At 73.9% G+C, this 226,840-nt stretch carries 218 protein-coding genes, 1 tRNA gene and 1 other RNA gene (1 of these 220 only partly in view); 122 read left to right on the top strand and 98 right to left on the bottom strand.

Annotation, left to right across the window (positions count from 1 at the left end; genetic code table 11):
• Positions 1–361, top strand: partial view of a hypothetical protein gene (locus O2W14_RS15970; RefSeq protein WP_269177098.1) — the 3' portion only. 260 nt of this gene lie to the left of the window's left edge; only the last 361 of its 621 coding nucleotides appear in the window; the start codon falls outside the window, past its left edge; its stop codon occupies positions 359–361.
• On the opposite strand, the gene O2W14_RS15975 is transcribed toward O2W14_RS15970, so the two are convergent.
• Together O2W14_RS15975 and O2W14_RS15980 are read right to left on the bottom strand one after the other, a co-directional pair.
• Complete coding sequence (locus tag O2W14_RS15975; RefSeq protein ID WP_269177099.1) at positions 358–1,701, bottom strand: reverse transcriptase family protein; 1,344 nt, start codon at positions 1,699–1,701, stop codon at positions 358–360. The genes O2W14_RS15970 and O2W14_RS15975 overlap by 4 nt on opposite strands.
• Before the next feature lie 206 nt (positions 1,702–1,907).
• Positions 1,908–2,306, bottom strand: a complete 399-nt coding sequence (locus O2W14_RS15980) for a hypothetical protein (RefSeq protein WP_269177100.1) — start codon at positions 2,304–2,306, stop codon at positions 1,908–1,910.
• Between the two features lie 197 nt (positions 2,307–2,503).
• Here O2W14_RS15980 and O2W14_RS15985 point away from each other — a divergent pair, with 197 nt between their 5' ends.
• The gene (locus O2W14_RS15985; RefSeq protein ID WP_269177101.1) at positions 2,504–3,493 is read left to right on the top strand and encodes an LLM class flavin-dependent oxidoreductase; all 990 of its coding nucleotides are present in this window, start codon (positions 2,504–2,506) and stop codon (positions 3,491–3,493) included.
• 107 nt (positions 3,494–3,600) lie between these two features.
• Here O2W14_RS15985 and O2W14_RS15990 read toward each other — a convergent pair whose 3' ends face one another.
• A complete protein-coding gene (locus O2W14_RS15990) occupies positions 3,601–4,923 on the bottom strand; it encodes a C40 family peptidase (RefSeq protein WP_269177102.1) in 1,323 nt (440 codons plus the stop codon).
• Positions 4,924–5,112: 189 nt separating this feature from the next.
• Here O2W14_RS15990 and O2W14_RS15995 point away from each other — a divergent pair, with 189 nt between their 5' ends.
• Positions 5,113–5,310, top strand: a complete 198-nt coding sequence (locus tag O2W14_RS15995; protein ID WP_269177103.1) for a hypothetical protein — start codon at positions 5,113–5,115, stop codon at positions 5,308–5,310.
• A 58-nt stretch (positions 5,311–5,368) separates the two neighbouring features.
• Entirely contained in the window at positions 5,369–5,980 is a 612-nt protein-coding gene (locus tag O2W14_RS16000; protein ID WP_269177104.1) for an SGNH/GDSL hydrolase family protein, read from the top strand.
• On the opposite strand, the gene O2W14_RS16005 is transcribed toward O2W14_RS16000, so the two are convergent.
• The gene (locus O2W14_RS16005) at positions 5,977–6,351 is read right to left on the bottom strand and encodes a thiol-disulfide oxidoreductase DCC family protein (RefSeq protein WP_269177105.1); all 375 of its coding nucleotides are present in this window, start codon (positions 6,349–6,351) and stop codon (positions 5,977–5,979) included. The genes O2W14_RS16000 and O2W14_RS16005 overlap by 4 nt on opposite strands.
• 17 nt (positions 6,352–6,368) lie before the next feature.
• Positions 6,369–7,130: an endonuclease/exonuclease/phosphatase family protein gene (locus tag O2W14_RS16010; protein ID WP_269177106.1), complete on the bottom strand. Its 762-nt coding sequence runs from the start codon at positions 7,128–7,130 to the stop codon at positions 6,369–6,371.
• Positions 7,131–7,194: 64 nt separating this feature from the next.
• Between O2W14_RS16010 and O2W14_RS16015 the strand changes: the two genes are divergently transcribed.
• Entirely contained in the window at positions 7,195–7,746 is a 552-nt protein-coding gene (locus tag O2W14_RS16015; RefSeq protein ID WP_269177107.1) for a nucleotidyltransferase family protein, read from the top strand.
• A gap of 63 nt (positions 7,747–7,809) precedes the next feature.
• Here the strand turns inward: O2W14_RS16015 and O2W14_RS16020 are convergent, their stop codons facing one another.
• From O2W14_RS16020 to O2W14_RS16030, 3 genes are read right to left on the bottom strand one after another with little or no spacing between them, the layout of a single operon-like run.
• A complete protein-coding gene (locus O2W14_RS16020) occupies positions 7,810–8,589 on the bottom strand; it encodes a succinate dehydrogenase/fumarate reductase iron-sulfur subunit (protein WP_269177108.1) in 780 nt (259 codons plus the stop codon).
• The gene (locus O2W14_RS16025; RefSeq protein ID WP_269177109.1) at positions 8,586–10,532 is read right to left on the bottom strand and encodes a fumarate reductase/succinate dehydrogenase flavoprotein subunit; all 1,947 of its coding nucleotides are present in this window, start codon (positions 10,530–10,532) and stop codon (positions 8,586–8,588) included. Before O2W14_RS16025 ends, O2W14_RS16020 begins: the two co-directional genes overlap by 4 nt.
• A 16-nt stretch (positions 10,533–10,548) precedes the next feature.
• Positions 10,549–11,259, bottom strand: coding sequence for a succinate dehydrogenase cytochrome b subunit (locus O2W14_RS16030; RefSeq protein ID WP_269177110.1), 711 nt, complete (start codon positions 11,257–11,259; stop codon positions 10,549–10,551).
• A 209-nt stretch (positions 11,260–11,468) separates the two neighbouring features.
• On the opposite strand from O2W14_RS16030, the gene O2W14_RS16035 reads away from it, so the two are divergent.
• From O2W14_RS16035 to O2W14_RS16050, 4 genes are all read left to right on the top strand, one after another.
• Entirely contained in the window at positions 11,469–12,083 is a 615-nt protein-coding gene (locus O2W14_RS16035; protein WP_269177111.1) for a sulfite oxidase-like oxidoreductase, read from the top strand.
• Complete coding sequence (locus O2W14_RS16040) at positions 12,080–12,841, top strand: FAD-binding oxidoreductase (RefSeq protein WP_269177112.1); 762 nt, start codon at positions 12,080–12,082, stop codon at positions 12,839–12,841. The genes O2W14_RS16035 and O2W14_RS16040 overlap by 4 nt, the downstream gene beginning before the upstream one ends.
• 76 nt (positions 12,842–12,917) lie before the next feature.
• A complete protein-coding gene (locus O2W14_RS16045; RefSeq protein WP_269177113.1) occupies positions 12,918–13,928 on the top strand; it encodes an iron-siderophore ABC transporter substrate-binding protein in 1,011 nt (336 codons plus the stop codon).
• Between the two features lie 141 nt (positions 13,929–14,069).
• A complete protein-coding gene (locus tag O2W14_RS16050; RefSeq protein WP_269177114.1) occupies positions 14,070–14,894 on the top strand; it encodes a formate/nitrite transporter family protein in 825 nt (274 codons plus the stop codon).
• On the opposite strand, the gene O2W14_RS16055 is transcribed toward O2W14_RS16050, so the two are convergent.
• Positions 14,891–15,436: a DUF1990 family protein gene (locus O2W14_RS16055; RefSeq protein ID WP_269177115.1), complete on the bottom strand. Its 546-nt coding sequence runs from the start codon at positions 15,434–15,436 to the stop codon at positions 14,891–14,893. The genes O2W14_RS16050 and O2W14_RS16055 overlap by 4 nt on opposite strands.
• A 43-nt stretch (positions 15,437–15,479) precedes the next feature.
• On the opposite strand from O2W14_RS16055, the gene O2W14_RS16060 reads away from it, so the two are divergent.
• The 3 genes from O2W14_RS16060 to O2W14_RS16070 all read left to right on the top strand — a co-directional run bounded on the left by O2W14_RS16060 (position 15,480) and on the right by O2W14_RS16070 (position 19,075).
• Positions 15,480–16,337 (top strand): HipA family kinase, encoded by an 858-nt coding sequence (locus O2W14_RS16060; protein WP_269177116.1) that lies wholly within the window; start codon positions 15,480–15,482, stop codon positions 16,335–16,337.
• On the top strand, positions 16,334–16,723 hold the full coding sequence (locus O2W14_RS16065; protein WP_269177117.1) for a DUF3037 domain-containing protein: 390 nt from the start codon (positions 16,334–16,336) through the stop codon (positions 16,721–16,723). The genes O2W14_RS16060 and O2W14_RS16065 overlap by 4 nt, the downstream gene beginning before the upstream one ends.
• Positions 16,724–16,843: 120 nt before the next feature.
• Positions 16,844–19,075 carry a PhoX family protein gene (locus O2W14_RS16070; RefSeq protein ID WP_269177118.1) on the top strand — a complete coding sequence of 744 codons (2,232 nt, stop codon included), beginning with the start codon at positions 16,844–16,846 and terminating at the stop codon, positions 19,073–19,075.
• A gap of 107 nt (positions 19,076–19,182) precedes the next feature.
• Here the strand turns inward: O2W14_RS16070 and O2W14_RS16075 are convergent, their stop codons facing one another.
• From O2W14_RS16075 to O2W14_RS16100, 6 genes are all read right to left on the bottom strand, one after another.
• Positions 19,183–19,620: a VOC family protein gene (locus tag O2W14_RS16075; RefSeq protein WP_269177119.1), complete on the bottom strand. Its 438-nt coding sequence runs from the start codon at positions 19,618–19,620 to the stop codon at positions 19,183–19,185.
• A gap of 50 nt (positions 19,621–19,670) precedes the next feature.
• Entirely contained in the window at positions 19,671–19,967 is a 297-nt protein-coding gene (locus tag O2W14_RS16080; RefSeq protein ID WP_269177120.1) for a 4a-hydroxytetrahydrobiopterin dehydratase, read from the bottom strand.
• 74 nt (positions 19,968–20,041) lie between these two features.
• Complete coding sequence (locus O2W14_RS16085) at positions 20,042–20,755, bottom strand: phosphoadenylyl-sulfate reductase (RefSeq protein ID WP_269177121.1); 714 nt, start codon at positions 20,753–20,755, stop codon at positions 20,042–20,044.
• Positions 20,752–20,922, bottom strand: coding sequence for a hypothetical protein (locus tag O2W14_RS16090; RefSeq protein WP_269177122.1), 171 nt, complete (start codon positions 20,920–20,922; stop codon positions 20,752–20,754). The genes O2W14_RS16085 and O2W14_RS16090 overlap by 4 nt, the downstream gene beginning before the upstream one ends.
• The gene (locus O2W14_RS16095) at positions 20,919–22,592 is read right to left on the bottom strand and encodes a nitrite/sulfite reductase (protein ID WP_269177123.1); all 1,674 of its coding nucleotides are present in this window, start codon (positions 22,590–22,592) and stop codon (positions 20,919–20,921) included. The genes O2W14_RS16090 and O2W14_RS16095 overlap by 4 nt, the downstream gene beginning before the upstream one ends.
• Positions 22,593–22,806: 214 nt before the next feature.
• Complete coding sequence (locus tag O2W14_RS16100; protein WP_269177124.1) at positions 22,807–23,526, bottom strand: (deoxy)nucleoside triphosphate pyrophosphohydrolase; 720 nt, start codon at positions 23,524–23,526, stop codon at positions 22,807–22,809.
• 36 nt (positions 23,527–23,562) lie between these two features.
• On the opposite strand from O2W14_RS16100, the gene O2W14_RS16105 reads away from it, so the two are divergent.
• A complete protein-coding gene (locus tag O2W14_RS16105) occupies positions 23,563–24,036 on the top strand; it encodes an RrF2 family transcriptional regulator (RefSeq protein ID WP_269177125.1) in 474 nt (157 codons plus the stop codon).
• Between the two features lie 9 nt (positions 24,037–24,045).
• On the opposite strand, the gene O2W14_RS16110 is transcribed toward O2W14_RS16105, so the two are convergent.
• From O2W14_RS16110 to O2W14_RS16120, 3 genes are all read right to left on the bottom strand, one after another.
• Positions 24,046–25,401 carry a metallopeptidase TldD-related protein gene (locus tag O2W14_RS16110; protein ID WP_269177126.1) on the bottom strand — a complete coding sequence of 452 codons (1,356 nt, stop codon included), beginning with the start codon at positions 25,399–25,401 and terminating at the stop codon, positions 24,046–24,048.
• Positions 25,398–26,894 carry a TldD/PmbA family protein gene (locus O2W14_RS16115; RefSeq protein ID WP_269177127.1) on the bottom strand — a complete coding sequence of 499 codons (1,497 nt, stop codon included), beginning with the start codon at positions 26,892–26,894 and terminating at the stop codon, positions 25,398–25,400. Before O2W14_RS16115 ends, O2W14_RS16110 begins: the two co-directional genes overlap by 4 nt.
• A 130-nt stretch (positions 26,895–27,024) precedes the next feature.
• The gene (locus O2W14_RS16120) at positions 27,025–27,195 is read right to left on the bottom strand and encodes a CsbD family protein (protein WP_269177128.1); all 171 of its coding nucleotides are present in this window, start codon (positions 27,193–27,195) and stop codon (positions 27,025–27,027) included.
• 350 nt (positions 27,196–27,545) lie between these two features.
• Between O2W14_RS16120 and O2W14_RS16125 the strand changes: the two genes are divergently transcribed.
• The 7 genes from O2W14_RS16125 to O2W14_RS16155 all read left to right on the top strand — a co-directional run bounded on the left by O2W14_RS16125 (position 27,546) and on the right by O2W14_RS16155 (position 35,600).
• Positions 27,546–29,291: an ABC transporter family substrate-binding protein gene (locus O2W14_RS16125; RefSeq protein WP_269177129.1), complete on the top strand. Its 1,746-nt coding sequence runs from the start codon at positions 27,546–27,548 to the stop codon at positions 29,289–29,291.
• A 309-nt stretch (positions 29,292–29,600) separates the two neighbouring features.
• On the top strand, positions 29,601–30,590 hold the full coding sequence (locus O2W14_RS16130) for an ABC transporter permease (RefSeq protein ID WP_269177130.1): 990 nt from the start codon (positions 29,601–29,603) through the stop codon (positions 30,588–30,590).
• A 44-nt stretch (positions 30,591–30,634) separates the two neighbouring features.
• On the top strand, positions 30,635–31,600 hold the full coding sequence (locus O2W14_RS16135) for an ABC transporter permease (RefSeq protein WP_269177131.1): 966 nt from the start codon (positions 30,635–30,637) through the stop codon (positions 31,598–31,600).
• A gap of 22 nt (positions 31,601–31,622) precedes the next feature.
• Positions 31,623–32,927 carry an ABC transporter ATP-binding protein gene (locus tag O2W14_RS16140; protein ID WP_269177132.1) on the top strand — a complete coding sequence of 435 codons (1,305 nt, stop codon included), beginning with the start codon at positions 31,623–31,625 and terminating at the stop codon, positions 32,925–32,927.
• Entirely contained in the window at positions 32,924–33,988 is a 1,065-nt protein-coding gene (locus tag O2W14_RS16145; protein WP_269177133.1) for an ABC transporter ATP-binding protein, read from the top strand. Before O2W14_RS16140 ends, O2W14_RS16145 begins: the two co-directional genes overlap by 4 nt.
• Positions 33,989–34,266: 278 nt before the next feature.
• Positions 34,267–35,187 (top strand): N-acetyl-1-D-myo-inositol-2-amino-2-deoxy-alpha-D-glucopyranoside deacetylase, encoded by a 921-nt coding sequence (gene mshB, locus O2W14_RS16150; protein ID WP_269177134.1) that lies wholly within the window; start codon positions 34,267–34,269, stop codon positions 35,185–35,187.
• The gene (locus O2W14_RS16155) at positions 35,184–35,600 is read left to right on the top strand and encodes a hypothetical protein (RefSeq protein WP_269177135.1); all 417 of its coding nucleotides are present in this window, start codon (positions 35,184–35,186) and stop codon (positions 35,598–35,600) included. The genes mshB and O2W14_RS16155 overlap by 4 nt, the downstream gene beginning before the upstream one ends.
• On the opposite strand, the gene O2W14_RS16160 is transcribed toward O2W14_RS16155, so the two are convergent.
• Positions 35,557–36,297: a GNAT family N-acetyltransferase gene (locus O2W14_RS16160; RefSeq protein WP_269177136.1), complete on the bottom strand. Its 741-nt coding sequence runs from the start codon at positions 36,295–36,297 to the stop codon at positions 35,557–35,559. The genes O2W14_RS16155 and O2W14_RS16160 overlap by 44 nt on opposite strands.
• Positions 36,298–36,443: 146 nt before the next feature.
• Here O2W14_RS16160 and fdxA point away from each other — a divergent pair, with 146 nt between their 5' ends.
• Complete coding sequence (gene fdxA / locus O2W14_RS16165; RefSeq protein WP_163611556.1) at positions 36,444–36,770, top strand: ferredoxin; 327 nt, start codon at positions 36,444–36,446, stop codon at positions 36,768–36,770.
• A gap of 11 nt (positions 36,771–36,781) precedes the next feature.
• Positions 36,782–37,867, top strand: a complete 1,086-nt coding sequence (dapC, locus tag O2W14_RS16170) for a succinyldiaminopimelate transaminase (RefSeq protein ID WP_269177310.1) — start codon at positions 36,782–36,784, stop codon at positions 37,865–37,867.
• A 30-nt stretch (positions 37,868–37,897) separates the two neighbouring features.
• Here the strand turns inward: dapC and O2W14_RS16175 are convergent, their stop codons facing one another.
• Entirely contained in the window at positions 37,898–38,563 is a 666-nt protein-coding gene (locus O2W14_RS16175) for an SDR family NAD(P)-dependent oxidoreductase (protein ID WP_269177137.1), read from the bottom strand.
• Complete coding sequence (locus O2W14_RS16180; RefSeq protein WP_269177138.1) at positions 38,560–39,537, bottom strand: AraC family transcriptional regulator; 978 nt, start codon at positions 39,535–39,537, stop codon at positions 38,560–38,562. Before O2W14_RS16180 ends, O2W14_RS16175 begins: the two co-directional genes overlap by 4 nt.
• An 81-nt stretch (positions 39,538–39,618) precedes the next feature.
• Between O2W14_RS16180 and O2W14_RS16185 the strand changes: the two genes are divergently transcribed.
• A complete protein-coding gene (locus O2W14_RS16185) occupies positions 39,619–40,452 on the top strand; it encodes an NmrA family NAD(P)-binding protein (RefSeq protein WP_269177139.1) in 834 nt (277 codons plus the stop codon).
• The gene (locus O2W14_RS16190; RefSeq protein ID WP_269177140.1) at positions 40,449–40,904 is read left to right on the top strand and encodes an anthrone oxygenase family protein; all 456 of its coding nucleotides are present in this window, start codon (positions 40,449–40,451) and stop codon (positions 40,902–40,904) included. The genes O2W14_RS16185 and O2W14_RS16190 overlap by 4 nt, the downstream gene beginning before the upstream one ends.
• Positions 40,905–40,935: 31 nt before the next feature.
• Here the strand turns inward: O2W14_RS16190 and O2W14_RS16195 are convergent, their stop codons facing one another.
• The 4 genes from O2W14_RS16195 to O2W14_RS16210 form a co-directional block, all read right to left on the bottom strand.
• Positions 40,936–41,928 (bottom strand): aldo/keto reductase, encoded by a 993-nt coding sequence (locus tag O2W14_RS16195; RefSeq protein ID WP_269177141.1) that lies wholly within the window; start codon positions 41,926–41,928, stop codon positions 40,936–40,938.
• 30 nt (positions 41,929–41,958) lie between these two features.
• Positions 41,959–42,798 carry a hypothetical protein gene (locus O2W14_RS16200; RefSeq protein ID WP_269177142.1) on the bottom strand — a complete coding sequence of 280 codons (840 nt, stop codon included), beginning with the start codon at positions 42,796–42,798 and terminating at the stop codon, positions 41,959–41,961.
• Between the two features lie 73 nt (positions 42,799–42,871).
• Entirely contained in the window at positions 42,872–43,858 is a 987-nt protein-coding gene (dapD, locus tag O2W14_RS16205) for a 2,3,4,5-tetrahydropyridine-2,6-dicarboxylate N-succinyltransferase (RefSeq protein ID WP_269177143.1), read from the bottom strand.
• A gap of 5 nt (positions 43,859–43,863) precedes the next feature.
• Positions 43,864–44,340, bottom strand: a complete 477-nt coding sequence (locus O2W14_RS16210; RefSeq protein WP_269177144.1) for an NUDIX domain-containing protein — start codon at positions 44,338–44,340, stop codon at positions 43,864–43,866.
• A 71-nt stretch (positions 44,341–44,411) separates the two neighbouring features.
• On the opposite strand from O2W14_RS16210, the gene dapE reads away from it, so the two are divergent.
• From dapE to O2W14_RS16230, 4 genes are read left to right on the top strand one after another with little or no spacing between them, the layout of a single operon-like run.
• On the top strand, positions 44,412–45,548 hold the full coding sequence (gene dapE / locus O2W14_RS16215; RefSeq protein WP_269177145.1) for a succinyl-diaminopimelate desuccinylase: 1,137 nt from the start codon (positions 44,412–44,414) through the stop codon (positions 45,546–45,548).
• Entirely contained in the window at positions 45,545–46,372 is an 828-nt protein-coding gene (locus O2W14_RS16220) for a TIGR00730 family Rossman fold protein (RefSeq protein ID WP_269177146.1), read from the top strand. The genes dapE and O2W14_RS16220 overlap by 4 nt, the downstream gene beginning before the upstream one ends.
• A gap of 1 nt (position 46,373) precedes the next feature.
• Positions 46,374–46,718 (top strand): DivIVA domain-containing protein, encoded by a 345-nt coding sequence (locus O2W14_RS16225; RefSeq protein ID WP_269177147.1) that lies wholly within the window; start codon positions 46,374–46,376, stop codon positions 46,716–46,718.
• On the top strand, positions 46,711–47,175 hold the full coding sequence (locus O2W14_RS16230) for an SRPBCC family protein (protein ID WP_269177148.1): 465 nt from the start codon (positions 46,711–46,713) through the stop codon (positions 47,173–47,175). Before O2W14_RS16225 ends, O2W14_RS16230 begins: the two co-directional genes overlap by 8 nt.
• A 4-nt stretch (positions 47,176–47,179) precedes the next feature.
• Here the strand turns inward: O2W14_RS16230 and O2W14_RS16235 are convergent, their stop codons facing one another.
• Both O2W14_RS16235 and O2W14_RS16240 read right to left on the bottom strand, forming a co-directional pair.
• Positions 47,180–47,929, bottom strand: a complete 750-nt coding sequence (locus O2W14_RS16235; RefSeq protein ID WP_269177149.1) for a cytochrome c oxidase assembly protein — start codon at positions 47,927–47,929, stop codon at positions 47,180–47,182.
• A complete protein-coding gene (locus O2W14_RS16240; protein ID WP_269177150.1) occupies positions 47,926–48,384 on the bottom strand; it encodes a DUF2243 domain-containing protein in 459 nt (152 codons plus the stop codon). Before O2W14_RS16240 ends, O2W14_RS16235 begins: the two co-directional genes overlap by 4 nt.
• A 77-nt stretch (positions 48,385–48,461) precedes the next feature.
• Here O2W14_RS16240 and O2W14_RS16245 point away from each other — a divergent pair, with 77 nt between their 5' ends.
• The 8 genes from O2W14_RS16245 to O2W14_RS16280 all read left to right on the top strand — a co-directional run bounded on the left by O2W14_RS16245 (position 48,462) and on the right by O2W14_RS16280 (position 57,380).
• Positions 48,462–49,376 carry a DMT family transporter gene (locus O2W14_RS16245; protein WP_269177151.1) on the top strand — a complete coding sequence of 305 codons (915 nt, stop codon included), beginning with the start codon at positions 48,462–48,464 and terminating at the stop codon, positions 49,374–49,376.
• Positions 49,377–49,586: 210 nt separating this feature from the next.
• Entirely contained in the window at positions 49,587–52,259 is a 2,673-nt protein-coding gene (locus tag O2W14_RS16250; protein ID WP_269177152.1) for a fibronectin type III domain-containing protein, read from the top strand.
• A gap of 23 nt (positions 52,260–52,282) precedes the next feature.
• A complete protein-coding gene (locus O2W14_RS16255) occupies positions 52,283–52,843 on the top strand; it encodes a DNA-3-methyladenine glycosylase I (RefSeq protein WP_269177153.1) in 561 nt (186 codons plus the stop codon).
• 113 nt (positions 52,844–52,956) lie between these two features.
• Positions 52,957–53,124 carry a DUF3117 domain-containing protein gene (locus O2W14_RS16260; protein ID WP_163611568.1) on the top strand — a complete coding sequence of 56 codons (168 nt, stop codon included), beginning with the start codon at positions 52,957–52,959 and terminating at the stop codon, positions 53,122–53,124.
• 107 nt (positions 53,125–53,231) lie between these two features.
• Complete coding sequence (locus O2W14_RS16265; RefSeq protein WP_269177154.1) at positions 53,232–54,728, top strand: leucyl aminopeptidase family protein; 1,497 nt, start codon at positions 53,232–53,234, stop codon at positions 54,726–54,728.
• Positions 54,729–54,781: 53 nt separating this feature from the next.
• Complete coding sequence (locus O2W14_RS16270; protein WP_269177155.1) at positions 54,782–55,483, top strand: hypothetical protein; 702 nt, start codon at positions 54,782–54,784, stop codon at positions 55,481–55,483.
• A 128-nt stretch (positions 55,484–55,611) separates the two neighbouring features.
• Entirely contained in the window at positions 55,612–56,556 is a 945-nt protein-coding gene (locus O2W14_RS16275; RefSeq protein WP_269177156.1) for an ABC transporter ATP-binding protein, read from the top strand.
• Positions 56,553–57,380 carry an ABC transporter permease gene (locus O2W14_RS16280; RefSeq protein ID WP_269177157.1) on the top strand — a complete coding sequence of 276 codons (828 nt, stop codon included), beginning with the start codon at positions 56,553–56,555 and terminating at the stop codon, positions 57,378–57,380. Before O2W14_RS16275 ends, O2W14_RS16280 begins: the two co-directional genes overlap by 4 nt.
• A gap of 60 nt (positions 57,381–57,440) precedes the next feature.
• Here the strand turns inward: O2W14_RS16280 and O2W14_RS16285 are convergent, their stop codons facing one another.
• Positions 57,441–58,373: an SDR family NAD(P)-dependent oxidoreductase gene (locus O2W14_RS16285; RefSeq protein ID WP_269177158.1), complete on the bottom strand. Its 933-nt coding sequence runs from the start codon at positions 58,371–58,373 to the stop codon at positions 57,441–57,443.
• A gap of 15 nt (positions 58,374–58,388) precedes the next feature.
• On the opposite strand from O2W14_RS16285, the gene O2W14_RS16290 reads away from it, so the two are divergent.
• Entirely contained in the window at positions 58,389–59,360 is a 972-nt protein-coding gene (locus tag O2W14_RS16290; protein ID WP_269177159.1) for an AraC family transcriptional regulator, read from the top strand.
• 39 nt (positions 59,361–59,399) lie between these two features.
• Here O2W14_RS16290 and O2W14_RS16295 read toward each other — a convergent pair whose 3' ends face one another.
• The 6 genes from O2W14_RS16295 to O2W14_RS16320 all read right to left on the bottom strand — a co-directional run bounded on the left by O2W14_RS16295 (position 59,400) and on the right by O2W14_RS16320 (position 67,458).
• The gene (locus tag O2W14_RS16295; protein ID WP_269177160.1) at positions 59,400–61,559 is read right to left on the bottom strand and encodes a beta-glucosidase family protein; all 2,160 of its coding nucleotides are present in this window, start codon (positions 61,557–61,559) and stop codon (positions 59,400–59,402) included.
• 79 nt (positions 61,560–61,638) lie between these two features.
• Positions 61,639–63,132: a phytoene desaturase family protein gene (locus O2W14_RS16300; RefSeq protein ID WP_269177161.1), complete on the bottom strand. Its 1,494-nt coding sequence runs from the start codon at positions 63,130–63,132 to the stop codon at positions 61,639–61,641.
• 144 nt (positions 63,133–63,276) lie between these two features.
• A complete protein-coding gene (locus O2W14_RS16305) occupies positions 63,277–64,815 on the bottom strand; it encodes an HNH endonuclease signature motif containing protein (RefSeq protein WP_269177162.1) in 1,539 nt (512 codons plus the stop codon).
• A gap of 221 nt (positions 64,816–65,036) precedes the next feature.
• Positions 65,037–65,525 carry a GNAT family N-acetyltransferase gene (locus O2W14_RS16310; protein WP_269177163.1) on the bottom strand — a complete coding sequence of 163 codons (489 nt, stop codon included), beginning with the start codon at positions 65,523–65,525 and terminating at the stop codon, positions 65,037–65,039.
• Positions 65,522–66,547, bottom strand: coding sequence for an ABC transporter permease subunit (locus O2W14_RS16315; protein ID WP_269177164.1), 1,026 nt, complete (start codon positions 66,545–66,547; stop codon positions 65,522–65,524). Before O2W14_RS16315 ends, O2W14_RS16310 begins: the two co-directional genes overlap by 4 nt.
• A complete protein-coding gene (locus tag O2W14_RS16320) occupies positions 66,544–67,458 on the bottom strand; it encodes an ABC transporter ATP-binding protein (RefSeq protein WP_269177165.1) in 915 nt (304 codons plus the stop codon). The genes O2W14_RS16315 and O2W14_RS16320 overlap by 4 nt, the downstream gene beginning before the upstream one ends.
• A 136-nt stretch (positions 67,459–67,594) precedes the next feature.
• On the opposite strand from O2W14_RS16320, the gene O2W14_RS16325 reads away from it, so the two are divergent.
• Positions 67,595–68,554, top strand: a complete 960-nt coding sequence (locus O2W14_RS16325; RefSeq protein ID WP_269177166.1) for an App1 family protein — start codon at positions 67,595–67,597, stop codon at positions 68,552–68,554.
• A gap of 14 nt (positions 68,555–68,568) precedes the next feature.
• On the opposite strand, the gene O2W14_RS16330 is transcribed toward O2W14_RS16325, so the two are convergent.
• Both O2W14_RS16330 and O2W14_RS16335 read right to left on the bottom strand, forming a co-directional pair.
• Entirely contained in the window at positions 68,569–69,591 is a 1,023-nt protein-coding gene (locus O2W14_RS16330) for an MsnO8 family LLM class oxidoreductase (RefSeq protein WP_269177167.1), read from the bottom strand.
• Positions 69,591–70,703, bottom strand: a complete 1,113-nt coding sequence (locus tag O2W14_RS16335; RefSeq protein ID WP_269177168.1) for a spore photoproduct lyase family protein — start codon at positions 70,701–70,703, stop codon at positions 69,591–69,593. The genes O2W14_RS16330 and O2W14_RS16335 overlap by 1 nt, the downstream gene beginning before the upstream one ends.
• A 101-nt stretch (positions 70,704–70,804) precedes the next feature.
• Here O2W14_RS16335 and O2W14_RS16340 point away from each other — a divergent pair, with 101 nt between their 5' ends.
• Positions 70,805–71,224: a DUF350 domain-containing protein gene (locus tag O2W14_RS16340; protein WP_269177169.1), complete on the top strand. Its 420-nt coding sequence runs from the start codon at positions 70,805–70,807 to the stop codon at positions 71,222–71,224.
• Positions 71,225–71,306: 82 nt separating this feature from the next.
• Positions 71,307–72,494, top strand: coding sequence for a zinc-dependent alcohol dehydrogenase (locus O2W14_RS16345; RefSeq protein ID WP_269177170.1), 1,188 nt, complete (start codon positions 71,307–71,309; stop codon positions 72,492–72,494).
• Positions 72,495–72,533: 39 nt separating this feature from the next.
• Here the strand turns inward: O2W14_RS16345 and glgA are convergent, their stop codons facing one another.
• Both glgA and O2W14_RS16355 read right to left on the bottom strand, forming a co-directional pair.
• Positions 72,534–73,724 carry a glycogen synthase gene (glgA, locus tag O2W14_RS16350; RefSeq protein ID WP_269177171.1) on the bottom strand — a complete coding sequence of 397 codons (1,191 nt, stop codon included), beginning with the start codon at positions 73,722–73,724 and terminating at the stop codon, positions 72,534–72,536.
• A gap of 57 nt (positions 73,725–73,781) precedes the next feature.
• Positions 73,782–75,101, bottom strand: coding sequence for a UDP-glucose dehydrogenase family protein (locus tag O2W14_RS16355; RefSeq protein ID WP_269177172.1), 1,320 nt, complete (start codon positions 75,099–75,101; stop codon positions 73,782–73,784).
• A 595-nt stretch (positions 75,102–75,696) separates the two neighbouring features.
• Here O2W14_RS16355 and O2W14_RS16360 point away from each other — a divergent pair.
• The 3 genes from O2W14_RS16360 to O2W14_RS16370 are packed head-to-tail and all read left to right on the top strand — an operon-like array spanning position 75,697 to position 80,346.
• Positions 75,697–77,724, top strand: a complete 2,028-nt coding sequence (locus O2W14_RS16360; protein WP_269177173.1) for an acyltransferase family protein — start codon at positions 75,697–75,699, stop codon at positions 77,722–77,724.
• A complete protein-coding gene (locus tag O2W14_RS16365) occupies positions 77,724–79,388 on the top strand; it encodes a glycosyltransferase family 2 protein (RefSeq protein ID WP_269177174.1) in 1,665 nt (554 codons plus the stop codon). The genes O2W14_RS16360 and O2W14_RS16365 overlap by 1 nt, the downstream gene beginning before the upstream one ends.
• 10 nt (positions 79,389–79,398) lie before the next feature.
• Positions 79,399–80,346, top strand: a complete 948-nt coding sequence (locus O2W14_RS16370) for a glycoside hydrolase family 6 protein (RefSeq protein ID WP_269177175.1) — start codon at positions 79,399–79,401, stop codon at positions 80,344–80,346.
• A 27-nt stretch (positions 80,347–80,373) separates the two neighbouring features.
• Here O2W14_RS16370 and O2W14_RS16375 read toward each other — a convergent pair whose 3' ends face one another.
• Positions 80,374–80,610 (bottom strand): hypothetical protein, encoded by a 237-nt coding sequence (locus tag O2W14_RS16375; protein ID WP_269177176.1) that lies wholly within the window; start codon positions 80,608–80,610, stop codon positions 80,374–80,376.
• Between the two features lie 274 nt (positions 80,611–80,884).
• Complete coding sequence (locus tag O2W14_RS16380; protein ID WP_269177177.1) at positions 80,885–83,740, bottom strand: glycosyl hydrolase; 2,856 nt, start codon at positions 83,738–83,740, stop codon at positions 80,885–80,887.
• Positions 83,741–84,101: 361 nt separating this feature from the next.
• Here O2W14_RS16380 and glgC point away from each other — a divergent pair, with 361 nt between their 5' ends.
• Entirely contained in the window at positions 84,102–85,292 is a 1,191-nt protein-coding gene (glgC, locus tag O2W14_RS16385; protein ID WP_442928841.1) for a glucose-1-phosphate adenylyltransferase, read from the top strand.
• Positions 85,289–85,810: a 2'-5' RNA ligase family protein gene (locus O2W14_RS16390; RefSeq protein ID WP_269177179.1), complete on the top strand. Its 522-nt coding sequence runs from the start codon at positions 85,289–85,291 to the stop codon at positions 85,808–85,810. Before glgC ends, O2W14_RS16390 begins: the two co-directional genes overlap by 4 nt.
• Positions 85,811–85,819: 9 nt before the next feature.
• Here the strand turns inward: O2W14_RS16390 and O2W14_RS16395 are convergent, their stop codons facing one another.
• Entirely contained in the window at positions 85,820–86,497 is a 678-nt protein-coding gene (locus O2W14_RS16395) for an O-methyltransferase (RefSeq protein ID WP_269177180.1), read from the bottom strand.
• Between the two features lie 243 nt (positions 86,498–86,740).
• On the opposite strand from O2W14_RS16395, the gene sigE reads away from it, so the two are divergent.
• The 6 genes from sigE (at position 86,741) to O2W14_RS16425 (ending at position 91,041) form a co-directional block, all read left to right on the top strand.
• Complete coding sequence (gene sigE, locus O2W14_RS16400) at positions 86,741–87,340, top strand: RNA polymerase sigma factor SigE (protein ID WP_269177181.1); 600 nt, start codon at positions 86,741–86,743, stop codon at positions 87,338–87,340.
• A complete protein-coding gene (locus tag O2W14_RS16405; RefSeq protein WP_269177182.1) occupies positions 87,337–87,981 on the top strand; it encodes an anti-sigma factor family protein in 645 nt (214 codons plus the stop codon). The genes sigE and O2W14_RS16405 overlap by 4 nt, the downstream gene beginning before the upstream one ends.
• 236 nt (positions 87,982–88,217) lie before the next feature.
• Entirely contained in the window at positions 88,218–89,537 is a 1,320-nt protein-coding gene (locus O2W14_RS16410) for a S1C family serine protease (protein WP_269177183.1), read from the top strand.
• A 126-nt stretch (positions 89,538–89,663) separates the two neighbouring features.
• Positions 89,664–90,035, top strand: coding sequence for a twin-arginine translocase TatA/TatE family subunit (locus O2W14_RS16415; protein ID WP_269177184.1), 372 nt, complete (start codon positions 89,664–89,666; stop codon positions 90,033–90,035).
• 137 nt (positions 90,036–90,172) lie between these two features.
• Positions 90,173–90,811, top strand: coding sequence for a DUF2975 domain-containing protein (locus O2W14_RS16420; protein ID WP_269177185.1), 639 nt, complete (start codon positions 90,173–90,175; stop codon positions 90,809–90,811).
• Positions 90,808–91,041, top strand: a complete 234-nt coding sequence (locus O2W14_RS16425) for a helix-turn-helix domain-containing protein (protein WP_331253602.1) — start codon at positions 90,808–90,810, stop codon at positions 91,039–91,041. Before O2W14_RS16420 ends, O2W14_RS16425 begins: the two co-directional genes overlap by 4 nt.
• Positions 91,042–91,094: 53 nt before the next feature.
• Here O2W14_RS16425 and O2W14_RS16430 read toward each other — a convergent pair whose 3' ends face one another.
• A complete protein-coding gene (locus O2W14_RS16430; protein ID WP_269177186.1) occupies positions 91,095–92,255 on the bottom strand; it encodes an Mrp/NBP35 family ATP-binding protein in 1,161 nt (386 codons plus the stop codon).
• A 155-nt stretch (positions 92,256–92,410) separates the two neighbouring features.
• Between O2W14_RS16430 and O2W14_RS16435 the strand changes: the two genes are divergently transcribed.
• Together O2W14_RS16435 and O2W14_RS16440 are read left to right on the top strand one after the other, a co-directional pair.
• Complete coding sequence (locus O2W14_RS16435; protein WP_269177187.1) at positions 92,411–93,100, top strand: AzlC family ABC transporter permease; 690 nt, start codon at positions 92,411–92,413, stop codon at positions 93,098–93,100.
• On the top strand, positions 93,097–93,414 hold the full coding sequence (locus O2W14_RS16440) for an AzlD domain-containing protein (RefSeq protein ID WP_269177188.1): 318 nt from the start codon (positions 93,097–93,099) through the stop codon (positions 93,412–93,414). The genes O2W14_RS16435 and O2W14_RS16440 overlap by 4 nt, the downstream gene beginning before the upstream one ends.
• Positions 93,415–93,418: 4 nt before the next feature.
• On the opposite strand, the gene O2W14_RS16445 is transcribed toward O2W14_RS16440, so the two are convergent.
• From O2W14_RS16445 to O2W14_RS16455, 3 genes are all read right to left on the bottom strand, one after another.
• Positions 93,419–93,823: a hypothetical protein gene (locus O2W14_RS16445; RefSeq protein ID WP_269177189.1), complete on the bottom strand. Its 405-nt coding sequence runs from the start codon at positions 93,821–93,823 to the stop codon at positions 93,419–93,421.
• 61 nt (positions 93,824–93,884) lie between these two features.
• Positions 93,885–95,447, bottom strand: a complete 1,563-nt coding sequence (locus O2W14_RS16450) for an MDR family MFS transporter (RefSeq protein WP_269177190.1) — start codon at positions 95,445–95,447, stop codon at positions 93,885–93,887.
• Positions 95,448–95,475: 28 nt separating this feature from the next.
• The gene (locus O2W14_RS16455) at positions 95,476–96,075 is read right to left on the bottom strand and encodes a TetR/AcrR family transcriptional regulator (protein WP_269177191.1); all 600 of its coding nucleotides are present in this window, start codon (positions 96,073–96,075) and stop codon (positions 95,476–95,478) included.
• Between the two features lie 115 nt (positions 96,076–96,190).
• Here O2W14_RS16455 and O2W14_RS16460 point away from each other — a divergent pair, with 115 nt between their 5' ends.
• Both O2W14_RS16460 and O2W14_RS16465 read left to right on the top strand, forming a co-directional pair.
• Complete coding sequence (locus O2W14_RS16460; RefSeq protein ID WP_269177192.1) at positions 96,191–96,796, top strand: DUF6518 family protein; 606 nt, start codon at positions 96,191–96,193, stop codon at positions 96,794–96,796.
• Positions 96,797–96,801: 5 nt separating this feature from the next.
• Positions 96,802–97,290, top strand: coding sequence for an AAA family ATPase (locus tag O2W14_RS16465; RefSeq protein ID WP_269177193.1), 489 nt, complete (start codon positions 96,802–96,804; stop codon positions 97,288–97,290).
• On the opposite strand, the gene O2W14_RS16470 is transcribed toward O2W14_RS16465, so the two are convergent.
• Both O2W14_RS16470 and O2W14_RS16475 read right to left on the bottom strand, forming a co-directional pair.
• A complete protein-coding gene (locus tag O2W14_RS16470) occupies positions 97,271–97,822 on the bottom strand; it encodes a DUF1003 domain-containing protein (protein ID WP_269177194.1) in 552 nt (183 codons plus the stop codon). The two genes, O2W14_RS16465 and O2W14_RS16470, sit on opposite strands and share 20 nt — an antisense overlap.
• The gene (locus O2W14_RS16475; protein WP_269177195.1) at positions 97,815–99,053 is read right to left on the bottom strand and encodes a magnesium transporter MgtE N-terminal domain-containing protein; all 1,239 of its coding nucleotides are present in this window, start codon (positions 99,051–99,053) and stop codon (positions 97,815–97,817) included. The genes O2W14_RS16470 and O2W14_RS16475 overlap by 8 nt, the downstream gene beginning before the upstream one ends.
• Positions 99,054–99,078: 25 nt before the next feature.
• Here O2W14_RS16475 and O2W14_RS16480 point away from each other — a divergent pair, with 25 nt between their 5' ends.
• Positions 99,079–99,963, top strand: coding sequence for a PhzF family phenazine biosynthesis protein (locus O2W14_RS16480; protein WP_269177196.1), 885 nt, complete (start codon positions 99,079–99,081; stop codon positions 99,961–99,963).
• On the top strand, positions 99,960–100,904 hold the full coding sequence (locus O2W14_RS16485; protein ID WP_269177197.1) for a DMT family transporter: 945 nt from the start codon (positions 99,960–99,962) through the stop codon (positions 100,902–100,904). Before O2W14_RS16480 ends, O2W14_RS16485 begins: the two co-directional genes overlap by 4 nt.
• Positions 100,905–100,911: 7 nt before the next feature.
• Here O2W14_RS16485 and O2W14_RS16490 read toward each other — a convergent pair whose 3' ends face one another.
• From O2W14_RS16490 to O2W14_RS16505, 4 genes are all read right to left on the bottom strand, one after another.
• Entirely contained in the window at positions 100,912–101,253 is a 342-nt protein-coding gene (locus tag O2W14_RS16490; RefSeq protein ID WP_269177198.1) for a DUF4190 domain-containing protein, read from the bottom strand.
• A 43-nt stretch (positions 101,254–101,296) separates the two neighbouring features.
• Entirely contained in the window at positions 101,297–102,019 is a 723-nt protein-coding gene (locus tag O2W14_RS16495; protein ID WP_269177199.1) for a hypothetical protein, read from the bottom strand.
• An 89-nt stretch (positions 102,020–102,108) separates the two neighbouring features.
• Positions 102,109–103,218: a zinc-dependent alcohol dehydrogenase gene (locus O2W14_RS16500; protein WP_269177200.1), complete on the bottom strand. Its 1,110-nt coding sequence runs from the start codon at positions 103,216–103,218 to the stop codon at positions 102,109–102,111.
• Positions 103,215–104,174, bottom strand: coding sequence for a Gfo/Idh/MocA family protein (locus tag O2W14_RS16505; protein ID WP_269177201.1), 960 nt, complete (start codon positions 104,172–104,174; stop codon positions 103,215–103,217). Before O2W14_RS16505 ends, O2W14_RS16500 begins: the two co-directional genes overlap by 4 nt.
• A 248-nt stretch (positions 104,175–104,422) precedes the next feature.
• On the opposite strand from O2W14_RS16505, the gene O2W14_RS16510 reads away from it, so the two are divergent.
• Both O2W14_RS16510 and O2W14_RS16515 read left to right on the top strand, forming a co-directional pair.
• A complete protein-coding gene (locus O2W14_RS16510) occupies positions 104,423–105,673 on the top strand; it encodes a glycosyltransferase (protein ID WP_269177202.1) in 1,251 nt (416 codons plus the stop codon).
• A gap of 60 nt (positions 105,674–105,733) precedes the next feature.
• Positions 105,734–106,672, top strand: a complete 939-nt coding sequence (locus tag O2W14_RS16515) for an NADP-dependent oxidoreductase (protein WP_269177203.1) — start codon at positions 105,734–105,736, stop codon at positions 106,670–106,672.
• A 105-nt stretch (positions 106,673–106,777) separates the two neighbouring features.
• On the opposite strand, the gene O2W14_RS16520 is transcribed toward O2W14_RS16515, so the two are convergent.
• Positions 106,778–107,452: a DNA alkylation repair protein gene (locus O2W14_RS16520; RefSeq protein ID WP_269177204.1), complete on the bottom strand. Its 675-nt coding sequence runs from the start codon at positions 107,450–107,452 to the stop codon at positions 106,778–106,780.
• A 175-nt stretch (positions 107,453–107,627) separates the two neighbouring features.
• Between O2W14_RS16520 and O2W14_RS16525 the strand changes: the two genes are divergently transcribed.
• Positions 107,628–108,017: a hypothetical protein gene (locus O2W14_RS16525; protein WP_269177205.1), complete on the top strand. Its 390-nt coding sequence runs from the start codon at positions 107,628–107,630 to the stop codon at positions 108,015–108,017.
• Between the two features lie 72 nt (positions 108,018–108,089).
• On the opposite strand, the gene O2W14_RS16530 is transcribed toward O2W14_RS16525, so the two are convergent.
• Positions 108,090–110,528 carry a hypothetical protein gene (locus tag O2W14_RS16530; RefSeq protein ID WP_269177206.1) on the bottom strand — a complete coding sequence of 813 codons (2,439 nt, stop codon included), beginning with the start codon at positions 110,526–110,528 and terminating at the stop codon, positions 108,090–108,092.
• A gap of 268 nt (positions 110,529–110,796) precedes the next feature.
• Here O2W14_RS16530 and O2W14_RS16535 point away from each other — a divergent pair, with 268 nt between their 5' ends.
• From O2W14_RS16535 to O2W14_RS16560, 6 genes are read left to right on the top strand one after another with little or no spacing between them, the layout of a single operon-like run.
• Positions 110,797–112,035 (top strand): CpaF family protein, encoded by a 1,239-nt coding sequence (locus tag O2W14_RS16535; protein ID WP_269177207.1) that lies wholly within the window; start codon positions 110,797–110,799, stop codon positions 112,033–112,035.
• Positions 112,032–112,895 carry a type II secretion system F family protein gene (locus tag O2W14_RS16540; RefSeq protein WP_269177208.1) on the top strand — a complete coding sequence of 288 codons (864 nt, stop codon included), beginning with the start codon at positions 112,032–112,034 and terminating at the stop codon, positions 112,893–112,895. The genes O2W14_RS16535 and O2W14_RS16540 overlap by 4 nt, the downstream gene beginning before the upstream one ends.
• The gene (locus O2W14_RS16545; protein WP_269177209.1) at positions 112,892–113,833 is read left to right on the top strand and encodes a type II secretion system F family protein; all 942 of its coding nucleotides are present in this window, start codon (positions 112,892–112,894) and stop codon (positions 113,831–113,833) included. Before O2W14_RS16540 ends, O2W14_RS16545 begins: the two co-directional genes overlap by 4 nt.
• A 28-nt stretch (positions 113,834–113,861) precedes the next feature.
• Positions 113,862–114,068: a hypothetical protein gene (locus O2W14_RS16550; RefSeq protein ID WP_269177210.1), complete on the top strand. Its 207-nt coding sequence runs from the start codon at positions 113,862–113,864 to the stop codon at positions 114,066–114,068.
• Positions 114,058–114,468 (top strand): TadE family protein, encoded by a 411-nt coding sequence (locus tag O2W14_RS16555; RefSeq protein ID WP_269177211.1) that lies wholly within the window; start codon positions 114,058–114,060, stop codon positions 114,466–114,468. The genes O2W14_RS16550 and O2W14_RS16555 overlap by 11 nt, the downstream gene beginning before the upstream one ends.
• On the top strand, positions 114,465–114,929 hold the full coding sequence (locus O2W14_RS16560) for a hypothetical protein (protein ID WP_269177212.1): 465 nt from the start codon (positions 114,465–114,467) through the stop codon (positions 114,927–114,929). Before O2W14_RS16555 ends, O2W14_RS16560 begins: the two co-directional genes overlap by 4 nt.
• Before the next feature lie 48 nt (positions 114,930–114,977).
• Here the strand turns inward: O2W14_RS16560 and O2W14_RS16565 are convergent, their stop codons facing one another.
• Together O2W14_RS16565 and O2W14_RS16570 are read right to left on the bottom strand one after the other, a co-directional pair.
• Complete coding sequence (locus O2W14_RS16565; RefSeq protein ID WP_269177213.1) at positions 114,978–115,916, bottom strand: sugar phosphate isomerase/epimerase family protein; 939 nt, start codon at positions 115,914–115,916, stop codon at positions 114,978–114,980.
• 244 nt (positions 115,917–116,160) lie between these two features.
• Positions 116,161–117,342 carry an MFS transporter gene (locus O2W14_RS16570; protein WP_269177214.1) on the bottom strand — a complete coding sequence of 394 codons (1,182 nt, stop codon included), beginning with the start codon at positions 117,340–117,342 and terminating at the stop codon, positions 116,161–116,163.
• 45 nt (positions 117,343–117,387) lie between these two features.
• On the opposite strand from O2W14_RS16570, the gene O2W14_RS16575 reads away from it, so the two are divergent.
• Positions 117,388–118,512, top strand: a complete 1,125-nt coding sequence (locus tag O2W14_RS16575; RefSeq protein ID WP_269177215.1) for an ROK family protein — start codon at positions 117,388–117,390, stop codon at positions 118,510–118,512.
• A gap of 1 nt (position 118,513) precedes the next feature.
• Here O2W14_RS16575 and O2W14_RS16580 read toward each other — a convergent pair whose 3' ends face one another.
• Positions 118,514–119,743: an ROK family protein gene (locus O2W14_RS16580; RefSeq protein ID WP_269177216.1), complete on the bottom strand. Its 1,230-nt coding sequence runs from the start codon at positions 119,741–119,743 to the stop codon at positions 118,514–118,516.
• Positions 119,744–119,946: 203 nt separating this feature from the next.
• Here O2W14_RS16580 and O2W14_RS16585 point away from each other — a divergent pair, with 203 nt between their 5' ends.
• The 4 genes from O2W14_RS16585 to O2W14_RS16600 are packed head-to-tail and all read left to right on the top strand — an operon-like array spanning position 119,947 to position 124,403.
• The gene (locus O2W14_RS16585; RefSeq protein WP_269177217.1) at positions 119,947–121,245 is read left to right on the top strand and encodes an ABC transporter substrate-binding protein; all 1,299 of its coding nucleotides are present in this window, start codon (positions 119,947–119,949) and stop codon (positions 121,243–121,245) included.
• Positions 121,242–122,222, top strand: coding sequence for a carbohydrate ABC transporter permease (locus O2W14_RS16590; protein WP_269177218.1), 981 nt, complete (start codon positions 121,242–121,244; stop codon positions 122,220–122,222). The genes O2W14_RS16585 and O2W14_RS16590 overlap by 4 nt, the downstream gene beginning before the upstream one ends.
• Complete coding sequence (locus tag O2W14_RS16595) at positions 122,215–123,054, top strand: carbohydrate ABC transporter permease (RefSeq protein ID WP_269177219.1); 840 nt, start codon at positions 122,215–122,217, stop codon at positions 123,052–123,054. Before O2W14_RS16590 ends, O2W14_RS16595 begins: the two co-directional genes overlap by 8 nt.
• A gap of 8 nt (positions 123,055–123,062) precedes the next feature.
• On the top strand, positions 123,063–124,403 hold the full coding sequence (locus tag O2W14_RS16600; RefSeq protein WP_269177220.1) for a GH1 family beta-glucosidase: 1,341 nt from the start codon (positions 123,063–123,065) through the stop codon (positions 124,401–124,403).
• 51 nt (positions 124,404–124,454) lie between these two features.
• Here the strand turns inward: O2W14_RS16600 and O2W14_RS16605 are convergent, their stop codons facing one another.
• Complete coding sequence (locus O2W14_RS16605) at positions 124,455–124,685, bottom strand: hypothetical protein (protein WP_269177221.1); 231 nt, start codon at positions 124,683–124,685, stop codon at positions 124,455–124,457.
• 399 nt (positions 124,686–125,084) lie between these two features.
• Here O2W14_RS16605 and O2W14_RS16610 point away from each other — a divergent pair, with 399 nt between their 5' ends.
• Positions 125,085–126,863 (top strand): putative bifunctional diguanylate cyclase/phosphodiesterase, encoded by a 1,779-nt coding sequence (locus tag O2W14_RS16610; protein WP_269177222.1) that lies wholly within the window; start codon positions 125,085–125,087, stop codon positions 126,861–126,863.
• A 9-nt stretch (positions 126,864–126,872) separates the two neighbouring features.
• Here O2W14_RS16610 and O2W14_RS16615 read toward each other — a convergent pair whose 3' ends face one another.
• Positions 126,873–127,187, bottom strand: a complete 315-nt coding sequence (locus O2W14_RS16615; RefSeq protein WP_269177223.1) for a DUF6343 family protein — start codon at positions 127,185–127,187, stop codon at positions 126,873–126,875.
• Positions 127,188–127,233: 46 nt separating this feature from the next.
• On the opposite strand from O2W14_RS16615, the gene prfB reads away from it, so the two are divergent.
• The 3 genes from prfB to ftsX all read left to right on the top strand — a co-directional run bounded on the left by prfB (position 127,234) and on the right by ftsX (position 130,063).
• Complete coding sequence (gene prfB / locus O2W14_RS16620; protein WP_269177224.1) at positions 127,234–128,358, top strand: peptide chain release factor 2; 1,125 nt, start codon at positions 127,234–127,236, stop codon at positions 128,356–128,358.
• Between the two features lie 94 nt (positions 128,359–128,452).
• Entirely contained in the window at positions 128,453–129,142 is a 690-nt protein-coding gene (gene ftsE, locus O2W14_RS16625) for a cell division ATP-binding protein FtsE (protein WP_269177225.1), read from the top strand.
• Positions 129,143–129,178: 36 nt separating this feature from the next.
• On the top strand, positions 129,179–130,063 hold the full coding sequence (ftsX, locus tag O2W14_RS16630) for a permease-like cell division protein FtsX (protein ID WP_163611023.1): 885 nt from the start codon (positions 129,179–129,181) through the stop codon (positions 130,061–130,063).
• 255 nt (positions 130,064–130,318) lie between these two features.
• Here the strand turns inward: ftsX and O2W14_RS16635 are convergent, their stop codons facing one another.
• On the bottom strand, positions 130,319–131,197 hold the full coding sequence (locus O2W14_RS16635) for a DUF559 domain-containing protein (protein WP_269177226.1): 879 nt from the start codon (positions 131,195–131,197) through the stop codon (positions 130,319–130,321).
• A 175-nt stretch (positions 131,198–131,372) separates the two neighbouring features.
• Here O2W14_RS16635 and smpB point away from each other — a divergent pair, with 175 nt between their 5' ends.
• Together smpB and O2W14_RS16645 are read left to right on the top strand one after the other, a co-directional pair.
• Positions 131,373–131,849 carry an SsrA-binding protein SmpB gene (smpB, locus tag O2W14_RS16640; RefSeq protein WP_163611021.1) on the top strand — a complete coding sequence of 159 codons (477 nt, stop codon included), beginning with the start codon at positions 131,373–131,375 and terminating at the stop codon, positions 131,847–131,849.
• A 4-nt stretch (positions 131,850–131,853) separates the two neighbouring features.
• Complete coding sequence (locus tag O2W14_RS16645) at positions 131,854–132,777, top strand: NADP-dependent oxidoreductase (RefSeq protein ID WP_269177227.1); 924 nt, start codon at positions 131,854–131,856, stop codon at positions 132,775–132,777.
• Here the strand turns inward: O2W14_RS16645 and O2W14_RS16650 are convergent.
• Positions 132,764–133,210, bottom strand: a complete 447-nt coding sequence (locus O2W14_RS16650) for a hypothetical protein (RefSeq protein ID WP_269177228.1) — start codon at positions 133,208–133,210, stop codon at positions 132,764–132,766. The two genes, O2W14_RS16645 and O2W14_RS16650, sit on opposite strands and share 14 nt — an antisense overlap.
• A gap of 93 nt (positions 133,211–133,303) precedes the next feature.
• Here O2W14_RS16650 and O2W14_RS16655 point away from each other — a divergent pair, with 93 nt between their 5' ends.
• Both O2W14_RS16655 and O2W14_RS16660 read left to right on the top strand, forming a co-directional pair.
• A complete protein-coding gene (locus tag O2W14_RS16655; protein ID WP_269177229.1) occupies positions 133,304–133,681 on the top strand; it encodes a VOC family protein in 378 nt (125 codons plus the stop codon).
• 22 nt (positions 133,682–133,703) lie between these two features.
• Complete coding sequence (locus O2W14_RS16660; RefSeq protein WP_269177230.1) at positions 133,704–134,684, top strand: GNAT family N-acetyltransferase; 981 nt, start codon at positions 133,704–133,706, stop codon at positions 134,682–134,684.
• Positions 134,685–134,775: 91 nt separating this feature from the next.
• Here the strand turns inward: O2W14_RS16660 and O2W14_RS16665 are convergent, their stop codons facing one another.
• Together O2W14_RS16665 and O2W14_RS16670 are read right to left on the bottom strand one after the other, a co-directional pair.
• Complete coding sequence (locus O2W14_RS16665; RefSeq protein WP_269177231.1) at positions 134,776–136,287, bottom strand: MFS transporter; 1,512 nt, start codon at positions 136,285–136,287, stop codon at positions 134,776–134,778.
• Positions 136,288–136,399: 112 nt separating this feature from the next.
• A complete protein-coding gene (locus O2W14_RS16670) occupies positions 136,400–137,047 on the bottom strand; it encodes a TetR/AcrR family transcriptional regulator (protein ID WP_269177232.1) in 648 nt (215 codons plus the stop codon).
• 200 nt (positions 137,048–137,247) lie between these two features.
• Here O2W14_RS16670 and O2W14_RS16675 point away from each other — a divergent pair, with 200 nt between their 5' ends.
• The 3 genes from O2W14_RS16675 to ssrA all read left to right on the top strand — a co-directional run bounded on the left by O2W14_RS16675 (position 137,248) and on the right by ssrA (position 140,930).
• Positions 137,248–138,864, top strand: coding sequence for an SLC13 family permease (locus tag O2W14_RS16675; protein WP_269177233.1), 1,617 nt, complete (start codon positions 137,248–137,250; stop codon positions 138,862–138,864).
• A 425-nt stretch (positions 138,865–139,289) separates the two neighbouring features.
• Entirely contained in the window at positions 139,290–140,444 is a 1,155-nt protein-coding gene (locus O2W14_RS16680; RefSeq protein ID WP_269177234.1) for a magnesium and cobalt transport protein CorA, read from the top strand.
• A 110-nt stretch (positions 140,445–140,554) separates the two neighbouring features.
• Positions 140,555–140,930, top strand: a transfer-messenger RNA (tmRNA) gene (ssrA, locus tag O2W14_RS16685).
• Between the two features lie 87 nt (positions 140,931–141,017).
• Here ssrA and O2W14_RS16690 read toward each other — a convergent pair.
• The gene (locus O2W14_RS16690; protein WP_269177235.1) at positions 141,018–141,944 is read right to left on the bottom strand and encodes a DUF808 domain-containing protein; all 927 of its coding nucleotides are present in this window, start codon (positions 141,942–141,944) and stop codon (positions 141,018–141,020) included.
• A 117-nt stretch (positions 141,945–142,061) separates the two neighbouring features.
• Positions 142,062–143,096: a 5-methyltetrahydropteroyltriglutamate--homocysteine methyltransferase gene (locus O2W14_RS16695; protein WP_269177236.1), complete on the bottom strand. Its 1,035-nt coding sequence runs from the start codon at positions 143,094–143,096 to the stop codon at positions 142,062–142,064.
• Between the two features lie 124 nt (positions 143,097–143,220).
• Between O2W14_RS16695 and O2W14_RS16700 the strand changes: the two genes are divergently transcribed.
• On the top strand, positions 143,221–144,474 hold the full coding sequence (locus tag O2W14_RS16700) for a sensor histidine kinase (protein ID WP_269177237.1): 1,254 nt from the start codon (positions 143,221–143,223) through the stop codon (positions 144,472–144,474).
• The gene (locus O2W14_RS16705) at positions 144,462–145,121 is read left to right on the top strand and encodes a response regulator transcription factor (protein ID WP_269177238.1); all 660 of its coding nucleotides are present in this window, start codon (positions 144,462–144,464) and stop codon (positions 145,119–145,121) included. The genes O2W14_RS16700 and O2W14_RS16705 overlap by 13 nt, the downstream gene beginning before the upstream one ends.
• 77 nt (positions 145,122–145,198) lie before the next feature.
• Here the strand turns inward: O2W14_RS16705 and O2W14_RS16710 are convergent, their stop codons facing one another.
• Together O2W14_RS16710 and O2W14_RS16715 are read right to left on the bottom strand one after the other, a co-directional pair.
• The gene (locus O2W14_RS16710; protein WP_269177239.1) at positions 145,199–145,891 is read right to left on the bottom strand and encodes a fasciclin domain-containing protein; all 693 of its coding nucleotides are present in this window, start codon (positions 145,889–145,891) and stop codon (positions 145,199–145,201) included.
• Positions 145,892–146,064: 173 nt separating this feature from the next.
• Entirely contained in the window at positions 146,065–147,753 is a 1,689-nt protein-coding gene (locus tag O2W14_RS16715; protein ID WP_269177240.1) for a molybdopterin-dependent oxidoreductase, read from the bottom strand.
• A 123-nt stretch (positions 147,754–147,876) separates the two neighbouring features.
• Here O2W14_RS16715 and O2W14_RS16720 point away from each other — a divergent pair, with 123 nt between their 5' ends.
• From O2W14_RS16720 to O2W14_RS16730, 3 genes are all read left to right on the top strand, one after another.
• The gene (locus O2W14_RS16720) at positions 147,877–148,881 is read left to right on the top strand and encodes an aldo/keto reductase family protein (RefSeq protein ID WP_269177241.1); all 1,005 of its coding nucleotides are present in this window, start codon (positions 147,877–147,879) and stop codon (positions 148,879–148,881) included.
• 88 nt (positions 148,882–148,969) lie between these two features.
• Complete coding sequence (locus tag O2W14_RS16725; protein ID WP_269177242.1) at positions 148,970–150,436, top strand: type I restriction-modification system subunit M; 1,467 nt, start codon at positions 148,970–148,972, stop codon at positions 150,434–150,436.
• Positions 150,433–151,539, top strand: coding sequence for a restriction endonuclease subunit S (locus O2W14_RS16730; protein ID WP_269177243.1), 1,107 nt, complete (start codon positions 150,433–150,435; stop codon positions 151,537–151,539). The genes O2W14_RS16725 and O2W14_RS16730 overlap by 4 nt, the downstream gene beginning before the upstream one ends.
• Before the next feature lie 7 nt (positions 151,540–151,546).
• On the opposite strand, the gene O2W14_RS16735 is transcribed toward O2W14_RS16730, so the two are convergent.
• Positions 151,547–153,019 carry an HNH endonuclease signature motif containing protein gene (locus tag O2W14_RS16735; RefSeq protein WP_269177244.1) on the bottom strand — a complete coding sequence of 491 codons (1,473 nt, stop codon included), beginning with the start codon at positions 153,017–153,019 and terminating at the stop codon, positions 151,547–151,549.
• A 203-nt stretch (positions 153,020–153,222) separates the two neighbouring features.
• Here O2W14_RS16735 and O2W14_RS16740 point away from each other — a divergent pair, with 203 nt between their 5' ends.
• The gene (locus tag O2W14_RS16740) at positions 153,223–156,639 is read left to right on the top strand and encodes a DEAD/DEAH box helicase family protein (protein WP_269177245.1); all 3,417 of its coding nucleotides are present in this window, start codon (positions 153,223–153,225) and stop codon (positions 156,637–156,639) included.
• A gap of 23 nt (positions 156,640–156,662) precedes the next feature.
• The gene (locus O2W14_RS16745; protein ID WP_269177246.1) at positions 156,663–158,549 is read left to right on the top strand and encodes a DUF262 domain-containing protein; all 1,887 of its coding nucleotides are present in this window, start codon (positions 156,663–156,665) and stop codon (positions 158,547–158,549) included.
• Positions 158,550–158,726: 177 nt separating this feature from the next.
• Here the strand turns inward: O2W14_RS16745 and ggh are convergent, their stop codons facing one another.
• The 3 genes from ggh to O2W14_RS16760 form a co-directional block, all read right to left on the bottom strand.
• A complete protein-coding gene (ggh, locus tag O2W14_RS16750) occupies positions 158,727–160,223 on the bottom strand; it encodes a glucosylglycerate hydrolase (protein ID WP_269177247.1) in 1,497 nt (498 codons plus the stop codon).
• A gap of 122 nt (positions 160,224–160,345) precedes the next feature.
• Entirely contained in the window at positions 160,346–161,707 is a 1,362-nt protein-coding gene (locus O2W14_RS16755; protein WP_269177248.1) for an APC family permease, read from the bottom strand.
• 93 nt (positions 161,708–161,800) lie between these two features.
• Positions 161,801–162,829, bottom strand: coding sequence for a potassium channel family protein (locus O2W14_RS16760; protein WP_269177249.1), 1,029 nt, complete (start codon positions 162,827–162,829; stop codon positions 161,801–161,803).
• Between the two features lie 126 nt (positions 162,830–162,955).
• Here O2W14_RS16760 and O2W14_RS16765 point away from each other — a divergent pair, with 126 nt between their 5' ends.
• Both O2W14_RS16765 and O2W14_RS16770 read left to right on the top strand, forming a co-directional pair.
• Positions 162,956–163,807, top strand: a complete 852-nt coding sequence (locus O2W14_RS16765) for a patatin-like phospholipase family protein (protein WP_269177250.1) — start codon at positions 162,956–162,958, stop codon at positions 163,805–163,807.
• A 137-nt stretch (positions 163,808–163,944) separates the two neighbouring features.
• On the top strand, positions 163,945–165,090 hold the full coding sequence (locus tag O2W14_RS16770) for a glycerophosphodiester phosphodiesterase (RefSeq protein WP_269177251.1): 1,146 nt from the start codon (positions 163,945–163,947) through the stop codon (positions 165,088–165,090).
• A 36-nt stretch (positions 165,091–165,126) separates the two neighbouring features.
• Here the strand turns inward: O2W14_RS16770 and O2W14_RS16775 are convergent, their stop codons facing one another.
• Complete coding sequence (locus O2W14_RS16775; protein WP_269177253.1) at positions 165,127–165,627, bottom strand: MarR family winged helix-turn-helix transcriptional regulator; 501 nt, start codon at positions 165,625–165,627, stop codon at positions 165,127–165,129.
• Between the two features lie 89 nt (positions 165,628–165,716).
• Here O2W14_RS16775 and O2W14_RS16780 point away from each other — a divergent pair, with 89 nt between their 5' ends.
• From O2W14_RS16780 to O2W14_RS16810, 7 genes are all read left to right on the top strand, one after another.
• Entirely contained in the window at positions 165,717–166,274 is a 558-nt protein-coding gene (locus tag O2W14_RS16780) for a YceI family protein (RefSeq protein WP_269177254.1), read from the top strand.
• 183 nt (positions 166,275–166,457) lie between these two features.
• On the top strand, positions 166,458–166,943 hold the full coding sequence (locus tag O2W14_RS16785; RefSeq protein WP_269177255.1) for a MauE/DoxX family redox-associated membrane protein: 486 nt from the start codon (positions 166,458–166,460) through the stop codon (positions 166,941–166,943).
• Complete coding sequence (locus tag O2W14_RS16790) at positions 166,933–167,706, top strand: DsbA family protein (RefSeq protein ID WP_269177256.1); 774 nt, start codon at positions 166,933–166,935, stop codon at positions 167,704–167,706. Before O2W14_RS16785 ends, O2W14_RS16790 begins: the two co-directional genes overlap by 11 nt.
• Before the next feature lie 40 nt (positions 167,707–167,746).
• Complete coding sequence (locus O2W14_RS16795) at positions 167,747–169,072, top strand: DUF4232 domain-containing protein (RefSeq protein ID WP_269177257.1); 1,326 nt, start codon at positions 167,747–167,749, stop codon at positions 169,070–169,072.
• Positions 169,069–169,407: a hypothetical protein gene (locus O2W14_RS16800; protein ID WP_269177258.1), complete on the top strand. Its 339-nt coding sequence runs from the start codon at positions 169,069–169,071 to the stop codon at positions 169,405–169,407. The genes O2W14_RS16795 and O2W14_RS16800 overlap by 4 nt, the downstream gene beginning before the upstream one ends.
• Positions 169,408–169,594: 187 nt before the next feature.
• Positions 169,595–171,484 carry a translational GTPase TypA gene (gene typA / locus O2W14_RS16805; protein ID WP_269177259.1) on the top strand — a complete coding sequence of 630 codons (1,890 nt, stop codon included), beginning with the start codon at positions 169,595–169,597 and terminating at the stop codon, positions 171,482–171,484.
• 352 nt (positions 171,485–171,836) lie between these two features.
• Complete coding sequence (locus O2W14_RS16810) at positions 171,837–172,277, top strand: DUF5994 family protein (RefSeq protein ID WP_269177260.1); 441 nt, start codon at positions 171,837–171,839, stop codon at positions 172,275–172,277.
• A gap of 93 nt (positions 172,278–172,370) precedes the next feature.
• Here the strand turns inward: O2W14_RS16810 and O2W14_RS16815 are convergent, their stop codons facing one another.
• The 4 genes from O2W14_RS16815 to O2W14_RS16830 form a co-directional block, all read right to left on the bottom strand.
• Entirely contained in the window at positions 172,371–173,006 is a 636-nt protein-coding gene (locus O2W14_RS16815) for a class I SAM-dependent methyltransferase (protein ID WP_269177261.1), read from the bottom strand.
• Between the two features lie 10 nt (positions 173,007–173,016).
• Positions 173,017–174,036, bottom strand: a complete 1,020-nt coding sequence (locus O2W14_RS16820) for an NAD(P)/FAD-dependent oxidoreductase (RefSeq protein WP_269177262.1) — start codon at positions 174,034–174,036, stop codon at positions 173,017–173,019.
• A gap of 220 nt (positions 174,037–174,256) precedes the next feature.
• Complete coding sequence (locus O2W14_RS16825) at positions 174,257–175,252, bottom strand: sulfite exporter TauE/SafE family protein (RefSeq protein WP_269177263.1); 996 nt, start codon at positions 175,250–175,252, stop codon at positions 174,257–174,259.
• Positions 175,253–175,556: 304 nt separating this feature from the next.
• Positions 175,557–176,987: an MFS transporter gene (locus O2W14_RS16830; protein WP_269177264.1), complete on the bottom strand. Its 1,431-nt coding sequence runs from the start codon at positions 176,985–176,987 to the stop codon at positions 175,557–175,559.
• A gap of 179 nt (positions 176,988–177,166) precedes the next feature.
• On the opposite strand from O2W14_RS16830, the gene O2W14_RS16835 reads away from it, so the two are divergent.
• From O2W14_RS16835 to O2W14_RS16855, 5 genes are all read left to right on the top strand, one after another.
• Positions 177,167–178,966 (top strand): copper resistance CopC/CopD family protein, encoded by a 1,800-nt coding sequence (locus tag O2W14_RS16835; RefSeq protein ID WP_269177265.1) that lies wholly within the window; start codon positions 177,167–177,169, stop codon positions 178,964–178,966.
• A gap of 23 nt (positions 178,967–178,989) precedes the next feature.
• Positions 178,990–179,715: a YcnI family copper-binding membrane protein gene (locus O2W14_RS16840; protein WP_269177266.1), complete on the top strand. Its 726-nt coding sequence runs from the start codon at positions 178,990–178,992 to the stop codon at positions 179,713–179,715.
• Complete coding sequence (locus tag O2W14_RS16845; protein WP_269177267.1) at positions 179,712–180,380, top strand: SCO family protein; 669 nt, start codon at positions 179,712–179,714, stop codon at positions 180,378–180,380. Before O2W14_RS16840 ends, O2W14_RS16845 begins: the two co-directional genes overlap by 4 nt.
• Positions 180,377–181,453, top strand: coding sequence for a hypothetical protein (locus O2W14_RS16850; protein WP_269177268.1), 1,077 nt, complete (start codon positions 180,377–180,379; stop codon positions 181,451–181,453). The genes O2W14_RS16845 and O2W14_RS16850 overlap by 4 nt, the downstream gene beginning before the upstream one ends.
• A gap of 198 nt (positions 181,454–181,651) precedes the next feature.
• Positions 181,652–182,455 (top strand): M23 family metallopeptidase, encoded by an 804-nt coding sequence (locus O2W14_RS16855; RefSeq protein ID WP_269177269.1) that lies wholly within the window; start codon positions 181,652–181,654, stop codon positions 182,453–182,455.
• 28 nt (positions 182,456–182,483) lie between these two features.
• Here O2W14_RS16855 and O2W14_RS16860 read toward each other — a convergent pair whose 3' ends face one another.
• Genes O2W14_RS16860 through O2W14_RS16875 form a run of 4 tightly spaced genes read right to left on the bottom strand, consistent with a single transcriptional unit; the run spans position 182,484 to position 186,463 of the window.
• The gene (locus O2W14_RS16860) at positions 182,484–182,966 is read right to left on the bottom strand and encodes a hypothetical protein (RefSeq protein ID WP_269177270.1); all 483 of its coding nucleotides are present in this window, start codon (positions 182,964–182,966) and stop codon (positions 182,484–182,486) included.
• Positions 182,966–183,247: a helix-turn-helix transcriptional regulator gene (locus O2W14_RS16865; protein ID WP_269177271.1), complete on the bottom strand. Its 282-nt coding sequence runs from the start codon at positions 183,245–183,247 to the stop codon at positions 182,966–182,968. The genes O2W14_RS16860 and O2W14_RS16865 overlap by 1 nt, the downstream gene beginning before the upstream one ends.
• A gap of 40 nt (positions 183,248–183,287) precedes the next feature.
• Positions 183,288–183,962 (bottom strand): response regulator, encoded by a 675-nt coding sequence (locus O2W14_RS16870; RefSeq protein WP_269177272.1) that lies wholly within the window; start codon positions 183,960–183,962, stop codon positions 183,288–183,290.
• Complete coding sequence (locus O2W14_RS16875; protein WP_269177273.1) at positions 183,959–186,463, bottom strand: sensor histidine kinase; 2,505 nt, start codon at positions 186,461–186,463, stop codon at positions 183,959–183,961. The genes O2W14_RS16870 and O2W14_RS16875 overlap by 4 nt, the downstream gene beginning before the upstream one ends.
• Before the next feature lie 103 nt (positions 186,464–186,566).
• On the opposite strand from O2W14_RS16875, the gene O2W14_RS16880 reads away from it, so the two are divergent.
• Both O2W14_RS16880 and O2W14_RS16885 read left to right on the top strand, forming a co-directional pair.
• Positions 186,567–186,998 (top strand): helix-turn-helix domain-containing protein, encoded by a 432-nt coding sequence (locus tag O2W14_RS16880; protein WP_269177274.1) that lies wholly within the window; start codon positions 186,567–186,569, stop codon positions 186,996–186,998.
• 10 nt (positions 186,999–187,008) lie between these two features.
• Positions 187,009–187,431 carry a VOC family protein gene (locus O2W14_RS16885; protein ID WP_269177275.1) on the top strand — a complete coding sequence of 141 codons (423 nt, stop codon included), beginning with the start codon at positions 187,009–187,011 and terminating at the stop codon, positions 187,429–187,431.
• A gap of 48 nt (positions 187,432–187,479) precedes the next feature.
• Here the strand turns inward: O2W14_RS16885 and O2W14_RS16890 are convergent, their stop codons facing one another.
• Both O2W14_RS16890 and O2W14_RS16895 read right to left on the bottom strand, forming a co-directional pair.
• Positions 187,480–189,426, bottom strand: coding sequence for an amino acid transporter (locus O2W14_RS16890; protein ID WP_269177276.1), 1,947 nt, complete (start codon positions 189,424–189,426; stop codon positions 187,480–187,482).
• A 97-nt stretch (positions 189,427–189,523) separates the two neighbouring features.
• Positions 189,524–190,141 carry a DedA family protein gene (locus O2W14_RS16895; RefSeq protein ID WP_269177277.1) on the bottom strand — a complete coding sequence of 206 codons (618 nt, stop codon included), beginning with the start codon at positions 190,139–190,141 and terminating at the stop codon, positions 189,524–189,526.
• 305 nt (positions 190,142–190,446) lie between these two features.
• Between O2W14_RS16895 and kdpF the strand changes: the two genes are divergently transcribed.
• From kdpF to O2W14_RS16915, 5 genes are all read left to right on the top strand, one after another.
• Entirely contained in the window at positions 190,447–190,527 is an 81-nt protein-coding gene (gene kdpF, locus O2W14_RS20010) for a K(+)-transporting ATPase subunit F (RefSeq protein ID WP_370629363.1), read from the top strand.
• Positions 190,527–192,227: a potassium-transporting ATPase subunit KdpA gene (gene kdpA / locus O2W14_RS16900; protein WP_269177278.1), complete on the top strand. Its 1,701-nt coding sequence runs from the start codon at positions 190,527–190,529 to the stop codon at positions 192,225–192,227. Before kdpF ends, kdpA begins: the two co-directional genes overlap by 1 nt.
• Positions 192,228–192,288: 61 nt before the next feature.
• Positions 192,289–194,328 carry a potassium-transporting ATPase subunit KdpB gene (gene kdpB / locus O2W14_RS16905; protein WP_269177279.1) on the top strand — a complete coding sequence of 680 codons (2,040 nt, stop codon included), beginning with the start codon at positions 192,289–192,291 and terminating at the stop codon, positions 194,326–194,328.
• A complete protein-coding gene (gene kdpC / locus O2W14_RS16910) occupies positions 194,328–194,936 on the top strand; it encodes a potassium-transporting ATPase subunit KdpC (protein ID WP_269177280.1) in 609 nt (202 codons plus the stop codon). The genes kdpB and kdpC overlap by 1 nt, the downstream gene beginning before the upstream one ends.
• Before the next feature lie 96 nt (positions 194,937–195,032).
• Positions 195,033–195,105, top strand: a tRNA-Ala gene (locus tag O2W14_RS16915).
• Between the two features lie 79 nt (positions 195,106–195,184).
• Here the strand turns inward: O2W14_RS16915 and O2W14_RS16920 are convergent.
• The 4 genes from O2W14_RS16920 to O2W14_RS16935 all read right to left on the bottom strand — a co-directional run bounded on the left by O2W14_RS16920 (position 195,185) and on the right by O2W14_RS16935 (position 200,129).
• Positions 195,185–196,096 carry a hypothetical protein gene (locus O2W14_RS16920; protein WP_269177281.1) on the bottom strand — a complete coding sequence of 304 codons (912 nt, stop codon included), beginning with the start codon at positions 196,094–196,096 and terminating at the stop codon, positions 195,185–195,187.
• Between the two features lie 227 nt (positions 196,097–196,323).
• Positions 196,324–198,585 carry a catalase/peroxidase HPI gene (gene katG / locus O2W14_RS16925; RefSeq protein ID WP_269177282.1) on the bottom strand — a complete coding sequence of 754 codons (2,262 nt, stop codon included), beginning with the start codon at positions 198,583–198,585 and terminating at the stop codon, positions 196,324–196,326.
• The gene (locus O2W14_RS16930) at positions 198,582–199,055 is read right to left on the bottom strand and encodes a Fur family transcriptional regulator (protein WP_269177283.1); all 474 of its coding nucleotides are present in this window, start codon (positions 199,053–199,055) and stop codon (positions 198,582–198,584) included. The genes katG and O2W14_RS16930 overlap by 4 nt, the downstream gene beginning before the upstream one ends.
• A 177-nt stretch (positions 199,056–199,232) precedes the next feature.
• The gene (locus O2W14_RS16935; protein ID WP_269177284.1) at positions 199,233–200,129 is read right to left on the bottom strand and encodes a nucleotidyltransferase domain-containing protein; all 897 of its coding nucleotides are present in this window, start codon (positions 200,127–200,129) and stop codon (positions 199,233–199,235) included.
• 52 nt (positions 200,130–200,181) lie between these two features.
• Between O2W14_RS16935 and O2W14_RS16940 the strand changes: the two genes are divergently transcribed.
• Positions 200,182–201,606, top strand: a complete 1,425-nt coding sequence (locus O2W14_RS16940; protein ID WP_269177285.1) for a CCA tRNA nucleotidyltransferase — start codon at positions 200,182–200,184, stop codon at positions 201,604–201,606.
• Positions 201,607–201,656: 50 nt separating this feature from the next.
• Here the strand turns inward: O2W14_RS16940 and O2W14_RS16945 are convergent, their stop codons facing one another.
• Genes O2W14_RS16945 through O2W14_RS16955 form a run of 3 tightly spaced genes read right to left on the bottom strand, consistent with a single transcriptional unit; the run spans position 201,657 to position 205,116 of the window.
• The gene (locus tag O2W14_RS16945; RefSeq protein WP_269177286.1) at positions 201,657–202,175 is read right to left on the bottom strand and encodes an HPP family protein; all 519 of its coding nucleotides are present in this window, start codon (positions 202,173–202,175) and stop codon (positions 201,657–201,659) included.
• On the bottom strand, positions 202,172–202,648 hold the full coding sequence (locus tag O2W14_RS16950) for a hypothetical protein (RefSeq protein ID WP_269177287.1): 477 nt from the start codon (positions 202,646–202,648) through the stop codon (positions 202,172–202,174). The genes O2W14_RS16945 and O2W14_RS16950 overlap by 4 nt, the downstream gene beginning before the upstream one ends.
• Positions 202,649–202,650: 2 nt before the next feature.
• Complete coding sequence (locus O2W14_RS16955; RefSeq protein WP_269177288.1) at positions 202,651–205,116, bottom strand: molybdopterin oxidoreductase family protein; 2,466 nt, start codon at positions 205,114–205,116, stop codon at positions 202,651–202,653.
• A gap of 369 nt (positions 205,117–205,485) precedes the next feature.
• On the opposite strand from O2W14_RS16955, the gene O2W14_RS16960 reads away from it, so the two are divergent.
• Entirely contained in the window at positions 205,486–206,685 is a 1,200-nt protein-coding gene (locus O2W14_RS16960; RefSeq protein ID WP_269177289.1) for an HNH endonuclease signature motif containing protein, read from the top strand.
• A gap of 138 nt (positions 206,686–206,823) precedes the next feature.
• On the opposite strand, the gene O2W14_RS16965 is transcribed toward O2W14_RS16960, so the two are convergent.
• A complete protein-coding gene (locus O2W14_RS16965; RefSeq protein WP_269177290.1) occupies positions 206,824–207,738 on the bottom strand; it encodes a helix-turn-helix domain-containing protein in 915 nt (304 codons plus the stop codon).
• 102 nt (positions 207,739–207,840) lie between these two features.
• Between O2W14_RS16965 and O2W14_RS16970 the strand changes: the two genes are divergently transcribed.
• Positions 207,841–208,668 (top strand): SDR family oxidoreductase, encoded by an 828-nt coding sequence (locus O2W14_RS16970; protein WP_269177291.1) that lies wholly within the window; start codon positions 207,841–207,843, stop codon positions 208,666–208,668.
• Between the two features lie 7 nt (positions 208,669–208,675).
• Here the strand turns inward: O2W14_RS16970 and O2W14_RS16975 are convergent, their stop codons facing one another.
• A complete protein-coding gene (locus O2W14_RS16975) occupies positions 208,676–209,467 on the bottom strand; it encodes a DeoR/GlpR family DNA-binding transcription regulator (protein WP_269177292.1) in 792 nt (263 codons plus the stop codon).
• A gap of 64 nt (positions 209,468–209,531) precedes the next feature.
• Here O2W14_RS16975 and O2W14_RS16980 point away from each other — a divergent pair, with 64 nt between their 5' ends.
• From O2W14_RS16980 to O2W14_RS16990, 3 genes are all read left to right on the top strand, one after another.
• A complete protein-coding gene (locus O2W14_RS16980) occupies positions 209,532–209,768 on the top strand; it encodes a hypothetical protein (RefSeq protein ID WP_269177293.1) in 237 nt (78 codons plus the stop codon).
• Positions 209,765–210,157 (top strand): NUDIX hydrolase, encoded by a 393-nt coding sequence (locus O2W14_RS16985; RefSeq protein ID WP_269177294.1) that lies wholly within the window; start codon positions 209,765–209,767, stop codon positions 210,155–210,157. Before O2W14_RS16980 ends, O2W14_RS16985 begins: the two co-directional genes overlap by 4 nt.
• A 160-nt stretch (positions 210,158–210,317) precedes the next feature.
• On the top strand, positions 210,318–210,551 hold the full coding sequence (locus tag O2W14_RS16990; protein ID WP_269177295.1) for a hypothetical protein: 234 nt from the start codon (positions 210,318–210,320) through the stop codon (positions 210,549–210,551).
• Positions 210,552–210,602: 51 nt separating this feature from the next.
• Here the strand turns inward: O2W14_RS16990 and O2W14_RS16995 are convergent, their stop codons facing one another.
• Entirely contained in the window at positions 210,603–211,298 is a 696-nt protein-coding gene (locus tag O2W14_RS16995) for an SDR family NAD(P)-dependent oxidoreductase (RefSeq protein WP_269177296.1), read from the bottom strand.
• Between the two features lie 101 nt (positions 211,299–211,399).
• On the opposite strand from O2W14_RS16995, the gene O2W14_RS17000 reads away from it, so the two are divergent.
• Positions 211,400–212,227, top strand: a complete 828-nt coding sequence (locus O2W14_RS17000) for a helix-turn-helix transcriptional regulator (protein WP_269177297.1) — start codon at positions 211,400–211,402, stop codon at positions 212,225–212,227.
• 10 nt (positions 212,228–212,237) lie between these two features.
• On the opposite strand, the gene O2W14_RS17005 is transcribed toward O2W14_RS17000, so the two are convergent.
• On the bottom strand, positions 212,238–213,671 hold the full coding sequence (locus tag O2W14_RS17005) for an MDR family MFS transporter (RefSeq protein ID WP_269177298.1): 1,434 nt from the start codon (positions 213,669–213,671) through the stop codon (positions 212,238–212,240).
• 82 nt (positions 213,672–213,753) lie between these two features.
• Here O2W14_RS17005 and O2W14_RS17010 point away from each other — a divergent pair, with 82 nt between their 5' ends.
• Positions 213,754–214,836, top strand: coding sequence for an NAD(P)/FAD-dependent oxidoreductase (locus tag O2W14_RS17010; protein WP_269177299.1), 1,083 nt, complete (start codon positions 213,754–213,756; stop codon positions 214,834–214,836).
• Between the two features lie 101 nt (positions 214,837–214,937).
• Positions 214,938–216,881, top strand: coding sequence for a potassium transporter Kup (locus O2W14_RS17015; RefSeq protein ID WP_269177300.1), 1,944 nt, complete (start codon positions 214,938–214,940; stop codon positions 216,879–216,881).
• Positions 216,882–216,896: 15 nt separating this feature from the next.
• Here the strand turns inward: O2W14_RS17015 and O2W14_RS17020 are convergent, their stop codons facing one another.
• From O2W14_RS17020 to O2W14_RS17035, 4 genes are all read right to left on the bottom strand, one after another.
• Positions 216,897–217,859 carry an intradiol ring-cleavage dioxygenase gene (locus tag O2W14_RS17020; protein ID WP_269177301.1) on the bottom strand — a complete coding sequence of 321 codons (963 nt, stop codon included), beginning with the start codon at positions 217,857–217,859 and terminating at the stop codon, positions 216,897–216,899.
• A 96-nt stretch (positions 217,860–217,955) separates the two neighbouring features.
• Positions 217,956–218,732, bottom strand: coding sequence for an aspartate/glutamate racemase family protein (locus tag O2W14_RS17025; RefSeq protein WP_269177302.1), 777 nt, complete (start codon positions 218,730–218,732; stop codon positions 217,956–217,958).
• 4 nt (positions 218,733–218,736) lie between these two features.
• Complete coding sequence (locus O2W14_RS17030) at positions 218,737–220,263, bottom strand: NCS1 family nucleobase:cation symporter-1 (RefSeq protein WP_269177303.1); 1,527 nt, start codon at positions 220,261–220,263, stop codon at positions 218,737–218,739.
• A gap of 144 nt (positions 220,264–220,407) precedes the next feature.
• Positions 220,408–221,100 carry a GntR family transcriptional regulator gene (locus O2W14_RS17035; protein WP_269177304.1) on the bottom strand — a complete coding sequence of 231 codons (693 nt, stop codon included), beginning with the start codon at positions 221,098–221,100 and terminating at the stop codon, positions 220,408–220,410.
• A 157-nt stretch (positions 221,101–221,257) separates the two neighbouring features.
• On the opposite strand from O2W14_RS17035, the gene O2W14_RS17040 reads away from it, so the two are divergent.
• The gene (locus O2W14_RS17040; protein ID WP_269177305.1) at positions 221,258–222,658 is read left to right on the top strand and encodes a TonB-dependent receptor; all 1,401 of its coding nucleotides are present in this window, start codon (positions 221,258–221,260) and stop codon (positions 222,656–222,658) included.
• A gap of 2 nt (positions 222,659–222,660) precedes the next feature.
• Here O2W14_RS17040 and O2W14_RS17045 read toward each other — a convergent pair whose 3' ends face one another.
• Positions 222,661–223,293, bottom strand: coding sequence for a cytochrome b/b6 domain-containing protein (locus O2W14_RS17045; protein WP_269177306.1), 633 nt, complete (start codon positions 223,291–223,293; stop codon positions 222,661–222,663).
• Positions 223,277–224,005, bottom strand: coding sequence for a molybdopterin-dependent oxidoreductase (locus tag O2W14_RS17050; protein WP_269177307.1), 729 nt, complete (start codon positions 224,003–224,005; stop codon positions 223,277–223,279). Before O2W14_RS17050 ends, O2W14_RS17045 begins: the two co-directional genes overlap by 17 nt.
• Positions 224,006–224,062: 57 nt before the next feature.
• Here O2W14_RS17050 and O2W14_RS17055 point away from each other — a divergent pair, with 57 nt between their 5' ends.
• Entirely contained in the window at positions 224,063–225,274 is a 1,212-nt protein-coding gene (locus O2W14_RS17055; protein WP_269177308.1) for a threonine synthase, read from the top strand.
• Positions 225,275–225,521: 247 nt separating this feature from the next.
• Positions 225,522–226,840: lytic transglycosylase domain-containing protein (locus tag O2W14_RS17060; protein WP_269177309.1), on the top strand; the 1,319-nt coding region annotated here is incomplete at its 3' end.

Raw genomic sequence — 226,840 nt, forward strand, 5'->3', positions numbered from 1 at the left:
CGACGTGTTCGACGAGTACGGCGCCCCGCTGGGCATGTTCAGCAAGGAGTTCGGCGCCAGCCTGCTGCGCTCGACCTGGAAGCTGAGCGCGCCCGGCGTCGAGGCGGTCGGGCAGGAGCGCAAGCTCTCGATCGCCCTGCTGCGCCGGTTCTGGGACCTGATCCCCTACATCGGCGACATCTGGGTGCCCTTCGTCTTCCACTTCGACTTCCTCGACTCCAAGACCGGGGCGCCGGTGCTCACCAGCGAGCGCAAGATGGCCGTCCGCGACCGCTACACCGTCACCGTCCCCGACCCGCGGCTGGACTTCCGCGTCGCCGCCTCCATGGCCGTCGCCCTGGACGCCCTGCAGAGCCGCTAGTCCGCCGCGGCCCAGTCGATCCGCTCGGCGAGGGCGGCGAGCCGGGCGCCGAACACCGGGTCGAGCGACCCGGCCCAGGCGACGCGGCCCAGCACGTGGTCCCGGAAGGTGCCCGGGTCCCGGCCGCGCGTCTGGCCGGCCCACCCGTGGGTCGCGCAGTTGTGCAGCAGCGCCCGCAGCGCGTCGCGCTCCCGACGGGGCAGCGCAGGGTGCACGTTGACCACCGCGCCGAGCACCGACTGCCGGCGACCCGCGCCGACCGCCGACGTCTTGGCCGGGTTGACCCGGAAGCCCTCCTCGGCCACCACCTCGGCGACCAGCCCGGCGAATCGCTCCCCGCCCACCGACCTCCCGCCGCTGAAGGTCAGGTCGTCGACGTAGCGGGTGTAGCGGGCGCCGTGCGACGCGGCCAGGGCGGTCAGCCGCCGGTCCAGCCGGAAGCAGACCAGGTTCGCCAGCGCCGGGGACGTCGGGGCGCCCTGGGGCAGGTGCGCGATCGCGAGGCGGCGGCCCAGCCGGTGGTGCCGGTCCCGCGCGTCGACGTCCGCGGGGACCGGCAGCGCCCGCCACACCTGCGCCGGGACGACGGTGGTCACCAGCCCGGTGACCACGTGTGCGACCGGCTCGGGCAGCCCGGCCGCGCCGAGCAGCAGCCCGTGCACCCGCCCGGCGGGGATGCCGGCGAAGAACGCCTCGAGGTCCATCCGCAGGACGACGGCGGACCCGGCGTGCGGCGCCACCGCGGTGCGCACCGACCGTCCGGGCACGCACCCGTGCGCAGCGTCGTGGACGGGGACTGGCGCCAGCACGTGCCGCAGCAGCCGGCGCTGGGCCTCCTTGAGCCGGGGCTTCGGGGCGGCGAGCAGCCGGACGCCGTGCGGGCGGTCGACGGCGTGCCAGCGGTAGTGCCGCAGCGCCTCGCCCGCCGTGCGCTCCAGCCCCCGGGTGTCGGCGAACCAGGCGAGCTCGCCGGCGTCGACGTCCAGCAGCCGGGCCACCGCGGCCTGGTCGGGCAGGTCGGTGACCGGGTGCCGCTGCCAGGCCAGCGTGGTCGGCACCGGCTGCCGGCGCACGACCCGGGGGAGCGGGGGAGCGGCATGACCGCGGGCGAAGCCCTGCGTGGTCCGGACGAAGCGGGACAGCTCCCGCGGCCGGTCGACCGGCGGGCGCGGGTGGGCGGTCTGCACCTCCCCGACCATCGTGCCGACCCAGGTCTGCGCGCGGGCCATGCCCAGGGAGACCGCGACCCGCCGGACCATCTCCCGGCGGCGCCACGGGCCGGCCAGCAGCGCGTCGGCGATCCCGGAGGCGGTCGCGGCGAGAGCGCGTTCGGTGCTCACCCGGCGGTGCGGGGTGCGCGACGGGGAGACCAGCCAGTCCCTGGGGGACGTGCCACTGGGTGCGCGGAGCGCACTGCATGGCTCATGACGCTGTGCCTGACCTCTTCACGGGTCCCCGGGGTGACCCCGGGGTGACCGGACGCTGCCGGTCGTCCTGGCCCCCCGTCGCGCACCGGCACACCGTAGGGGCTGCGGCACCCCGGCGACTACAGGTACCGGCTCTCCAGTTCGGCGAAGAACGCCTTGGCCAGGGCGGTGAACTCCGCCTCCCGGACGGCGATCTCGTCGCCGACCCGGAGCCGGAGCACCGAGCGGCCGGCGTCGTAGCGGATGTGCCGGTCGGCCAGCAGGGTGCTGCCCTGGGACAGGGACTCGGCGACCAGCCGCACCTCGGCGCAGGCGGCGCCGTCGATGGTCCCCGGCCCGTGGTCGGGGAACCAGCCGTCCAGCACGATGACGAGGTCGTTGAAGAAGACCGGTTCGAACTCGTGGACGGCGCCGGGGTCGTTGCCGGCGGCCAGTCGCCGGAAGGCGGCGACCCGGTCGTCGACGGCGGCGCGGCGCTGGTCGATGCGGTGCAGTGCGCAGGTGCTCTGGGACAACATGGCGACTCCTCGTGAGAGAACGCCCCGTGGCTGCCGAGGGTCGATCCAGGGTGACACCGGTCACGCCGATGCGCACCGGGTCCGTGCGCGGGGTCGCACCGGGGACGGCGAGTCGGACGGGACAGGCCGGGCGGGGGACGGGGAAGCCTCACGCCGTCCGGGGCGTTGCAGCCGTCAACCGACGTGAAAGGCACCTCATGCGCATCCCGCTGTCCGTCCTCGACCTCGCCCCGATCGCCCGCGGGGAGACCGTCGGCAACAGCATCGCCGCCAGCGTCGCCCTCGCCCAGCGCGCGGAGGAGCACGGCTACCGGCGTGTCTGGTACGCCGAGCACCACAACATGCCGACCATCGCCTCCTCGGCGACGAGCGTGCTCATCTCGCACGTCGGCGCGCACACCAGCACCATCCGGCTGGGCTCGGGCGGCGTGATGCTGCCCAACCACTCGCCGCTCACCATCGCCGAGCAGTTCGGCACGCTCGAGGCCATGTACCCCGGGCGCATCGACCTGGGCCTGGGCCGCGCGCCCGGCTCGGACCAGAACACGATGTACGCACTGCGTCGCGACCCGGCCTCGGCGGAGTCCTTCCCGCAGGACGTGCTGGAGCTGCAGGCCTACCTGGCCGGCCAGACCCGGGTGCCGGGCGTGGACGCCGTCCCGGGCAAGGGCTCGCGCGTGCCGCTGTACATCTTGGGCTCCTCGCTGTTCGGCGCCCACCTGGCCGCCGCGCTGGGGCTGCCCTACGCCTTCGCCAGCCACTTCGCCCCGCAGGCGCTGGAGGCCGCGGTGGCCACCTACCGGCGCGAGTTCCAGCCCTCCGCGCAGCTCGAGGAGCCCCACGTGATCGCCGGCGTCAACGTGATCGCCGCCGACACCGAGGCCCGCGCGCAGGAGAACCTCCAGGCGATGCGCCGCACGATGGCCATCGGGCTGTTCGGCCGTGGCCGCAGCTTCACCGACGCCGAGGCCGACCTGCTGCTCGAGCAGGGAGCCGGGCACCACGTCGACTCGATGTTCACCCACGTCGCGCTCGGCACGCCCCCGCAGGTCGCCGACCACCTGGAGCGGTTCGTGAAGACCGCGGACGCCGACGAGCTGATCGTCGCCCACCAGGCCCCGACGACCGAGGACCGGCTGCGCTCGGTCACCCTCACCGCCGAGGCACTGGACTCCGTCCCCGCCTGAACGTGACCCAGCCCCCGCCGCGTGAGCGACGGGGGCTGGGTCATCCGGCCCCGTCGCAGGGCCCCGCCATGAGCTCGCGAGTGGTGGGGGGCGACGGGGTCCTTCTTCTAGGCGGTGGGGCGCGCCCCACCGATGAAGCCGCCCCAGCGCATCGAGGTCTCGCGGATGCGCGAGCCGCTCTGCGGGGCCTCCAGGATCCGGTCGTCGCCCAGGTAGATGGCCACGTGGTGGATGGTCGCGGGGCTGCTGGTGTTGGTGGCCCAGAAGACCAGGTCACCGCGCTGCAGGTCCGAGCGCGACACCTTGGGCAGCGCGGCGTACTGGGCGCGGCTGTTGCGCGGGATGGCGACGCCGGCCTGGGCGTAGGCGTAGCGGGTCAGGCCCGAGCAGTCGAAACCCACGATCCCGGCGTCGATGCCCCAGCCCATGCTGGGCCCGGTCAGCGAGCCGCCGCCCCAGGAGTAGATGACGCCGATGTGCCGGCGGGCCGCGGCGATCGCGGTCTCGACCGCCGAGGAGTCGCCCGCGCCGGCCGCGGGGCCCACGGGGACGCTCCGGACGGGGGCCTGCACCGGCTGCGTGGTGCCGCGCGGCGCGGGGGCGGTGGCACGCGGGGCGGGCGCGGCGGCGGCGCGCTGCGCGGCGGCGGCCCGCTCGGACTCGGCCCGTGCGGCGGCGGCACGGGCGGCCGCGGCCTGCTCGGCGGCGAAGCGCTCGGCCTCGGCGCGGGCGGCCTGCAGGCCCTGCAGGCTCTGTCGGGCCTGGGCCAGCTGCTGCTCGACGGCGTCCTGCTGGACGGCCAGGGCGGCGGCCTGGGCGCGGGCGCTGGCCTCGTACTGCTCGGCGAGGGCCAGCGCGTCGGCGGCCTCCCGCTCCAGGGCCGCGGCCGCGGCCAGCGCGGCCTGCGCCTGGCCCTCGGCGGCCCGGGCCTGCTCCTCGGCGGCGGTCACCCGGACGACGACGTCGCCCTGGTGGGCACCCGCGGCCTCCAGCAGCGCGGCCCGCTCGAGCATCTGCGCCGGGCCGTCGGCGGTGGTGAGCGCCTCGAGGGTGGGGGAGGTGCTGCCCTGCTGGTAGCTCTGCCGGGCGAAGGCCGCGACGTCGGCCCGGGCCACCTCGAGGTCGCGGGCGGCGGCGTCGGCCGCGGCGGTGGCGGCGTCGGCGGCGACCTCGGCGGCCTCGTGCTCGGCCTGCTTGCCCTGGAACTCGTCCAGCGCGATGGCCGACTGCTCACGGGCGGAGTCGACGCTGGCCTGGGCGCCGGCGAGCGCGGCGGTGATCGCCTCGACCTGCTGGGCGGCGGTCTGCGTCTGCTCCTGCGCGGCGTCGATCTGGGCGTCGGAGGGGTTGGTGGGGACGGCCGCGGCGATGCCGGGGGACGCCACCAGGCTGAGCGCCGCCACGACGGCCACTCCCGCCAGACGGCGCACCGGTCGTCCGGTCCGTCGCTGGGTCGATGCCGTGGTGCCCATGTCCCGTTCCCTCCGTCGTGTCCCGTCGCCCGATCGGGCGACCTGGTACAGAGGTCGGCGCACACAGCGGCGTCCTTGAGCAACGACGCAGAGTGACGTGGTCACCGCGCCCGGCAGTCGACATGGCGACCGGTGAGGATGAGGGGCATGAACGTCTTCACCGACTACGCCGAGACGCACTGGGTCCCGATCAACGCCGAGATGGTCACGGTGCAGACCGTCGACGCCGCGGGACGGCGGGAGACCCACGTCCTGTCGGTCCCCGACGCCCTCGCCCAGTTCAAGGTGAAGTACCCCTTCGTCGACGACGCGCAGGCCGCGGCGCTGTTCGCCCAGGGCGGCTGAGCCGGCGACGAGGTCCGGATCACGGCACAGCGGCACCACCCGGGTCGTTGTACGGAGCGTGACGCTCCGCTTCCTCGTCCTCGGTGACTCCCTCGCCTACGGCACCGGTGCCGCGAGCCCGCAGGACACCCTCGGTTCCCGGCTGACCCGCGTCCTCCGCGAGTCCGGACGGGCCACCGAGCTGTCCGTGCTGGCGGTCCCCGGCGCCACCTCCCTCGGCCTGGCCGAGCAGCTGGACCGGGCGGCCTCGGTCGACGCCGACCTCGCCCTGCTCGTCATCGGCGCCAACGACCTGACCCGTCAGGTGCCCGCCGACCGGTCGGCCGCCGCGCTGGGCAGCGCCGTGCGCACGCTGCGGGAGCGGGGCACCGCCGTGCTCGTCGTCCCGACGCCGGACCTCTCCTCGGTGGCCTGGGTGCCACCGGCCTTCCGCGCCGTCGTCGCCGGGATCTGCGACCAGCTGCGCGCCCGCCAGACCCGGGCCGTCGAGGCCGCCGGCGGGGTCGTCGCGCCGGTCGGGCCCGGGCTCGCCGCCCGGTTCAGCGCCGACCCGGCGCTGTTCTCCGCCGACCGCTTCCACCCCTCCTCGGCCGGCTACGCACTGGTCGCCGAGGCGCTCGCCCCGCACCTGCTCCAGCTGGCGGCCAACCGCCGGGACGCCGCCGCCTAGTCCCGGAGCGGCAGGCGGCAGGCCGGCGTACCCCCGGGCAGCCGGTGCCGGTTGGCCGCGATCAGCCGGTAGACCGGCGGCGCCACCCAGCGCAGCGGCGGCAGCGAGATCAGCACGCCGAGCACCGACAGCGGCAGCCCCGCGGCACGCAGCAGCCGGGCGACGGCCGCGGCCCCGCCGGAGACGGTGCCGTCGGCGTCGACCCACAGCACCTCCTGCTGCGCGCGCCCGGCGGTGGTGCCCAGGGCCGCCAGGTCGGCGAACTGCCAGGCCACCACCGTCACGGAGGCGGGCAGGACCCGGCGGGCGACGCCGACGGCGCTGGTGCAGAAGGCGCAGTCGCCGTCGAAGACGAGCGTGGGGGAGGGCACGCCCCCATGGTCCCCGTTCAGCCGATGTCGACGGTGAGCGCCCGGTGGTCCGACAGGGGCAGGGCCGGTGCGGACGTCGCGGTGACCGGGCCGAGTTCCCCGCGCAGCAGCACGTGGTCCAGCTGCCGGTCCGGGTCCTCCACGGGGAAGGTGAGCCCGTCGGCCAGCGACGTCCACCCGGTGACCCGCGCCGGTGTCGGCGGGGTCATGTTCAGGTCGCCCATCAGCACCAGCGGCCCGGGGAACGTCGTCAGGTCCCGCTGCAGTCGGCGCAGCTGCCGCCGGTTCCAGCCCGGCACGAACGACAGGTGGGTGTTCACCACGGTCAGCGGGCCGGTCGGCGTCTCGACCACCGCGACGACGGCGGCCCGCGGCTCCTCGTGCACCACGATCACCTTGCGCGGGCCGGGCAGCCACAGCGGGAAGCGGAACGGGATCGGGGAGAGCCGGACGACCTGCCAGGAGCGCACCGGGTACCGCGACAGCAAGGCGATGCCGTACTCCGCCGTCCCGGGCTGCTCCCGCCCGGTGGCGGCCATCCAGGTCGCACCCGGTGTGCCGGAGATGGCGGCGACGAACCGGTGCGCGACCGCGCCCATCGCCTCGGCGGCGACGGCGGTGAGGTCGGCGTGGTTCGACCGCTCCTGCCCCCGGTCCACCTCCTGCAGCGCGAGGACGTTGGCGTCCAGGTGCCGGACGGCCGCGGCGAAGCGGTCGACGTCGACCCGGTCGTCGGCGGGGGAGCGGCCGTGGAGGATGTTGAAGGTCGCGAGGCGCACGGGTGACCGACTACCCGCCCGGGTAGGCGCACACCCGATCTGCCCACGGAACAGAGGAGACCGCGTGCCTGCCGACCGGGACGCCCTGCGCGGGGCCCTCAAGCGCACCGCCTCCGCCCTCAAGCACGACGGCGTCCCGTTCGCCCTGGCCGGCGGGTACGCGCTGTGGGCCCACGGGGCGCCGGAGTCGGAGAACGACGTCGACTTCGTGGTGGCCGAGGACGACGTCGAGAAGGCGGCCGCCGTGCTGGACGCCGCCGGGTTCGAGGTGGTCCGCCCGCCCGAGGACTGGCTGTTCAAGGCGTGCACCGACGGCGTCGTGGTCGACCTGCTGCACCGGGTCGTCGGGGAGCCGGTGACCGCCGACCTGCTGGGCCGCTCCGAGGAGATGGACCTGCTGGGCGTCCGGCTCCCGGTGCTGCCGACCACCGACCTGCTCAGCAGCAAGCTGCGCGCGATGACCGAGCACTACTGCGACTTCGGCGCCCTGCTGCCGCACGTGCGGGCGGTGCGCGAGCAGGTCGACTGGACGCGGCTGCGCAGCGAGACCGCGGACAACGACTTCGCCGTGTCCTTCCTGTTCCTGGTCGACCGGCTGGGCATCACCCCGGCCTGACGCAGACCGGGCCGGCACCCACGAGGGGTGCCGGCCCGGGCCGGTGGTGCGGGGGTCCTTCTGTCAGCTGGACGGGACCGCGCCGGCGCGGAGGGCGCCGAGCAGGTCGTGGTTCAGCCGCGAGATGGTCTCCATCGAGATGCCCTTCGGGCAGACCGCGGAGCACTCGCCGATGTTGCTGCAGCCACCGAAGTCCTCGGCGTCCTGCTGGGCGACCATCTTCAGCACCCGGCTGTCGCGCTCGGGCTGGCCCTGCGGCATGAGACCGAGGTGGGCGACCTTGGCGGCGGTGAACAGCATCGCCGAGCCGTTCGGGCAGGCGGCGACGCAGGCGCCGCAGCCGATGCAGGTCGCGGCGTCGAACGCGGCGTCGGAGTCGTTCTTGGGCACCGGGGTGGCGTGTGCGTCCGGGGCCGTGCCGGTCGGGGCGCTGATGAACCCGGCGGCGGAGATGATCCGGTCGAAGGCCGACCGGTCGACCGCGAGGTCCTTGACCACCGGGAAGCCGCCGGAGCGCCACGGCTCGATGTCCAGCACGTCACCGTCCTTGAAGGACCGCATGTGCAGCTGGCAGGTGGCGGTCTGCTCGGGGCCGTGCGCGATGCCGTCGATCATGACACCGCACGAGCCGCAGATGCCCTCACGGCAGTCGTGGTCGAAGGCGATCGGGTCGTCGTCCTCGAGGATCAGCTTCTCGTTGAGCACGTCGAGCATCTCGAGGAAGGACATGTCGGGCGAGACGTCGGTGACGTGGTAGGTCACCATCTTGCCCTTCTTGGTGCGGTCCCGCTGCCGCCAGATGTTCAGCGTCAGGCTCATCGTGCGGGTCTCGGTGCTGGTCACTTGTAGCTCCGCTGTGCGAGGTGGACGACTTCGTACTCGAGGGCCTCGCGGTGCAGCACCGGCGGGACGTCCTCAGGGGTGTACTCCCAGGCCGCGACGTAGGCGAAGTTCTCGTCGTCGCGCAGCGCCTCACCCTCAGGCGTCTGGCTCTCGGCCCGGAAGTGGCCACCGCAGCTCTCGTTGCGGTGCAGCGCGTCGACGCACATCAGCTCGGCGAGCTCGATGAAGTCCGCGACGCGGCCGGCGTGCTCGAGGTTCTGGTTGTAGATGCCCTGCTCGCCGGAGACCTTGACGTTGGTCCAGAACTCCCGGCGGATCTCCGGGATGCGGTCCAGGGCCTTGCGCAGACCCTCCTCCGACCGCTCCATGCCGCAGTAGTCCCACATGAGCTTGCCGAGCTCGCGGTGGAAGGAGGCGACGGTGCGGGTGCCGTTGATCGACAGCAGCTTCTCCGTCTGGGCCCGCACCGACTGCTCGGCCTCGACCGCCGCCGGGTGGGTGGCGTCGACCTTCGGGAACGGGCCGTCGGCGAGGTAGTCGTTGATCGTGTTCGGCAGCACGAAGTAGCCGTCGGCCAGGCCCTGCATCAGCGCGCTGGCGCCGAGGCGGTTGGCGCCGTGGTCGGAGAAGTTGGCCTCACCGATCACGAACAGGCCCGGGATGGTCGACTGCAGGTCGTAGTCGACCCACAGCCCGCCCATCGTGTAGTGCACGGCCGGGTAGATCCGCATCCCGGTCTCGTAGGCGTCCTCACCGGTGATCCGGTTGTACATGTCGAAGAGGTTGCCGTACTTGGCCTCGATGGCCTTGCGGCCCAGGCGCTGGATGGCGTCGGTGAAGTCCAGGTAGACGCCCAGTCCGCCCGGGCCCACCCCGCGGCCCTCGTCGGTGACGTTCTTGGCCTGGCGCGAGGCGATGTCGCGGGGCACCAGGTTGCCGAACGCCGGGTAGATGCGCTCGAGGTAGTAGTCGCGCTCGTCCTCGGGGATCTGCCGCGGGTCGCGGGTGTCGCCGCGCTCCTTGGGCACCCAGACGCGGCCGTCGTTGCGCAGCGACTCGCTCATCAAGGTCAGCTTCGACTGGTAGTCGCCGCTCACCGGGATGCAGGTCGGGTGGATCTGGGTGTAGCAGGGGTTGGCGAACAGCGCGCCCCGCTTGTGCGCCCGCCAGGCCGCCGTGACGTTGGAGCCCTTGGCGTTCGTCGACAGGTAGAACACGTTGCTGTAGCCGCCCGAGGCCAGCACCACGGCGTCGGCCATGTGGGTGCTGATCTCACCGGTGATCAGGTGCCGGACGACGATGCCGCGGGCCTTGCCGTCGACGACGACCAGGTCGAGCATCTCGGTGCGCGGGTGCTGCTCGACGTTGCCCAGCCCGATCTGCCGCTCGAGGGCCTGGTAGGCGCCGTAGAGCAGCTGCTGGCCGGTCTGGCCACGGGCGTAGAAGGTGCGGGAGACCTGCGCGCCACCGAAGGAGCGGTTGTCGAGCAGGCCGCCGTACTCGCGGGCGAAGGGCACGCCCTGGGCGACGCACTGGTCGATGATCGCGCCGCTGACCTCGGCCAGGCGGTGCACGTTGTCCTCGCGGGCGCGGAAGTCCCCGCCCTTGACCGTGTCGTAGAACAGCCGGTGGACGCTGTCGCCGTCGTTGCGGTAGTTCTTGGCGGCGTTGATCCCACCCTGGGCGGCGACGCTGTGCGCGCGCCGGGGGCTGTCCTGGAACCAGAAGTTCTTGACCCGGTAGCCGGCCTCGGCCAGCGTCGCGGCGGCGGAGCCGCCGGCCAGGCCGGTGCCCACGATGATGACCGAGAGACGGCGGCGGTTGGCCGGGTTGACCAGCCGGGCCCGGAACTTGCGCTCGTTCCAGCGCTCGTTGATCGGGACGTCGCGGGGTGCCTTGGTGTCGGCGATCGGCTCGCCGACGGTGAACAGCTCGAGTGTCATGGCTGGGGCTCCTGTCTCAGTCGATCAGGCCGAAGGCGATGGACAGCGGCACGAGCAGGAAGCCCGCGGTGAGCAGGGTGGCGACGACGTAGGCGATGGCGTTGACCGCGCGCTCGCGCTTCTTGTTCGTCTGGCCGAGGGTCTGCGTGGCGGCGAAGACGCCGTGCCGGATGTGCCAGCCCAGGATCAGCATCGAGGCCACGTAGAACAGCGTGATCGGGATGTTGGAGAAGCTGGCGATCAGCCGGTCGTAGGGGGTGGTCCCCGTGCCGGCCGGGTTCACGACCCCGAAGGTGAGGTCGAGGATGTGCCAGATGATGAACAGCGCCAGGATGACGCCGCCCCAGCGGACGGTGCGCGAGGCGAAGCTCTGCTGCACCCGCTTCTTGGTCACGTAGGGCACCGGGCGGGCCCGGCGGGCCTGGCGCCAGAGCGAGATGGCCGCCCAGAAGTGCAGCACCACCGAGGCCAGCAGGACGAGCCGGATGATCCACAGCGTCGTCTGCTCCGGCACGGCGGGCTCGCCGATCGTGCGGATCCAGTGCGAGTAGCCGTTGAACTCCTCGGCTCCACCGAAGGCGTGGAGGTTGCCCACCATGTGGGCCAGCAAGTACAGGATCATGATGATCCCGGAGACCGCCATGACGGTCTTCTTCACGACCGAGTTGCTGAACCGCCCGGTCTTCGGGGCCCTGCGCTGGGCCGGTTGCGTCGTCACTGTCGCCACGGAGGCCACGGTAGGCCCACTCCACACGTGACACGCAGGTGAACCCGCCGTGACGGTCGTCATGTAAGGGCGTACTTCCTCCGGCAGCTGGGCAACACCGCGAGCCGACCGGGCTGTTCCCGGCCCTCCGGTGCCGTTGGACGGCCGTGTGCGCGGTGGAGGAAGATCGGCCCGCCCCGACCCGTGCAGTGCCCCGAGAGGACGACGCCGTGCCCGGACCCACCCGCGGTTTCCTCGGCCGCCGACGCAGCGCCGGCGACCCCCGGCTGCCACCCGGCCAGTACGACGCCGGCTCCGACTGGCCGGTGCTGACCGCCGAGCCCACGCCGCGGATCACCCCCGAGACGTGGTCGATCACCGTCGACGGCGCGGTGGAGAACCCGACGACCTGGACCTGGGACGAGGCGCACGCGCTCCCGGGGGCCGAGTACCGCGGTGACATCCACTGCGTGACGACCTGGTCGAAGTTCGACACCCACTTCGGCGGCGTCAGCGTCGACTCGCTGCTGGAGGTCGCCCGGCCGAAGCCCGAGGGCCGGTTCGTCATGGAGACGGCCAAGACCGGCTACACGACCAACCTGCCGATCGAGGACGTCACCGGCGGCAAGGCGTGGCTGGTCTGGGAGTTCGACGGCAAGCCGCTCGCCGTCGAGCACGGTGGTCCGGTGCGGATGCTGGTGCCGCACCTGTACTTCTGGAAGAGCACCAAGTGGATCAGCCGGATCACGGTCATGGAGCGCGACCAGCCCGGCTTCTGGGAGCAGAACGGCTACCACGACCGCGGCGACCCGTGGAAGCAGCAGCGTTACCAGGGCGACGCGTGAGCGACCCGGGCCCGAACTCGGGCGCGACCGGCCTCACCGCCGGAGGCGGCGCACCGGCGGGCGGCTGGACGACCGCGACCGTCTCCGGCGTCCGCCGCCCGATCCCGAGGTCGGTGGAGCTGCGCCTGGACGTGCACGACCGCGTCGACCACCTGCCCGGTCAGCACTACGTAGTCCGGCTGACCGCCGAGGACGGCTACACCGCGCAGCGGTCCTACTCGGTGGCCTCGCCGCCGGGTGACCCGCTGGTCGAGCTGTTCGTCGAGCGGCTGGACGACGGCGAGGTGTCGACCTACCTCGCCGACGTCGTCGAGCCCGGTGACGAGCTGGAGGTGCGCGGACCGATCGGCGGCTGGTTCGTCTGGGACGGCGTCACGCCCGCGCTGCTGGTCGGCGGCGGCAGCGGCGTCGTCCCGCTGGTGGCGATGGTGCGGCACGCCCGCGACATCGGGCGGCTGGACCTGCTGCGGGTCGCGGTCTCCGCCCGCACCCTGGCCGCGCTGCCCTACGCCGACGAGCTGGCCGAGGCCGGTGCGCAGATCGTGCTGACCCGTGAGGCGCGGGGCATCCGGCCGGCGTCCCGGCTGACCGGGATGGACCTCTTCCCGCTGGTCGAGCCGGGGCAGACGGTGTTCGTGTGCGGCTCGACCGGCTTCGCCACCACGGCCACCCAGCTGCTGGTCGAGCTCGGTGTGCCGACGACGGCGATCCGGGTGGAGCAGTTCGGCCCGTCGGCGCTGGAGCTGCCGAAGCGCTGACGGGCACCCCCTGCGGGGTGTGGGTAAGGACAGGCTAACCTCTGCCGGTCAGTCGTTGATCATGAGGAGCCCGCCCGTGTCCCGCCCGTCCCGTCTCGCCGTCCCCCTCGCCGTGCTGGCGCTCACCGCCGGGCTCTCCGCCTGCGGCGGCAGCTCCGACGACGAGGCGGCTGCTCCGTCCGCCGCCGCCCCGTCGTCCTCGACGGCCTTCCCGGTCAGCATCGAGAACAAGTTCGGCACCACCGAGATCCCGGCCGAGCCGCAGCGGGTGGTCACCGTCGGGTTCAACGACGAGGACTTCGTCCTGGCGCTGGGCGTCGTCCCGGTCGGCGTGCGCGACCTGATCGGCGAGTACGACGCCCCGGCGCGGCCGTGGGCGCAGGAACAGCTCGGCGGGGCGGAGATCCCGACCGTCGGCGGCCTGGAGCTCGACCTCGAGGCCATCGCCGCGCTGGACCCCGACCTGATCGTCGGGGTGTACTCCTACATCGACCAGCCGGTGTACGACCAGCTGTCGCAGATCGCCCCCACGCTGGCGCAGACCGACGAGTACGCCGACGGCGCCACCCCGTGGCAGGAGCAGACGCTGCTCACCGGTGAGGCGCTGGGCCGGGAGGACCAGGCCCAGCAGCTCGTCGACGACGTCGAGGCCCGCTTCGACGAGGCCGTCGGCGCCAACCCCGACTTCGCCGGCAAGCAGCTCTCCGTCGACCTCACCGGCGTGGGCTCGGGCCACTACCTGCTCGGCAGCGACGACCTGCGCACCCAGTTCTTCACCGGCCTCGGCTTCACCGTCCCCGAGGCCAGCACCGACGTCAGCCAGGAGCGGATGGACCTGCTCGACACCGACCTCCTCGCGGTGAACGGCTACGACCAGGCCGAGGCCGACGCCGACACGCTGCTGTCCGCGCTCGACGTCGTCACCACCGGCCGCACCGTCCTGCTCGGCGGGTACGAGGGCGACGTCTCCGCCGCGCTCGGCTTCGGCAGCCCGCTGTCGCTGCCCTACCTGATCGAGGAGGTCGTGCCCGCGCTCGCCGCCGCCGCCGACGGCGACCCGGCCACGACGGTCACCCCGCTCAGCTAGTCACCGCCACGGGGTCCCAGCGCTGCACGAACCGAGCGCCGGGACCCCATCAGCGTGTGCGGGACGCCGTCCCGGGGGTAGCTCCGGGACGACGCGCAGTCCGAGCAGCGGACGTCGGCGTGTGCGAGCACGAGGAGCACCGTGGCAGTCCACGACCAGACCGACGCCCGCAGCGAGCTCGGGGACAGCGACGGCCCGCAGGAGGACCAGCTCCAGGAGGCCTTCGACACGATCGTCAGCGAGGGCGCGCAGCGGCTGCACCGCAGCTGGCGCGAGGTGCTGACCACCGGCCTGGCCGGCGGCATCGAGGTGGCCACCGGCGTCCTGGTGCTCTTCGCCGTCTACGCCGAGACCGGCAGCCACCTGCTCGCCGGCCTGGCCTTCTCCGTCGGCTTCATCGCCCTCGCCCTGGCCCGCAGCGAGCTGTTCACCGAGGGCTTCCTGGTGCCGGTGACCGCGGTCGCCGCCGGCCGTGGGAGCACCGCGCAGCTGGGCAAGCTGTGGTCGGGCACCCTCGTGGGCAACCTGGTCGGCGGCTGGCTGTTCATGTGGCTGGTCGTGCAGGCCTTCCCCGACCTGCACGCCACCGCGATCGAGAGTGCGACCCACTTCGTCGACGCCCCGCTGGACCTGCAGTCGGCCTCGCTGGCCTTCCTCGCCGGCATCGCCATCACGCTGATGACCCGCATGCAGCACGGGACCACCTCGGACGTCGCCAAGATCGTCGCCGCGGTCGCCGGCGCCCTGGTCCTGGCCGGGCTGCAGCTGTTCCACTCGATCCTGGACTCGCTGATCGTCTTCGCCGCGCTGCACGCCGGTGCCCCGTTCGGCTACGGCGACTGGGCGGCCTGGTTCTGGTACACCACCCTGCTCAACATGGCCGGTGGCCTGTTCGTGGTCACCCTGCTGCGCCTGGTGCGCAGCAAGGACATGCTCCAGCGCGAGCGCGCAGACGCCGGGGCCTAGCCCGCCGCGGCCCGCCCGATCGCGGCGACGTACCGGTCCAGGGCGAGGGTCTGCACGCGCCGGCTGACCGGGGCGCCCAGCCGCGACAGCGGGGTCGCCAGCCGGGAGAAGGCCCGCAGCTCGTAGACGACCCCGCCGTCGGGACGCAGCCGGACGACGAAGGACTCCTCGCCGCTCTCCGGGTGCCCGGGCAGCGTGCCGTAGGCGAAGCCGCGGCGGTCGGGCTCGTCGACGACCCAGACCACCCGGCACGGGACGTCCAGCCCCAGCCGCGGCAGCCCGGCGGTCATCAGGACGACGGTGCCCACGGTGCTGGCCGGCCCGTCGGCGCGGATCCGCAGCCCGGCGCCGCGCTGGGCGTCCCAGCGGAACACCGCCGCGGCCGCCCGCTCGAAGGCCTCCCGCCCGGCGCCGACCACGTGCTCGCGCTCGACCAGGTGGTAGCCGGCGGGCAGCGCGCCGGAGCGGGTGCCACCCACCTCGGGGTAGGTGAACGGGGCGTCGGCGTACTGCGCGACGGTGGCGCGGCGGAGGAGTCCCACGAGCCCAGTCTGCGCGCGGCCTGCCGGTAGGGTCGGCCGCACTGTGCTCGCCGCCGTCTCCGCCACCCGCTACGTCACCCCGCTGCGCGAGGGTGGCTCCCTGCCCGGTCTCATGGAGGCCGACGACCTGGGCACCTACGTGGTCAAGTGGCGGGCCGCCGGCCAGGGCGTGAAGGTGCTCGCCGCCGAGGTGGTCTGCGGTGAGCTGGCCCGCCGGCTGTCGCTGCCGGTGCCCGCGCTGGTGACCGTCGACGTCGTCCCCGAGCTCGCGGTGGGGGAGCCGGACTATGAGGTGCAGGAGCTGCTGCGCAACTCCGCCGGGGTCAACCTCGGGATGGACTACCTGCCCGGGGCGCTGGACTTCGAGGCCGGGGCCGCGCGGGTCACCCCGGAGCTCGCCGGGCGGGTGCTGTGGTTCGACGCGCTCATCGGCAACGTCGACCGCTCGTGGCGCAACCCGAACATGCTCTTCTGGCACGGTCGGCTGCACCTGATCGACCACGGCGCCGCGCTGACCTTCCACCACCACTGGCCCGGTGCCCCGGCCGCGGTGACCCGCGCCTACGACGCCGCCCAGCACGCGCTGATCGAGTGTGCCCCCGACGTCCCGGCCGCCGACGCCGCGCTCGGCCGGCTGGTCACCCGGCCGCTGCTCACCGACGTCCTCGCCCAGGTGCCCGACGCGTGGCTGGAGGGTCCGAGCCCGGACGACGCCCCCGACGCCGTCCGCGAGCGCTACGTCGACCAGCTGCTGGGCCGGCTGGACGCCCGGGCCGCCTGGCTGCCCGGGGTGGTCGCCGCCGCGGCCGCCGGGGGCGCCGGCCGGGGGAGTGCCCCGCGGGGTGAGAACCGGCCGTCCTGGCTGGGCCCGCCGCCGCCGGAGGGCGTGACGCAGCGGTGAGGGAGACCTTCGAGTACGCGGTGCTGCGGGTGGTGCCGCGGGTGGAGCGCGGGGAGTCGCTGAACGCCGGCGTCCTGGTCTACTGCCGTCAGCGGGACTACCTGGGCTCGCGCGTGCACCTGGACGTCGACCGGCTGCGGGCCCTCGACCCCACCGCCGACCCCGTCGCGATCACCGCCGCGCTGCAGGCCTCGGCCGACGTCTGCGCGGCCGCGGTGGGCGTGGGGGCCGCCGGGCGGGAGGCGCTGGGCTCGCGGTTCCGCTGGCTCACCGCGCCGCGCAGCACCGTCGTCCAGCCCGGCCCGGTGCACACCGGCCTGACCGCCGACCCCGACGCCGAGGTCGACCGCCTGCTCCGGCTGCTCGTCCTGCCCGTCACCGACTGACCCGCGCACCAGGCGTCACAGCCGACCCACAGATCACCCCGGGTTCACCTGCTGTTCGTGGTCGCGGGGGCTGGCCACACCTAGCGTCGAGCGGGAAGTCACGCCGATCAGAGGACCCTCATGACGGACATCGTCCCCGCTCACCGCCGCCTGCTGCTCCCGCTGCTGAACACGGTCCGGCACGGCAGTCGCAGCCACTCGACGTGCTACTACAAGTGCGGCAACGCCTGCGACTCGCAGGTCCCGAACACGACGGACAACCCGGCCATCGGTGACGTCATCGAGGGTGCTTTCAGCCGGCGCACCCTGTTCAAGGCCGCCGGTGCCGGGGCCCTCGTGGTGGCGGCGGGTCCGCTCCGGTCCACGCCGGCGATGGCCACCGAGATGCCGACGGAGAAGTGGCGTCCGCGGCCCGACTCCGCGCTGACCTTCGAGCCGGTCGAGCAGAACCTCCTCGACGAGCTCGTCACCGCCGACGGCTACCAGTACGCCGTCGTGATGCGCTGGGGTGACCGGGTCCTGCCGAACGCGCCGGAGTTCGACGTCGACGCCCAGACGCCGGAGGCCCAGGCGATGCAGTTCGGCTACAACTGCGACTACATCGGGCTGCTGCCCCTCGACAAGAACGGCCGCCGGGCACTCCTCGTGGTCAACCACGAGTACACCAACGAGCAGCTCATGTTCTCCGGGGTGGCCAGCGAGGACGCGCCCACCACTCCCGTGCAGAAGCGCATCGCGATGATGGCGCACGGCATCTCCGTCGTCGAGGTGCGCCGGGACGGGCGGACCGGCAGCTGGCGGCCCGACCCCGCCGGCAAGCGCAACCGGCGCATCACCACCGACACCGCGTTCGAGCTGACCGGTCCGGTCGCCGGCTCCGAGTACGTGCGCACCAGCGCCGACCTTGCGGGGCGCACCGTCCGCGGCACGCTGAACAACTGTGCCGGCGGGATGACCCCCTGGGGCACCACCCTGCACGGGGAGGAGAACTTCAACCAGTACTTCGGGGCGTCGACGGTCGTGGTCGAGAACCCGAAGGAGCCGCGGAACGCCCGGTACGGCATCTCCACGACCAAGCCCCCCGGTCGCCGGTGGGACCAGGTCGACTCCCGGTTCGACATCACCAAGGAGCCCAACGAGCCGAACCGGTTCGGCTACGTCGTGGAGCTCGACCCCTCCGACCCCACGTCCACCCCGAAGAAGCGCACGGCGCTCGGACGGTTCAAGCACGAGGGTGCGAACGTCCAGATCGCCGAGGACGGACGGGTGGTCGCGTACTCCGGTGACGACGAGCGGTTCGACTACATCTACAAGTTCGTGTCCAGGAAGCGTTACCGGCCGGGTCAGGACAAGGCCTCCCGCGCGCACAACCTGACGTTGCTGGAGGAGGGCGACCTCTACGTCGGACGCTTCACCGGCGACTCCCCGGCCGCGCAGATCGACGGCCGGGCGACGCTGCCGGCCGACGGCGAGTTCGACGGCACCGGTCAGTGGATCCCGCTGGTCAAGGACGGGAAGTCGATGGTGCCGGGCAAGTCGGTGGCCTGGGTGCTCACCTTCACCCGACTGGCCGCCGACCGGCTGGGCAAGCAGCTGGACGCCGCCGGCGACTTCCCGGACCCGACGAAGGTCGTCGTCCTCGACCCGGCCAAGCTGCCGACGCGGATGGACCGGCCCGAGGACATCCAGGTCAACCCGGTCAACGGTCGTGTCTATGCAGCGCTGACGAACAACTCGCAGCGCACGGTCGCCGACGAGGCGAACCCGGTGGCCACCTCCTTCGCCTTCGACGCGGCGGACAGGACCTACAAGGAGCGCGTCGGCAACCGCAACGGCCACGTGCTGGAGTGGCTGGAGACCGACGGGATCGCCGGTGACGACTTCTACTGGCGGGTCTTCCTCGTCGCCGGTGACCCGGAGCTCCCGGGGACGTACTTCGCCGGGTACGACAAGACGCAGGTGAGCGCCCTGTCCTGCCCGGACAACCTGGAGTTCGACCCGGCCGGCAACCTGTGGATCTCCACCGACGGCAACGTGCTGTCCACGGTGAACCGGGCGGACGGCACCTTCGCCGGGAGCAACGACGGGCTGTTCGCCGTGCCGACGGCCGGACCCGAGCGCGGGCACCTCAAGGCGTTCCTGACGGTGCCGCTGGGCGCGGAGTGCAGCGGACCCCTGATCACCTCCGACGCCCGGTCGGTCTTCGTCTCGGTGCAGCACCCGGGTGAGACGAGCGGTTCGACGCTGGACAAGCCGTCGAGCACCTGGCCGGACCGCGCGACCCGGCGGCCGTTCCCGCGCCCCAGCGTCGCGGTCGTCTTCCGCACCGACGGCGGCCGGGTCGGCAGCTGACCCGTTGACACCTGGAGCCCCGGCCGCGGTCGGGCCGGGGCTCCAGCGGGTCGCGGCGCTCGACGGGACGGTCCTGCCGACACCGGCAGGTACCGCAGGCACGCCGCTCAGGTGCAGAACTCGTTGCCCTCCGGGTCGGTCAGCACGGCCCACGAGGTGCCCATCCCGGACCGGTCCTCGACGAACGTCGCGCCGAGGGCGGTGAGCCGCTCGACGGCTGCGGCGATCCGCTGCTGCTGCTCGGCCGGCGGCACCGACGGCCCGCCGCCGGCCTGCAGGTCCAGGTGCACCCGGTTCTTGACCGTCTTGGGCTCGGGCACGCGCTGGAAGAACAGCCGGGGCTGGGTCGGGTCGGTGCTCTCCACGGCGGAGGCGTCGTTCCAGTGGTCCTCCGGCACGCCGCGGGCGGCCAGCCAACTGGGCCAGTCGGCCGCACCGTCGGGTGGGCCGGGTACGCGGTAGCCGCGGTCGCTCAGCGCGGCAGCCCAGAAGGTGGCCAGCCGCCCGGGGTCCTGGGCGTCGAAGACGATCTGCACGGGTCGCACTGCTCCAGCGTGCCCGAGGTCGGCGCCCGCGGGAACCACCGAGTGCGCGGTCAGCCCTCGGCGGCCAGGAGCTCGTCGGCGCGGCGGGCGAACTCCACGTCGAGCTCGGTCACCGCGTCGACCGAGTGGGTCAGCAGGTGCACGGTCAGGGTGCCGTAGCCGATCTCGACGTCGGGGTGGTGGTCCAGGGCGTCGGCGACGTCGGCCAGGGCGAGGACGTGCGCCGCGGCGGCACGGAAGTCGATGCCCCGGGTCCGGCGGTGGATGCCGTGCACGTCACCGGCCCAGTCGGGCAGTTCCGCCAGGGCGTCGGCGAGGTCCTCAGGGCTGAGCGGGGTGCGGGCCATGCGCCGATCCTGCCGTCCTCGGCCTCGTCCCAGGGCCCCGCGGCGCGCGTCGTGGGGAGGGACGAGGTCCTCCCTCAGGTGTGCAGCCCGCACTCGACCTTGTTCCTGCCGGCCCAGCGGCCGGCCCGGGGGTCCTCGCCGGGGGCGACGGGGCGGGTGCAGGGCGCGCAGCCGATGGAGGCGTACCCGATCTCGGCCAGCGGGTTCACCGGCACCTGGTGCTCGGCGATGTAGGCGTCCACGTCGTCCTGCGTCCAGGCGGCCAGCGGGTTGACCTTCACCATGCCGCGCTTGGCGTCCCAGTCGACGACCTTCGTGCCGGTGCGGCTCGCCGACTCGTCGCGGCGCACCCCCGAGCCCCAGGCGGTGTAGCCGGCCAGGGCGGCGGCCAGCGGCTGCACCTTGCGCAGCGCGCAGCACAGGTCGGGGTCGCGCTCGTACAGCCGCGGCCCGTGCTCGGCGTCCTGCTCGGCGACGGTGCGCGCCGGCATGATGCTGTGCACCGTGATCGGCATGACGCTGCTGATCCAGTCGCGGGTGCCGATGGTCTCGGCGAAGTGGTAGCCGGTCTCCAGGAACACCACGTTCACCCCGGGGACGGCGCGGCCGGCCAGGTGCGCCAGCAGACCGTCGGCCATCGAGGAGGTGATGGCGAAGGAGTCGCCGAAGGTCTCCCCGGCCCAGGTGAGCACGGCCAGCGCCTGCTCGACCGGGTCGGCGATGCCCTCGAAGCGGGCGTCGGCCTCGGCGGCGAGCTCGGGCGTCGGTGTCGCGATCGCAGTCGTCATGGGCGCTGGACCCCCGTTCCGGTCAGGTGGACGGTGAAGCTCCGCAGGCAGGCGCCGCAGCGCCAGCCGTCCGGGTCCTCGCCGTGCGGGAGGAGGTCCTCCTCACCGCAGTACGGGCAGTGGAACACCGGCAGCTGGCGCTGCCTTCCCGACCCGCTCTCGCTCATCGCAGCCAGTCGTCCTCGGCCCGCGCCACGTAGGCGGCGAACCGCTCGCCCTCGCTGCGCCGCTCCATGAACCCGCGCAGCACCCGCTCGCAGTAGTCCGCGGTCTCGTCCTTGGTGATCTTGTGGGCGCGCAGCTTGCGGCCGAAGGTCGCCTCGATGCCGAGGTGGCCGCCCAGGTGCACCTGGAAGCCCTCGACGCTCTCGCCGGCGGCGTTGGTGACGATCATGCCCTTGAAGCCGATGTCCGCGGTCTGGAACCGGGCGCAGGCGTTGGGGCAGCCGTTGACGTTGATCGCGATCGGCTCGTCGAAGTCCGGCAGCCGGTTCTCCAGCTCGGTGAACAGCTCCTGGGCGTGGGCCTTGGTCTCGACGATCGCCAGCTTGCAGAACTCCAGGCCGGTGCAGGCCATCGTGCCGCGGCGGAAGGCGCTGGGGCGCACCTGCAGGTCCAGGGCGTCCAGCTCGGCGATCAGCGGCTCGACAGCATCGTCGGCGACGTCGAGGATGGCCAGCTTCTGCTGCGCCGTCGTCCGGATGCGGCCCTGCGCGTACCGGTCGGCGAGCTCGGCGACCTGGGCGAGCAGGGTGCCGCTGACCCGGCCGGTGCGCAGCGCGAAGCCGAGGACATTGCGCCCGTCGCGCTGCTTGGAGACGCCGACGTGGTCGCGCTGGTCGTGCGCGGCCGGCGCGGGGGCCGGGCCGTCGGGCAGCGCCTCGTGCAGGTACTCGTCCTGCAGCACCTGGCGGAACTTCTCCGGACCCCAGTCGGCGAGGAGGAACTTCAGCCGCGCCTGGGTCCGCGACCGGCGGTAGCCGTAGTCGCGGAACACCGAGCACACCCCGGCCCAGACGTCGGAGACCTGGTCGGGGCGGACGAAGACGCCCAGCCGCACGGCCAGCTTCGGGTTGGTCGACAGGCCACCGCCGACCCAGACGTCGTAGCCGGCCTCGCCGTCGGCGTCCACGACCCCGACGAAGGAGAGGTCGTTGATCTCGTGGCCGGTGCAGTGGTCGACGCAGCCGGACATCGAGGTCTTGAACTTGCGCGGCAGGTTGGAGAACTCCGGGCTGCCGACGTACTTCTCCACCGTCTCGGCGATGACGCCGGTGGCGTCGATGACCTCGTCGGCCAGGACGCCGGCCAGCGGGCAGTTGAGCATGGTGCGCGGGGTGTCGCCGCACGCCTCCATGGTCGACAGGCCCACGGACTCCAGGCGGTCCCAGATCTCCGGGACGTCCTCGATGCGGATCCAGTGGTACTGGATGTTCTGCCGGTCGGTGACGTCGGCGACGTCCCGGCCGAAGTCGGTGCTGATGCCGGCCAGCACGCGCAGCTGGTCGGAGGAGAGCTGGCCGCCGTCGATGCGGGCGCGCAGCATGAAGTAGCGGTCCTCGAGCTCCTCGGGCTCCAGCACGGCGGTCTTGCCGCCGGGGATGCCCTGGGCGCGCTGGGTGTAGAGCCCGAACCAGCGCATCCGCCCACGCAGGTCGCCGGGGTCGATGGAGTCGAAGCCGGCCTTGGAGTAGATGTCGATGATCCGCTGGCGCACCTCGAGCCCGTCGGAGTCCTTCTTCATCCGCTCGTTCGGGTTCAGCGGCTCGCGGTAGCCCAGCGCCCACTGGCCCTGTCCACGGACGGGCCGGCTGCTGCTGCGGGTGGGGGTGGACACGTCAGGAGATCTCCATCTGCGCTGCGCACGGGACGTGCGCGACGCGGCCGGGGGGAGTGCAGCGGGGAGGGGCTGCCGAACTGGGGCCGGGGGTCAGCGCGCGGCGCGACACGCGGCGCTGCAGACGCGCGCCAGGTCGACGTGCAGGCGCGCCACGAGGGGAACGCCGCAGTCCGTCACGCCCCGATCGTCCCACACGCGGGGGCCGGAGGGGTCACGGCCGGGCGAGCAGGGCCCGGACGGCGGGCAGCAGCGGCCGGTCGGCGGGGATCCAGTCCAGCGCCTCCAGCTCCTCGGCGCCCAGCCAGCGCAGCTCGGAGTGCTCGTGGGCGACCAGCTCGCCGTCCGTCACCCGCCCGGACCAGACCCGCAGCGTCGAGGCGCCCGGCGCGCCGCCGGCCACCACCCCGTCCAGCGGCACCTCCCCGAGGAAGGACCCCGGGGCGATCGCGACACCCAGCTCCTCCCGGCACTCCCGGACCAGCGCCGACAGGTCGGACTCGCCGCGCTCCACCTTGCCGCCGGGGAACTCCCACAGCCCGGCCAGCCCGCCGGTGCCGCGCTGGGCGACCAGCACCCGGCGCCGGTCGTCGACCAGGGCCGCGCCGACCACCTGGGTAACGTCCAGCGCGCGCCGGGCGGCCGCGGCGGCGTAGCCGTCCAGGTGCGCGGCCATGGCCCGGGCGACCCGCCGCCGCCCGCGCGGCAGCCCGTCGACCTGCTCGTGCACGAGCGTGCCCGCGGCGGTGGCCTGGAACGTGCGGGTGTGCACCAGGCGCCCGCCGCCGTGCGAGGCCCGGTACTCGTCGCGCCAGGGTCGCTGCGACACCACCTCGGTCAGCGGGCGGGCCCACGGGCGCCCCAGTGCGCGGGCGACGTCGAAGGCGACGGTGAGCGGGGCGTCCACCAGAGTGGTGAACCGCAGCTGCGACACGGGGGCCAGCTTCCCAGACACGGCAGACTGACCTCCGTGCGCATCTCCGCCCGGGTCGACTACGCGGTGCGGGCAGCCGTCGAGCTGGCCGCCGTCGCCCCCGAGTCCCTCACCTCCGACCGGATCGCGCAGGCGCAGGGCATCCCGGCGCGCTTCCTGCAGGCCATCCTGGGCGACCTGCAGCACGCCCGGCTGGTCACCAGCCAGCGCGGCCGGGAGGGCGGGTACCGGCTGGCCCTGCCGCCGTCGGAGGTCTCCATCGCCCGGGTCATGCGGGTCGAGCAGGGCTTCCTCGCCGAGGTGCACGGCCAGCGGCCGGAGGACGTCGAGTACCCCGGAGCGGCGGCGCCGCTGTCCTCGGTCTGGGTCGCCGCGCGCGAGGCCTACCGCCGGGTGCTGGAGAACGTCACCCTGGCCGACGTCGTCGCCGGCCGGATGCCCCCGGAGGTCGCGGAGATGATCGAGCTGGACAGCGCCTGGCGCTCCTTCGGTCTCCCCGCCCGCGACTGACCCGCTCGCTCAGCCCGCGGCGTTGCCGGTGACGTTCCAGGCGGCCAGCCGCAGCGCGGGCACCGCGACCCGGTTGTAGCCCATCGGCCCCATCAGCCGGGTCGGCTGCCCCTCCACCACCGAGCCCACCGTGACCGCACCCGGGGCGAGGGCCTCCAGGTAGGACTGGGTGAAGCGCAGCGTGCTCACCGGGGCCACGACCTGCCCGTCCTCGACCAGCCAGACGCCGTTGCGGGTCAGCCCGGTCCACACCGACCGCTTCGGGTCGACGGCCCGGGTGTACCAGAGGTCGCTGACCAGCAGGCCGCGGTCCAGCCCGGCCACGAGCTCCTCGACCGTGCCGCCGTCACCGGCCGACAGCGCCGGGTCGCCGGCCACCGGGCCCCAGGTGGAGCCGACGTCCGAGCCGTGCCCGGACGACGTCCGCCCGAGCGCCGCGGCCACCCGCCGGTCGGTGGTCAGGCCGACCGGGACGCCGTCGCGCACCAGTTCGGTGCGCCCGGTCGGCGTCCCCTCGGTGTCGAAGGGCAGCCCGACGCCGCCCTGCGGGTCGTCGACCAGGGTGACCGCGGGGTCGAACTGCTGGTCGCCCAGCCGCAGCCCCGACGTCCCGTCGACGACGGCCTTGCCGTTGAACTGCCCCGACACCAGCCCGGCGACCAGGTCGGTCACCGCGGCCGGCTCCAGCACCACGGCGTACCGGCCCGGGTCGACCGGGACGGCGTCCACGCCGGCGCGGGCCTTGGCCCCGGCCCGTGCACCGAGGGCGGCACAGTCGAGGTCGGCCAGCCGCCCGGTCATCGCGCGGGCCACGCCGTCGGCGCCGGTGAGCCGGGCGATGCCGTCGCCGATCGCCGAGGTGGTCGCGCCACGCAGGTGCCGGCCGGCGGTGTCGGCGAGCACGGTGGTCAGCGACGCGGTCTGCACGAAGCCGGCGGTGCTCAGCCCGCCGGCGCCCTCGACGAAGGCGGCCACGCCGGCCGCGCGCTCGGCGGGGGAGGCCTCGGCGGTCGCGGGGTCGTGGGAGCCGGCCGAGGTCGGTGGCGCGGGCGTCCCGAGCCCGGGCCAGTCCGGGTCGCGGGGGCGCAGCCGCGCCGCGGCCAGGGTGGCGGCGACCAGGTCGGCGAGCGCACCGGGGCGGGCGCGGGTGGTCGCCGCCGTCGCCGTCCGGCCGCCGTCCACGGCCAGCTGCAGGTGCACCGTCACACGCTCGTCGGCGACGTTCTGGTGGATCGCGGAGTCGGCGAACCGGGTGAGCGCCAGCGCTGCCTGCTCGACGCGCACGGTGGCCTGCGCGGCGGGCCCGGCCTGCCGGCGCACCTCGCCGAGGACGGCGGCGGCGAGGGCGTCGAGGTCGGCGGTCACCCGCGCACCCCCACCCGGACGCCGGAGAAGCGGGCCGGCGCGGTGCCGTGCCCGGTGTGGCCGGTCTGCCCGGGCTGGCCCTTGCCGCAGTTGGGCGTGCCCCACGCCTTCCACTCGCCGGGGGCCGCGCCGCCGAGCATGTCCAGCGACTGCCAGAACCGTGGCCCGATGCCGGTGTAGGAGGGGTTCTTCAGCATCCGCCCGCGCTGCCCGTCCTTGACCTCCCAGCCGATCTCGCAGCCGAACTGGAAGTTGAGCCGCCGGTCGTCGATCGACCAGGAGCGGTTGTGCTCCATGTACACGCCGTCGTCGGTGGCGGCGAGCATCTCCTCCAGCGTGTGCGGCCCGGGCTCCAGGCCGACGTTGGTCATCCGCACCATGGGCAGCCGCGCCCAGCCGTCGGCGCGCACGGAGCCGGCGTAGGGGAGACCGGCCACCGCCGCGGAGTCCCGCCCGGCCAGGACGCCGACCCACACGCCCTCGCGCACGGCGTCCCGGGCGGCGGCCGGGGTGCCCTCGTCGTCGAAACCGAAGGAGCCCAGCGCGCCGGGGATGGTCGGGTCGATGGTGACGTTCATCAGCTCCGAGCCGAAGCGCAGCGAACCCAGCTGGGAGAGGTCCAGCCAGGAGGTGCCGGCGAAGGCGGCCTCCCAGCCGAGGATGCGGTCGAGCTCGATCGCGTGCCCGACCGACTCGTGGACCTGCAGCGACATCTGCTCACCACCCAGGACCAGCGTGGTGTCCCCGGAGGGGCACTGCGGGGCGGTGAGCAGCTCCTGGCACTCCGCGGCGATCCGGTCGGCGTGCGCGGGCAGGTCGATCTCGCGCACCAGCTCGAAGCCCCGGGTGCCGTACTGGCCGCGGAAGGCCGGGTAGGAGCGGCGCTGGGTCTCCCCGTCGCCCATGGTCAGGCAGTGCATGCCCGCGCCGGTCTCGACGACGTGCTGGCCGATCCGCGCGCCCTCGCTGGAGACGAACGCGGTCCGGGTGTCCCAGGCCTGGTACAGCGCCTCGGCGACCGCGACACCCGCCGCCTTCATCGTCGCGGTGACCCCGGTGAGGAGCGCGGCCTTCTCCGCCAGCGGGACGGCGAAGGGGTCCTCCAGGCACGTGCTGGACCACCCGCCCTGCACCGGCGGGACGGCGACCAGCTCCATCGGCGGCCCGGGGACGGCGGCCGAGGCCCGCGCGATCGCGGCGGCCCGCGCCCCGGTGCGCCGGGCGTCGGCGTCCCCGGCCGGGTCGCCGAGGGCGGCGAAGCCCCACGAGCTGCCGACCAGGGCCCGGACGCCCAGCCCGACCGACGCCGTCTGGTCCAGCGTGCGGACGTCGCCGTCCCGGGCGGTGATCGACTCGTGCCGCCGGTCGACCACCCGCGCGTCGGCGTAGCGGGCGCCGGCGGCCAGCGCGGCCTGCACGGCGGCGGTGGCCGCGTCGAACGCGGCGGCGTCCACGGCGGCCGGGACGGCCCCGATCTGGTTAGCAGTGCTCATCACCGGCCATCCTGCGCCCCGACCCGGGCGGGCACAACAGCGCGGGCGTGCCCGGCCCGGACGTGCGAGAGCGCCGCCCCCGACGTTCCGGGGACGGCGCTCTCGCAGCGGCCTCAGCGGCCGCGGTGGCTCACTTGAAGACGTCCTTGACCTTCTCGCCGGCCTGCTTGACGTTGCCCGCGGCCTGGTCCTTCTGGCCCTCGGCCTGCAGGTCGGGGTTGTCGGTCGCGTCGCCGACGGCCTCCTTGCCCTTGCCGGACAGTTCCTGGGCCTTGTTGTTGAGCTTGTCCATGGCGCTCATGGGTCCTCCTCGGTTCGGCAGGTGGTCCGCCCACACCTACCCGGGGGCGCCCGGCGCACACGCACTCCCAGCCACCTGACAGGCCCGCCGGACGCCGTCGCGGGAGCCACGTCTCCTGCGTGTTCCGCGCGCGAGACGAGGTCGTGACGTGAGGTAACAAAACGGTGACGGTCGTGGACTCACTCTTTCGGGTCTGCCTAGGGTTCGCCCGTCGCCCCTGCTCGACAGCGTTCCGACAGCTGTTCGACAGGCGGTGTTCATGCGAGTCCGTCCCAGTCCGCCCGGCGATCCCGGGCTGGTCACACCTGAACGTCCCCCCGCGGTCCCGCGGGTCGAGGAGGCAGTCGAACGTGAAGTTGAGCAAGCGGAGTGCAGCGCTCATCGCCACCGGTGTCACCGGTGCGATGGCGCTGACGGCCTGTGGTGGCGGCAGTGACAGCGAGGGCGGCGGCGGCGAGGCCACCGGCGGCTCGGGTCGTGTCGTCTTCGGTGAGTCCACGGACTTCCCGGAGAACCTGTTCCCCCTGATCTCGGCCGGCAACGCCACCTCGGTGGCGAACATCTCGGCGCAGCTGCTGCCGTCCACCTTCGACGTCCAGCCGGACTTCTCGGTGACGTACAACGAGGACCTGCTGGTCTCCGAGCCGACCCTGTCCACCGAGGGCGGCACGCAGGTCAACGTCTACGAGATCAAGCCCGAGGCGGTCTGGAGCGACGGCACCCCGATCACCGCCGAGGACTTCGAGTTCTCCTGGAACATGCAGAAGAACTCCGACCCGGCGACCGGCGGTTGCGCCGACCTGCTGGGCACCACCGGTTACGACCAGGTGGCCTCGGTCGAGGGCAGCGGTGAGGGCAACAAGACCGTCACCGTCACCTACACGACCCCCTACTCCGACTGGCAGAGCATGTGGGCCGGCGCGAGCAACCCGGTCTTCCCCTCGCACCTGATGGCCCACAGCACCCCCGAGGAGCTGTGCCAGACGGTGTCCACCGGCTGGCCGATCGCCGAGGGCCTGCCCAGCGACGTCTCCGGCGGCCCCTGGCAGCTGAAGAAGGAGAACATCAACGTCGGTCAGCAGACCGTCACGCTGACCCCCAACGCGGAGTGGTGGGGCGAGCCGGCCGGCCTGCAGGCGCTGGTGATCCAGAACATCGGCAACGACCCGACGACCGCCGTCCAGGGTCTGTCCAACGGTGAGATCGGGGTCATCTACCCGCAGCCGCAGCTGGACCTGGTCGAGCAGATCGAGGGCCTGGAGCCCAACGTGACCAGCGACGTGACCTTCGGTCTGTCGTTCGAGCACCTGGACTTCAACACCCTCGACCCGCACCTGGCCGACCTCGCGGTGCGCCAGGCGTTCACCCGGGCGCTGGACCGTCAGCAGATCGTCGACCAGACCGTCGGCCAGTTCTCCGACGACGCCGAGGTGCTGGGCAACCGCATCTACTTCAACAACCAGCCGCAGTACCAGGACACGACCCCTGCCGAGTACAAGACGCAGGACACCGCTGGTGCCAAGGAGCTCCTCGAGGGCGCCGGCTACACCCTCGGTGCTGACGGGGTCTACACCCACCCGCAGCGCGGTCGCCTCTCCATCAAGATCGACACCACGGTGAACAACCCGCTGCGCCAGACCACGATCGAGGTCATGATCCCGCAGCTGAAGGCCGCCGGCATCGAGGCGTCCTTCAACGGCAACCCGGACATCTTCAAGGGTCCGGAGACCCCGACCAGCCTGGTCGGCGGTGGCTTCCAGGCCGCCGTCTTCGCCTGGGTCGGCTCGCCGTTCCGTGGCGCCACGCAGTCGATCTACGAGACCCCGGCCGCGCCGGACTCGGTCGGCCAGAACTACTCCCGTCAGGGCACCCCGGAGATCGACGCCCTGTTCGCGCAGTTCCAGACCGAGCCCGACCCGGATGCACAGGCCGAGCTGGGCAACCAGATCGACGCCCTGCTCTGGGGCCAGGTGGCGACCGTGCCGCTGTACCAGAAGCCCACGTTCATCGCCCACCAGAGCAACATCCAGGGCGTCGAGGACAACTCGACGCAGTCCGGCCCGCTCTGGAACTCGAGCACCTGGACGGTCCAGTGACCCGTCCGGCCTCCCGGACGAGCACCTGCACCACCTGAGATCCCGCACCACCTGCACGACCCCGGTCCGGCGCCGTCCCTCGCGGGCGGCGCCGGGTCCGGACACACCACGGCCCCCAGGTCCTCCCTGGGGGCCGTGGCGCGTCCGGGCCGGATGTGTCACGGCCGTGTCGGTCCCGTGACGTCCGGCGACACCGGGCACGAGCTGCTGCGGGGACGCTCGGGCACGGCCCGCGCCGACCCCCGCACGAGCTCCTCGCACCTGGTCGCTCCCGCCGGACGACTTCCGCTGTCGGCGTAAGGTCACCACATGTTCTTCTTCACGATCCGACGGATCCTGGCTTCCGTCTTCGTGTTGTTCGCCAGCTCGTTCCTCGTGTTCGCGCTGTGCGCCGCCAGCTTCAACCCGCTGGCGAGGTTCTACACGCTGCAGCCGCTCCCGCCGCCGTCGTTCTTCGACGCCAAGCGGGCCGAGCTCGGGCTCGACGACAACTTCGTCGTCCGCTACTTCCGGTGGCTGGGCAACGCCGTCACCGGTGACTTCGGCACGACGATCAACGGCACCCCGGTGGCCGATCAGCTCTTCCCCCGGCTCATGGTCACCGGCCGCATGATCGTCGCCGCGGTGCTGATCGCGGTCGTGCTGGCCGTCCTCGTCGGCGTCATCGGCGCCGTGCGGCAGTACCGGGCCTCGGACTACGTCTTCACGTTCATCGCCTACACGCTGATCGCGCTGCCGGTCTTCTGGTTCGCCGCCCTGCTCAAGGAGTTCGTGGCCGGCGGCATCAACGACCTGTTCGGCAGCCAGGTGCTCTACACGATCGGTGAGGAGACCCCGGGGATCGGCGCCTACGGCACGCCCTCGGAGATCTGGGTCGACCGGCTCGGTCACCTGGTGCTGCCCACCGTCAGCCTGGCGCTGCTGACCTTCGCGGCCTGGAGCCGCTTTCAGCGGGCCGCCATGCTCGACGTGCTGGGCTCGGACTACATGCGGCTGGCCCGGGCCAAGGGCCTCACGTACCGGCGCACCGTGCTCAAGCACGGGCTGCGCAACGCGCTGATCCCGCTCACCACGGTCGTGGCACTGGGCATCGGCACCCTGTTCGGCGGTGCCGTCATCACCGAGACGGTCTTCGTCTGGCACGGCATGGGCGAGTACCTGATCAAGAGCGGGATCGGTCAGGACGACATCAACGTCGTCCTCGGCTGGCTGCTGGTCAGCGCCGTCTTCGTCGTGCTGTTCAACCTGATCGCCGACATCCTCTACGCGGTGCTCGACCCGCGGATCCGGCTGGGCTGATCGGCCCTCCCCGCCGTCCAGCGACCAGAGACCAAGGAAACGACATGGCCCTCACCCACGCCACCACCGACACCGCCGGGGCCGTCCCGCCCGGGCAGTCGGGCTCCGCCCAGACCGGCAGTCCCGACCGCGAGTTCGGCGTCAAGGCGCGCAGTCAGCGTCAGCAGATCATCCGGCGGTTCCTGCACGACAAGGTCGGCATGACCGGCCTGGCGATCTTCGTGCTGCTGCTGGTCTTCGGCTTCATCGGCCCCCTGGTGGACGGCAAGGACTACGCCACCCAGGACGCCAACGCCCAGTCGCTGTCCCCGGGCAACGGCGGGTACCTCCTGGGCAGCGACGCGATCGGCCGCGACCTGCTCGCCGGTCTCATGCAGGGCGTGCAGCGCTCGCTGTTCATCGTGCTGCTCTTCGTCGTGATCGCCTTCCCGCTCGGGCTGATGATCGGTGCCCTGGCCGGCTACTTCGGCAAGCTGCTCGACAGCGTGCTCATGCGCGTGGTCGACCTGATCCTCACCGTGCCGCTGCTGGTCGTGCTGATCGTCGTGGCCAGCAACTTCCCCAGCTCCCGCACCCCGCTGGGCGTCGGCATCATCCTGGGCTTCTTCGGCTGGATGGACCTCGCCCGCATCGTGCGCAGCCAGTTCCTGTCGCTGCGGGAGAAGGAGTACGTCGAGGCCGCGCACGCCATGGGCGCCTCGAACGCGCGGATCATCTTCCGCCACCTGATCCCCAACACCCTGGGCTCGCTGATCGTCTGGACGACGCTGGCCGCGGCCAACGCGATCATCCTCGAGGCGTCGCTGACCTACCTGGGCTTCGGCGTGAACGCGGCCAACGAGACGTCCCTGGGCCGCCTGGTCTCCGAGGGCGTCCAGGCCGCGAGCACCCGCCCCTGGCTCTTCTACTTCCCGGGCATCACCCTGCTGGTCATCGTGCTGTCGATCAACCTGATCGGCGACGGGATCCGGGATGCCTTCGACCCGAGCAACCGCCGCGTGCGGGCCTGACAGAACAGTGACGGAGACCCCCATGTCCACCCCCGGGTCCACCGGCGCCACCGCCGTCTCCTCCACGGGGACGCTGGGCCGCGGCCGCACCGAGCAGGGCCGCAACACCAGCCTCGCCGGCTTCGACGCCTCGGCGCCGCTGCTGGAGGTCACCGACCTCAACGTCCGTTTCCCGACCGAGGACGGCCTGGTCCACGCCGTCCGCGGCGTCGACTACACGCTGCGCTCCGGGGAGGTGCTCGGCATCGTCGGCGAGTCCGGCTCGGGCAAGTCGGTCACCTCGCTGGCCGTCATGGGCCTGCTGCCCGGCTCCGCGCGGGTCACCGGCTCGGTCAAGTACCGCGGCCAGGAGCTGCTCGGGCAGAGCGACCGCAGCCTGTCGCGCGTGCGCGGCAAGGGCGTGTCGATGATCTTCCAGGACCCGATGACCTCGCTGGACCCGGTCTACAAGGTCGGTGCGCAGATCACCGAGACGCTGCGCGTCCACGACAAGTCGCTGTCGTCCAAGGCCGCCGAGGCGCGCGCGGTCGACCTGCTGGAGCTCGTCGGCATCCCGAACGCCGCCGAGCGGGTGCACTCCTACCCACACGAGTTCTCCGGCGGCATGCGCCAGCGCGTGGTCATCGCCATCGCCATGGCCAACCAGCCCGAGGTGATCATCGCCGACGAGCCGACCACGGCCCTCGACGTCACCGTGCAGGCCCAGATCCTCGAGGTGCTGCAGACCGCGCTGAGCGAGACCGGTGCCGCGATGGTGATGATCACCCACGACCTGGGGGTCGTCGCCGGCATCGCCGACCGCGTGCTGGTCATGTACGCCGGCCGCCCGGTGGAGATCGGCAGCGTCGAGGACATTTACTACGAGCCCCGGATGCCCTACACCCTCGGGCTGCTGGGCTCCCTGCCCCGCGTGGACTCCACCACCCGCGAGCGGCTCACCCCGATCACCGGGTCCCCGCCCTCGCTGCTGAACATGCCGCCCGGCTGCCCGTTCGCGCCGCGCTGCCCCCTGCACATCGCCGAGTGCGACGAGGCCGAGCCCGAGCGCTTCCAGGTCGGCCCGGGCCACACCGCGGCCTGCATCCGCACCGAGCAGGTCGCCGGCGCCCACGGCCACGCCGCCGAGGTCTTCAGCGAGACCTCCGACGACGCCGTGCTGGCCTCCGACGCCCTGCCCGCCGACCTCGCCACCGCCGAGGGCGGCCGGGACGCCGCCGCGCCGGCCACCCCGCCGGGCGACCAGGTCGAGCCCGGAGCCGGGGTCCCCGGTGGCACCGGCAGCCTGATCAGCTCCCCGACGAGCCCCACGAACGGAGACCGGGCATGAGCACCGCCATCACCGAGCACGCCACAGGCGGCGCGACCGGGCACGGTGAGCCGATCCTGTCCGTCCGCGGGCTGGAGAAGCACTTCCCCATCAAGGGCGGTGGGCTGATCAAGCGCACCGTCGGCGCGGTGCGCGCCGTGGACGGCGTCGACCTGGACCTCTACCCCGGCGAGGTGCTGGGCCTGGTCGGCGAGTCCGGCTGCGGCAAGTCCACCACCGGGCGGGCCATCCTCAACCTGCAGCCGGCCACCGCCGGGTCGGTCGTGTTCCAGGGCCGCGAGCTCGTCGGCCTGGACCGCAAGGCGATGCGCCCGCTGCGCCGGGACATCCAGCTGGTCTTCCAGGACCCCTACGCCTCGCTCAACCCGCGGCTGCCGGTCTTCGACATCGTCGCCGAGCCGCTGGTCATCCACGGGCTCACCAAGGACGACAAGGAGCTGCGCGCGCGGGTGCGCGAGCTCGTCGAGACCGTCGGGCTCAACCCCGAGCACACCAACCGCTACCCGGCGGAGTTCTCCGGCGGGCAGCGGCAGCGCATCGGCATCGCCCGCGCGCTGGCCCTGCAGCCCAAGGTGCTCGTCCTCGACGAGCCGGTGTCGGCCCTCGACGTGTCGATCCAGGCCGGCGTCATCAACCTGCTCGAGGACCTGAAGAACGAGCTGGGCCTCAGCTACCTGTTCATCGCCCACGACCTGTCGGTGGTCCGGCACATCTCCGACCGGGTCGCGGTCATGTACCTCGGCCGGATCATCGAGGTCGCCGACCAGGACGAGCTGTTCAGCCGGCCGGTGCACCCCTACACCCAGGCGCTGCTGTCGGCGATCCCGCTGCCCGACCCCCGCCGCGAGCGGGCCCGCCAGCGGATCATCATCTCCGGCGACGTCCCCAGCCCGGCCAACCCGCCCTCGGGTTGCCGGTTCCGCACCCGCTGCCAGAAGTTCGCCAACGTCCTCACCGACGGGCAGCGGGAGATCTGCATGACCGTCGACCCGAAGCTCGAGGACCGCGGCACCGGCCACCTCAACGCCTGCCACTACGCCGAGGCTGCATCGGTCTTGTGATCCTGGCGGATCACACCGCGGCCAGGTGCCGTCCCGGCTCGCGGTGAGCCGCTTCGTCGGATCCGAGCAGGACCCTCCGGGTCCGTGCTCGGATCCGACAGCTCGCTCTGCTCGCGCACTGCAGCGCCGCCTCTCGGCGGGGCAGCACGGGTGCCGCGCCTTCGTCGGTGTCGGGCAGGACCCTGCGGGTCCGTGCCCGGCACCGACAGCTCGCTGCGCTCGCGTCCGTGGGAGCGGGGCGTGCCGGACGTCCGTGTCGGTCACGGTCTAATGGGCTGGTGACCGCACCTGCTCGCCGCGTGCTCTTCGTGCACGCCCATCCCGACGACGAGACGATCAACAACGGGGCCACGATGGCCCGGTACGTCGCCGAGGGCGCCCAGGTCACGCTGCTCACCTGCACGCTGGGCGAGGAGGGCGAGATCCTGGTGCCCGAGCTGGCGCAGCTGGCCGCCGACGCCGCGGACCAGCTCGGGGGCTACCGGGTCGCCGAGCTCGACGCGGCGATGAGCGCCCTCGGGGTCACCGACCGGCGGTTCCTCGGCGGCGCCGGGCACCACCGCGACTCCGGGATGATCGGGACCCCGGCCAACGACCGGCCCCGCGCCTTCTGGCGGGCCGACCTGGCCGGGGCCGTCGCGCAGGCGGTCGCCGTCCTCCGCGAGGTGCGCCCCCAGGTGCTGGTCACCTACGACGAGGTCGGCGGGTACGGCCACCCCGACCACGTGCAGGCCCACCGGGTCGCGATGAGCGCGGTCGACGCGGCCGCCGACCCCGGCTGTCACCCGGAGCTGGGCGCGCCGTGGACCGTGGCCAAGGTCTACTGGAACGCCATGCCCCGCTCCGTCGTGCGCAGCGGCACCGACGCGCTGGCCGCGCTGGGGGAGCAGGCGCCGTTCACCCCGCTCGGCGAGCTGGACCACGTGCCGTTCGCCGTCCCCGACGAGCTGGTCACCACCGCGGTCGACGGCGGGGCGCACATCGCCGCCAAGGCGGCGGCCATGCGCGCCCACCGCACGCAGATCACCGTCGACGAGCCGTTCTTCGCCCTGTCCAACGGCATCGGCCAGCCGGTGCTGGGCACCGAGCACTACCGCCTCGTCCGTGGCGTCCGCGGCCCGGCCGGCCCCGGTCCGGAGGGCTGGGAGGACGACCTCTTCGCCGGCCTGGACACCGGGACGCCCGGGGAGCCCGGGTGAGGGGGCTGCAGCTGGCCGGCTGGGCGCTGGCGGCCGTCGTCGTCGCGGCCTGGCTGGCGCTGGTCGAGGTCTTCTGGCTGCCGCTGCGGGTCGGCGGGGTCCCGGTGCCGGTGTCCCTCCTCGCGGCGGTGTTCGGCAACGTGCTCCTGGTGGACGTGGCCCGGCGGCTGTCCGGGTCGCGGCTGGTCGCCGTCCTGCCCGCGCTGGTGTGGCTGGGTGTCGCGCTGGCGGCCGGCTCCCGCCGCTCGGAGGGCGACCTGCTGATCACCGGCGGGGACGCGGTCACCCAGGTGGTCAACCTGGGCTTCCTGCTGGTCGGCGTGGTCGCGGCCGCCTTCGCCGTGGGCCGGACGCTGGGCAGTCCGCCGGTCAGCCGGGCAGCCGCCGGTACCAGTAGCGGTGCTGCTCGATGAGGCCCGCCCGGCGGTAGAGCGCGCGTGCCGGCGCGTTGTCCTCGGTCACCTGCAGGTACACCGAGTGCGCGCCGCGCTCCCCGGCCCAGCCCCGCAGCGCGTCCAGCAGTGCCGTGCCCAGCCCCTGACGGCGGTGCGCCGGGTCGACCTCCACCGCGCTGACGCCGAGCCAGCCGTCGGTGAGCACCCCGCGGGCCACGGCGGCAGCGACCGGCCCACGGCGGACCGTGGCGAAGACGACGTCCTCGGCGCCGGTCAGCACCTGGTGCGCGGCCGGTGGCAGCGTGCCGCCGTCCGCGTAGGTGGCCAGCCAGGCGTCGTCCGGGGTGGGGGAGAGCTCCACCGGCACCGCAGGTGCGGCAGGAGCGCCGAGCGGCGCGGTCAGCACGAGCACGGTGCCCCCGCGCTGCCAGCCGGCGGCGGCGAACGCGGCGTCGGCGGAGCGGGCCTGGACGCCGGGGAGCATCGCGGCCGGGGTCAGCCCGCGGTCGGCGTACCAGCGGGCCACCGCGGCGACGGCCTCGGGCAGCGGGACCCCCGGGTCGCCGACGACCAGCGCCGAGTTCGCCCGGCCGGTGAAGCCGCCCGCGGCGCGCAGCAGCCAGTCGCCCAGCCGGTCCTCCTCCGGTGCCCGCCAGCCCCGCGCCGCGACCCGCTGCAGGTCCGCGACGCCCAGTGGTGACCGTGCCTGTCCCATGCAGGAGATCCTGCGTCCCCGCCCGAGGGGCCGCTGCAGCGGGTCCCGGCCACCCGTCGCGCCCGCACCGGGGGTCCCGGGTGATACTTGCCGTGTTCGATCGCACCCCCTGGCCAGCCAGGGCCGCTCCTCGGAGGAGATCCCCCGTGACCTACGTCATCACCCAGGCCTGCGTCGACGTCCTCGACAAGGCGTGCATCGACGAGTGTCCGGTGGACTGCATCTACGAGGGCGACCGGATGCTCTACATCCACCCCGACGAGTGCGTGGACTGCGGTGCCTGCGAGCCGGTCTGCCCGGTGGAGGCCATCTACTACGAGGACGACGTCCCGGACAAGTGGAAGGACTTCTACAACGCCAACGTGGAGTTCTTCTCCGACCTGGGCAGCCCCGGTGGCGCGGCCAAGACCGGCAAGATCGACAAGGACCACCCGCTGGTCGCCGCCCTCCCGCCGCAGGGCGAGGGGCACTGAGCGCGGTCCGGCTGCCGGACTTCCCCTGGGACTCGCTCGCCGCAGCCCGCGCCCGGGCCGCTGAGCACAGCGGCGGCGTGGTCGACCTCTCGATCGGCACGCCGGTCGACCCGACCCCGCCGCTGCTGGGCGAGGCGCTGGCCGCGGCCGGTGACGCCCCCGGGTACCCGACCGCGCTCGGCACCGCCGACGTGCGCCGAGCCGCCGCCGGCTGGCTCTCCCGCCGTCTCGGGGTGCAGCTCGCCGACCCGTTCGGCGCCGACCCGTCGGTGATCCCGACCGTGGGCTCCAAGGAGCTGGTGGCCCTGCTGCCCACGCTCCTGAGGCTCTCCGGCAGCGGCACCGTGCTGATCCCCGAGGTCGCCTACCCGACCTACGAGGTCGGCGCGGTCGTGGCGGGCCTGTCCGTGCTGCGCACCGACACCCCGCCGGAGACGCCGGGCGACGCCGTCCTGGTCTGGCTGAACTCCCCGGGCAACCCGCACGGCCGGGTGCTCACCGACGACCAGCTGCGCGCCTGGGTCACCTGGGGGCGCAGGCACGGCGTGCCCGTGGTCGCCGACGAGTGCTACGTCGAGCTGGGCTGGGAGGTCCAGCCGCGGTCGGTGCTGCACCCGGCGATCGCCGGCGACGACCACACCGGGCTGCTCGCGGTGCACTCGCTGTCCAAGCAGTCGACGGCCGCCGGCTACCGCGCCGGGCTGCTGTCGGGCGACCCGGCGCTGGTCCGCCGCGTCTGGGAGACCCGCCGTCACCTGGGCCTGCTGGTCCCGACCCCGGTGCAGGCGGCGATGGCCGCAGCACTCGCCGACGACGAGCACGTCGCCGTCCAGCGGGAGCGCTACCGGGCCCGCCGCGACCGGCTGGCCGCCGCGGTGCGCGCCGCTGGCGCCCGGATCGACCACTCCGAGGCCGGGCTCTACCTCTGGGTGACCCGCGACGAGGACTGCTGGACGACGATCGACTGGCTGGCCGGGCTGGGCATCGTGGCCGCCCCGGGCAGCTTCTACGGCCCGGCCGGTGCGCAGCACGTGCGGATGGCGCTCACCGCCACCGACGAGCGCGTCGACGCCGCCGCCGCCCGCCTCGCGGGCTGACGGCGGCGGTGCCGGTCGAGGTGCGGGCGGTCAGTCGGCGCTGATCTGGTGGCGGAACCGGTCGCGGCGGGTGTGCAGGTCCCACAGCACGCCGGCCAGGACGTCGGGGTCCTTCTCCGGGTCGCCGGCGACGATCTTCCCGCCGATGACCAGCTGGGACACCTGGATGCCCTCCTCGCCGAGCACCTCGTGCAGCAGCTGGGCGTAGGCGGCCTGCCCGGCGAAGGCGATCGACGTCCCGGTGACGCCCCGCCCGGGCTTGACGGCGGAGCCACCGTTGACGAAGAGGATCGTGCCCCGGTTCTCGCCCAGGAAGCGCATGCCCGGCAGCACCTGGTGGACGGCGGCGACCGGGCCGTAGATCGAGAACTCGACCGGGCCGACCAGGTCGGCCGGCGTGGTCTCCAGCACCGGGCGCATGAAGTCCTTCTGCGGCAGCGGGCTGTACTGCAGCACCTCGATCGGGCCGAGGGCAGCGGTCACCTGCTCCAGCGCCCGGGTCAGCGAGGCGGGGTCGCGGGCGTCGGCGGCGAAGCCCTGCGCGTGGACGCCGTCCCGGCGCAGGTCCTCGGCCAGGGCGTCGACCCGGGCCTGGGAGCGGGAGAGGAGGCCGACGGAGAAGCCCTCGGCGCCGAACCGGCGGGCCACGGCCGCCCCGAGTCCGGAGCCGGCACCGATGATCGCGATGGAGGTCATGGCAGGTGCAAGCCACCGGTGGCCGCCGGCCTTCCCGCGGGACCGGGGACGCCGGCCCGGTGCGCGGCGGGGCTGACGCCGGTGGCCCGCTTGAACGCCGAGCTGAGCGCGAACGGGCTGGCGTAGCCCACCCGGCGGGCGATGGCGGTCAGCGTGAGCTGCGGGTCGCGGAGCAGGTCGGCGGCGACGGCTATCCGCCACCCGGTCAGGTAGCCCATCGGCGGCTCGCCCACGAGGTCGGTGAACCGGCGGGCCAGCGTGGCCCGGGCGACCCCGACCTCCGCGGCGAGCGAGGCCACCGTCCACGGGTCGGCCGGGCGGGTGTGCAGCAGGTCCAGGGCCGGCCCCACGACCGGGTCGCCTGCCGCCCGGTACCAGCCTGGGGCGCCGACGTCCGGCCGGGCGCCCCAGGTGCGCAGCGCGCAGACCAGGGTGACGTCCAGCAGGCGGTCGAGCACCGCGCCCTGCCCCGGGGTGTCCCGGGCCAGCTCCCCGGCGAGCAGCCCGGTGACCGCCCGGGTGCCCTCGTCGGCCGGGACGACGACCAGCTCCGGCAGCGCCCGCACCAGGCGCTCACCGACCGCGCCGGGCGCCGGGTAGGTGCCGGTCAGCAGCACGGTGTCGCCGTCGGGGTCGTTGCCCCAGGCGCGGGTGCCCAGCTCGCCCATCGGCGCGGTGCCGCGCTCGACGGGCGTGCACACCTGGCCGGGGCCGATCACCACCTGTGGGGGCGTGCCGGGGTCGTCGGCCACCGTGTACGGCCGGGGCCCGCGCAGCAGGACGACGTCCCCGGCGCCCACCTGCGCGGCGAGGCCGTCGGCCGGCACGACCCAGGCGACACCGCGCAGCACCACGAGGACGGTCAGCGGGGCCCGGTCCGCGATCCGCATCGACCACGGTGCCCGGAGCACCGACCGCAGCAGGAAGGCGTCCCGGGCCCGCGGGGCGTCGAGCAGGGCGGCGACGGCGTCCATGCCGGCACCGTAGACGCCGGAGCATGCAGCCGAGCCGTTGGACCATGTCCCGTCTCACCGGGGGCGGCTGTACTGGTCCGCATGAGCGAACAGACGATCCTCGTGACCGGCGGCACCGGGACGACCGGCGCCCGGGTGGCCCAGCGCCTGCGAGCGCGGGGCGTGACCGCACGGGTGGCCTCGCGGACCAGCCCGTGCCACCTCGACTGGGCCGACCCCGGCAGCTGGGACCCCGCCCTCGCCAGGGTCGACGCCGTGTGGCTGGCCTACGCCCCCGACCTGGCCGTGCCCGGCTCCGACGACGTCCTGGCCGCCGTCACCCGCCGCGCGGCCGCCGCCGGGGTGCGCCGGGTGGTGCTGCTGTCCGGCCGCGGCGAGCCGGCAGCGCAGGCCGCGGAGCTGGCGGTGCGGGCGGCCGCCGACGAGGCCGGCCTGGCCTGGACGGTGGTGCGCTGCTCCTGGTTCGTGCAGAACTTCACCGAGGGCCAGTTCGCCGGGCCGCTGCGGGACGGGGAGCTGGCCCTGCCGGTGGACGACGTGGTGGAGCCGTTCGTCGACGCCGACGACATCGCCGACGTCGCGGTGGCCGCGCTCCTGGACGACGGGCACGCCGGGCGCGTCCACGAGCTCACCGGCCCCCGGGCACTGACCTTCGCGGCGGCGGTCGCGGAGGTCGCCGCGGCCACCGGCCGGCCGATGCGCTTCCGGTCGGTGACCCTCGCGGAGCACACCGCGGAGCTGGCGGCGGCGGGTGTGCCCGAGGACGTGGTCGCACTGCTGACCCACCTGTTCCGCGAGGTGCTCGACGGCCGCAACGCGAGCCCGACCGACGGGGTGCAGCGCGCGCTGGGCCGGCCGGCCACCGACCTCACCGAGGCGGTGCGCCGCAGCGCAGCCGCCGGGTGCTGGACGTGACCCCGGCGCTGGCCGCCGCCGCGCTGGGGTCCGGCCTGGTCGCCGGGTGCTTCGCCGTCTTCACCCTGGTGGTGATGCCGGCGCTGGTCACGCTGCCGGCACCGGTGGGCCTGGCCGCGATGCAGTCGGTCAACCGCACCGCCGTCCGCCCGGTGTTCATGACGCTGCTGTTCGGCACCGCACTGCTGTGTCTGGTGCTGGCCGCGCTCGAGCTCGCCGGCGACCGCCGGCTGCTGGTGCCGGCCGCTGCGGCGCTCTACCTGGCAGGGGTCGTGGGGGTGACGGTGCTGGCCAACGTCCCGCTCAACGACGCGCTCGCGGCGCTGGACGCCGGCGACGCGGGTGCGGGGCGGACGTGGGCGGACGCCGCTGGTGTCTGGACCCGGTGGAACACCGTGCGCTCGCTGGCCGCGCTGCTCAGCGCGACCCTCCTGATGAACGCGGCGGGGTAGCCCCGAGGACAGGAGCACCCCGCCGCGGGGGTCAGCGGTGCAGCGAGGTCATGCCCGTGGGGGCGTAGCGCTCGCCCGCGGCGACCCCGACCGGCGCAGCCGCCTCGATGGAGGCCAGCTCCGCAGGCGTCAGGGTGACGTCGACGGCGGCCACGTTCTCCTCGAGGTTCGCGATGCGCCGGGTGCCCGGGATCGGCACGACGTCCTCGCCCTGGGCCAGCACCCAGGCCAGCGCGAGCTGGCTGGGGGTGACGCCCTTGTCCTCCGCGATCGCCACGACCCGGTCGAGCACCTCGAGGTTCTTCGCGAAGTTCTCGCCCTGGAAGCGGGGGGAGGTGCGGCGGAAGTCGCCGTCCTCGAAGTCGTCGACCGAGCGGTACTTGCCCGACAGGAAGCCGCGGCCCAGCGGGGAGTAGGGCACGAAGCCGATGCCGAGCTCGCGGACGGTGGCCAGCACGCCGTTGTCCTCCACGTCCCGGGTGAACAGCGACCACTCCGTCTGCACGGCGGTCAGCGGGTGCGTGGCGTGCGCGCGGCGGATGGTGTCCGGGGCGGCCTCGCTGATGCCGATGTAGCGCACCTTGCCCGCAGCGACCAGCTCGCCGAGGGCACCGAAGGTCTCCTCGACGGGGGTGTCGGGGTCGACGCGGTGCTGGTAGTAGAGGTCGATGACGTCGATGCCCAGCCGCTGGAGCGAGCCGTCGACGGACTTGCGCACGTACTCCGGCCGGCCGTTGTTCCCGCCGGTGCGCACGCCCTCGTCGTCCAGCTCGTTGCCGAACTTGGTGGCCAGCACGACCTCGTCGCGGCGCTCGGCCAGCACGCCGGCCAGCAGCCGCTCGTTGGTCAGGGGGCCGTAGACGTCGGCGGTGTCGAGGAAGGTGACGCCCAGGTCGAGGGCGCGGTGCAGGGTGGCGGTCGACTCGGCGTCGTCGAAGGCGCCGTACCAGGCGCTCATGCCCATGCAGCCCAGCCCGACGGCGGAGACGGTGAGGCCCTGTGTTCCGAGTGCGCGGGTGTCCATGACCTCATCCTGCCGGTCGGCGGACCCCGGTCAGAGAGGGAGCTGCACGGTGAGGACGCCCGGGTCGCCGGCGCCCTCGGCCCAGCCGGTCTCCGCCGTCCACTCCCACCCGGCGTACCGGATCGACGCCAGCTGCAGCCGGGCGGCGTGCGCCACCGCCCAGCTCGCGGCCGGCCAGCCCTCACCGGGGACGGTGATGCTGCCGCCGAGGTGGGGCTCGGCGGGGCCCGCCTCGCGGCGCAGCGCCTCGGCGACCGCGGCCGTGCGCGGGTCGATCGAGCCCGCGACGTCGTCCGGGCGGTAGGTGCAGGTGAACTGGCCCGGCTGGTCGGACAGCAGCGCGCCGGCCAGCGCCGTCGCCATGGGCTCCCACTGCTGGTAGGCCTCCGGGAAGCCGCTGCGCTGCACCGCCTGGGCGACCTCGGTGAGCCGCCCGGTCTCCCAGCCGCGCACCTCGACCAGCCCGTCGAGGAACTTGCCCGTGGCGTACACCGGGTCCTGCACCTGGGCCTCCGAGCCCCAGCCCTGCGAGGGCCGCTGCTGGAACAGGCCCAGGGAGTCGCGGTCGCCGAAGTCGAGGTTGCGGATCCGGGACTCCTGCTGTGCGGTGGCCAGCGCGATCACCGTGGCCCGCACCGGCAGGCCGCGGGAGCGGGCGACGGCGGCGATGGTCGCGGCGTTGGCGGCCACCTCGGCGGACACCCGGAGGTCCGAGCCGGCGATCGAGCAGTCGGTGGCCACGGCCGACGATCCTCCTCCGCCGACGGAGACGACGACCAGGGCGACGAGCACCGCCAGCAGGACCAGCAGCGCCCGCAGCGCGAGGGGGCGCCGACGGGACGGCCGGCGGGCCGGTGGCCGTCGCCTCACCGCCGTGCTCCCCGCCACCCGCCGATCGTAGGGCGGCCGGCTGTGCAGACCGGGGAGCGACGGACCCGTGCCGTCAGTTCGCGTGCAGTGCGGCGTTCAGGCTGCCCCAGTCGCCGTTGCGGGCCACGGCCTCCAGCGCCCCGGAGACCGAGTTGCGCCGGAACAGCAGCCCGTCCCGCCCGGAGAGCTCGGCGGCCTTCACCGTCGTCCCGTCGGGCAGCGTGACCTTGGACCCGGCGGTGACGTAACAGCCGGCCTCCACGACGCAGCCGTCGCCGAGGGAGATGCCGATGCCGGAGTTGGCGCCCAGCAGGGTGCCCTCACCGATGGCGATGACCTGCTTCCCACCACCGGACAGGGTGCCCATGATCGAGGCGCCGCCACCGACGTCGGAGCCGGCGCCGACGACCACGCCCGCGCTGATCCGGCCCTCGACCATGGAGGCGCCCAGCGTGCCGGCGTTGAAGTTGACGAAGCCCTCGTGCATGACGGTGGTGCCCTCGGCCAGGTGCGCGCCCAGCCGCACCCGGTCGGCGTCGGCGACCCGCACGCCGGAGGGGAGCACGTAGTCGACCATCCGCGGGAACTTGTCCACGCCGAAGACGGTCACGTGGCCGTGCGCGGCATGCAGCAGCGCCCGGCGGGCCGGGGTCAGGTCGGTGGCCAGCACCGGGCCGGCGGAGGTCCAGGCCACGTTGGCCAGCAGCCCGAAGACGCCGTCCAGGTTCGCGCCGTGCGGACGGACGAGCCGGGAGGACAGCAGGTGGAGCCGCAGGTAGGCGTCGTAGGTGTCGACCGGGGCAGCGGCGAGGTCGGCGATCGTGGTCGACACCGCGACCACCTGCACGCCGCGGGCGTCGTCGGTGCGCACCAGGCCGGCGTACTCGCCCCCGAGCAGGCCGGTCAGCTCCTCGGCGCCGATCTGCTGGGTGCCGGTCTCGCCCTGGTCGGCGCTGCTGAGCGCGGGGGCGGGGAACCAGGTGTCCAGCACGGTGCCGTCGGTGGTCACGGTGGCCAGGCCCACACCGTTGGCGCCGGTGGTCTGCTCGTTGCTCGTCACGCCCGTCACGCTACCGAGGCGGCTGCCAGCAGCACGGCCGGCAGCGGGTCCCCGGCGGCGAGGAAGGCCAGCACCTGGGCCTCCTGCGGCTGCACCGGGTCGGGCAGCGCGGTGAGCGGGAACCACGCCAGGCCGGCGTTCTTGCCCGGCTCGGCCACCCGCGGCTCACCGGACCACCGGCGGACGGCGAAGAAGAAGTCGACCCGCTGCTCGACCTGCCCGGCTCCCGGCGTGACCCGGTGGACGGCGGTCAGCGGCTGCAGGTCGGCCGGGTCGAGCTCGATCCCGGCCTCCTCCCGCACCTCCCGGACGGCGGCGGCGAACGCGGTCTCCTCGGCCTCGACGTGCCCGGCCAGGCTCGCCCAGTGCCCGTCCATGTAGCCGGTGCCCTGCCGCAGGTGCAGCAGCACCTCGGTGCCACCGCCCGCGCCGTCCCGGAGGAGGAAGACGTAGGACGAGGGGATCAGCAGGCTCCGGGGCACCGCGACACCGTAGGCGGGCCGCGACCGTCCGGAGCGCTGTGGGTGGACGCGGGCACATAGGGTCGTGAGCCGTGAGCCCCGACCAGCCGTTGCCCCCGCTCGACCTGACCGCCGACGTCCTGACCCTGACCCGCGCCCTGGTCGACGCCCCGTCGGTGTCGGGTACCGAGGGGCCGCTGGCCGACGCGGTCGAGACGGCGCTGCGCGGGCTCGGCGGTCTGGAGGTCCTCCGGGTCGGCGACACGGTGCTGGCCCGCACGAACTCCGACCGCGACTCCCGGATCGTGCTGGCCGGCCACCTGGACACCGTGCCGATCGCGGACAACGTGCCGAGCCGGCTGGAGACCGTCGACGGCGAGGAGCGGCTGTACGGCTGCGGCACCTCCGACATGAAGGCCGGCGACGCGGTGATGCTGCGGCTGGCCGGCCGCTTCGGCGTCCCCGGTGCCGAGCCGGCACGTGACCTCACCTTCGTCTTCTACGACAACGAGGAGGTCGAGGCGGTCCGCAACGGCCTCGGCCGGGTGGCGCGGGAGCACCGCGGCTGGCTCTACGGCGACCTCGCGATCCTCATGGAGCCCACCGACGGCGCGATCGAGGGCGGCTGCCAGGGCACGCTGCGCGTCGTCCTCACCGTGACCGGCACGCGCGCGCACAGCGCCCGCTCATGGCTGGGCGTCAACGCGGTGCACGGCGCGGCCGGGCTGCTGGCGACGCTGGCGGCCTACGAGGCGCGCGAGGTGGAGATCGACGGGCTGCACTACCGCGAGGGCCTCAACGCCGTGCGCATCGAGGGCGGGGTCGCCGGCAACGTCGTCCCCGACGAGTGCCGGGTGACCGTGAACTTCCGCTTCGCCCCCGACCGGGACGAGGACGACGCCGTGGCCCACGTGCGCGAGGTGTTCGCCGACGCGCTGGCCGCCGGGGTGGGGTTCGAGGTCACCGACCTCTCCGGCGGCGCGCTGCCCGGGCTGTCCGAGCCCGCCGCCGCGGCGTTCCTCGCCGCGGTCGGCCAGCCGGCGCGGGCCAAGCTGGGCTGGACCGACGTCGCCCGGTTCGCCGCCTTCGGCATCCCGGCGCTCAACTTCGGCCCCGGTGACCCGAACCTGGCCCACCAGGTCGGCGAGTACACCCGCGTCGACCGCCTGCAACCGGCCGAGGACGCGCTGGTGGCCTACCTGACCGACGACACGGGGAGCGACGCATGAGCCAGCCCGAGGACGCACGACGCCGGCCGATCCGGCACCGCGGCCCGATCGCCCTGCGGGGCGGCGAGCCCGACCCCGGCACGGTGGGGACGACGACCGACCAGCGGCTGCTGGACCGGCGGGGGAGCAGCGACTGGGTGCACACCGACCCGTGGCGCGTGCTCCGCATCCAGGCCGAGTTCGTCGAGGGCTTCGGCCTGCTGGCCGAGCTGCCGCGCGCGGTGAGCGTGTTCGGCAGCGCCCGCACCCCGCGGGACTCCGAGTACTACGAGGTCGGCGTGCAGCTCGGCGCCGCGCTGGCCGACGCCGGGTACGCGGTGATCACCGGCGGCGGCCCCGGCGCCATGGAGGCGGCCAACAAGGGCGCCTGCGAGGCCGGCGGCATGTCGGTGGGGCTGGGCATCGAGCTGCCGTTCGAGCAGGAGCTCAACGAGTGGGTCGACGTCGGCGTGCTGTTCCGCTACTTCTTCGTGCGCAAGACGATGTTCGTCAAGTACGCGCAGGCCTTCGTGATCCTGCCCGGCGGCTTCGGCACCCTCGACGAGCTGTTCGAGGCCCTCACCCTGGTGCAGACCCGCAAGGTCACCCGCTTCCCGGTGATCCTCTTCGGCAGCGCCTACTGGTCCGGGCTCATCGACTGGATCCGGGACACGATGGTCGCCCAGGGCACCGTCGGTCCGGGTGACCTGGAGCTGCTGCACGTCACCGACGACATCGCCGAGGCGGTCGCGATCATCCAGGCCGCCGACGCGGCGCGGGCGAAGCACGGCACCGAGCCGGGGCCGGGCGACCCCGTCCCCGGCTCCACCCCGGTCGACGACTGACGTGGCCGGGCTGCTCTTCGTCCTCGGCCTGCTCGTCGTCGGCGGGCTGCTGTTCCTGGGCGCCTCGCTGCTGCTCGGGCGCGGGGAGAGCCAGCCACCGCCGGTCCCGGGACGCTCGCCGGTCGAGCTGCCCGACGACCGGCCGGTGGTCGCCGACGACGTGCGGGCGCTGCGGATCTCGGTGGCGTTCCGCGGCTACCGGATGACCGAGGTCGACTGGCTGCTGGACCAGTTCGCGCAGGTGCTCGACGAGCGGGACGCCCGCATCGCCGAGCTGGAGGCCGAGCACCGACGGGCGCAGACCGTGCCCCCGGACCACGAGGACGAGGAGCGCGACCGTGCCTGAACTGGTGCTGCAGGTGGACGTGGAGGCACCGCCCGAGCAGGTCTGGGCGGCGCTGGTCGACTGGGACCGGCAGGGCGAGTGGATGCTGCTCACCGACGTCCGCGCCGGCGCGCAGGGCGGGCAGGGCGTGGGCGGTGAGCTCGCCGCCGTGACCGGGGTGAAGCTGCCGGTGCTCGGCCGCCGGCTCGGTGTCCTGGACACCATGCTGATCACCAGCTGGGACGCCCCGCGCCGGGTCGACGTGCGGCACACCGGCCGGGTGGTGCGCGGCACGGGCACGTTCGAGGTGCGCCCGCGCACGGGCGGCGGCTCGACGTTCGTCTGGACCGAGGGCCTGGACCTGCCCCTCGGCGCGCTGGGCCGGGCCGGCTGGCCGCTGGTGAGGCCCGTCTTCGCCGCCGGCGTCCGCCTGTCGCTCAAGCGCTTCGCCACCTACGCGGCCACCTACCCGCGCTGAGGGTTCACGCGGCGGCGAGGGCGGCTCGCTCGGCGGACCGGACGGCATCGCGGGAGCGGTACCACTGCCGCCACAGCACCGCCGCGACGAGCAGGTGCACCGCGGTGCCGCCGTGGTACATCAGCTGGGCGCCCTCCTCGGCGCGCAGCGTGCCGGCCGGCGGGTGCGCGTAGAGCGCCTTGGCCAGCACGTCGTGCGCCGCTGCACCGGCGGCCAGCGCGACCGCCCGGGCGGGGACGCCCCGCCGGTGGGGTGCGGGGTCCAGCGCCAGGACGGCGGCGGTGGCCAGCCAGCCGGTGAGCAGCACGTGCACCGAGACGAGCAGGTGCAGCCCGGGGGAGTGCACCATCGCGGCGAGCAGCCCGGTGCCGTAGAGCACCCACAGCCCGGCCGCGTTCAGCGCGACCGCGACGAACGGGTCGCCGAGCACCCGCAGCGGCGCGCTGCGCAGCACCCGGCTCAGCCGCCGGGCCGCGGGGAGCGGCAGCGTGCGCAGCGCGAGGGTGACCGGCCGGGCGAGCACCAGCAGCAGCGGCGCGACCATGCCCAGCAGCAGGTGGCCGGCCATGTGCGCGCGCAGGTCGCCGTGCGCGGTGGCCAGCGGCCCGGTCAGCGCCGCGGCCACACAGCCCAGCCCGGCCAGCCAGGCGGCCGTCCGCGCCACCGGCCACCGCGGCCGGTCGCGGAGGACGGGCACGAGGTGGGCCGCGCCGACGTAGCCGGCGGCCGCGAGCACGCAGACCAGCACGGTCACGCCGTCGTCCGGTCCCGTCGCAGCAGGACGACGCCGGCCAGCAGCACGAGCACGCCGGCGCCGGTCCAGGCCAGGTCGTAGCCGGTGAGGTCGACGCCGTAGCGGACCTGGTGCAGCCGCAGCAGCTTGTGCTGCACGACGCCGTCCCAGGTCTGGAAGGCCCCGGCGCCCACGAGCACGGCGCCCCACCAGCGGGCCGGGGCGAAGGAGGCCCGGCGGCGGACGTCGGCGAGCAGGGCCAGCCCGGCGACCGTGGCCGACCAGGTGGCCGCGTGCAGCAGCCCGTCGGAGACCAGTCCGGCCGTGCCGCTGGACCGGTCGTAGAAGTGGTGCCAGTGCAGCAGCTGGTGGAACACGATCTCGTCGACCGCGCCGGCCGCGCCCAGCCCCAGCAGCAGCCCGGAGACGAGCAGGCGGCGGCGGTCGTGCCGCGGGCGGTCGTGCGGTGCGGTCACGGGGCCGACCTGCCCGCCGCCCGCCCCCGGGAAACCCACCGCCATGATGGCCGCGTGACGGGTGCGGGGGAGCGGGCGTGAGCCGGCGCGGCTGGGTGCTGTTCGTGGCGCTGGCGGTGATCTGGGGCGTGCCCTACCTGCTGATCAAGGTGGCGGTCGAGGAGTTCTCACCGGTGACGGTGGTGTTCCTCCGCTGTGCCATCGGGGCTTCGCTGCTGCTGCCGTGGGTCCTGGCCCGCGGCCGGCTGGGCCCGGCGGTCCGGCAGCACTGGCGGGCGCTGCTGCTGTTCACGGTGCTGGAGATGACCGTCCCGTGGCTGCTGCTGTCGTGGGCGGAGACCGAGCTGTCGTCCTCGCTCACCGGCCTGCTGGTGGCCGGGGTGCCGTTCGTGGCCGCGCTGACCGCCCGGCTGGCGGGGGAGGAGGAGCGGCTGTCGCCGGTGCGCGTGGCCGGGATGCTCGTGGGCGTGGTGGGCATCGCCGTCCTGCTCGGCCTGGACGTCGGCGGGGCGCAGCTGGGGCCGCTGCTGGCCGTGGCGCTGGTCGTCGTGGGGTACGCGACGGCGCCGATGGTGATCAGCCGCCGGCTGTCCGACGTGCCCGGGGTGACCGCCAGCGCCGTCGCCCTGGTGGTGACCGCGGTGGTCTACGCCCCGTTCGCCGTCCCACGGCTCGGGGACGCCGCCGAGGTCACCGCCGACGCCTGGACGGCGGTGGTGCTGCTCGGCACGGTGTGCACCGCTGCGGCGCTCGCGCTGTTCTTCGCCCTCATCCGCGAGGCCGGGCCGCAGCGGGCGCTGGTGATCACCTTCGTCAACCCGGCGGTCGCGGTCGGGCTCGGCGTCCTGCTGCTCGACGAGCCGTTCACGCTGGGGCTGGCGGTCGGGCTGCCGCTGGTGCTGGTCGGCTGCGTGCTCGCCACCCGGCGCAGCCCCGCTGCGGCGGGCACGACGGACGACGCGGCCGCCGAGGTGCCCGCCGCCCGTCCGTGACGGTCGGCCCGGCTGGGCGGCTCGGCTCAACCCCGGACCGCAGGAGCCGAGAACCGCTGCGGGCACCGGCGCACGGCCGGCGCCCGCAGGAGGTCGGGCATGGGTCGGCACAGCGGTCGCACGGAACGATCCAGGCAGCGCCGGAGCTGGGCGGTCGGCGCAGCAGCGGTCCTGGCCGTGGCGGCGGGGGTCCCCGGCAGCGCCGGCCCGGTGAGCGCGCCGGGGCTGCAGGCGGCCAGCTACACCAACCCGACCCCGCCCAGCAACGTCACGACCCAGCCCGCCGACCGGTCGCTGGTGGTCTCCTGGACCGCCTCGACCGAGCCCGGCGTCGTCGGCTACCGGGTCTGGGTCGACGGGGTGCCGGGGCCGACGAGCACCACCACCTCGGCCACCGTGACCGGGCTGGTCAACGGCCGCAGCTACGTGATCACCGTGCGGGCCGGCACCCTGGTCGCCGGCACCGCGACCGAGGGGACGACGGCGAGCCCCCCGGTCACCGGCGTCCCGGCGGACTCCCTCGCCCCGGCCCGACCGGCCGCCCCGGTCGCGGTGCGCGGCGACGGCCAGGTGACGCTGTCCTGGACGGCGGGCCCCGAGTACGACGTGGACGGCTACCAGGTGCTCCGGGACGGCGTGCCCGTCTCCGGTCTGCTGCCCGGGCGCGGCACGACCACCTGGACCGACACCGGCCTGGTGAACGACCGCACCTACGGCTACGCGCTGCAGGTGCGCGACACCTCGGGCAACTGGTCGCCCGCCTCCACCCCGGTGGCGCCGGCGACCCCGACCGACCTCACGGCGCCGGCCGCGCCCACCGGGCTGTCGGCGCTGGCGGGGGACCGCAGGGTCGAGCTGTCGTGGGCTCCGCCCGCCGAGACCGACGTGGTCGCCCACCGGGTGCTGCGCGACGGCGTCCAGGTCGCGGTGGTGCGCGGCGCGACGTCCCACGTCGACGGTGGCCTGGTCGACGGCCGCACGTACCGCTACACGCTGGTCGCCGAGGACGGGCACGGCAACACCTCCCTCCCCTCCGACGAGGTCGCCGCCACCCCCCGGGACACGACCGCACCGGCGGTCCCGGCCGGGCCGGCCGCCACGGCGGGCGACGGTGCGGTGGAGCTGTCCTGGCCGGCCGACCCCGACGCCGCGACCCACCGGGTGCTGCGGGACGGCCGGCTGGTCGCCACTGTCACCGGCACGACGTACCGCGACGAGGGGCTGGTCAACGGGACGACGTACCGCTACACGCTGGTGGCGGTGGACGCCGCCGGCAACCCCTCGACCCCCTCGCCGGAGGTGCCGGCCACCCCCACCGACCGGACGGCGCCCGGGGCCCCGACCGGCGTGAGCGCGACCCCCGGCGACGGGCAGGCCACGGTGTCGTGGACGGCGGGCACCGAGCCCGACCTCGCCGCCCACCGGGTGCTCGCCGGCGACGGGACGGTCGTGGCGACCGTGACCGCGCCGGCGACGCAGGCCGTCGTCGGCGGGCTGTCCAACGGTGCCACCGCGACGTTCACCGTCGTGGCGGTGGACGCCTCGGGCAACGCCTCCGGCGCCTCGGCCCCGGTCACGGTGACCCCGGCCGCCCGCGCGGTGCCGGTGCAGGGCGCCGGGGAGACCGGTGGGCTGGCCGTCAGCGGGGACGGGCGCTTCGTCGTCGTCGGCACCCGGGCTCCGCTGGAGCCGGCGGACACCAACACCGCCCACGAGCTGTACCTCCTGGACCGCACCGCCGGCACCGCCCGGCGGATCGCGCCGCTGCCGGCCGGCGCCACCGGTGCGAGCGACCCGACCAACACCAGCGCACCGGCGGTCAGCGACGACGGCCGGTACGTCGTCCTGGCCACCACCGCGGCCCTGGTGCCCGAGGACACCAACCGCCTCGCCGACGTCTACCGGCTGGACACCACCACCGGCCGCTGGACGCCGGTCAGCGTCCCGGCCGGCGGCCGGGTGGGCACGGTCGCGGGCACGGTGCTGCAGACCGGGCCGTCGGTGTACGCGACCAGCCCGAGCGTGGCGGTGTCGGCCGACGGGGACCTGGTGGTCTTCTACTCGGCGCGGGCCGACCTGGTCGCCCGGGACACCAACGGCGCGGTCGACGTCTTCGCCAAGTCGATGACCACCGGCACCGTCACCCGCGTCTCGGCCACCGCGACCGGCACCGACCTGCCGCGGACGGCGCTCGGCCCGGCGCTGGCGCTGACGCCCGACGGCCGGTTCGCGCTCTTCCCGGCGACCTCTTCCAGCGGCCCGCTGGTGCTCTACCGCAAGACGCTGTCCGGGGCGGGTGCCGGCGCGGTCACCGTCGTCTCGGCGGTCACCGGCGCCGGGCGGACGACCGAGTTCCCCGTGTTCCGCGACGTCGGCGACGTCGACCTCAGCGACGACGGCCGGTACGTCGCGCTGGTGACGGCGGCGAAGCTCGGCACGGCCACGCCGACCGCCGCCTGGACCACCGGCCTGGCGTACCGCGTCGACACGGCCACCGGCACGGCGGTGGCGATGGGCGACGGGCAGACGACGGCGTGGGAGCACCAGGTCGCCCTCGACCCGACCGGCCGGTGCGGCTTCTTCGGCACCGTGGCCGCCCAGGTGCCCGGGGACGTCAACGGCCACACCGACCACCTGCGCCGCGACCTGGACGGCGGGGTGCGCGGGCCGCTGGTGCTGGTCACCGCCGACGCCGCCGGCCGCGCCGGCCCCGGCCCGACCGGCTCGATCGCCCCGGCGGAGTACGGCCGCACGGTGCCGGTCACCGGCGACCGGGTGTTCGTGACCACCTCCAACGCCCTGCAGCCGACCGATACCAACGGCGTCCGGGACCTCTACGTCGTGGACCTGGCCGGCGGGGCGGTTCAGGCCGCCGTGGGGTGAGGGCGGCGGCTAGCGTCGGCGCCGTGGAGCCGATCCGGTGCGGCTGGGCGACCAGCGCCCCCGAGTACGTGACCTACCACGACGAGGAGTGGGGGTGGCCGCTGCACGGCGACGACGCCCTGTTCGAGCGGCTGACCCTGGAGGCGTTCCAGTCCGGGCTGTCCTGGATCACGATCCTGCGCAAGCGCCCGGCGTTCCGGGCCGCCTTCGCCGGGTTCGACGTCGCCGCGGTCGCGGCGTTCACCGCCGAGGACGAGGCGCGGCTGATGGCCGACGCGGGCATCGTCCGCAACCGGGCGAAGGTGGCGGCCGCGGTGCGCAACGCCCGGGCCGCACTGGAGGTCCCGGAGGGGCTGTCGGCCCTGCTGTGGTCCTTCGCGCCGACCGGTCCGCGGCCCCGGCCGCGCACCCTCGCCGACGTCCCGGCCACCTCGCCGGAGTCGATCGCGCTGGCCAGGGAGCTGAAGCGGCGGGGCTTCGTCTTCGTCGGACCGACCACGGGGTACGCCCTGATGCAGGCCACCGGGATGGTCGACGACCACGTCGCCGACTGCTTCCGGGCCCACCCGGAGGAGCGGTACTGAGGGGTCCGGTTGGTCGATCGGCCCGGATACGGGATCATGGGGGAGAGCTCAGCACGAACAGTCGCCACACCACGGCCCAACCGGACCGTGGGTGGCCGGTGAAGGAGGCACGCATGGCGGCCATGAAGCCGCGCACGGGTGAAGGTCCCCTCGAGGTCACCAAGGAGGGCCGCGGCCTGGTCATGCGCGTCCCGCTGGAGGGTGGCGGCCGGTTGGTCGTCGAGCTGTCCCCCGACGAGGCGACCGCCCTCTCCGAGGCACTGACGGGCGCGACCAGCTGACCCCCGCCGCGAGCCTGCCCCCGGGCAGCCCCGCGGACGACGACACGGCCCCGGCCGCCGGCAGCACGCCGGCGGCCGGGGCCGCGCCGTTCCCCCGGGTCGCCGTCATGCACGAGCTGCCCCCGCTGACCGGGGACGACGTGCTGGTCGTCCCGGTCGGCGCGCGCGGTGCGCTGCCGAACTGGCTGACCGCCGAGGTGGTCGATCCCGCGTTCCTCACCGGCGCGCTCGCCGACACCGGCAACGGCGGCAAGCCCGGTGGGCTCACCGCCGTGCCCGTCCCCGGCCGCCGGCCGCGGACCGTGCTGGCCGTCGGCGTCGGGGACGCCACGCTGCCCCAGCTCCGGTCGGCCGTCGCGGTCGCCGTGCGGCGCGCCCAGGACCTCGCGGGGTCCGGCGCCCGGCGGCTGGTGCTGCCGCTGGACACCGACGTCTCCCCGGCCGGCGCCGACGAGGTGCGCACCGCGGTCGAGACGGCGCTGCTGGCCGGGTACCGTTACCGGGACACCTCCGCCCCGCACCCGGCGCGGCTGGCCGACGTGCTCGTGGTCGCCGCCGATGCCGCGGACCCCGCCGTCGCCGCCGCCGCACGGGCCGGGCAGGTCACCGCGGAGTCGGTCGCCTGGGCCCGCGACCTGGTCAACACCCCCAGCAGCACCAAGGACCCGGCCTGGCTGGCCGCGCAGGTCACCGCGCGCCTGGGCGGGCTGCCCGACGTGACGGTCACGGTGCTCGGCCCCGCCGAGCTCGCGGCCGGGGGGTTCGGCGGCGTGCTCGCCGTCGGCGGCGGTTCGGCGTCCCCGCCGTGCGTGGTCATCGCGGCCTACCGCGCCGCCGGGCCGGTGCACCCGGTGCTGGTCGGCAAGGGCATCACCTTCGACACCGGCGGGCTGTCGATCAAGACCAACGCCGGCATGCGGGACATGAAGACCGACATGGCCGGGGGAGCGGCGGTGCTGGCCGCGGTCGACGCCGCCGCCCGGCTGCAGCTGGCCACCCCGGTGACCGCGGTGGTCGCGGTGGCCGAGAACGCGGTGGGCGGCGCCAGCTACCGGCCGGCCGACGTCGTCCGGCACGTGGGCGGGCGCACCACCGAGGTGCGCAACACCGACGCCGAGGGCCGGCTGGTGCTCGCCGACGCCCTGGCCCATGCCCGGCTCTCCCTCGGCGCCACGGTGCTCGTCGACGTCGCCACCCTGACCGGCGCGATGAAGACGGCGCTGGGTGCCCGCACCGCCGGGCTCTACGCGACCGCCGACGGGCTGGCCGACGCGCTGCTCACCGCGGCCGGGCACGCCGGGGAGCAGTTCTGGCGGATGCCGCTGGGCGAGGAGCACGTCGGGCACCTGCGCGCGCAGCTGGACTCCCCGGTGGCCGACGCCAACAACGCCCCGGGCAACCCCGGCTCGACCACCGCCGCGCTGTTCCTGCAGCCCTTCGCCGGCGACCTGCCGTGGGCCCACCTGGACGTCGCCGGCCCGGCCCGCGCCGGCAGCGACGACGCCGAGGTGGTCAAGGGCGGCACGGGCTTCGCCGCCCGCACCCTGCTGCGCTGGTTGGAGGCCGGCGCGCCGACCGCACCGGCCGGGACGGTCGTCGACTGACGGACGGGCGTGTTCCGCAACCGCTGGAGGTCGTCCGGTCCTAGGGTCGCGCCATGCTGCCGGCCGCTGCCGCACCGACCGATCGTGAGCCGCGCCGTCCACCGGCGAGGCTGCGGGACCCCTGGACGGCGCTGCGGGTGGCGCTGGTCGCCGGGTGGCTGGCGATCGCGCTGGCCACCCTGGTCGCAGGTCAGCGCCCGGCCTCCCTGGACGACCTCCGCGCCGCGGTCGACTCCGGCCGGGTGACCGAGGTGCAGCTCAGCGAGGGGCTGGGACCCGGCGCCACCGGGTACGTCGTCCAGGAGGCCGTCTGGCGCGAGGGGCTGCTGTCCCACCGCACCGAGGGCTGGGACGTCAGCCCCGGCGTCGACGCGCCGCTTGACTCCCGGCAGGTGTTCGACACCGGGATGGCCGACCAGTTGCGCACCGCGGGCGTCCGCGTCCTGCCCCTGGACGAGCCGTCCTCCTCGTCGGAGGTGTTCGGCTGGTGGGTCCCGGGCTGGGTGGGGCTGCTCGTGCTGGCCGAGTGGGTGGCCGTGCTCTTCCTGCTGGTCGCCGGGCCGGTCCCGGAACGGGCCACCCGCTGGGCCTGGTTCTGGCTGCAGTGGAACCCCTTCGGTGTGCTGGCGCTCCTGCTGCTGTCGGGGCCGTTCCCCGGCGTCCGGGCGCCCCGCCCGGGAGCCCGTCGGCTGACCGGCGGCTGGGCGTTCCTGCTGAGCCTGTTCCTGGGCGGCGGGCACCTCGGCGGGAGCTGAACCGCTCAGGGTGCGCTCAGGGCCGGTTCAGGGTCGGCTGGGGGCGCTCCCCGATGGTCGCGGGACGCCCGCGTCGACAGGCTCGTCGGCATGGACACCACACCCCGCCAACGCTCCCGGGGCCGGCGATGATCGTCGCCCGCGACCTCACCAAGACCTACGGCGACAAGACCGTCGTCGACTCCCTGAGCTTCACCGTCGAGCCCGGCCGGGTCACCGGCTTCCTCGGCCCGAACGGCGCCGGCAAGTCCACCACGATGCGCATGGTGGTCGGCCTGGACCGGCCCACGGCCGGCAGCGTCACCGTGAACGGACGCTCCTACGCCGACTCGCCCGCCCCGCTCCGCGAGGTGGGCGCCCTGCTCGAGGCCCGGGCACTGCACCCGGGCCGCACCGCCCGCGACCACCTCCGCTGGCTGGCCGCGAGCAACGGAATACCGCGCAGCCGCATCGACGAGGTGCTCGACCTGGTCGGCCTGGAGTCGGTGGCCGACCAGCGGGTGGGCCGCTTCTCCCTGGGCATGGGCCAGCGGCTGGGCATCGCGGTGGCCCTGCTGGGCGACCCGCCGGTCGTCGTCCTGGACGAGCCGGTCAACGGGCTGGACCCCGAGGGCATCCGCTGGGTGCGGGGCCTGGCCCGGGAGCTGGCCGGGCAGGGGCGCGCCGTGCTGGTCTCCAGCCACCTGATGAGCGAGATGGCGCTGACCGCCGACCACCTGCTCGTGATCGGCCGCGGGCGGATGCTCGCCGACTGCTCGATGAGCGAGTTCATCGCCGACCACGCGGCCTCCCACGTGCGGGTGCGCAGCCCGCGCACCGCCGAGGCCGAGGCGCTGCTGCGCCGCGCGGGCCTGGACGTCGAGGTGCACGGGACCGAGCTGCGGGTGCAGGGCCGCGACGCGGCCGGCGTCGGCGACCTCCTCGGGGACGCCGGGCTGCGCGTCCACGAACTGACCCTGGTCCGGTCCTCGCTGGAGGACGCCTTCATGACCCTCACCGCCGACAGCGTCGAGTACACCGCCGGTGGCCACGCCGTGGTCCCGCCCGTCCGGGAAGCGCAGGCCGTCCGATGACCGCCACGATCGACACCGTCCACCTCGACCCGCACCGCCACGTCCCCGGGGTCCGCCGGGTGGGGTTCCGGGAGTCCCTGGCCGCCGAGTGGGTCAAGTTCTGGACCGTGCGCTCCACCCGCTGGTCCCTCGCGCTGCTCTTCCTGCTCGGCGCGGGCCTGACCACCCTGGTGTGCTGGGCGGCGGCCGACGCGATCGCCAGCGGCGAGGCGGGGGAGTCCCCGGGGTCCTTCATCACCTGGGGGCTGGTCTTCTCCCAGCTCACCGCACTGGCCCTGGGCACGCTGGTGATCACCGGTGAGTACGGCACCGGCATGATCCGCGCGACGCTGGCCGCGGTGCCCCGGCGCGGGCTGGTGCTGGCGGCCAAGGCCGTGGTGCTCACCGGCGTCCTGTTCGTCGCCGGGGTGGTGACCGCCGTGCTGGGCTACCTGGGCGGCAACTGGTTCCTCGACCGCGAGGGCGTCGGTCTGGCGCTGTCCGACGACGGCGTGCTGCGGTCGCTGCTGGGCAGCGGGCTCTACCTCGCCGGGCTGGGCCTGTTCGCCCTGGGCCTCGGACTGCTCATCCGGCACACCGCGGCCGCGCTGACCATCGGCATGGCGCTGGTCCTCGTCATCGGCAACCTGGCCTACGTGCTGCCCGGCGAGTGGGGCGAGTGGGTGGCCAAGCTCCTGCCCGGCAACGCCGGGAGCCAGGTCGCCACCGCCGTGTCGTTCAACCCGGTGGTGCTCGCCCCGTGGACCGGGTTCGCGGTCTTCGCCGCCGAGACCGCCGCCGTCCTGCTGGCCGGCTACGTCGTCCTCCGCCGCCGCGACGCCTGAGCCGGCACGCGGTGGGACCCGACCGGCGGCCGGCCCGGCCGCCGGTCGGCGTGCCCGTGATCAGCCCGCGTCGCGGGCGATCTCCCACAGCCGGTCGGCGGTGCCGGGGTCGACCGCCCAGTCGGCGACCATCCCGGACCCCGGCGCCGTTCCGCCGGGCACCACCTCGGCCTCCTGGTTGTCCTCGAAGTAGCGCCCGCTCACCCCGGCCAGCAGCGGAGAGGCAGCCAGCAGGACGGTGGTGGCGGCGCCCTGGGCGGGCGTCTTGTAGTGCGGCGGGGTGAGCAGCCGGCCCTCGGCGTCCATCGCGCCCATGGCCTGCATGGTGGCGGTGTCCAGGTGCCGGGCCAGGTTGGTGTGGATCCACCCGGGGGCCAGGGCGTTCGCGGTGATCCCGTCGGCGGCCCAGTGCCGGGTGATCCCCACGGCCAGCAGCACGACGGCGGACTTGGACTGCGCGTAGGCCGTCCACGGGTCGTAGGGGCGGCGCTCGAACTGGAGGTCGTCGAGGTCGACCCCGCCCATCAGCTGGGCGCCCGAGCTGACCGTGGTGACACGCCCGCCGGCTGCGGCGAGCGCTCCGTGCAGGCCGGTGGCCAGCTGGGAGTGGCCGAGGAAGTTGGTGGCGAGCTGCAGCTCCCAGCCCTGGGCGGTGAGCCGGCGGGTGGGCAGTGCCATCACGCCGGCGTTGGCCACCAGGCCGTCCAGCGGGCCGGTCCACCCGGCGACGAGGGCGCGGACGGAGGCGGGGTCGGCGAGGTCGAGGGCCACGCTGTCGACCGCGGGGAACCGGGTGGTCAGCTCGGCTCCGGCGGCCGGGTCCCGGGTGGCGATGGTGACCCGGGCGCCGGCACCGGCCAGCGCCCGGACGGTCTCGGCGCCCAGCCCGGAGGCGCCGCCGGTGACCAGGTAGCGGCGGCCGGTCAGGTCGACGCCGTCGAGCACCTCGGCGGCGGTGGCGGAGGCGGGGAACGGTGTGGTGAACGAGCTCATGGCACCATCGTCACCGTGTCCGGCTGGACTGCCCATGCTGCAGAGACCGACGGAGTTGCGCGAGAGTCCGATCTGTCGGCGGACCCGCTGGACGACGTCCTCCGCCTGCTCGGTGTGCGCGGCACGCTGTCGCCCCCGCTCGTCGCCGGGGGCCGTTGGGCCGTGGCCTTCCCGCCGCCAGCCGGGGCGAAGTTCGTCGGCGTCCGGCGCGGCACCGCTCTGCTGCAGGTGGAGGGGGAGCCGGAGCCGGTCGTGCTGAGCGCCGGCGACTGCTGCCTGCTCACCCGCCCCGTGCCCTTCCGGCTGGGCAGCGACCTGACGCGAGACCCGGAGCCGGCGCACCCGCTCTACGTGGCGGCGGCGACCGAGGGGGTGGCCCGGGCAGGGACGGGGAGCGACGTCCTCACGCTCGGCGGCAGCTTCGACTTCGGCGACCGGGCCCGTGACCTGCTGCTGGACGGGCTGCCCCCGGTGGTCCGGGTGCCGGCCGGGACGGCGGAGGCGGGCGCGCTGGACTGGTCGCTGCAGCAGCTGGAGCGCGAGGCCCGGCACCCGGGGGTCGGGTCGCGGCTGGTCGTCGAGCACCTGGTCCTGGTGATGCTCGTGCAGGTGCTGCGCGCGCACCTGGCCACCGCCGGCGCGGCAGCACCCGGGCTGCTCGCCGCGCTGGCCGACCCGGTGGTCGCCGCGGCGCTGCGCGCCATGCACGAGCGCCCCGCGCACGCCTGGACGGTCGCCGAGCTCGCCGCGACCGCCGCGGTCTCCCGGTCGACGATGGCGGCGCGCTTCCGCCGGGCACTCGGGCACGGGCCGCTGGAGCACCTGACCCGCTGGCGCATCGAGCTGGCCGCCGAGGCCGTCCGGGACGGTCGCGACACCCTGGCCGTCATCGCCCGGACCGTCGGCTACGGCTCGGAGAGCGCGCTGAGCAACGCCTTCAAGCGGGTCACGGGCACCTCGCCCCGCCAGTACCGGCACCGCGCCTGACCGGAGGGGCGGAAGTGGCCACTCCCGCCCCTGCGGGCGTCAGCCCAGCCGGAGGGTGGTGCCCTGCGGGTCGTGGGCGTGGGCGCCCACCTCGAGCTCGACGTCGGTGACCTCGGGCAGCACCCGCTCGCGCCGGTCGCCGTCCCACCGGGCCAGGGCCAGCAGCGAGACCGGCACCTCGACGGTCACCGACCCACCGGCGGGCACCGCGACCGGCGCGAAGCCGACCACCGCGCGCTCGTCGGCGTAGCCGCCGGTGAGGGTGCGGCCGTAGACCTGCACCACGTGCCGGCCGTCCCGGGCACCGGTGTTGGTGACCGTGGCGGTGACCCGGTCGGCGGTCGCCGTCACGTCGCCGATGGTGAACGACGTGTAGGACAGCCCGAAGCCGTGCGGGTGGGCGGCCTCGACGCCGAGCCGGTCCAGCAGCCGCTGACCGTGCCACCGGTCGTAGGTGATCGCGGTGGCGTCGCGGTCGAAGAAGGGCAGGTGCTCCTCGCTGGTGGGCACCGAGAACGGCAGCCGGCCCGAGGGGTCCGCGGCGCCGGTGAGGACGTCGGCCAGGGCCACCCCACCCTCCATCCCGGCGTACCACATCAGCAGGACCGCGGGGACCTGCTCGCGCCAGCCCTCGGTGAGCACCGGGCCGGCGGCGACCATCGCCACGACGGTGCGCGGGTTGGCCGCGACCGCGGCCGTGATGACCTCCTCGTCGACCGGGCGCAGGCGCAGCGAGCTGCGGTCGCCGCCGAAGCCCTCGCCGGCGGTCATCACGACCTCGTCGCCGGTGGCCCGCACGCCGTCCGGGCGCGGCGGGTAGAGCGCCAGCAGCGCCGGGTCGCTCATGGTGTCCGGGCCGACGTACTCGCCCTCGTCGGCGGCGTCGAAGCCGGCGACCACGATCGCCACGTCGGCGTCGGCCGCCGCTGCGGCGGCCGCGGCCGGGTCGTCGTCCTCGACCAGGGTGACCCGGGCGCCGGGGAAGGCCGCGGTGATGCCCGCCAGCGGGGTGCTGCTGCTGGGTGCGCGGACGTCGGAGGAGCCGTGGTCGCCCATGTTGCCGGCGGTGGCCAGCCGGCCGATGACCGCGATCGAGGTGACCGTGGCCGGGTCCAGCGGCAGCACGGGTGCGCCGTCCACGGGCTCGTTGCGCAGCAGCACCATGGCGCGGGTGGCCGCCTCGCGGGCCAGCGCGCGGGCCTCGTCGTCGGCCATCAGCGCGGGCGTGAACTCGCCGTCGGTGCGGGCGGCGTAGGAGCGCAGCATCGCCGCGACCATCCGGACGCCGGAGCGCTGCACGCTGTCCCAGGACGCCGTCCCGGCCTCGAGCTGCTCGCGCAGGTGCTGGCCGCGCTGCTGGGTGAACGGCTCCTCGAGGTCCAGGCCGGCCTCCAGCGAGGCGCCGGCGTCGCGCAGGCCCCAGATGAAGTCGCTGACGGTGATGCCGTCCCAGCCCCACTGGTCGCGCAGGACGTCGGTGAGCAGGTACCGGTTCTGCCCGGCCCACTCGCCGTTGACCGAGTTGTAGGCGCTCATGATCGCCGCGACGCCCTCGTCGACGGTGCGCTTGAAGTGCGGCAGGTAGACGTCGTGCAGCGTCTCGTCGTCGATGGTGACGTCGACCTTGAACCGGGCGTTCTCCATCGAGTTCAGCGCGTAGTGCTTGGCGCAGGCCATCACGTGGCGCTGGGTGCCGCGGACGAGTGCGGCGCCCATCTCGCCGAGGTGGTGCGGGTCGTCGCCGTAGGTCTCCTGCGCACGGCCCCAGGCAGGGTGGCGCAGCAGGTTGATGCAGACGCCGCCGAAGAAGTTGCCGCCGACCGCACGCACCTCGCGGCCGATGACCTCGCCGATCCGCTCCTCGAGCTCGGTGTCCCAGGTGGCGCCGCGGGCCATCGACACCGGGAAGGCCGTGCCGTTGCCGGACACGCAGCCGCGGGGGCCGTCGACGAACTGGGTGCCCGGGACGCCGAGCCGCTCGACCGCCGCGTGCGGGATCGGCACGGTGTTGTAGCCACCGGTGAGCATGGCCAGGAAGCCGTCCCAGAACTGCCAGTCGCCGTCGAGCAGGCCGAGTCGCTCGTCGGGGGTCAGCTGGTCGAACAGCCTCATCGCCTCGGCCGCGGGGTCGGCACCCTTCCGGACTGCGGTGACGGCGGCGTCGAAGGCCGTCGTCGTGGCCTGAGCGTCAGTGCTCACGGTTCTCCCTGCAGGTCGACGTACACCGAGAACTCCCGGTACGTCCGACCGTAAGCGTTCGGCCGCGCAGGCGCAGTGCTCAGGCCCGGCCGACGAGCTCGGCGACGATCTGCGCCGACAGGGTCACCAGTGGGAGTCCGCCGCCGGGGTGCGCGGAGCCGCCGACCAGGAACAGCCCGGGCAGCGGCGAGGCGTTGGCCGGGCGCAGGAACGCCGCCCGGGCGCCGTTGCTCGAGGTGCCGTAGATCGAGCCGCCGACGCTCCCGGTCTCCCGCTCCAGGTCGGCCGGGGTGCGTACCACGCGCCAGCGGACCCGGTCGCGGACGTCGAGCCCGCGGTCGGCCAGGACGGCCAGCACCCGGTCGGCCTCGGCGTCGGCCAGGCCCGGCGTCGTCCAGTCGACGCCGCTGCCGGGTTCGTGCCGCGGGGCGTTGACCAGCACGAACCAGGACTCGCTGTCGTCGTCCGGGCGGGTGGCCGGGTCGTCGGGGGCGCTGACGTAGACCGTCGGGTCGGCCACCGGGCGCTTCGGGCCGCGCCGGCCGAACAGCGCGTCGAACTCCGCGTCGTAGTGCTCCGGGAACAGCACCGTGTGGTGGGCGAGGCCGGGCGTGCGGCCGCGCAGGGCCAGCAGCAGGACGAGCCCGGACGACGACGGCGTGACCCGTCGCAGCCCCGCCCGGGCCCGCCGGACCGGGGCGTCGGGACCGAGCAGCCGGCCGTAGAGCGCGGCGGCGTCGGCGTTGCAGACGACCACGTCGGCGGGCACGACCTCGCCGTCGGCCAGTCGCACGCCCGAGGCCCGTCCGCCGGTGGTGAGCACCTCGGCGACGGGTGCGGAGGTGCGGATCACCGCCCCCTGCTCGGTGGCGCGGTCGGCGACCGCCGCGGGCAGCCGGTGCAGCCCGCCGGGGACGTACCAGGAGCCGAAGGCCTGCTCGACCCACGGCACGGTCAGCAGGGCGGCGGGCGCGCGGCGCGGGTCGGAGCCGGAGTAGGTGGCGTAGCGGTCGAGCAGCATCCGCAGCCGCGGGTCGGTGAGGTACGTACCGCCCATGCCGCGCAGGGTGCGGCCGGGGGCGATGGTGCGCAGGTCCGACGTCTGCCGGGCGAGCTTCGCCAGGGTGGCGGCACCGGCGAGCGGGGAGCGCAGGAACGGCTGCTCGGTGGCCCGCCACATGGCCTCGGCGCGGGTGAGCAGGGCGGTCCACTGGGCGCCGCTGCCCGGGCCGAGGTCGGCGTCCAGCCGGTCGGCGATCTCCTCGCGCCGGCCGGGGACCGAGGTGGTCGTCCCGTCGGCGAACCGGTAGGCGACCGCAGGGTCCAGCCGCTGCAGTGGGAGGACCCGGTCGAGCGGGTCACCGGTGGCGGCGAAGAGGTCCTCGAGGACCTGGGGGAGCGTCACCAGGCTGGGGCCGGTGTCGAAGCCGTACCCGTCGCGGGAGTACCAGCCGAGCTTGCCGCCGACCCGCGGCGCCTGCTCGAGCACGGTGACCGCGTGCCCGCTCGCGGCCAGCCGAGCCGCCGCGGCGAGTCCACCGAGCCCGGCACCGACGACGACGACACGGGCCACGCCGCCCACGGTAACCGCCGGCGGCTGCGGGCCCCGGCGGTCTGTGCCGCGGGCACGCCAGCGCGCGCGACCCAGGTGCTTGGAGCACGCGGGTGCGCCGGCCAGTGCTGTCGGGTGAGTGGGTCAGCCGTCGGGTGGGGTGGGTCAGAAGGGCGGCGGGTCGTCGATGGGCGGCGGCTGTTCCGCGAGCGACGGTCCCTCGGGACCCGGCTCGGGTGGTGGCCGGAGGCCGGGTGGTCTGGTGGTGCGGGTGACACCGGAGGGCGTGGTCACGTGCAGGGTGCCGTCGGCGTCGAGGCGGAAGCGCCAGCCGGGGGCGAAGGTCTTGAGCCGGTGGTGGGACCGGCACAGGCAGCACAGGTTGCTGCAGTCGGTCGCGCCGCCGTCGCCGTGCGCGCAGACGTGGTCGAGATCTGCCCAGCCGACGCGTTGACCGCAGTTGGGGAAGCGGCAGCGCTGGTCGCGGGTGGTGACGAACGCCCGCTGCCGGTCGGTGGGTGTGTAGGCGCCGGTCGGTGGTGGCGGACCGAGGGCCGGGCAGCTGCAGGGGGCATCGGCGTTGTCACGGGTGCGGTCGCCATCGGTCCGGGCGGCGATGCCGTGAGCGGGGTGGTCAGGGCAGTCGCGGCGGGCGAGGCGGCCCAGCTCGGCGGGGGTGGTGGTGGCCAGCAGCTGCCCGTCGGGGCCGGTGACCGCATAGGCGAGCGTGCCGCCGTCGGGTGCGGTGAGGCCGAGGACGCCGACGCGGGCCAGCAGCTCGCGCAGGTGGGCTGCGGTGATCGGCAGCCCGTTGACCTCGCCGGGCGCGCTGCTGGCGCCGGTCAGCGAGTCGAGGCCGGCGGTGATGCGGACGTCGGCCGCGATCAGCGGCAGCCCGGAGTCGGCCGGGCGCCGGATCAGCGTCGAGAGCACGTGGGCGCGGAGCTGTCCGATGGGGCGTTGGTCGCCGTCGGCCTTGAGCATCCGGGCGAGCTGGTCGACGAGGTCGTGGCACTCGACGGCCTCGTCGGTGGGCAGGTCGGCGGCCAGCGTCGCGCGGCCGGGTGTGGCCGAGGTGTACACGTGGACGTCGGCGGTGCGCTCGGCGTCCTTACGTCGTGCTTCCGCAGCCGCGGCGTCCAGCTGCAGCATGAGGGCGGTGGCCCGGTCGCGGAGCCGGTAGACCGACAGGTCGCGTGCTTCGGGCAGCAGGGCGTCCTCGACCTGCCCGGCGATCTCGGCACCGGTGTGGGCGAGGACGTCGGCCAGGGCGTCGGCGCGGCGCTCGTCGATCTGCCCGGCCTTGAGCGCGGCGAAGGTGGCGGGGAGCTTGCGCGACCAGGTCAGTGCCCGGCCCAGCCGGTGCGAGGCCGTGCCGCGGCCGAGGTTGAGCACCGCCGACAGCTCGGCGAGGAAGAAATCGCTGATCTCGCCGCCGCCGTCCCGTTCGCCGGCGGTCCAGCCGGGTCGGCGGGCGCCGGGACCCGACGGGTCGGAGGAGGCGGGGCGGTGGCCGGCCAGGGCCAGGATCAGCTCGGCCTCCTCGGCGGCGTCCATCGCGCGCCGTCGCTGCAGGGCCTGCAGCTCGGTGGTCAGCACCTCGTCCGACCAGGCCGACCGGTCGGGCTCACCGTGGCGGCGTCCGGTGTAGACGACGTCGACGACCAGCCCGAGGGGACCTGGAGGCGGCGCGGTCGTCGTCACGCATCGAACATACGTTCGAGGTACGACAGTTCCGGGCGGTCGACTGGCTGTGGATCCGGGGGTTCCGAGCAACGCGTCCACGAGGTCTGGCGCGGGCGCCCTCCGCGGGGTCACGCCACGCCTGCGGGATGTCGTGCCGAGCGCATTCGCGCCAGCGCTCGCGGCCACGCGACACCCACCGAGACGTACCGCCCGCGCGGACCTCACCGACGTCCGGCTCGTCAGCGCACCAGGCGCACCTGCGCCAGCCCCTCCCAGGACTCGACGACCTCGCGTGCCCCGTCGGCGGTGAAGCCGTTGCGCTCGTAGAAGCGCCGCGCCCGCGGGTTCTCCTCGGCGACCCACAGCGAGGCGGGGCGGTCGGCCAGCACCGCGTCCAGCAGCGCCTGGCCGAGGCCGCTGCCGTGGTGCGCGGCCCGCAGGTACAGCGACGCCACCTCCTCCTCGCGCACCGGCGGGGTGTCCCGGCTCGGCACGACCTGTGCGAAGCCGACGACCTCGCTGTCGACCTCGGCGAGGGTGACCGTCGCGGTCGCCGGGTCGGCGAGCAGCTGCGCCCAGTTGGCGGCGAACCGCGCGGGGGAGCGGCCGGCGAAGAAGGCCGGGGAGAGCAGCCCGGCGTAGGTCTCCTGCCAGCAGGCGAGGTGGCAGGGGCCGAGGCTCCCCGCGTCCCCCGGCTCCGCAGGACGCAGGTCGAGCACGCGGGTCACTGCGCGTCGCGCCGGCTGAACAGGACGACGCCGACGCCGACCACCACCGCGGTCACCACGGTCATGTAGACCCCGGCCTGCATGTTGCCCAGCTGGTCGGTGATCGACTCGCCGGTGATCTCGTCGTAGCCCAGGTAGAGCTCCAGACCGCCCGGGAACACCAGGGCGATGGCGTTGTTGGTGAGCAGCCACTGCTGCCAGGTCGGCTCGACGATGCGGACCGCGGTCTCCAGGACGGCGAAGTACACGAACCCCAGCCCGAGCGCGGCCCCGGTGTTGCGCACCAGGTTGGTCAGCCCGAAGCCCAGCAGCCCGGCGCACACTGTGAGCAGGACGCCGCGGCCCTGGGCGGCCAGCACCTCCGTCCAGAAGCCCTCGGGCAGCGCGACGCCGTCGCCGACCGCGGCCTGCCAGATGCCGGCCATGGCCAGCCAGGCCAGCTGGGCGACCACCCCGACCAGCAGGGCAGCGACCGCGACGACGGCGATCTTGGCGCCCATCACCCGGGCGCGACGGGTCTCCCAGAACAGCAGCGCCGTCATCGACCGGCTCGACCACTCGGCGCCCACGTAGGTGGCCGCGACGAGGAAGGCCAGCACGGAGGCGGCCGCGCTGAACGCCACCGCCCCGTTGGTGCCGTCCTGCGACAGGGAGAACGGCACCGGGTCCAGGAAGTACTGGAGCTCGAACTCCTCGACGGTGGTGACCGGGCCGCAGTAATCGTCGGCCGAGACGCCCTCGGGGACGTCGGCGCTGGCCAGGCACTCCTCCCGGTACCCGTTGATCTCGTCGACCTGCTCCTGCCGGGCCTGCTCGGCCGCGGCCAGGCGCTCCGGCGTCGTGGAGCCGTAGCCGACCAGGCCGATCAGCAGGACGCCGATCCAGCCGAGCACCGCCAGGCCCAGCAGCACCCGGATGAACCGTCGGGCGGTGAAGCGGTGCCCCTCGGCGCGCAGCAGGCCGCCGAAGCGCCCGGCCGGGCGGGTGGTCGGGGCCTCCGGCGGGGTCAGGACGGCGCTCATGCCGGCTCCGCCGTCAGCGCCAGGAACGCGCTCTCCAGGTCCGCTGCCACCGGTGTCAGCTCCTCCAGGTAGTGACCGTGTTCGGCGAGCACCCGGGTGACCTCACCCGGGGCCGCGACGGCGGACACGAGCAGTCCGTCGTCGGTGGGGCCGACCGTGTAACCGGCGGCGGTGAGCACGGCGGCCGCCGCCGCGCGGTCGGGCACCTTCAGTCGCACGTCGCCGGACGAGCGGCCGGCGAGCACCTCGCGCACGGGGCCGGTGGCGATGCAGCGGCCGCGGGCCATGATCGAGACGCGGTCGGCGACCTGCTCGATCTCGGTCAGCAGGTGCGAGCTGAGCAGCACGGTGGTCGACCCGTCGGCGCCGAGCCGGCGGATCAGCTCACGGACGTCGCGGATGCCGGCCGGGTCCAGGCCGTTGCTCGGCTCGTCCAGGATCAGCAGCTGCGGTGACTTGAGCAGCGCCGCGGCGATGCCCAGCCGCTGCTTCATGCCGAGTGAGTAGCCCTTGAACCGGTCGTCGGCGCGGTCGCGCAGCTCGACGGTCTCCAGCACCTCCTCGACCCGGGTGCGGGGCAGCCCGGCGGTCTCGGCGAGCAGCTGCAGGTTCCGCCGTCCGGAGAAGCCGGGGAAGAACAGCGGCGTCTCCACCAGGGCGCCGACGCTGCCGATCACGTCGGGCAGCCCGGCGGGCACCGGCCGGCCGAGCAGCCGCACCTCGCCGGCGTCGGGGCGGATGAGCCCGAGCAGGACCCGGATGGACGTCGTCTTGCCCGAGCCGTTGGGGCCGAGGAAGCCGTGGACGCCGCCGGACTCGACCACCAGCTCCAGGTCGTCCAGCGCCTTCTGCGGGGACTTGCCGCGGCGGGCGTAGGTCTTGGTCACCGCGTGCATCTCGACGGCTGGCACGAGGCCTCCTGGACGAGGGGTGGGCTGGTCGGGAGCACCGTGGCACAGCTCGTCCCCGGGTGGGCCCGGTTCGGGCCCGTGTCCGCGAGTCGTGGCCGAACTCGTTCCGGAGTGACCACCCTGGCAGGCTGCGCAGGTGGTCTCCCTCCCCGCGCTGGCCCGCCGCGCCGACGCCGCAGTCCGCGAACTGGCCTCCCGGGCGGCGCGGCGCGCCGGGTGGACGCCGGCCGTGCTCGCCCATCCCGGCTACGGCAGCGGCGACCGGGTGCGGGTGCTCGGCCGCGTGCTGCTGGCCCCGCGCAGCGCCCACCCGGCCGACCGCCGTCCGGTGCCGGGCTGGCAGCGGTTCCTCACCCTGGAGAGCGCCGGGTCCGAGGTCGTGGTCGAGGTCGGCGGGCTGCGCACCGTCGTCCGCAGCGACGACGACGGCCTCGTCGACGTGACGCTGACGCTGGACCTGCCCGACGCCGGGGCGCTGCCGGTCGTGCTGCGGGCCGGCGACCGTTCGGCCACCGCGAGCGTGCACCTGGCCTCGCCCGACGCCGCCCGGGGCGTGGTCTGCGACATCGACGACACGGTGCTGGTGACCGGCATCGCCACCCCGCTGCGGGCCGCCTGGCGCACCTTCGTGCTGCCGATGACCCGGCGGGAGCCGGTGCCGGGGATGGCGCGGCTGCTGCGCGAGCTGACCTCCGGGGCGCCGCACGTGCCGGTCGTCTACCTGAGCAACGGGCCGTGGAACCTGGCCGGTCCGCTGGCCCGCTTCCTGGACACCCACGGCTTCCCGCCCGGCGCGCTGCTGCTCACCGACTGGGGCCCGACCGACACCCGCTGGTTCCGCGACGGGCAGGCGCACAAGCGGGCCTCGCTCGCGCGGCTGGCCGCCGACCTGCCCGGCGTGCGCTGGACGCTGGTCGGGGACACCTCCGAGCACGACCCCGCGCTGTACGGGGAGTTCGCCCGGGCCCGACCGGACCGGGTGCGCGCCGTCCTGCTGCGTGACACGGCCGGCCCGGCGCGCGTCGAGCACGTCGGGGAGGTGCCGGTGGTCTACGGCCCGGACGGCGACGCCATCGCGGGCGCCCTGCCGGACTGAGCGACCGGGAGGACCTACCTGCCCCCCATCGCTCGCAGGCTCGCGCGGGCCCCTGCACGCAGGCCGGACAACTGCGCCACAGCCGCGTCGGACGCGGCCAGCGCCTGCCGGTCGTACGTGCTGCTGGAGGCGACCAGCTCGGCCGCGCCGGTGCGCTCCAGCAGCTCGGCCAGCCGGCTCTCCACCTGGGCGGCGGTGCCGGCGACCGCCCCGGCGGTGGTCTGCTCGACGTACTGGCGCTGCCGCGGGGTCCAGTCGTGCGCCCGGACCGCGGCCACCGGCTCCAGCGCGGGGAAGGCGCCGGTGGTGCGGGCCTGCGCCATCGCCCAGGCCTCGGGGAGCAGCAGGTCGGCGGCCTCGGCGGCGGTGTCGGCGACCAGCACGTCGAGGCTGACCGACACCCGCGGCTCCGGCGCCTGCGCGCTGGGCCGGTAGGTGCGCCGGTAGTCGGCCAGCGCGGCCAGCCCCGGCTCCGGGTCGCCGGCCACGCCCAGCAGCGGGCCGCCGACGATGACCGGCAGCCCGAGCTGCGCGGCCACCGCCAGCCCGGAGCCGGTGGCCAGCACGTGCAGCGGGACGTCGCCGGCGGGGCGCGGGTGCAGCGTGACCTCCGCCGTCCCGGTGAGGAACGCGCGCAGCTCGGCCAGGTCGGCGGCGAAGTCGGTCTTCCCGGCCGACCGCAGGGCCCGGCGCACCGGCGGGGTGAAGCCGGGGGAGCGGCCCAGCCCCAGGTCGACCCGGCCGGGGGCGAGGGCCGACAGGGTGGCGAACTGCTCGGCGACCACCAGCGGCTGGTGGTGCGGCAGCATCACGCCGGCCGAGCCGAGCCGGATCCGCGACGTCCGGCCGGCGACCGCGGCCAGCAGCACCGCCGGGGCCGAGCCGGCGATCCCGGGGACGCCGTGGTGCTCGGCCACCCAGAACCGCTCGTAGCCCAGCTGCTCGGCGCACACCGCTCTCTCCACGGCGCCGGTCAGGGCAGCCGACTCGGGCTCGCCGGCGCGGGTGCGGGCACGGTCCAGCAGCGACAGGTGCATCAGAACGCGTACCGGACGCGCAGCCACGGGGCGTGCCGGGCGATCAGCTGCTGCAGCCGGTCGACCCCGGCCCGCTTGACGTCGTTGCGGTAGCGGACGTTGAGCATCCCGTTCTGGCTGACCTTGAGCTGCTGCACCTCGGGCCGCCAGAGCAGGTCCTCGGCCTGCGGGTGCCAGCCCAGGTTGACCTCGTGCAGCTGCTCGTTGTGGGTCAGCATGATGATCTCGGTGGCCGCCTGGGCCTTGGTGGCCTCGGACAGCTCGTCGTCCAGCCGGCGCAGCAGCGTCGTCCAGTCCGCCTCCCAGCCCTCGCGCAGCACGACGGGGGAGAAGTTGAGGTGCACCTCGTAGCCGGCCTCGACGAAGTCGTCGATGGCGGCGATCCGCTCGTCGATGCGGCTGGTGCGCACGTCGAGCAGGTGTGCGTCGGCCTCGGGCATGAGGGAGAAGCGCACCCGGGTGCGGCCCTGCGGGTCCAGGTCCAGCAGCTGCCGGTTGACGAACTTGGTGGCGAAGGAGGCCTTGGCGGTCGGCAGCGTGCGGAACGTGGCGATGAGGTCGGCGACGTTGTCGCTGACCAGCGCGTCGACCGAGCAGTCGCTGTTCTCGCCCAGGTCGTAGACCCAGTCGAACGGGTCGCACTCGTTGGGCTCGGGCTTCACGCCCTGCCGGTCGACGTGCCGGCGCACCGCCCGGGTGATCTGGTCGATGTTGGTGAACACCGTGATCGGGTTGGCGTAGCCCTTGCGCCGCGGCACGTAGCAGTAGGCGCAGGCCATCGCGCAGCCGTTGGCGGTGGAGGGCGCGATGAAGTCCGCCGACCGGCCGTTGGGCCGCACGGTCACCGCCTTCTTCACCCCGAGGACGAGCGTCTCGGTCTTGACCCGCACCCAGCGCTCGACGTTGCCCTCGTTGCCGTGCAGGTCGGGGATCTGCCAGTGCGAGGGCACCTCGATCAGCTCGGCGTCGGGGAAGCGGGCCAGCACCTGCCGGCCGCGGGGGGACGCGGCGGCGGCGGGCTCGGCGTAGACGGTTCGGACCTGCAGCAACCGGCTGTCCACCGGGGTCTCGGCCGGCTCGAGGTCGTCGAAGAGCGTCAGCGCGTCCGTCACGTGGAGTGCAGCGCCGCCGGGCCGGGGCCTGTTCCACCGTCCGGCGTGGTGCTGCCCCTAGGCTTCGCACGCTCCGCCGTCCCCACCTGGAGGTCCCTCTCGTGCTGGCCAGCATCGGCTACGCCGTCGCCTACACCGGCGTCGGCATCGTGCTCCTCGTCCTGGGCGCCCTCGTCCTGGACCTGCTCACCCCCGGCCGCCTGGCCCGGCACATCTACGAGGAGCGGTCGGTCAACGCCGGCATCGCGCTCGGCGCGGTGTTCCTCGGGCAGGGCGCGATCGCCTTCACCACCATCTGGACCAACGGCACGAGCGGCTTCGGTGACGCCCTGCTCGACACCGTCGTCTTCGGTCTGGTCGGCATCGCCCTGCAGGTGGTCGCCTTCTTCGTCCTCGACGTGCTGACCCCCGGCAAGCTGGGCCACCACCTGGTCGAGGTCGGGTTCCACCCGGCCAGCCTGGTGAGCGCGGCCTCGACGCTGGCCGTCTCGTTGATCGTCGTCGCCTCCATCTGGCCCTGACGCCGGGCCGTTTGCCCAGCTCGGCCGGGGGCACCGGTCCAGGGACGACGTGATCTTGTGCGTCCCTGACGATCGGAACCCCATGAAGGCAGTCACCTGGCACGGCACCGCGGACGTCCGCGTCGAGGAGGTCCCCGACCCCTTCGTCCAGGAACCGACCGACGCGGTGATCCGGGTGACCACCACCAACATCTGCGGGTCCGACCTGCACCTCTACGACCCGCTCTCCCCGTTCATGGGGAAGGGCGACGTCCTGGGCCACGAGGCCATGGGGCAGGTCGTCGAGGTCGGCTCGCAGACCGGTGACCTCCGCGTCGGTGACCGGGTGTCCATCCCGTTCCAGATCTCCTGCGGGCACTGCTGGATGTGCCAGCGGCAGCTGTACACCCAGTGCGAGACCACCCAGGTGCGCGACCAGGGCATGGGTGCGGCGCTGTTCGGCTTCTCGAAGCTCTACGGCGAGGTGCCGGGCGGGCAGGCGGAGTACCTGCGGGTGCCGCAGGCGCAGTTCACGCACGTCTTGCTGCCCGAGGGCCCGCCGGACGACCGGTTCGCCTACCTGTCCGACATCCTGCCCACCGCCTGGCAGGGCGTGGAGTACGCCGCGGTGCCCGAGGGCGGCACGCTGGTCGTGCTGGGCCTGGGCCCGATCGGTGACTTCGCCTGCCGGATCGCGAAGCACAAGGGCTTCCGGGTCATCGGCGTCGACCTGGTCACCGAGCGGCTGATGCGCGCCCGGCTGCGCGGCGTCGAGGTCGTCGACCTGCGCGAGCACGAGAGCGACCTCGGTGACGCCCTCCGTGACATGACCGACGGCCGCGGGCCGGACTCGGTGCTCGACGCCGTCGGCATGGAGGCCCACGGGTCGCCGCTCGCCGGGTTCGTGCAGAAGGCGGCCGGGCTGCTGCCCAAGGCGCTGTCCGCGCCGGTGATGAAGGAGGCCGGCGTCGACCGGCTGAGTGCGCTGTACTCCGCGATCGACATCGTCCGCCGCGGCGGCACCATCTCGGTGTCCGGCGTCTACGCCGGCGCGGCCGACCCGATGCCGCTGTCGGTGATGTTCGACAAGCAGGTCCAGCTGCGGATGGGCCAGGCCAACATCAAGAAGTGGGTCCCGGAGATCATGCCGCTGCTCGGGGACGACGACCCGCTGGGCGTGGACTCCTTCGCCACCCACCGGCTGCCGCTGTCGGAGGCGCCGGACGCCTACGCGAAGTTCCAGCAGAAGGCCGACGGCTACGTGAAGGTGCAGCTCAAGCCGGAGCTCTGAGGGCTGCGGTGGCCGGCCCGGGCGGGCCGGCCACCGTCGTCAGCTGCGGTTCGCGAGCACCTGCTCGTAGACCTGCACGGTCTGCTGGGCGATGGCCGGCCAGCCGAACTCGGCGAGCACCCGCTCGCGGCCGGCCCGGCCCATCTCGGCCGCCCGCGCGGGGTCGGCGAGCAGCTCGGCCATCCGGGCGGCCAGACCGGCGGCGAACGCGGCCGGGTCGTCCTCGGTGTAGGGCACCAGCAGGCCGGTGCGGCCGTCGTCGACCACCTCGGGGATGCCGCCCACGGCGCTGGCCACGACCGCCGTCCCGCAGGCCGCGGCCTCCAGGTTCACGATGCCCAGCGGCTCGTACACCGAAGGGACGACGAAGACCGTCGCCCCGGTGATCAGCGGCACCAGCTGCTCGCGCGGCAGCATCTGCTCGATCCACACCACGCCCGAGCGGCGGGACTGCAGCGCTGCGACGCCGTCGGCGAACTGCTGGCGCTCGGCAGGGGTGTCCGGGGCGCCGGCGCAGAGCACGAGACCTGCCTCGGGCGGCAGCTGGTCGGCCGCGGCCAGCAGGTGCATGAGCCCCTTTTGCCGGGTGATCCGACCGACGAACAGGGCATAGGGCCGGTCAGGGTCGACGCCCACGCTGCGGACGACGTCGGGGGCCTCGATCGGGCGGTAGGCCTGCGCGTCGACGCCGTTGCCCACGACCAGCACCTTCGCCGGGTCGAGCTCGGGGTAGACCGACAGCACGTCGGTCTTCATCCCGCGGCTGACCGCGATGACGGCGTCCGCGGCGAGGTAGGCGGTGCGCTCCACCCAGGAGGACAGCCGGTAGCCCCCGCCGAGCTGGTCGGCCTTCCACGGCCGGCGCGGCTCGAGCGAGTGCGCGGTGACCACGTGGGCCGAGCCGTGCACCAGCTGGGCCAGCTGTCCGGCGTGGTTGGCGTACCAGGTGTGCGAGTGCACCAGGTCGGCGCCGGCCAGCGCCGCGGCGATCTCGACGTCGATGCCGACCGCCTGGAGCGCGCCGTTGGCCGACTGCAGCCCGGCGGGCACGGCGTGACCGGTCGCGTCGGCGCCGGGACTGCCGGCGGGCCGTGGACCGCCGAAGCAGTGCACGTCGATCTCCGGGGCCGGATCGAGCCCGCGCAGGGCCGCGACCAGGTGCTCGACGTGCACCCCCGCGCCCCCGTAGACGTCCGGCGGCCATTCCCTCGTCACCACTCCCACGCGCACGCCGCTCACCCTAGGTCCGCGGGCCGGACGGGGCGCGCCAGCGGGTCCCGCGTCCGGTCAACCGGCGCGGCGGCCCAGGGCGCGGTAGGTCCAGCCCGCGGCCACCCAGCGGTCCATGTCGAGGGCGTTGCGCCCGTCGAGCACCCGCTTCTTGGCCACCACCTCGCCGAAGGCCGCCGGGTCCAGGTCACGGAACTGCTGCCACTCGGTGAGCACGAGCACCGCGTCGGCCCGCTCGGCGGCCTCCTCGGCGGTGTCCACGACGTCCAGCTGCGACCACGACCTCCGGATGTTGTCCCCTGCCGCCGGGTCGGTGACCCGGACGACGGCGCCCTGCAGCTGCAGCTGGGCGGCGACGTTGAGCGCGGGGGAGTCGCGGATGTCGTCGCTGTCGGGCTTGAACGCAGCCCCCAGCACGGCCACGCGCTTGCCGAGCAGGGACCCGTCGCAGACCTCGCGGGCCAGCTCGACCATCCGGATGCGCCGGCGCATGTTGATGTTGTCGACCTCGCGCAGGAACGTCAGCGCCTGGTCGGCACCGAGTTCGCCGGCGCGGGCCATGAAGGCGCGGATGTCCTTGGGCAGGCAGCCGCCGCCGAAGCCGAGTCCGGCGTTGAGGAACTTGCGGCCGATGCGGTCGTCGTGCCCGATGGCGTCGGCGAGCTGCTTGACGTCGGCGCCGGTGGCCTCGCACAGCTCGGCCATGGCGTTGATGAAGGAGATCTTGGTGGCCAGGAAGGAGTTGGCCGCGGTCTTCACCATCTCCGCCGTCGGGTGGTCGGTGACGACCTGCGGGGTGCCGGCGGCAACGATCGGGGCGTACACCTCGTCCAGCACCGCGCGGGCGGTCTGCCCATCAGGACCGGGTGAGATGCCGTAGACCAGCCGGTCCGGGTGCAGGGTGTCCTCCACGGCGAAGCCCTCACGGAGGAACTCCGGGTTCCAGGCCAGCATCGCGCCGGGCACCTTGCCCTCGATCAGCTCCGCCAGCCGCGCCGCGGTGCCGACGGGCACCGTGGACTTCCCCGCCACCAGGTCGCCGGGCTCGAGCACCTCCAGCAGGGACTCGACGGCTGCCTCGACGTAGCGGAGGTCGGCGGCGTACTCGCCGCGCTTCTGCGGGGTGCCCACGCAGACGAAGTGGACGCGGGCACCGGCGGCGTCGGCGATGTCGGTGCTGAAGCGCAGTCGCCCGGAGGCCAGCGAGGTGCCGAGCAGCGCCTCGAACCCCGGCTCGTAGAACGGGGCCTCCGCCCGGGACAGCCGGGCGATCTTCCCGGGGTCGACGTCGATGCCCACCACGTCGTGCCCCAGCTCGGCCATCGAGGCGGCGTGGACCGCACCCAGGTAGCCGCAACCGATGACCGAGATCTTCATGCGAGGACTCTTCTCTGCTGGTCGAGTTCGTGTCCGAGAAAGGGGGGAGAGGGTCGGGGAATGGTCGCCGACAATGGCGAGCGCCGACTCACGGGCAGGCGGTCGAAGGGGTGGGGACCGACCTGCCGGCCTCGTCGTCGAGGCGTCTGGGAACGACCCTGACGGACCGCGCAGCCTGTCGTCAAGTCGAGAAGTCGACACGGAGCGTGATGTCGGTCTCTCGCTCTGCGTGACGAGATGGATGCGCTACGTTGTGACGAGAAGTTGACGAACCCGCAACGCGGCGGGCTGGACAGAACGACATATGTCCTGGTCATCATGGTGTCAGCGCCTCGACGACGAGGCTGTCCGGCGACACGGACCCTCGGGGGACGCTCCGAGGGGCGCGTCGGTGGAGTCAGTTGCAGCGACCTTCAGTAGTCGCCTCCGTCCGGGTCGACACGGCCCCCGGACCACCCCTCTCCCCCCACCGCACGGTCATGGCCCAGCGCTGTGCCGGAATGGCGGAACACAATTCGACTCGGGCGCGGCAGCGCCCGGATGGGACACAGAAATCGTGGCCACAGTCTCCCTGAGCCCACCGCGAGAGATGGCGGTGGAGAAGGCTCCGCCCGCCGTCCGGCGGCACCGCACCGACATCCAGGGCATGCGCGCCGTGGCGGTGCTCCTGGTCGTCCTCTACCACGCCCACGTGCCCGGGGTGACCGGCGGTTACGTCGGCGTCGACGTCTTCTTCGTCATCTCCGGCTACCTGATCACCTCTGCGCTCGCCGCCGAAGCGGAGCGGGACGGTCGGATCTCCTTCGCCCGCTTCTACGGCCGGCGCATGCGGCGCCTGCTGCCGGCCGCCGTGCTGGTGATGGTCTTCTCCGTCGCCATGGCGCGGTGGTTCCTGCCGGTGACCCAGGCGCAGTCGGCGATGACCGACGTCTTCTACGCCGCCGTCTACGGGATCAACTACCACCTCGCCTTCGAGGGGGTGCAGTACCAGAACGCGACCGCGCCGCCGTCTCCGCTGCAGCACTTCTGGTCGCTGTCGGTGGAGGAGCAGTTCTACGTCGTCTGGCCGCTGCTGATCGCGCTGTGCCTGCTGATCGGTCGCCGCAGGCACTACCGCGCGCTGATGGTCGGCGCCATCGCGGTCATCTCCGCCGGCACGTTCCTCGCCTCGGTGGTGCAGACCCCGCAGGACACCTCGCTGTCCTACTTCTCCATCCACACCCGGGCGTGGGAGCTGGGCGTCGGTGCCCTGCTGGCACTGCTGGCCCACCGCCTGGTGATGCCGCAGGGCGTCCGTGCGGTGCTCGCGTGGTCCGGGGTGGCGGCGATCGTCGCCACCGCGTTCCTCTACACCGACCGCACGCTCTACCCCGGGTGGGCGGCCGCCGTCCCGGTCGCCGGGGCAGCGGCGCTGCTGGCCGCCGGCACCCTCGGTGAGGTGCCCTCGCTGCAACGGGTGCTGGGCCACGGGGCGATGCAGTACATGGGCAAGGTCTCCTACGCCTGGTACCTGTGGCACTGGCCGATGCTGATCCTGCTGCCGGCCTGGCTGGGCCGGGAGCTCGGCTGGGGCTACCAGGTCGAGATCGTGTTCCTGGCCTTCTGGGCCGCCGTGCTCACGTACTTCCTCGAGAACGCCGCCGCCCGGCACAGCCTCACGCTGCGCGGCTGGCTGGTGGCCGGGACGGCGATGTCCGCGGTGGCGGCCGGGACGGCGTTCGTCCTGCTGCTGTCACTGCCGAACCTGGTGGGGACAGGTGAGGCCCGGCAGGCCGTGGCGCTGCGGACGGCGGACCTGACCGAGGTCTCCCGGGCCATCGACGCCAGCGCCGGCATCACCGCGCTGCCGTCGAACCTGACGCCGGCCCTGGGTGTGGCGCGGGACGACACCCCGCGCTCCAGCGACGACGGGTGCCACCTGGACTTCCTGGAGACCGAGCAGCCGACGTGCCTGTCCGGGGACCCGCAGGGGACGAAGAGCATGGTGCTCATCGGGGACTCCCACGCCCAGCAGTGGCTCGCCCCGCTGGAGGAGCAGGCCCGCACCCACGGCTACCGGCTCTACAGCTTCACCAAGTCGGCCTGCCCGATCGCGCAGATGGGCCCGGTCTACAGCGACCAGCTCAAGCGCACGTACACCGAGTGCTCCACCTGGCGGACGGCCGTCCAGGAGCGCGTGCGGACGCTGGACCCGGACCTCATCGTGTCCAGCCAGAGCGACCAGGTGGTCTGGAGCTCGATGACCGACGACGAGTGGGGCCAGGCGACGGTCGACGGGCTGCGGGCGATGTCCGGGGCCGACAGCCGCATCGTCTACCTGCAGGACACGCCGTTCGTCGGCGACGACCCGCTGGCCTGCCTGCAGGAGAACCTCGCCGACGCGTCGCGGTGCGCCGTGCCGCTCGACGGGGCCTTCGCCTTCTTCCCCGACCGGCACACCGCCGTGCACACCGCGGTGGACCGGGCCGGCTACCAGTTCGTCGACACCCTGCCCTTCTTCTGCACGCAGACCTGCCCGGCGGTCGTCGAGAACATGACCGTCCGCCGCGACGCCGGACACGTCACGAACACCTACGCGGCCTGGCTCGCGCCCATGTTGGCCCCCCTCTTCGAGGAGCTGTGATGTCCGACCTCACCCACCCCGGGACGTCCACGCCGGTGGCGCTCCGCACCCGGCCCTCGTGGCGCCCGCTGGCCGGGCAGGCCCCGGTCGTCGAGGGCCTCCCCGCGGCGCCGTCGGACGAGGACAAGTTCACCTACTTCGGCAAGCAGCACATCTGGTTCATCACCGCGCGCACCGTCGCCGCCTGCTCGGCGGCGCTGAGCCTGGTGCTGTTCTCGGCGACCACGCCGGCGCTCTGGCTGTTCTGGCCGATGGTCACGATCTTCATCGGCTACATGGTGCTGACGCACATCGCCACCACGCGCCGCCGGCGGATCTCCCGGCTGGACCACGACCGCATCGTCGCGACGTGGGAGCCGGAGACCGTCCCGAGCATCGACGTCTTCCTGCCCTCGGCCGGGGAGCCGCTGGAGGTGCTCCGCAACACCTACGAGCACGTGGCCCGGCTGGCGTGGCCGGGTGAGCTCGTCGTCCGGGTCATGGACGACTCGGCCCGGCCGCAGGTCGCCGAGCTCGCCGCCGAGTACGGGTTCGACTACGACGTGCGGGACAACCGGCCGCTGCTGAAGAAGGCCGGCAACCTCAAGTACGCGTTCGACCGCACCGGGGGCGACCTGATCGTCATCTTCGACGCCGACTTCTGCCCCCGGTCGGACTTCCTGAGCGAGTTGGTCCCGTACTTCGGCGACCCGGAGATCGCGATCGTGCAGTCGCCGCAGTTCTTCGACGCCGACAAGAAGCGGCAGAGCTGGCTGGAGGAGTGCGCGGGCTCGGTGCAGGAGAGCTTCTACCGCTGGGCCCAGGTCTCCCGCGACAAGCTGGGCGCGCCCATCTGCGTGGGCACCTGCGCGATCTACCGGCGGTCGGCGCTGGAGGAGTCCGGCGGGTTCGCCCAGATCGGCCACTCCGAGGACGTGCACACCGGCGTCAACCTGATGAAGGTCGGCTACAAGACCGTCTACGTGCCGGTCGTGGTGGCCAAGGGGCTCTGCCCGGACAAGCTCTCGTCCTTCATCTCCCAGCAGTACCGCTGGTGCCTGGGGTCGATGAGCCTGCTGGCGGACAAGGCGTTCCACGACGCGCCGCTGCGCTACCGCCAGCGGCTGTGCTTCTTCACCGGGTTCGGCTACTACATCAGCACCGGGGTCGGCGTGTACCTGCTGTCCCTGCCCACGCTGGTCATGCTGTGGTTCCTGCCCGACCGCATCGTGCTGTCGAACTTCTTCTGGCTGCTGCCGACCTTCCTGCTCTACCCGCTCATCGCGGTCATCCACCGGACGCACTGGCGGCCGGCGACGCTGCGGGTCTACACGATCTCCTCGTTCGCGCACGCGGCGGCGATCTGGCACGCCCTGCAGGGCCGGGCGGCGGACTGGGTGCCGACCGGGCAGACGCGGAAGACCGGGATGACGGCGCAGGTGACCCGGCTGATGGTGGGCTGGACGGCCTCCACCAACGCGCTCATGGTCGCCGGTGTCGTCCACTGGCTGGCCCAGGGGCGCGGGATCGTCGACGTCGCCCCGATCCTGGTGTTCAGCGTCCTGAACGCCTACATCTGGATGCCGATCGCCTTCCTCGCCTGGCAGGAGCGGCAGCCCTCGCAGCGCACCCGGCCCCGCTTCCTGCCGCGGCGGGCCGCCGCGCGGGCCGCGGCGCAGGCCTGACCCGGCCGCGATGGTCGCGACCTCGCGCGGGACCGGTGCGGTGCGGGCGACCTCGGTCGCCGGCTGCCTGGTCCTCGCCCTGCTCCTGGGCCTGACGATGTCGGGCTCAGGAGCAGGGGGGCCGGTCGCCGGGGTGCGGTTGTGGAAGGGGCCCACGGACGTCGACGCCGTCGTCGGCGAGCACCCCGAGCTGGGGGTCCTGGCCGAGCAGCCCACCTTCACCTGGATCGGTGAGACGACGGAGCCGCGGACGGTCGGCACCTGGGCGCGTGCGGCCGGTGGCCTGCCCGTGCCGCTGGTGCTCTACGCGATCCCGGACCGCGACCTGGGGGGTCACTCCGCTGGCGGCTTCCCGGACACCTCGGCCTACCTGGCCTGGGTCGGTGCCGTCGCGCACCACCTCGGCGACGCACCGGCCGTCGTGGTCGTGGAGCCCGACGCCCTGGGGCTGTCCCTGCAGATGTCACCGCCGGAGCGGGCGGCACGGCTGCGTGTGCTGGGTCGTGCGGTCGACGTCCTGAAGGCCAACAGCCCCCGGGCCCGGGTCTACCTGGACGCGTCCATGTGGGTGTCGCCGGCCGCCATGGCCGGTCTGCTCGAGCGCGCCAACGTCGGCAGCGCCGACGGGTTCAGCATCAACGTCGCCAACCACGTGGCCGACGGGCCGGCGCTCGAGTACGCCAACGCGGTGTCGGCGATGACCGGGGGGAAGCGGTTCGTCGTCGACAGCAGCCGCAACGGCCGGGGCTCCAGCTCTCACGAACGGGACTGGTGCAACGTCGGCGGTCTCGCGCTGGGGCGGCCCCCGGGCACGCTGCTGACCGACGAACCCCTGCTCGACGGGTTCTTCTGGATCAAGACCCCGGGCCGGTCGGACGGCACCTGCAACGGGGGGCCGCCGGCCGGGCAGTTCTGGCTGCGCGGGGCGCTGGAACTGGTGGCCAACACGAGGTCCTGACCCCGGCCGGCCGGGAGGGCCGGCAGGTCAGGCGATCGACCAGTTGTCCAGCTCGTCGGCCTGGGCGCACGCGGGGCTGCAGTACCGTCCGGCGTCGCCCTCGAGGTCCGCCCGGGGACGCACCTCGCAGTGGGCGCACCACGCCGTGCTGGCGAGCTTCCGGGCGCGCAGGCGCCGGCCCACGCGGACCCGCAGGGGCACCCGGTCCGTCGCCGGGGTGGCGGGCTGGGTGCGGGCGGGACGGCCGAGCGGCTTCAGGCGCATGACGTGCTCTCCTCCGTGGGACTCCGACTCGACGCTGAATCGGCACGGGGCGTCCGGTGCTTGAACGGGCAAGCACCCAGGTCACCCCACCGGGCGGGGGTGACCGCGTCCTGGACCAGGTCGCCCCGTGTCGCGGACGACGATGGACGCCCCGTGACCTCGGCGCCCTCTGTGCGGGTCCACCGCTGCTCCGACTGGCGTGCCGCTGACCCAGCGTGCGCGCGCGTGTCCGTTCAGCGGCTGTCCCGTGGTGCCGGCGGCGGCCGGCACGCGGTCAGCGCACGGTGCCGGTGGCCGGGAGGGAGAGGTTCGGGCCGTTCCAGTCCCCGGCGGTGGCACGCAGCGCCCACGCGGTGCCGGGGCCGGCCGGGACGTCGGTGGAGGTGCTGCCGAGCGGGAGGGTGCGGGTGGTCGTGCCGACGGTGAGGAGCCAGCCGGTGGCCCCGGCGGGTGCCTGGGTCGGGAGCCGGACGGTGAGGGTGCCCCCGCTGTAGAGGGTGAACGGCGTCCAGGGAGTGGTCATCGGGACGGCGGTGCCGGTGGTGGCGGTACCGATCGCGGTGGTGGAGGTGGTGGCCGTGCCGGTGACGGTGGCCGCGGCCAGGCCGAGGCGGTGACTGCTGCCGTTGGTCAGCCCGGTGACCCAGTAGGTCCCGGTGGCGACGGGGACCAGGGGGCGGGTGGCCCCGTCGACGGTGAGCTGCCAGTGGGTGGTGCCGGCCGGTGCAGCCGGGAAGGTGAGGCGCAGGGCGCCGTCGCGGGACTCCACCGCGGGGGCTGCGGGGGTGGCCGGTGCCGCGGCGGTGGGGACGCTGCCGGTCGCAGGGAGGGAGAGGTTCGGGCCGCCCCAGTCCCCGGCGGTGGCGCGCAGGGCCCACGGCGTGCCGGGGGTGGCGGCCACGTCGACGGTCGCGGTGCCCAGCGGCAGCGTCCGCGTGCCGGTGCCGACGGTGAGGTGCCAGCCGGTGGCCCCGGCAGGAGCCGAGGCGGGGAGGCGGACGGTGAGCGTCCCGGCGGCGTGGGTGGTGAACGGCGTCCACGGGGTGGTCATCGGGACGGCGGTGCCGGTGGTGGCGGTACCGATCGCGGTGGTGGAGGTGGTGGCCGTGCCGCTGACGGTGGCCGCGGCCAGGCCGAGGCGGTGGCTGCTGCCGTTGGTCAGGCCGGTGACCCAGTAGGTCGTGGTGGCGACGGGGACCAGCGGTCGGGTGACGCCGTCGACGGTGAGCTGCCAGTGGGTGGTGCCGGCCGGCGGCGAGGGGAAGGTGAGGCGCAGGGCGCCGTCGCGGGACTCCACCGCGGGGGCTGCGGGGGTGGCCGGTGCCGCGGCGGTGGGGACGGTCCCGGTGGCGGGGAGGGAGAGGTTCGGGCCGCCCCAGTCCCCGGCGGTGGCGCGCAGCGCCCAGGGGGTGCCGGGGTCGGCCGGGACGTCGGCCGAGGTCGTCCCCAGCGGGAGGGTGCGGGTGGTGGCGCCGACGGTGAGGTGCCAGCCGGTGGCCCCGGGAGGCGCCGAGGCGGGGAGGCGGACGGTGAGCGTGCCGGCGGAGTGGGTGGTGAACGGCGTCCAGGGAGAGGTCATCGGGACGGCGGTGCCGGCGGTGGGGGCGGACACCAGCTGCCCCGTCGTCGAGGCGGACGCCGCCGCCAGCTCCATGCGGTGGCTGACGCCGTTGGTCAGCCCGGTGATCCAGTAGGTCCCGTCCGCCACGGGCACCAGGGGCCGGACGGCGCCGTCGACGCTGACCTGCCAGTGCGTCGTGCCGGTCGGCGCCGGCGGGAAGGTCAGCCGCAGGGCGCCGTCCCGGGACTCCACCGCGGGTGCGGCGGGAGCAGCCGGCGTCATCAGGACCGCGACGGTCGGCCGCGACCAGGCCACGGTGCTGCCGACGTCGTTGGTCGCGGTCTCGGCGACCCGCAGGTACCGGCCGAGGTCGGCGGGGTCCGGGGTGTGGGTGGTGCCGGTGGAGGCCGTCGGGGTGCACGAGGTGACCGCCCGCGGGTCGGTGCAGCGGTGCCAGCGCAGGCCGGTCGTCAGCGCGCCCGAGGCGTCCGAGGCGCGCCAGGTCCCCGGCGTGGCGGTCAGCGGAGCGCCCACCTGGGCCGTCCCGCTCAGGGTCGGTGGGGTCAGCACCAGCGGTGCGGCCACGACGGGGTCGTCCACCTGCCCGGCGCCGCCGAACCAGGGCGAGCTGAGCTCAGCGGCCAGCTGCGCGGCGGCCGGCGGGTCGTTCTCGATGCGGTAGTCGTGCTGGGTGTCCTGGTCGAACCAGGTGAAGCCGACCAGCCGCGGGATCGTGAGCAGGCCGGAGACCAGGTCGTGGATCATCGCCGGGCGGTCGGGGCCCGGGAGCACGGCGGACTCCGCGACGTAGATCGGCTTGGTCGGCGCGATCTGGTCCAGCTGGCGCAGGGTCGGCGGCACGTCGGCGGCGTAGGTCGCGACGGGGGAGCTGAAGTAGACGCTCAGGCCGACCCAGTCGACCACGTCGTCGCCCGGGTAGAGCGGGGCCAGGGGCACGTTCGGCCGGGAGATCACCGTGATCGGCGACCAGGTCCAGATGACGTCGTCCGCCCCGGCGGCGGACACGACCTCGACGACGTGCCGGTAGGCGGCGACGTAGTCCTCCGGGGTGTTGCCGTTGACGCCCTGCCCCCACGGGTACCAGGAGCCGTTCATCTCGTGCCCGAAGCGCACGGCGACCGGCGCGCCGACGGCGGCCAGCGCCGCGCCCTGCGCCCTCAGGTAGCCGTCGAACTCCCCGGCCGCGATCGCGGTCAGCGAGTAGGGGTTCTCCCCGGGCCGGGTGTGGGTCCACGGCTCCCAGGTCAGCATGGGCAGCCGCCCGCCCGCGCTGAGCCGCTGCAGCGCGCCGGTGTCGACCTGGCCGCCGAAGTCGAGGAAGAACGTCGCGCTGCTGGGGGAGACCCCGGTCGCGGCGGTGAACGCGTCCAGCGCGCCCGGGTCGCGGGGCAGCCCGGCGACCGAGGCGCCGACGTGGACCCGCTCCGGGCACAGCACGGGGTCCGGTGCGCAGGCAGCAGCGCCGGCCGGCGGTGCCAGCAGCACGGACCCGGCGCCGACCAGGACGGTGGCGGCGGCGAGCAGCGCGGCCCGGAGCCGGGGTGCCACCCCTCCGCGTCCGGCGGACGCGCTCCGCCCCTGTCGCGTCCGTGTGGCTGCTGCGGTCATCAGTCCCTCGCCCTCGCCGGGTGTCCGCCGCCGGCGTGGGCCGGACGGCGGTGGAGCGCCTGCGGCGGACGACGGTCGACCGAGCCGGCGCCCGGCTCTCATCCTGGCGGAGCCGACCGGCTCTCGTCACGTGCTGTTGATCACTCGTGTACGGATCGTGATCGGGCGGGACGCCGGGTGGAGCGCCACCGGGGGACCACCCTCCGTCCAAGGGGTGAGTCGGCGACGACCTGGGGGCGCACGGTGGCGCGTCAACAGTTACGTTGCCCACATGCGTGGCGGCCCCAGAGTTCTCGGAATCGTGTTGGCAGGTGGAGAGGGGAAGCGGCTTGCCCCGCTGACCCAGGACCGGGCAAAGCCCGCCGTCCCGTTCGGGGGGAACTACCGGCTCATCGACTTCGTGCTGTCCAACCTCGTCAACGCCGACATCCGCCGGATCGCGGTGCTGACCCAGTACAAGAGCCACTCGCTGGACCGGCACATCACCACGGTCTGGCGCATGTCGACCCTGCTGGGCAGCTACATCACCCCGGTGCCGGCACAGCAGCGGCTCGGCCCGCGCTGGTACACCGGCAGCGCCGACGCCATCTACCAGAGCCTGAACCTGATCTACGACGACCGGCCCGACATCGTCGTGGTCTTCGGTGCCGACCACGTGTACCGGATGGACCCGGCGCAGATGATCCAGCAGCACCTGGAGACCGGCGCGGGCGTGACCGTGGCCGGCCTGCGGGTGCCCCGCAAGGAGGCCACCGCCTTCGGTGTCATCGACGCCGACGAGAACGGCAAGGTCGTCCAGTTCCTCGAGAAGCCGGCCGACCCGCCCGGTCTGCCCGGCAGCCCCGACGAGACCTTCGCGTCGATGGGCAACTACGTCTTCACCACCGACGCGCTGCTCGAGGCGCTGCGCCGGGACGCCGAGGACGAGGACTCCGTGCACGACATGGGCGGGTCGATCATGCCGATGATGGCCGAGGCCGGCGACGCCTACGTCTACGACTTCTCCAGCAACCTGGTGCCCGGCGAGACCGAGCGCGACCACGGCTACTGGCGCGACGTGGGGACCCTCGACGCCTACTACGACTCGCACATGGACCTGGTGTCGGTCAGCCCGATCTTCAACCTCTACAACGACCGCTGGCCCATCTACACCCTGCCGCCCATGCTGCCGCCGGCGAAGTTCGTCCTCGGCGGCCGGGCCGAGGAGTCGATGGTCAGCGCCGGGGTGATCATCGACGGTGCCGCGGTGCACGGCTCGGTCGTCTCCCCGAACGTGCGGCTCGAGCGCGGTGCCCGGGTCGAGGGCAGCGTGCTGATGGACGGCGTCCACATCGGTGAGGGCGCGATCGTGCGCCGGGCGATCCTGGACAAGAACGTCGTCGTCCCGCCGGGTGCCCGGATCGGTGTCGACCTCGACCACGACCGCGAGCGCTATCACGTGAGCGCCGGCGGCGTGACCGTGCTCGGCAAGGGCGCCCGCGCAATCCTGTGAACCACCCGGAGACCGGCCCTGCGCCGCTGATCGTCACGCTGCTGCTGGACGAGGAGGCGCAGGGCCGGTTCGACCGGCTGCGCGCGGCGCACTTCCCGGCCGAGCGCAACCACCTGCAGGCGCACGTGACGATGTTCCACGCGCTGCCCGGCGAGCACCTGGCCGAGGTCTCCCGGGAGCTCGCCGAGGTCGCCGACCGCACCCCGTTCGACGTCGCCGTGACCGGGGTGCGGTTCCTGGGTCGCGGCGTGGCGATCGACCTCGACGCCCCGGAGCTGACCGCGCTGCGCCGCGACCTGGCCGCGGCCTTCGACCCGTGGCTGAGCCGGCAGGACCGGCAGTGGTCGAAGCCGCACGTCACCGTGCAGAACAAGGTCGCCCCCGAGGTCGCCCGCGCGCTCTTCGAGGACCTGTCGGCGTCGTTCGTCGCCGAGACGGTCGCCGCGCGCGGTCTCGGGCTCTGGCACTACCTCGGCGGGCCGTGGGCGCCGGCGGGGGAGTTCGCCTTCGCCTCCTGACGCCGGGGCTCAGGTGCGCTTGGTGGCGACCAGCAGGCCGGTGCCGACGGGCAGCACCGCGCAGGTCAGCGTCTCGTCCTCGCGCAGCGTGCGGGCGATCTCCCGCCAGGCCACGGTCTGCTCGTCCCGGGCCGCGCGGTCGGCGATCCGGCCGTCGGCGAGCAGGCCCAGGCACACCAGCGACCCGCCGCGGCGGATCAGCCCGAGCAGGCCGGCCAGGTGGCCGGCGTACTCCAGCGGCGGGCTGGCGCAGGTGACCAGGTCGTAGGCGCCGGGGGACAGTCGGGGGAGCACCTCGCCCGGCGTCCCGAAGATCATCCGCGTGCGCCCGCTGGGGACGCCGGCCTCGGTGAAGGCCCGCCGCGCGGCGCGCTGCTCGGTCGGGTCGCCGTCCAGCGTGGTGAGGACGCCGTCCTTGCGCATGCCCTCCAGCAGCCACAGCCCCGCGACGCCGCCACCGCTGCCCAGCGAGACGACCGACCGGGCGTCGCCACCGGCGGCCAGCACGGCCAGGGCGGCCCCGACCGCGGGCTCGACCGGCAGCGCCGTGCCCAGCTCGGTGGCCGCGGTGACGGCGCGGTGCCGGGCCGCGGCCATGGCCGGGGACTCGGTGGCGAAGCTGTCGGCGAAGGCCGCAGCGCTGGTCGGGGAGCCGCCGGTGGGGGGCGGTCCGGCAACGCTGGTCACCGGAGAAGGGTAGTGGCGCACGGGGGCTGCGTGCCCGGGCGGGGGCGGTCCGACACCCTGCGTCCCGGCTGCCTGGCAACTGCCTGTGGGTCCGCCCGCCCGGGAACACCGGTGTCGGGCCCGTCCGTTGGACCGAGTGTGCGTCTGTCGCGTACCACCAGCCAGCAGTCCCCTCAGCGGTCCACCGAGCAGCCCACCCCCGGTGGGGAGGTGTCCGGGACGGTCGTCTGCGATCCTGGCGGTGTGACCGGAGCAGCCGCCACCGAGCCCGCGGGCGCGGCGCTGCCCGACGCCGGCGTGGAGGCCTGGGTCGCCCCCACGTGGGAGCAGGTCGTGCGCGACCACTCCGCCCGGGTCTACCGGCTGGCCTACCGCCTCTCCGGCAACCAGCAGGACGCCGAGGACCTCACGCAGGAGACCTTCGTCCGCGTGTTCCGCTCGCTGGCCGACTTCTCCCCGGGCACCTTCGAGGGCTGGCTGCACCGCATCACCACGAACCTGTTCCTGGACATGGTCCGGCGCCGTCAGCGGATCCGCTTCGACGCCCTCCCCGAGGACACCGAGCGGCTCCCCGGGTCCGCCCCCTCGCCCGAGCAGGTCTACGCCGACACCCACCTCGACCCGCAGATCCAGGCGGCGCTGGACAAGCTGTCGCCGGAGTTCCGCGTGGCCGTCGTCCTCTGCGACATCGAGGGCCTCACCTACGAGGAGATCTCGGCGACGCTGGGCATCAAGCTCGGCACCGTGCGCAGCCGCATCCACCGCGGCCGCGTGCAGCTGCGCGAGGCGCTGGCGCACCTGGCCCCCGGCCGCACCCCGGTCTCCGCGGAGGGCCTGGCGTGAGCGACCGCGAACGGCCCGACGAGCGCCGCCTGGGCGGCATCGTGAGCATCCCGCCGAGCCACCTCGCCCAGGAGGCCGTCGCGGCCCTGGTCGACGGCGAGCTCTCCGGCAACGCGGCGGCCCGCGCGGCCCGGCACCTGTCCGGCTGCGCGCAGTGCCGGATGGCGGTCGCCGCGCAGCGTGAGGCCAAGGACGCCCTGCAGCACGGCGGCGGCCCCGACGTCCCGTGCGATCTGCTGTCCCGGCTCAAGGCCATCCCGTTCACCGCCGACGTGCCCGGCACCGGTGGCCTGGGCGGGCTCAGCGCCGGCGCCGACGGCCTCACCACCAGTGGTGCCGGCGGCTCGTGGGCCATCCCGCTCACCCCGCCGGAGCCCGCCCCCGCCCGGCACGACCAGGGCTCCCGCTGGCTGCGCCGCGGCATGACCGGGGCGCTGGCCGGCATCGGGCTCGGCGTCGCCGTGCTCGCCTACGGCCTGCCCGCGTCCGAGGCCCCGCCCGCCGCCTCCGAGCCGCGCGGACCCGTGGCCGGGGTCGCCGACCGCACCGTGCCGACCGAGCGCACCGACATCGTGCCCCCGGTGGTGCGCACGCTCACCGTCGGCTCGACCAGCACCCTGCCCCCGGGCGGGACGCCCTGACCGAGACCTCCGGCAGCCCGGACGACCAGGCGAGGGTCTTCGGCCGGCCCCGGGGGACGACGGGGGCCTTCGCGCCGTCGGACTCCCGGCTCCAGCCCAGCACCCCGCCGGCGCCCGAGCCGCACCCGGCGCACCAGGCCGCCTTCGGCCGCCCCCAGGAGGTCGCCGGGTCCTTCGGTGCCGACCGGCCGGCCGCGCCGCCGCCCCCGACCCCGCCGCCACCACCGCCCGAGGCGGTGTTGCGTGCCTTCGCCCCGCGGGGCGGCGCGACCGGCCTCGGTGAGCCGCCCGCCGGCCGGGGGCCGCGCCGCCGGACCGCCGCCGCGCCGTTCTGGAAGCCCGACGCCGACGCCGACCCGTGGCGTGACCCGCACGCGCCCGCCGGCCTCGGCGCACCCGCCGCCTACCCCGCCGAGGTCGACCAGCCCGGCCCGGTGGTCGTCGACGGCCAGGGCCAGCGCCGGCTGCGGCTGCGTGACGTGTCCGTGCGGCTCACCGTGCTGGCGCTCCTGGCCCTGCTGCTGGTCGGCATCACCGGTGGGACGACGGCCTGGTGGCTCGGCCGCACCGCCGACGAGCAGCCCCTGTTGGCCCCCGGCACGCAACTGTCGGAGGTGTCGCCCGGCGTCAGCCGCGAGCCCGGCTCGGTCGCCGACATCGCCGGGCGGGTGAGCCCGGCGGTGGTCTCCATCGAGGTCAGCCTGGCCAACGCCGGTGCCACCGGCTCGGGGGTGGTGGTCGACCCCGCGGGCGGCTACATCGTCACCAACAACCACGTCGTCTCCGGTGCCGCCGACGACGAGGACGCCGAGATCCGCGCGGTCTTCAGCGACGGCAGCGGCTCGGCGGCCACCATCGTCGGGCGCGACCCGGCCAGCGACCTCGCCGTCCTCAAGGTTGAGAAGCCCGGGCTGGTCGGCGCGACGCTGGGGGAGTCCGAGGCGCTCGTCGTCGGCGACCCGGTCGTGGCGATCGGCTCCCCGCTGGGCCTGGCCGGCACGGTCACCACCGGCATCGTCAGCGCCCTGGACCGGCCGGTGCGGCTGTCGGGCGAGGGCAGCGACACCAACGCGGTGATCAGCGCCGTGCAGACCGACGCGCCGATCAACCCGGGCAACTCCGGCGGTGCCCTCGTCGACGGCACCGGCGCGGTCATCGGGATCAACACCGCGATCGCCTCCCTCGGCGGCAACGGCACCACCGGCGGCTCGATCGGCCTGGGCTTCGCCATCCCGATCGACACGGTGCGCGACATCTCCGAGGAGCTCATCGCCACCGGGACGGCGGTGCACGCCAGCCTCGGCGTCAACGCCCGCTCGGTCACCGACGGCACCCGCGACGGCGCCCTGGTGCTCAACGTCGAGCCCGGCAGCGGTGCGGCCGAGGCCGGGGTGGAGGAGCAGGACGTCGTGATCGCCGTCGACGGGGCGCCGGTGGCCAGCTCCGAGGAGCTGGTGGTCGCGGTCGACGCCCGCGAGCCCGGCGAGACGGTGACCCTGGAGCTGGTGCGCGACGGCGGCTCCCGCGAAGTCCAGGTCGTCCTCGGCACGGCCTGACGAAGGACCCCCTCGTCCCCCTGGGAGGGGCCGACACCGACTGTTGGGGCTGCGCTCAGCTGCTGGTCAGCCCGCCCACCTACGCTGGTCACGACCGCGGTGCGCGGCAGGGCGCGAGGAGGAGCGGTGTTCAACTCGATCGGCTGGGGCGAGATCGTCGTCCTGGCGCTGGCTGCCCTGTTCATCTTCGGACCCGACCGGCTGCCCGGCCTGGCCAAGGACGCCGCCACCGGCATCAAGAAGGCCCGTGAGGCGATCACCGGTGTCCGCGGTCAGCTGCACGACACCCTCGGCGACGACTTCGACCACCTGCGCGACGTCGACCTGCGCCAGTACCACCCGAAGACGTTCATCCGGCAGCAGCTGCTGGGCGACGACGAGGACTCCGCGGTGAAGCCCAGCGCCACCGGCGCCACGGCCGCCGGCGCGGGGCGGATGAGGACGGCCGTCCGCCGGGACTCCACCGTCCCGCCGCCGTTCGACGTCGACGCCACCTGACGAAGGACCTCGGTGCCCCCCACCCCTCGCTGACGCTCGCGGCGGGACCCGGCACCGAGGCCATGCTGGACACATCGAATATCGATGGGCACACTGACGCTCCCACCCATCGATGATCGATGTGCCGAGGAGTCGTCATGGACCGCAGCCAGACCTACGTCAAGGCCTCGACCGTCCGCGGGGTGAGTCAGCTCGTCGGCCTGGTCGGCCTGGTGGCCGTCCTCGCCGGCCCGGTTTACGCGGTGGTCCAGGCCACCCGGGCCGGTGGTGCGGTGCAGGTGCCGGTCGAGCTGAGCGGGGGCACCGGGCCGCTGGTCGGCGCCCAGGTCGCGCTCCCCGACGGCGTCCGGCTGCTGCCGTTGCCCGGGGGCGTGCGGACGATGCTCTCGGCCGGGGACTCGACCGTCGCCGAGCAGCTGCTCGCCTCCGGGGACGTCGCGGTGCTCGGGCTCGCCGTGGGCCTCGGTGCCTGGCTGCTGCGCCCGGTCCTCGCCTCGATCGCGGCCGGGCGGCCCTTCGGTGCCGGCAACTCCCGGCGGCTGGCCTGGCTCGCGCTGGTGGTGGCCGTGGCGGGCAGCATTGGCCCGCTGCTGCCGCAGTTCGGCGCGCTCGCCGTCCTCGACCGGCTCGACCTGGTCGGCCCGGACAGCGCGTTCGTCATGGGGGTGACGTTCTCGTTCCTGCCGATCGTCGTGGGGGGCTTCCTGCTGCTGGTCCTCGCCGAGGCGTTCCGGCAGGGCGAGCGGATCGACTCCGACGTCGAGGGGCTGGTGTGAGCCCCGTCGACACCGAGACCCACCGGGTCACCTGCCACCTGGACCAGCTGCTGGCCGCGCGGCAGATGACGCTCACCGAGCTCGCCGAGCGGGTCGGGGTCACCGTCGTGAACCTGTCGGTGCTCAAGAACGACCGGGCACGGGCGGTGCGGTTCTCCACGCTCACGGCCATCTGCGACGCGCTGGACTGCCAGCCCGGCGACGTCTTCAGCGTCGGACCCGCCCGCTGACGCAGCGAGGCCGGCCTCCCCGGCGGGGAGACCGGCCTCGGATGCGGATCAGGTCAGCGGCTGACCGGGGTGAGCCCCAGGGGCATGCCGGCCAGGCCGCGCTGGCGGACGGTGAGGCCCTCGGCGATCTTCTCCAGCGCCTGCGCCGCGGGGGCGTCGGGCTGGGCGAGCACGATCGGGGCACCGGCGTCGCCGGCCTCGCGCAGCCGGGTGTCCAGCGGGATCTGGCCGAGCAGCGGCACCCGGGCACCGAGCACCTTGGTCAGCGCGTCGGAGACGGCCTGGCCGCCACCGGCACCGAACAGCTCCATGCGGGAGCCGTCGGGCAGGTCCAGCCAGGACATGTTCTCGATGACGCCGACCACGCGCTGGTTGGTCTGGGTGGCGATCGCGCCGGCCCGCTCGGCGACCTCGGCGGCAGCGAGCTGCGGCGTGGTCACCACCAGGATCTCGGCGTTGGGCACCAGCTGGGCCAGCGAGATCGCGACGTCACCGGTGCCCGGGGGCAGGTCGAGCAGCAGGACGTCCAGGTCGCCCCACCAGACGTCGGCGAGGAACTGCTGCAGCGCGCGGTGCAGCATCGGGCCACGCCACACGACCGGGGTGTTGCCCGGGGTGAACATGCCGATCGAGATGACCTTCACGCCGTAGGACTGCGGCGGCATGATCATGTTCTCGACCTGGGTCGGCTTGTCCTCGCAGCCGAGCATGCGGGGCACCGAGTGGCCGTAGATGTCGGCGTCGACGACGCCCACGGACAGGCCGCGGCGGGCCATCGAGGCGGCCAGGTTGACCGTGACGCTGGACTTGCCGACGCCGCCCTTGCCCGAGGCGACCGCGAACACGCGGGTCAGCGAGCCGGGCTGGGCGAAGGGCACGACCGGGTCGGCGGCGTCCGTGCCGCGCACGGTCTTGCGCAGCTCGGTGCGCTGCTCGTCGTTCATCACGTCCAGGCCGACCTGGACGGCGGTCACGCCGGGCACGCGGATGACGGCCTCGGTGACGCGGTCGGTGATGGTGTCGCGCATGGGGCAGCCGGAGACGGTCAGGTAGACCTCGACGCGGACCGTGCCCGGGTCGCCCCCGACACCGATCTGCACGTCCTTGATCATGCCCAGCTCGGGCAGGGGACGGTTGATCTCCGGGTCCTGGACGGTCGCCAGGGCAGCGACCACGGCGTCCAGCGCCGGCGAGCCGGTGAGCGTGTCGGACATGCGGGGTGAGTCTCCTTCGACGGGGGGCCCGCGGGAGGCGGCCCCCCAGGGAGCTCGCGCGCGGACGTCCTCACTGTACGGCGGGCCGGACGGCCGTTCCGGTGGTGAGGGTGTGACGCAGGCCAACCCCCGCACCGGTCGCTAGGGTCGCCGCCGTGTCCTCTCCCGCCCGGTCGGCGACCCTGCGCGACTCGCTGGGGCTGGGGCTGGCGGTGGGGCTCTACGGCGTGGCCTTCGGGGCGGCCGCGGTGGGGGCGGGGCTGTCGACCTGGCAGGCGGTCGCGCTCTCGGCGCTGATGTTCACCGGCGCCTCGCAGTTCGCGCTGGTCGGCGTCCTCGGTGCTGGCGGCGGGGCGTTCGCCGCGGTCGGCAGCGCGCTGCTGCTCGGCTCCCGCAACACCCTCTACGGCGTCCGGCTGGCGCCGATGCTGGCTCCGCGGGGTTGGCTGCGCCGGGCCGGCACCGCGCAGCTGGTCATCGACGAGTCCACCGCGATGGCCGTGGCCGCGCCCGACCGGGAGCTGGGCCGGCTGGCCTTCTGGGTCACCGGCGGGTCGGTCTACGTCTGCTGGACGGCGATGACGCTGGTCGGCGCGCTGGGTGCCGGCGGGCTGGGGGAGACCGCGGAGGCCGCGCTGGACGCCGTCGTCCCGGCCGCCTTCCTGGCACTGCTGTGGCCGCGGCTGCAGCGCTCGGCGACCGAGGCGGGGGTGCAGCGGCGGGTGGCCCTGGGCGGGGCGGTCGTCGCGCTGGCGCTGACGCCGTTCGTGCCGGCCGGGCTGCAGGTGGTGCTCGCCGTGGTCGCCGTCCTGCTCGCCGGGCGCCCGCGGGCGGTGGCGGCGTGAGCAACGGCGCGATGTGGACGGCGGTCCTGGTGGGTGCGGTGGGCTGCTACCTGCTGAAGCTGGCCGGGCTGTCGGTGCCGGCCGCGTGGGTGCAGCACCCGCTGGTCACCCGGGTCGTGGAGTTCGTGCCGGCGGCGCTGCTGGCCGCACTCGTCGCGGTGCAGGCGGCGACGTCCGGGCGCGACCTGGTGCTGGACGGCCGGCTGGTCGGGCTGGCGGTGGCCGCACTCGCGCTGGCGCTGCGGGCGCCGTTCATCGTGGTGATCCTGCTGGCCGGCGCGGCCGGCGCGCTGGTCCACGTGCTCGGCGGCTGACGCCTCACTCGCGGTGGCGGCCGCGGTAGGTCATCGCCTCGGGCGGGGGGTCGAGGTCCATGTCCTCGTGGACGTAGAGGCCCGCGCCGTTCGGCGTGTCGACCAGGAACTCGCCCTGGATGAAGTCCCAGGCGTACCCGGGCACCCAGCCCTCGTCCTCGTCGTGGACCAGGACGGGGTGTCCCATCGGCACCCAGGGCGGCCTCGACTGGAGGACCTCGACGGCGCCCAGCTCGTCGGCAGGGACCCCGGCGTGTGCCGCCACCCGGGTCCGGACCGCGGGGCCCAGCTCGCCGGTGCGCCCGACGGTGCCCAGGTCGAGCGGCGCCCCGGACGTCTGCAGCCACAGCCGGTAGGTGCGGTCGGGGAGGTTCTCGACCCGGACGACGAAGCCGCTGCTGGGGTTCACTCGCCCATCGTGGCGGGCCGGGCCGGACGGCGGGCCGCTGCGGGCCCGCCGTCCGGGTGCGTCAGTGCGCCATCGGGACGGCGGCCTCGGACTCCAGGCGCTCGGCGCCTGAGGTCGTCTGCAGCGGCTTCTCCTTGATGAACAGCACCACCAGCAGGGCCAGGGCGGCCAGCGGGGTGGCGATGAGGAACAGCTCGGCGGTGGCGTCGCCGTAGGCGTTCTGCACCACCGTCTGGACCTCCGGCGGCAGGGAGGCGACGTCCGGGACGGCGGCGTGCCCGCCGCCGGAGGACCCGCCGAGCACCGACAGCTCGCTGGCCACGCGGCTGGCCAGCACCGCGCCCAGGACGCTGACGCCGATCGTGCCGCCGAGGCTGCGGAAGAACGACAGCACCGAGGTGGCCGAGCCCAGCTGGCGGGCCGGGACGTCGTTCTGCGCGGCGAGCACCAGGTTCTGCATCAGCATGCCGACGCCCACGCCCATCACGGCCATGTAGGCGCCGATCAGCCACATCGAGGTGTCCGCGCCGATGGTGGCCAGCAGGCCGAAGCCGACGGTCATCAGGGCCGCACCGGCGACCAGGTACCGCTTCCACAGCCCGGTCTTGGTGATCAGCGCGCCGGCGACGGTGGAGGAGACCAGCAGCCCGGCGATCATCGGCAGCGACAGCAGCCCGGCCGCGGTGGGGGAGTAGCCGCGGGAGATCTGGAAGTACTGGGAGAGGAAGACCGTCCCGCCGAACATCGCGATGCCCACCAGGGCGGAGGCGACGACGGTGAGGGTGACCGTGCGGTTGCGGAAGATGTCCAGCGGGATGATCGGCTCGTCCACCTTGGACTCGACCAGCACGGCGAGGGCCAGCAGCACCAGCGCGCCGCCGACCATGAGCGCGGTCGTCCCCGACAGCCAGTCGAAGTCGTTGCCGGCCAGGGTGACCCAGACGAGCAGCAGGCTGATGCCGGCGGTGATGAGCAGGGCGCCCAGCCAGTCGACCCGCACCTGGCGGCGCACGGTCTTGAGCTTCAGCGTCTTCTGCAGCAGCACGATCGCGGCCAGCGCGAACGGCACGCCCATGAAGAAGCACCAGCGCCAGCCCAGCCAGGACGTGTCGACGATGACGCCACCGATCAGCGGGCCGGCGACGGTGGCGACGGCGAAGACCGCGCCGAAGATGCCGGCGTACCGGCCCAGCTCGCGCGGCGGGATCATCGCGGCCATCACGATCTGCACGAGCGCGGTGAGGCCACCGGCGCCGGCGCCCTGGATCACGCGGGCGATGATCAGCGTCGTCGTGTCCTGGGAGAACCCGGCGAGCAGGGAGCCGGCGACGAAGAGCCCCAGGGAGAGCTGCACGAGCAGCTTCTGGCTGACCAGGTCGGCGAGCTTGCCCCACAGCGGCACAGTGACCGTCATCGCCAGCAGCTCGGCGGTGACCACCCAGGTGTAGATCGACTGGCTGCCGCCCAGGTCGGAGATGATCGTGGGCAGGGCGTTGGAGACGACGGTTGCGGCCAGGATCGACACGAAGATGCCCATCATCAGGCCCGACAGCGCCTGGAGCACCTCCCGCCGGCTCATGGCGGCCCGGGTGGTGGCCGCCCCGGGTTCGGTGGTGGTGGTCATGCTGCTCCAGTCGGTGGGTGGGTCGGGATCAGTGGGCGGCGGGCAGGCCGGCGGCGACGGCGTCGAGCGCCTCGTCGGCCAGCGCCGTAAGCGGGGTGGTGCCGCCCTGGGCCTGCCAGCGCAGCAGGCTGACCCGCAGGGCGGCGGAGACGACGGCGGCCAGCAGCGCGGGCAGCAGGTCGGCGTCGGCGTCGAGGCCGGTGCGCTCGGCGACGGCCAGGGCGCACTCGCGCTCGTCGGCGGCGCTCATCTCCACCAGTCGGGGCAGCAGCGAGGGGGTGCCCATCAGCACGGTCAGCCGCTCGAGCAGGCCGACCGGGTCGGCCTCGAGCTCGGTCAGCTCGGCCTGCACCGCGGTCCGGACGGCGTCGAGCGGACCGACGTCGGCGGGCACGGCGCGCAGCCGGGTGGACAGGCGGGGTTGATCGGGGCCGCCGGGCTGCAGCAGCGCCTCCTCCTTGCTGGAGAAGTAGTTGAAGAAGGTCCGGTAGGACACGTCGGCCGCGGCGGCGATCGCCTCGACGGTGACGTGCTCCCAGCCGCGGTCGACGGCCAGCCGCACCGTCGCGGCCGCCAGGGCGGCCCGGGTGTCGGCCTTCTTGCGCTCGCGCAGCCCTCGTCCGGTCACCGGTCGAGCATCCGACTTGCTTGCACAGTGTGCAAGGTTGCCGAGTGTGCATCCGATCACCGGTGGCGGCGCGGCACCGGGACGGCGGCCGGGGACTCCGGCACGATCGCGCGGCATGACCGCACCGACGCGCGTGCCCACCCGTGCGCCGGCCCTGGCACTGGCCGGTCTTGGTGGGCTCGCCGCCGGGACAGCGGCCAAGGCCGCCGACTTCTCCGGCTGGCGGTGGGCCAACGACCTCGGTCACTTCCCGGCCGCATGGGTGCTGGTCGTCGCGCTGATCGGGTGGCGGGCGCCCTCGCTGCGGGCCGCTGCGGTGCGGTCGGCCGTCTTCTTCGCCGCGATGAGCGTCGGCTACTACTCGTGGGCCGCCCTGGTGCTCGACCGCGGGTGGGACGTGCGGCTGCTGGTCGCCTGGCTGGTCCTGTCGGCGACCGCGGTGCCGGCCACGGCCGCCGCCGGCCACCTCGCGACCCGCCGCACCGGCTGGCTGTTCGGCGCGATGCTGGCGATGGCGGCCGGCATCGTCCTCGGCGGCGGGGTGCTGGCCGACCCCGGCGCCCACCCCGTGCAGGCGGTCGTGGAGGTCCTCGTCGTCGCCGTGCTGGTCGTGGTCCTGCCGCGGGACGGGCGCACCCGGCTGTGGGCGGTCGCGCTCACCGCGCCGCTGACCTGGGTGGCCGCGCAGCTGCTCGACGTCCTGCGCTCGGTGCTGGGCTGACCGGCGTGCTGGTCGTGGTCGGTGGGCTGCCCGGGGTCGGCAAGACGACCGTGGCCCGGGCGGTGGCCGGGCGCACCGGTGCCGCGCACCTGCGGATCGACACCTTCGAGGTGGCGCTGGTCCGGCTCGGGCTCCTGACCGAGGTCGGGGCGGAGGGGTACGAGCTGGCGCTCGCCGCCGCCGACACCTGCCTGACCGCCGGCACCGACGTCGTCGTCGACGCGGTGTTCGACGTCGCCGCCGCGCGCCGGCCCTTCCGCGAGCTCGCCGCCCGGCACGGCGCCGACGTCCACTGGGTGCGGCTGATCTGCACCGACCGGGTCGAGCACCGCCGCCGGGTCACCGGGCGCACCGCCGACCTGGCCGGGCACGTCCTCCCGACCTGGCCGCAGGTGCAGGCGTGGACGGCCGACCAGTGGCACGAGCGGCACACCGTGGTCGACACCGCGGTCGGCGACCCGGTGGCCGCCGTGCTCAGCGCGCTGGGTCGCTGAGCGCCTCGGCGGCCTCGCGGCGCTTCTTCTTCTGCTTCTTGCGCTCGGCGGCCTCCTCCGAGGTCTCCTCGGGCATCAGCCGGTTGATCTCCCCGCGGATGAAGTCGCGGGTGGCCAGCTCACCGACCGAGACGCGCAGCGAGGCGAGCTCGCGGGCCAGGTACTCGGTGTCGGCGCGGGTCTGGAACGACCGCTCGCGGTCCTCCTCGGCCTGCACCCGGTCGCGGTCGGCCTGCCGGTTCTGCGCGAGCAGGATGAGCGGCGCCGCGTAGGCGGCCTGGGTGGAGAAGGCCAGGTTGAGCAGGATGAACGGGTAGGGGTCCCAGCGCAGGTTCACCGCCACCACGTTGAGCACGATCCAGACGATCACGATGATCGTCTGGACGGCGAGGAACCGGCCGGTGCCCAGGAACCGCGCGATGCCCTCGGCGAACTTGCCGACCGCGTCGGGGTCCAGCTTCAGGAACTGGGCGAAGGACCGGCTGCCCCGGGGCTGGTCGAGGCGCTGGTCGGCGCGGCGGTCGTCAGCCACGACGGGCCCGCTCGCGCCAGTCCTCGGGCAGCAGGTGGTCCAGGACGTCGTCCACGCTCACCGCGCCGACGAGGCGGCCCTGCGGGTCGACGACGGGGGCCGCGACCAGGTTGTAGGTGGCGAAGTAGCGGGTCACCTCGGCCAGCGGCGCCTCCGGGCGCAGCGGCTCCAGGTCGTCGAGCACGCCGCTGACCAGGGTCGAGGGTGGCTCGCGCAGCAGTGCCTGGATGTGCGCCAGGCCCAGGTAGCGGCCGGTCGGGGTGGCCGAGGGCGGGCGGCAGACGTAGACCTGGCTGGCCAGCGCGGGGGTGAGCTCGGGGGCGCGCACCCGGGCGAGCGCCTCGGCGATGGTGGCGTCGGGGGTGAGGATGACCGGCTCGCTGGTCATGATGCCGCCGGCGGTGTCCTCGGAGTACTTCAGCAGCTGACGGACCGGCTCGGCCTCGTCGGGCTCCATCAGCTCCAGCATGCGTTCGCGGTCGACGTTGGACAGCTCCGAGAGCAGGTCCGCGGCGTCGTCGGGGTCCATCTCCTCCAGGACGTCGGCCGCCCGCCGCTCCTCGAGCGTGCCGAGGATGACGATCTGCTCGGCCTCGGGCAGCTCACCGAGCACGTCGGCCAGCCGCTCGTCGTCCATCGCCTCGGCGACCTCGTGCCGCCGCTTGATCGGCAGCTCCTGCAGGGCGTGGGCCACGTCGGCGGCGTTGAGCTCCCGGTAGGTGGCGATCAGCGTCTCCGCGCTCTGCCCGGTCTCGGGCAGGGCCAGGCCGCTGACCTCGTCCCAGGCCACCTGGTGCAGCTGGCCGCGCCGACGGAACCCGCCGGGCTCCTGGACGGCGAGCCGGGACAGCACCCAGTCGCCGGTGCGGGTCTGCTCGATGGCGGCGTCGACGACGACGGCGGCGCGCTCGGGCTCGCTCATGGTGACCCGGCGGTCCAGCAGCTCGCCGAGCACGAGCGTCTCGCCGGCCCGCTGCTCGAAGCGCTTGAGGTTCAGCGTGCCCGACGACAGCCGCACCGAGGTGGCGTCCAGCCCGGTCACCCGGCCCATCGGGCAGAAGATCCGGCGGCGGGCGACGACCTCGATGATCAGCCCCAGCACGCGGGGCGTGGCGCTGCCGACGCGCAGCGCGACGAGCACGTCGCGCACCTTCCCGACCCGGTCGCCGTTGGGGTCGAAGACGGTCAACCCGGCCACCCGGGAGACATAAGCCCTCGTCACCGTGGTCACGAGAGGTGAGGCTACCGTCGCCGTCGTGACGGCTCCGGGACCCGACCAGCTGGACTACGAGGTCGTGGACGTGTTCGCCCCGCACCCCTTCAGCGGCAACCAGCTCGCGGTCGTGCTGGACGCCGACGCGCTGACCACCGACCAGTGCCAGGCGCTGGCCGCCGAGTTCGGGTACTCGGAGTCGACCTTCGTCGGCGCCCCCACCGAGGCCGGCGCCGACTACCGGGTGCGGATCTTCACCCCGCGCACCGAGCTGCCCTTCGCCGGGCACCCCTCGGTCGGCACCGCGCACACCCTCGTCCGGCTCGGCCGGCTGCCCGCCGGGGTGGTGCGCCAGGAGTGCGGCGCGGGCGTGGTCGAGGTAGAGGTGGACGACGAGGGCGCCCGCCTGGCCGGCGGTCAGGTGTCGCTGCGACCGGGCCCGGACGCCGCCGTCCTGGCCGCGGCCCTGGGGCTGGACGCCGCCGACGTCACCGGGCGCCCCGTGCACCTGGTCGGCTGCGGCATCGACTTCGCCCAGCTCGAGGTGCACCCCGGTGCGCTCGAGCGGGCGGCCCCCGACCCGGCGGCGCTGACGGCGCTGCTGCCCGGCGTCCAGGGCGGGGTGTCCGTGCTCGCCTGGGACGCGGTCGCCGGGGAGGGCACGGTCCGGGTGTTCGCCGACGGGCTGGACTACGCGGAGGACCCGGCCACCGGGTCGGCCGCGCTGGGCACCGGCATCTGGCTGGCGGCCGTGGGGCTGGCCGGCGAGGGCGTCAGCGAGTACCGGCTCGCCCAGGGCGCGGCCGTCGGACGGCCCTCGGTGCTGTCCGGGCGGGTCCGGGTCGTCGACGGCGCGGTCGCCGAGGTCAGCGTGGCCGGCGCCGTGCGGCCGATCGCGACCGGACGCGTCCGGGTGCCTGCCGTATGACCGAGCCGTCGGCGACCCTGCAGCGGGACCCGTCGCAGGCGTGGGCGGTGCACCGGCCGGGTGGGCGGGACGTCGCGCTGATGGCCGTCGCCGTTGTCGGCGTCTCGTTCTCCGGGCCGCTGACCGCGCTGGTCGCCACCTCCTTCCTGGCCATCGCGTTCTGGCGGAACGCCGCCGGTGCGGTGCTGCTGCTGCCGGTGCTGCTGCTGCGCGAGCGGGCGACGCTGACCGGCCTGCGCCCCCGGCAGCTCACCAGCTCGCTGGTCGCCGGGCTGTTCCTGGCCGCGCACTTCGCCGCCTGGCTGCCCAGCCTGTCGATGACCACGGTCGCGGCGTCCACCGCGCTGGTCACCACCACCCCGATCTGGACGGCGCTGGCCGCCCGCGTCTCCGGCGTGCACCTGCCCCGGCAGGTCTGGTGGGGGCTGGCGCTGGCGGTGTTCGGGGCCGCGCTCATCGCCGGGGTCGACGTCGCGGTGTCCTGGCGGGCACTGGCCGGGGACGCGCTCGCGCTGCTGGGCGCGATCTGCGCGGGTGGCTACATGCTGGCCGGCGCCCGGGCCCGCGAGCGGCTGAGCACCTCCGCGTACTCGATCGTCTGCTACTCGACCTGCGCGGTCGCCCTGGCCGTCGCCGCCGTCGTCGCCGACGTGCCGCTGACCGGGTTCAGCGCCCGCGACTGGTGGCTGATCGCGGCGATCACCTTCTGCGCCCAGCTCCTCGGGCACACGCTGCTGAACCTGGTGCTGTCCACGGTCGGCCCGACCGTGGTGGGGCTGGCCATCCTGCTCGAGGTGCCCGGCGCGCTGCTGGTCGCGCTGGTGCTGCTGGACCAGGTGCCGCCGCTGCTCGCGGTGCCCGGCATGGTCGCCGTCGTCCTCGGGGTCGCGCTGGTCATCCGCGCCGGGCGCCCGACGCCGGTGACCGAGCCGGTCACCTGAGCACAGCTCAGCCCAGCGAGCCGTTCGCGATCGCGGTCAGCGCGACGACCCACACGACGACGCCGAGCACCAGCAGCGTGCTGATCACGCCGCCGACCACCACCGCGGCGAGTGCGAGCCCCTCGCCGCCCTCCCCGGTCTGCCGGATCTGCCGGCGCGCGACGATGCCGAGCGCGAGCCCCACCGGGGCCAGGACGCCGAAGAAGCAGAGCACCAGCGCGACCGGGGCCAGCTGGTTGGTCGGCCGGCGCCAGCCGTAGCCGGGCGGGGGGCCGTACGCGGGCGGTCCGTAGGCGGGCGGCGGACCCCAGGACGGCGCGTCGGTGGGGCGGGCGTGCTCGGGGCTCATGCCGTCCTCTCCTGGCCGTCGGTCGGCCCGGCCAGTGTGCCGGTCAGCGCCCGATCGCCGCGGCAGGCAGCGCGGACATGCGGGTCGCGATCGCCCGGCCGGCCGCGGTGGTGGTCGCCGGGTCGTCGCCGATCAGCACCGACAGCACCTGGCCGACCGCCTGGGCCACCACGACCTGGGTGGTGCCGTCGGCCAGCTGGTACTGGAAGACGACGCTCATCTCGGCCAGGCCCTCGGCGCTGGGGGCGGGCTGGAACGTGTAGGTGTCCGGCGGGCAGCTGCTGAAGGCCGCCACCAGCTCGCGGACGGCGCTGCTCGCGGCCTCGGCGGTGTCGTAGCTGATCGCCTCCGACGACAGCTGTGCAGCACCCGCCGGGTCCACCGCGACCACCGGCTGCTTGCTGGTGCGGTGCACCTCGGAGCCGAAGCGCTGGTCGCAGATGCCGTCGAGGCTGGGGTTGTCGGCGATGTCGGTGGCCTCGCCCAGCGGGTTGGCCTGCACCGTCCAGCCGGCCGGGAGGTCCGAGGCGCGCAGGGCGATGGCCACCGCGGCCCCGGCCGGGTCCTGGACGGTCGCCGGGTCGGCGGTGGCGGCGGCAGCCTCCGCGGCCTCGGCGGCACTGGGCTCGGGCTGGGCGGTGCTCGGCCCCGCGGTGGGCCCGGCGCTCGGCTCGCCGGCCCCGGCCGGGGTGTCGCCGTCCGACCCGGTGCAGCCGGTGAGGGTCAACGCCGTCGCGACGGCCAGGGGGAGCAGGAGACGCCTCACCCCGACGACGGTAGCCCCGGCGTCCGGGCGCCGAGGGCAGGTTCGCCGACAGTCGAGCCCTGCCCCCAGGTGGGGGCAGGGCTCGACCGTCACGCGGACGGTCGTCGGTCCTGCGGGCCGACCTCCAGCACCGCGGAGATGACGTGCCGGCGGTGGGCGCTGAGGTCGGCGAACAGGTCGGGGGCTGCGTCGAAGGGGACGACGTCGGTGACCACCGCGGCGCGGACGGCGTGACCGTGGTCGGCCAGCAGCGCGAGGGTCTCGTGCGAGAGCCGTCGCCGGTCCCACAGGTGGCCCAGCCCGCGCGGCACCCGGCCGATCTGGGCGCAGCGCAGCGACAGCCCGTTGTGGTGGAACTCCTCGCCGAGGGCCACCTCGCCGGCGCCGCCGGTGTAGAACGCCAGGTCGACGACGGTGCCCTGGGGGCGCAGGCAGCGCAGCGCGGTGGCCAGCGCCGACGCCGTCCCGCGGCACTGGAACACCACGTCGGCGCCCCGGTCACCGGCCGCGTGCCGCCAGCGGGTCTTCAGCTCCCGGGCGAGCTCGGGGGTGCTGTCGACCGCCTCCAGCCCGAGGGCGACGGCGGCGTCGCGGCGGGCCGGGGTCGGGTCGGCGACCACCACCTCGGCCGCGCCGTGCGCCCGCGCCAGCAGCCCGACCAGCAGCCCGATCGCCCCGCCGCCGGTGACCAGGACCAGCCGGCCGCGCACCCCGTCGGCGAGCTCACTGCCGCCCACGTCGGCGGCGGCGTGCAGCAGCCCGTTGGCGCAGATCGGCCCGAGGTGGGCGGCGAAGACGCCGAGCAGCGGGTCGAGCCCGGCGGGCAGCCGGACGACGTTCTGCGCCAGCGGGTCGCCGTGCACGACGGTCGAGTGCCCGTAGGCCATGGCCACCACGGCGCCCTCGGCGACGGCCGACGTCCGGCTGTCGGTGACCCGGGCGACCTCCATGTAGCCCAGCCGCTCGACCGGGAAGTCCTGCGCGGGCCGGTCGCGGTCGAACAGGCCCAGGTCGGCGTCCCAGCCGGCGGTGAAGTACGGGCTCGTGCCGCGGTACCAGGTCAGCTCGGTGCCCGCGGACACGCCGCTGAACAGCGTCTCGGCGCGGAACCGGCCCTCGGCCAGCGCCGGCTCGGGCGTCTCGACGACCGCCAGCTCCCCGGCGCGGGGCACCACCAGCGTGCGCACCACCCCGCTCACGCGCCGGCCACCCGGACGGCGGTGCCGGTGCGGGTGGCCTCGGCGACCGCCCAGGCCAGCCGGTGGGTGCGCAGCGCCTCGGCGACGTCGACCAGGCCCGCGGACGCCGGTCGCCCGGCGAGCACGTCCAGGAAGGCGCGGTCGACCGCGGTGCGGGCGTCGACGGTGGGCTCGCCGTGCTCCTCGCCGTCCCGGGTGCGCACGTGCAGCGTCGTCTCGGTGAGCTCGACGGCGACGCCGTCCCCGGCCAGCTCCAGGCCGGCGGCGGTGAGCACGGGCAGCACGCAGGAGGTGCTCACCGTGCCGACCGCGCCCGAGGCCAGCCGGAGCACCGCGGCGGTCGCGTCGGGCACGTCGCGCCCCTCGGTGGTCGAGGGCGCAGCCGCGCCGAGGACCTCGGTGACCTCACCGGCCAGCACCCGGACCAGGTCCAGGACGTGGGTGGCCTGCTCGACGACCTGGCCGCCGGACCGGTCGTGCCGGCTCCACCAGGCCGGTGGGGGAGTGGTGCCCCACCAGCGCGCGCTGAGCAGCCGCAGCTGGCGGCCGGCCAGCGCGGTCCGGGCCCGCTCGACGGTGTCCAGGTGCCGCCAGTGGTAGCCGGTGGCCGTGGGCAGCGCGGCCTGCGCGACCAGGTCGGCGACCTCCTCGGCCACCGCGAGGTCGGCGGCCAGCGGCTTCTCGACGAAGAACGGCACCCCCGCCCGGGCGACCGTGCGCTCCAGCTCGCCGTGGGCGAAGGGCGGCACGCAGAGCCACACGCCGTCCAGGCCCCGGGCCAGCAGCTCGTCGAGGCCGGCGACCGCCTCGGTGCCCACCTCGGCCGCCAGCGCCTGAGCGGCGGGGAGCGCGGGGTCGCTCACCGCGACCAGCTCGACGTCGTCGAACCCGGCCAGGGTGCGGGCGTGCCGGGCGCCGACGCCGCCGGCCCCGACCAGGGCCACGCGGAGCGTCATGCCGGTGTCCGCGCGGTGTGTCGCAGGTCGGCTGCGGAGCCGTCGTGGGGGGTCATGCCCGGGGATGGTGCCGGTTCCCGGCGGCCGGCGCCTGTTCTCGGCGCCTCGTCCGTGCCAGCATGCGCACCGACCGTCGGCGTGCCGCCGGTCGCCGTCGGTGCGCTGCGCCGTCGGGGTGCGACGCGTGCGGCGGTGACGCCGACGAACAGGGGAGAAGACCCTATGACCACCACCGGAGCAGTCCGCCCGTGCAGCGCCTCGCCGGGCACACCCACCGGCTTCCCGACGTGAAGATCCTGATGGACGCCGGCCCGTGGCTGCCGGTGCCCCCGGTCGGCTACGGCGGGCTGGAGAACGTCGTCGCCACCCTCACCACCGAGCTGCGCCGCCGCGGGCACCGCGTCGTCCTGGCCGCCTCCGGCGACAGCCGGCAGGACGCCGACGGCCACGTGTCCGCCTTCCCGACCGGCCAGTTCACCCGGCTGGCTGCCCCGTACCCGCAGGTCGTCGGGGCGGCGCACGCCCATGCCCAGGCGGTCGTCGCGGCGGTGCACCAGCACGCCGCGGCCGGGGAGCCCTTCGACGTGGTGCACACCCACCTGGAGGTCGTCGGCCCCGCGGTGCTGGCCGCGCTCGGCGACGCCGCCCCGCCGGTGCTGCACACCCTGCACTGGGACCTGCGGCGCAACGCCGACTTCTACGGCTCCTTCGACGGCGGGGGACGGGTGCACTTCGTCGGCGTCTCGGCCTCCCAGGTGGCGCGCGGCCCGGTGCGGCTGCGGCGGCAGACCCTGGGCGCGGTGCCGCTGTCGGTGCCGATCCCCGACACCGCCCCGGCCGGCCCGGACGAGCGGGACGCCTCGGTGCTGGTGCTGTCCCGGATGTGCGAGGACAAGGGCACCGACACCGCGGTGCGGGCTTGCCGCGCCGCCGGGGTGCCGCTGGTGCTGGCCGGCCCGGTCGGTGGGTTGCCCGACCGCGCCGCGCTGGACGCCGCGCTGGCCGACCCGGCGTCCCCGGTGCGCGGGTACCCCGACGTCCGCTGGTTCCTCGAGCACGTCGACCCGCTGCTGGACGGCGAGCACGCCCGCTGGATCGGCAGCGTCGACGGCGCGGAGAAGGCCGACCTGCTGCGCCGGGCGCGGGCGGTGCTGTTCCCGCTGCGCTGGGACGAGCCCGGCGGCACCGCCGTCTGCGAGGCGCTCGCCGCTGGCACCCCGGTGGTCGCCATGGCCCGTGGCTGCCTGCCCGACCTCGTCGAGGACGGCGTCACCGGCTTCCTCGCCGAGACCGAGGCCGGGTTCACCGCCGCGCTGTCCCGGCTCGACGAGCTCGACCCGGCCGCGTGCGCCGAGACCGCCCGCCGCCGGTTCGCCCCGGCGGCGATGGCCCAGGCCTACGAGCGGCTCTACGCCCAGGTGCGCCGCCGCGCGCTGCTGCGCGTCGCCCCGCGGCACGTGCCCCGGGCGCGGGCGGAGGACCAGCCGGTCACCCGCTGAGGCCGGCGGTGTGTCCGGGACGGCGGAACAGTTGGCGGGCGCAACGTGCTGCCAGGTGACATGAGAGCCGTCGCAGTCACTGAGTTCGGTGGGCCCGATGCCCTGCACGTGGTCGACCTGCCCGAGGAGCACGCCGGCCCCGGCCAGGTGCGCATCCGGGTGACCGCCTTCGCCGTCAGCCCGACCGACACCAACCTCCGCTCCGGCTTCTACGCCGAGCGCGACGCGGTGAAGGAGCCCCCGTTCGTGCCCGGCATGGACGCCGCCGGGGTGCTCGTCGAGATCGGTGCGGGCGTCGAGACCGACCTGGCCGTCGGCGACCACGTGATGGCCGTCGTCGTCCCGACCGGTGCGCACGGCGCCTACCGCGAGGACCTCGTGCTGCCCGCGCGCTCGATCGCCCGGGTGCCCGCCGGCGCCGACGACGTGGCCGCCTCGACCCTGCCGATGAACGGCCTCACCGCCGTCCTGGCGCTGGACTCGATGCAGCTGCAGCCCGGCCAGGTGCTCGCCGTCACCGGCGCCGCCGGCGCGTTCGGCGGCTACACGATCGCGCTGGCCAAGGCCGCCGGGCTCACCGTCGTCGCGGACGCCAAGCCCGAGGACGAGGAGCTCGTGCGCTCCTTCGGCGCCGACGTGGTCGTGCCCCGCGGGGACGGCTTCGCGGACGCCGTTCGCGCGCAGTTCCCCGACGGCGTCGACGGCCTGGCCGACGGTGCGGTCCAGGACGACGTCGCGCTGCCGGCGGTCAAGGACGGCGGCGCCGTGGTGACCGTGCGCGGCTACCAGGGCAACGGCGAGCGTGGGCTGCGGTTCTTCCCCGTCTTCGTCGGCACCTACGCCGAGGAGCAGGAGAAGCTCGACGCGCTGCGGGTCGCCGTGGAGGAGGGCGTGCTCACCCTGCGGGTGGCCGATACCTTCCCGGCCGCGCGGGCCGCCGAGGCCCACCGCCGGCTCGAGGCCGGTGGCGTCCGCGGTCGTCTCGTCGTCACGTTCTGACGCTCTGATCGCGCGCGGCTCGACCCCCTCGCGGCGGGGTCGAGCCGCGCGCGCTCGCGGCTCGACCCGGCCTGGCGCGGGTCGAGCCGATCACGTCTGCCTGACTCAGCTCAGGTGCTTGGCGGCCTCGCGGCGGGAGAGCGGGCTCAGCTCGTGCTCGGCCAGGAAGCTGCGGACCCAGTCGGGATCGGTCTTGGCCAGGTCGCGCAGGGCCCAGCCGATGGCCTTGCGCACGAAGAACTCGGTGTCGGCGGCGTTGACCTCGACCACCTCGGTCAGCAGTGCGGTGTCGGTGCGGTCGCGGGCGCCGAGCTGGGCGATGACGGCGCTGCGGCGCAGCCAGCGGTCGGGGGAGCGGGCCCAGTTGCGCACCACCGGGTGCATCGTCCCCGGGTGGGCGAGCAGCAGGTCGCGGACGCGGGGCTGCACACCGTCGACCAGGTCCCACCAGGCGCCGGTGGTGATCATCTCCTCGTGGAGCGGCAGGAGTGCCAACTGCTGGCGGGCCAGCGGCAGGCCGGTCAGCGCGACCGCCGCGTAGCGCTCCTCGCGGTGGGCGGCGCCGCGCCACAGCTCGGCGGCCGCCGTACCCAGCTCGGCCACCGTGGTCGGCGGGTACGCCGTGGCCGCCGCCATGGTCAGCCGGCGGACCTCGGGCAGTCGCACGCCGAGGCAGGGCTCCGTCGTCTTCAGGTAGGCCTGCATGCCGCGGGCACGCTCGGGGTCGCCCGCCTGGCGAAGGGCGGCGCGCACCGCGGGCACCAGTCCGTCGAGGACCATGCGGCCATCCTGCCGGGACGCCGGGCTCGGCGGGGCGCTCGAGCGCTCCAGTGGCTGTAGCTGGACCCGGGGGTTGCCCGCCCCCGACGGGTGAGGCCTGCGCCCTGCCGGATTGTGCGCAACTGACCACGGGCAGTGAGCGGTCGACCGTCCGCACCGTTGCCCTGGAGTCCTCATGCGCACTCGCCCCGCCGCCCTCGTCCTCGCCACTGCCGCCGCCGCGCTGTCCCTCGGCCTCACCGGCTGCTCGTCGGGAGACGCCGCCGAGGCCGCCGCGGCGCAGGAGGGCCGCAACGACGCCGTGCAGGAGCTGTCCGCTGCACAGGGCGCGACATTGCTGCCGGTGGTGACCGAGGTCGAGCAGCTGACCCGGGCCAGGCAGCGAGCCGTGCTGGCCCTGGACGCCGCCGGCACTGCGGACGTCGACCAGCGGATCGCCGCCTACGACGCGCTGGCCGACGCCATCGAGGACGCCCCCACGGCCGCCGCGGTGCGCGCCGCCGTCGCCGACGCCGGCCTCGAGCTCGACCGCAGCGCCGGCACGGACGACGTCCTGGCCGGCTGACCGACCCCTGGACGTGACGGGACCCCCGGGAGGGGTGCGAGGCACTCCTCCCGGGGGTCCTGGGGGTGGGGATCAGTCGTCGAAGCCGACCTGGAGGTCGCCGCCGGTCCCGGACACGTCGCCGGACATGGTGAAGGTGAACTCGTCCTCGTACGGCTCGACGGTGGTCTCGCCCGTCCAGCTGGTGTCGGTGAGCGTGCCGGTCAGCCGGAGCTCGCCGCGGGACTCGGTCACGATGTCCAGGACGCCGTCGTAGGAGTCGTACTCCAGCGAGTACTGCGGCTCCTCGACGACCTCCATCCGCACGTCGCTGAGGTCGCCGCTGTAGGACGACCAGTACGACAGGAACGGGCAGTTGGTCAGCGGCACCGAGGTGCTCGCCGCGCACTCTGCCAGCCGCTCCTCGATGGCGTCCTCGGCGTCCGACAGCGCCTGCGGCTTGACCGTCGGGTCCATCGACGGGCTGTTGGACTGGTCCATGGTCAGCATGAAGCGGGACGGTGCCGAGGTGAGCAGCGGGTGCTCCGCGGCGTGGGCGACATAGCCGCCGGGCAGGGCCACGTACGACTCCTGCGTGAGCTCTGCGCCAGCGACCTGGGCGCCCAGCTCGCCGCCTGCGTAGTACGACACGGTGGGCAGCGTCGTGGCGACCTCCCAGGTGTCGAAGAGCCCGAACCGGGCGTCCCCGGCGACCAGCGGCAGCGACTCGGTGAACGGCTGCCCGTCGATGGAGTAGCTGACGTCCACCTCTGCCGCGTCGCCGTACTCCGTCACGTCCCCGACGGAGACGTCGGAGATCGGGGAGTAGTCCTCGCTGCCGACCACCTGCTCCGTCAGGAACAGCTGACCCTCGGCGTCCGGAGCCTCGGCCAGCTGGTCGAGCACCGCGGCGACGTCACGGTCGGCGAGGGCGTCCAGGTACTCCTCGGCGGCCGCCTGCGGCGAGAACACGGTCGCGTTGACGGCCGTGACGACCGCAGCACCGAGTGCGCCCAGCACCAGCAGCGCGCCGGCCCCGACGGCGCCGAGGCGGACGGCGGAAGAGCGGGTGCCGGCCGGGGCCGGGGCGGTGCCGGCCAGGGCGGCGGCCCACTCCGGGGCGATGTCCCTGCCGGCCAGGGCGCGGGCGAGCCGCGGCGGGAGTGACAGCGCCAGCGTCGGGCCGAACCGCAGCACCCACACGGCGAACGCGGCCCAGGCGGCGCCGAGCAGCGGCGCCCACAGCAGCGACGGCCCGGCCGACAGCGCGGCGGACGCGCTGACCTCACCGACGAACGCAGCGGAGCCCTCCACGGCGCCGGCGGCGGAGACCCGCACCAGCAGGGCCGCGACCAGCCCGGCCACCGCGCCGATCACGGCTGCGGTCTTCAGCCCCGAGGTGCCGACGGCGGCACCGGGCCGGCGCAGCGAGCGGCGGACGGCGGTGGCCAGCGCGACCGCCAGCGGGACCAGCAGGAGCAGCAGCCAGACCTTGGAGTCGAACAGGGTCCACTGGGCGTTGCGGCCGCCGTCCACGACGTCGTCGACGAAGTCGAGCACGTCGGCGTCGCCGCGACCGGAGGCGGTGACCCCCAGCGGGACGCCCAGTGCGGTGAGCGCGGCGACGAGCACGGCGTTGACGCCCAGCACGACCAGCGCGCCCAGGGCCTGCCAGCGGCCGCCGTCCAGGTCGTCGGTGAGGAAGGCCCGGTAGAGGAACGTCACCGCGATGCCGACCGCGGAGGCGGCGAGCAGGCCGAGCAGGAACGTCGACAGGGTGGCCAGCACCGGCCGGACGCCGGCGGCGCGCTCGGGGGTGCGGTAGGCGGCGAGGGCCGCCGGCAGCGGCAGCGGGCCGGCGACCCGAGCGCGCGCCACGGCGGCGACCACGGTGACCAGCACGGTGGCGCCGAGCAGGGCGCCGAGCGCGCCGGCGCCGATCTCGACCTGGGCGCCGTCGAACTCCTCGGCGATGTCGGCGCCGAACGCGCTGGTGGTGCGGGACAGCGCCACCGCGATCGCCAGGCCGACGCCGGCGACCAGCCCGGTGACCAGCGAGCGGGCGAGCAGGTGCGACCGTCCGGTCGAGGGGGTCTGGCGTTCGGCTGCGGTGTTGGCGCGGGCGACGAGGGCCAGCGCGACGACGGTGACGACGAGGGGGAGCACCCGCAGGCCCACGGCGAGCTCGGCGCCGACCTCCTCGATGCCGACCGAGCCGTCGACGACCGCCCGGCCGCCGAAGGACAGCGCGAGCAGCAGGACGGCGGTGCGCAGCCAGTCGGCGAGCGAGCCGCCGTGGCCGTCGGGGGCGGCGATCAGGGCGACGGCCGCGACGAGCACGGTGAGCCCACCGAGGACCGGGACCAGGGAACGGCCCACGGTGCGGAGTGCGCCGGTGAGGTCGTCGGGGGTGAGCCCGAACGGGAGCTGGGCCGGGGCGGCCGGGCCGGCGGGGGGCTGGGGAGCCGGGGCGGCGTAGGGCGCCGGGCCGGGCTCAGGGGACCAGGTCGGTCCCTCCTGCTGCTGGGTCACTGTTGCCTCCGTGGCGTGTCGGACCGCTCCTCCTGAGCGGTCTGTCCGGCTCGCAGATCGGCAGCGGCCCGGCCGGGATGAAGATCAACTCGATCGGTCCCTCACTCTCAGGGGGTGGGCGGGCCCGCTGTTCGGTGAACCGTTCACCGAACCGGGTGATCTCGGGCCGCAGTTGTCACCCGTTGTCCACAAGGGCTCCCCGAACGGGCCGTCCATCCCCTTACAGTCGCTGCACTCAACTGTCGGATGGCTGCTCAACGGGGGTGTCGTGCCGGTCGCCAGCAACGTCGTCGACCTCGTCGACGGCGAGGTGCGCGAGCTCATCCGCCGCCGCGGGCTCGACCCGTTCGCCGACCCGGCGCCGGTCCGGGTGCTCGTGCGCGACGTGGTCACCGACTACGCGGAGCGGTCGCTGTCCTCGGCGCTGCCGCCGCTCGGTGACCCCGACGGCGTCGTCCGCGACGTGCTGGACCGGGTCGCCGGCTACGGGCCGCTGCAGCGCTGGCTCGACGACCCCGAGGTCGAGGAGATCTGGGTCAACGAGCCCGGCCGGGTCTTCGTCGCCCGCCGCGGGCGCAGCGAACTGACCACCACCATCCTGGGCGCGGGGCAGCTGGCCGACCTGGTCGAGCGGATGCTGCGCACCAGCGGTCGACGCATCGACATGTCGACACCGTTCGTCGACGCGATGCTGCCCGACGGCTCCCGCCTGCACGTGGTGATCCCGGACGTCACCCGCCGCCACATGGCGGTCAACATCCGCAAGTTCGTCCTGCAGGCGCACAGCCTCGACGAACTGGTGGAGCTCGGCACCCTCACCGCACAGGCCGCCCGCTTCCTGGAGGCCTCGGTCGCGGCGGGGCTGAACATCCTCGTGTCCGGCGGCACCCAGGCCGGCAAGACCACGATGCTCAACTGCCTGGTCGCCGCCGTGCCCGCCCGCGAGCGCGTGGTCACCTGCGAGGAGGTCTTCGAGCTCCGCGTCCCGCTGCCCGACGTGGTCGCGATGCAGACCCGCCAGCCCAACCTCGAGGGCGCCGGGGAGATCCCGCTGCGCCGGTTGGTCAAGGAGGCGCTGCGGATGCGGCCCTCCCGGCTGGTGGTCGGCGAGGTGCGCCAGGAGGAGTGCCTGGACCTGCTCATCGCGCTGAACTCCGGGTTGCCCGGCATGTGCACGCTGCACGCCAACAGCGCGCGCGAGGCCGTGGTCAAGATGTGCACCCTGCCGCTGCTGGCCGGGGAGAACATCGGGCACGCCTTCGTCGTCCCCACCGTGGCCGCCAGCGTCGACCTGGTCGTGCACGTGGGCACCGAGCCCAGTGGGCAGCGCCGGCTGCGGGAGATCGTCGCGCTGCCCGGCCGCGCCGAGGGCAGCGTCGTGGAGACCGCCGACGTCTTCACCACCCGCGACGGCCGGTTGGTGCGCGCTGACGGCTACCCGCCGCACGCCGAGCGCTACGCCGCGCACGGGTTCGACCTCGCCGCCCTGCTCGGGGACCGCGGGTGACCGTCTCCGGTGGGCTGCTCGGCCTGCTGCTCGGGGTGGGTCTGCTGCTGGTGTGGCGCAGCGGCTCCCGCGCACCGGTGCGCCGGTCGGGTGACGCGCGTCCGGGCCGCCGCCAGCAGCTGCTCGGCGCGGCCGGCCTGACCGGGATCAACTCCGCGCAGCTGCTCGCGCTGCAGGTCGTGCTCGGGCTGCTGGTCACCGTGCTGGTGCTGCTGACCACCCGGACGGTGACGATCAGCCTGGCGTTCGGCGTCTTCGGGTCCGCCGTCCCGTACCTGCTGGTGCGCCGGCTGGCCGCCAAGCGGCGGGCGGACCTGCGCGAGGTGTGGCCCGAGGTGGTCGACAACCTCGCCTCGGCGGTGCGGGCCGGGCTCTCGCTGCCCGAGGCGCTGTCGGCGCTCGCCGTCCGTGGGCCCGAGGTGCTGCGCGGCTCGTTCGCCCGGTTCGCCGCCGACCACCGCTCGAGCGGCCGGTTCAGCGACGCGCTCGACCGGCTCAAGGACGACCTGGCCGACCCGGTGGGCGACCGGATCGTGGAGACGCTGCGGGTCGCCCGCGAGGTCGGCGGCAGCGACCTCGGCCGGGTGCTGCGGACGCTGGCCAGCTTCCTGCGGGAGGACGCCCGCACGCGGGCCGAGCTGGAGACCCGGCAGGGCTGGGTCGTCCAGGCCGCCCGGCTCGCCGTCGGGGCGCCCTGGGTCGTCCTGCTCCTGCTGGCCACCCAGCAGCAGACGTTGAGCGCGTACGACAGCCCGGTCGGGACGGCGCTGCTGCTCGGCGGCGGTGCGGTGTGCCTGGTGGCCTACCGGCTGATGCTGCGGATCGGGCGGTTGCCGCAGGACGTGCGGGTGCTCCAGTGAGCGCGGGTCTGCTCGGCATGCTGCTGGGGTTGACCGCGGCGGCCGGGGTGCTGCTGGTCGTGGGGTTCGCGCCGCCGATGCGGCAGGTGCGGCTGGTCGACCGGCTGGCGCCCTACGTACACGACACCCCGGCGCCGTCCCGGCTGCTGGGCACCGCGACCCAGCCCGGCATGCTCAGCGCCGCCCGGCGGGTGTTCGGTCCGCTGCTCGCTGACGGGGCGCGGCACGTCGACCGGCTGCTCGGTGGCCGGGTCGCCGTCCGCCGGCGGCTGGACGCCCTCGGCGCGGAGACCTCGGTCGAGGACTTCCGGGTCGAGCAGGTCGTGTGGGGCGGGCTCGGGCTGCTGGGCGGGGCACTCGTCACCACGGTCGGGTCGGCGCTGGCCGGCTCGGTCAACGTGCTGTCGGCCGTGCTGCTGTGCGTGGCCGGGCTGGTCGGCGGTGTGCTGGGCCGCGACTGGTGGCTGACCCAGCAGGTGCAGCGCCGCGAGGAGCTGCTGCTCGCGGAGTTCCCGGTCATCGCCGAACTGCTCGCGCTGGCCGTCACGGCGGGGGAGAGCCCGACCGCAGCGATCGCCCGGGTGACCCGGCTGTCCGGCGGTGAGCTGGCCCGCGAGCTGGGCGCCACGCTGGGCCGCGCCCGGGCCGGCGTCCCGCTGGTGGAGGCCCTGCAGCAGCTGGCCGACCGCACCTCGCTGGACCCACTGGCCCGCTTCGTCGACGGCGTGATCGTCGCCATCGAGCGCGGCACCCCGCTGGCCGAGGTGCTGCGCGCCCAGGCCGCCGACGTCCGGGAGGCCGGCAAGCGCCGGCTGCTGGAGGCCGGTGGCCGCAAGGAGATCCAGATGATGGTGCCGGTCGTCTTCCTGGTGCTGCCGGTCACCGTCATGTTCGCCCTGTTCCCGGGGCTGATCAGCATCGTCTCGCTGGCGCAGTGACGCCGGTGACCAACAGAGAGGACGACGGATGCGCGCCCATGCGTACCTGACCGCTGCGCTCGCCGCCCTGGCGGCCCGGCTGCACGACGACGATCCCGAGCGCGGTGACGTGCCCGGCTGGGTCATGATCACCGTGATGACGGCGGCCCTCGTGCTGGCCATCCTCATCCCGTTTCGCGAGGCCATCGTCACCGCGGTGACCACCGCGCTGGGCTCCGTCACGAGTGTCAAGTGAGCTGACGGCGGCCGACGACCGCGAGCGGGGCAGCGCGGTCGTCGACTTCGTCATGGTCAGCGTGCTGGTCGTGGCGCTGCTGATGGCGGTGCTGCAGGTGGCGGTCTACGTTCACCTGCGCAACGTCGTGGTCGCCAGCGCCCAGGAGGGCGCGCGGTACGGGGCCAACGCCGACGTGCCCGCCTCGGCCGGTGCCGACCGGACGTTGGACGTCGTCGGGCGCGCGACGTCGCCGGCGACCGCGGCCGGGCTGGCGTGCGAGTCGGTGCAGGAGGTCGACCCGACCGGGCTGCCGCTGGTGGTCGTGCGCTGCGCCGGTGAGGTGCCGTCGTTGTTCGCCGCGCTGGGTGACCTGCTGCCGCTGTCGGCGACCGGGCGGGCCGTGGAGGAGGCGCCGTGAGGTGGCTGCGTGCGCGACTGGGTGCGGGTGATGAGCAGGGCTCCGCGATCGTGGAGTTCGTGTTCATCGCGCTGGTGGTGTTCCTGCCGCTGGTCTACATCGTCGCCGGCTTCTCTGCGGTGCAGCGCGGGGTGTTCGCGGCGAACGCGGCGGCGCGGGAGGCCGGGCGGGCGCTGGCGACGGCTCCGGACCTGGCGACCGGGCAGGCGCGGGCAGAGGCGGCGGTGCGGGTGGCGGTGGAGGACCAGTCGGTGGAGGCCACCGACGTCGTCCTGGCCTACGCGCCGGTCGGTTCCGGGTGCGCGGACGCGGGCGGGTACACGCCGTCGCTGGCGCCGGGGGAGGAGTTCTCGGTGTGCGTCACGGTCACAGTGCGGGTGCCGCTGCTGCCGGAGTTCATCGACGCGAACACCGCCACCGGCCAGTTCGTCGTCGAGCGCGACCGGTACGTGAACGGGTGAGGGGCGACCCCGGATGTCCCCCGGGGCCGCCCCTGGTGAGCCGTTGCGTCAGAAGGTGACGCAGCGGAGGTAGGCCAGGCCCTCCCGTGCGGCTTCGAACGGGTCGAACGTCGGGTCGCCGAAGCGCGGGTCGTGCTCGACGACGTAGTACTTGATGCCCTTGCCGGCGGCGAAGATCGACGGGAAGTCGATGTCACCGCGGCCCACGATCTCGATCCGCCGGTTCAGGTCCTCGTTGAGGTCCTTGACGTGCAGCAGCTGGATGCGCTTGCCGTACTGCTCCACCACGTCGACCGGGTCCAGGCCGGCGAAGGACACCCAGTAGACGTCCAGCTGCGAGACCAGGTTCTTGTCGCCGGTGTTCTGCATCAGGATGTCGAAGGCGGTCTGACCGTCGAACGTGGTCGTGAACTCGAAGTCGTGGTTGTGCACGAACAGCGTCTGGCCGGCCTTGCGCGCCTGCGCACCGACCGCGTCCAGGTACTCGGCGTAGGCGACCCAGTCGGCCTCCGTCTTCAGCTGGCCGATCCACGGGGCGCCGGCGGAGCTGCCCGAGCCGAAGTACTTGATGCCCAGCGTGCGGTTGTCGGCCAGGATCTGGTCGATGTCCGCAGGAGTGACCTGCGAGCCCACGTCGACGTGCCGGGCCGAGGCCTTGAGGCCGTACCGGTCGAGCAGGTCGGCGTACTGCTGCGCGGTCCAGCCGCTGAGCGTGTACGGCTCGACGTTGCGGTAGCCCATCTCGGCCAGCCGGCGCAGCACGTCCTCGTGCCGGGCCTGCTCACCGGCGCCGCCGCCGATGTAGCCGGCGAACGTGTAGAGCTGGATCGACGTCTTGCTCAGTGGCACCCCGCGGCCGGCGCAGTCCGCGCCACCGGAGCCCTTCGTGTGCGGTGGAGCGGCGCTCGCCGGGCCGGCGAGGCCGATGAACAGCAGAGCGGACAGGACGGCGACGAGCACGGCCCGCAGGCTGGCAGTCGACTTCATGGATCCCCCTCGGTCGTCACATGGGCGCACGACATCGCCGCAGGTCGGACGCCCCTTCGTCACGGAGCGACCTCGTGCGTTGACGCTGTGCTGTGCGTCACAACCTAGCCGGACTTCCGACCAACGCAAAGCAGAAGTCGGACCGGCTTGGGTGGAAGCCGTGATGTGCCGGGCGGAGCGGTGATCCCCGTGCGATGTCGCGGACGGCTCCTGGCGTACACACCGCCGGCGCCCGGACGGCGGATCAGCGGGTGCCGGCGTCCCGGGCGGGGGTGAGCAGGACGAGGACGACGGCGGCGGCAGCCAGCACGGCGCCGGTGACCGCCAGGGTCGGCGGCTCGGCGGCCAGCAGCAGTTGTGCGCCGAGCACGCCGCCACCGGCGATGCCGACGTTGAACATCGCGTTGGTGAGCCCGGGTGCTGCGTCCCCGGCGTCGGGGGCGGCACGACGGGCGGCGGCCTGCAGCAGCGTGGGCAGCGACCCGAACGCCGCGCCCCACAGCACCACCGCCGCGACCAGGACGGCGGTCGAGCCGGGCGCGCTGATGACGGCGAGCGTGGCGGCGGTCAGGGTCACCGCCACGAGCAGCATCGGGCGGGGGACCCGGTCGACCAGGGCCCCGGCCAGCGCCAGCCCGACGACACCCGCCGTGCCGTAGGCCAGCAGCACGAGGCTGACGTGCGCCGGGTCGATGCCGGCCGCGGTGACGATCGGCGTGACGTAGGTGAACGCGGTGTAGTGCCCGAGCATCAACAGCGCGGTGGTGGCCGCGACGAGCTGCACCGACCGGCGGCGCAGCACCTGCCGCAGCGGGGCCGGTGCGGCGGCCGCCGGGGGCGGGGAGGCCGGCAGCAGGGCCGCCGCCAGCACGCCGAGCAGCAGCAGCACCCCGGCGAGGCCGGCGAACGCCCAGCGCCAGCCCACCGCCGTCCCGAGTGCGGTGCCGGCGGGCACGCCGGCGGCGAAGGCCAGCGTCGTCCCGCCGAAGACGCACGCGGTCGCCCGGCCGGCGCGGTCGGCCGGGACGAGGCTGACCGCGGCACCCACGGCCACGGAGAAGAAGCCGGCGTGCGCGAGCCCGGCCAGCAGGCGGGCCAGGACGGCGACCGAGTAGTCGTCGGTGGCGGCGAAGACGGCGTTGCCGACCGCGTACGTGACCAGCAGCCCGGTGAGCGCCCACCGCCGCGGCCACCGGGCCAGCAGCGCGGTGAGCGGCAGCGACGCCACCGCGACCACCACCGCGTACGCCGAGACCAGCAGCCCCACCCGGGACTCGCTGGTCGACAGGTCCGCCGCGATCATGGGCAGCAGCCCGACCGGCAGCGTCTCGGCCGTGACGGCGGCGAAGGTGGCCAGGGTGAGCACGGCCAGGGCCGCACCGACCCGGAGTCCTCCCTGTGGGGGAGCGAGGGTCAGGGTCGTCACCCGGGCCATTAAACTCCGGGTCCGAGCATTTGGGGAGGTGCAGGCGTGGGCGTGTTGTCCGACCGCGCGGTGGCGATGCTGGCCGCCGTCCACGCCCGCCCCGGGCTGACCCGCGCCGAGGCCAGCCGGCTGCTCGGCATGGGCACCGGGGGAGCGGCCGAGGTGGTCGGCGTCCTGGTGGCCGAGCAGCTGTTGGCCGAGGGCCCGCCGCAGCCCGCGACCACGCGCGGCCGGCCCACCCGTCCGCTCACCGCCCACCCCGCCGGCCCGGTCGTGCTCGCCGCCGCGTTCAGCCACGCGACCTGGCGGGTGGACGCCGTCGAGCTGGGCGGGGCCTCGATCGCGACCCTCGACGGTGCGCACGCCGGGGAGTCCGCCGACACGGTGCTCGGGGTGCTCGGCGACGCGGTGGGCCGGCTCCGCGACCGGCTGGGCGACCGGGTGCGCGGGCTGGGCGTCTCGGCGCCGGGCATCGTCACCGACGAGCGGTACCTCGACGCGACCATCCTCGGCTGGCGTTCCGTCGACCTCACCGCGGTCTGGCCCGGCGCCGGGCTCTTCGTGGCCGACAACGACGCCACCCTGGCCGCGGTCGCCGAGGTGCGCCGGGGCGCGGCGGCCGGTGCCCGCTCGGCCTTGCACCTGATGGTCGACGCCGGTCTGGGCGGTGCGCAGGTCGACGCCGGCCGCCTGGTCGGCGGCGCCCACGGGACGGCCGGGGAGTTCGGGCACCTGCCGTTCGGCGACCCCTCGGTGGAATGCGCGTGCGGTGCCCGCGGGTGCTGGGGCACGGCCGTCGACGCCGGCGCCCTGGCCCGGCTGCTCGGCGACCCGGTGCCGGCCGACCCCGGCGGCTACGCGCGGTCGGTCATCGCCCGGGACGACGTCGCCGCCCGGGCCGCTGTCGCGACCGTCGCCACCTCACTGGGCCGGGGGATCGCCGGGCTGGTCAACGCCCTGGACCCCGACGTCGTCACCCTCGGCGACCTGGCCGCCGACGTGCTCGCCGCGGCACCGGACGAGCTGCACGCCGCCGTCGCCGCCGGGCTGATGCGCTCCCGGCAGGATGCGCCGCCGACGCTGGTGGCGGCGGCGCTGGGCGCAGCCGGCCCGATCACCGGTGCGGCCGAGCGGGTGTGGGACCGCTGGTGGGCCCAGCTGCGGCGCTGAGTCAGGCCGGGCGCGAGCCCAGGACGGCGTCGCGCTGCCCGCCCGAGGAGAGGAACCGGCCCACCGGCAGCGTGGCCGCACCCAGCGCCACGGCGTCGGCGCCCAGGTCGGCGCGCAGCAGCTCGACGTCCTCGAACGGCGTCCGCAGGGCGTTCTGTGCCGCCGCCGCGGCGAGCTCGGGCATCCGCAGCTCGGCCACCTGCCGGCCCAGCCACCCGCCCAGCACCACCCGGCTGGGGCTGTAGACGTTGACCAGGTTGCCGATCCCCGCGCCCAGGTAGCGCACCAGCTCGGCCAGCACGGTCGCCGACGCCGGGTCGGAGTCGGCCCGGGCCAGCAGCTCGGTCACCCGGGTCTCGAGGTCGTCGGGGCCCTCGGCAGGCCCGCCGCGCAGCACGTCGTACCGGGCCGCCACCGCCCCGGCGCCGACGTAGGCCTCCAGGCAGCCGCGGGCGCCGCACCGGCAGGGCTGGCCGTCGACCACGACCGCGGTGTGGCCCCACTCGCCGGGGCTGCTCATCGGCGCCCACGCACCCGAGCCGCGGGTGAAGATGCTCGTGCCCAGCCCGTGCCCGAGCAGCACCACCACGACGTCGGCCGCACCCCGGGCCGCGCCGAACCAGTGCTCGGCCTGGCCCAGCAGCTTCGCGCCGTTGTCGACCGCCAGCGGCAGTGCGGTGCGCTCGTGCAGCAGCGCCTCCAGCGGGACGGCGTCCCAGCCCACGGTCTGCGCGTGCACCACCGCCAGCGGTGAGTGCTCGACGAGGCCGGGCACCCCGACCCCGACACCGAGGACGTCGTCGGTGGCCACCCCCGACTGGGCCAGCACCGCCGCGACCCCGGCCACGATCTGCTCGACCACCTCGGCCGGGGCCAGCCGGGTCAGCTCGGTCGGGATCCGGTGCCGGCCGCGCACCTGCATCGCCAGGTCGAACAGCTCGACGAGCACCGAGGACTCGCCGACGTCCACGCCGACGACGAACGCGTAGCCGGGGTCGATCTGCACGATCGAGGACGGCCGCCCACCCCCGGAGGGCACCGACCCGGACTCCTGGACCAGCCCCTGCTCCATCAGGTCGCCCACCACGTTGCTCACCGTGCCCGTGCTGACCCCGGCGCCCGCGCCGATCCGCTGCCGGCTCCCGGGGCCGTGCAGGTAGAGGTCCCACAGTGCGCGGGCGCGGTTCTCCCGGCGCAGCCCGTGCACCGTCGACGTCTGCCTGCTGCCCACCCGTGCACCTCCGCGCTGAGAACGGCGAGCGTACCGGCGGTGCCCGCCGCTGCGGGGGTCCGCGGGGAAGGTCACGAATCGGTGACGGACACGCCCGCGGTGATTGACGCCACACGCCGGATGCACTTAGTTCACGCCTTGAAAGAAGTGGGTCGGGCGGCGTTCAGCGGAGAACGGCGCGCCCCTTCACCAGGAGGACCGTTGTGAGACTGAAGCGCATCACCAGCGCCGTCGCGGTGTCCCTCGTGGCGGCCTCCCTGGCCGGCTGCGGCGGCAACGAGGAGACCTCGGGCGGCGCGGCCGAGGACGTCACGCTCACCTACTGGGCCAGCAACCAGGGCACCAGCCTGGAGAACGACCAGGAGGTGCTCAAGCCGCAGCTCGACGCGTTCACGGCCGCGACCGGGATCAAGGTCGACGTCGAGGTCGTGCCGTGGTCGGACCTGCTGAACCGGATCCTGGCCGCCACCGCCTCCGGCGAGGGCCCCGACGTGCTCAACATCGGCAACACCTGGTCGGCCTCGCTGCAGGCCACCGGCGCGCTCAAGCCCTTCGACGACGCCACCATGACCGAGATCGGCGGCGCCGACCGCTTCCTGGCCGGCAGCCTCGCCGCGACCGGCGCCGAGGGCCAGCCGCCCACCGCCGTCCCGCTGTACTCGCTGGCCTACGGGCTCTACTACAACAAGGCGATGTTCGCCGAGGCCGGCATCACCGAGCCGCCGGCCACCTGGGCCGACCTGATCGCCGCCGGCAAGAAGCTGACCACGCCCGAGCGCTGGGGCATGTCCATCGAGGGCGGCAGCGTCTCGGAGAACATCCACAACGTCTTCGTCTTCTCCGAGCAGCAGGGCGGGTCGTTCTTCGACGACGCCGGCAAGCCCACCTTCGACACCCCGGAGAACGTCGCCGGCATCAAGCAGTACCTCGACCTGATCCAGACCGACAAGATCACCAACCCCAGCAACGCCGAGTACAGCAACGGCACCGAGGCGCTGGCCGACTTCGCCTCCGGCAAGAGCGCCATGGTGATGTGGCAGGCCGCGGCCGGGTCGCTGGAGGAGCTGGGCATGGACCCCGCCGACATCGGCGTGGCGCCGATCCCCGCACCCGCGGGTGGCGAGGACGTCGCCAGCATCGTCGCCGGGATCAACCTGGCCGTGTTCGAGAACACCGAGCACGAGCAGCAGGCGCTGGACTTCGTCGAGTTCATGACCAGCACGCCGACCCAGATCGAGCTGAACGGCACCTACGGCTCGCTGCCGGCGGTGCAGGAGGCCTACAGCGACCCGGCCTTCCAGACCGAGGCGGTCGAGACCTTCAAGTCCATCCTCGACACCCGGGCCGTCCCGATGCCCGCGGTGCCCGAGGAGAGCCAGTTCGAGACCCTGGTCGGCACCGCGGTCAAGAACATGCTGGCCCAGGCGGCCAGCGGCACCGTCGTCACCGAGCAGGCGATCAGCGAGCAGCTGGCCGCCGCACAGCAGCAGCTCGCGGGGTGATCACGGCCAACCCGGCGCCCGAGGCCGGGACGGAGGCCCGCACCGGCAGCTCGCCGGTGCGGGCGGTGACCCGGCGGAAGAAGCGCCAGTGGCTGCCCTACCTGCTGCTGCTGCCCGTCGTCGTCGCCGAGCTGCTCATCCACATCATCCCGATGCTCATCGGGGTCGGGATGAGCTTCCTGGAGCTGACCCAGTTCTACATCCGGAACTGGACCGCGGCCCCGGCCGCGGGGGTGGGCAACTACCGGTTCGTCCTGCAGTTCGACGAGGCCTCGGGCAAGGCCCTGCTGCACTCGTTCTGGACGACGGTGCAGTTCACCGTGATCGTGCTGGCGCTGTCCTGGCTGCTGGCGATGGCCGCGGCGATCTGGACCCAGCACGCCTTCCGCGGGCGCGGGCTGGTGCGCACGGTCTTCCTGGTGCCCTACGCGCTGCCGGTGTTCGCCTCGGTCATCACCTGGTCGTTCATGCTCCAGCGCGACAACGGGATGGTGAACCACGTCCTGGTCGACCAGCTGGGCGTCACCGACGAGCGGCCGTTCTGGCTGATCGGGGACAACAGCTTCTGGGCGCTGATCGTGGTCGAGGTCTGGCGGCTGTGGCCCTTCGCCTTCCTGGCGCTGACCGCGGGGATGTCCAGCATCCCGGCCGAGCAGTACGAGGCCGCGGCCATCGACGGCGCCGGGGTGCTGCGCTCGGTGCGCTGGGTGACCCTGCCGAACCTGCGCAGCGTCAACCAGGTGCTGCTGCTGGTGCTCTTCCTCTGGACGTTCAACGAGTTCACGGTGCCGTACACGTTCTTCGGGAAGTCGGCGCCGGAGCAGGCGGACCTGATCTCCATGCACATCTACCAGAACTCGTTCGTGACCTGGAACTTCGGCACCGGCTCGGCGATGAGCGTGCTGCTGCTGCTGTTCCTGCTCGCCGTCACCGCGGTGTACCTGCTGCTGACGCGGAAGAAGGACGTCGATGCGTGAGCCGACCTGGTTCGTGTGGTCGCGGCGGATCGGGCTGACGCTGCTGTGTGCGTTCGCGCTGCTGCCGGTGTGGGTCATGGTCACCACGTCGCTCAAGCCGCTGGGCGACGTCCAGGGGGAGTTCCGCTGGTTCCCCTCCACGGTCAGCCTCGACGCCTTCGTCGAGATGTGGCGGACCATCCCGCTGGGCCGCTACTTCGTCAACAGCCTCGTCGTGTCGGTGATCGCCTCGGTGGCCTCGGTGGCGCTGGCGCTGCTGGCCGCCTACGCGGTGAGCCGGTACCGGTTCACCGGCCGCCAGCTGTTCTCGGTGACGGTGCTGTCGACCCAGATGTTCCCCGGGATCCTGTTCCTGCTGCCGCTGTTCGTGATCTTCGTGAACCTCGGCCGGACCCTGGGCATCGACCTCTACGGCAGCCGGCCGGGCCTGATCATCACCTACCTGACCTTCACGCTGCCGTTCGCGGTCTGGATGCTCGTGGGCTACCTGGACTCGGTGCCCCGCGAGCTGGACGAGGCGGCCGCCGTCGACGGCAACGGGCCGATGGGGGCCTTCTTCCGCGTGGTCGTCCCGGCCGCGATGCCCGGCATCATCGCCGTCCTGATCTACGCCTTCATGACCGCCTGGGGCGAGGTGCTCTTCGCCTCGGTGCTGACCGACGAGTCCACCCGCACCCTCGCCGTCGGGCTGCAGGGCTACGCGACCCAGAACAACGTCTACTGGAACCAGATCATGGCCGCCTCGCTCACCGTGAGCGTGCCGGTCGTCGTCGGGTTCCTCCTGCTGCAGCGCTACCTGGTCGCCGGTCTCACGGCCGGCTCGGTGAAGTGAGGAACCCCGTGAGCACACCCTCCCTGCCCGCCGACTTCCGGTGGGGGGTGGCGACCTCGGCGTTCCAGATCGAGGGCGCCACCTCCGCCGACGGCCGCGGGCCCTCCATCTGGGACGACTTCGGCCGGGTGCCCGAGGCGATCGAGCACGGCGACACCGGGGACGTCGCCTGCGACTCCTACCGGCGCTGGGACGACGACCTGGCGCTGATGCGCGAGCTCGGCGTGAACAGCTACCGCTTCTCCACCGCCTGGCCCCGCGTCCAGCCCACCGGCGCCGGCCCGGTCAACGCCGCCGGGCTGGACCACTACGACCGGATGGTCGACGACCTGCTCGCCGCCGGCATCGAGCCGTTCCCGACGCTGTACCACTGGGACCTGCCCTCGGCGCTGCAGCACCGCGGCGGCTGGGTCGCCCGGGAGACCGCCGAGCGGTTCGCCGACTACGCCGGCCTCGTCGCCGGCCGGCTGGGGGACCGGGTCAGCCGGTGGACGACGCTGAACGAGCCGCTGTGCACCGCCTGGATCGGCCACCTCGAGGGCCGGATGGCACCCGGGGTGCGCGACCTGCGCAGCGCGGTGCACGCCGGCTACCACCAGGTGCTGGCCCACGCGCTCGGCAGCGCGGCCGTCCGGGCGGCGGCACCCGCGGCCGAGGTGGGCATCGTGCTCAACCTCAGCCCGATCGAGCCGGCCACCGACAGCGCGGCCGACCGGCAGGCGGCGTTGCGGGCCGACGGGCACGTCAACCGCTGGTGGCTGGACCCGGTGCACGGGCGCGGCTTCCCCGCCGACATGGTCGCCCTCTACGGCGTCGAGCTGCCCGAGCTGCCCGGCGACGCGGCCCTGCTGGCGCAGCCGCTGGACTTCCTGGGCGTCAACTACTACTTCCGGCAGCGCATCACCGCCGACCCCGAGGTCGCCACGCTGGGCTTCCGGCAGGTGCCGGTGCCCGGGGCGGTGACCACCGCGCTGGACTGGGAGGTGCACCCGCAGGGCCTGGCCGACCTGCTGCTGCGGGTCACCAAGGAGTACGAGACCCCCGCCCTGCTGGTCACCGAGAACGGCTCGGCCTGGCACGACACACCCGGCCCGGACGGCGTCGTCGACGACCCCGAGCGCACCGCGTTCCTCGTCGACCACGTCGCCGCGGTGGAGTCCGCGGCCGCGCAGGGCGCCCCGGTGCAGGGCTACTACGCCTGGTCGCTGATGGACAACTTCGAGTGGGCGTACGGGTACTGGCCGCGCTTCGGGCTGGCCCGGGTCGACTACGGGACGCAGGCGCGCACGGTGAAGCGCAGCGGCCGCACCTACGCCCGGCTCATCGCCGAGCACACCGGGCGGGGCTGACCGCAGCACCCGTCCGCCCGTCGTCCCTCGTGGGGACGGCGGGCGGACGGGTCACTGCACGGTGTCGCGGTTCTGCACGTGCTCGCTGAGCTGGGGCACCCCACCGGCCGGGCACGGCTCGGTCGCGGCGGCGCCGGTGCGGGCCCAGCACAGCCGGCACAGGTGGACGGGGTCCGGTGGGAGCAGCGGGTGCCCGCCCAGCGGGCGCACCTCCACCCAGCCCACGGCGGCCGGGGCGTCGGCCACCTCCGCGCACTGGTCGCAGCGGTACTGCACGCTCATGGTCACGGCCTCCCGGGCGGGGAACGTCGTCGGTCCCCGGCCTCCAGCGTCCCCCCGGCACGACGCCTGCGCAGCCTCAGGCCGGCGGCAGCAGCTCGGCCAGCTCCGCCTCGAACCAGGCCGCGCCCAGGTCCTCGACGTCCCGCACGTCCAGCTCGGCCAGCAGGGCGTAGGCGCGCTCGATGTCCATGCCCCGACCCTGCGGGCCGGACCTGGAGGCCGGCGCCAGCGATCCGCAAGAACTCCGCAAGAACGGGAGACACCCGCTCGGTGGGCGCTGCCTCACCCTTTACGGTTCCATGCAGCACGCAGGGGTGCAGCACCGGTGGGCGATGCCGATGGGTCCTGGACGCGGACGTGCCAGCCCGGCCGCCCGGACGACCAGCACAGGGGGTGCACGTGCCGCGAGGGACCGATCGGCGACAGCTGCCCCGCGACATCGGGGACGGCGAGGACACCGGCCGCGCGCACGCCGACCTGGTGGCCGGCGTCCTGGACGCGCTGCCCTCACCGACCGTGCTGATCGACCCCGACGGCACGATGCTGCTGGCCAACTCCGCCTGGCGGGACGCCGGCGACCTGCTGGCCGACGACCGGCTACGGGCCGGCGTCGGGTCCAACTACTTCGACGTCATCCGCAGCCTGACCCACGACGACGCCGACCGCGCCCCCGTCGACGAGCTGCGCGAGCTCGCCGCCGGCAGCCGCTCGCTGGTCAGCCTCGACCACGGCCTGCGCACCGTCGCCGGGTTGCGCTGGTTCCACCTGCAGGCCTCCCGGGCCGACCAGTCCGGCCGGCTCGTGGTCACCCACACCGACATCACCTCCCGGGTCGAGGCCGAGCAGGCCTCGGACTGGCGGGCCCGGCACGACCACCTCACCGACCTGCCCAACCGCGCCCACCTGCACGAGCTGATCGACAGCGAGCTGCGCCGGCCCGGCCGTGGTCCGGTGAGCGTGCTGTTCCTGGACGCCGACGGCTTCAAGGACGTCAACGACACCCTGGGTCACGAGGTGGGCGACCACCTGCTGCGCGAGCTGGCCTCCCGGCTCAGCGGCAGCACCCGCACCCTGGACACCGTCGGCCGCCTCGGTGGCGACGAGTTCGTCGTGCTCTGCCGCGACTGCGACGTCGAGGGTGCCCTCGCCCTCGCCGAGCGCTTCCAGCGCACTTTCGACGCGCCCTTCGACCTCGGCGAGCGCTCCACCCGGCTGACCGTCAGCATCGGCGTGGCCAGCGCCCCCGACGTCGCCCCCGGTCTGCGCTCCACCGACCTCGTCCGGGACGCCGACCTGGCGATGTACGCCGCCAAGTCCGCCGGCCGCAACCGGGTGCGGGTGTTCAGCCCCGACCTGCGCTCCGCGGTCGAGCAGCGGGTGCTGGTCGCCGCCGAGCTGCGCGAGGCCATCGACACCGGCCAGCTCGTGCTGCACTACCAGCCCGTCCTGCAGCTGACGACCGGGGAGGTGACCGGCGTCGAGGCGCTGGTCCGCTGGCAGCACCCCACCCGCGGGCTGCTCGCGCCCTGCGACTTCATCCCGCTGGCCGAGCAGTACGGCATCGTCGTCCCGCTGACCCGGTGGGTGCTGGCCGAGGCCGCCCGGCAGTCCGTCGAGTGGGAGCGCGCCGGCCTGCCGCTGATCACCGGCGTCAACATCAGCGCCGCCCACTTCGCCACCGGCACCCTGGTCGCCGACGTCCTCGACGCCCTGGCCGAGGCGGGCCTGCCCCCGGAGCGGCTGCTGCTGGAGCTCACCGAGACCAGCGTCGCGGAGGACCCGCTGCGGGCCGCCGCCCAGTTCGCCCAGCTGCGCATCGCCGGCGTCGAGGTCTCCATCGACGACTTCGGCAGCGGCTTCTCCTCGCTCAGCCAGCTGGTCTCCATCCCGGCCGGCGTGCTCAAGATGGACCGCAGCCTCATCGCCGGCACCGCCACCCGGCGCAGCGAGTCCGCCGCGGCGATCTCTGCCGTGGTCGGGCTGGCCGCCGCCTGCGGCATGCGCAGCCTCGCCGAGGGCGTCGAGACCGCCGACCAGCTGGCCCTGGTCACCGAGCTCGGCTGCGCCTACGCGCAGGGCTTCTTCATCGCCCGGCCGATGGCCGCCGCCGACGTCCCCGGCTGGCTGGCCGCGCACCGCGCGGCCCGGCCCGGCGGGCAGCTGCGCCAGCTCGCCTGACCGGGTGGGTCAGCCCGGCTCGCCGCGCAGCTTGCGGCGGGCCACCACGACCAGGTCGACCAGCGCGACCGCCGCCAGCACGAACAGCACGACGGCGAAGGCCACGGACACGTCGGAGCCCAGCGCCAGCACACCCAGCACCGTGCACAGCACCAGCCCGAACGCGGCCAGCACCAGCCGCAGGGTCAGGGCGCTGCGGGCCGAGGCGGCACCGCCCTCCTGCAGCGTGCGGGCCGAGTCGGGGATGCCGCGCGGGAAGTCCTCGCGCTCGTACTCGGTGAGGTCGTCGGGGGTGGAGCGGTCGTCCGGGGGAGGCGTGCTCATGTCGCGTGGTCGTACCCCCGGGCGGGGCGCACTACCCTGAACTGCTGTGGCTGCTGACTTCTCCGTCGTCCTGGACGAACTCGACACGACCCTGAAGTCCATCGAGGCCGTGATGCGGGTCGACGACCTCCGTCGCGAGGTCGCCGACCTCGAGGCGAAGTCCGCCGCACCGGACCTCTGGGACAACGTGGAGGCCGCCCAGGCGCTCACCTCCCGGCTGTCCTACCTGCAGGGGGACCTGCGCCGGGTCGAGGAGCTGCGCAGCCGGATCGACGACGTCGGCCTGATGCACGAGATGGCCGCCGACGAGGGCGACGAGGCCACCCTGGCCGAGACCGAGCGCGAGCTCGACGGCATCCGCACCGTGCTCGAGGAGCTCGAGGTGCGCACCCTGCTGTCGGGGGAGTACGACTCCCGCGAGGCGCTGGTGACCATCCGCTCGGAGGCCGGTGGCGTCGACGCCGCCGACTTCGCCGAGATGCTCATGCGCATGTACCTGCGCTGGGCCGAGCGGCACAAGTACCCCACCGAGGTCTACGACGTCTCCTACGCCGAGGAGGCCGGGATCAAGTCGGCCACCTTCGCGGTCAAGCAGCCCTACGCCTACGGCACCCTCTCGGTCGAGCAGGGCACCCACCGGCTGGTGCGCATCTCGCCCTTCGACAACCAGGGACGCCGGCAGACCTCCTTCGCCGGCGTCGAGGTGCTGCCCGTCGTCGAGCAGACCGACCACGTCGACATCCCGGAGAACGAGATCCGGGTCGACGTCTTCCGCTCCTCCGGCCCCGGTGGGCAGAGCGTGAACACCACCGACTCCGCCGTCCGGATGACCCACATCCCGACCGGCATCGTCGTGTCCTGCCAGAACGAGAAGTCCCAGATCCAGAACCGCGCCGCCGCCCTGCGGGTGCTGCAGGCCCGCCTGCTCGTCGTCCGCCAGGCCGAGCAGCGGGCGGAGATGGACGCGCTCAAGGGCGAGGGCAGCAGCTGGGGCAACCAGATGCGCTCCTACGTCCTGCACCCGTACCAGATGGTCAAGGACCTGCGCACCGAGGTGGAGAGCGGCAACCCCTCCGACGTCCTCGACGGCGGCCTGGACAGCTTCATCGAGGCCGGCATCCGCTGGCGGCGTCAGCAGGAGCAGGCGCAGGAGGACGGCAAGGCCCTCTGACGGGCGGGACCCGGCGCCGCGTGTCGCACACAGATCCGGGGCGCGCCGGGCGAACCGGTCATGATGCGGCCCGGGACAGGTACCGTCGTCCCTCGTGATCGAATTGCAACACGTCACCAAGATCTATCCGACCAGCCCCCGGCCGGCCCTGGATGACGTCTCGATGCAGATCGACAAGGGGGAGTTCGTCTTCCTCATCGGCTCCTCGGGCTCGGGCAAGTCGACCTTCCTCCGGATGCTGCTGAAGGAGGAGAACCCCACCAAGGGCGTCATCAAGGTCAACGACAAGAACCTGGGCACGATGAGCAAGTGGCAGGTGCCGAAGCTGCGCCGCACCATGGGCTGCGTCTTCCAGGACTTCCGGCTGCTGCGGAACAAGACGGTCGCCGAGAACGTCGCCTTCGCCCTCGAGGTGATCAACAAGCCCTCGCGCACGATCAAGCGCGTCGTCCCCGAGGTGCTGGAGATGGTCGGCCTCGACGGCAAGGAGAACCGCCTGCCCGGCGAGCTCTCCGGTGGTGAGCAGCAGCGGGTCGCGATCGCCCGCGCGTTCGTCAACCGGCCGCTGGTGCTGCTGGCCGACGAGCCCACCGGCAACCTGGACCCCGAGACGAGCCAGGACATCATGCTGCTGCTGGAGCGGATCAACCGCACCGGCACCACCGTCGTCATGGCCACGCACGACTACCACATCGTCGACTCGATGCGGCGTCGCGTGATCGAGCTCAACGACGGGATCCTCAGCCGCGACCAGAGCCGCGGCGTCTACGGCCTGGGCCGCTGAGATGACCCGCCTGCCGGACCACATGACAGGGAACTGATGCGCGTCAACTTCGTCCTCTCCGAGGTGGCCGCCGGGCTGCGTCGGAACCTGACCATGACCGTGGCGATGATCCTGACCACCGGGATCTCGCTCGGGCTCATGGGCACGGGTCTGCTGATCGCCAACATGATCGGCGACATGCGGGAGATCTACTACGACAAGATCCAGGTCTCGATCTACCTCGCCGACGGGATCACCGACCCGCAGCGGGACTCGATCGCGGCCCAGCTGGACTCCTCGCCGGAAGTCAAGGACTACGTCTACGAGTCCAAGGCCGACGCCTACCAGCGGTTCACCCAGCAGTTCCAGGAGCAGCCGGCGCTGATCGCCAACACCCCGGAGGACGCGCTCCCGGAGAGCTTCCGGGTCGAGCTGGTCAACCCGCAGCGCTACCCGGTGATCGCCGAGCAGTTCCCGAACGGGCAGAACGGCGTGGACGAGGTCCGCGACGAGGGCGACTTCCTCGACCGGCTGTTCAGCCTGCTCAACGGCGCGCGCAACGGCACCATCGCGGTGGCCCTCGTGCAGGCGCTGGCCGCGTTGCTGCTGATCTCGAACACGATCCAGCTCGCGGCCTTCAACAGACGCAACGAGACCAACATCATGAGACTCGTCGGCGCCTCGCGCTGGTACACCCAGCTGCCGTTCATCCTCGAGGCCGCGCTCGCCGGGCTCATCGGTGCGCTGCTGGCGATCGGCGGGCTGGTGCTGACCAAGGTCCTGTTCGTGGACAAGACGCTGGCCGGGCCGATCAAGGCGGGCATCATCCCGCCGGTCGACTGGTCGGCGATCATCGCGATCTCGCCGGTGATCGCCGCTGCCGGCGTCGGGCTGGCCGCCGTGGCCGCCTACGTCACGCTGCGGCTCTACGTCCGCCTGTAGTCCGCTCCTGACGACGGCCCCGCGACCACCCGGTCGCGGGGCCGTCGTCGTCCGTGGCCCCGTGCGGCCGCGAGATCTGCGAAGTCGTGGCTGTTGAGCCCGGGAAGCCCCGAGATCGCAGATCTCGCCGCGCGGACGCGCGAGGGGGCGGGCCGCCGCCGGTCATGGGCGCTGCTGGGTCGGGTAGGCAGTGAGCGTCCTCGAGATCTGCGTACTCGTGGCCCTCGAGGCTCATTGGCCACGAGAACGCAGATGTCACCGGCGCAGGGCGCGGGCGACGGTGGCGACGACGTCCTGCGGGCGGCCGAGGACGTCGGCGGAGGTGAACCGCAGGACCGTCCAGCCCTCGAGCACCAGCCGGTTCTGCCGGCGGAGGTCGTTGACGAACACCCCGCGTTCTCGGTGGACCTCCCCGTCGAACTCGACGAGCACCTTGCGGTCCGGCCACGCCAGGTCGCCGAGGCCGATGAGCCGGCCGCGGTCGTCGGTGGCGCGGAACTGCAGGGTCGGGCGGGGCAGGCCGGCCTCGTGCAGCAGCCACCGCAGCACCGACTCCATCGGGGAGTCGATGCGCGGGTCGGCGACCGCCAGCACGCGGCGGGCCCGCGCCGCTCCGCGTCCGGTGGGGCGGACGGCGAGTGTCCGCTCCAGGTCGGCGGGCGTGCAGAGGACGTCGAGCAGCTGGTCGGTGACGGCGAGCAGCGCGGGCGGGTCGAGCACCGCGGCCAGGTCGCGCCAGGTCCGCGCCGGCGTGGTCACCGGCAGCTGCCACCGTCGTTCGACGTCCTCCGGTGGCAGCGGTGACCGGTGCAGGCGGCGGTCCGGCCGGTTGCGGGCACGCGAGCCCGCCGGGACGGTCAGATCGACCGGGCCGTCGGCCGGGGTGAGCGGCACCTCGACCCGCCACAGCGCCGCCGCGGTCCGGTGGCTGACCACGGTGCCCGGTGGTGCCGTCAGCAGGACCGCCGGCAGCCGTGTCCGCAGGTCCGTCGCCTGGTCGAGCGGCAGGTACGTGTCCCGGGAGAGCCGGACGACGTCGGGGTGGCGGAGCTGCCAGTCGCTGATGCCGGCGGCACGGGCCGTGGACCGGGTGACCGGCTCGTGCAGTCGGGACGGCGGGAGGCGGCGCGGCACCGGGAGAGGGTGACGGCTGGGGCACCGGTCGCGCTGGCGCCGTCCACAGGTCGCTCGACATCTGCGACCTCGTGGCCTCTGCAGCCAGGTGACCGCGGGATCGCAGATCTCACGGACGGCGAGGGCTGCGCGGAACCCGGTCGGCGGGGTGGCGGGGGCTCCGTAGACTGGGGGGATGCCGCGGGAACAGGGGCGCAAGTTCATCGCCCAGAACAAGAAGGCGCGGCACGACTACTCGATCCTCGACACCTACGAGGTGGGCCTGGTGCTCACCGGCACCGAGGTCAAGAGCCTGCGGATGGGTCGTGCTTCGCTCGTCGACGGGTTCGCCACCGTCGACCAGGGCGAGGTGTGGCTGCAGCACGTGCACATCCCGGAGTACACCGAGGGCACGTGGACCAATCACACCCCGCGCCGCAAGCGCAAGGTGCTCATGCACCGGTACGAGATCGAGAAGCTGATCGGCAAGACCAAGGAGGGCGGGTTCACGCTCGTCCCGCTCGACCTGTACTTCAAGGACGGCAAGGTCAAGGCCACGCTCGCGCTGGCCAAGGGCAAGAAGAGCTACGACAAGCGCCAGGACCTGGCCGAGCGCGACTCCCGCCGGGAGATGGAACGCGCCTTCGGCCGCTACGTGAAGGGACGGCGCTGACCTCATGCGCGGCATCGCCTACGACCAGTTCGGCGACGCGTCGGTGCTCCGGCTCCGCGACGACCTGCCCGAGCCGCCCGTCGGGCCCGACGTCGTCCTCGTGCGGGTGCACGCCGCCGGCGTCAACCCGGTCGACATCGGCATCCGCGAGGGTCACCTGGCCGGGCTCTTCCCGCACCACTTCCCGATCGTCCCGGGCTGGGACGTCTCCGGCACCGTCGAGCGGGTCGGCCCCGCGGTGGTCGACTTCGCCCCGGGTGACGAGGTGTTCGGCTACGTCCGCCGGGACGACGTCCAGCACGGGACGACGGCCGAGCTGGTGGCCGCCCCGCAGCGCTGCCTGGCCCGCAAGCCCGAGTCGCTGAACTTCTCCGAGGCCGCGGCGCTCCCGCTGGCCGGGCTGACCGCCTACCAGGCGCTGACCGAGGCCCTCGACGTCGGCGAGGGCGACCGGGTGCTCGTCCACCGTGCGGCCGGGGGCGTCGGCTTCTTCGCCGTGCAGATCGCCGCCGCCCTGGGCGCGCACGTGATCGGCACCGCGAGCCCGCGCAACCACGGCTTTCTCACCAACGCCGGCGCCGCCGAGGTGCTCGACTACAACGCCGGCCCGATCAGCGAGCAGCTCACGCAGAAGGTCGACGCGGTCCTCGACCTGGTCGGCGGCGCGGCGCTGGGCGACGCCCCGGACCAGGTCGAGGACCCGTCCCGGATCGCCAGCATCGTCGACCCGGTGGTGCGCGACCTCGGTGGCCGGTACGTCTTCGTCCGGCCCGAGTGGCACGACCTGGAGGAGCTGGGCCGGATGTCCGACGCCGGTCAGCTGCGGGTGGCGATCGCGAAGGCCTTCCCGCTGGAGCAGACCGCCGCCGCCCAGGCCCAGGTCGCCGAGGGCCACGTCCGCGGCAAGGTCGTCGTCACCCTGGTGTGACCGCGGTGGCCCGCCGCCGGCGGGCCACCCGGAGCACGACCCGCACCACCCGGACGGCGCCCAGTGCCCGAGCCGCGCCGGAGACCGCCGGCTGCCAGAGCGGGTGACGGGTGCCGACCACGGTCCCCGGTGCCGCGCCGGCGGCGAGGGGCAGCAGCAGGTGCGCGGCCATCAGCGCGACCCGCACGGCGCGGCCCGGCCGCCCCGGGAGGTGCATCGACCACCGGCCCAGCTGCGGCGTCACCAGGGCGAGCCCGGCCGTGGCCAGGGTCGGGCCGACCTGGACACCGCGGTCCCCCCGCGCCCACCGCACGAGCGCGACGGCGAGGTCCGGGGCTCCGCCGGCCAGGAGCAGCAGCTGGGTCGCCAGCGCGTCCACCTCGCCCGGGGTCAGCTCGGAGGCCAGGAGGCGCGCACGCTCGGGGCTGGTCACCCGGCGAGCATGCCCGGTCCTCCGGACGTCGGGGCCTCGGACCGTCGGACCCCTGTGCCAGAGTGCCCGGACACCCGAGCCCTGGAGGTCACCATGCCCCGCGCCGTCCTCACCGCCGCCGTCCTCGGGACGCCGGACCCGCGCGGGCTCGCGCGGTTCTACCAGCGGCTGCTCGGCTGGCCGCTCCGGGACGACGACGCGGGGTGGGCGACGCTGCGCCCGACCGACGGCGGCACCGGCCTGTCGTTCCAGCTCGAGACCGATCACGTACCGCCGGTGTGGCCGCCGGCGCCGGGGGAGCAGCAGATGCAGCAGCACCTCGACCTGGAGGTCGACGACCTCGACGCCGCGTGCGCGCTGGCCGAGGAGGCCGGCGCCCGGCCGCTGGGCGGGCACGAGGAGGACGGCGAGGTGGTGCGGGTGTACGCCGACCCGGCCGGCCACCCGTTCTGCCTGTTCGTGCGCGTCTGAGCGCGGCGCTACGGTGCCGACCGTGTCCGTACTGCTGCCCGACGGCCTGACCAGCACCCCGATCACCGCCGACGACCTGCCCGCGCTCGCCGACCTGCTCGCGGCCGCGGAGGAGGTCGACCGCACCGGTGAGCACCACAGCGCCGACGACCTCGCCGAGGAGTGGCTCAACGACCTCGTCGACCTGCCCCGGGACAGCCTGCTGGTGCGCGCGGGGGAAGAGCTCGTCGCCTTCGGAACGGTCGTCGCCCCGCCCACCTTCCGCGACGCGCTCGCGGTGTACCTCGACGGCCGGGTGCACCCGGCGTGGCGGGGGCGCGGCGTGGGCCGGGCGCTGCTGACCTGGCAGCTGGAGCGCGGCGGGCAGGTGCACGCCGAACGGCACCCCGGGGCGCCGGCCCGGCTCACCGCCTCGCTGCCCACGACGATGCCCGACGCCGAGGCGCTGGCCCGCCGGGCCGGGCTGACCCCCACCCGCTGGTTCCACACGATGCACCGGCCGCTGAGCGACCTGCCCGCCGGGCGCGAGGTGCCCGGCATCGAGCTGGTCGCCTTCGACCCGGCCCGGGACGACGAGGTGCGCCGGGCCCACAACCGGGCGTTCACCGAGCACTACGGCTCCAGCGAACGCGACGAGGCCTCCTGGCAGACGATGTTCACCGGCTCGGCGTCCTTCCGGCCGGACCTGTCGGTGCTGGCCCTCGACGACGGCGCGGTGGTGGCCTACGCGCTGGCCTACGTGTGGGAGTCCGACACCGCCGCGACCGGACGGCGGGAGGCCCACTACGGCCAGATCGGTGTCGTCCCGGAGCACCGCGGGCGGGGGCTGTCCAAGGCGGTGATCGCCGAGGCGCTGCACCGGGCGGCGGTGCGCGACTGCCAGCTCGCCGGGCTCGACGTCGACAGCGAGAACGGCAGTGGGGCGCTCGGTCTGTACGAGGGGCTGGGCTTCGTCACGGTGCACACCCGCACGTCCTGGGTGCGGGAGCTGCCGGCGACCTGACCGGACACCGCCCTGAACGCATCCCGCCCTGAACGCACACCGCCCCGCCGCGACCAGGTCGCGGCGGGGCGGGATGCGGTGCAGGGGGCGGTCAGACCGCCAGGGCGCCCTCGGTGGGGAGGTCGTCCTTCTTGGCCGAGATGAGGGCCAGGGCGACGAGCAGGGCCACGCCCAGGAGCACCGCGCCACCGATGAAGGCGACGTGGTAGCCCTGCACGAAGGCGGCGTTCGGCGAGCTGCCCGGGTTGTCCGCCAGGTGGCCGGTGACGGCCGAGGCGTAGAAGGTGTTCAGCAGCGCCAGGCCGAGCGAGCCACCGACCTGCTGCGCGGTGTTGAGCACCGCCGAGGCGATGCCGGCGTCGTGCTCCTCGACACCCACCAGCGCGGTGCTGGACGTCGGCACGAAGACCGCCGCCATGCCGACGCTGATCACGATCAGCGCGGGCAGCACCTCGGTGACGTAGGAGCTGGTCTCACCGATCCCGGTCAGCCACAGCATGCCGGCCACGGCCATGGCCAGGCCGACGATCATCAGCGGCTTGGGGCCGATGCGGGGGAGCAGCTGGGAGACGATCCCGGCACCCACGATGATGCCGCCGCTGAAGGGCAGGAACGCGAAGCCGGACTTCAGCGGCGAGTACCCGAGGGTCTGCTGGAAGTAGAAGGCCAGGAACAGGAAGATCGCGAAGATCCCGGCGCCGACGAGCAGGAAGATCAGGTACGAGCCACCCCGGTTGCGGTCGAGGACCACGCGCAGCGGGAGCAGCGGGTGGCTGGCGCGACGCTCGTAGAGCACGAACGACACGAGCAGGACGACGGCGACGGCGAGCAGGGTCAGGGTGACCGGGTCGGTCCAGCCCACGCCCTCCTCGGCGGCCTTGCTGAAGCCGTAGACCAGGGCGACGAGGCCCAGGGCGGAGAGCAGGACGCCGGGGACGTCGTAGCGACGGTCACCGGTGGCGCGGCTCTCCTTGACCAGCGAGACGGCGGCGATCATCGTCGCGATCGCGATCGGCACGTTGACGCCCAGTGTCCAGCGCCAGGAGGCGTACTCGGTGAGGACACCGCCGAGGATCAGGCCGATGGCGGCGCCACCGCCGGAGATGGCACCGAAGACACCGAAGGCCTTGGCGCGCTCCTTGGGGTCGGTGAAGGTGACGGCCAGCAGCGACAGCGCGGCCGGGGCGAGCAGTGCGGCGAAGGCGCCCTGCAGGCCGCGGGCGGCGAACAGCAGCTCCTGGTTGGGGGCGATGCCACCGAGCGCGGAGGCGAAGGCGAAGCCGGCCAGGCCGATGAGGAAGGCGCGCTTGCGGCCGATGAAGTCCGCGATGCGGCCGCCGAGCAGCAGCAGCCCGCCGAAGGCCAGCGTGTAGGCGGTGACGACCCACTGGGTGTTCGCCTGGGTGATGCCCAGGTCGGCGACGGCCTCGGGCAGTGCGATGTTCACGATGGAGGCGTCGAGCACGACCATGAGCTGGGCGATGGCGATGACCGCGAGGGCCAGCCAGCGCTTCGGGTCGGGTCCGTCGCCGGCCGGGTGGCCGGACGCCGGCGCCGTGGAGGCCGAGGCCCCCGACGACGAGGTGAGACTGTCTGAGGCCATGACGAGGCCGTCCTTCCTGCGCAGCGCGCAGTGGTGAGGGGTGGGACGAGCGGGGACGCACGACCGGCGGCGCTGCGCGGTCGGGCGGGGTGTGGGGACCTGACGGGCGGTGTCAGGCGGTGGAGGGGCTGTGCTCCGGGGCGGCGAGACCGGCGCCGACCCGGTGCAGGCAGGTGCGGACGGAGTCCAGGAGCACGTCGAGGGGGTCGGCGGGGTCCCAGACCTCGAGCGCGGTGATGTAGCCGGCCATGGACGCGTTGAGCAGGAGGCTGGTCAGCAGCCGGTCGCCGTCGGGGGTGCGGCGGCTGATCCAGCGGTACAGGTCGGGGGCGAAGGTGTCGCAGGTGGCCCGGGCGGACTGGGTCAGCCCGGGGTGCTGCTGCAGCACCCGCTTCTGGACGGGCAGCCACTCCGCGAGCACGGTGGCCATGTCGACGTAGAGGTCGGTCAGCGCCGGCCACAGCGGTCGGTCGTCGGTGTCGGTGGCCACGCGCTCGCGCCACTCGGCCAGCGCCTGGGGGTCCAGGTCGAAGGCGACGGCTTCCTTGGTGGGGAAGTAGCTGAAGAACGTCGTCCGGGAGACACCGGCCTCGGCGGCGATGTCCTCCACGCTCACCGCGTCGAACCCGCGCTCGCTGATCAGGCGCAGCGCGGTCGAGCGGATGGTGCGCCAGGCCTCGAGCTTCTTGCGCTCGCGCAGGCCCATCACGGCGGAGATGGAGCAGCGCGGGGTGCCCGCGGTGTGCCCTGTCCTCGCCATGAGGGAGAAGCTAGCCCAAAACCTGAACGCAGTACAAGTTCTTACTGCGTTCGCCTTTCGGTGTTCACCTGATCGACGGACGGCCCGGGCCGGTGGCCCCTCCGGTGGCGCCGCACGAAGAGGTTCCCCTCGAGGCGGACCTGCCCTAGGGTGCGCACTGGCTGTGGTCCACATCACACGACGAGCCACTCGGAGGCCGGATGACCGCGACCGAGCGCAACAGCCCACCGGCGGGCCGGCCGACCGACGTCGACGCCGCGTTCCTGGACAACGCCACCTACCGCAGCCTCGGGGAACAGACCCTGTCGCCGGCGGAGGAGCGCTTCGAGAAGGGACGCCGCACCGTCGGGCTCTTCCTGGCCCCGGCGGTCACGCTGGTCTTCGCCCTGCTGCCCCTGGACCTCGCCCGCGACCAGCACCTGCTGGCGGCCGTCCTGCTCGGGGTCATCGTCCTGTGGATCACCGAGCCGGTGCCCATCCCCATCGGTGGCCTCATCGGCATCGGCGCGATCGTCGTCCTCGGCGTGGTGCCGGCCAACGACGCGCTCGCACCGTTCGGGTCGACGACGGTCTTCACCTTCATCGGGGCGTTCATCCTCGCCCAGGCGATGCTCAAGCACGGGCTCGCCCGGCGGTTCGCGATGTTCGTGCTGTCGATGCGCTGGGTCGGGGCGTCCACCTACCGGGTCGTGATCGCCTTCGGTGCGATCACCGCGCTGCTGTCGGCGTTCGTGTCCAACACCGCGACGGTGGCCATGCTGCTGCCCACCGCGATCGGCATCCTGTCGGTGATCGCCAAGCTCCTGCAGAGCAAGGGCCTGGTGGAGTCGGACTTCGACCCGCTGCGGCTGCGGATCGGCGTTGCGCTGATGCTGATGCTCGCCTACGGCGCCAGCGTCGGCGGCCTGCTCACCCCGGTCGGCACGCCGCCGAACCTGATCGGGCGCGGGCTGATCGAGGAGGCGACCGGGGAGCGGATCAGCTTCCTGGACTGGATGTTGATGGCGGCACCGATCTGCCTGCTGATGTTCGTGGCGCTGGCCTTCGTGCTGCTGGTGCTCAACAAGCCGGAGATCCGGCGGATCGAGGGGGTCAGCGAGTACGTGCGCGCGGAGCGCGCCGAGCTGGGCCGGTTCTCCGTGGCCGAGCGGAACACCCTCATCGCCTTCGGCGTCACGGTCTTCTGCTGGGTCTTCCCCGGCATCATCGCGCTCACCGCGGGCACCGAGTCCAGCCTGTACGAGACCGTCAGCGGCCGGCTCAACGAGGGCATCGTGGCCGTGCTCGGCGCCTCGCTGCTGTTCGTGCTGCCCACCGACTGGGGCAAGCGGGAGTTCACCCTGGCCTGGAGCGACGCCGCGCGGATCGACTGGGGCACGGTGCTGCTGTTCGGCACCGGGATCATCTTCGGGTCGCTGCTCGCCGACACCGGCCTGGCGCTCACCATCGGCGAGGGTTCGGCCGACCTGCTCGGGCTCACGAACACCTTCGCGATCACGGTCTTCGCGGTGCTGCTGGCGATCGTCATCTCCGAGACCACCAGCAACACCGCGTCCGCGGCCGTCGTCGTGCCGATCGTCATCCCGGTGGCCGTGGCAGCCGGGATCGACCCGTTCGTGCCGGCGCTGGCCGCCACCTTCGCCGCGTCCTTCGGCTTCATGCTGCCGGTCTCCACGCCGCAGAACGCGATCGTCTACGGGTCGGGGATCGTGCCGATCACCAAGATGATCCGCAGTGGTGCCTCGTTCGACGTGCTGGGCGCGCTGCTCATCGTGATCGTGCTGCCGGGGATGATCAGCCTGGTCCTGGGTGGGTGACCGGGACCCCGTAGGCCGCATCCGGGGTCGACCGCCGTCGTCCCCGGTGGCGGGGTCGACGGCGCCGGCTCCGCTCGCCCAGGGGTCGACGCGGTCGCCCCGTGCCCCCTCGACCCGGGCGGGAGACGGTCACCGCGGTCATGGGGCCTAATCTGCGGGCCGACGGGCCACCGGGTGTTCACCACCCGGCCGGGCGGCTGGGGTGCGGGGCAGCCGTCCGGGGTGTCACGATGGTCGACGGCCCGCGGACCGCCGCCGGCCGACGTGGAGACAGCAGGAGGTGACCGGGCAGGTGCGCACCGAACCCCCCAGTCACAGTCCCGGGGTCCCTGCCCGCTGACGCACCCGGTCGACGTCCGACCCGGGACGGCGCGCCGTGGGGACCGACCCGGCGTCCCCACCCCCGCGTCCTCCCGGAGTGCCCCGTGACCGAACGCCGTCCTGCGCGCATCGCCCCGCGCGCCGCCCTGTCCACCCTGACCCGCCGGCCCCGCCCGGTGGTCGAGGTCCCGCGCCAGCCGGAGAGCCCGGTGGTGCAGGCCCCGGCCACGCTGCAGTCGCGGATGGTCGACAACGGCGTCTACGCGGGCGGCCGCCGGATCGCCACGCCGTCCTCGGCGGCGGAGAGCCACGACTGGCTGACCGACGGGTTCGACGACCGGATGGTCTGGCTGGGGCTCTACCGCCCGGAGCCGGCCCAGCTCGGTGAGCTCGCCGAGCAGTACGGGCTGCCCGACCTGGCCGTCGAGGACGCCATCCAGGCCCACCAGCGGCCGAAGTTCGAGCGCTACGGCGACACGCTCTTCGTCGTCCTCAAGGCCGCCCGGTACCTCGACGCGACCGAGGAGGTGGAGTTCGGCGAGCTGCACCTGTTCCTCGGCAAGGACTTCGCGATCACCGTGCGGCACAGCGAGTCCCCGGACCTCTCCCGGGTGCGCCGCCGGCTGGAGAGCTCACCGGACCTGCTGGCCCGGGGGAGCGAGGCGGTGCTCTACGCGATCCTGGACGCCGTCGTCGACGGCTACGTGCCGGTGGTCGCCGGGCTGGAGAACGACATCGACGAGATCGAGGTCCAGGTCTTCCGCGGTGACCCGCACGTGTCCCGGCGCACCTACGAGCTGTCGCAGGAGGTCGTGGACTTCCAGCGGGCCGTGCAGCCGCTGACCGGCATCCTCGCCGCCATCACCGCCGGCTTCGAGAAGTACGGCGTCGACGAAGAGCTGCGCAGCTACCTGCGCGACGTCGCCGACCACGTCACCGGCATCACCGAGCGGGTCGAGGGGTTCCGGTCGCAGCTGCGCGAGATCCTCACCGTCAACGCCACGCTGGTCGCCCAGCGGCAGAACGACGAGATCCGCGAGCTGACCCTCACCAGCATCGCCCAGGGCGAGGAGGTCAAGAAGATCTCCGCCTGGGCCGCCATCCTCTTCGCGCCGTCCCTGGTGGGTGGCGTGTACGGGATGAACTTCGAGCACATGCCCGAGCTCGACGAGTACTGGGGCTACCCGTTCGCCCTGACGCTGATGGTCATGGTGAGCGTGACGCTGTACGTCATCTTCAAGCGCCGCGACTGGATCTAGACGAAGGACCCCGTCGCCCCCCACCACTCGCAGGCTCGCGGCGGGCCCCTGCGACGGGGCCGGGAACAACCAGCTTGCAGGTGCCGTTAGTCTCGACGCATAACTGCACAGGGGGTGATTGGTCTCGACTTCGGTCGTGAGGCCAGGGGAAGCGAGCCGAGGAAGGCAACGATGAGCTCGTTAACCATGCGTTGCACAACACACAAGCGCCGACTCCAGTCAGCGCGACTTCGCTCTCGCTGCCTAACAGCAGCTAGGCGAGTCTGTCAGCCCGGGTTCGCCATCGACCCGGTTCCTGGCATCAGCTAGATGGCTCACCTCACGCACCGGTCGCGGGCGCGTGGGGAAAACCAAACAGCGACTGGGCCCGTCACACCGACCTGTTCGTGGGATCGGTGGGGTCGAGTAGAGACACAGCGGACTGCGCTCGGAGAAGCCCTGGCGTTGCGTCGGAGGACGCGGGTTCGATTCCCGCCACCTCCACATCGGTGTCCCGCGAGAGCGGGGATCCGGCGTGACGGCACCCCGCACCACCACGAAGGGCCCGGTCTGGAGACCGGGCCCTTCGTGCGTTCAGTGCGCGGCGGACTTCTTGTGCCGGTGCACCGTCAGGGTCATGACGACCACGATCAGCGCGCCGACGACCAGGCCGATCAGGGCGCTGGCCAGGGTGTTCACCAGCCAGCCGGCGACACCGCCGACGGCGCCGAGGGCGTCGTGCGCGCCCTCCTCGAGGTGGTGCACCAGCTCGTAGGGGCCGTGCCAGCCGAGCTCGTCGGCGCCCACCAGCAGGATGTGCCCACCGACCCAGAGCATCGCGGCGGTGCCCACGACCGTGAGCACGGCGAGCAGCTTGGGCATCGCGCTCACCAGGCCGCGACCGAACCGGGCCACCGCCCCACTGCGCCGCTGGGCCAGCGCCAGACCCATGTCGTCCATCTTCACGATCAGGCCGACGAAGCCGTACACGACGACGGTGATCAGCACGGCGACCACGGCGAGGATGATCGCCCGGGCGACGAAGGCCTGGTCGATGACCTCGTTGAGCGAGATCACCATGATCTCCGCCGACAGGATGAAGTCGGTGCGGACGGCACCGGAGACGATGGCGTCCTCGTCCTTGGGCTCCCCGTCGTCCGCGCCGTGCCCGGCCGAGTGGCCGCTGATCCGGCCCCACACCTTCTCCGCGCCCTCGTAGGCCAGGTAGCACCCGCCGAGCATGAGGATCGGGGTGAGCAGGAAGTCGGCGAACTGGCTGAGCAGCAGCACCGCCGGCAGCAGGATCAGCAGCTTGTTGCGCAGCGACCCGATCGCGATGCGCCGGATGATCGGCAGCTCGCGCTTCGCGGCCAGGCCGCGCACGTACTGCGGGGTGACCGCGGCGTCGTCGACGACGACACCGGCGGCCTTGACGCTGGCCCGGCCTGCTGCCACGCCGATGTCGTCGACGGAGGCGGCTGCGATGCGGGCCAGCGCGGCCACGTCGTCGAGCAGGGCCACGAGTCCACCAGCCACGGGAGGGCCTCCGATCGGTCGGTAGTCAGAACCGGTCGATCTTCGCCTGTCCGGCCGATCCCCGCTGGGAGGTTGCCCTGTGCACCTTGATCGGCGAGCCGGTCAGAGCTCGCCGCGCAGCACCACCGCAGCCTCGGCGAGCGCGCGCATCTTGCCCGCCGCGGACGCCCGGGACAGGTACTTCAGACCGCAGTCGCTGGACAGCACCAGCGTGTCGACGTCGACGTGGTCCAGTGCCCGCCGCACCCGGTCGGCGATCACCTCCGGCGTCTCGACCTCCTCGGTCGACAGGTCCAGGACGCCGAGCGCGACGCCCTTCCCGCGCAGCGGCCGCAGGGTGGCCGGGTCCAGGTGCGACTGCGCCGTCTCCACCGAGACCGCCGCGGCCGGCACCTCGGCCAGCTCAGGCAGGACCGAGTAGCCCTCAGGCCGGTCGGCGACCATCGCCGCGTAGCCGAAGCAGACGTGCACGTGCACCGGGCCGGGGGCACCGGCCAGCGCGGCGGTGAGCACCTCGACGCCGTAGCGCCGCGCCACCTCGGGCCGGGCCTGCAGCCACGGCTCGTCCAGCTGCACGATGTCGGCGCCGGCGGCGAACAGGTCGGCGATCTCCGCGCGCACCACCTCGGCGTAGGCCAGCGCCAGCGCCCGGTCGTCGCCGTAGTGGTCGTCCTGGGCCTGCTGGGCCATCGTGAACGGACCCGGGACGGTCATCTTCACCGCGCGGTCGGTCGCGGCCCGGAGGAACCGCACGTCCTGGACCTGCACCGGCGCGGGCCGCCGGATCTCCCCGACGACGCGGGGGGCCGGGATGTCGATGCCCGACCGGTTGCGCACGCTCCCCGGGTGGTCGAGGTCCAGGCCCTCCAGCGCGGTGGCGAAGTGGTTGGAGTAGGACTCCCTCCGGATCTCGCCGTCGCCGATGATGTCCAGCCCGGCCACCTCCTGCGCCCGGACGGTGGCCAGCGTGGCGTCGTCCTGCGCCTCCTGCAGCAGCTCCGGCGGCACCCGCCACAGCTCCCGGGCCCGGACCCGCGGCGGGAACTGGTGGCCCAGCCGCTCACGGTCGATCAGCCAGTCGGGCTGGGGCAGGCTGCCGACGACCGTGGTGGGCAGCGGCGGGAGTGGGCGGGGCATGCGGGTCCTCCTGGGGTCCTCGGGCCTCGATCCTGCACCTCGGGAGGGCTGCGGGGTACAGCAGGCTGTACTCCTGCCCCGTCGCGCTGTCCCTGCGCCGGCCTGCCGCCTACCGTTCGGACCCGTGCGGACCTGGGGCGGGCAGCGGGGCGTCGTGGCCCGCACCGCCGGCGCCACCCTGCTCGCCCTCGAGCAGCTGCCCGGGGTGCTCGGCACCGCGCTGCTGGCCCTCGGCGTGCTGGTCCTCCTCCTGGTGGCCGGGCTCACCAGCGTCGTCGGGGTCGGGCTGCTCGCCGTCCCGGCCGTGCTGCGCGGCGTGCACGCGGTGGCCGACCGCGAGCGGGCGCGGCTGGGCCGCTGGGGACCGGAGCTGCTGAGCCCCGGGCCGCCGCCGGAACGGCTGCGGGACGCGGTCGCCGCCCCGGCCACCCGGCGCGAGCTGCACTGGCTGGCCGGCCACGGCACCGGCGTCCTGCTGCTGGCCGCGATCGGGGTGCTGCTGCCGGTCTACGCCGTCCGCGACCTGAGCTTCCCGGCCTGGTGGTGGCTGCTGCCGGAGGGGGAGCCGACCGACTCGCTCACCTTCTGGGTCGTCGAGGACTGGGGTGACCTGTACCCGGTCGTGCTGCTCGGGGTCGGCTGGACGGCGCTGATCGTCGTCCTGGTGCCGCACATCGCCCGCTTCGTGCAGGGCCGGGGGCAGCGGCTGCTCGACACCGCGCCCACGGCCGACCTCTCGCTGCGGGTCGCCCAGCTGACCGCCACCCGGGCCGCCGCGCTGGACGCGCACGCCGCCGAGCTGCACCGGATCGAGCGCGCCCTGCACGACGGGACGCAGAACCGGCTGGTCGCGGTCACGGTGCTGCTCGGCGCGGCCCGGCGCGCAGCGGGCCGGGACCCGGCGGCGGCCGAGGAGATCCTGGAGCGGGCGCAGTCCGCGGCCGAGCAGGCGCTGGCCGAGCTGCGCAGCGTGGCCCGCGGGATCCTGCCGCCGGTGCTCGCCGACCGCGGGCTGGCCGGCGCGCTCACCGGCCTGGCCGTCTCCTCCGCGGTGCCCTGCACGGTCGACGTCGACGTCGACGTCCCGGTGCGCTGCGCGGCCTCGGTGGAGGCCACCGCCTACTTCCTGGTCGCCGAGGCGCTGACCAACGCCTCCCGGCACAGCGGCGCCGGCCGGGTCGCGGTCTCGGTGCGCTCCCGTGACGGGCGGCTGTGCGTGCGCGTCACCGACGACGGACGCGGCGGCGCCACCGAGGGCGGCGGCTCCGGGCTGGTGGGCATCCGCCGCCGGGTCGCCGCGCACGACGGCACCATGACCCTGTCCAGCCCACCCGGTGGCCCCACCACCCTGACCGCGGAGCTGCCGTGCGGATCGTGATCGCCGAGGACGACGCCCTGCTGCGCGAGGGCCTGGCCCTGCTGCTGCGCGCCGAGGGCCTGGACGTCGTGGCCACCGCGGGGACCCCGGCGGAGTTCCTCACCGCCCTGGACGACCACCGGCCCGACGTCGCCATCGTCGACGTCCGGATGCCGCCCACGCACACCGACGAGGGCATCGTCGCCGCCGTCGAGGCCCGGCGCCGACGGCCGGACCTCGCGGTGCTGGTGCTGTCGGCCTACGTCGAGCAGTCCTTCGCCACCGAGCTGCTCGCCGGCGGCGCTGCCCGGCTGGGCTACCTGCTCAAGGAGCGGGTCGGCCGGGTGGCGGAGTTCCTCGGCGCGCTGCACCGGGTCGCCGGCGGCGGGACGGCGATCGACCCGGAGGTGGTCGCCCAGCTGTTCGCCCGCACCCGGCACGACGAGCGGCTGGACCGGCTGAGCCCCCGCGAGCGGGAGGTGCTGGCGCTGATGGCCGAGGGGCTGGGCAACACCGCGATCGGCGAGCGGCTGGTGGTCACCGACGGGGCGGTGCACAAGCACATCCGCAGCATCTTCGCCAAGCTCGACCTGCCGCCCGACGACGCCGCCGACCGCCGCGTCACCGCCGTCCTGCGCTACCTGGACGACGTCCGGTCACGGGCGTAGACCGGTGCGGCGCACCGGCCCCGGACGGCCGAGAGCCCGGCAGGTCGGTGACCTGCCGGGCTCTCGAGCGTGGTCGATCAGGCGGTCGGGGCGAGCACCTGGTCGATGATGTAGACGGTGGCGTTGGCGGTCTGCACGTTGCCGCAGATCACGCTGGCGTCAGCGGCCTTGAGCACGGTGTCGGTGCCGGCGATGGTGAAGTCCTCGCCGGAGCCCTCGATGGTGACCATGTCGCCGTTGAGGGTCTCGTGCTCGCCGGCCAGCTCCTCCGGGGTCAGGCGACCCGGGATGACGTGGTGGGTGAGCACCGCGGTCAGCATGGCCTTGTCGGCCAGCAGGGCCTGCAGGGCGTCGGCCGGGACGGCCTCGAAGGCCGGGTTGGCCGGGGCCAGCACGGTGATGTCGTCGGTCGTGTTCAGCGTGTCGCCGAGCTCGGCGGCCGTGACGGCCTGGACCAGGGTCGACAGGACCGGGTTGTTGCTGGCGGCGGTGGCGACCGGGTCGGCCGTCATGCCGGAGAAGCTGCCCGCACCGTCGGCGGGGACCAGGGCGCAACCGGCACCGAAGGGCTCGGCGTCAGCGGCGGCGCTGGTCATGGGGGCGCTGCTGCTGGACGACGGGGACTCGCTGGTCATGCCACCGGCGGCGCTGCTGGCAGCGGCACCCGCGTTGCTGGCCGCCTCCTCGGCGCCACCACAGGCGCTCAGGGACAGGGCCAGGCCGGAGGCGGCGAGGATCAGGGTGCTGCGGGTGAGCAGGTTGGTCTTCACGATGGTGCTCCTCGTCAGTCGTGCGACGGCGGGGCAGGGCCGTCGCGGGGGTGGTGCGTCCGGCCGCAGGGAGCGGCCGGTACGTCCTCGGCGGGTGTCGGGGACGCGGTCTGTGGGGTGGATCGTGTGCGGGTGTCAGGAGATGTTCGTTGCCCGCAACCGATCCGGATGCATCAGCTGGCGACGACCACGATCTGGTGCCAGCCGCTGGAGCCGTTGGGGAACGGCGTGGCGCGCGCGTCGGTCTGCAGTTCGCCGTCCTCGCTGGTGGCGCGGACGGTGACCGAGTGCGAGCCGGGGGTGAAGTCGAAGGGCAGGACCCACTGGCGCCACAGGTCGGCGTCGACCTCGGGCGAGAGCTCGGCCGGCAGCCAGTCGCCGTCGTCGACCTTGACCTCGACCAGACCGATGCCGCGGGTCTGGGCCCAGGCGACGCCGGCGATGGCGCGCCGGCCGGCGGGGAAGCGGCGCAGCGGGGCGGGGGTGTCGATCCGCGAGGCGACCTTGATCGGGCCCTGGGCCGCCCAGTCGCGCTCGGTCCAGTAGGCGTCGAAGGCGTCGTAGGTGGTGGCCTCGATGCCGGTGATCCACTTGCAGGCCGAGACGTAGCCGTACAGGCCCGGGATCAGCATCCGCACCGGGAAGCCGTGCTCGACCGGCAGCGGTTCGCCGTTCATGGCGAGGGCGAGCATCGCGTCGGGGACGTCGAGGGCCGAGCGGGTCGGGGCGCCGATCGTCATGCCGTCGACCGAGCGGCAGACCAGCTGGTCGCTGGTGTCGCGGACGCCGTTCTCCCGGAGGAAGGCGCCCAGCGGGACGCCGAGCCAGCGGGCGGTGCCGGCGAGCCCGCCGCCGACCTCGTTGGAGACGCAGGTGAGCGTGATGTCGCGCTCGATGAGGTCGCTGCGGCCCAGCAGGTCGTCGAGGGAGTAGGTGCGCGGGGTGTCGAACATCCCGGTCAGCTCCAGCGAGTACTCGGCCGGCCGGATCTGCGGCACCGTGATCGCGGTGTCGACGCGGTAGAACTCGCGGTTGTCGGTGAACAGCGGGGTCAGGCCCTCGACGCTCGCGGAGAGGTCGGCGCCGGCCGGCAGCGCGGGGGCCGCGGAGGCCGGGGTGGGCAGGGCCAGCTCGGACCGGGCCCCGGCGACGTCGAAGCGGCGCTGCAGCAGGCGGCCACCGCCACCGGCGACCGCGGTCACGCCGACCGCGACACCGCTGGTGAGCAGGAACCCGCGGCGGTCCAGGCCGGTGCCCTTGCGGTCACCGGAGCCGAGGACGTCGCGCACCCGGCCGAGCAGCCCGTCCTGGGGCTGGACGGTCCCGGTCGCACCGGCGGTGGGCTCGGCGTGCGGGGCGGAGGAGGTGGGGAGGGTCAGCGGCCGCAGCAGGGCCAGCAGCGCCAGGCTGCCGGCGACGGCGCCGACCAGGGAGGGCACCGCGTCGAACAGCCCGCCCGCAGGGCGGGTCAGGGCGGCGACGACGCCGACCAGGCCGAAGACGGCGATGCCGGCGACGCCGAGGCGGCGGCTGCGCAGTCCGACCAGCCCGATGACCAGCGCGTAGACGGCGATGACGACCAGCGTCCCGACGACCAGGGCGATCTTGTCGTCCTCGCCGAAGGTGCTGATGGCGAACTGCTTGACCGACTCGGGGGTCAGCGTGATCGCCGCGTTGCCGACGGCGATGACCGGTGAGGACGCCGCACCGATGAAGCCGGCGAACAGCTCGGCGATCCCGAGGGCGACCCCGGCCGCGAGCAGCCCGGCGAGCGCGGCCAGCAGGCGGCGGACGCCCCGGCCGGCCGTCGGGGCGGTGTGCTGCCCTCCGGCGGGGGCCATGGACTGCTCGATCGTGGTCACGGAGAGTCTTCGGAGCGTGACGCCTCATCGGTTCACCCCGGTTCGGCCATTCTCTGAGACCCACGTCACCCGGTGCTCGGGTCTCCACTCGTGGGGAGCGCCGGGCGGCGGTAGACAGGGGCCATGGAGTTCCGACACCTCGGCCGCAGCGGCCTCAAGATCAGCGAGATCACCTACGGCAACTGGATCACCCACGGCGGGCAGGTCGAGGCCGACGCCGCGACCGCCTGCGTGCGCGCCGCGCTCGACGCCGGCATCACCACCTTCGACACCGCCGACGTCTACGCCGAGGGCCGCGCCGAGACGGTGCTGGGCCAAGCTCTGGCCGGCGAGCGCCGCAGCGGCATCGAGATCTTCAGCAAGGTCTACTGGCCGACCGGTCCGGGCGTGAACGACCGCGGCCTGTCCCGCAAGCACATCATGGAGTCGATCGACGGCTCGCTGCAGCGCCTCGGCACCGACTACCTGGACCTCTACCAGGCGCACCGGTACGACTACGAGACGCCGCTGGAGGAGACGATGCTCGCCTTCGCCGACGTCGTCCGCAGCGGCAAGGCCCTCTACATCGGCGTCTCCGAGTGGCGTGCCGAGGAGATCCGGGCGGGCAAGGCGCTGGCCGACGAGCTGGGGGTCCCGCTGGTGTCCAACCAGCCGCAGTACTCCGCGCTGCACCGGGTCATCGAGGCCGAGGTCATCCCGACCAGCCGCGAGCTGGGCATCAGCCAGATCGTGTTCTCCCCGATCGCGCAGGGCATCCTCACCGGCAAGTACCTGCCGGGCCAGCCCGCGCCGGAGGGCTCGCGGGCCACCGACGAGAAGGGCGGCGGCGCGAACTTCATCGCCCGCTGGGCCAACGACGACGACGTGCTGACCCGCGTGCAAGAGCTCAAGCCGATCGCCGAGGACCTCGGCCTGTCGATGGCCGCCCTGGCCGTCGCCTGGGTGCTGAGCGAGGAGAACGTCGCCGCGGCGATCATCGGCGCCAGCCGGCCCGAGCAGGTCGTGGACAACGTCAAGGCCGCCGGCGTCACGCTCGACGCCGACGTCAAGGCGCGCATCGACGAGGTCCTCGCCCCGGTCGCCGCGACCGACCCGGCGCTCACCGTGAGCCCCGCGAAGCGTCCCTGAGTCGTTGACCTGCCGGGACGCCCCGTTCCGGCAGGTCAGCCTCGCGGCGCACCGCAGCGGCGCTCGGAGCGCGGGTTACCTTGCCCGGGTGACAGTGCTCCAAGGACAGGTCAAGTCGACGATCGACCGGGTCTGGGACTCGTTCTGGTCCGGCGGCATCTCCAACCCGCTCGAGGTCATCGAGCAGATCACCTACCTGCTGTTCATCCGCCGCCTCGATGACCTGCAGACCCGCGCGGAGAACAGGGCCCGGATCACCGGCAAGCCCATCGAGAACCCGGTCTTCGGCCCGGACGAGCAGAACCTGCGCTGGAGCCACCTGAAGAACGAGGAGCCCGGCGTCATGCACGCGCTGGTCGCCCAGGGCGTCTTCCCGTTCCTGCAGCGGATCGGCGGTGACGGCTCCACCTACTCACACCACATGCGCGACGCCCGGTTCACCATCCCGACGCCGGCGCTGCTGGCCCGGGTGGTCGACATGCTCGACGACCTGCCGATGGACGACCGCGACACCAACGGCGACCTCTACGAGTACATGCTCGGCAAGATCGCCACGTCGGGTCACAACGGCCAGTTCCGTACGCCCCGGCACATCATCGAGCTGATGGTCGCGATGACCGCGCCCACGCCGACCGACACGATCGTCGACCCGGCCTGCGGTACGGCCGGGTTCCTGGTGGCGGCGGGGGAGCACCTGCGCCGAGAGCACCCCGAAGCGCTGCACGACGCACAGCTGTCGCGGCACTTCCACCACGGCATGTTCCACGGTTACGACTTCGACTCGACCATGCTGCGGATCGGCAGCATGAACATGCTGCTGCACGGGGTCGAGCAGCCCGACATCCGCTACCGCGACTCCCTGTCTGAGGGCGCCTCGGGTGACGAGGGCCGGTACTCACTGGTGCTGGCCAACCCGCCGTTCGCCGGCAGCCTGGACGCCGAGACGGTGTCGAAGGACCTCCAGCGCGTGGTGAAGACCCGCAAGACCGAGCTGCTGTTCCTGGCGCTGTTGCTCCGGCTGCTGCAGCCGGGTGGTCGGGCGGCCGTGATCGTCCCGGACGGCGTGCTATTCGGCTCGTCGACGGCGCACAAGAAGCTGCGGACGATGCTGGTCGAAGAGCAGAAGCTGGACGCGGTCGTGAAGCTGCCGAGCGGGGTGTTCCGCCCGTACGCGGGAGTCTCGACCGCGATCCTGTTCTTCACTCGCACCGACTCGGGCGGCACGGACAACGTGTGGTTCTACGACGTGCGCGCCGACGGCTTCAGCCTCGACGACAAGCGGACGCCGACCGAGGCCAACGACCTGGGCGACGTGCTGACCAGGTGGGAGCAGCGGGACGGCGAGGAGCTGACGCGGGCGCGGACCGAGCAGAGCTTCTGCGTGCCCAAGGCCGACATCGCCGCGCAGGACTACGACCTCTCGCTGAACCGGTACCGCGAGGTCGTGCACGAGGAGGTCGAGCACCGCGACCCGTTGGAGGTCATCGCCGAGCTCGAGCAGATGGAGAAGGAGATCCAGCAGGGCCTTGCTGATCTGAAGGAAATGCTCTCGTGACGTGGCCGACCGTCTCGCTGGGTGACATTTGTGTATTCAAGTACGGCAAGTCCTTGCCGGCCAGCGCTCGTGTAGGGGGTGCGGTTCCTGTTTATGGCTCGAACGGGCAAATCGGTACACATTCGCAGGGGCTGACGGCGGGGCCGACGATCGTCATCGGACGGAAGGGTTCGTTCGGTGAAATCCACTACTCGCCACGAGCTTGCTGGCCGATTGACACGACTTACTACATCGACGAGGACGCCGCAACGGTAGACCTACGTTGGCTAGCCCACCGGCTTCCAGCGCTCGGCTTGACGACCTTGAACCGAGCAGCTGCCGTTCCTGGACTGAACCGTGACGATGCGTATCGGCAACAACTGCAGCTGCCGTCGCTGAACGAGCAGCGGCGGATTGCGACAATTCTGAACCAGGCCGAACGGCTTGCGCTAATGCGTGTGCGACAGTTAGAGGCTGTCGCGCATCTACAGCAGTCGATCTTCACCGAACATTTCGGTCACCCTGCTACCTGGCCGCAGCGTTGGCCGATGGTGACCATTGGCGAGTTGGCCGAGTCGATCGATTACGGAACGTCGCAGAAATCAACAAGCACCGGCGATCTACCTGTGCTGCGTATGGGCAACCTTAGCTACGCGGGCGAGCTCGACTTGGAAGATTTAAAGTACACAGAGCTGTCCACTGACGCGATTCGGCGATACACCGTCCGCCGCGGCGATCTGTTGTTCAATCGCACGAACAGTCCAGCTCTTGTGGGTAAAACCGCGGTCGTCGATTCAGATCGACTAATGGCATACGCGGGATATCTGATCCGCGTTCGTTTGCGAGAGGGGGTTCAGCCGGACTTCGTCAGCGGCTACCTCAACAGCAGCTACGGGAAAGCTGTGCTGCGGGGAATGGCAAAGTCTGCGGTCAGTCAAGCAAACATCAATGCGAAGGAACTGCGCGCCATGCGCATCGCCCGACCCTCTGTCGAGGCACAGCGCCGCTATGTGAACGTGTTGCGCTTGGTTAAGAGACAGCGGGACAGTCTTGCGAGCGACCAGGTCGCTCGTGCGGCACTCGTGAAGTCGCTCCAAGCGCGGGCGTTCTCGGGGCAGCTCTGATCGACCGCTAGTCGCGAGGGACCAAGGGTTCCAGTGGGTAGCCGACCAGGATCTCCGACCCGTCCGGCCGGCAGGTGCGCCATCGGTGCTCCACCGGATTCCAGGTGATCGAGAACCCGTGGTGCACCTGGGTGTGGTGTCGTTCGCACAGCAACGCGGTGTTCTCGACCGATGTCTCACCGTGGTCGGCGACCCATTCCCGCACATGGTGGGCATCGCACCACCAGGTCGGGGTGGCGCACCCGGCGAAGACGCAGCCGCCGTCCCGGGCCTCGGCGGCCTTGCGGATGTGTGCCGGCACCAGTCGCTGGGCGCGGCCGATGTTCAGCGGCGTCCCGTCAGGGCCGAAGAGCACCCGGGTGATGATCGAGTCGCAGGCCAGCTGGCGGGCCACCTCGTTGGACACCGTCTGGCCGGACCCCAGCCGGGCCGCGTCGGCGACGACCTCGTGGTCGAGCAGGTCCTCGGCGGAGATGGTGGCGGCGACCTGGGCGCGGTGCTTGCGCAGCATCGGCACGCCCTCGCTGGCGAGCAGCACATCGGAGGCCTGCGCCAGCGCGTCGCCCATCTGCTGGGCGTGCGTGCGGTCGTCGTCGGCGACGCGGCCGGCCTGCTGGAAGGCGGTCAGCACGGTGGCGAACCGCTCGTAGGCGACGGCATCGAGCCGGCCGTGGAAGCTGCCGCCCCCGCCCGGCGACGGGGACAGGTGGACCTCGCGCTGCTTCGTGGGGTCGGGCTCGGGGCCGTCGGGGTCGATCCACTCGAGCACTCGCCTGACCACGAAGGGCAGGTCCTCGGCGTGCTCGCCGGTCGCGGAGGCGACCAGGGTGGCGTCGATGCCGTCGTCCCCGTGCAGGTCGGCGCCGAGCTCCTCGGCGCGGGCGAGTCGGGCGGGGGTGGCCGTCTTCGCCACCACTGCGGTCTGCTCTGGGGTGACCCGACCGGTGCGGGCGGCCTCGGCCCAGCCGGGGAGTGCCTCCAGCGTCTTGCCGGCCTTGACGATGTGGGCGGCCTCCGCGCCGCTGAAGTGCAGGTGGCCCTTCAGCCAGGGCGTCATCGCCTTGTGCCCGTCGAACTGCGCTGCGCCGGCCTCCTCGGCCGAGCGCACGGTGCGGGCCAGCTCGGCGGCGAGCGCGTTCTGCGCCTGGACCAGGGCCCGCACCCGGGCGAGCTGCCCGGCCGAGTCGCTGACGGGCGCACCGGACGCGGTGCGCAGTGGCACCTCCGCGCACCGGGTCAGCAAGCTCAGCACCATTGCCACGTCGGGTGGCGGCACCAGCGACCGTTGCCGTGCTGCCTCGCGGTCGGTGGCCTCCCGGGCGGCGCGCGAGTGGGTGGCCTCCTGCTCGGCCGAGCCCCCGGGGCCGAACATGCCCGCGTCCGGGAACGGGTCGAACAGGGGGACGACGACGGTCGGCGCGTCCTCGACGAGCATGTCCACCACCCCTCCCGCCTGTTCGATCAGGTGTTCGAATACCATCCCGGAATTGGGCGCTGATCAACATGAAAGCCCAGGTCAGTTGGCCTGTTGGCTCTCGGGGTAGACCCCGCGCAGAGAGCGCGAGCGGCAGTTGATCCAGTCGCCGCGTCCCACGACGGGATGACCCCGCCCGGTGGGTTCCGGGCGCGGACCTGCCCGGCAGGGCAAGCTGTCGGCGATCCAACGACGGGGGACGGGTGGGGATGAGCAACTTCGGGTTCCTGCGGCAGGACTGGCCGGAGATCGCCGCCGACTGCGGGCGGGCCGAGTCGTACCTGTCCACGGACCCGCGGTCGGCGTGCATCTACGCGCGCCGGGGCATCGAGCAGCTGGTCAAGCACATCTACGCGGTCGACGGCCTCCCGGATGCCTACCGCGACGACCTGGCCGCCCGGATCTCCGACCCCGCGTTCGCCCGCAAGGTCCCGCTCGGCATCACCAACAAGCTCACGCTGATCCGCAAGCTCGGCAACACCGCCGTCCACGACCAGCGGCCGATCCCGCCGCAGGCCGCGTTCGACGCCGTCCGGGAGCTCTTCCACGTCGTCGTCTGGGCTGCGCAGCGCTACTCGCGCGTGCCCGGCCAAACGCCGGTCGCCGCCCGGTTCGACCCCGCGCTCGCCCAGCGGGCTGCTCCGCTCACCCGCGCCGACGTGCAGAAGCTCGCCGAGAGGTTCCAGCGGCAGGACGAGGAACACGCCCGCCAACTGCGGGAGCGTGACGACCTCGCGGCCTCCCAGGCCGCGGAGATCGAGCAGCTGCGCCAGCAGATCGCCGCCGCGCAGGCCGAGCATGTCCTCGACGACACGCACGACTACGACGAGGCCACCACCCGCACCGCGCTCATCGACGAGTTGCTCCGCGAAGCGGGCTGGCAGCTCACCGACGACCGCGACCGCGAGTACCCGGTCACCGGTCTGCCCACCACGTCCGGCGCCGGCCGGGCCGACTACGTGCTCTGGGGCGCGGACGGGCTGCCGCTCGCCGTCGTGGAGGCCAAGCGCACCAGTGTCGACCCGAACAACGGCCAGTACCAGGCCAAGCTCTACGCCGACAGCCTGGAGCAGATGCACGGGCGGCGTCCGGTCGTCTACTGGACCAACGGCTACGAGACCTGGCTGTGGGACGACGCCTCCGGCTACCCGCCCCGCCGGGTCGAGGGCTTCCGCACCGCCGACGAGCTCGCCCTGATGGTGCAGCGGCGCCGCACCCGTGCCTCGCTCGCGGACACCGCGATCAGCAACACGATCGTCGAGCGCCCCTACCAGCAGCGGGCCATCCGCGCCGTCGGCGAGGCGTTCACCGACAAGCAGCGGGCGGCGCTGCTGGTGATGGCCACCGGCTCCGGCAAGACCCGCACCGTCATCGCCTTGGTCGACCAGCTGATGCGCGCCGGCTGGGTGAAGCGGGTGCTGTTCCTCGCCGACCGGCAGGTGCTGGTGAAGCAGGCCGCCAACGCCTTCCGGGCGCACCTGCCCAACGTGACCACCGTGAACCTGCTGGAGGAGAAGTCCGCCGACGGGCGGGTCTTCGTCTCGACCTACCCGACCATGCTCAACCTGGTCAACGCCGTCGAGGGCGGGCGCCGGTTGTTCGGCCCGGGGCACTTCGACCTGGTGGTCATCGACGAGGCGCACCGGTCGGTTTACCAGAAGTACCGCGCCCTGTTCAGCTGGTTCGACTCCCTCCTCGTCGGGCTCACCGCCACGCCGAAGGACGAGATCGACCGCAACACCTACTCGCTGTTCAACCTGGAGGACGGCGTCCCCACCGACGCCTACCCGCTCGACGAGGCCATCGCCGACGGCTACCTCGTGCCGCCGCGCGCGCTGTCCGCGCCCACCACCTTCACGCGCTCCGGCATCCGGTACGCCGACCTCTCCGAGGACGAGAAGGACGCGTGGGACGCCTTGGACTGGGGCACCGACGACGGGACCGCACCCGATGCCGTCGGTGCCGAGGAGCTCAACCGGTTCCTCTTCAACGCCGACACCGTCGACCGGGTGCTGGCCACCCTCATGGAGCGCGGCCTCAAGGTCGCCGGTGGTGACCGGCTGGGCAAGACGATCGTCTTCGCCAAGAACCAGGCGCACGCGGAGTTCGTCAAGCAGCGATTCGACGCCCAGTACCCCGGCTACGGTGGCAGGTACGCGGCGGTCATCACCCACGCGGTCACCACGGCCGGTCACTTGATCGACCAGTTCGCCGTCCCGGAGAACGAGCCGCACGTCGCCATCTCCGTCGACATGCTCGACACCGGCGTCGACGTCCCCGAGATCGTCAACCTGGTCTTCTTTAAGCTGGTGCGCTCATCGAGCAAGTTCTGGCAGATGATCGGCCGCGGCACCCGGCTGCGTCCCGACCTCTACTGCCCGGGCGCCCCCAAGACCGAGTTCCTAGTGCTCGACGTCTGCGGCAACCTGGAGTTCTTCGGCGCCGGGATGACCGGTGCCGCCGGGTCGGTGCAGAAGTCGCTGACCCAGCGGCTGTTCGAGGCGCGGCTCGGCCTGGTCGCCGGGCTGGACGCGGAACTGGGCCCGGATGCCGTGCTGCCCGACGTGGGGGAGGGCGAGCAGAGCAACCCGGGGCTGCGCGTCGACCTGGCCTGGGCGATGCACGACGTCGTCCTGGGCATGAACCTGCAGAACGTGGTCGTGCGGCCGGCCCGTCAGTGGGTGGAGATCTACTCCGACTGGTCGGCCTGGCGGCGTCTGGACCGCGTCAAGACTGAGGAGATCGGCCGGCACCTGGCCGGGCTGCCGTCCGCACGCAGCCGGGACGACGAGGGTGCCAAGCGCTTCGACCTCATGCTCCTGCGTTGTCAGCTGGCCCGGTTGGACGGGGACGGCCCGACCTTCGAGCGCATGCGCACGCAGGTGCAGGACATCACCGCGGCCCTGCTGTCCCAGACCGCCATCCCGTCGGTCAAGGCGGCCGAGCAGCTGCTCGCCGAGCTGGCCGACGACGAGTGGTGGCTCGACGTCACGCTGCCCATGCTTGAGACCGCCCGGAGGCGGGTGCGCGGGCTGGTGCGGTTCGTTGCTCGGGAGCGGCGGGCTGTCGTTTACACGGACTTCGCTGATGATGCCGCTCCGGTGACCGAGGTCGAGCTGCCGTACCTGACCCCCGGCACGGACCTGGGACGCTTCCGGGACAAGGCGCGGGCGTACCTGCGCCAGCACGAGGACCACCTCTCCCTGCAGCGGCTGCGGCGCAACCTCCAGCTCACCGATGCCGACGTGGCCGCGCTGGAGGAGATGTTGCTGGCCTCTGGAGTCGGGACGCGCGAGGACTTGGACAAGGCGCAGGCAGAGGCCAAGGGGCTCGGCTTGTTCGTGCGGTCGCTGGTCGGGCTGGACCGGGAAGCGGCGGTGGCCGCGTTCGCCGACTTCTCCCGCGGTGCCGGGTTCTCCGCCAGCCAGCTGCGGTTCATCCAGCTGATCGTCGAGCACCTGACCGCGAACGGCGTGATGGAGCCGGCCCGGCTCTTCGAGTCGCCGTTCAGCGACGACGCCCCGCGGGGCCCGCAGTCGTTGTTCACCGACGACCAGGTGGACGGCATCGTCACCGTCCTCGCCGACGTCCGCCGCCGTGCGACCGCCAAGACGACCGTTGCCTGACCAACAACACCACGGGGGCTGACATGGGATTCCAGACACCGCTCTACGAGCTGAGCGACTACTTGAGGTGGACGACGAGCGGTCGGATCCAGCTGCCCGACTTCCAGCGCGGCTACAAGTGGGAGGACGAACGGATCCGCCAACTGCTCGTGACCATCCTGCGCGGCCACCCGCTGGGCGTCGTCATGCTGTTGAAGACCGGCAACGAGCAGATCCGATTCAAGCCCCGACCGGTGGAGGGTGTGACGCTGCCGTCCGGCACGACGGCCGACCTCTTGCTGCTCGACGGCCAGCAACGGCTGACCTCGCTGACCCAGGCCCTGACAGGCGACGGTGTGGTCGACACCGAGGACAGCCGAGGCCGCAAGCTCAGCCGCCGCTACTACGTCCACATCAAGACTGCTCTGCTCGGCGAAGACCGGATCGACGACGCGGTCCTGTCGGTGCCGGGCGACGGGGTGGTGCGCTCCAACTTCGGCAAGACAGTCGAGCTCGACTTGTCCGATGCTGACAAAGAGCGATCCGAGGGGTACTTCCCGGTACGCCTCCTGTTCGCCGGAGCGGACACCGTGAACTGGTTGTTCGCCATGGCTGACAACCACGTGGCCAGCCAGTTCCACGCAGCTGTCGTCCAGCCTGCCGGCACCTACAACATCCCTGCGATCGAGCTAGACACCGCGACCAGCAAGTCTGCCGTGGCCACCGTCTTCGAGAAGGTCAACACCGGCGGCCTGCAGTTGAACGTGTTCGAGCTGCTGACCGCGACATTCGCCGGTGATGGCAGCTACTTCGATCAGCACGGTGAGGACTTCCGGCTCAACGACGACTGGCGGGAGATCCAGCTCAAGTTCGCTGGCTACCCCGCGCTCACCGCCGTGGAGAACACCGACTTCCTGCAGGCGGTCACCATGCTCACCACACTCCAGCGGAACCGAGCTGATGCATCCGATCGCCCGCCCGCCGTGTCGGCCAAGCGTGAAGACGTGCTCAAGCTCGGACTTGCCGACTACCTGCAGTGGCGGGACGAGCTCCAGGAGGCGTTCGTCTGGTCCTCCACCTTCCTGGCCGACCTGCATATCTTCGGGTCACGCTTCCTGCCCTACCCCAAGCAGTTGGTGCCGTTGGCTGCCATGAAGGTCCTCCTCGGAGCGGACGCCGACCTCATCGGCGTCCGGGAGCGACTGGCCCAGTGGTTTTGGTGCGGCATCTTGGGAGAGCTCTACGGCGGAGCCATCGAGACGCGCTTCATCCGGGACCTCGAGCAGGTCCCGCCCTGGGCGCGTCAGCTCGAGGGAGCCGTTGTCCCGCGGACCGTGCAGGACGCCAACTTCGTCGAGAGCCGACTGCACTCCCTGCGCACCCGTGGGGCCGCCGCATACAAGGGCATTTACGCGCTGCTCCTCGGCAACGGCGCCCACGACTGGATGAAGGGGCAGGCGCTGGACAAGGTGCAGTACGCCAACCTGGCCGTGGACATCCACCACGTGTTCCCACAACGCTGGTGCTTCGAGCACGGCATCGACGACGAGCGGCGCGAGAGCATCATTAACAAGACGCCACTCTCGGCCGCGACCAACCGGACCATCGGGGGAAGCGCGCCGTCGGCCTACCTGGGGGTAGTGGCCAAGAAGGCAGGAATCGGCGCTGCGCAGCTCGACGGGCTGCTGGCCACTCACCTCGTTGACGCGTCATCTCTGCGCACCGATGACTTCGACAGCTACTTCGTTGCCCGGCGTGAGGCCCTGGTCAAGCTCGTGGAGAAGGCGATCGGTAAGGCGGTACAACGGGACATCAGCGAAGGTGAGCCCGGTGAGACGCTCGACCAGTTCGACGCCAACAGCACGGCGGTCGTCGAGGATCCAGCGGAGTTGACGACTGTCGATGAGCTGTCCGACCCCCTGGAGACGTGATCGCCAGCATCAGCTCAGCAAGCTGGGCCTCGATCCGCACACAAGAAGTGATGTAGATGGTCGCTTTTCCGGGCCTCTCCTGGCCGACCGTGATCTGTGCGCTGTGACGGGGCTTCCCGCCCGGCTTGACCTCAAGGCCGGGTGGGAAGCCTGCTGTGCTCAGTTGGCGGGACCAGTTCACGGGGTGCGGGGCATCTCCGGGGTCGTCGCCGGGCCGCGGGTGCGCGGCGGGCGGTCACCGGCCAGGTCGGCGGCCCGCTGGGTCGGGGTGATCCGTGGCAGCTCGCTGGTCAGCCAGCGCACCGGACGGCGCTGCGCCGGGCGCCGCGCGGCCAGGAAGTCCAGCGCGATCGCCGCCGTCCAGGACTGGTCGCGGCTGCCCAGGGTCTCCCCGGTCACCGGCTGGTAGTACTCGGCGAAGTCGCAGTCGACGAGCTGGCTCAACCCGGCCAGCCGCAGCTGGTTGGCCGCCTCCTGCTCGCCGGAGCGGTTGAGCGCCCAGGCCATGAGCCAGTTGAGCACCGGCCACTGCGGCCCGCGCCAGTAGGTCTGCTCGCGGAAGGCCGGCGAGGCGGGGGAGACCGAGGGCACCACCGGCCAGCGCAGCCGGGAGTGGCCGCACCAGCGCGGGCCCAGCAGCAGGTCGCGCTGCCGGCGGGTGAGCGCGTCGTCGCCACCGCACAGCAGCGGGGCGAAGCCGGCGGCGCTCTCGACGTCCAGCCAGGTGCCGGTGCGCAGGTCCAGGTCCCGGGCCAGCCCGGTCTCGGGGTTCACCGAGCGCAGCACGCCGGTGCGGAAGCGCCGGGCGATCGCCCGGGACTGCTCCACCCCGCCCGAGGCCCCGCCGCCGATGCCCAGCTCCTCGCCCATGTCGGCGAGCAGGTCGCTGGCGGCGGCCAGCAGCGCGGAGACCAGGACGTCGCCCATGACGAAGTCGCCGGTCGCGCGGTAGACCGCGTCGTCGTAGCGGGCATGGACCTTCTGCTCCAGCAGCCACAGGTACTTCGCGTACTCGGCGTCGCTGGGCCGCTGGGAGGGGTCGGCGACGTGCGCCAGGTCGGCCCGGACGAACGGTGGCATCGCCCCGACCCGCACGTTGGCGTACGGGGCGTCCCAGCGGGGGGAGTCGTCCATCCCGGACTCCCAGCCGTGGTGGATCTCGACCAGGCCGTAGGAGTACGGGTCGCGCGCGGTGGCCAGGTAGGAGTGCCAGGCCAGCCAGGCGTCGAAGGTCTCCCGCACGAACTCCTCGGCCAGCTCCTGGTCCGCACCCCCCTTGCGCCGGGCGTCGTGCAGGATCCGGGACAGCGCGATCACGTGGATCGGCGGCTGGCAGATGCCCGAGGTGAGGACGCCGGCCGGGCGGGCCGCGGCCACCTGGGTGCGCCACCGCTCGGGACCGGGGAAGTAGTCGCTGGGGGAGTGGAACAGGATGTGCGGGATCATCCCGGTCGCCCACTGCCCCGACAGCAGACTGCGCAGCTCGCTGAGCGCCCGCGGCACCGACACCGTGGCGATGCCCAGGGCCACGAAGCCGGCGTCCCAGCTCCACATGTGCGGGTAGAGGGTGGGCGAGGCGACCGTGAAGGCACCCCGGTCGTTGGCCTTCAGCACGTACCCCGCGCGCCCGGACATCAGGCCGATCTCGACCGCGCTGGGCTGGGCGACCGTCATCTGCTGGTCCGTCCTCTCACCGGTGGTCAGCATCCTCACCCGGGCGGGGGCGCGGACGGACCTGCGGCCCGTCAGTTCACGAGGTGTTCACAGGGCGGCCGTTGACCGTCCCGGGACCGGTCTCAGCGCGCCTGCGCCGACCTGCCCGGCCGGGACCGGTCGCCGCGCCACCAGGGTGCCTGGGCGAGCACGTACAGCGCCACGCCGGCGGCCAGCAGCACCGCCGACCACAGCCAGGTCGTGGCCTCCTGCTTCCACAGCAGCAGCAGGCACGAGCCGATCGCCAGCACCGGCAGGACCGCCGGGGCGGTGAAGTGCTCGTGCTCGACCCGGTCCCGGCGCAGCACCAGCACCGACAGGTTCGTGCTGACGAACACCAGCAGGAGCAGCAGGACGACGATGTTGGCCAGCGCGCCCAGGTCGCCGATCAGGGTCAGCGCCATGGCCACGACGGTGGTGACCACGATCGCCACCCACGGGGTGCGCCGGCCCGGCAGCACCGCGCCCAGCACCGGGGGCAGCAGCCGCTGCTCGGCCAGGCCGAACACCATCCGGCTGGCCATGATCATCGTCAGCAGGGCACCGTTGGCGACGGCGATCAGCGCGATCGCGCTGAACAGCTGGTCGGGCACGCCGAGCCCGGTGGCCCGGACGACCTCCAGCAGCGGGCCGGTCGAGCCGGCGAGCTCCTCGGTGGGCAGCACGATGGAGGCGACCAGGCCGATGGCCACGTAGACGACGCCGGCGGTGAGCAGCGCCCCGAACAGCGCCCGCGGGTACACCCGGCTGACGTCGCGGACCTCCTCGGCGACGTTGGCCGAGGTCTCGAACCCGACGAAGGAGTAGTACGCCAGGATCGCCGCGGCCAGGACCGCCGACCCGGCGGAGACGCCCTCGGGGAACTGCACGACCCGGCCGACGTCACCGTCGCCGCGGCCGAACACGATGGCGCCCAGCACGATCACCAGCACCAGCCCGGAGACCTCGATGACGGTCATCACCAGGTTGGCCCGCATGGACTCCTTGATGCCACGGGCGTTGACCAGCGCGATGACGGCCAGGAAGACCACGGCCGCGGGCACGGCGGGCACGTCGAGGAAGACCGACAGGTAGTCACCGGCGAAGGCCAGCGACAGCCCGGCCGCGCTGACGACGCCGGCGGCGAGCATGCAGTAGCCGACCAGGAAGGAGATGACCGGCCGCTTGAAGGCCCGCTCGGCGAAGACGGCGGACCCGCCCGCCCTGGGGTACTTGGTGACCAGCTCGGCGTAGCTCGCGGCGGTGAGCAGTGCCAGCAGCAGGGCGACCAGCATCGGGACCCAGATCGCGCCGCCGACCTCGCCGGCGATCTCCCCGACCAGGGCGTAGATCCCGGCCCCGAGCACGTCGCCGAGGATGAAGACGTAGAGCAGCTTGCCGCTGATGGCCCGCTTGAGGGCGGTGCCCTCGGGAGCGGCTGTGGTGTCGCTGGACGCATGGCTCACCCGGCGAGTCTTCGGCGGGCCGGACCGCCCGGCAACTCCAGTGGTGCGTGACCCGGTCGGGCGACGCTGATCGGCGCCGGCCGTCCGGTGCGGTCAGGCGCCGGTGACGGTGCGCCCGTGGGCCTTGACCACCACGAGCACGTCCTCGCTCTGCAGCGTGCCGATCACCGGGTCGTCGAAGCGCAGCGTGCGCCCGCCGCGCGCCACCGACAGGACGACGTCGGTCAGCTGCCGTGGCCCCAGGCCCACCTCGTGCTGGGTGACCGCCCGCTGCTGCAGGTCCAGCCCGCGGCCGCTGGTCAGCAGGTCCTCCACCACCGCGACCACGCCGGGGGAGTCGGTCGCCAGGCCCAGCAGCCGCCCGGACGTCGCCGAGGAGGTGATGACCGTGTCGGCGCCGGACTGCCGCAGCAGGCTGGCGTTCTCCTCCTCGCGCACGGTGGCGGTGATCGGCACGGTGGGGTTGAGCTGGCGGACGGTGAGGGTGATCAGCACCGAGGCGTCGTCCCGGTCGGCGGCCACGACGACGGCGCGGGCCTTCTCCACCGACGTGCGGCGAAGCACCTCCCGCCGTCCGGCGTCGCCGAGGACGGCGGTCAGGCCGGCCGACGTCGCCTCGTCGACCGCCCGCGGGTCCGGGTCGACGACGACGATGTGGTCGGCGTCCGTCCCGGTGCTGAGCAGGGCGCGGATGGCGCTGCGCCCCTTGGTGCCGTAACCGCACACGACGACGTGCTGGCGCACGCGAGACCTCCAGCGTCGGACCCGGAACTCCTCCCGGGAGCGCGCGGTGAGCGCCTCCAGGGTGGTCCCGATGAGGATGAGCAGGAACAGCACGCGCAGGGGCGTGATCACCACGATGTTGATCAGCCGCGCACTGGGGGAGACCGGCACGATGTCGCCGTAGCCGGTCGTGGAGAGGCTGACCGTTGCGTAGTACGTGGCGTCGAGCAGGCTCAGCTCGCCGCCGTTGTTGTCCCGGTAGCCCTCGCGGTCGGCGTAGACGATCAGCACGGTCGCGATCAGGGTCAGCGAGGCGATGAGCACCCGGCGTCCGACCTGGCGGGCCGGTGACTCCTCGCGGTGCGGCAGGGAGACGCCGCTGTGGTCGTCGCTCAGCATGGCGGCCGCTCGCAGGTCACCCGGCGCACAGTAGTGACCCGACGGCCGCAGGAGGCCGCTCCTGCCCCGGACGGGTGTCCGCGGCGGGCAGGCCGGGCCGGTGCGGGCGTGGGCCAGGATGGGCCGATGAGCTCGCAGCGCACGGCCCTGGTCCTCGGCGGCGGCGGCATCACCGGGATCGCCTGGGAGGTCGGGGTGCTGGCCGGGCTGGCCGAGGCCGGCGTCGACCTGGCCACCGCCGACCTGGTCGTCGGCACCTCGGCCGGCTCGGTCGTCGGTGCCGCGCTGCGCAGCGGCACCCCGCTCGAGGAGCTCTTCGCCGCCCAGCTGACGCCGCCGGAGGCCGCGCCGGTCGCCCGGCTCGGCCGCGGCACGCTGGCCCGCTACGGCCTGGCGATGCTGCTCGCCCGCCGGGACGACGCGGTCTTCCGGCGGCGGATCGGCCGGCTCGCCCGGACCGCGGCCGACTCCGGCCGCACCCCCTCCGAGGCCGAACGCCGCGCCGCGATCACCGCCGTCCTGCCCTCGGCGCAGTGGCCGGACCGGCCGCTGGTGGTCACCGCCGTCGACGCCGACAGCGGGGCGTTCACCACCTTCACCCGGTCCTCGCAGGTCGAGCTGGTCGCGGCCGTCGGCGCCAGCTGCGCCGTCCCCGGCGTCTACCCGCCGGTGACCATCGCCGGGCACCGGTACATGGACGGCGGGATGCGCTCCCCGGCCAACGCCGACCTCGCCGCCCGGTACGACCGGATCGTCGTCATCGCCCCGCTGCCCCGCGGTGCCGGGCCGATGACCAGCGTCGACGCCCAGGTGACCGGGCTGGTGAGCCGGGTCGCGGTGGTCTCCCCGGACCGGGCGAGCCTGTCGGCGATCGGGGGCAACGTGCTCGACCCGGCCGCGCGCGAGCCCTCCGCCCGGGCCGGCCGGGCCCAGGCCGCGGCCGTGGCCGACCGGGTGCGGGCGGTCTGGCAGGACTGAGCCCGGCCGACACGCGGGCCGACGCGCCGGGTCGCGCCCGCTTTCACCCGCTGTTCGCCCCGGGGTCGCTGTGCGCGTGCTGTGGTGGGGGTGTGGGCCGTCGGCGAGGGTCGCCGTCCGAGCCCGGAGGAGAAGGCATGTCCCGCTCCCGCAGGCTGACCGTGGCCGGCGTCGCCGTCGCCCTGGCGCTGCCGCTGTCCTTCGCCGTCCCGGCGTCCGCGCTCGCCGACCGTCGTGGCGGCGGTGAACTCGCCGACGAGCTGCTCGTGATCGGCCACCGCGGCGCGTCGGGCTACCGGCCCGAGCACACGCTGGCCTCCTACGAGCTCGCCGCCCGGATGGGGGCCGACGTGATCGAGGCCGACGTCGTCAGCACCGCCGACGGCGTGCTGGTGTCCCGGCACGAGAACGAGATCTCCGGGACCACCGACGTCGCCGAGCGCCCCGAGTTCGCCGACCGCCGCACCACCAAGACCGTGGACGGCGTCGAGCTCACCGGCTGGTTCACCGAGGACTTCACCCTCGCCGAGCTGCGCACGCTGCGCGCGGTCGAGCGACTGCCGGAGATCCGCGAGGAGAACACCGTCTACGACGGGCTGTACCCGGTGCCGACGCTGGACGAGGTGCTCGAGCTGCGCAAGCGGCTGAGCGAGGAGCTGGACCGCGAGATCGGGGTCTACATCGAGACCAAGCACCCCACCTACTTCGACGCCGAGGGCCTGTCGCTGGAGGAGCCGCTGCTGGCCGACCTGCGCCAGGCGCGGATGGACCGGCGCAGCTCCCCGGTGTTCCTGCAGTCGTTCGAGACGACGAACCTGCGCGAGCTGCACGACCTGCGGGTGCGGGTGCCGCTGGTGCAGCTGCTGTCGGCCAGCGGGGCCCCGGCCGACCTCGTCGCCGCCGGCGACCCGCGCACCTACGCCGACCTGTCCAGCGCGGCGGGGCTGGCCGAGGTCGCCGAGTACGCCGACGGGGTGGGCCCGGAGAAGAACCAGGTCATCGCCCGCAACGCCGACGGCAGCCTGGGGGAGGCGACGTCCTTCGTGGCCGACGCGCACCGGGTCGACCTGATCGTGCACCCGTACACGCTGCGCAACGAGAACACGTTCCTGCCCACCGACCTCCGCGAGGGCACCGCCCCCGACGACTACGGCCTCGCCCTGCAGGAGCAGCTGCGCTTCTGGGAGGCCGGCGTGGACGGCATCTTCACCGACAACCCCGACACCGGCGTCGAGTCGCGCCGGCTGTTCCTCGCCGGCGAGACGCTGGACCCCGCCGCCTGAGCCCGCGGCGCCGGCCGGTCACCCCGGCCGGCGCCGTCAGCGCGCGTCGAGGTGACGCAGCAGCGTCTCGCCGATGTCGCGCATCGCCGCGATCTGGGCGGGGGACAGCTGGTCGAACAGGTGCTCGCGCACGCTGGCCACGTGCACCGGGGCCGCCTCCACCAGCGCCGCCATGCCCTGGTCGGTGAGGACGGCGAGCTGGCCGCGGCCGTCCTCGACGCACACCTCGCGGGCGACCCAGCCGCGCTCCTCGAGCCGGGACACCGCGTGCGAGAGCCGGCTGCGGGAGGCCAGGCAGCGGTCGGCCAGCTGGCTCATCCGCATCCGCCGCTCCGGCGCCTCGGACAACTGCACGAGGATCTCGTAGTAGGCGCTCGAGACGCCGGCGGAGTGGGTGAGGTCCCGCTCCAGCCGGTCCTGCAGCAGCGTCGTGCTGTAGAGCCACGCCCGCCAGGCCTTCTGCTCCTCGGCGTCCAGCCAGCGCGGCTGGGCAGGCTCCGCCTCCGGGACCGGACGGGGCGACACGGGGGAAGTCACCCCCTCAGGGTACTGGCGGAATAGTCAAGAGCTCAACTACGCTTCGGGACGACGAAAGCAGTACAACGCTCAACCACCCGGAGGTCACCATGACCAGCACCACCCAGATCCCTGGCTACGTCGTCGGCACGTGGGACATCGACGCCTCCCACTCCACCGTGGGCTTCTCCGTCCGCCACATGATGGTCAGCAAGGTCCGCGGCTACTTCCGCGAGTTCTCCGGTGAGATCGTCACCGCCGCCGACCCGTCGGCCTCGACCGTCCACGCCACCATCGACATGGACTCGATCGACACCCGGCAGGAGCAGCGCGACGCGCACATCAAGTCCGCCGACTTCTTCGACACCGGCAACCACACCGTCATGGAGTTCCGCTCCACCGGCATCCGCAACAAGGGCGAGGACTGGACCGTCGAGGGCGACCTGACGATCAAGGGCATCACCAAGCCGGTCACCCTGGCCCTGGAGCTCAACGGCTTCGGCCCCGACGCCTACGGCGGCACGCGCGCCGGCTTCTCCGGCAAGACCGAGATCTCCCGCAAGGAGTTCGGTGTGGACATCGACATGCCGATGGACGGCGGCGGCGTCGTCGTCGGCGACAAGATCACCGTCGAGCTCGAGATCGAGGGCGTCCTCCGGGCTGCCTGAACAAGTCGAAGGACCCCCTCGCCCCCCACCGCACGCTCCGCGCGCGGCGGGGCCCTGCGAGGGGGCCGCACCGAAGGCCCTGGCGCACTGCGCCGGGGCCTTCGGCGCGTCCGGGGCCGGTTGCCAGGGAACTGACAGCCGCGCGCGGGGAACCGTCCGGGGCGCCGGGACGACAGTCCGGGCATGAGCAGAGTGCGCCCGTGGGCCGCGACCGCGGCCCGGCTGCTGCTGGGTGTCGTGCTGGTCGTGGCCGGGGCGCTCAAGCTGCCCGACCCCGCCGCCGCCGAGCGCGCCGTGCGGGCCTACCGGCTGCTGCCCGAGGGGCTGGTGGGCCCGGTCGCCTTCGGGCTGCCGGTGCTCGAGATCGCCGTGGGGCTGGCCCTGCTCGCCGGGGTCCTCGTGCGCACGGCCGCGCTGGCCGCCGCCGCGCTGATGGTCGTCTTCCTCCTCGGCGTGGGCTCAGCCTGGGCCCGCGGCCTGCAGATCGACTGCGGCTGCTTCGGCGGCGGCGGGACGGTCGCCGCCGCCGACACCGCCTACCCCGCCGAGGTCGCCCGGGACGTCGCGCTGCTGCTGGTCGCCCTGGCCCTCGCCCGCTGGCCGGCGTCCCGGCTGGCGCTCGGTCCCACCCCCACCCCTCTCTGGACGGAGCCCGCCCGTGTCCGCTGACACCACCCGCCCGCAGTCGGGCAAGGCCGCCGCCCGGGCGCGCATCGCCGAGCGCCGGGCCGCCGAGGCCGCCGCGCTGGCAGCCGCGCAGCGTCGCCGCCGCACCATGGTCGGCGGGGTCGTCGCCGCCGCCGTCCTGGTCGTGGCGCTGGTCGCCGTCGTCCTGGTGCAGACCCACCGGACGTCGACCGACGCCGCTGCGTCCCCGCCGAACACGGTCGACGGGTACGCCTTCGCCGTCGGGCCCGCCGACGCGCCGGTGACCGTGGACGTCTACGAGGACTTCCAGTGCCCGGCCTGCGCCCAACTGGAGCAGACCAGCGGCGACACGCTCGCCTCACTGGTCGACGTCGGCACGGTCCAGGTGCGCTACCACGGCATGGCCTTCCTCGACCAGGCCTCCACCACCGACTACTCGACCCGGGCGCTGAACGCCGCCGCGGTCGTGGCCGAGTCCGGCACCGACGCGTACCGGGCCTTCCACGACCTGCTGTTCGCCGACCAGCCGGCCGAGGGCACGGCAGGGCTCAGCGACGACCAGCTCGTCGAGCACGCCGCGCAGGCCGGGGCCGTCGGGGCCGGCGTCGAGTCCGGCATCCGGGACCTGCGCTACGGCGACTGGGTCGCCGCGGCCACCGAGCAGGCCAGCAAGGACGGCGTCAGCGGGACCCCGACCGTGCTGGTCGACGGCAGGCAGCTGGAGGGTGCCGAGCTCACGCCCGCGGGCATCACCGCCGCCGTCCAGGCCGCCGCCGGGAGCTGACCTCCCACTCCGGAACGGATCCGTACGGCATCCTGCGCCGGTGACCGCCGCACGCGCCGCCGTCGTCGGCACCGGCCTGCTCGGTGGGCTGGTCGCCTGGGGAGGGGTCCTGTCCACCGGCCGGTACCGGCCCGACCCCGGTGACATCAACCCCCTGTGTCAGCTGACGGGGGAGTGCACGGCCGCCGACGTCGAGGCTGCCCTGCAGCGTGCCTGGTGGCTGGTCGGCGGGGGGATGGCCTTGGTCGCGCTGGCGGCCGTGCTGCTCGCCTGGACGCTCCCCGGACGGCGGCCCGCTCCCGACGCGCCATCGTTGCCGGCGCCGCTGCAGGCGCTCGTCACCGGCCTGATCGTCTTCTTCGCGGCCTTCCCGGCCGGCATCCCGCTGTTCTTCGCCTCCCTCGGGGGGTCGCACGGGCTGGCCGTCGGGCTGACGGCGGCGTGGCTCGCTCAGGCCGTCGGCGTCCGGGCGGTGGGGCGGTGGTTCCGGGCCAGCCCGGACGTGCCGGGGCGCGAGTGGCTGGGTGCGCTGGCAGTCAGCGGTCTGGGCGCCGGGGCGGTGGTGGCCACCTGGGCAGCCTCCGACGACGGGGCCCTGACCGCGCTGCCCGTGGTCAATGCGGTCGTGGTCGCCCTCGCCCTGCTGGCCCAGCGGTCCCTGCAGCAGCTCGGCCGGCGGCCGGTCTGGCCGTCGGTGGCCGGTGGGGTCGGTCTCCTGGTCGCCGGTGGGCTCCTGCTGGCCGGGGTGTACCTCCCCGACCGCCCGGAGCCGGCGACCGCGTCCCCGGCGCCACAGGCACAGCCGCGCCCGACGCCGACGCCGACTCCAGCCCTGACGCCGACACCCACGCCGCTCCCGGTGCCTGCGCCCACCCCGACGCCCGAGCCGGTCGCGGCCGACGTCCCGTGTGCGCAGCAGGACCTCTCCTTCACCGTCCGCGGGTTCGACGCGGCGATGGGGCTGCGGGCCGCGGCGTTGGTCGCCGCGAACACCGGTGCGACCCCGTGCTGGCTCGAGGGGGTCCCGGTCGTCGTCCTGCTCCAGGGTGGGCGGCCGCTGGCCCTGCAGGTGGGGGAGGGACAGGCGCCCGGGGACGGCGTCCTGCAGTTCCAGCGGGTCGGCGTCGCGCCGGGCGGGACGGCGTCGGCGCTGCTCACCTGGCGCAGCTACGGCGGGTGGGCCGACCAGGAGACCCCGCAGGCGGTGACCGTGGCCCTGGACGCCTCCTCGACCCTGGTCGCAGCCACGGTGCAGGGCGGTGGGGGCGCCGCCCCCTTCGACATCGCCGACGGCGGTGCGTGGCAGATCGCACCCTGGGCGACGCCGACCACCTGCCCGGCTGCTGGGGGAGACTGGAGGTCATGACGACCTCCACGCTGGCGCGGGTCCGCAGCCGGCTGCCCTCCGCCGTCCCGGCCGCGATCGGCCTCGCCGTCGGCTTCGGCATCGCCCAGGCGACCGGGGTCCGGGCGCTCGGCGGGGCGGTGCTGGCCGCCGGCGGGCTGGTCGCCGGCTGGCTGTGGTGGTCCCGTCGCGGGGCGGCGGTCGCGGCGGCGCTGGCGGTGGCCTACCTGGCCGCGTTCGCCCTCGCGCACGTGCTCGCGCTGGGCCTGGGCTGGCCCGCCTGGCTGGCCGTCGGCCTGGTCACCGCGGCCGTCGCGGCGCTGTCCTGGGTGGTCGTGGACCGGCCGGCGGCCTAGGCCCCGACTCCGAGCCTGCGAGGGACGTGGGGGTCGACGTCCTCCGGGAGTGGCAGACCGGTCACAGCGGGTCCGCCGGGGGCCGTCGTCCGTCTACCATGGGAAGGTCTCGGCGCTCCGCGCCGTTGATCGTGTCGCGCGCCGTAGCGCGCAGACTCCCACTTGAACTCCTGAGGTGCCTCTCCGCATGCCCACTCGCAACGACCTGCGAAACGTCGCGATCATCGCGCACGTCGACCACGGCAAGACCACCCTGGTCGACGCCCTGCTCCGGCAGGCCGGTGCCCTCGGGCGCTCCAAGGGGGAGGGGACCGACAACGACTCCACCCAGGACCGGGTCATGGACTCCGGTGAGCTCGAGCGCGAGCGCGGGATCACCATCCTCGCCAAGAACACCGCGATCCACCTGCACGACGAAGAGGGCAACCCCGTCGTCGTGAACATCGTCGACACCCCCGGCCACGCCGACTTCGGTGGCGAGGTCGAGCGCGCGCTGTCCATGGTCGACGGTGTCTGCCTGCTCGTCGACGCCTCCGAGGGCCCGCTGCCGCAGACCCGCTTCGTGCTGCGCAAGGCGCTGGCGAAGGGGATGCCGGTCATCCTCGCGGTCAACAAGACCGACCGTCAGGACGCCCGCATCGAGGAGGTCGTCGACGAGACCTACGAGCTGTTCATGGAGCTGCTCGAGGACGCCGGCCTGCCCGCGGAGACCCTCGAGTTCCCGATCGTCTACTGCAACGGCCGCACCGGCCAGGCGTCGCTGAACAAGCCCGAGAACGGCACCGTCCCCGACAGCCCCGACCTCGGCCCGCTCGTCAAGGTCCTGCTGGACACCGTCCCCGCGCCGGAGTACGACGCCGAGGAGCCGCTGCGCGCGCAGGTCACCAACCTCGACGCCTCCCCGTACCTGGGCCGTCTGGCGCTGCTGCGCATCCACTCCGGTGAGATGAAGAACGGCCAGCAGGTCGCCTGGTGCAAGGCCGACGGCACCATCGAGCGCGTCAAGCTGACCGAGCTGCTGGTCACCGAGGGCCTCACCCGCACCCCGGCCGCGAGCGCCGGCCCGGGTGACCTGGTCGCCGTCGCCGGCATCCCGGACATCGGCATCGGTGACACCCTCGCCGACCCGAACGACCCCCGCCCGCTGCCGGCGATCACCGTCGACGAGCCGTCGATCTCGATCACCATGGGCATCAACACCAGCCCGCTGTCGGGCAAGTCGGGCAAGAAGGTCACCGCCCGGCTGATCAAGAACCGCCTCGACGCCGAGCTGATCGGCAACGTCTCGGTGCGGATGCTGCCCACCGAGCGCCCCGACACCTGGGAGATGCAGGGACGCGGCGAGCTGGCCCTGGCCATCCTGGTCGAGCAGCTGCGCCGCGAGGACTTCGAGCTCACCGTCGGCCGCCCGCGGGTGGTCACCAAGGAGATCGACGGCAAGCTGCACGAGCCGGTCGAGCGGGTCACCATCGACACCCCCGGCGAGTACGTCGGCACGCTGACCCAGGCGCTGGCCAGCCGGCGCGGCCGACTGGAGAACCTGGTGCACCACGACACCGGCTGGGCGCGGATGGAGTACATCTGCCCCTCGCGCGGCCTGATCGGCTTCCGCACCGAGTTCCTCACCGAGACCCGCGGCACCGGCGTGCTGAACCACACCCTCGAGGGCTACGAGCCGTGGCTGGGCGACATGCGTGCCCGCCCGACCGGCTCGCTGGTCGCCGACCGCTCCGGCGTCGCGACCACGTACTCGATGTTCTCCCTGCAGGAGCGCGGCCAGATGATGGTCGAGCCCGGCACCGAGGTCTACGAGGGCATGGTCATCGGTGAGAACTCCCGTCCGGACGACATGGACGTGAACATCACCAAGGAGAAGAAGCTCACCAACATGCGCAAGGCGACCTCGGAGGAGCTCGAGCGGCTGATCCCGCCGAAGATCCTGAACCTCGAGCAGGCGCTGGAGTTCTGCGCCGAGGACGAGTGCGTCGAGGTCACCCCGGGCACCGTCCGGATCCGCAAGGTGGAGCTGGACCAGACCGTCCGCGGCCGGACCCGCAACCGCAAGCCCAAGCCGTGATGTGACGCCCCGTTCCCGCGGGGCTGGTCGAACGCCGTCGTCCCTCCCGGGGACGGCGGCGTTCGTCGTTCCCGGCGCGCCGACGAGAGCTGCTGACGTCGGTGGGGCCGGTGTGGCGACTGTTGCCGTTCGACCACGTTCGGTGAGGACCGGCCGACAGCTGTGCACGACGCGCCGGGCCTCCCTCGTGCCGCACCGTGCCGGCGGGCACGCCGACCTAGGTTGCGATCAGGAGAGGTGGAGTGCGGCGATGTCGGCCGGGCGCCACCTGGGGGATGAGCACGAGAGGGTGGTCGGGCGACCGATGACGGTCCAGCGAGCAGCGGGTTTCCGGAACGGCATCGACGTGCGGGTGCGTCTGAGGCGGGCGGGCTCCGGGTCCGACGCGGCCTTCGACGGCGCCTGGTGGCCGCGGAGCCACGACCTCGCCGCCGAGCTCCCCGAGCTGGTCGCCGCCCTGGACACCCTCGGCGTGCGCGTCGAGCGGTTCACCTACCCCGAGCAGGCCTGGACGCCGATCGAGCGCAAGGTCGCCGTCTCCGGGCGCACGGTGCGCACCGGGGCCTTCCGCAGCATGGACCCCGCGCTGGTCTCCCTCACCGTCGACGGCGACCGCCGGCTGGACCTGCTGGTCGTGCCGCCGGAGGCCGACGCGCTGACCGGCGTCCGCGCCCTGCGCCTCGCGGCCGGCCAGCGCGAGGAGTCCGGCACCCCGGAGCGTGTGCTGGCCACGGCCGGCTCCTGGTCGCGCCCCGAGGTCGTCGTCCCGATCACCGGCGTCCGCGCGGGCTGAGGCCGGACCGGTCCGGGTACAGCCACCCAGGCCACCGTCCAGCCGTGTCCCGACGCGGTGGCACGGTCGGCGGGGCGGCTGTACCCGGCCGGATCAGCGGCGGTGGGCGCGCAGGACCTCGTCCGCCGCGTGGTGCCCCTCGCCACCCGGGCGCGGGCGACGGTCGGCGACCAGCACCTCCCAGTCGGCGGGGTCGAGGTGGGCGGCCACGTCGGCGGCGCGGGCGAACCGGTCGCCGCCCCAGACCGCAGCGCGTTCCGCGTCGAACGGGTGCCCCACCCACAGCAGCGTGCCGCCCGGTGCGACGGCGGCCGCCAGCCGGGCGAGCACGGCCGGCAGCTGCTCGGCCGTCGGGTGCAGGAAGTGCGCGGTGACCAGGTCGACGCTGGCCGCCGGCGGCTGCCACGACTCGACGTCGCCCTGCACCCACGCGACCCGGTCGGTGAGCCCGGCGGCCGCGGCGTGCTCCGCGGCGCGCGCCAGGGCGACGGCGGACCAGTCCAGGCCGGTCGCGTGCCAGCCCTGGCCGGCCAGCCAGAGGACGTCGCCGCCCTCGCCGCAGCCGACGTCCAGCGCCCGGCCCGGGGTCAGGCCGGCGGTCTCGGCGACGAGTGGCGGGTTGACCCGCCCGCTCCACAGCGCCGGGGCGTCCCGGTAGCGGTCCTCCCACGCCGCCTGGTCCAGGCCGGTGTTCGTGGGCTGCTCGTGCTCGTGCTGCTGGTCGCTCATGGTCGTCTCCTCAGATCCCGTGGCGCCGGTCGCCCAGCACCTGCTCGCACAGCTGACGTTCCGACGCGGGGGAGAACGGGGCGGCGCGCCGGGCGGCGACGGCCGTCCGGGTGTCCTCCGTGATCAGGTCCGCGTTGATCATGGCCCCTGTGTTCAGGCCGGCCGCGGCCGAGCTGATCACCTGGGCGCGCAGGTCGGTGACGTTGCCGGCCACGTAGACCCCGGGGACGGCGGTCAGCCCGTTCGGGTCGGCGGGGACGGCGCTGCCGATCACGTGCCCGGCCATCTCCAGGTCGGCCGCCACGAGCCCGAGGGACCCCAGGACGGCGGACCGGGCGGTGAACCGCGGCGCCACCACGACGGCGTCCCGCGCGACCACCCGGCCGCCGGCCAGCCGCACCCCGGAGAGCCGGTCGCCGGTGCACTCCAGCTCGGCCACCTCACCGCTGACCACGCTCACGCCGCGGGCGGCCAGCTGCTCCCACTCCTCGTCGGTGGGCTCGGGCCCGGTGTGCAGGAAGAGGGTCACGTCGGCGCTCCACTGCCGCCACATCAGCGCCTGGTGCGCGCCGAACGGGCCGGTCGACAGCACGCCGATCGCCCGGTCGCGCACCTCCCAGCCGTGGCAGTAGGGGCAGTGCAGGACGTCGGAGCCCCACAGCTCGCGCACCCCGGGCACCGCGGGCAGCTCGTCGACCAGCCCGGTCGTCACGAGCAGCCGCCGGGCGCGCACCGGCCCGCCGTCGGCCAGCCGCAGCACGAACCCGCCCGGGACGACGTCGGCGCCCAGCACCTCACCGGTCCGGAAGGCGCCGCCGTAGGAGGCCACCTCGGCCCGCCCGGTCGCCAGCAGCTCACCGGGGGGCGTGCCCTCACGGCCCAGGTAGTTGTGCACCTGCCCGGCCGGGGCGTTGCGCGGCGCACCGCCGTCGACCACCAGCACCGAGCGTCGCGCCCGGCTCAGCGCCAGCGCCCCGCTCAGCCCCGCGGGTCCACCGCCGACGACCACCACGTCGTACTGCTCGTCCATGCCCCAGCTCCTCTGCTCCGCCGGCGGCCGACCGTCCGGCCGCCGGTCCCGAGCATGGGTCGGATGGTGCCAAGGGCACAAACATCCTTGCTGCTACAGCAAAGCGTCGGCGTCGGACGCACGAGGGCCCCGCCCGGCAGTCGCCGGACGGGGCCCTCGCGGCCTCCCTGCAGGGGCTCGCCGCGAGCTCGCGAGTGGTGGGGGGCAGGGAGGTCCTTCTTCAGTTCTGCGGTGCGCTCGGCCGGCCCGCGGGGACGGTGTCCACCTCGGCGACCTCGTTGGGGAAGGCGAGCCGCTCAGCCTCGGCGCGACGCTCGGCCGCCTCGGTGACCGCAGCGGCCGACTCCAGCGTGCGGTCCTTGCGGTACTCGCGGTACGACCAGGCCACCGCGGCGGCCCAGAGCACGTAGATGACGGCGTAGACGGCGTACCGGGTGCCGGTGTCGGCGTCGATCCAGTCGCTCGTGAGCAGGCTGCGGGCGTTGGTCAGGATGATGATCCCGCCGACGCTGGCGCCGAGCAGACGCGGCGGCACGAACCGCACCAGCCAGGCGGCGACGGGGGCGGCGATCATGCCACCGACCAGTAGGGCGGCCACCCAGGCGAAGTCGATGCCCTGGCTGCCGAGGGCGAAGAGGAAGCCCAGGCTGGCGGCGAGGGAGACCAGCACCTCGGAGGTGTCGACCGAGCCGATGGTCTTGCGGGGCTCCATCCGGCCGCTGGCCAGGATCGCCGGCGTGCTCACCGGGCCCCAGCCGCCACCGCCGGTGGCGTCGACGAAGCCGGCGGCCAGGCCGAGCGGGGCCAGGAAGCGCGTGCGCATGGGCTTGCCGAGGTGGCGTCGGTCGATGCCGCGCAGGGTGAAGCGGACCAGCAGGTAGATGCCCAGCGCCAGCAGGATCAGCTGCATGACCGGGGCAGCGACCTCGGTGGAGAGGTTGGACAGCACCGTGGCGCCGGCGAAGGCGCCGATCGCACCGGGGACGCCGATCCGGCCGACGACCTTCCAGTCGACGTTGCCGAAGCGCCAGTGCGAGACGCCGGAGGCGAGGTTGGTGCCGATCTCGGCGAGGTGGACGGTGGCCGACGCGGCGGCCGGGTTGGTGCCAAGGGCGAGCAGCAGCGTCGTGGAGGTGACGCCATAGCCCATGCCCAGGCTGCCGTCGACGAGCTGGGCGCCGAGGCCGGCGAGGGCGAGCACGATCAGGGTCTTCACGTGGGGGACTCCGGAGCTGGGGGCGCGGGCGCGCGTCAGGGCGCGGGCACCGCAGGGCTGACAGGGAGGGCGCTCAGGGCGCGGGAGGTCAGCAGCCGGGACAGCAGGCGGTGCAGACGCGCAGCAGGTCGACGTGGATGCGGCTCACCAGGAACGAGCCCGGGAGCAGGTGCGGGGGCACCGCCGACGTCGACACGCGTGCATTCCTACCATCCCGGTAGGGATTGTGTGCAACCGACCGGAGTGGCCCCGATCACGTGCGCGGCGTGTCGCTCCTGGGTCGACGGTGCGGCGCCGGGGTGGCTCAGACGCGCAGCGTGTCCCGGCGCACCGTGCGCCAGGCGACGAGTCCGCCCAGTGCCATGACCACGGCGCAGACCACCACCGCAACCTGGAAGCCGCCGGTGAGGGCGGCCGGGTCGGCGTAGTCGTCCCCGCCCAGCCCCACGGCGACCGGCAGTGCCGCCACCGCCAGCAGGGTCGCCGCACGCGCGACGGCGTTGTTCACCCCGCTCGCCACGCCGGCCAGGTGGTCGGGGGCGGCGTCGAGCACGGTGGCCGTCAGCGGGGCGATGACCAGCGACATGCCCAGGCCGTTGAGCAGCGAGCCGGGCAGCACGTCGAGCCAGTAGGAGCTGCCCGGGCCGATCCGCACGAACCACAGCACGCCGGCCGCCGCGACCACCGGCCCGACCGTCATCGGCAGCCGGGCGCCGACCCGCGCGGCCAGCGCGCCGCCGCGGGCCGACAGCAGGGTGATCACGATGATCGCCGGCAGCATGGCCGCGCCGGCCTCGGTCGCGTTGTAGCCGAGCACGGTCTGCAGCTGCAGCACCAGGAAGAAGGAGTAGCCCCCGAGCCCGCCGTAGACCAGCAAGGTGCTCAGGTTCGCGCCGGTGAACTCGCGGTCGGCGAAGACGCCGGGGGGCAGCATCGGTGCGGCGGCCGACCGCTCGCGCAGCAGAAACGCCGCCCCGGCGGCGACGCCGACGGCAGCGGAGACCCACACCTGCGGGTGGCCCGGGCCGTCGCCGGCGGCGATGAGGGCGTAGGTGACACCGGCCAGGGCCAGTGCACCGGTCACCGCCCCGAGGACGTCGAACCGGCCGGAGCTGGCGGTGTCCCGGCTCTCCGGCACGTGCCGGACGGCGACCAGCACGACGACCACCGCGACCGGGGCGTTGAGCAGGAACACCCAGCGCCAGCTGACCGCGTCGATGAGCGCGCCGGCCAGGAACGGCCCGATCAGCCCGGAGATGCCGCCCAGGGCCGACCAGGCGCCGATCGCCCGCGGCCGGTCGGCGTGCGGGAAGGCGGACTGGATGATCGCCAGGCTGCCGGGGGTGAGCAGCGCCCCGCCCACGCCCTGCAGCACCCGGGCGGAGACGAGCTGGCCGGTGGTCTGGGCCAGCCCGCAGGCCAGCGAGGTCACTGCGAACCACACCACCCCGACCAGGAACACCCGGCGCCGTCCGTACCGGTCGCCGAGCGCACCGCCGAGCAGGATCAGCGCGGCCAGGGCCAGCGTGTAGCCCGACAGGGTCCACTGCAGCCCGGCCAGCGAGGAGCCCAGTTCCGCGCCGATCGCGGGCAGGGCGACGTTGACCGCGGTGGCGTCGAGCATCGCCATCCCCGAGGCCAGCACGGTGGCCAGCAGCACCCAGCGGCCGGCGGCCGTGCCGAGCCGGACGGGGTCTGCGGCGACCGGGCCGGGGGGCTGTCCGGGCGCCGTCACGGCCGGACGCTATCTGACGGCGGCGGGCACCGGGCCGACGGCCGCCGTGCGGGGGCGTCGGCCGCGTCACACCCCTTCCTCGCCGGCGGCGGGAACTGGGCGGCCCCGCCCGGCGACTGTCTCCTCGTGCGACAGCTCTCCTCCCGGCGCCCCGCCGCGGCCCCGGTCCCGGTGCCCGCGTGAGGCGGACGGCCGCCGTCCTGCTGCTGCTGTGCGCACTGGTCGGCACCGGGCTGGGCCTGGACGTGCTCACCGCCCGGCCGGCGTCGGCGCACGCGGCGCTGACGACCACCACGCCGGCCGACGGTGCCCGCGTGGAGACGGCACCGGCCGAGGTGAGCCTGGCCTTCAACGAGGCGGTCTCGCTGGGCGCCGGGTACGCCCGGGTGCTCGACGGGGCGGGGGAGCGGGTCGACACCGGTGCGGCCGAGGTCCGCGACGGCACGCTCACCGTGCCGCTGCGCCCCGACCTGCCCGACGCCGGGTACGTCGTCACCTGGCGGGTGGTCTCGGCCGACTCGCACCCGATCTCCGGCGCCTCCTCCTTCGTGGTCGGCGACGGCGAGCCGGTGGCCGCCGGCTCGGTGGGCAGCGGCGACGACACCGACCCGCTGGTGGCGATCGCGCTGCCGCTGACCCGCTCGGTCGGCTACCTCGGGCTGGTCCTCGGGCTGGGCGTGCCGCTGGCGCTGGCCACCGTGTGGCCCGGCGGCTGGGCGGTGGGGCTGATGCGCCGGCTGACGCTGGTCGGGCTGGTCACGGTCGCGGTCACCGCCGGGCTGCTCGTCCTGCTGCAGGGGCCCTACGCCTCCGGCAGCGGCCTCGGGTCGCTGGTCGACGGCGCGCTGGTGGACAGCACCCTGGACTCCGACTTCGGCAAGGCGCTCCTGCTGCGCGAGGCCCTGGCGGTCGCCCTCGCGATCGTGCTGGCCCGCAGTTGGCGCGAGGGCCGGGCGCCGTCGACCGCGCTGCTGGCCGTGCCCGCCGTGGTCGCCGTGCTGCTCGTGGTCAGCGTCGCCGCGGTCGGTCACGCCGTCGCCGGGCCGCTGCCGCTGCTGGCGGTGGCCGCGACCGCCCTGCACGTCGCCGCGATGAGCGCCTGGCTGGGCGGGCTGGTGGCGCTGTTCGCCGGGGCGCTGCGCGCCGCGACCCCGGCCGGTGAGCTGGCCGCGGCGCTGCCCCGCTGGTCGCGGCTGGCGGCGGGCTACGTGGCCGCGCTCGTGCTCACCGGCCTCTGGCAGTCCCTGCGGGAGGTCTCCTCCTTCGCCGCGCTCACCTCCACCACCTACGGCTGGGTGCTGGTGGCCAAGCTCGCGCTCGTCGCGCTCGTGCTGGTCGCCGCCCTGGTCAGCCGGGACGTCGTCCAGCAGGGCAGCCGGCACCGGGGAGGCGGCGGTCAGCGCGGGGGCCGGCGTCGCCCGCCGCGCCGGGTGGTCGCCCACGCCTTCGCCGCCCCGCGGTCGTCGGTGGACGGTCCTGCCGACCACGAGCCCGCCGACGACGAGCCGCCGATCGCGGAGACGGCCGCGCCGGGGGTGCTGCGCCGCTCGGTGCTGGTCGAGCTGGCCGGGGCGGCCGTCGTCCTGGCGCTGTCGGCCGTGCTGGTCGGCACCCCGCCGGCCAGTGCCGCCGTCGCCGAGTCCGTCGAGGTCACCCTCCCGCTGCAGTCGGCCGCCGGCGCGGCCGGCAACGGCAGCGTGCAGGTGACCCTCGACCCGGCGAGCCCGGGGCCCGCCGTCCTGCACGTCTACCTGTTCGACGACGCCGGGCGGCTGGTCCAGCCCCGGCAGATCTCGGTCGGCCTCACGGAGCCCGCCCGGCAGATCGGCCCGCTCGACGTCGACCTCGCCGCCGCCGGCCCCGGCCACTACGTCGGCGACCCCGTCCTGCCCACCACGGGCACCTGGAGCCTCACCGTGACCGTCCGCCTGGACGAGTTCACGGCCGTCACCGCCAGCACCGTCTTCCCGGTCCGCTGACCACCCCCGAACGAGGAGAACCGTTGTCCCTGCACCTGCTGCGTCCTGCCCGCCGGCTGGCCGCGCTCACCGCCGTCTCGCTGGCCGGGCTGCTCGTCCTGGGCACCGGCGCCGCCTCCGCGCACGTGACCGTCGGCTCCGCCGACGCCGCCCCCGGGGGCTACGGGAAGATCACCTTCCGGGTGCCCAACGAGAGCGACGCCGCCAGCACCGTGGCGCTGCGCGTCCAGCTGCCCACCGACACCCCGCTGACGTCGCTGCGGGCGCAGCCGGTGCCGGGCTGGACGGTCACCCTGACCCCGACGAGCATCGACCCGCCGGTGGAGGTGCACGGCGAGACCGTCGACACCGCCGTGTCGGTCGTGGAGTTCCGGGCCGAGGCCGGCGGCGGCATCGCCCCGGGGCAGTTCCAGGAGTTCGCGCTCTCCGGCGGTCCCTTCCCCGAGACCGACTCCCTGGTCTTCGCCGCCGTCCAGACCTACAGCGACGGCAGCGAGTCCGCCTGGATCGAGCCGACCGTCGAGGGCCAGGCCGAGCCGCAGTACCCGGCGCCGGTGCTGGCGCTGGCCTCCGCCGACGCCGCCCCGGTCTCCAGCGATGCCGGGACGCCGGCGGCGCCGGCGAGCGCGTCGGAGGAGGGCGACGGCACGGCCGTCACCGCGCTGGTGCTCGCCGTCCTCGGGCTGCTCGCCGGCCTCGGCGGGCTGTTCCTCGGCCTGACCGCGCGCCGACGTACCGTGGGCTCGTGAGCTCCGCGAACCGCACCGGGCTGACCGCCCTCGCCCTCGCCGCCGGACTGCTGCTGGCCGGCTGCGGCGGGGACGCCGACGCCGACACCACCGCCCAGGGACACGACCACGGCGGGGCCGCGGCCCCGGCGACGGTGGCCGACGACGGCGCGTCTCCCTACTCCGGGCTGCACCTGCAGGACCCGTACCAGAAGCCGGAGTTCACCCTCACCGACGGCACCGGCGCACCGTTCGACTTCGCCGAGCGCACCGCGGCCGGGCCGACGCTGCTGTTCTTCGGCTTCACGAACTGCCCCGACGTCTGCCCGACGACGATGGCCGACGTGACCCTGGCGCTGCGCACCGTGGACCCGGCCGTGGTGGCGGCGACCACCGTGGTGTTCGTGACCACCGACCCGGCGCGGGACACCCCCGAGGTGCTGGAGGAGTACCTGGACCGGTTCGACGCAGACCTGGGCACGGCCTACGTCGGGCTGACCGGTGACCAGGCGCAGATCGACCAGGCGCAGCTGGCCGCCGGCGTGCCGCTGGCCGAGGACGACGGTCAGACCCACTCGGCGATGCTGCTGCTCTACGGCACCGACGGCGAGGCCGACGTGGCCTTCAACGGCGGGAACACCGCCACCGACATCGCGCACGACCTGGCCGTCGTCGCCGCGGAGTGAGCCGCGGGGCGCGGGCCGCCGGCCGGGCGCTGGTGGTCCTGCTCGGCGTCCTCGCCGTGCTCTCCCTCGCCGGCCCGGCCGCGGCGCACGTCGGTGGGGGAGCGGCCGGCAGCGACTTCTCCGCCGAGCTGCGGTCGGTCACCCCGGCGCTGCCCGGGGTGACCGTGCGGGTCCTCGAGTTCGGCGACTCGCTCGAGGTCGTCAACACCAGCGGCACCGAGCTCGCCGTCCCCGGCTACTCCGGTGAGCCCTACCTGCGGATCGGCCCGGACGGCGTCTGGCGCAACGCGCTGAGCCCGGCGACGTGGCTGAACCTCGACCGGTACGGGCGCACCCGGGTCCCGGAGAGCAGCAGCATCACCGAGCCACCGCGCTGGGAGCAGGTGTCGACCAGCCCGCAGTACGTCTGGCACGACCACCGCACGCACTGGACGAGCACCGACCTGCTGCCGCCCGTGGTGGCCGCCGACCCCGGCCGGCCGCACGTCGTGGCCGACTGGACGGTGCCCATGACGCTGGGGGGCACCGAGGTCACCGTGGCCGGCCGGCTGAGCTGGACCCCACCGCCAGCGGCCGGGCTGGTGTGGCCCGCGTACCTCGCCCTCCTGGCCGCGACCGTCCTGGCCGGCTGGCGAGCCCGCGGGCCGGGGCCGCTCGCCGTCGCGCTGGCCGGAGGGGCGGTGGCCTCGCTGTACCACGCGGTGACCACGCCGGAGCCGGCGTCGAGCGTCTCCTCACACACCGGGGCGCTGGTCGCCGCGCTGCTCCCGGCGCTGCTGGTGCTCCTGGTCGCCGTGGTCGGCGTGCGGGCCGCCCGGCGCGGGCGCACGGTGCTGACCGGGCTGATGGCGGGGGTGGCCGGCTGGCTGCTGCTGGTGCAGGGCCTGCCGGACGTCGACGTGCTGTGGACCGCGTACGCGCTGAGCACCGGTCCCGGGCTGCTGGCCCGGGTGGCGGTCGCCGTGCTGGTCGCCGGCGGGCTGGGGCTGGTCCTCGGCGGGGTGGGCGCCGCCCGGCGCGGCCGGGACGCCGGCCGCGAGGACGCCGGGCCGGCGGTGCTCGCCGCGCCCTGAGACGGTCCGGTCCCGGCCGGCCGCCGCGTCGGCCGGTGGTCGTTCGGCGACCGGTTCGACCAGATCGGAGTGGCAACTCGGCGTGTTCCTACCAACACGCCGAGTACCGAATTACAAGTCTGGCATTCGATGTTTCGATGTCTGCCGAACCGATCCGGTGCCAGCGGGGGCCACCGGACGTCATCGAGGGGCAGGCGCGTGGGCTCGAGGATCGCCGGCACGACCATCCGCAGCAGCGAGGTCGAGCCCCCGACCACCGGCACCACCGACCGCCCCGCCCGCACCCCCCGCGCCCAGGTCACCCGGCGCCGTCCGGCGGCGCTGCTGGCCGCGCTCGTCGTCGGTGGCCTGACCGCCGCCCTGCTCGGCACCCAGGGTGCCCCGCGCGCCGTCGCGGAGGAGCCCATCCCGGTCGCGATGCTGCTCGGCTCGGACGCCGAGGGCATCTTCGACGTCGAGATGAACCCGCACGACGCCATCACCGAGGTCGAGGCCCGCGCCCGCCTCGAGGAGGTGGCGGCCAACCGGGCCGAGCGGGCCAAGCGGGCCGCCGACGAGCAGGCCGCCGCCGAGGCGCGCGCCGCGGCCGAGGCCGAGGCAGCCCGGCCCAAGGCCGTCTCCCCGGTCGCGGACGCCCGGCTGTCCAGCTGCTTCTGCCCGCGCTGGGGCACCATGCACTGGGGCATCGACCTGGCCGCCCCGATGATGACGCCGGAGTACTCGGCCGAGGACGGCGTCGTGCTGCGGGCCGGTGCGGCCAGCGGCTACGGCCAGGCGGTCTACATCCTGGGCGTCAGCGGCGACGTGACCGTCTACGGCCACATGGAGAAGATCCTGGTCTCCGCCGGTGACGTCGTGGACGCCGGTGACAAGATCGCGCTGCTGGGCAGTCGGGGTCAGTCGACCGGCCCGCACCTGCACTTCGAGGTGCACAAGGGCGGCATGGGCGGCAAGCGCGTCGACCCCGTGCAGTGGCTGGCCGCCCGCGGCGTCGAGCTGTAGGCGGGACGCCGCGGGTCTGGTCGGTGGGTCAGGCCTCGCGGGACCAGGCGGTCACCATCGAGGGCAGCACGACCCCGACGTGGAACGGCAGCAGGACCGCAGCGGTGGCCACGCCGGCGCCCGGGGCGGCCCAGTCGAACGTCAGCCAGGCCGCGACGACGGCCAGCTCTGCGGTCAGCAGGGCGAAGCCGATCCGGTAGCTGAGCGCGTAGGCCTCCCCGCGCAGCTGCCACTGGCGCTCGTCCAGGGCCTCCGCGGGCAGCTCCTCGACCCCCCGGGTGCTCGCCTTGAGCGCGCCGAGGAGGAACACGAAGGCCACCAGCAGCACGGCCAGGGCCACGGCGAACACGACCGGAGCGCTCTCCATGAACGCGAAGAGCCCCGCCTCGACGACGAGCAGTGCGCCGAGGGCGAGGACGAGCCGTCGCCGGGCCGGGGTGGTGCGGAAGCGCTCGAAGCGCGGGTCGTCCAGGACCTGGGCCCGTCGTTCGGTGCGGGTGCTGCTGGTCATCACGTCTCCTGGGTGCCGGGAGCAGTGCCGTAGACCTGCTCGGACAGTGCGCGGAACGGGGTGAGGGAGAAGACCGCCTCCATCGGGAGGCCGAAGACGGCGGCCAGCCGGAGCGCGAGGGTGGCGCTGGGGCTGTACTCGCCGCGTTCGAGGTAGCCGATCGTCTGGTAGTGGACGCCGACGGCGGCGGCCAGCTCCTGGCGGGACATCCCGCGCTCGGCCCGCAGCAGACCGAGCCGGTTGTACAGCTCGACCTCGTCGGAGCGTTTGCGCGGCGCCATGTAGCAAAAGTACAACAAACCAAACTGCGTGTGCAACGGGTCAGGGCGTGAAGCGGTAGCCCATGCCCGGCTCGGTGTGCAGGTAGCGCGGGTGTGCGGGGTCCGGCTCGAGCTTGCGGCGCAGCTGGGCGAGGTAGACCCGCAGGTAGTTGGTCTCCCGCTCGTAGGCCGGGCCCCACACCGACTGCAGCAGCTGCTTCTGCCCGACCAGCCGGCCCGGTGAGCGCACCAGCTCCGACAGCAGCGCCCACTCCGTCGGCGTCAGCCGCACCTGGACGCCGTCCACGCGCACCTGCTTCGCCGCCAGGTCGACGGTGAAGTGGTCGGTGACCACCTGCGCCTGTCCGGGCTCGGCGGTGCCGCGACGCACCGCTGCGCGCAGCCGGGCCAGCAACTCGGCCATGTCGAAGGGCTTGGTCACGTAGTCGTCGGCGCCGGCGTCGAGGGCGGCGACCTTGTCCTGGCTGTCGGCACGGGCGGAGAGCACGAGCACCGGTCCGGTGAACCACGGCCGCAGCCCGGCGAGCACCTCGGTGCCGTCGAGGTCGGGCAGCCCGAGGTCGAGCACGACCACGTCCGGGTGCGCGGTGGCCGCCTCCCGGAGGGCGGACGTGCCGTCGGGGGCGGTGACCACCTCGTACCCGGCCGCCCGCAGGCTGATCCGCAGGGCCCGCAGCAGCTGGACGTCGTCGTCGACGACGAGCACCCGGCTCACGAGGGCACCGCGACCGGCGCCTCGGCCAGGGCGAGGGAGACCACCATGGTGAGCCCCCCGCCGGGGGTGTCCTCGGCGGTCAGCGTGCCGCCCATCGCCTCGGTGAGCCCGCGGGCCACGGCCAGGCCCAGGCCCACGCCCTGGCCGGCCGGGGCGTCGCCGAGCCGCTGGAAGGGGGCGAACACCCGCTCCCGGTCGGCCGGACGGACGCCGGGTCCGCGGTCGACCACGCGCAGCTCGACCCGGCCGGCGGCGGCGCCGGCGCGGACGTCGACCGGGCCGGTGGCCGCGTGCCGGGTGGCGTTGTCGGCGAGGTTGGCGACCACCCGCTCGAGCAGACCGGGGTCGGCGAGGGCGGCGGGCAGGTCGTCGGGGGAGCTGAACCGCACCCGGGCGCGCTGGTCGTCGTCCAGCCAGGACAGCGCGGCGTGCACCACCGAGGTGAGGTCGGCCGGTGCGCTGACCGGGGTGAGCGCCCCGGACTGCAGCCGGCTCATGTCCAGCAGGTTGTCGACCAGGCCGGTGAGCCGGTCGGCGGACTCGTCGACGGTGGCGATCAGCTCGGTGCGGTCGTCGTCGGTGAGCGCCAGGTCGGTCGAGCGCAGCGCGGAGGAGGCGGCCTTGATGCCGGCCAGCGGGGTGCGCAGGTCGTGGCTGACCGCGGCGAGCAGCGCGGTGCGCATGCTGTTGCCGGCGGCCAGCCGGTCGACCTCGGCGGCCTGCGCGGCGAGCCGGCCCTGCTGCAGCGCGACGGCGGCCTGCTCGGCGAAGGCGACCAGCACCCGGCGCTCGCTGGCCGGCAGCGTGCGCCCGCACAGCTGGAGGGTGAGGGAGTCGGTCACCTCGATCTCCTCGGGCTGCTCGCCGTCGGGGGCGCCGCAGGTGCCCACGGTGCGGTCGCCGTCGGCGGTCTGCTCGACCATGGCCACCGACCGCAGCCCGAACGCCTCCCGCACCTGCTCCAGCAGCGCGGGCAGTGCCCGGTCACCGGCGAGGACCGAGCGGGACAGCGAGGCGAGCATCGCCGTCTCCGCGCCGGCCCGGGCCGCGGCGGTCGCCCGGCGGGCGGAGCGGTCGACGACGCTGGCCACGGCGACGGCCACCACGAGGTAGCCGCCCAGGGCCACGATGTCGTCGACCCGGCCGACGGTGAGCCGGCCGGTGGGCTGGGTGAAGAACCAGTTCTCGGCCAGGCCGCTGGTCACCGCGGCGAACACCGCCGGCAGCAGCCCGCCGACGAGGGCCACCGCGACGACCAGCAGCAGGAAGACCAGCAGCACGCTGGCCAGCGACAGCGCGGCGTCGGCGGCCAGGCAGGCCAGGGTCACCAGCGGGACGCCGGCCAGAGCCAGCGCGACGCCGAGCCAGCGGCGGCGGGCGGTCAGCGCACCGGTGAGCGGGGGCAGCCGCCAGCCGGGGGAGCCGGCGGCGGAGTGGGTGACGATGTGCACGTCGATCTCGCCGGAGGCGGCGATGACCTCGCCGCCGATGCCGCCGCGCAGCGCCCGCGCCCAGCGCGACCGCCGGCTGGTGCCGACCACCAGCTGGGTGGCGTCGACGCCGCGGGCGAACTCCAGCAGGGTCGCGGCCACGTGGTCGCCGACGACCTGGTGGTAGGTGCCGCCGAGGCTCTCGACCAGCGCGCGCTGGGTCTGCAGTGCCTCCGGTGAGGCACCGGCCAGGCCGTCGGAGCTGAGCACGTGGACGGCGAACAGCGCGCCGGTGCCCGAGCGCCGGGCGACCCGGGCGGCGCGGCGCACCAGCGTCTCGCCCTCGGGGCCGCCGGTCAGCGCGACGACGACCCGCTCGCGGGCCTCCCAGACGTGGTCGATGTCGTGCTCGGTGCGGTAGCGGCGCAGGCCCTCGTCGACCCGGTCGGCCAGCCACAGCAGGGCGAGCTCGCGCAGCGCGGTGAGGTTGCCGACCCGGAAGTAGTTGCCCATCGCGGCGTCGACCCGCTCGGCGGGGTAGACGTTGCCGTGCGCCATCCGCCGGCGCAGCGACTCCGGCGACATGTCCACCAGCTCGACCTGGTCGGCCCGGCGCACCACCTCGTCGGGCACGGTCTCCTGCTGGACGACGCCGGTGATCTGCGCGACGACGTCGGTGAGGCTCTCCAGGTGCTGCACGTTGACCGTCGTCAGCACGCTGATCCCGGCGGCGAGCAGCTCCTCGACGTCCTGCCAGCGTTTGGCGTTGCGGGAGCCGGGGGCGTTGGTGTGCGCGAGCTCGTCGACGACCACCAGGTCGGGGCGGCGGGCGCGCACGCCGTCGACGTCCAGCTCGGTCAGCGTCACCCCGCGGTGGGTGACCTGGGCGCGGGGGAGCACCTCCAGGCCCTGCAGCTGCTCCAGCGTGCGCGGCCGGCCGTGGGTCTCGACCAGCCCGACGACGACGTCGGCGCCGCGGTCGGCGCGCCGGTGGGCCTCACCGAGGACGGCGAAGGTCTTCCCGACGCCGGGTGCGGCGCCCAGGTAGATGCGCAACGTGCCGCGGGCCATGGCCCCATGATCGTCCCGCCCGGGGAGGAGGGGGCGCCGCCGGGCGTCAGGAACGCGTCAAGACCACCCGGACGGACTGCCCGGCGGCTGCCATGATCCGGCGGTGAGCCGGGCGAGCGAGGACTCCAACCGGCGGATGCTGCGGGCCCGGGACGCGATGGACCGCAGCTACGCCGAGCCACTGGACGTGCCCGCGCTGGCCCGCATCGCCTGCGTCTCCGAGGCCCACTTCATCCGCACGTTCAAGGCGACCTTCGGCGAGACGCCGCACCGCTACCTGCAGCGCCGCCGGGTGGAGCGGGCGATGGTGCTGCTGCGCACCAGCGAGCAGTCGGTCACCGACGTCTGCATGGCGGTGGGGTTCAGCAGCCTCGGCACGTTCAGCCGGGTGTTCGCCGTCGTCGTGGGGGAACCGCCGAGCGTGTACCGGCGCCGCGGCCCGCTGGCGTCGGTGCCCAGCTGCTTCGGCATGCGCTGGCTGCGGCCGGCGGAGACCGCAGTTCCGGAGAAGCACGCGGCGGCCGCTCGCCCCTAGCGTCGTCGGCATGTTGAACACCATCTCGATCACCAGCCTGTACGTGCTCGACCAGGACGAGGCCCTCGACTTCTACGTCGGGAAGCTCGGCTTCGAGGTCCAGACCGACCAGCAGTTCGGGCCGATGCGCTTCCTCACCGTCGCGCTGCCCACCGACCCCGGGCACGCCGTCCTGCTGGAGCTGCCCGCGCCGCCGGCGGTGAGCCCGGAGGTCGCCGAGCAGGTGCGCGACGCCGTCACCAAGGGCGCCGGCGGGGGCAACCTGTTCTTCACCACCGACGACGCCCACAAGACGCACGCGGAGCTTCGGGAGCGCGGCGTCGACGTCCCCGAGGAGCCGGTCGTGCAGCCCTACGGCATCGACTTCGGCCTGCGCGACCCGTTCGGCAACTCCGTCCGGGTCGCCCAGATGACCCCGCCGCCGTCGTCCTGACGACCTCACATGGGGGGCAAAAGTGGCCACTTTCGCCCCCCGAGGTCCTCAGCCGACGTGGACGTGCGGACGGCGGTCGCGGTCGGGCTCGGCCTCGCGCAGCACCTCGCGGGTGACCGGGGCGACCTCGCCGGCGCCCAGCAGCAGGAAGCGGGCGAAGTTGGCGAACGGGTTGCCCTCGGTCCACTCGAAGTAGACGTGCGGGGTGGCGCCGGTGAGGTCGCGGGCCTCCAGCAGCAGCGCGGCCAGCGCGTTGGGCACCGAGGAGCTCTGCACCCGCAGCACGCGGTACTGACCGTGCACGACGTGCCCGTGCACCTGCAGCGAGCCCTCGAAGTCCGAGGGGTCGGTGACCTCGACCTCCACGAAGAGCACGTCGCCGTCGCGCAGGTCGTGCTCCCGGGTGGTCGCCTCGAGCTTGGCCCGGTACTCCTCCTCGTCACCGGGGCCGGGCTCGTTGGCGACCAGCCGCAACGTGCGCCGGGCACAGTCGCGCAGGAACAGCTGGGCGGTCTCGTCGAACCCGACGTCGGTGACCCGCAGCTCGAAGGACCGGGACAGCCGCGAGGTGACGGAGACGGCGATGATCCCGGCGATGAACAGCGCGCCGATCTTCAGGCCGTCGGGACGCTCGACGACGTTGACGACGGTCGTGTAGACGAAGACCGCCGCGATCACCCCGAAGCCGATCGTCTGGTTGCGCTGCCCGGCTCGGCGTGCGGACAGGGTGACCGCCACCGACGCGGAGGTGATCAGCACCAGCACGCCGGTGGCGTACGCGCCGCCCTGGGCGTCGACGTCGGCGTCGAAGAGCCAGGTGACCACGAACGCGATCGCCGTGAGCACCAGCACCATCGGCCGGGTCGCCCGGGCCCAGCGCGGCGCCATGCCGTAGCGGGGCAGGTAGCGGGGGATGAGGTTGAGCAGCCCGGCCATCGCCGAGGCCCCGGCGAACCACAGGATGGCGATGGTCGAGACGTCGTAGACGGTGCCGAAGCCGCTGCCCAGGTGCTCGTGGGCGAGGTAGGCCAGTGCGCGGCCGTTGGCCTCGCCGCCGTCGGCGAACTCCTGCTGCGGGATGAGCAGCGTGGTGAGGAAGCTGGTGGCCACCAGGTAGCCGCTCATGATCAGCGCGGCGGTGGTGAGCAGCTTGCGGGTGTCGCGGATCCGGCCGGTGGGGCGTTCCTCGGTGTCGCCGGGGTCGCCCTGCACCAGCGGCATCACCGCCACGCCGGTCTCGAAGCCGGACAGCCCTAGGGCCAGCCGGGGGAAGACGATCAGCGCCACCGCAATCGCCATCAGCGGGTTGCTGTGCTGGGTGGTGAGCGCCGTCGTCCAGTCGGTGACGACGCTGCCGTGGGTGGCGATCTCCCAGGCGCCGACCACCACGACGACCAGGTTGAGCCCCAGGTAGACCCCGACCAGGCCGACGGCCACGCCGATCGCCTCGCTGAACCCGCGCAGGAACACCGCGCCCAGCAGCGCGAGCAGGCCCAGGGTGATCAGCACGCGGTGGTCGTCGAGGAGGTGCGGGACGTGCGGGTTCTCCACGATGTGCGCGGTCGCGTCGGCCGCCGACAGCGTCATGGTGATCAGGAAGTCGGTGGCGGCGAAGCCGAGCAGCACCAGCACGAACAGCTTGCCGCGCCAGAACGGCAGCAGCCGCTCCAGCATGGCGATCGACCCCTCGCCGTGCGGGCTCTCCCGGGCGACGCGGCGGTACACCGGCAGCGCACCGAGCAGGGTGAGCGCGACCAGCACCAGCGTGGCGAGCGGGGAGATGACGCCGGCGGCGAGCGCGGCGATGCCGGGCTGGTAGCCCAGGGTGGAGAAGTAGTCCACGCCGGTGAGGCACATGACCTTCCACCACGGACGGCGGTGCGCCTCGTGGGCCGGGGCGGTGTGCGGGCCGGGGTGCTCGGCGCCGCGCTGGGCGGCGTCGTCCAGCAGCCAGTCGCGCACCGGTCGGCGGGTGGGCTGGATCGCGGTGGCCACGCCTGCTCCTCGTCAGCGGCCCGGCTGTCCCGAGCACCGCTCACCGACGCTAGGAGCCCGACGGGGGCCCGGACGGGCACGCCGCGTCAAGATCCCGTCAAGGAGTGGCGTGGGAGTGGTGCCGGGCGGACCGCACGACCAGCACCACGAGCAGGACGGCCAGGACGACGGCCGGCACCCACCCGGCGTCCCGGGCCACCCGTTCCCCGAGCGCCCGGGACAGCAGGACGACGGTGGCCGCCCAGGCCGTGCCGCTGACCACCAGGACCGGCCCGGCCAGCCGCAGCGGCACGTGCGCCCCGCCGGCGACCCGGGGGACCAGCGTGCGGGTGACCGCCACCCAGTGCCCACCGGCCAGCACCGCGGCCGTGCCCACCGGTCCGAGCCGCCCCAGCCAGCTGCGGGCCCTGCGGACGGCGGGGTCGACGCGGGCGCGCAGCCGGCGGTGGGAGCCGGGGTCCAGCGCCCGCCGTCCGTGCCCGCGGCGCCAGCCGGTCAGCGCTCCGCTCACGCTGGCCACGGCGGCCACCGCGACCGGCCACGCCGGGTGGGTCTCCGAGGTCGAGGACCACAGGCCCAGGACCACGAGCGTGGTGGTGCCGGGCAGCAGCATCCCGACCAGGAAGCCGCTCTCCACGCCCAGCACGACCGCCGCGACGCCGAGCACCAGGACCGGCGGCCAGTCGCCGATGCGGTCCAGGAGCGCGCTGAGCATGTCCTGACCGTGCCCTGATCCCGGCCGGTGAACCGGGGCCTGCCGGTCCTGTGAGGGGGCGCACAGGGTCGCCGTCCGGCGTCAGGGAGGCGTCAAGGACGGCGTCCGTCGTCGTCAGGGAACCGTCAGGACCGGGTGCGTCCGGCGTGACCGCTCCTAGCGTCCCGGCTCGCGAGGTGGACGACGACGGGTCGTCCGCGCGAGACGGATGAAGGTGCTCACGACGTGACCGACGTGGTCTACGTGCTCCTCACGCTGGTGGTCTTCGGGCTGCTGGCGCTGGCTGTGCGCGGGGTGGAGGAGCTGTGACCTGGGTCGGACTGGCCGTGGCCGCGGCCCTGGTGCTCTACCTGCTGGCGAGTCTCCTGTTCCCGGAGCGGTTCTGATGAGCGCCGGAGCAGGAGGCTGGCTGCAGGCGGGGCTGCTGGTCCTGGCGCTGGTCGCCGTCCACCGCCCCCTGGGCGACTGGATGGCCCGCGTCTTCACCACCGACGCCGTCGAGGGGCCAAAATCGCGACTTTGGCCCCGGTCGGGGCACTGGCGGGTGGAGAAGCTGGTCTACCGAGCCGTTGGTGTCGACGCCGACACCGAGCAGCGCTGGCCCACCTACCTGCGCAGCGTGCTGGCGTTCTCGCTGGTCTCGGTGCTCTTCCTGTACCTGCTCCAGCGCGTGCAGTCGGTGCTGCCGTGGAGCAACGGCATGGCCGGTGTGGACTCCGGCTCGGCCTGGAACACCGCGGTCAGCTTCGTGACCAACACGAACTGGCAGGGCTACTCGGGTGAGTCGACGATGGGCCACCTGGTCCAGATGGCCGGCCTGGCGGTGCAGAACTTCGTCTCCGCGGCGGTCGGGCTGGCGGTCGCGGTGGCGCTGGTGCGCGGGTTCGCCCGCACCCGCACCGACCGGCTGGGCAACTCCTGGGTCGACCTGACCCGCGCGCTCACCCGCGTCCTGCTGCCGATGGCGGTGCTCGGCGCGATCGTGCTGGTGCTCGGCGGCGTGGTGCAGAACCTGTCGGCGGGCACCGACGCGATGACGCTGACCGGGGCGAGCCAGTTCATCCCGGGCGGGCCGGTGGCCTCCCAGGAGGTCATCAAGCAGCTGGGCACCAACGGCGGCGGCTTCTACAACGCCAACTCCGCACACCCCTTCGAGGGCCCCAGCGCCTGGGTCTCGCTGTTCCAGGTGTTCCTGATGCTGGTCATCCCCTTCTCCCTGCCGCGCACCTTCGGCCGGATGGTGGGCGACAAGCGGCAGGGCCTGGCGATCGTCGGCGTGATGGCGACCCTCGCGACGGCGTCCCTGGCGCTGAACAGCTGGGCGCAGTCCCGGGCCGGCGGTGCCGCGCTGCAGCTGGCCGGGGCGGCGACCGAGGGCCAAGAGGTGCGTTTCGGCGGACCGCTGTCGGCCCTGTTCGGGACGGCGACCACGCTCACCTCGACCGGCGCGGTCAACTCGCTGCACGACAGCTACACCCCGGCCGGTGGGCTGCTGACGATGTTCAACATGATGCTGGGCGAGGTCGCGCCCGGCGGCGTCGGCTCGGGCCTCTACGGGATGCTCGTGCTCGCCGTCATCGCCGTCTTCGTCGCCGGGCTCATGGTCGGGCGGACGCCGGAGTACCTGGGCAAGAAGCTCGGCCGCCGCGAGATGACGCTGGCGTCGCTGTACGTGCTCACCACCCCGGCGATCGTGCTGGTCGGGACGGCGGTGGCGATGGCCACCGACGCCGGCCGGAGCTCGATGCTCAACGACGGCCCGCACGGCCTGAGCGAGGTGCTGTACGCGTTCACCTCGGCCGGCAACAACAACGGCTCGGCGTTCGCCGGGCTGAGCGCGAACACGCCGTTCTACAACACCGCCCTCGGGTTGGCGATGGCCTTCGGCCGGTTCGTCCCGATCGTGCTCGTGCTCGCCCTCGCCGGCCGGCTCGCCCAGCAGGGCCGCACCCCGGCCACCGCCGGGACGCTGCCGACGCACCAGGTGCTGTTCGTCGGGCTGCTGTCCGCCGTCGTCCTGGTCGTCGTCGGCCTGACGTACTTCCCGGTGCTGTCCCTCGGCCCCCTGGCGGAGGCCCTCTCATGACCTCCCACCCCCGGGCGGAAGTGGCCACTTCCGCCCTCCTTGCAGACGTAGAAGGACTGTCATGACTGCGACGCTCGATCGTCGTCCCGAGACCGCTGCCGAGCCCCGCTCGCAGCAGCGCAGCAGCATCGACTGGGGCCCGGCCCTGGTGGGTGCGGTGCGCAAGCTCGACCCGCGCGGCCTGGTGCGCCAGCCCGTCGTGTTCGTGGTGTGGGTCGGCTCGGTGTTCTCCACCGTGCTGGCGATCACCGACCCGTCGCTGTTCGGCTGGCTGATCGCGGCCTGGCTGTGGCTGACCGTGCTGTTCGCCAACATCGCGGAGGCCGTCGCCGAGGGCCGCGGCAAGGCGCAGGCGGCGAGCCTGCGCAAGGCCCGCACCAGCACCGTCGCCGTCCTCGAGGACGGCACCGAGGTGCCCGCACCGGACCTGAAGCCCGGGATGCGCGTCGTGGTCGTCGCCGGGCAGGTCGTGCCCGGGGACGGCGACGTCGTCGAGGGCATCGCCAGCGTCGACGAGTCGGCGATCACGGGGGAGTCCGCGCCGGTGATCCGGGAGTCCGGCGGTGACCGCTCGGCGGTGACCGGCGGGACGACGGTGCTGTCCGACCGGATCGTCGTCCAGATCACCAGCAAGCCCGGCGAGACGTTCGTCGACCGGATGATCGCGCTGGTCGAAGGCGCCTCCCGGCAGCGGACGCCGAACGAGATCGCGCTGAACATCCTGCTCAGCTCGCTGACCATCGTGTTCCTGCTGGCCGTGGTGACCCTGCAGCCGCTCGCCATCTACTCCGGCGCCGAGCAGTCGATGACCGTGCTGATCGCGCTGGTGGTCTGCCTGATCCCGACCACCATCGGGGCGCTGCTGTCGGCGATCGGCATTGCCGGCATGGACCGGTTGGTGCAGCGCAACGTGCTGGCGATGAGCGGCCGTGCCGTCGAGGCGGCCGGCGACGTGAACACCCTGCTGCTGGACAAGACCGGCACGATCACCCTCGGCAACCGGCAGGCAGCCGAGTTCGTCCCGGTCGGCGACGCGACCCAGGCGGAGGTCACCGAGTCCGCGCAGCTGGCCTCGCTGTCCGACGAGACCCCCGAGGGGCGCAGCATCGTGGCGCTGGCCGGGCTGGGGGAGCGGGACACCGGCGGTGCGGAGTTCGTGCCGTTCACCGCGCAGACCCGGATGAGCGGCGTCGACCTGCCCGACGGCCGGCAGCTGCGCAAGGGCGCGGCCGGCGCGGTGCAGAACTGGGTGCGCTCGCTCGACGGCGCCGTCCCGCCGGACGTCGCCGCCGTGGTCGACCGCATCGCCGCCTCGGGCGGGACGCCGCTGCTGCTGGCCGAGGCCGGCGGGGAGGGCACCCGCGTCCTGGGCGTCATCCACCTCAAGGACGTCGTGAAGCCCGGCATGAAGGAGCGCTTCGACGAGCTGCGCCGGATGGGCATCCGCACGGTGATGATCACCGGCGACAACGAGCGGACGGCGCGGGCGATCGCGGCCGAGGCCGGCATCGACGACGTCCTGGCCGAGGCGACGCCGGAGGACAAGCTGGCGCTGATCGTCAAGGAGCAGGACGGCGGCCGGCTGGTCGCGATGACCGGTGACGGCACCAACGACGCACCGGCGCTGGCGCAGGCCGACGTCGGGGTGGCGATGAACACCGGGACGTCGGCGGCGAAGGAGGCCGGCAACATGGTCGACCTCGACTCCGACCCGACGAAGCTGATCGAGATCGTGGAGATCGGCAAGCAGCTGCTCATCACCCGCGGGTCGCTGACCACGTTCTCCATCGCCAACGACCTGGCCAAGTACTTCGCGATCCTGCCGGCCATGTTCGCCGGGGTCTTCCCGGGGCTGGACACGCTCAACGTGATGCGGCTGGCCTCGCCGGAGTCGGCGATCCTGTCGGCGGTCATCTTCAACGCGCTGATCATCGTGGCGTTGGTGCCGCTGGCCCTGCGCGGCGTGAAGTACCGGGCGTCCTCGGCGTCGGCGATGTTGCGCCGCAACCTGCTGGTCTACGGCGTCGGCGGCGTGGTGCTGCCCTTCGTCGGGATCAAGCTCATCGACCTGCTCGTCTCTCTGATCCCCGGGATCGCGTGATGCCCACTCTGCGTTCTGGCCGCCAGCTGGTGGCCGCCGTCCGTGCCGTCCTCCTCGCCACCGTGGTGCTGGGGTTGGTCTACCCGCTGGTGATGTTCGGCATCGCCCAGGTCATCCGCCCCGCTGGCGCCGACGGGTCGCTCGTGTCCCGGAACGGCGCCGTGGTCGGGTCGTCGCTGATCGGTCAGGCGTTCGTGTCCTCGTCCGGGGATGCGCTGCCGGAGTACTTCCAGTCGCGGCCGTCGGCGTCGGACTACGACGGCGCGGCATCGGGTGGGTCGAACCTGGGGCCCAACTCCTCGGACCTGGTCGACGCGATCACCGAGCGGCAGTCGCAGGTGGCGGCCTTCAACGGCGTGACGCCGGCCGACGTGCCGGCGGACGCGGTGACGGCGTCGTCGTCGGGGCTGGACCCGGGCATCTCGCCGGCGTACGCGGCGCTGCAGGTGACGCGCGTGGCTGCCGCCCGTGGGGCTGCTGCCGGGGACGTCTCGGCGCTGGTCGAGGAGGCCACGCACGGCCGTGACCTGGGCTTCATCGGTGCGCCGTACGTCAACGTGCTGGAGCTCAACCTGGCGCTGAACGAGCGGTTCGGCACCGCAGGCTGACGACACGGCGCCGGGCGGGGGACCCCCTCCGTCGGGCGCCGAACACCGTTGTTGTACTGTTCTCCACGGCTCGGACACACCAGACCGGGTCGGCAAGGGGCTGTGGCGCAGCTGGTAGCGCACCACACTGGCAGTGTGGGGGTCAGGGGTTCGAGTCCCCTCAGCTCCACCCCGTTGATCAGGCCGTCCACCCGCTGGGGTGGGCGGCCTGACTCGTTGCCCGGGTGGCGCGTTCCGACCGCCGGGGGCTAGCGGCGGATGAACACCGCCGCCAGGCCCTGCGCGATCAGGTGGAACACGATCAGCGCCAGCACGCCGGCGAACAGGAAGTTGCCGATCCCGCTGAGGACTCCGCCCGTGACGAGGTTGATCACGCCGAACGTCACCGCCACGACGACCGCGAGGACGGTGGCCATCCTGAAGAACGGGGCCTGGCGTGCCTCCCGCGCCCGCGCGGCGCGCGCACGCTCCATCTGCGCCTGACGCTCACGGCCCTCCTGCTCCGCCAGTTCCGCCGCCCGGGCGGCGTCGGCGGCAGCCTCGGCGGCACGGCGAGCCTCCCGCTCCCGCGCCTGGGCGTCCCGCCGGGCCTGCTCGGCCTCGCGCTCAGCCCGTTCTGCTTCGCGTCGCGGGGCCTCAGCCCGCCACCGCTCCATCTCGGCCTCGTGCCGCTCGTGCTCGACCGTGCGCTCGACCTCCTCCTCCACGTCCAGCGCCTCCACCTCGGTGAGCGTGCGGCCCTGGGACGCTGCAGCGTCGCGCGCCTCGGCCAGTGCGCGGCGCTTCCGTCTGGCCAGCTGCTGCTCCTCGGCAGCGGCCTGCTCTCCGGCCTCCTGGCGGGCGCGTTCGGCGGCCTGCCGCTCCCACTCCGCCTCGCGGGCCATCTCGCGGTCCACCTCTGCAGCTGCCTCGGCGCCGCGACGGTCCCACTCCCGCTGCATCTCCGCAGCGGCGGCCTCGCGGCGGCGCTCTGACGCGGCCTCCGCCTCACGCCGCTCCCGCTCGTCCTGGCGGGCGCGGTCCGCGCGGGCACGCTCCTCCGCCTCTCGGACCACTGCGGTCTGTCGGTCCACGGCCTCCGTGGTGGCCCGCTCCGCGTTCACGATGTCGCAGGTCCGGCAGGCCCCGTGGTGCCCGTGGGCGCAGGCGAACAGCCCCATGCTGATGCTCCTGTAGGTAGGTGGTCCCCCTTCACGTCGACCAGTGGAGGGACCACCTGCATCGCCCGTTCGGGCGACTCGAGGAGAACGGCCGTCGTCCTCCCCAGGTGTGGTGTCGCTCAGCACCCCACTCGGGAACCGGGGTCCGCCCGTCCCGCGTCTGCCCTGGAGGGTGACGCGCGAACGCCCCGGTCCGCACGAGGCGGACCGGGGCGTCGCGGGGTGGGTCAGCGCAGGTCGAAGCGGTCCAGCTCCATGACCTTCACCCAGGCGGCGGCGAAGTCCTGGGCGAACTTCTCCTGCATGTCGTCGCTGGAGTAGACCTCGACGATGCCGCGCAGGATGGAGTTGGAGTTGAGCACCAGGTCGTTCGCGGTCGCCGTCCGGATGACGGTGCCGTCGGCGTCGAGGCCCTCGTAGACGTCCTCGTCCGACACCGAGGTGCGCCACTGGATGCCCAGGTCCAGCAGGTTGCGGAAGAAGTCCTGCGACAGGACGCCCGGCCGGTCGGTGAACACGCCGTGCTGCACGCCGGCGGTGTTGGCCCCGAGCACCCGCAGGCCACCGATCAGCACCACCATCTCGCGCGCGGTCAGCTCGAGCATGTACGCGCGGTCGATGAGCAGCGTCTCCGGCTGGAGCTTGGCGCCCGGCTTGAGGTAACTGCGGAAGCCGTCGGCCTTCGGCTCGAGCCAGCGGAAGTTGTCGACGTCCGTCTGCTCCTGGCTGGCGTCCGTGCGACCCGCGTGGAACGGCACGGTGAGCTGCACGCCGGCGTCGGCCGCGGCCTTCTCCACCGCCGCGGTGCCACCGAGCACGATCAGGTCGGCCAGCGAGACCCGCTTGCCGGTCTGCGACTCGAAGTCGCTCTTGACCTGCGCCAGCACCGGCAGCACGTCGGCGACGCCCTGGTTGGCGGCCCAGTTGATCTGGGGCTCCAGGCGCAGGCGCGCGCCGTTGGCGCCACCGCGCTTGTCGGTGCCGCGGTACGACGCCGCCGCCGACCAGCTGGTGTGCACCAGCTGCGACACGGTCAGCCCCGAGGCCAGCAGACGCGCCTTGAGGTCGGCGATCTCCGCCTCGCCCACGAGCTCGTGGTCGACGGCCGGCACCGGGTCCTGCCAGATGAGCTCCTCGGCCGGGACGTCCGGGCCGACGTAGCGGCTCTTCGGGCCCATGTCGCGGTGCAGCAGCTTGAACCAGGCGCGGGCGTAGGCGTCGGCGAAGTACTCCGGGTCGTTGTAGAACCGCTCGGAGATCTCCTTGAAGCCCGGGTCCGCCATCAGGGCGACGTCGGTGGTCGCCATCATCGGGGCGTTCATCTTGCCCTCGATGTGCGCGTCCGGGACGAGCGCCTGCGCCTCGGGGTTCTTCGGCTTCCACTGCTTGGCGCCGGCCGGGCTCTCGGTGAGCTCCCACTCGTAGCTGAACAGCATCTCGAAGTACGTGTTGTCCCACTGCGTCGGCGTCGGGGTCCACGCACCTTCGAGACCACTCGTGATGGTGTCGGCGCCCTTGCCGGTGCCGTGCTGGCTGATCCAGCCCAGGCCGTTGCCGTGCACCGGGCAGCCCTCGGGCTCCGGGCCGATCAGCTCCGGGTTGCCCGCACCGTGCGTCTTGCCGAAGGTGTGGCCGCCGGCGATCAGCGCGACGGTCTCCTCGTCGTTCATGCCCATCCGGCTGAACGTGACGCGGATGTCGTGGGCGGAGCCCAGCGGGTCGGGCTTGCCCTGCGGGCCCTCGGGGTTGACGTAGATCAGGCCCATGGTGACGGCGGCGAGGTGGCCGTCCTCCAGGTTGAGCGGGGCCTCGTCGGCGTAGCGTTCGTCGCCGAGCCAGGTGTCCTCGGGGCCCCAGAAGACCTCACCGGGCTGCCAGTTGTCGGCCCGGCCGAACGCGAAGCCGAAGGTCTTCAGGCCCATGTCGTCGTGCGCGACGTTGCCGGCGAGCACCAGCAGATCGGCCCAGGACAGCGAGCGGCCGTACTTCTGCTTGATCGGCAGCAGCAGGCGCCGCGCCTTGTCCAGGTTGGCGTTGTCCGGCCAGCTGTTCAGCGGGGCGAAGCGCTGCCCGCCCTCGCCACCGCCACCACGACCGTCGGCGATGCGGTACGTGCCCGCGGCGTGCCAGGACATCCGGATGAACAGCGGGCCGTAGTGGCCCCAGTCCGCCGGCCACCAGTCCTGCGACGTCCGCATGACCTCGACCACGTCGCGCTTGACCGTCTCGACGTCCAGCGCGGCCACGGCCGTCTTGTAGTCGAAGTCGCCGCCCAGCGGGTCGGAGTCGGCAGACGTCTTGTTCAGCACCTGGACGTCGACCTGGTTGGGCCACCAGTCGCGGGTGCTGCGGGGGCGACCGCTGGTCACCTGCTCCGGCGCCTTGATGGCCGGGTTCTCGCTCTCGCTGGTGCTCGCCGACTCGGCCTTGGCGACCTCGGTCTTGTCGTAGTCGTCGACGTCGACCTGGGACTTGTCGTACTCGGTCACGGAGCGCTCTTCTCTGCGGGAGGGGCGGGGGAGGGGGCGGCCGGTGCGGTGGCGCAGGAGAGGCACCGGCCCCAGTAGATGACCTCGGCCTCGTCGACGACGAAGCCCGACGGGGAGTCGCCGGACGGCGCCAGGCACGGCGCCTCGCCGGTCGCGCAGTCGACGTCGGTGATGACGCCGCACGACCGGCAGACCAGGTGGTGGTGGTTGTCGCCGACCCGGGCCTCGTACCGGGCGACCGAGCCCTGCGGCTGGATGCGCCGCAGCAGACCGGTGTCGGTGAGCACCCGCAGCACGTCGTAGACGGCCTGGTGGGACACCGCGTCCAGGCGGGTGCGCGCGGCGGCGATGAGCGCCTCGGTGTCCAGGTGCGGATGGGTGTGGACGGCGTCCAGGACGGCGAGGCGGGGCTGGGTGACCCTGAGGCCAGCGGCCCGGAGGTCCCGTTCGAGGTTCTCGCGAAGGGCCATGTGGGGCGAACTGTGTCCCACTTCCTTGAACCGATCAAGGAACGTCTCACCCTGCACCGGTCTGCCGCGCTCACCTGCGGGGCCGCGGTGGCCCACGAGGAGCTCGTCGGCGACGCCGTCAGCCGGGTGACGCGGTGAGCTGGTGCCGTGCTGCGCGTCGTCCCGGCGTCCGGTCGGTCAGCTCCGCGACCAGTGCCGGAGGTAGGAGCGGTGCAGCCAGTCATCGACCCAGGCGCGGTCCGGCTCCGCAGCGATCGATGAGCTCGTGCGCAGGGCGATCAGCCGCTGCTCGGCGTCGTCGATGGCGGCGACCACCTCGTCGAACGGCACCTCGCCACGGCGCACGGCGCGGAGGTACGCGCGCTCGGGCTCCGGCACCGGCAGGGTGATCCGACCCGTCGTCAGCAGCTCGACGCCCTGGAAGCCCAGGCGCAGCGCGTGCATGGCGTACTTGGTGTCGTAGCCGTGCACGGCCACCAGCTCCGGCCGGTTGGTGTGCGCGCCCGACTCCCCGGTCATCGCCGCACGCTGGGCGGACAGGTAGCCGAGGAACCGGCCGGCGGACAGCTGCGAGACGAACCGGTGGGCGTTCTCCACCAGCTCCGCGCCCGCCTCGTCACGGTGCACCACCTCGGCGTCGGGCACGAACAGCAGCAGCAGGACGGTCGGGTTGCCGGCCAGCGCGAGCTTCGCCCACTTGCGTGCGGAGTAGATGACGACGTCCAGGTCGCCGGCGCCCGACCGGTTCGCCAGCCCGCCGGGTCGGTCCCACACCGTGTGCCGCTGGTACTGCTCGAACTCGACCAGGTGCGACTCCGCACCGGTACCGGCCGGCACCCGGGCCACGCCGGTGACGTACTGCGGCGGCTCGAGGCAGATGCCCATCTCGTCCCGGTCGTCCTGGCCGCTGATCGACGTCCCGTGCACCCCGGACCCGACCTGGACGCGCAGGATCGTGCCCTGCTCGGCGATCCGCCGGGCCTCCTCGGAGGCGTGCGGGTGGCGGTAGCCGGCCGGCAGGCTGGTGTCGCCGCGCACCACCGGCACGGGACTGCGCAGGGCATCGGCGGTCATGGGCGCCAGGTTGTCACCGCGGCGGCGCCGAGGGCCAGCAGATACTGACGGCGTGGACGACGACGTGCGGCAGCCCGCGCCCGGGCTGCTGCAGCTCGGCAGCGGGGTCACCGCCGTCCTCGAGGCCGTCCGGTCGGCGGGTGGCCGGCCGTTCCTCGTCGGCGGGTGCGTGCGGGACGCGCTGCTGACCCCGGGGCGCCGACCCGCGGACGTCGACGTCGAGGTGTTCGGCCTCGGCCTCGACCAGGTGGCCGCGGCGCTGAAGACGGTCGGGCGGGTCGACGAGGTGGGCCGCTCGTTCTCGGTGCTCAAGGTGCTCAAGGTGCGCCGGGACGGCGAGGACCTCGACGTCTCCGTGCCGCGAGAGGACCCCACGACCCCGCTGCGCGAGGCTGCCCGTCGTCGTGACTACACGGTCAACGCGTTGATGTTCGACCCGGTGACCGAGGAGGTCGTCGACGCCGTCGGCGGGCTGGCCGACCTGCGCGCCGGCGTCCTGCGGCACACCGGGCCCGCCTTCGGCGAGGACCCGCTGCGGGTGCTGCGCGGCGTCCAGTTCGCCGCCCGCTTCGGCTTCCGGCTGGCCCCGGAGACCGCGCAGCTGTGCCGCGACCTGCTGCCCGCGTACGCGGGGCTGCCCACCGAGCGGGTGTGGGGGGAGTGGCGCAAGGTCGCGGAGAAGGGGCGGCACCTCAGCGCGGCCGTCGCGGTCCTGGTCGACTCGGGCTGGCTCGCGACGGTGCCGCAGCTGGCCCGGCTGTCCGGGGTGCGGCAGGACCCGCGCTGGCACCCCGAGGGCGACGCGCTCACGCACTCCCGGCTGGCGGCGGACGCTGCGGCCGCGCTCGCCGACGAGGCCGGGCTGACCGGCGACGACCGCACCGTCGTCGTCCTCGGGGCGCTCCTGCACGACCTGGGCAAGGCCCGGTACACGCAGCACCGGGCCGACGGGCGGATCACCTCCCACGGTCACGCCGAGGGCGGCGTCCCGCTGGTCGAGGAACTGCTCACCTCGATCGGGGCGCCGGCCGCCGTGATCGCGCGGATCGCCCCGATCGTGCGCGAGCACATGACGGCGATCACCACCGGCGGCCGGCCCAGCGCCGCCGCCGTCCACCGGCTCGCCCGCCGGCTGGAGCCGGCCTCGATCACCGAGTGGTCGCTGGTCTGCGGCGCGGACCACGCCGGCCGCGGCGCCGGCTCGGGGCCGAACCCGACGACGTCCTGGTTGGAGGTGGCCGCCTCGTCGGAGGTGCACCAGCGCGCGGGGCGCCCGCTGCTGCGCGGGCGCGACCTCGTCGCCCTCCGGCTCACGCCGGGGCGCCAGTTCGGCGTGGTCATGCGTGCTGCCGTCGCCGCCCAGGACGACGGGGAGTTCGTCGACCACGCCGGCGCGGTCGCCTGGCTGGCCCGCATGGCGGCCGACGGGCGCCTGGCGCAGTTGGTGGCCTCAGCTCCGGACGCCGACCGGGGGTGAAGGAGTGGGACGACGGTCGCAGGGCCCCGACCAGCCGCTCCCTGTCGAGGTCACCCGTCGGCTGACCAGACCGGCATCCGTGCGCCGGTGGCACGGTTGTACAGCCACACCACCGCGGTCACCAGGGCCACCGAGGCCAGCGCCACCACCAGGGCCGACGGCGCGGTCAGCAGTCCCAGGCTGACGATCAGCGTCGTCGCCCCGGCCGGCGGGTGCGGCCGGTCGAGGAGCACCAGCAGGCCCGCGGTCAGCGCCAGCGACAGCGCCGCGGCACCGATGCGCGGCCAGGTGACGCCCTCGGCCAGCACCGTCCCCGCACCGGTGAGACGGAAGACGACCAGCGACAGGTACCCCGCGGCCAGCGCCACGGCGTGCCCGATCACGGTGTTGCGCGGGCTGGAGGACGGCGACGTCGGCTGCTCGGTCTGCAGCACCGCGGTGGGGCCCAGGCTCGGGAACAGCCACGCCTGTCCGGTCAGCAGCGCGACGGCGCCGGCGGCGACCATCGCCAGCGCGCACCCGACGAACGCGTGCAGCCCCGCCGCCCGCGAGCCTCCCGGCCGGGTCATCCGGTGACCGACGCCTGCGGCGCCGACCCGATGATCAGCGCCTGCGGGGCGATGCTCTTCAGCTGGCTCTGCGCCCACGTCACCTGCCCGGTGGTCTGCGCCGAGCAGCGTTTCGCCAGCGCCAGCAGCTCGTCGTCCCGCAGGCCCTGGGCGGTCTGGCTGACCACCAGCCAGGTCGAGCCGACGAACGTGGCCAGCGTGTGCAGCTCCTGCAGGTCGCGCAGCAGCCCCAGTTCGCCGTCCCGTGCCTCCGGGACGCCGGGGACGTGCAGCCGCTCCGGGTCCCCGCCGGGGCCGTACCGGTCGCACACCGGCGCCAGGTCGGCGACGTGCTCGGCGCACTGGCCGCTGAGCAGCCGGCAGATGAAGTAGATGCCGGCGTCCCGGGAGTGGCCCTGCCCGATCGTGTCGAACGCGGCGCCGAGGGTCTCCTCGCTGCGGGACAGCAGGCCGAGGTAGGTGGCGAGCTGCACGGTCACTCCCCACCCAGCGTCGGCGGCTCGTGGGCGTCGACCTGCTCGTCGACGCCGGCCTCGGGGCCGCCCACCGTGGCCGGCACCTCGATGCCCGGTGCCGGGGCGGACGCCGTCGTCGTCGGGGCGGGGGAGGGGCCGGTGCCCGCGGACACCCGGGTGACCCGCACCGAGGCGTTCTTCACCTGCGGTTGCCGGGACACCGGGTCCCAGGAGGTGAGGGTCAGCTCGTTCGCCGCTCTCGCCCGGCCGTCGGGTCCGGACCGGTCCTCGTCCCAGTAGCCGAAGTGGAAGGGCACGAAGACGACGCCGGTGCGGCCCTGCCCGATCCGGGCCGGCACCTCGATCGCCCCGCGCCGGGACTCCACCCGCACCAGGTCGCCCTCGGCGATGCCCAGGTCGCCGGCGTCGGCCACCGACAGCTCCACCCACGCCTCCGGCGCCGCCTTGCGCAGCTGCTCAGCCCGGGCGGTCTTCGTGCGGGTGTGGAAGTGGTAGACCGTGCGGCCGGTGGTCAGCCGCAGCGGGTACTCGTCGTCCGGCTCCTCGTGCGCCGGCACGTACGGCGCGCCCTTGAGCATCGCCCGTCCCGCCGGGTTCATCGCCCGGTGCTCCTGCTCGCTCACCGAGGCCCCGGTGAGCAGGTCCTGCCCGTAGGTCTCCGCGTAGTCGGTCTCGGTGGGGAAGACGCCGTCCTCGTAGAGCCGCTGCGTGCCGTCGGGGTGCTCGTCGTTCACCGGCCACGGGATGCCGCTGCCACCGCGCAGTCGGTCGTAGCTGAGCCCGGTGTAGTCGCACGGCCGGCCGCGGGTGCACTCCTTCCAGGCCTCGAACACCTCCTCCGGGCTCGTCCAGGTCAGCAGCGGAGCGCCGTCCCGGTCGGTGAAGCCCATCCGGCGCGCGTAGTCCAGGAAGATGTCGAGGTCAGGCTTGGCCTCACCCGGCGGCTCGACCGCCTTGTCGCAGAGGTGCACCGTGCGGTTGACGTTGGTCATCGTGCCGGTCTTCTCACCCCACCCGGCCGCAGGCAGGACGACGTCCGCGAGCCGGGCGGTCTCGGTGAGGAACACGTCCTGGACGACGACGAACGTCTGCTCACCGGCCAGGGCGCGGCGGATGCGGCCGGAGTCCGGCATCGACACCACCGGGTTGGTGCCGGAGATCCAGAAGAACTCGATCGAGCCCTCCTCGACGTAGCGGAAGAGCTGCGAGGCGTGCGTCGGCGGCGCCCAGTGCGGGATCACCTCGGGCTCGACGTTCCACAGCTCCGCCAGCTGCTCGATGTGCGCCGGGTTGCCCCAGTTGCGGAAGCCGGACATGTCGCCGTCCGCGCCGGTCTCGCGGGTGTTCTGCGCGGTGGGCTGGCCGTTCATCTGCAGGATGCCCGCGCCGGGGCGGCCGAGCATGCCGCGCAGCAGGTGCAGGTTGTTGACCTGGCAGGAGGCCGCGGTGGCCTGGTTGGACTGGTAGAAGCCCTGCAGCACCGTCGACAGCACGCGGTCGGTGGTGCCGAACACCTCGGCCGCCCGCTCCAGGTCGGCCGGGTCGACGTCGCAGATCTCGCCGGCGTGCTGCGGGGTGTACGGCTCCACGATCTGCGCCAGCTCGTCGAACATGATCGTGTGCGCGGCGACGTACTCCTCGTCGACCCAGCCGCGGTGGATGACCTCGCGGATGAGCGCGTTCATCGCCGCCTGGTTGGTGCCCGGCCGCACGGCCAGGTGGACGTCGGCCTCGCGGGCCACCGGGGTGAGCCGCGGGTCCATGCAGACGATCGCCGGGCGGTCCGGGCCGTGCAGCCGGTCGAGCACCCGCATCCACAGCACCGTCTGCGTCTCGGCCATGTTGTGGCCGTACAGGAAGATCGCCTGCGCCGACTCGATGTCGGCGTAGCTGCCGGGCTGGCCGTCGCTGCCGAAGGTCTCCTTCAGCGCCGCGCCCGCGGTGGCGGTGCACAGCCGGGTGTTGCCGTCCATGTGCGGGGTGCCGACGCCGGCCTTCCCGAGGACGGCGAGGGCGTAGTACTCCTCGAGGAACAGCTGCCCGGTCGTGTAGAAGCCGTGCGACAGCGGCCCCTTCTCCTCGAGCAGTCGCTGGGAGTTCTCCACGACGCGGCCCATCGCGGTGTCCCAGTCGGTCTCGACCAGCTGACCGCCCTCGCGGACCAGCGGCCGGGTGAGCCGGTCGCCGGACCTGCTCCAGTTCCAGCTGCCGTACAGGCCCTTGGGTCCGAGCCGGCCGTGGTTGACCAGGTCGACGCCGCGGCCGCGGACGCCGACCATCTCGCCGTCCTTGACCGCGATGTCGACCGCGCAGCCGTTGCTGCACAGCACGCAGCCGGCCTGGACCCAGCGGTCGACGTCGCCGGCTCCCAGTGCGGGGTCGAGGTGGGTGTCGATCCGCACCGGCCACGGGGTGTCGATGGCGTGGGGGGTGCGGGTGCCCCAGATGTCCGCGATCCGGTCCATGCCCAGCCTTCGCTGCCGTGCCGACCCCGTCTGCTGAGGGCGGGGTCGACGTGCCCGCCGGGTTGCGTGCCGAAACGGTTGCGGACGACGGGAAGACGGCGGGTGACGGGACGAGGGGACGAGGGGACGGCGGGACGGCGCGGAGTCGGGATATCGGGATGTCGGGACGGCGCGGCGTCGGGATGACGAGGGGTCGGGATGTCGGCGTCACGGAACGTCGGCTGCGGATCGGCGTGCGGCAGGTCCTGACCGTCCTTGTCAAGAGCTCGTACGCATCTGTGGACAAGCCACTGAGCTGCGCTTTTGCGTTGTGAGGGACGCTGATCGGCGGTAGACTTCGAACACCTGATCGAACGGCTGGGAGGTGTCGTGAGCGAGTTGCGGTCAGCTCTCGACGCCCTTGCGGCCGACGACCTCCACGACCTGACCGACGGTCAGGTGCTGGACCGGACGGCGTTGCTGGTGCAGGTCGGCAACCGGATCGCCGCCGAGCTGACCCGCACGGTGCGGCACGCGGAGACCACCCGGGCTGCCGAGCACGACGGGCTGAAGAGCATGCGGTCGTGGCTGATCGGGCACACGCGGCTGGCGCCGAACGAGGCCTCGAAGACCGTACGGGCGGGTCGCGCGCTGGAGCACTTCCCGGCCCTGGCGGCCGGGTTCGCCGACGGGGACGTGACTGCGGCGCAGATCGACGTCGTGGCGGTGGAGGTCGGGCCGGGGGAGGTCGCCCGCGCCCAGGAGCAGGACGTCGACCTCGCTGCCTTCGACCGCGACTGGGCGACGATCGCCGCGGCCGCCTCGCACGACGTGCTGAAGACGGCGGTCGAGCTGTTCGCTGCCGCGCTCGACCCCGACGGCACCGAGCCTGACCCGACCGAGGGGCGGCGGCTGTTGATCGCCAAGCACGCCGACGGCAGCGTGACCGGGCGCTTCGACCTTGACGCCATTGGTGGGGAGAAAGTGCAGGCGGCGCTCGAGTCGATTGTGCAGGCCGCCCGCCCGAGGGGTGACGAGCGCACGCGAGCGCAGCAGAACGCCGATGCGCTGGTGCAGCTGTGCGACAACCAGCTCGCCTCCGGTGACCTGCCGATGCTGCGCACCGTCAAGCCGCACGTGGTGGTGAACGTCGACCTCGACGACCTGGTCGACCCTGCTCCTGCCCTGGGCGCTGCCCGCACGGGCTTCGGGGCGACCATCTCCGCGGCCCGCGCCCGCTACCTGGCCTGCGACGGCAGCATCTCCCGCATCGTGATGGAGCCCGACGGTGTCCCGCTCGACCTGGGCCGCGACCACCGGGTGGTCACCCCGGGCTTGCGTCGAGCGGTGGAACGGCGGGACGGGAGCTGCGTCTTCGTCGGCTGCGAGGCCCCGAGCCACTGGTGCGACGTCCACCATCTCGTCCACTGGGTGCACGGCGGGGAGACGAGCCTCGGGAACTCCGCACTCCTGTGCGAACGCCACCACACCAAGGTCCACCACGGGTTCCGGGTCGAACGAGATCCGGGCGGCCGTTGGCGTACCTGGAGACCTGACGAGACCGAGATCCTGATCGGTCCGCTGCTCTGACCTGCTCCACCACCGGCGTCCGGACGCGGCTCAGCCACGCCCGGACGCCTGCCTGTCTGCGGTCGTGTCCGTGACGCCTGCCTGTCTGCGGTCGCGCCCGTGACGCGGGCGCGTGGTCGGGTGCGGGCCGGACGCGGCTCAGCTCCGCCGGGACGCCCGTTCGTCCGTGGTCGTCACCCCGGTGCCGTCGGGCGAGTGCTGGGGGGCGAGCCTCCACTGCTGCGCCGGCGGAGCTGACCCGGTGATCGTGGAGAGCAGGGCCAGTGACTCGGCCGAGCGGGAACCCGGCTCTGCCTGGTAGACCACCAGCACCTGGTCGTCGGCGTCCGCGACCGCGAACTTGTCGTAGCGCAGCTCCAGCTCGCCGACCTGCGGGTGCTGCACCCGGTACACACCTCCGCCGGGGTGGCGGCGCACGTCGTGCCGCGCCCACAGCCGCCGGAAGAGGTCGCTCCGCACCGACAGCTCACCCACCAGCTCCGCCAGCCGCGGGTCGTCGACGTCCGGCCCGGCCGCGTTGCGGAGGACGGCGACCAGGTCGGCGGCGACGGCCTCCACCTCGGCCGGCGAGGTGAGTGCGCCCGGCTCCAGGAGCACCGTGCGCAGCAGGTTGGTGCCCGGGGCGAACAGCGGGGACAGGGCCACCGCCAGCCGGTTGGCCGCCAGCACGTCGAGGTGCCTGCCCTGTACGAACGCGGGCGTGTGGGCCCAGGACTCGACCAGTTGGCTGACACTGGGCCGCACCCGTTCGGCGCGGCGCTGCGCACGCCGCCGGCGGGGTGCCGGGTCGGCGAGGTCGTGCAGGTGGGCGGTCGACGCACCGTCGAGGCCCAGTGCCCGCGCCACCGCGTCCAGCACCTGCGCCGACGGGTGCCGGTCGCGGCCCTGCTCTAGTCGCGTGTAGTACTCGGTGCTCACCCCGGCGAGCATCGCCACCTCGTCCCGACGCAGGCCCGGGACGCGGCGGTGGTTGGTGACGGCGATCCCCACGTCCTCCGGTCGCACCTGCTCGCGCCGGGCGCGGAGGTACTCGCCGATCAGGTTCGCCGTCACGACCTGACCGTAGGTCGCCGGTGCGCCCACGTGCCTGGCCCTGACGGCACCCCTCTCGCCGGGGGCCTGGCTGCGGCCACGCAGCACCCCGACGCTCGGGTCATGACAACGACCTGGCTCATCACCGGGGTGAGCAGCGGCTTCGGCCGCCAGCTCGCCGAACGGCTGCTCGCCCGCGGCGACCGCGTCGCCGGCACGGTGCGGCGTCCCGACGCCGTCGCCGACCTCGTCGACGCGCACCCCGACACCTTCGCCGTCCACCACCTCGACCTCACCGAGACCGACCGCATCCGACCGGTGGTGGACGCCGCGCAGGCACACCTCGGCCGACTCGACGTCGTCGTGAGCAACGCCGGCTATGGGCTGTTCGGCGCCGCGGAGGAGCTCACCGACGCCCAGGTGCGCCACCAGCTCGACACCAACCTGCTCGGCTCCATCCAGCTCATCCGCGCCGCGCTGCCGCACCTGCGCGCCGCCGGCGGGGGGCGCGTGCTCCAGCTGTCGTCCTCGGCCGGTCAGGCCGCGTGGCCGGGGTCCTCGCTCTACAACGCCTCCAAGTGGGGCATCGAGGGGTTCTGCGAGGCCCTCGCCCCCGAGGTGGCGCCCTTCGGCATCGGCGTCACCATCGTCGAGCCCGGCGGCGCGCGCACCGACTTCGGCCACGGCGGCCTGCGCTCCGCCGACCCCCTCGACGCCTACGACGTCTCGCCGGCCGCGGCCGTGCGGGCGTTCCGGGACGGCGGGCCGCCCGGCGTCATCGGCGACCCGGGCCGGATGGCCGAGGCGATGATCGGCAGCGTCGACCAGCAGCCCGCGCCGCTGCGCCTCGTGCTCGGCAGCGACTCGTGGACCGCGATGACCACCTCGCTCGAGGTCCGGTTGGGGTCGGTGCGGGCGCAGCGGGACACGGCGGCCGCGACCGACTCCTGACCAGGCGTCAGGAGGCGGCGGTCGCGTCGTCCTGCTCGGCGGGCGGCGCGACCAGGACCTGCACGGCCTGGTCGCGCCAGCGCGCCACGGCCGGGCCGTCCTCGGTGACGAGCAGGTCGATCCCGGACGGCGGCAGCACCAGGTGCGGGGCCACGCTGTCGTGCTTGCTGCTGTCGGCCAGCACCGCGGTCCGCCGGGCGGCGCGCACCATCGCGGTCTTCACGTCGGCGTCCTCGGCGCTGACCGAGGTGGCGCCGGCGTCCGGGTCCAGCGCGCACGCGCCCAGGAACGCCCAGTCGGCGCGGTGCCGGGCGAGCGCGGCGACGGTGGCCGAGCCGGTGAAGTGCCGCGACCGGCGGTCCCACCGGCCGCCGGCCACGGTCAGCTCCACCTCGGGGTCGGCCTCGAACACCCGCGCGATGTCCGGTGAGTTGGTGACCACCGACAGCGGGCGCACCTCCAGGGCGCGGGCCAGCGCCAGCACCGTCGAGCCGGCGTCCAGGAGCACCGTGTTGCCGGGCCGGACGAGGTCCGCACCGGCCACCGCGTCGGCGATCGCGTCCTTGGCCGCCGCGGCGACGTCGGCGCGGTCGGCCCAGTCCATCCGTGCGGGGTCCAGCAGCACCGCGCCGCCGTGGGTCTTCTGCAGGTGGCCGAGCACCGACAGTGCCCGCAGGTCCCGCCGCACGCTGTCCTCGGACACCTCCAGCAGGGCGGCCAGGGCGCTGACCTCCACCCGGCCGTGCTGCTGCAGCTCCGCCAGGATCCGGGCCTGACGCTCGCGGGCGAACACGCGCATCCCTGCACCTCCGATGCCGATCTCTGCTTGAGCGTGCACGAGTCTGCGGTATCTACTCCCGGTCGTGCAAGGTCCCGCACGTGCCGTCCCGGTCCTCCCCGCCGTCATCGCCGGGTACGTCCGCCAGGTGCCCGGCGGCCGCGGCGCGACCCGGGTCGTCCCGGCCGGGCCGCTGCCGGCGTCCCCGCTGCTCGGCGCGGTCGTCGAGGGCGCCGGGGTCGTCGCGTGGGTGCTCGCCGGTCTCGCGCCGGCGACGACCGCGTGCGCCCTGTCCCTGGTCTCCCACGGGACGACGGCGTGAGTGCCGCCGGCGTCCAGGTGGTGCTGCAGGACGCGGCCGGCGACGTGCTGCTCCAACTGCGGGACGACGACCCGGCGATCCCGTACCCGGGCACGTGGTGCCTGCCCGGCGGGCACCTCGAGCCCGGGGAGTCACCCGTCGCGTGCGCCGTCCGGGAGCTGGAGGAGGAGATGGGCCTGGTGCTCGACCCCGCGCAGCTGCACCACGTCGGCTCGCAGCAGCGCTCCTACGGCTACGAGCACACCTACCGGGCGGTCGTGGACGTCGACCCGGCGACGATCGTGCTGACCGAGGGGCAGGCGGTGCGGTTCTTCTCCCGCGACCAGCTCGCCGGCATGACGCTCGGCTACGAGGACGGCGCCGTCCTGGCCGACCTGCTGGGCGTCTGAGCGGCGGGCGCCGTGGTCTGCGGCCAGCCGGGAGGGCACGACCCGGCGTGGGACCATGGAGCTCTCCGGTGCCGCGTGACCGAGGCGCCGGGAGCTCCCGGTGCCCCGGAGCAGTGCCGGCCCCTGTCGAACGAGCGGCGGGAACAGGTGAGCACTCCTCATGGAGCACGTACGGCACGGCAACGCCCCTCGCCTCGAGCCACCGACCGCCCCACCTGGTGCGGCGCAGGCCCTCGACGCCGCGGACGACGCCCTGGCCGTCGAGGCCGGGCGGCAGCTCGCACGGTGGCGGGACGACGCGTCCGGCAGTACGCACTGGCCGGCCAGTCGCCGGGTGGAGCGGTGCGTCGGCCCCACCCGGCTGGTGCTCGAGGCGTGGGTGTCCCGCCGCTGACCACGTGCCCGACGCGGGGCCGGGGCGACGGCCCGGTCCCGCGTCCGTAGGTCACCAGCCGACGGCGCCGTGCCGGTCGGTGAAGGTGCCGGTCGGGCCGTCGGCGCCGATGGTGGCCATCGCCACGATCGCGTCGGTGCCCTCGGTGACCGTCTGCGGGCCGGAGTGGCCGTTGAAGTCGGTGGCCGTGTAGCCCGGGTCGACGGTGTTGACCCGCAGCTCGGGCAGGAACTGGGCGTAGACCGAGGTGATCATGTTGACCGCCGCCTTGCTGGCCGAGTAGCCGACCGTGGGGAGCGTGGACTCGATCCGGGACTGGTCGCCCCGCACGGTGAACGACCCCAGCCCGCTGGTCACGTTCACGATGACCGGCGCCGCGGACTCGCGCAGCAGCGGCAGGAACGCGTGCGTCGTCCGGACGACGCCGACGGTGTTGGTGTCCAGGACGGTCAGCACCGACGGGCCGTCGAACTCGTCGACCGCGGCGAACGGGCCGGAGATGCCGGCGTTGTTGACCAGCACGTCGAGCCCGCCGAAGCGCTCGCGCATCGTCGTGGCCGCGGTGGCCACGGACTCGTCGGAGGTCACGTCGATCTCGACCCACTCCACGCCGAGCTCCTCGGCCGCCTGCTGCCCGCGCTGGGCGTCGCGCGCCCCGATGACCACCCGGTGCCCGTGCTCCTTCAGTCGCCGGGCCGTCTCGAAGCCCAGGCTCTTGTTGCCGCCAGTGATCAGTGTCGTCGTCATGGCGAGAACGGTGCGCCCGTCCGGGAGGGGTCAGGTAGGCGCGTTCGACCGTATGACTGCCAGTACCACCCAGCCGGACGCCGGTGGACGACGATGGGCGCATGGCCGACCGTGGGGACTTCGCATCGCTGCTGCGCGCGTGGCGGGAGCGGCTGCAGCCGGCGGCGGTGGGCTTCCCGGCGGGCAACCGGCGCACCAAGGGGCTGCGGCGGGAGGAGGTCGCGCTGCTGGCCGGCGTCTCGGTCGACTACCTGGTCCGGCTGGAGCAGGGCCGCGCCGACCGGCCCTCGGTGCAGGTGGTCGCCTCGTTGGCCCGGGTGCTGCAGCTGTCGGACCTCGAGCGCGACCAGCTGCACCTCGCTGCCGGGCTTCCGGTGCCGCTGCCCACCGCCGTCCCGACGCTCATCCCGGCCAGCGTGCAGCGGCTGCTGGCGCGGCTGCCCGACGTCGCCGTCGGCGTCTGGACCGCGCACTGGACGCTGCTGACCGCCAACCCGGCGTGGCGGTCGCTGCTCGGTGAGGTCAGCCCCGGCACCAACCTGGTGCACGCCCACTTCGCCGGCCGGGAGCCGGAGGTGGTCTGGGCCGAGGGCGACCGCGAGCGGCACGAGCGGGCGTTGGTCTCCGACCTGCGCACCGCGCTCATCCGCTACCCCGACGACCCGTCGGTGCAGGCGGTGGTCGCCAGCTGCCGGGCCTTCGACCGCTTCCGGCAGCTGTGGGACGAGGGCACCGTCGTCGAGCACCGGTTCCAGTCCAAGACCTTCGTGCACCCGATGGTCGGGCAGCTCACGCTGGACTGCGACGTCTTCACCGTCATCGGCACCGACCTGCGGATCGTCGCCTACACCGCCGAGCCCGGCTCCGAGGACGCCTCCCGGTTCGACCTGGTCCGCACGCTCGGCACGGTCGAGGTCGCGCCGCACTGACCGCCGGGGCTCAGTCGGTCGCGGGCTCGGGCCGGTCGTGGCGCGGCATGAGCAGGACCGCGAGCAGGAGCAGCACCGAGACCACCGCCGTGGCGAGGAAGACGTGCTGCACGGCGCCGGTCAGCAGGCCGGCGTCGACCCCGGCGTCCTCCAGCGAGGAGGCGCCCAGCGTGGCGTTGACGACCGCGCCGAAGGCGGCCACGCCCACCGCGCTGCCCATCGAGCGGAAGAACATGTTGGTGCCGGTGACCACGCCGCGCTGCTGCCACCCGACGGCGGTCTGTGCGGCGATGAGCGTGGGTGCGGCCGTGATGCCCATGCCCAGCCCGATGGCGAAGCAGGTGGCCCCGACCTGGACGACGCTGGACGTGGCGTCCAGGAGCAGCAGCAGCGAGGAGGCGGCCACCACCACGACCGAGCCCAGCAGCGCCGTCGCCCGGAAGCCGATGCGCAGGTACAGCTTCCCGGCCTGCGAGGCGGAGATGGGCCAGCCGAGGGTGAGCGCGGCGAGGGCGAACCCGGCGACCAGCGGGCCGGTGCCCAGGACCTCCTGCACGTAGGTGGGCACGTAGGAGGTGAGCCCGATCAGCACGGCCCCGACGCACGCGGAGATCAGGCTGGTCGTGAGGACCAGCCGGTCGCCGAGCAGGGACAGCGGGAGGACGGGGTCCGCCGCCCGCCGCTCCACCAGCGCGAACACGCCCAGCAGCAGCACGCCGGCCCCGAGGACGCCGATGCTCTGCGGTGCGGTCCACGCCCAGGCCTGCCCGCCCTCCAGCAGGCCGAGGACCAGCAGGGTGAGCCCCGCGGTGAGCAGCCCGGCGCCGGCGTAGTCGATCTGCGGGCGGCTGCGGGTGACCGTCTCGCTGAACCTCCGCTGCAGCATCCCGGCGGCCAGCACGCACAGCGGGACGTTGACGAAGAAGATCCACCGCCAGCTGACGTACTCGCTGAACACCCCGCCCAGCGTGGGCCCGACGACCGAGCTGATCGCCCACACGCTGGCCAGGTAGCCCTGCACCTTGGCCCGTTCGGAGAGTGAGTACAGGTCGCCGACGATCGTCATGGCCATCGGCTGGACGGCGCCCGCGCCGATGCCCTGCACGGCGCGGGCGGCGATCAGCGCGGGCATGCTCCAGGCGAACCCGCAGAGCACCGACCCCAACAGGAACAGCCCGATGCCGAACAGCATCACGGGCTTGCGGCCGAAGACGTCGGCGAGCTTGCCGTAGACCGGGACGGTGACCGCCTGGGCCAGCAGGTAGATCGAGAACAGCCAGGGGAACTCGGCGAACCCGCCGACGTCGTCGACGATCGAGGGGACCGCGGTCGCGATGATCGTGGAGTCGATCGCGACCAGCGACGTCGAGAGCATGACGCCGATCAGCACCGGCCCCCGCTCGGACCGGAAGCCGACTCCTGCGGACGCCGTCGCTGTGGTCACGGGGGTCCATGGTCCTCGCCTTCGGCCGGTGGTGCTGAGGGCAACGAACGAGATCGCTCACACCGGGTGGCAATCTGGGGGCATGAGCGAGGTCGTCGTCGTCGGTGGGGGAGTGCTCGGAGTCTCGGCCGCCGCGCACCTGGCGCAGCGCGGGGCCGGGGTCACGCTGCTGACCGAGGCCGGGCTGGCCGGCGAGGCGTCGGGGCGGTCGCTGTCCTGGCTGAACTCCGCCGGCGACTTCCCGCCCGCGTACCACCGGCTGCGCCTGCTCGGGCTGGACCGGTACCGCGCCCTCGGCGCGCACGTGTCCTTCGCCGGTGGGCTGCGCTGGGGCGAGGGCGTCCGGGCGTCGTTCGCGCACCAGTCGGCGATCGGCTACCCCGCCGAGTGGCTCACCCGGGACCAGGTCGCCGCCCGGGTGCCCGGCGTCGACCCGGCCGCGGTCCCGGACGAGGGCGCGCTCCTCAACCCGGGCGAGGGGTGGGTCGACCTCCCGGCGCTGGTCGACCGGCTGGCCGGTGACCTGGTCGCGGCCGGGGGGACGGTGCGCACCGGTGCCGGCCGGTGCTCCCCGGTCGTGGCCGGCGGCCGGGTGACCGGCGTCCGGACTGGGGACGGCGCGGTCGTGGGTGCCGACGCCGTGGTGCTGGCCACCGGTGCCGGCGTGCCGGGGGCCCTCGCCGCGCTGGGCGTCCACGTCCCGGACGCGACGTCGAACGCGCTGCTGGTGCGCACCCGGCCGGTCGACGTCGGGCTCACCGCGGTGCTCAACACCCCGCGGGTGGCGCTGCGGCCGGCACCCGGCGGGTCGCTGGTGATGGACGCCGGCTGGTCGGAGGCCGAGGTGGTCCGCCGGGAGGACGGCGGCTTCGAGGTGCGCGACTCCACGGTGCAGGGCCTGCTGCAGGAGGCGTCACGGGTGCTCGCCGGCAGCCCGGAGCTGACGGCGGAGTCCGTCGGCGTCGGGCGGAAGCCGATCCCGGGCGACGGGCACCCGGTGCTCGGGCCGGTGCCCGGCGTCGGCGGGCTGAACGTCGCCTTCACCCACAGCGGCGCAACCCTCGGGCTGATCGCCGGGGAGCTGCTGGCCGGCGAGGTGCTCGGGGACGGGCCGAGCCCGCTGCTGGGCGACTTCCGGGTGGACCGGTTCGCCCCCGGTCGCTGACCGACCGGCGGTCGACGCCGCCCCGCAGCGTGACCCAGCTCGCGCAGCGGGGTGCGACGGACGGGACGACACTGGCTCGTCGTGCAGCCCAGGGGTGTCCGATGAGCGAGTCCGTGCTGACCCCGGACGTCGAGGGCGGTGCGGCGTCGCGCGCCCCTGGCGGGCACGCCCGCAAGGGGCTGGTGCTCGCCGCGCTCGGCATCGTCTTCGGTGACATCGGCACCAGCCCGCTCTACGCGCTGCAGACCGTCTTCTCCATCGACGACGGCGCCGTCCAGCCCACCGAGGGCGACGTCTACGGCGTCATCTCGCTGATGTTCTGGTCGATCACGCTGATCGTCTCGGTCAAGTACGTCGGCGTCGTCATGCGGGCCGACAACGAGGGCGAGGGCGGGGTCATGGCGCTGGCCGCCCTGGCCCGGCGGCTCTACGCCGACCGTGGCCGGCCCACGCGGTGGCTGCTGCTCGTCGGCGTCGTCGGGGTCGCGCTGTTCTACGGCGACTCCGTCATCACCCCGGCGATCAGCGTGCTGTCGGCGGTCGAGGGCCTCGAGGTCGCCGCCCCGGCACTGAGAAACGTCGTCCTGCCGATCGCCGCGGTCATCCTCACGCTGCTGTTCGCCGCGCAGCGGTACGGCACCGGGCGGGTCGGGCGGCTCTTCGGCCCGGTCACCGCCTGCTGGCTCGCCGCGCTCGCGCTCGGGGGGCTCGGTCAGGTCGTGCAGCACGTCGAGGTGCTCCAGGGCCTCTCGCCGACCTGGGCGGTGTCCTTCGTGCTGGACCACCCCGGCACCGCCTTCATCGCGATCGGTGCGGTCGTCCTGGTCATCACCGGCGCCGAGGCCCTCTACGCCGACATGGGCCACTTCGGCCGTCAGCCGATCCTGCGGGCCTGGTTCGCCTTCGTCCTCCCGGCCCTGGTGCTCAACTACCTCGGCCAGGCAGCGCTGGTGCTGCACGTGCCCGGCGCGACCGACAGCCCGTTCTTCCTGCTCTACCCGGACTGGGCACGGATCCCGATGGTCGTGCTGGCCACCGCGGCCACCGTGATCGCCAGCCAGGCGGTCATCTCCGGCGCCTTCTCGCTGTCCCGCCAGGCCATGCAGCTGGGTCTGCTCCCGCCGCTGACGGTCAAGCAGACCTCGGAGGAGGAGAGCGGGCAGATCTACCTGCCCGGCGTCAACGCGATCCTGTTCGTCGGCGTCCTCGTGCTGATGTTGGGCTTCCGGTCCTCCGAGCGGCTGGCCACCGCCTACGGGGTGTCGGTCACCGGTGCGCTCGTCGTCGACACGCTGCTGCTGCTCGTCGTCGCCCGGGTGCTCTGGCACTGGCAGCCGTGGAAGCTCGCGCTGGCCGCGGTCGCCTTCGGCGGGGTGGAGCTGGTGTTCCTTGCCGGCAACCTGTCCAAGGTCGTGCACGGCGGCTGGCTGCCGCTGGTCATCGCCGCCCTGGTGTTCACCGTGATGACCACCTGGCGGCGCGGCCGGGAGATCGTCAGCGCCAACCGCCGGCGGATGGAGGGCTCGATGGAGCAGTTCGTCGAGGACGCCCGCCGGCACGGGGGGTCGCGGGTGCGCGGGGTCGCGGTCTTCCCGCACCCCAGCAAGGAGACCGCACCGCTGGCGCTGCGGGCGAACACCCAGCACAACCACGTGCTGCACGACACCGTGATCATCGTGTCGATGGCCTCGGCCAACGTGCCGCACGTGCCCCCGGCCGAGCGGCTCACCGTCGACGACCTGGGCTACGCCGACGACGGCATCCAGCACGTGTCGGTGCGGCTGGGCTTCGCCGACGAGCCCGACCTGCCCGCTGCCCTGCGCCAGGCGCGCGACGAGGGGCTGCTCGACCCGCCCGGGGTCGACGTGGAGGGCGCGTCGTACTTCCTGTCCCGCGGCTCCATCCGGCGCACCGCCGCCCCGGGCATGGCCCGCTGGCGCAAGACGCTGTTCGTCGGCCTGGCCAAGGGCGCGGCCAACCCGGCGGCCTACTTCAACCTGCCGCCGGACTCGACCGTGACCATGGGCAGCGACGTCGAGGTCTGACCCGCCGGCGGAACGTCAGGTCGTGGGGCTGCCCGGCGCCGTGCCGGGCGGTCGGGCGCCACCCCTGCCACCCGACGGCGGGGCGCCGGAGGGTGCGCCGTCACCGGAGAGCTGGCCCCCGGTCGGGGTGGTCCTGGTGTCGACGCCGACGGTGAGGGAGACGGCGTAGCCGCTGGTGACGTCGCCGGTGACGGTGCCGAGCTGGCTGGCGCCGTCGTCGTCGCCGAACACGTTGTCCTCGGCGAGGCTGACCTGCGCCAAGGTCCTCACCGAGGACTCGTAGCCCGCGGTCGCGTACACCGCGGTGCAGACGTCCTCGGGCACGGCCACCTGCGAGGTGGCGATCGCCGTCGTGGAGTCGGTGATGCTGGCCTGGTCGGGGTAGACCTCGAAGTGGACGTGCGGCCACCGTCCGGTGTAGCAGGCCGGGAAGACGCTGGTGAAGGTGACCGTGCCGTCGGCGTCGGCGATCTGCACGCCGCGCAGGTAGTTCTCCGCGGTGATGCCCTCGGAGTACAGGGAGTAGCCGCCATCGCGGTCGCAGTGCCAGACGTAGACGGCCACCCCGGCGAAGGGGGCACCGCCGTTCGCCAGGTCGGTGACGGTGAGCTCCAGGGTCATCGGCACGCCCTCCGCCGTCCCGCTGGCGTCGCCGAAGCTGGACCGGATGTCGCTGCGCACGATGCCGCTGAGCGCCAGGACGTCCGGCCCGTTCGAGCCATCGCCCGGGTAGGGCCCCGCCGTCTCGTCCGGGATCTCCCCGGACGCCGCGGTCGCGGACGCCGCCACAGAGCTGCCGGCCGACCCGCCGCCGCAGGCGGCGAGCCCGAGGCCGGCGGCGCTCAGGCCCAGGACGCCGAGCATCCTGCGGCGGCTGACCAGGGTGTCGAGGTCGAAGCCCAGGCCCTGGTCGACGACCTCCTCGTCCGGTCTGGCCAGTGGCCGGCCCTCGAAGGTGCGCTGTCGTCCGTGCGTCATGTCGTCCCCCAGTCGTCCTGCTGTCCGTACCGGGCCGACCCTGCCGGGAGCCGCTGTGCGGGGAGCCGTGTCCGCTGTGGTGACGCTGTGAGCTGCCTACCGGCCGGGTGGGGCGGTGAGGAGCGGTGGGCGGGCACCGGACGGCCGGCTGCCGAAGCCGGCCAGTGGGCCGGCGTAGGGCTTGGGCGGTGGCGGGGCGAACTCGCCGCGCTTGCCGGTGGTCAGCCCGAGCCGGACCAGCCCCTCCACGGTGACGACCGCCGCGGCGACCCCGTCGACGACCGGCACCCCGACCCGCACGGTCAGCTCCGCGGCCAGGTCGGCCATCCCGGCGCAGCCCAGCACGATCGCGTCGACGCCCTCGGTGGCCACGACGTCCGCGCACTCCGCGGCGATCCGCGAGCGCGCCGCCGCGTCGGTCTCCAGCGCCAGGACGGCGATCTCGACCGCCCGCACCGTGCGGCACTGCTCGCGGACGCCGTAGCGGGCCGCGAGGTCCCAGGCGCGGCCCGTGGTGCGGGCCAGCGTCGTCACCACGCCGAAGGAGCGGCCGAGGAACGTGGCCGCCCGCATGCCGGCCTCGGCGATGCCGACCACCGGCCCGGCGGCCAGCTCCCGGGCGGCGTCCAGGCCCGGGTCGCCGAAGCAGGCGACCACGTGGCCGTCGGCGCCGCCGGCCTCCCCGGCGGCGATCTGCGCGAGCAGTCCGGGGACGGCGAGCGCCTCGTCGTAGTGGCTCTCGATGGACACCGGCCCCATCGCCGGGTTGACCGCGACGACCGCGGTGCCCGGGCCGGCGGCGGCCCGGGCACTGCGCCCGATCAGGTCGGTCATCGACGCGGTGGTGTTCGGGTTGACGACCTGGATCAACACTGCGCTATGCGCGCGTTCCGTCGGAGACGCCGGCCTCGGCCGGGTCCAGCTGCGGCATCATCGGGCGGATCCGCTCGCACCCGGTGAAGAGGACGAAGCCGAGGGCGCAGCCGATGAACCAGCCGTAGTCGCCCACCGAGGCGAACAGGGTCAGCAGCACGGTCGGCACACCCGCGCCCACCACGGCCAGCACCGCGTTGGGGTTGTAGCCGCCGCGGAACCAGTACCGGCCGGTCGGGGCCATCGAGTACAGGTCGTCGACGGCGACCCGCTGCTTGCCGGCCAGGTAGTAGCCGGCGATGAGGATGCCGAACAGCGGGCCGATGAGGCTGCCCAGGATGCCGAGGCTGAACCGGATGCCCTCCGCGCTGTCGTACCAGTTCCACGGGGTGAGCAGCACCGAGCCGACGGCGGCGATCATCCCGCCGGCGCGCCAGCTGATCTTCTGCGGCGAGACGTTGGAGAAGTCGAACGCCGGGGCGATGAAGTTGGCGACGATGTTGATGCCGACCGTGGCGATGACGAAGGTGAGCCCGCCCAGCAGGATCGCGAACGTCGAGTCGATCGCCTCCACCGTGGCGATCGGGTCGGTGATCAGCTCGCCGAACACCGGCACGGTCGCCGAGGCGCAGACGACCGTGAGCAGGGAGAAGAACAGGAAGTTCAGCGGCAGGCCGAGCAGGTTGCCCCGCTTGACCGCGGCGAAGCTCTTCCCGTACCGGGCGAAGTCGCCGAAGTTCAGCATCGGGCCGGAGAAGTAGGAGACCACCAGCGCGATCGCGCCGAGCATGGTGGAGACCGTGGCCCAGCCGCTCAGCGTCGGGCCGGTGTGCAGGCTCAGGTCGATGTTCGACCAGCCGGCCTTCGAGACCAGGTAGCCGGCCAGGATGATCATGACGACGTAGACGGCCGGGCCGGCGAAGTCGATGAACTTGCGGATCGTCTCCATGCCCCGCCAGAACAGCGCCGCCTGGGCGACCCACAGGACGGCGAAGGAGATCCAGCCCAGCGCCTCCAGCCCGAGGAACGAGTGCTCGAGCAGCGTCTCGGAGCCCGGGACGAACTTCAGCCAGATGATGTTCAGGCTGCTGGCGGCCAGGAAGGTCTGCACGCCGTACCAGGCGACGGCGATGAGCCCGCGGATGATCGCCGGGATGTTGGCGCCCTTGACGCCGAACACCGCCCGGTTGATCACCGGGTACGGGACGCCGGTCTGCTGGCTGGGCTTGGCGACCAGGTTGACGAACACCTGGACGATGACGATGCCGACGACGAGGGCGAGGAGCACCTGCCAGGCGGCGATGCCCAGGGCGAAGAGGCTGCCGGCGGTGACGTAGCCGCCGACGCTGTGCACGTCGGACATCCAGAACGCGAAGATGTTGTAGGAGCCCCAGCGCTGCTCGCGCAGCGGGGCCAGGTCGGCGTTGGTGAGCCGGGGGTCGTACCCGTCGGCGACGAGGGCGCCGTCGGGTGCGGCGGCCGAGGGGGCCGTCGCAGCGAGCGACGTCGGCTCGGGGGCGGTGGTGGTCATGGGGGCTCCTGCGGGTCGTCGGCGGGTGGCGGCTCGGCGGGGTCCGTCGGGATCCGTGGTCCGCCGAGCGGCCGTCGCGGATCCGACGGCGCGAACGCTAGGGAGCAGGTGTTGCCCCCGGATGACGCTGCGGGTATATCCGGGTCAGGGGTCGGCGGGGAGGTCGGCGACGATCCCCTGCAGCCGCCGGTAGTGGACGTCGGTCAGCTCGACCAGCGCCGCGGCGTCCCGGGCGGCGAAGGCGTCCAGCATCCCGACGTGGTCCGCGGCCAGGGCTGCGGTCGCCTGCGGCGAGGCGTGCGACATCGGCCGGCCGGGCTCGGTCACGTTCCAGGCGCCCTCCAGCATCTGCAGCAGCCGGTGCATCTGGCAGGGCGCCAGCAGCGCCATGTGGAAACGGCGGCTCCACCGGTGGTGGTCCGCCGAGCCACCCCGGGCGGTCGCCGCCTCCAGCTCCCGCAGCGCCGCCGCCGCCGTCCCGACGTCCGCCGGGGTGGCCCGGGACACCGCCGCGGTGATCGCGGCGTGCTCCAGCGAGGCCCGGACGACGTAGAGCTCGGCCAGCTCCTCGCGGGTGAGCCGGGCGACGACGTAGGCCCCGCGGACCTGGTGGGTGACCAGCCCCTCGGCGACCAGCGTCTTGAGCGCCTCGCGCACCGGGATGGAGCTCAGGGAGAACCGGGCGGCGACCTCGTCCACCGGGATCGGCGCGCCGGGCCGCACCCGGCCGGACAGGATCGCCGCCCGCAGCTCCTCCAGGACCAGCGCCTGCGAGGGGGTGTCGTGCGGCCCGGCCAGGGCGGCGACCCAGGGCGCGGGCGGGCGCTGTCGGGCCATGCGACCTCCTGTCGGAGCGGGAGCGGGGGACGGTAGTGGAGGCGTGTTACGAGTCGTCGTCCCGACGTCCGGTGGACGTCGCACGGCCGCACCGGGTCGCTACGCTCCGCCCCACCCCGGTCCGGCAGGACGCTGCCGGTGCAGACAGGAGCCCTCGATGGACGCCGGCACCGACACCCTGCAGAAGGCCCTGCAGATCAACCTCGACCCCCGCTGGTACGGCACCATCGCCGAGATCGGCGCGGGCCAGGAGGTCGCCCGCTGGTTCTTCCGGGCGGGCGGCGCGGCCGGCACCGTGGCCAAGTCGATGTCGGCCTACGACATGGCGGTCAGCGACGCCGTCTACGGCAAGTCCGACCGTTACGTGTCCAAGGGCCGGCTGCAGGCGATGCTCGACCACGAGTTCGAGCTGAACGTGGACCGGCTCGGCGAGGCGCGCGGCGACGAGACGGCGTTCTTCGCCTTCGCCGACACCGTGGTGGCCCGCAGCTACCGCGGCGGGAACGAGTGCCACGGCTGGATGGGCGTGAAGTTCCAGGCATCGCCGCGCGACGAGCCCAGCCAGGTCGTGCTGCACGTCCGGATGCTCGACGACGGGGCCGCCCTCCAGCAGGAGGCGCTGGGCGTCGTCGGGGTCAACCTGCTGCACGCCGCGTTCTTCCACCACCACGAGCCCGAGCGGCTGGTCGAGAGCCTGCTCCACCGGCTCACCACCGGGCGCATCGAGATCGACATGATCGAGCTGCGGGGCATCGAGTTCCGCGCGGTGGACAACCGGCTGATCGCCCTGACGCTGGTCCAGCTCGGCCTGTCCGGCGTGGCCATGTTCGGTCCCGACCGGCAGGTGCTGCAGCCGAGCGAGGTGCTGCGGAAGCGGGCCGTCCTGGTCGAGCGCGGCAGCTTCCGGCCACCCACGGTGGTCAACGTGCACATGCTCGAGGCGGCCGGGGAGAAGTTCGCCCAGGACCCGGCGGTGGCCGGCCGCGACGTCCTGGTGCTCACCGAGCTGACCATGGCCAACCTGCGGGCGGGCGGCGACGCCGTCGACCGACGTGACTTCCTGGCCCGCGCCGACCTGCTCGCCGCGTGCGGGATGACCGTGCTGATCTCGGACTTCGCCGCACACCACCGGCTCGCCGCCTACCTGACCCAGCGCACCGACGGCCGGATCGGCATGGTCATGGGCGTCCCGAGCCTCATCGAGCTGTTCGACGAGCCCTCCTACGCCGCGTTGCCCGGCGGCATCCTCGAGGGCTTCGGCCGGCTGCTGAAGAACGACCTGCGGCTGTTCGTCTACCCGATGCTGCGCGACGGCGAGGTGGTCACCGCCGAGACCGTCCGGGTCGCCGAGGAGCTGCAGCCGCTCTACGACTACCTGGCCCGGCGCGGGAGCTTCGTGCCGCTGGACAACCACCGGCCGGAGTACCTGCCGATCCTCAGCCGGGACGTGCTGAAGTTGATCCCGACCGAGGACGAGAGCTGGGAGGCCATGGTGCCGCCCGAGGTGAGCGGACTGATCCGCAAGCGCGGCTTCTTCGGCTTCCCGCGGGACCGCTGAGGTCAGTCCCGTCGGTCCGGGGCCGGGCCGGCGAGCTCCTCGGCCCAGGCGGCGTGCTCGCTGCGCGCCCAGCTCACCGGCACGCGGCCGGTGCGGATGCCGAGCATCGCGACCGGGTCGCGCAGCGCGTGCGACAGGTGGCCGAGCACCAGCAGCCCGAACGCCAGCGCCGTCCAGTCGTGCACGAGCGTCGCCCCGGTGCGCCAGGACAGCGGCGTCAGGTCGGGGAGCCACATGACCGCGCCGGTCATCAGCAGGACGGCGCCGCCCCCGGCGCTGAGCGAGCCGTTGAGCTTCTGCCCGGCGTTGAACTTGCCCACCGCGATCGCCCCGTCGCGCCGGGTCCGTGACCGCAGCCACTGCCAGTCACGGGCGGTGAAGCGGTCGAGCTCGGCGGCGTCGGCGCGCACGCTGCGGGAGGCAAGCCCCAGCAGGACCGGGACCGGCAGGGCGACGCCGCTCCACACGTGCACCGCCTCGACCACCGGCCGGTGCCCGACGAGCACCTGCAGCTCGCTGTTGTAGAGCACCGCCGCGGAGACGATGAGCACCAGCACCAGGACGCCGGCCACCCCGTGCACCCAGCGCACCGCGCGGGAGAAGCGGAGCAGCCCGGCCTCAGGCGGTCGGGTCATCGTCGCGCCCGTTGGTGCTGCCGACCCAACCGTCGAGGTCGTAGCCGCGCTCCTCCCAGTACCCGGGCTGCACGTCGGCGGTGAGCTCGATCCGGTTCAGCCACTTGATGCTCTTGTAGCCGTACATGGGCGCGGCGTAGAGCCGGACCGGGCCTCCGTGGTCGTGGGTGACCGGGGCGCCCAGCATCTGCAGCGCGACCAGGACGTCGGGTCGGCGGGCCTGCTCCAGGGTCAGGCTCTCGGTGTACTCGCCGTCGAAGGAGGTCAGCCGCACCGCGGTCGCGCCGTCCACCGGGCCGGCCAGGTCGAGCAGGTGCGACAGCGGCACGCCGGCCCATGGGACGTCGGGGACCCGCCAGCCGGTGACGCACTGGAAGTCGCGCACCAGCTCGGTCTGCGGCATCGCCTGCAGGTCGGTCAGGGTGTGCTCGGCCGGGCGCTCGACCAGCCCGGACACCGCCAGCCGGTAGCCCGCCGCAGTCGCCTCGGGCACGGCGCCGGTGACGGAGTAGAAGCGGAAGCCCTGGCCCACGGGCAGGGTCGCGATCAGCCCGGTCGGGTCGCGGATCTGCAGCTCGGCCACCAGCGGGGTCAGCCGCTCCTGCAGCGCGGCGCCGCCGACGATGCCCGCCGCGCCCAGGCCCAGCAGGCCGAGGAACACCCGCCGGCCGACCGGTGCGCCCTCGGGACGGCGGCCGGCGGGAGTGGTCATGCCGCCGAGTATCGGCGCCCACGGCCGGCGGCGGTGCCCGGTGGGCAGACTGGGGTGGTGACGTTCTCCTCCCTCTCGCACCTGGAGTGCTCCCGCGACGGGTCGCGGCACGACGCCGACGTCGTCCAGGGGACCTCGCCGCTGGGCGCCCCGCTGCTGGCCCGCTACGACCTGGCGCAGACTGCGGCGACCGTGACCCCGGCCGAGATCGCGTCCCGCCCGCCGACGCTGTGGCGGTACCACGAGCTGCTGCCGGTGCGGGACCCCGCGCACGTGGTCACCCTCGGGGAGGGCATGACGCCGCTGCTGGACCTGCCCACCCACGGTGCCCGGCTCGGCGTCCCGGGGCTGCGGATGAAGGACGAGGGGCTGGTGCCCACCGGTGCGTTCAAGGCCCGCGGCGCGGCGGTCGGCGTCTCGCGGGCCAAGGAGCTCGGCGTGCAGGGCATCGCGATGCCCACCAACGGCAACGCGGGGGCGGCGTGGGCGGCGTACGCGGCGCGGGCCGGGATGGACGCGCTGATCGCGATGCCGGTCGACGCCCCGGAGATCACCCGCCGGGAGTGCGTGGTCACCGGCGCCGAGCTGTACCTGGTCGACGGGCTGATCGGGGACGCCGGTGCGCTCATCAAGGCCGCGGTCGCCGCCCGCACCGGCTACCAGGACACCGCGACGCTGCGCGAGCCCTACCGCATCGAGGGCAAGAAGACGATGGGCTACGAGATCGCCGAGCAGCTGGGCTGGCGCTGCCCCGACGTGGTCCTGTACCCGACCGGCGGCGGGGTCGGCATCATCGCCATCCACAAGGCGCTGCTGGAACTGCGCGAGCTGGGCTGGATCACCGGCGACCTGCCGCGGCTGGTCGCCGTCCAGGCCGCCGGCTGCGCGCCGATCGTCGACGCCTTCGCCGCCGGCCTGACCGAGAGCACCGCGCCGGCCGACCCGTACACGGTGGCCTTCGGCATCACGGTGCCCAAGGCGCTCGGTGACTTCCTGGTGCTCGACGCCGTCCGCTCCACCGGCGGGACGGCGATCGCGGTGACCGACGAGGAGCTGCTGGCCGCCCAGGTGGCGCTGGCCCAGGACGAGGGCACCTGGGTCTGCCCCGAGGGCGCGGCCTGCTTCGCCGCGGTCGGCCGGCTGCGGGAGTCCGGCTGGCTCGACGGCACCGAGGACGTCGTCGTGCTCAACACCGGCACCGGACTGCTGTACCCCGACACCGTGCCGGTCGACGTCCCGACCCTGGCCAGGGACGGCGTCATCCCCTGAGGTCACCGCCGCCGCGGTCGTCCCGGGGACCGGTGGACCCGTGCCGGTGACCCGGCGCGCCGGTGACGGGCAAGAGTTCACCCGCGGGCCATGGCGCCTGTCGTCCCCTCGGCTTACGGTCGACAGCGTCCCGTCGGGCGTGTGCGCCGGCTCACTGCACGCGGCCGGGGACGGCCGCACGGTGGATGCTCCGGGGGGAACACAGGGTGTCGAACTGCATGCCGCACGACGACCGCGAGGCTGCCGCGTGAGCGGGCGCCACCGCCGGGGCGGACGACCCGGTCGGGGCGTCGTCCTGACCGCGGGCCTGACCACGGCGCTGGTCGCGCTCCTGCCCGGTGCCTCCGCGGCGCCGACCACCGTCGCCGGCGCCCCGGTCCCCGGGGACCGGTCCACGAGCACCGCGGCCGCGTCGGTCGCCCGGCTGTCCCCCCACCGTGCCGACCCCGACCTGCTGGCCTCGCCGGTGCTCCAGGGTGCCGCGCTGGCGGAGTCGGCGGCCGCCTCGCCGGCCCAGCCGGCCCAGCCCGCCCAGCCCGCCCCGGTCGGCACCGTCGCGCCACGGTCCGCGGACGCCGCGCGCTCGCCGCTCGCGGCCGGTGGGATCCCCACCACGGCGATGCAGGCCTACACCCGCGCGGCCGAGCTGGCCGACTGCGGCATCAGCTGGACGCTCATCGCGGCCATCGGCCGGGTCGAGTCCAACCACGGCCGGTTCGCCGGTGCGGTGCTGTCGACCGACGGGCTCTCCACGCCGCCGATCGTGGGCATCCCGCTCACCGGCAACGGCACCGCGCGCATCCTCGACTCCGACGGCGGCCGCTTCGACGGCGACACCGTGCACGACCGGGCCGTGGGCCCGATGCAGTTCATCCCGACCACGTGGGCCGTCTACGGCGCCGACGGCAACGGCGACGGCCGCCGGGACCCGTTCAACATCAACGACGCCGCCGTCGCGACGGGGGCCTATCTCTGTGCCGCCGGGGGCGACCTGAGCACCGAGTCCGGCCGCGCCCGCGCCGTCTTCGCCTACAACCACTCCGACGAGTACGTGGCCACCGTGCTCGGGCTGGCCGCGTCCTACGCCGGCACCCCGCCGCCGCACGTCCCGACCCCGGCCGGGCCCGCCCCGACCGTGCCCCCGGCCGACCCGGGCCGGCCCCCGGCGATCGCGCAGGGGCCGGTGGAGGTCCCGCCGGCCGTCGACCGGGGGGTGCCCGCCGGTGACACCCCAGCGCCGCCGCCGTCCAGCGGGCAGCCCCCGGTGCTCGCGGCTCCCCAGCCGCCCACGTCACCTGCTGCCCTGGAGCCTCCTGCGCCGACGACGGAGCCTCCTGCGCCGACGACGGAGCCTCCTGCGCCGACGACGGAGCCCGCGCCGACGACGGAGCCCGCGCCGACGACGGAGCCCGCGCCGACGACGGAGCCTCCTGCGCCGACGACGGAGCCCGCGCCGACGACGGAGCCCGCGCCGACGACGGAGCCTCCTGCGCCGACGACGGAGCCCGCGCCGACGACGGAGCCCGCGCCGACGACGGAGCCTCCTGCGCCGACGACGGAGCCCGC

Source organism: Modestobacter sp. VKM Ac-2986 (genome assembly GCF_026967795.1).
Lineage (GTDB): Bacteria > Actinomycetota > Actinomycetes > Mycobacteriales > Geodermatophilaceae > Modestobacter.

Bases quoted from the DNA above. Each gene is read 5' to 3' on its own strand.
- ftsX (WP_163611023.1), top strand. From the start codon at position 129,179: ATGCGCGTCAACTTCGTCCTCTCCGAGGTGGCCGCCGGGCTGCGTCGG.
- O2W14_RS16490 (WP_269177198.1), bottom strand. From the start codon at position 101,253: ATGAGCCCCGAGCACGCCCGCCCCACCGACGCGCCGTCCTGGGGTCCG.
- O2W14_RS16920 (WP_269177281.1), bottom strand. From the start codon at position 196,096: ATGGGGCTGTTCGCCTGCGCCCACGGGCACCACGGGGCCTGCCGGACC.
- O2W14_RS16420 (WP_269177185.1), top strand. From the start codon at position 90,173: ATGGACCGCAGCCAGACCTACGTCAAGGCCTCGACCGTCCGCGGGGTG.
- O2W14_RS16695 (WP_269177236.1), bottom strand. From the start codon at position 143,096: ATGCCCCGCCCACTCCCGCCGCTGCCCACCACGGTCGTCGGCAGCCTG.
- O2W14_RS16260 (WP_163611568.1), top strand. From the start codon at position 52,957: ATGGCGGCCATGAAGCCGCGCACGGGTGAAGGTCCCCTCGAGGTCACC.
- O2W14_RS16330 (WP_269177167.1), bottom strand. From the start codon at position 69,591: ATGCACCTGTCGCTGCTGGACCGTGCCCGCACCCGCGCCGGCGAGCCC.
- O2W14_RS17040 (WP_269177305.1), top strand. From the start codon at position 221,258: ATGGACGCCGGCACCGACACCCTGCAGAAGGCCCTGCAGATCAACCTC.
- O2W14_RS16785 (WP_269177255.1), top strand. From the start codon at position 166,458: ATGAGCAGAGTGCGCCCGTGGGCCGCGACCGCGGCCCGGCTGCTGCTG.
- kdpC (WP_269177280.1), top strand. From the start codon at position 194,328: ATGCCCACTCTGCGTTCTGGCCGCCAGCTGGTGGCCGCCGTCCGTGCC.
- O2W14_RS16970 (WP_269177291.1), top strand. From the start codon at position 207,841: ATGACAACGACCTGGCTCATCACCGGGGTGAGCAGCGGCTTCGGCCGC.
- O2W14_RS16995 (WP_269177296.1), bottom strand. From the start codon at position 211,298: ATGACGACGACACTGATCACTGGCGGCAACAAGAGCCTGGGCTTCGAG.
- smpB (WP_163611021.1), top strand. From the start codon at position 131,373: ATGCCGCGGGAACAGGGGCGCAAGTTCATCGCCCAGAACAAGAAGGCG.
- O2W14_RS16070 (WP_269177118.1), top strand. From the start codon at position 16,844: ATGACGGACATCGTCCCCGCTCACCGCCGCCTGCTGCTCCCGCTGCTG.
- O2W14_RS16460 (WP_269177192.1), top strand. From the start codon at position 96,191: ATGACCGCACCGACGCGCGTGCCCACCCGTGCGCCGGCCCTGGCACTG.
- O2W14_RS16515 (WP_269177203.1), top strand. From the start codon at position 105,734: ATGAGAGCCGTCGCAGTCACTGAGTTCGGTGGGCCCGATGCCCTGCAC.
- O2W14_RS16655 (WP_269177229.1), top strand. From the start codon at position 133,304: ATGCCCCGCGCCGTCCTCACCGCCGCCGTCCTCGGGACGCCGGACCCG.
- O2W14_RS16865 (WP_269177271.1), bottom strand. From the start codon at position 183,247: ATGGCGCCGCGCAAACGCTCCGACGAGGTCGAGCTGTACAACCGGCTC.
- O2W14_RS15985 (WP_269177101.1), top strand. From the start codon at position 2,504: ATGCGCATCCCGCTGTCCGTCCTCGACCTCGCCCCGATCGCCCGCGGG.
- kdpA (WP_269177278.1), top strand. From the start codon at position 190,527: ATGAGCGCCGGAGCAGGAGGCTGGCTGCAGGCGGGGCTGCTGGTCCTG.
- O2W14_RS16080 (WP_269177120.1), bottom strand. From the start codon at position 19,967: ATGGCCCGCACCCCGCTCAGCCCTGAGGACCTCGCCGACGCCCTGGCG.
- O2W14_RS16930 (WP_269177283.1), bottom strand. From the start codon at position 199,055: ATGGCCCTTCGCGAGAACCTCGAACGGGACCTCCGGGCCGCTGGCCTC.
- O2W14_RS16270 (WP_269177155.1), top strand. From the start codon at position 54,782: ATGCTGCCGGCCGCTGCCGCACCGACCGATCGTGAGCCGCGCCGTCCA.
- O2W14_RS16800 (WP_269177258.1), top strand. From the start codon at position 169,069: ATGACGACCTCCACGCTGGCGCGGGTCCGCAGCCGGCTGCCCTCCGCC.
- O2W14_RS16595 (WP_269177219.1), top strand. From the start codon at position 122,215: ATGCGTGAGCCGACCTGGTTCGTGTGGTCGCGGCGGATCGGGCTGACG.
- O2W14_RS16815 (WP_269177261.1), bottom strand. From the start codon at position 173,006: ATGAGCGACCAGCAGCACGAGCACGAGCAGCCCACGAACACCGGCCTG.
- O2W14_RS16935 (WP_269177284.1), bottom strand. From the start codon at position 200,129: ATGACCGCCGATGCCCTGCGCAGTCCCGTGCCGGTGGTGCGCGGCGAC.
- O2W14_RS17000 (WP_269177297.1), top strand. From the start codon at position 211,400: ATGGCCGACCGTGGGGACTTCGCATCGCTGCTGCGCGCGTGGCGGGAG.
- O2W14_RS17050 (WP_269177307.1), bottom strand. From the start codon at position 224,005: ATGACCACTCCCGCCGGCCGCCGTCCCGAGGGCGCACCGGTCGGCCGG.
- O2W14_RS16645 (WP_269177227.1), top strand. From the start codon at position 131,854: ATGCGCGGCATCGCCTACGACCAGTTCGGCGACGCGTCGGTGCTCCGG.
- typA (WP_269177259.1), top strand. From the start codon at position 169,595: ATGCCCACTCGCAACGACCTGCGAAACGTCGCGATCATCGCGCACGTC.
- O2W14_RS16875 (WP_269177273.1), bottom strand. From the start codon at position 186,463: ATGGCCCGCGGCACGTTGCGCATCTACCTGGGCGCCGCACCCGGCGTC.
- O2W14_RS16615 (WP_269177223.1), bottom strand. From the start codon at position 127,187: ATGAGCACGCCTCCCCCGGACGACCGCTCCACCCCCGACGACCTCACC.
- O2W14_RS16140 (WP_269177132.1), top strand. From the start codon at position 31,623: ATGTCCACCCCCGGGTCCACCGGCGCCACCGCCGTCTCCTCCACGGGG.
- O2W14_RS16195 (WP_269177141.1), bottom strand. From the start codon at position 41,928: ATGGACACCCGCGCACTCGGAACACAGGGCCTCACCGTCTCCGCCGTC.
- O2W14_RS16520 (WP_269177204.1), bottom strand. From the start codon at position 107,452: ATGGTCCTCGACGGACTGGTGCCCGCGGTGCGCGCCGCCCTTCGCCAG.
- O2W14_RS16720 (WP_269177241.1), top strand. From the start codon at position 147,877: ATGGAGTTCCGACACCTCGGCCGCAGCGGCCTCAAGATCAGCGAGATC.
- O2W14_RS16895 (WP_269177277.1), bottom strand. From the start codon at position 190,141: ATGCTCAGCGCGCTCCTGGACCGCATCGGCGACTGGCCGCCGGTCCTG.
- O2W14_RS17045 (WP_269177306.1), bottom strand. From the start codon at position 223,293: ATGACCCGACCGCCTGAGGCCGGGCTGCTCCGCTTCTCCCGCGCGGTG.
- O2W14_RS16145 (WP_269177133.1), top strand. From the start codon at position 32,924: ATGAGCACCGCCATCACCGAGCACGCCACAGGCGGCGCGACCGGGCAC.
- O2W14_RS16765 (WP_269177250.1), top strand. From the start codon at position 162,956: ATGAGCTCGCAGCGCACGGCCCTGGTCCTCGGCGGCGGCGGCATCACC.
- O2W14_RS15995 (WP_269177103.1), top strand. From the start codon at position 5,113: ATGAACGTCTTCACCGACTACGCCGAGACGCACTGGGTCCCGATCAAC.
- O2W14_RS16955 (WP_269177288.1), bottom strand. From the start codon at position 205,116: ATGGACCGGATCGCGGACATCTGGGGCACCCGCACCCCCCACGCCATC.
- O2W14_RS16550 (WP_269177210.1), top strand. From the start codon at position 113,862: ATGCGCGCCCATGCGTACCTGACCGCTGCGCTCGCCGCCCTGGCGGCC.
- O2W14_RS16365 (WP_269177174.1), top strand. From the start codon at position 77,724: ATGTCCGACCTCACCCACCCCGGGACGTCCACGCCGGTGGCGCTCCGC.
- O2W14_RS16315 (WP_269177164.1), bottom strand. From the start codon at position 66,547: ATGAGCGCCGTCCTGACCCCGCCGGAGGCCCCGACCACCCGCCCGGCC.
- O2W14_RS16820 (WP_269177262.1), bottom strand. From the start codon at position 174,036: ATGGACGAGCAGTACGACGTGGTGGTCGTCGGCGGTGGACCCGCGGGG.
- ggh (WP_269177247.1), bottom strand. From the start codon at position 160,223: ATGACGGTCGCCCAGCCCAGCGCGGTCGAGATCGGCCTGATGTCCGGG.
- O2W14_RS16990 (WP_269177295.1), top strand. From the start codon at position 210,318: ATGGAGCACGTACGGCACGGCAACGCCCCTCGCCTCGAGCCACCGACC.
- O2W14_RS16265 (WP_269177154.1), top strand. From the start codon at position 53,232: ATGCACGAGCTGCCCCCGCTGACCGGGGACGACGTGCTGGTCGTCCCG.
- O2W14_RS16450 (WP_269177190.1), bottom strand. From the start codon at position 95,447: ATGACCACCACCACCGAACCCGGGGCGGCCACCACCCGGGCCGCCATG.
- O2W14_RS16745 (WP_269177246.1), top strand. From the start codon at position 156,663: ATGGGATTCCAGACACCGCTCTACGAGCTGAGCGACTACTTGAGGTGG.
- O2W14_RS16675 (WP_269177233.1), top strand. From the start codon at position 137,248: ATGACCGCGACCGAGCGCAACAGCCCACCGGCGGGCCGGCCGACCGAC.
- O2W14_RS15980 (WP_269177100.1), bottom strand. From the start codon at position 2,306: ATGTTGTCCCAGAGCACCTGCGCACTGCACCGCATCGACCAGCGCCGC.
- O2W14_RS16120 (WP_269177128.1), bottom strand. From the start codon at position 27,195: ATGAGCGCCATGGACAAGCTCAACAACAAGGCCCAGGAACTGTCCGGC.
- O2W14_RS16780 (WP_269177254.1), top strand. From the start codon at position 165,717: ATGACCAGCACCACCCAGATCCCTGGCTACGTCGTCGGCACGTGGGAC.
- O2W14_RS16565 (WP_269177213.1), bottom strand. From the start codon at position 115,916: ATGAAGTCGACTGCCAGCCTGCGGGCCGTGCTCGTCGCCGTCCTGTCC.
- O2W14_RS16275 (WP_269177156.1), top strand. From the start codon at position 55,612: ATGATCGTCGCCCGCGACCTCACCAAGACCTACGGCGACAAGACCGTC.
- O2W14_RS16885 (WP_269177275.1), top strand. From the start codon at position 187,009: ATGTTGAACACCATCTCGATCACCAGCCTGTACGTGCTCGACCAGGAC.
- O2W14_RS16345 (WP_269177170.1), top strand. From the start codon at position 71,307: ATGAAGGCAGTCACCTGGCACGGCACCGCGGACGTCCGCGTCGAGGAG.
- O2W14_RS16130 (WP_269177130.1), top strand. From the start codon at position 29,601: ATGTTCTTCTTCACGATCCGACGGATCCTGGCTTCCGTCTTCGTGTTG.
- O2W14_RS16770 (WP_269177251.1), top strand. From the start codon at position 163,945: ATGTCCCGCTCCCGCAGGCTGACCGTGGCCGGCGTCGCCGTCGCCCTG.
- O2W14_RS17035 (WP_269177304.1), bottom strand. From the start codon at position 221,100: ATGGCCCGACAGCGCCCGCCCGCGCCCTGGGTCGCCGCCCTGGCCGGG.
- O2W14_RS16090 (WP_269177122.1), bottom strand. From the start codon at position 20,922: ATGAGCGAGAGCGGGTCGGGAAGGCAGCGCCAGCTGCCGGTGTTCCAC.
- O2W14_RS17030 (WP_269177303.1), bottom strand. From the start codon at position 220,263: ATGACCACCACCGCCCCCGAGCCGACGTCGCTCGCTGCGACGGCCCCC.
- O2W14_RS16860 (WP_269177270.1), bottom strand. From the start codon at position 182,966: ATGACCAGCAGCACCCGCACCGAACGACGGGCCCAGGTCCTGGACGAC.
- O2W14_RS16370 (WP_269177175.1), top strand. From the start codon at position 79,399: ATGGTCGCGACCTCGCGCGGGACCGGTGCGGTGCGGGCGACCTCGGTC.
- O2W14_RS16220 (WP_269177146.1), top strand. From the start codon at position 45,545: ATGAGCCAGCCCGAGGACGCACGACGCCGGCCGATCCGGCACCGCGGC.
- O2W14_RS16505 (WP_269177201.1), bottom strand. From the start codon at position 104,174: ATGACGCTCCGCGTGGCCCTGGTCGGGGCCGGCGGCGTCGGCGCCCGG.
- O2W14_RS16185 (WP_269177139.1), top strand. From the start codon at position 39,619: ATGAGCGAACAGACGATCCTCGTGACCGGCGGCACCGGGACGACCGGC.
- O2W14_RS16430 (WP_269177186.1), bottom strand. From the start codon at position 92,255: ATGTCCGACACGCTCACCGGCTCGCCGGCGCTGGACGCCGTGGTCGCT.
- O2W14_RS16605 (WP_269177221.1), bottom strand. From the start codon at position 124,685: ATGAGCGTGCAGTACCGCTGCGACCAGTGCGCGGAGGTGGCCGACGCC.
- O2W14_RS16740 (WP_269177245.1), top strand. From the start codon at position 153,223: ATGAGCAACTTCGGGTTCCTGCGGCAGGACTGGCCGGAGATCGCCGCC.
- kdpB (WP_269177279.1), top strand. From the start codon at position 192,289: ATGACTGCGACGCTCGATCGTCGTCCCGAGACCGCTGCCGAGCCCCGC.
- O2W14_RS16180 (WP_269177138.1), bottom strand. From the start codon at position 39,537: ATGGACGCCGTCGCCGCCCTGCTCGACGCCCCGCGGGCCCGGGACGCC.
- O2W14_RS16375 (WP_269177176.1), bottom strand. From the start codon at position 80,610: ATGCGCCTGAAGCCGCTCGGCCGTCCCGCCCGCACCCAGCCCGCCACC.
- O2W14_RS16135 (WP_269177131.1), top strand. From the start codon at position 30,635: ATGGCCCTCACCCACGCCACCACCGACACCGCCGGGGCCGTCCCGCCC.
- O2W14_RS16285 (WP_269177158.1), bottom strand. From the start codon at position 58,373: ATGAGCTCGTTCACCACACCGTTCCCCGCCTCCGCCACCGCCGCCGAG.
- O2W14_RS16975 (WP_269177292.1), bottom strand. From the start codon at position 209,467: ATGCGCGTGTTCGCCCGCGAGCGTCAGGCCCGGATCCTGGCGGAGCTG.
- O2W14_RS16085 (WP_269177121.1), bottom strand. From the start codon at position 20,755: ATGACGACTGCGATCGCGACACCGACGCCCGAGCTCGCCGCCGAGGCC.
- O2W14_RS16735 (WP_269177244.1), bottom strand. From the start codon at position 153,019: ATGGTATTCGAACACCTGATCGAACAGGCGGGAGGGGTGGTGGACATG.
- O2W14_RS16115 (WP_269177127.1), bottom strand. From the start codon at position 26,894: ATGAGCACTGCTAACCAGATCGGGGCCGTCCCGGCCGCCGTGGACGCC.
- O2W14_RS16665 (WP_269177231.1), bottom strand. From the start codon at position 136,287: ATGGCCTCAGACAGTCTCACCTCGTCGTCGGGGGCCTCGGCCTCCACG.
- O2W14_RS16355 (WP_269177172.1), bottom strand. From the start codon at position 75,101: ATGAAGATCTCGGTCATCGGTTGCGGCTACCTGGGTGCGGTCCACGCC.
- O2W14_RS16945 (WP_269177286.1), bottom strand. From the start codon at position 202,175: ATGACCCGGCCGGGAGGCTCGCGGGCGGCGGGGCTGCACGCGTTCGTC.
- O2W14_RS16175 (WP_269177137.1), bottom strand. From the start codon at position 38,563: ATGACCTCCATCGCGATCATCGGTGCCGGCTCCGGACTCGGGGCGGCC.
- O2W14_RS16485 (WP_269177197.1), top strand. From the start codon at position 99,960: ATGACCGAGCCGTCGGCGACCCTGCAGCGGGACCCGTCGCAGGCGTGG.
- O2W14_RS16280 (WP_269177157.1), top strand. From the start codon at position 56,553: ATGACCGCCACGATCGACACCGTCCACCTCGACCCGCACCGCCACGTC.
- O2W14_RS16760 (WP_269177249.1), bottom strand. From the start codon at position 162,829: ATGCTGAGCGACGACCACAGCGGCGTCTCCCTGCCGCACCGCGAGGAG.
- O2W14_RS16525 (WP_269177205.1), top strand. From the start codon at position 107,628: ATGCGCACTCGCCCCGCCGCCCTCGTCCTCGCCACTGCCGCCGCCGCG.
- O2W14_RS17015 (WP_269177300.1), top strand. From the start codon at position 214,938: ATGAGCGAGTCCGTGCTGACCCCGGACGTCGAGGGCGGTGCGGCGTCG.
- O2W14_RS16670 (WP_269177232.1), bottom strand. From the start codon at position 137,047: ATGGCGAGGACAGGGCACACCGCGGGCACCCCGCGCTGCTCCATCTCC.
- O2W14_RS16160 (WP_269177136.1), bottom strand. From the start codon at position 36,297: ATGGGACAGGCACGGTCACCACTGGGCGTCGCGGACCTGCAGCGGGTC.
- O2W14_RS17010 (WP_269177299.1), top strand. From the start codon at position 213,754: ATGAGCGAGGTCGTCGTCGTCGGTGGGGGAGTGCTCGGAGTCTCGGCC.
- O2W14_RS16025 (WP_269177109.1), bottom strand. From the start codon at position 10,532: ATGACACTCGAGCTGTTCACCGTCGGCGAGCCGATCGCCGACACCAAG.
- O2W14_RS17020 (WP_269177301.1), bottom strand. From the start codon at position 217,859: ATGACGCACGGACGACAGCGCACCTTCGAGGGCCGGCCACTGGCCAGA.